201 protein-coding genes, 1 tRNA gene, 2 pseudogenes and 1 riboswitch (2 of these 205 cut by a window edge) are annotated in these 228,300 nt (G+C 68.2%); of the genes and pseudogenes, 86 read left to right on the forward strand and 118 right to left on the reverse strand.

Features of this window, described 5'->3' with window-relative positions:
• The 6 genes from AC1C2R_RS01085 to AC1C2R_RS01110 form a co-directional block, all read right to left on the reverse strand.
• A protein-coding gene (locus AC1C2R_RS01085) for an AAA family ATPase (protein ID WP_495350689.1) crosses the window boundary here: on the reverse strand, positions 1–888 show its 5' portion. Its footprint begins 84 nt before the window's first position; the window shows 888 of its 972 coding nt (coding positions 1–888); the start codon lies at positions 886–888; the stop codon falls past the left edge of the window.
• A 12-nt stretch (positions 889–900) separates the two neighbouring features.
• A complete protein-coding gene (locus AC1C2R_RS01090) occupies positions 901–6,777 on the reverse strand; it encodes an Ig-like domain-containing protein (RefSeq protein WP_495378649.1) in 5,877 nt (1,958 codons plus the stop codon).
• On the reverse strand, positions 6,777–8,207 hold the full coding sequence (locus AC1C2R_RS01095) for a serine/threonine-protein kinase (protein WP_495378650.1): 1,431 nt from the start codon (positions 8,205–8,207) through the stop codon (positions 6,777–6,779). The genes AC1C2R_RS01090 and AC1C2R_RS01095 overlap by 1 nt, the downstream gene beginning before the upstream one ends.
• Before the next feature lie 136 nt (positions 8,208–8,343).
• Positions 8,344–9,171, reverse strand: coding sequence for a PP2C family protein-serine/threonine phosphatase (locus tag AC1C2R_RS01100; RefSeq protein WP_495378651.1), 828 nt, complete (start codon positions 9,169–9,171; stop codon positions 8,344–8,346).
• Between the two features lie 25 nt (positions 9,172–9,196).
• Positions 9,197–10,312, reverse strand: a complete 1,116-nt coding sequence (locus AC1C2R_RS01105) for an FHA domain-containing protein (protein WP_495378652.1) — start codon at positions 10,310–10,312, stop codon at positions 9,197–9,199.
• Between the two features lie 115 nt (positions 10,313–10,427).
• Entirely contained in the window at positions 10,428–11,570 is a 1,143-nt protein-coding gene (locus AC1C2R_RS01110) for a DUF4192 family protein (protein WP_495378653.1), read from the reverse strand.
• 211 nt (positions 11,571–11,781) lie between these two features.
• Between AC1C2R_RS01110 and AC1C2R_RS01115 the strand changes: the two genes are divergently transcribed.
• Entirely contained in the window at positions 11,782–12,273 is a 492-nt protein-coding gene (locus AC1C2R_RS01115; protein WP_495350695.1) for a methylated-DNA--[protein]-cysteine S-methyltransferase, read from the forward strand.
• Positions 12,274–12,278: 5 nt separating this feature from the next.
• Positions 12,279–12,869, forward strand: a complete 591-nt coding sequence (locus tag AC1C2R_RS01120; protein WP_495353170.1) for a DNA-3-methyladenine glycosylase I — start codon at positions 12,279–12,281, stop codon at positions 12,867–12,869.
• A gap of 74 nt (positions 12,870–12,943) precedes the next feature.
• On the opposite strand, the gene AC1C2R_RS01125 is transcribed toward AC1C2R_RS01120, so the two are convergent.
• The 15 genes from AC1C2R_RS01125 to AC1C2R_RS01195 all read right to left on the reverse strand — a co-directional run bounded on the left by AC1C2R_RS01125 (position 12,944) and on the right by AC1C2R_RS01195 (position 25,821).
• The gene (locus AC1C2R_RS01125) at positions 12,944–13,702 is read right to left on the reverse strand and encodes a YaaA family protein (RefSeq protein WP_495350696.1); all 759 of its coding nucleotides are present in this window, start codon (positions 13,700–13,702) and stop codon (positions 12,944–12,946) included.
• On the reverse strand, positions 13,702–14,274 hold the full coding sequence (locus AC1C2R_RS01130) for a P-loop nucleotide/nucleoside kinase family protein (protein WP_495350697.1): 573 nt from the start codon (positions 14,272–14,274) through the stop codon (positions 13,702–13,704). Before AC1C2R_RS01130 ends, AC1C2R_RS01125 begins: the two co-directional genes overlap by 1 nt.
• Positions 14,275–14,283: 9 nt before the next feature.
• Positions 14,284–14,544: a F0F1 ATP synthase subunit epsilon gene (locus AC1C2R_RS01135; RefSeq protein ID WP_495350698.1), complete on the reverse strand. Its 261-nt coding sequence runs from the start codon at positions 14,542–14,544 to the stop codon at positions 14,284–14,286.
• Between the two features lie 2 nt (positions 14,545–14,546).
• A complete protein-coding gene (gene atpD, locus AC1C2R_RS01140) occupies positions 14,547–16,010 on the reverse strand; it encodes a F0F1 ATP synthase subunit beta (RefSeq protein ID WP_495378654.1) in 1,464 nt (487 codons plus the stop codon).
• Positions 16,011–16,033: 23 nt separating this feature from the next.
• Entirely contained in the window at positions 16,034–16,936 is a 903-nt protein-coding gene (locus tag AC1C2R_RS01145; RefSeq protein ID WP_495350700.1) for a F0F1 ATP synthase subunit gamma, read from the reverse strand.
• Positions 16,937–17,029: 93 nt separating this feature from the next.
• Positions 17,030–18,670, reverse strand: coding sequence for a F0F1 ATP synthase subunit alpha (atpA, locus tag AC1C2R_RS01150; RefSeq protein WP_495350701.1), 1,641 nt, complete (start codon positions 18,668–18,670; stop codon positions 17,030–17,032).
• A 76-nt stretch (positions 18,671–18,746) separates the two neighbouring features.
• Positions 18,747–19,541 (reverse strand): F0F1 ATP synthase subunit delta, encoded by a 795-nt coding sequence (locus AC1C2R_RS01155; RefSeq protein WP_495378655.1) that lies wholly within the window; start codon positions 19,539–19,541, stop codon positions 18,747–18,749.
• A gap of 3 nt (positions 19,542–19,544) precedes the next feature.
• On the reverse strand, positions 19,545–20,108 hold the full coding sequence (locus AC1C2R_RS01160; RefSeq protein ID WP_495350703.1) for a F0F1 ATP synthase subunit B: 564 nt from the start codon (positions 20,106–20,108) through the stop codon (positions 19,545–19,547).
• A gap of 28 nt (positions 20,109–20,136) precedes the next feature.
• Positions 20,137–20,370 (reverse strand): ATP synthase F0 subunit C, encoded by a 234-nt coding sequence (gene atpE / locus AC1C2R_RS01165; RefSeq protein WP_022888426.1) that lies wholly within the window; start codon positions 20,368–20,370, stop codon positions 20,137–20,139.
• A gap of 45 nt (positions 20,371–20,415) precedes the next feature.
• A complete protein-coding gene (gene atpB / locus AC1C2R_RS01170) occupies positions 20,416–21,195 on the reverse strand; it encodes a F0F1 ATP synthase subunit A (RefSeq protein WP_495350704.1) in 780 nt (259 codons plus the stop codon).
• A gap of 182 nt (positions 21,196–21,377) precedes the next feature.
• Positions 21,378–21,854, reverse strand: a complete 477-nt coding sequence (locus tag AC1C2R_RS01175) for a Cg1360 family ATP-synthase-associated protein (RefSeq protein ID WP_495350705.1) — start codon at positions 21,852–21,854, stop codon at positions 21,378–21,380.
• Positions 21,835–23,130 carry an MraY family glycosyltransferase gene (locus AC1C2R_RS01180; protein ID WP_495350706.1) on the reverse strand — a complete coding sequence of 432 codons (1,296 nt, stop codon included), beginning with the start codon at positions 23,128–23,130 and terminating at the stop codon, positions 21,835–21,837. Before AC1C2R_RS01180 ends, AC1C2R_RS01175 begins: the two co-directional genes overlap by 20 nt.
• On the reverse strand, positions 23,127–23,978 hold the full coding sequence (locus AC1C2R_RS01185; RefSeq protein WP_495378656.1) for an L-threonylcarbamoyladenylate synthase: 852 nt from the start codon (positions 23,976–23,978) through the stop codon (positions 23,127–23,129). The genes AC1C2R_RS01180 and AC1C2R_RS01185 overlap by 4 nt, the downstream gene beginning before the upstream one ends.
• A gap of 98 nt (positions 23,979–24,076) precedes the next feature.
• Entirely contained in the window at positions 24,077–24,907 is an 831-nt protein-coding gene (locus AC1C2R_RS01190) for an ABC transporter permease (RefSeq protein WP_495378657.1), read from the reverse strand.
• 5 nt (positions 24,908–24,912) lie between these two features.
• The gene (locus tag AC1C2R_RS01195; RefSeq protein ID WP_495378658.1) at positions 24,913–25,821 is read right to left on the reverse strand and encodes an ATP-binding cassette domain-containing protein; all 909 of its coding nucleotides are present in this window, start codon (positions 25,819–25,821) and stop codon (positions 24,913–24,915) included.
• A gap of 132 nt (positions 25,822–25,953) precedes the next feature.
• Between AC1C2R_RS01195 and AC1C2R_RS01200 the strand changes: the two genes are divergently transcribed.
• Positions 25,954–26,937 (forward strand): TetR/AcrR family transcriptional regulator, encoded by a 984-nt coding sequence (locus AC1C2R_RS01200; RefSeq protein WP_495350710.1) that lies wholly within the window; start codon positions 25,954–25,956, stop codon positions 26,935–26,937.
• A 17-nt stretch (positions 26,938–26,954) separates the two neighbouring features.
• On the opposite strand, the gene prmC is transcribed toward AC1C2R_RS01200, so the two are convergent.
• Positions 26,955–27,839 carry a peptide chain release factor N(5)-glutamine methyltransferase gene (gene prmC / locus AC1C2R_RS01205; protein WP_495378659.1) on the reverse strand — a complete coding sequence of 295 codons (885 nt, stop codon included), beginning with the start codon at positions 27,837–27,839 and terminating at the stop codon, positions 26,955–26,957.
• Positions 27,840–27,925: 86 nt separating this feature from the next.
• On the opposite strand from prmC, the gene cysK reads away from it, so the two are divergent.
• Positions 27,926–28,861 carry a cysteine synthase A gene (cysK, locus tag AC1C2R_RS01210; RefSeq protein WP_495378660.1) on the forward strand — a complete coding sequence of 312 codons (936 nt, stop codon included), beginning with the start codon at positions 27,926–27,928 and terminating at the stop codon, positions 28,859–28,861.
• A 108-nt stretch (positions 28,862–28,969) separates the two neighbouring features.
• The gene (gene epsC, locus AC1C2R_RS01215) at positions 28,970–29,548 is read left to right on the forward strand and encodes a serine O-acetyltransferase EpsC (protein WP_495350713.1); all 579 of its coding nucleotides are present in this window, start codon (positions 28,970–28,972) and stop codon (positions 29,546–29,548) included.
• A 141-nt stretch (positions 29,549–29,689) separates the two neighbouring features.
• Here epsC and prfA read toward each other — a convergent pair whose 3' ends face one another.
• The 8 genes from prfA to argS form a co-directional block, all read right to left on the reverse strand.
• On the reverse strand, positions 29,690–30,766 hold the full coding sequence (prfA, locus tag AC1C2R_RS01220; protein WP_495350714.1) for a peptide chain release factor 1: 1,077 nt from the start codon (positions 30,764–30,766) through the stop codon (positions 29,690–29,692).
• Between the two features lie 7 nt (positions 30,767–30,773).
• Positions 30,774–32,993: a transcription termination factor Rho gene (gene rho / locus AC1C2R_RS01225; RefSeq protein WP_495378661.1), complete on the reverse strand. Its 2,220-nt coding sequence runs from the start codon at positions 32,991–32,993 to the stop codon at positions 30,774–30,776.
• Between the two features lie 423 nt (positions 32,994–33,416).
• Positions 33,417–34,391: a homoserine kinase gene (thrB, locus tag AC1C2R_RS01230; RefSeq protein ID WP_495378662.1), complete on the reverse strand. Its 975-nt coding sequence runs from the start codon at positions 34,389–34,391 to the stop codon at positions 33,417–33,419.
• Positions 34,388–35,488: a threonine synthase gene (gene thrC, locus AC1C2R_RS01235; RefSeq protein ID WP_495350717.1), complete on the reverse strand. Its 1,101-nt coding sequence runs from the start codon at positions 35,486–35,488 to the stop codon at positions 34,388–34,390. Before thrC ends, thrB begins: the two co-directional genes overlap by 4 nt.
• Complete coding sequence (locus AC1C2R_RS01240) at positions 35,489–36,796, reverse strand: homoserine dehydrogenase (RefSeq protein WP_495378663.1); 1,308 nt, start codon at positions 36,794–36,796, stop codon at positions 35,489–35,491.
• Positions 36,793–38,241, reverse strand: coding sequence for a diaminopimelate decarboxylase (gene lysA / locus AC1C2R_RS01245; RefSeq protein ID WP_495378664.1), 1,449 nt, complete (start codon positions 38,239–38,241; stop codon positions 36,793–36,795). Before lysA ends, AC1C2R_RS01240 begins: the two co-directional genes overlap by 4 nt.
• 156 nt (positions 38,242–38,397) lie before the next feature.
• A complete protein-coding gene (locus tag AC1C2R_RS01250) occupies positions 38,398–39,213 on the reverse strand; it encodes an LmeA family phospholipid-binding protein (protein WP_495378665.1) in 816 nt (271 codons plus the stop codon).
• Positions 39,214–39,239: 26 nt separating this feature from the next.
• Entirely contained in the window at positions 39,240–40,913 is a 1,674-nt protein-coding gene (argS, locus tag AC1C2R_RS01255; protein WP_495350721.1) for an arginine--tRNA ligase, read from the reverse strand.
• A gap of 39 nt (positions 40,914–40,952) precedes the next feature.
• Here argS and AC1C2R_RS01260 point away from each other — a divergent pair, with 39 nt between their 5' ends.
• From AC1C2R_RS01260 to AC1C2R_RS01310, 11 genes are all read left to right on the forward strand, one after another.
• Complete coding sequence (locus AC1C2R_RS01260) at positions 40,953–41,567, forward strand: iron ABC transporter ATP-binding protein (RefSeq protein WP_495378666.1); 615 nt, start codon at positions 40,953–40,955, stop codon at positions 41,565–41,567.
• Positions 41,568–41,584: 17 nt separating this feature from the next.
• Positions 41,585–42,766 carry an ROK family protein gene (locus AC1C2R_RS01265; protein ID WP_495378667.1) on the forward strand — a complete coding sequence of 394 codons (1,182 nt, stop codon included), beginning with the start codon at positions 41,585–41,587 and terminating at the stop codon, positions 42,764–42,766.
• Between the two features lie 65 nt (positions 42,767–42,831).
• A tRNA-Arg gene (locus AC1C2R_RS01270) sits at positions 42,832–42,904 on the forward strand.
• A 226-nt stretch (positions 42,905–43,130) separates the two neighbouring features.
• Positions 43,131–43,403, forward strand: a complete 273-nt coding sequence (locus AC1C2R_RS01275; RefSeq protein WP_495378668.1) for a hypothetical protein — start codon at positions 43,131–43,133, stop codon at positions 43,401–43,403.
• A 40-nt stretch (positions 43,404–43,443) separates the two neighbouring features.
• Positions 43,444–43,977, forward strand: a complete 534-nt coding sequence (locus tag AC1C2R_RS01280) for a sigma-70 family RNA polymerase sigma factor (RefSeq protein ID WP_495378669.1) — start codon at positions 43,444–43,446, stop codon at positions 43,975–43,977.
• Positions 43,964–44,743, forward strand: a complete 780-nt coding sequence (locus AC1C2R_RS01285; RefSeq protein WP_495378670.1) for a hypothetical protein — start codon at positions 43,964–43,966, stop codon at positions 44,741–44,743. Before AC1C2R_RS01280 ends, AC1C2R_RS01285 begins: the two co-directional genes overlap by 14 nt.
• A 188-nt stretch (positions 44,744–44,931) precedes the next feature.
• The gene (locus AC1C2R_RS01290; RefSeq protein WP_495378671.1) at positions 44,932–46,935 is read left to right on the forward strand and encodes a TPM domain-containing protein; all 2,004 of its coding nucleotides are present in this window, start codon (positions 44,932–44,934) and stop codon (positions 46,933–46,935) included.
• A gap of 99 nt (positions 46,936–47,034) precedes the next feature.
• On the forward strand, positions 47,035–47,769 hold the full coding sequence (locus AC1C2R_RS01295) for a PspA/IM30 family protein (protein ID WP_495350728.1): 735 nt from the start codon (positions 47,035–47,037) through the stop codon (positions 47,767–47,769).
• 155 nt (positions 47,770–47,924) lie between these two features.
• Complete coding sequence (locus AC1C2R_RS01300) at positions 47,925–48,779, forward strand: arginase family protein (protein ID WP_495378672.1); 855 nt, start codon at positions 47,925–47,927, stop codon at positions 48,777–48,779.
• Between the two features lie 80 nt (positions 48,780–48,859).
• Positions 48,860–50,344 (forward strand): dihydrolipoyl dehydrogenase family protein, encoded by a 1,485-nt coding sequence (locus AC1C2R_RS01305; protein ID WP_495378673.1) that lies wholly within the window; start codon positions 48,860–48,862, stop codon positions 50,342–50,344.
• Positions 50,341–50,748 carry a Fe-S oxidoreductase gene (locus AC1C2R_RS01310; protein WP_495378674.1) on the forward strand — a complete coding sequence of 136 codons (408 nt, stop codon included), beginning with the start codon at positions 50,341–50,343 and terminating at the stop codon, positions 50,746–50,748. Before AC1C2R_RS01305 ends, AC1C2R_RS01310 begins: the two co-directional genes overlap by 4 nt.
• Here the strand turns inward: AC1C2R_RS01310 and AC1C2R_RS01315 are convergent.
• The 10 genes from AC1C2R_RS01315 to AC1C2R_RS01360 form a co-directional block, all read right to left on the reverse strand.
• Positions 50,711–51,631 carry a siderophore-interacting protein gene (locus AC1C2R_RS01315; protein ID WP_495350732.1) on the reverse strand — a complete coding sequence of 307 codons (921 nt, stop codon included), beginning with the start codon at positions 51,629–51,631 and terminating at the stop codon, positions 50,711–50,713. The genes AC1C2R_RS01310 and AC1C2R_RS01315 overlap by 38 nt on opposite strands.
• A gap of 27 nt (positions 51,632–51,658) precedes the next feature.
• Positions 51,659–53,776, reverse strand: a complete 2,118-nt coding sequence (locus AC1C2R_RS01320) for an iron ABC transporter permease (protein ID WP_495378675.1) — start codon at positions 53,774–53,776, stop codon at positions 51,659–51,661.
• Complete coding sequence (locus AC1C2R_RS01325; protein WP_495378676.1) at positions 53,748–54,713, reverse strand: iron-siderophore ABC transporter substrate-binding protein; 966 nt, start codon at positions 54,711–54,713, stop codon at positions 53,748–53,750. The genes AC1C2R_RS01320 and AC1C2R_RS01325 overlap by 29 nt, the downstream gene beginning before the upstream one ends.
• An 81-nt stretch (positions 54,714–54,794) precedes the next feature.
• Entirely contained in the window at positions 54,795–55,667 is an 873-nt protein-coding gene (locus tag AC1C2R_RS01330; protein WP_495378677.1) for an ABC transporter ATP-binding protein, read from the reverse strand.
• A 75-nt stretch (positions 55,668–55,742) separates the two neighbouring features.
• Positions 55,743–57,167 (reverse strand): amidase, encoded by a 1,425-nt coding sequence (locus tag AC1C2R_RS01335; protein ID WP_495378678.1) that lies wholly within the window; start codon positions 57,165–57,167, stop codon positions 55,743–55,745.
• Positions 57,168–57,207: 40 nt separating this feature from the next.
• Positions 57,208–57,786 carry a GNAT family N-acetyltransferase gene (locus AC1C2R_RS01340; protein WP_495378679.1) on the reverse strand — a complete coding sequence of 193 codons (579 nt, stop codon included), beginning with the start codon at positions 57,784–57,786 and terminating at the stop codon, positions 57,208–57,210.
• Between the two features lie 67 nt (positions 57,787–57,853).
• A complete protein-coding gene (locus AC1C2R_RS01345) occupies positions 57,854–58,546 on the reverse strand; it encodes a uracil-DNA glycosylase (RefSeq protein ID WP_495353171.1) in 693 nt (230 codons plus the stop codon).
• A 54-nt stretch (positions 58,547–58,600) separates the two neighbouring features.
• On the reverse strand, positions 58,601–59,125 hold the full coding sequence (locus tag AC1C2R_RS01350; protein WP_495350738.1) for a phosphoribosyltransferase: 525 nt from the start codon (positions 59,123–59,125) through the stop codon (positions 58,601–58,603).
• A 65-nt stretch (positions 59,126–59,190) separates the two neighbouring features.
• On the reverse strand, positions 59,191–59,892 hold the full coding sequence (locus AC1C2R_RS01355) for a potassium channel family protein (RefSeq protein ID WP_495378680.1): 702 nt from the start codon (positions 59,890–59,892) through the stop codon (positions 59,191–59,193).
• A complete protein-coding gene (locus AC1C2R_RS01360) occupies positions 59,889–60,674 on the reverse strand; it encodes an SDR family NAD(P)-dependent oxidoreductase (RefSeq protein WP_495378681.1) in 786 nt (261 codons plus the stop codon). The genes AC1C2R_RS01355 and AC1C2R_RS01360 overlap by 4 nt, the downstream gene beginning before the upstream one ends.
• A gap of 127 nt (positions 60,675–60,801) precedes the next feature.
• Between AC1C2R_RS01360 and AC1C2R_RS01365 the strand changes: the two genes are divergently transcribed.
• From AC1C2R_RS01365 to AC1C2R_RS01390, 6 genes and pseudogenes are all read left to right on the forward strand, one after another.
• Positions 60,802–61,902, forward strand: coding sequence for an acyltransferase family protein (locus AC1C2R_RS01365; protein WP_495378682.1), 1,101 nt, complete (start codon positions 60,802–60,804; stop codon positions 61,900–61,902).
• A gap of 110 nt (positions 61,903–62,012) precedes the next feature.
• Positions 62,013–63,338: pseudogene (locus AC1C2R_RS01370) on the forward strand (bifunctional o-acetylhomoserine/o-acetylserine sulfhydrylase); the annotation flags it as partial.
• 236 nt (positions 63,339–63,574) lie between these two features.
• Positions 63,575–64,780, forward strand: a complete 1,206-nt coding sequence (metX, locus tag AC1C2R_RS01375; RefSeq protein WP_495353172.1) for a homoserine O-acetyltransferase MetX — start codon at positions 63,575–63,577, stop codon at positions 64,778–64,780.
• A 108-nt stretch (positions 64,781–64,888) separates the two neighbouring features.
• Complete coding sequence (locus AC1C2R_RS01380) at positions 64,889–66,046, forward strand: sensor histidine kinase (RefSeq protein WP_495350742.1); 1,158 nt, start codon at positions 64,889–64,891, stop codon at positions 66,044–66,046.
• Positions 66,043–67,317, forward strand: a complete 1,275-nt coding sequence (locus AC1C2R_RS01385; protein ID WP_495350743.1) for a hypothetical protein — start codon at positions 66,043–66,045, stop codon at positions 67,315–67,317. The genes AC1C2R_RS01380 and AC1C2R_RS01385 overlap by 4 nt, the downstream gene beginning before the upstream one ends.
• Positions 67,318–67,968, forward strand: coding sequence for a response regulator (locus tag AC1C2R_RS01390; RefSeq protein ID WP_495350744.1), 651 nt, complete (start codon positions 67,318–67,320; stop codon positions 67,966–67,968).
• A 57-nt stretch (positions 67,969–68,025) separates the two neighbouring features.
• Here the strand turns inward: AC1C2R_RS01390 and AC1C2R_RS01395 are convergent, their stop codons facing one another.
• From AC1C2R_RS01395 to AC1C2R_RS01405, 3 genes are read right to left on the reverse strand one after another with little or no spacing between them, the layout of a single operon-like run.
• A complete protein-coding gene (locus tag AC1C2R_RS01395; protein ID WP_495350745.1) occupies positions 68,026–69,300 on the reverse strand; it encodes an MFS transporter in 1,275 nt (424 codons plus the stop codon).
• A 57-nt stretch (positions 69,301–69,357) separates the two neighbouring features.
• The gene (locus tag AC1C2R_RS01400; protein WP_495350746.1) at positions 69,358–69,678 is read right to left on the reverse strand and encodes a thiamine-binding protein; all 321 of its coding nucleotides are present in this window, start codon (positions 69,676–69,678) and stop codon (positions 69,358–69,360) included.
• Positions 69,679–69,703: 25 nt separating this feature from the next.
• On the reverse strand, positions 69,704–70,996 hold the full coding sequence (locus AC1C2R_RS01405) for a hypothetical protein (RefSeq protein ID WP_495378683.1): 1,293 nt from the start codon (positions 70,994–70,996) through the stop codon (positions 69,704–69,706).
• Between the two features lie 93 nt (positions 70,997–71,089).
• Here AC1C2R_RS01405 and AC1C2R_RS01410 point away from each other — a divergent pair, with 93 nt between their 5' ends.
• The 3 genes from AC1C2R_RS01410 to AC1C2R_RS01420 all read left to right on the forward strand — a co-directional run bounded on the left by AC1C2R_RS01410 (position 71,090) and on the right by AC1C2R_RS01420 (position 73,640).
• Positions 71,090–71,923: an ABC transporter substrate-binding protein gene (locus tag AC1C2R_RS01410; RefSeq protein WP_495350748.1), complete on the forward strand. Its 834-nt coding sequence runs from the start codon at positions 71,090–71,092 to the stop codon at positions 71,921–71,923.
• 77 nt (positions 71,924–72,000) lie between these two features.
• Entirely contained in the window at positions 72,001–72,879 is an 879-nt protein-coding gene (locus AC1C2R_RS01415) for an amino acid ABC transporter permease (RefSeq protein ID WP_495378684.1), read from the forward strand.
• Positions 72,876–73,640: an amino acid ABC transporter ATP-binding protein gene (locus AC1C2R_RS01420; protein ID WP_495350750.1), complete on the forward strand. Its 765-nt coding sequence runs from the start codon at positions 72,876–72,878 to the stop codon at positions 73,638–73,640. Before AC1C2R_RS01415 ends, AC1C2R_RS01420 begins: the two co-directional genes overlap by 4 nt.
• 3 nt (positions 73,641–73,643) lie before the next feature.
• Here AC1C2R_RS01420 and AC1C2R_RS01425 read toward each other — a convergent pair whose 3' ends face one another.
• Positions 73,644–74,492 (reverse strand): ADP-dependent NAD(P)H-hydrate dehydratase, encoded by an 849-nt coding sequence (locus tag AC1C2R_RS01425; protein WP_495378685.1) that lies wholly within the window; start codon positions 74,490–74,492, stop codon positions 73,644–73,646.
• Between the two features lie 23 nt (positions 74,493–74,515).
• Between AC1C2R_RS01425 and AC1C2R_RS01430 the strand changes: the two genes are divergently transcribed.
• Entirely contained in the window at positions 74,516–75,154 is a 639-nt protein-coding gene (locus AC1C2R_RS01430) for an HAD family hydrolase (protein WP_495378686.1), read from the forward strand.
• A gap of 32 nt (positions 75,155–75,186) precedes the next feature.
• Here the strand turns inward: AC1C2R_RS01430 and AC1C2R_RS01435 are convergent, their stop codons facing one another.
• From AC1C2R_RS01435 to guaB1, 3 genes are all read right to left on the reverse strand, one after another.
• On the reverse strand, positions 75,187–76,224 hold the full coding sequence (locus AC1C2R_RS01435; protein ID WP_495378687.1) for a hemolysin family protein: 1,038 nt from the start codon (positions 76,222–76,224) through the stop codon (positions 75,187–75,189).
• Positions 76,221–77,549: a hemolysin family protein gene (locus tag AC1C2R_RS01440; protein WP_495350754.1), complete on the reverse strand. Its 1,329-nt coding sequence runs from the start codon at positions 77,547–77,549 to the stop codon at positions 76,221–76,223. Before AC1C2R_RS01440 ends, AC1C2R_RS01435 begins: the two co-directional genes overlap by 4 nt.
• Before the next feature lie 149 nt (positions 77,550–77,698).
• Positions 77,699–79,138 (reverse strand): GMP reductase, encoded by a 1,440-nt coding sequence (gene guaB1 / locus AC1C2R_RS01445; RefSeq protein ID WP_495350755.1) that lies wholly within the window; start codon positions 79,136–79,138, stop codon positions 77,699–77,701.
• Between the two features lie 156 nt (positions 79,139–79,294).
• Between guaB1 and AC1C2R_RS01450 the strand changes: the two genes are divergently transcribed.
• Complete coding sequence (locus AC1C2R_RS01450) at positions 79,295–83,098, forward strand: multifunctional oxoglutarate decarboxylase/oxoglutarate dehydrogenase thiamine pyrophosphate-binding subunit/dihydrolipoyllysine-residue succinyltransferase subunit (protein WP_495350756.1); 3,804 nt, start codon at positions 79,295–79,297, stop codon at positions 83,096–83,098.
• A 69-nt stretch (positions 83,099–83,167) separates the two neighbouring features.
• On the opposite strand, the gene AC1C2R_RS01455 is transcribed toward AC1C2R_RS01450, so the two are convergent.
• The 3 genes from AC1C2R_RS01455 to AC1C2R_RS01465 form a co-directional block, all read right to left on the reverse strand.
• Positions 83,168–85,399, reverse strand: coding sequence for an MMPL family transporter (locus AC1C2R_RS01455; protein WP_495378688.1), 2,232 nt, complete (start codon positions 85,397–85,399; stop codon positions 83,168–83,170).
• An 84-nt stretch (positions 85,400–85,483) separates the two neighbouring features.
• Positions 85,484–85,738 carry a zf-HC2 domain-containing protein gene (locus AC1C2R_RS01460; protein WP_495350758.1) on the reverse strand — a complete coding sequence of 85 codons (255 nt, stop codon included), beginning with the start codon at positions 85,736–85,738 and terminating at the stop codon, positions 85,484–85,486.
• The gene (locus AC1C2R_RS01465; protein WP_495378689.1) at positions 85,735–86,499 is read right to left on the reverse strand and encodes a sigma-70 family RNA polymerase sigma factor; all 765 of its coding nucleotides are present in this window, start codon (positions 86,497–86,499) and stop codon (positions 85,735–85,737) included. Before AC1C2R_RS01465 ends, AC1C2R_RS01460 begins: the two co-directional genes overlap by 4 nt.
• 25 nt (positions 86,500–86,524) lie before the next feature.
• Between AC1C2R_RS01465 and aroA the strand changes: the two genes are divergently transcribed.
• From aroA to bcp, 3 genes are read left to right on the forward strand one after another with little or no spacing between them, the layout of a single operon-like run.
• Positions 86,525–87,895 carry a 3-phosphoshikimate 1-carboxyvinyltransferase gene (gene aroA / locus AC1C2R_RS01470; RefSeq protein WP_495378690.1) on the forward strand — a complete coding sequence of 457 codons (1,371 nt, stop codon included), beginning with the start codon at positions 86,525–86,527 and terminating at the stop codon, positions 87,893–87,895.
• Entirely contained in the window at positions 87,892–88,983 is a 1,092-nt protein-coding gene (rsgA, locus tag AC1C2R_RS01475; protein WP_495378691.1) for a ribosome small subunit-dependent GTPase A, read from the forward strand. The genes aroA and rsgA overlap by 4 nt, the downstream gene beginning before the upstream one ends.
• 47 nt (positions 88,984–89,030) lie before the next feature.
• Entirely contained in the window at positions 89,031–89,507 is a 477-nt protein-coding gene (gene bcp, locus AC1C2R_RS01480; protein ID WP_495350761.1) for a thioredoxin-dependent thiol peroxidase, read from the forward strand.
• Between the two features lie 75 nt (positions 89,508–89,582).
• Here the strand turns inward: bcp and AC1C2R_RS01485 are convergent, their stop codons facing one another.
• Positions 89,583–90,062: a hypothetical protein gene (locus tag AC1C2R_RS01485; RefSeq protein WP_495350762.1), complete on the reverse strand. Its 480-nt coding sequence runs from the start codon at positions 90,060–90,062 to the stop codon at positions 89,583–89,585.
• A gap of 202 nt (positions 90,063–90,264) precedes the next feature.
• Between AC1C2R_RS01485 and AC1C2R_RS01490 the strand changes: the two genes are divergently transcribed.
• Positions 90,265–90,513: a WhiB family transcriptional regulator gene (locus tag AC1C2R_RS01490; protein ID WP_022881603.1), complete on the forward strand. Its 249-nt coding sequence runs from the start codon at positions 90,265–90,267 to the stop codon at positions 90,511–90,513.
• A 218-nt stretch (positions 90,514–90,731) separates the two neighbouring features.
• Here AC1C2R_RS01490 and AC1C2R_RS01495 read toward each other — a convergent pair whose 3' ends face one another.
• From AC1C2R_RS01495 to AC1C2R_RS01505, 3 genes are read right to left on the reverse strand one after another with little or no spacing between them, the layout of a single operon-like run.
• Positions 90,732–92,225: a sensor histidine kinase gene (locus AC1C2R_RS01495; RefSeq protein ID WP_495350763.1), complete on the reverse strand. Its 1,494-nt coding sequence runs from the start codon at positions 92,223–92,225 to the stop codon at positions 90,732–90,734.
• A 27-nt stretch (positions 92,226–92,252) separates the two neighbouring features.
• Complete coding sequence (locus AC1C2R_RS01500; RefSeq protein WP_495378692.1) at positions 92,253–93,497, reverse strand: CpaE/TadZ family protein; 1,245 nt, start codon at positions 93,495–93,497, stop codon at positions 92,253–92,255.
• Position 93,498: 1 nt separating this feature from the next.
• A complete protein-coding gene (locus tag AC1C2R_RS01505) occupies positions 93,499–94,128 on the reverse strand; it encodes an SAF domain-containing protein (RefSeq protein WP_495378693.1) in 630 nt (209 codons plus the stop codon).
• Between the two features lie 122 nt (positions 94,129–94,250).
• Between AC1C2R_RS01505 and AC1C2R_RS01510 the strand changes: the two genes are divergently transcribed.
• Positions 94,251–94,544 carry a helix-turn-helix domain-containing protein gene (locus tag AC1C2R_RS01510; protein ID WP_495350766.1) on the forward strand — a complete coding sequence of 98 codons (294 nt, stop codon included), beginning with the start codon at positions 94,251–94,253 and terminating at the stop codon, positions 94,542–94,544.
• A 34-nt stretch (positions 94,545–94,578) separates the two neighbouring features.
• Here the strand turns inward: AC1C2R_RS01510 and AC1C2R_RS01515 are convergent, their stop codons facing one another.
• Positions 94,579–95,178 (reverse strand): hypothetical protein, encoded by a 600-nt coding sequence (locus tag AC1C2R_RS01515; RefSeq protein ID WP_495350767.1) that lies wholly within the window; start codon positions 95,176–95,178, stop codon positions 94,579–94,581.
• Positions 95,179–95,360: 182 nt separating this feature from the next.
• Here AC1C2R_RS01515 and AC1C2R_RS01520 point away from each other — a divergent pair, with 182 nt between their 5' ends.
• On the forward strand, positions 95,361–95,813 hold the full coding sequence (locus AC1C2R_RS01520; protein ID WP_495350768.1) for an Rv3235 family protein: 453 nt from the start codon (positions 95,361–95,363) through the stop codon (positions 95,811–95,813).
• A 217-nt stretch (positions 95,814–96,030) separates the two neighbouring features.
• On the opposite strand, the gene secA is transcribed toward AC1C2R_RS01520, so the two are convergent.
• The 6 genes from secA to mtrA form a co-directional block, all read right to left on the reverse strand.
• Positions 96,031–98,814 carry a preprotein translocase subunit SecA gene (gene secA / locus AC1C2R_RS01525; RefSeq protein WP_495378694.1) on the reverse strand — a complete coding sequence of 928 codons (2,784 nt, stop codon included), beginning with the start codon at positions 98,812–98,814 and terminating at the stop codon, positions 96,031–96,033.
• Between the two features lie 230 nt (positions 98,815–99,044).
• Positions 99,045–99,752, reverse strand: coding sequence for a ribosome hibernation-promoting factor, HPF/YfiA family (gene hpf / locus AC1C2R_RS01530; RefSeq protein ID WP_495350770.1), 708 nt, complete (start codon positions 99,750–99,752; stop codon positions 99,045–99,047).
• Between the two features lie 23 nt (positions 99,753–99,775).
• On the reverse strand, positions 99,776–100,612 hold the full coding sequence (locus tag AC1C2R_RS01535) for a ComF family protein (protein WP_495378695.1): 837 nt from the start codon (positions 100,610–100,612) through the stop codon (positions 99,776–99,778).
• Between the two features lie 95 nt (positions 100,613–100,707).
• Positions 100,708–102,390, reverse strand: coding sequence for an LpqB family beta-propeller domain-containing protein (locus AC1C2R_RS01540; RefSeq protein WP_495378696.1), 1,683 nt, complete (start codon positions 102,388–102,390; stop codon positions 100,708–100,710).
• On the reverse strand, positions 102,383–104,119 hold the full coding sequence (mtrB, locus tag AC1C2R_RS01545) for an MtrAB system histidine kinase MtrB (RefSeq protein WP_495378697.1): 1,737 nt from the start codon (positions 104,117–104,119) through the stop codon (positions 102,383–102,385). Before mtrB ends, AC1C2R_RS01540 begins: the two co-directional genes overlap by 8 nt.
• A gap of 8 nt (positions 104,120–104,127) precedes the next feature.
• Positions 104,128–104,808, reverse strand: a complete 681-nt coding sequence (gene mtrA, locus AC1C2R_RS01550) for an MtrAB system response regulator MtrA (protein ID WP_495378698.1) — start codon at positions 104,806–104,808, stop codon at positions 104,128–104,130.
• Positions 104,809–104,966: 158 nt separating this feature from the next.
• On the opposite strand from mtrA, the gene AC1C2R_RS01555 reads away from it, so the two are divergent.
• The 6 genes from AC1C2R_RS01555 (at position 104,967) to aqpZ (ending at position 111,592) form a co-directional block, all read left to right on the forward strand.
• Positions 104,967–106,199, forward strand: coding sequence for a DUF7847 domain-containing protein (locus AC1C2R_RS01555; RefSeq protein WP_495378699.1), 1,233 nt, complete (start codon positions 104,967–104,969; stop codon positions 106,197–106,199).
• Entirely contained in the window at positions 106,196–106,903 is a 708-nt protein-coding gene (locus tag AC1C2R_RS01560) for a DUF4129 domain-containing protein (RefSeq protein ID WP_495378700.1), read from the forward strand. Before AC1C2R_RS01555 ends, AC1C2R_RS01560 begins: the two co-directional genes overlap by 4 nt.
• 86 nt (positions 106,904–106,989) lie before the next feature.
• Positions 106,990–108,303 carry a DUF4350 domain-containing protein gene (locus tag AC1C2R_RS01565; RefSeq protein ID WP_495378701.1) on the forward strand — a complete coding sequence of 438 codons (1,314 nt, stop codon included), beginning with the start codon at positions 106,990–106,992 and terminating at the stop codon, positions 108,301–108,303.
• Positions 108,300–109,289 carry an AAA family ATPase gene (locus AC1C2R_RS01570; protein ID WP_495378702.1) on the forward strand — a complete coding sequence of 330 codons (990 nt, stop codon included), beginning with the start codon at positions 108,300–108,302 and terminating at the stop codon, positions 109,287–109,289. Before AC1C2R_RS01565 ends, AC1C2R_RS01570 begins: the two co-directional genes overlap by 4 nt.
• 17 nt (positions 109,290–109,306) lie before the next feature.
• The gene (locus AC1C2R_RS01575) at positions 109,307–110,644 is read left to right on the forward strand and encodes a DUF58 domain-containing protein (RefSeq protein WP_495378703.1); all 1,338 of its coding nucleotides are present in this window, start codon (positions 109,307–109,309) and stop codon (positions 110,642–110,644) included.
• A 192-nt stretch (positions 110,645–110,836) separates the two neighbouring features.
• Complete coding sequence (gene aqpZ, locus AC1C2R_RS01580) at positions 110,837–111,592, forward strand: aquaporin Z (protein WP_495378704.1); 756 nt, start codon at positions 110,837–110,839, stop codon at positions 111,590–111,592.
• A 196-nt stretch (positions 111,593–111,788) separates the two neighbouring features.
• On the opposite strand, the gene AC1C2R_RS01585 is transcribed toward aqpZ, so the two are convergent.
• The gene (locus tag AC1C2R_RS01585) at positions 111,789–112,784 is read right to left on the reverse strand and encodes a stage II sporulation protein M (protein ID WP_495378705.1); all 996 of its coding nucleotides are present in this window, start codon (positions 112,782–112,784) and stop codon (positions 111,789–111,791) included.
• Between the two features lie 17 nt (positions 112,785–112,801).
• Between AC1C2R_RS01585 and AC1C2R_RS01590 the strand changes: the two genes are divergently transcribed.
• On the forward strand, positions 112,802–113,644 hold the full coding sequence (locus AC1C2R_RS01590) for an RDD family protein (protein WP_495350782.1): 843 nt from the start codon (positions 112,802–112,804) through the stop codon (positions 113,642–113,644).
• A gap of 161 nt (positions 113,645–113,805) precedes the next feature.
• Here the strand turns inward: AC1C2R_RS01590 and ahcY are convergent, their stop codons facing one another.
• The 3 genes from ahcY to AC1C2R_RS01605 form a co-directional block, all read right to left on the reverse strand.
• Entirely contained in the window at positions 113,806–115,287 is a 1,482-nt protein-coding gene (gene ahcY / locus AC1C2R_RS01595; protein WP_495378706.1) for an adenosylhomocysteinase, read from the reverse strand.
• Between the two features lie 61 nt (positions 115,288–115,348).
• Positions 115,349–116,785: a phosphomannomutase/phosphoglucomutase gene (locus tag AC1C2R_RS01600; RefSeq protein WP_495378707.1), complete on the reverse strand. Its 1,437-nt coding sequence runs from the start codon at positions 116,783–116,785 to the stop codon at positions 115,349–115,351.
• The gene (locus AC1C2R_RS01605) at positions 116,782–116,997 is read right to left on the reverse strand and encodes a DUF3499 family protein (RefSeq protein ID WP_495350785.1); all 216 of its coding nucleotides are present in this window, start codon (positions 116,995–116,997) and stop codon (positions 116,782–116,784) included. Before AC1C2R_RS01605 ends, AC1C2R_RS01600 begins: the two co-directional genes overlap by 4 nt.
• A 63-nt stretch (positions 116,998–117,060) precedes the next feature.
• Here AC1C2R_RS01605 and AC1C2R_RS01610 point away from each other — a divergent pair, with 63 nt between their 5' ends.
• The gene (locus AC1C2R_RS01610) at positions 117,061–117,504 is read left to right on the forward strand and encodes a hypothetical protein (RefSeq protein WP_495350786.1); all 444 of its coding nucleotides are present in this window, start codon (positions 117,061–117,063) and stop codon (positions 117,502–117,504) included.
• A gap of 78 nt (positions 117,505–117,582) precedes the next feature.
• On the opposite strand, the gene AC1C2R_RS01615 is transcribed toward AC1C2R_RS01610, so the two are convergent.
• The 5 genes from AC1C2R_RS01615 to AC1C2R_RS01635 form a co-directional block, all read right to left on the reverse strand.
• Complete coding sequence (locus AC1C2R_RS01615) at positions 117,583–119,046, reverse strand: DUF5719 family protein (protein WP_495378708.1); 1,464 nt, start codon at positions 119,044–119,046, stop codon at positions 117,583–117,585.
• On the reverse strand, positions 119,036–122,212 hold the full coding sequence (locus AC1C2R_RS01620) for a glycosyltransferase (protein WP_495378709.1): 3,177 nt from the start codon (positions 122,210–122,212) through the stop codon (positions 119,036–119,038). Before AC1C2R_RS01620 ends, AC1C2R_RS01615 begins: the two co-directional genes overlap by 11 nt.
• A gap of 183 nt (positions 122,213–122,395) precedes the next feature.
• Complete coding sequence (locus AC1C2R_RS01625; protein ID WP_495350789.1) at positions 122,396–122,716, reverse strand: WhiB family transcriptional regulator; 321 nt, start codon at positions 122,714–122,716, stop codon at positions 122,396–122,398.
• A 153-nt stretch (positions 122,717–122,869) separates the two neighbouring features.
• A complete protein-coding gene (gene galE / locus AC1C2R_RS01630) occupies positions 122,870–123,838 on the reverse strand; it encodes a UDP-glucose 4-epimerase GalE (protein ID WP_495378710.1) in 969 nt (322 codons plus the stop codon).
• A gap of 82 nt (positions 123,839–123,920) precedes the next feature.
• Positions 123,921–124,070 carry a hypothetical protein gene (locus tag AC1C2R_RS01635; protein WP_495350791.1) on the reverse strand — a complete coding sequence of 50 codons (150 nt, stop codon included), beginning with the start codon at positions 124,068–124,070 and terminating at the stop codon, positions 123,921–123,923.
• Positions 124,071–124,157: 87 nt separating this feature from the next.
• On the opposite strand from AC1C2R_RS01635, the gene AC1C2R_RS01640 reads away from it, so the two are divergent.
• Entirely contained in the window at positions 124,158–125,114 is a 957-nt protein-coding gene (locus tag AC1C2R_RS01640; RefSeq protein ID WP_495350792.1) for a GlxA family transcriptional regulator, read from the forward strand.
• On the opposite strand, the gene manA is transcribed toward AC1C2R_RS01640, so the two are convergent.
• The gene (gene manA / locus AC1C2R_RS01645; protein ID WP_495378711.1) at positions 125,111–126,367 is read right to left on the reverse strand and encodes a mannose-6-phosphate isomerase, class I; all 1,257 of its coding nucleotides are present in this window, start codon (positions 126,365–126,367) and stop codon (positions 125,111–125,113) included. The two genes, AC1C2R_RS01640 and manA, sit on opposite strands and share 4 nt — an antisense overlap.
• Before the next feature lie 104 nt (positions 126,368–126,471).
• On the opposite strand from manA, the gene AC1C2R_RS01650 reads away from it, so the two are divergent.
• From AC1C2R_RS01650 to AC1C2R_RS01660, 3 genes are all read left to right on the forward strand, one after another.
• Positions 126,472–127,650 carry an acyl-CoA dehydrogenase family protein gene (locus AC1C2R_RS01650; protein ID WP_495378712.1) on the forward strand — a complete coding sequence of 393 codons (1,179 nt, stop codon included), beginning with the start codon at positions 126,472–126,474 and terminating at the stop codon, positions 127,648–127,650.
• 94 nt (positions 127,651–127,744) lie between these two features.
• Positions 127,745–129,109, forward strand: a complete 1,365-nt coding sequence (locus AC1C2R_RS01655; RefSeq protein ID WP_495378713.1) for an O-antigen ligase family protein — start codon at positions 127,745–127,747, stop codon at positions 129,107–129,109.
• A 37-nt stretch (positions 129,110–129,146) separates the two neighbouring features.
• The gene (locus tag AC1C2R_RS01660) at positions 129,147–130,484 is read left to right on the forward strand and encodes an O-antigen ligase family protein (protein ID WP_495378714.1); all 1,338 of its coding nucleotides are present in this window, start codon (positions 129,147–129,149) and stop codon (positions 130,482–130,484) included.
• Positions 130,485–130,527: 43 nt separating this feature from the next.
• On the opposite strand, the gene AC1C2R_RS01665 is transcribed toward AC1C2R_RS01660, so the two are convergent.
• From AC1C2R_RS01665 to AC1C2R_RS01680, 4 genes and pseudogenes are all read right to left on the reverse strand, one after another.
• Positions 130,528–130,869 carry a hypothetical protein gene (locus AC1C2R_RS01665; RefSeq protein ID WP_495380412.1) on the reverse strand — a complete coding sequence of 114 codons (342 nt, stop codon included), beginning with the start codon at positions 130,867–130,869 and terminating at the stop codon, positions 130,528–130,530.
• A 99-nt stretch (positions 130,870–130,968) separates the two neighbouring features.
• A pseudogene (locus AC1C2R_RS01670) lies at positions 130,969–131,511 on the reverse strand (glycosyltransferase); the annotation flags it as partial.
• A 7-nt stretch (positions 131,512–131,518) separates the two neighbouring features.
• A complete protein-coding gene (locus AC1C2R_RS01675) occupies positions 131,519–132,706 on the reverse strand; it encodes a glycosyltransferase family 2 protein (protein WP_495378715.1) in 1,188 nt (395 codons plus the stop codon).
• Positions 132,707–132,738: 32 nt separating this feature from the next.
• A complete protein-coding gene (locus AC1C2R_RS01680; RefSeq protein ID WP_495378716.1) occupies positions 132,739–133,992 on the reverse strand; it encodes a lipopolysaccharide biosynthesis protein in 1,254 nt (417 codons plus the stop codon).
• Between the two features lie 60 nt (positions 133,993–134,052).
• Here AC1C2R_RS01680 and AC1C2R_RS01685 point away from each other — a divergent pair, with 60 nt between their 5' ends.
• Together AC1C2R_RS01685 and AC1C2R_RS01690 are read left to right on the forward strand one after the other, a co-directional pair.
• The gene (locus AC1C2R_RS01685; protein ID WP_495378717.1) at positions 134,053–134,976 is read left to right on the forward strand and encodes a glycosyltransferase family 2 protein; all 924 of its coding nucleotides are present in this window, start codon (positions 134,053–134,055) and stop codon (positions 134,974–134,976) included.
• Between the two features lie 77 nt (positions 134,977–135,053).
• On the forward strand, positions 135,054–138,035 hold the full coding sequence (locus tag AC1C2R_RS01690) for a LasA N-terminal domain-containing protein (RefSeq protein WP_495378718.1): 2,982 nt from the start codon (positions 135,054–135,056) through the stop codon (positions 138,033–138,035).
• Between the two features lie 16 nt (positions 138,036–138,051).
• On the opposite strand, the gene AC1C2R_RS01695 is transcribed toward AC1C2R_RS01690, so the two are convergent.
• The 3 genes from AC1C2R_RS01695 to AC1C2R_RS01705 are packed head-to-tail and all read right to left on the reverse strand — an operon-like array spanning position 138,052 to position 143,340.
• Positions 138,052–140,118, reverse strand: a complete 2,067-nt coding sequence (locus AC1C2R_RS01695; protein WP_495378719.1) for a DUF7657 domain-containing protein — start codon at positions 140,116–140,118, stop codon at positions 138,052–138,054.
• Entirely contained in the window at positions 140,111–141,517 is a 1,407-nt protein-coding gene (locus tag AC1C2R_RS01700; protein WP_495378720.1) for a glycosyltransferase family 4 protein, read from the reverse strand. Before AC1C2R_RS01700 ends, AC1C2R_RS01695 begins: the two co-directional genes overlap by 8 nt.
• On the reverse strand, positions 141,514–143,340 hold the full coding sequence (locus AC1C2R_RS01705) for a glycosyltransferase family 2 protein (RefSeq protein WP_495378721.1): 1,827 nt from the start codon (positions 143,338–143,340) through the stop codon (positions 141,514–141,516). Before AC1C2R_RS01705 ends, AC1C2R_RS01700 begins: the two co-directional genes overlap by 4 nt.
• 35 nt (positions 143,341–143,375) lie before the next feature.
• On the opposite strand from AC1C2R_RS01705, the gene AC1C2R_RS01710 reads away from it, so the two are divergent.
• Complete coding sequence (locus tag AC1C2R_RS01710) at positions 143,376–144,797, forward strand: glycosyltransferase (protein WP_495378722.1); 1,422 nt, start codon at positions 143,376–143,378, stop codon at positions 144,795–144,797.
• Here the strand turns inward: AC1C2R_RS01710 and AC1C2R_RS01715 are convergent.
• Positions 144,776–146,647 (reverse strand): glycosyltransferase family 4 protein, encoded by a 1,872-nt coding sequence (locus tag AC1C2R_RS01715; RefSeq protein ID WP_495378723.1) that lies wholly within the window; start codon positions 146,645–146,647, stop codon positions 144,776–144,778. The two genes, AC1C2R_RS01710 and AC1C2R_RS01715, sit on opposite strands and share 22 nt — an antisense overlap.
• A 176-nt stretch (positions 146,648–146,823) precedes the next feature.
• A complete protein-coding gene (locus AC1C2R_RS01720; protein ID WP_495378724.1) occupies positions 146,824–149,625 on the reverse strand; it encodes a putative glycosyltransferase family protein in 2,802 nt (933 codons plus the stop codon).
• 100 nt (positions 149,626–149,725) lie between these two features.
• Here AC1C2R_RS01720 and AC1C2R_RS01725 point away from each other — a divergent pair, with 100 nt between their 5' ends.
• Entirely contained in the window at positions 149,726–150,670 is a 945-nt protein-coding gene (locus AC1C2R_RS01725) for a glycosyltransferase family 2 protein (protein WP_495378725.1), read from the forward strand.
• Here AC1C2R_RS01725 and AC1C2R_RS01730 read toward each other — a convergent pair.
• Positions 150,655–152,688: a glycosyltransferase gene (locus AC1C2R_RS01730; RefSeq protein ID WP_495378726.1), complete on the reverse strand. Its 2,034-nt coding sequence runs from the start codon at positions 152,686–152,688 to the stop codon at positions 150,655–150,657. The two genes, AC1C2R_RS01725 and AC1C2R_RS01730, sit on opposite strands and share 16 nt — an antisense overlap.
• 202 nt (positions 152,689–152,890) lie before the next feature.
• On the opposite strand from AC1C2R_RS01730, the gene AC1C2R_RS01735 reads away from it, so the two are divergent.
• The 5 genes from AC1C2R_RS01735 to AC1C2R_RS01755 all read left to right on the forward strand — a co-directional run bounded on the left by AC1C2R_RS01735 (position 152,891) and on the right by AC1C2R_RS01755 (position 157,959).
• Positions 152,891–153,874, forward strand: a complete 984-nt coding sequence (locus AC1C2R_RS01735) for a GDP-mannose 4,6-dehydratase (RefSeq protein ID WP_495378727.1) — start codon at positions 152,891–152,893, stop codon at positions 153,872–153,874.
• A gap of 7 nt (positions 153,875–153,881) precedes the next feature.
• Positions 153,882–154,850 carry a GDP-mannose 4,6-dehydratase gene (locus AC1C2R_RS01740; protein WP_495378728.1) on the forward strand — a complete coding sequence of 323 codons (969 nt, stop codon included), beginning with the start codon at positions 153,882–153,884 and terminating at the stop codon, positions 154,848–154,850.
• A gap of 89 nt (positions 154,851–154,939) precedes the next feature.
• Positions 154,940–155,851, forward strand: a complete 912-nt coding sequence (locus tag AC1C2R_RS01745; RefSeq protein WP_495378729.1) for an ABC transporter permease — start codon at positions 154,940–154,942, stop codon at positions 155,849–155,851.
• Positions 155,852–155,854: 3 nt separating this feature from the next.
• Positions 155,855–157,090 carry an ABC transporter ATP-binding protein gene (locus AC1C2R_RS01750; RefSeq protein WP_495378730.1) on the forward strand — a complete coding sequence of 412 codons (1,236 nt, stop codon included), beginning with the start codon at positions 155,855–155,857 and terminating at the stop codon, positions 157,088–157,090.
• Positions 157,087–157,959 (forward strand): glycosyltransferase family 2 protein, encoded by an 873-nt coding sequence (locus tag AC1C2R_RS01755; RefSeq protein ID WP_495378731.1) that lies wholly within the window; start codon positions 157,087–157,089, stop codon positions 157,957–157,959. The genes AC1C2R_RS01750 and AC1C2R_RS01755 overlap by 4 nt, the downstream gene beginning before the upstream one ends.
• A 150-nt stretch (positions 157,960–158,109) precedes the next feature.
• Here AC1C2R_RS01755 and rfbA read toward each other — a convergent pair whose 3' ends face one another.
• The 3 genes from rfbA to AC1C2R_RS01770 form a co-directional block, all read right to left on the reverse strand.
• Complete coding sequence (gene rfbA / locus AC1C2R_RS01760; protein ID WP_495378732.1) at positions 158,110–158,970, reverse strand: glucose-1-phosphate thymidylyltransferase RfbA; 861 nt, start codon at positions 158,968–158,970, stop codon at positions 158,110–158,112.
• Positions 158,971–158,972: 2 nt separating this feature from the next.
• Positions 158,973–159,581 carry a dTDP-4-dehydrorhamnose 3,5-epimerase family protein gene (locus AC1C2R_RS01765; protein ID WP_495378733.1) on the reverse strand — a complete coding sequence of 203 codons (609 nt, stop codon included), beginning with the start codon at positions 159,579–159,581 and terminating at the stop codon, positions 158,973–158,975.
• A gap of 64 nt (positions 159,582–159,645) precedes the next feature.
• The gene (locus AC1C2R_RS01770; RefSeq protein ID WP_495378734.1) at positions 159,646–160,602 is read right to left on the reverse strand and encodes a class I SAM-dependent methyltransferase; all 957 of its coding nucleotides are present in this window, start codon (positions 160,600–160,602) and stop codon (positions 159,646–159,648) included.
• Positions 160,603–160,743: 141 nt separating this feature from the next.
• Here AC1C2R_RS01770 and rfbB point away from each other — a divergent pair, with 141 nt between their 5' ends.
• The 3 genes from rfbB to AC1C2R_RS01785 all read left to right on the forward strand — a co-directional run bounded on the left by rfbB (position 160,744) and on the right by AC1C2R_RS01785 (position 163,809).
• On the forward strand, positions 160,744–161,739 hold the full coding sequence (rfbB, locus tag AC1C2R_RS01775) for a dTDP-glucose 4,6-dehydratase (protein ID WP_495378735.1): 996 nt from the start codon (positions 160,744–160,746) through the stop codon (positions 161,737–161,739).
• A gap of 4 nt (positions 161,740–161,743) precedes the next feature.
• The gene (gene rfbD, locus AC1C2R_RS01780; RefSeq protein WP_495378736.1) at positions 161,744–162,598 is read left to right on the forward strand and encodes a dTDP-4-dehydrorhamnose reductase; all 855 of its coding nucleotides are present in this window, start codon (positions 161,744–161,746) and stop codon (positions 162,596–162,598) included.
• Between the two features lie 74 nt (positions 162,599–162,672).
• A complete protein-coding gene (locus AC1C2R_RS01785) occupies positions 162,673–163,809 on the forward strand; it encodes a glycosyltransferase family 4 protein (RefSeq protein WP_495378737.1) in 1,137 nt (378 codons plus the stop codon).
• A gap of 9 nt (positions 163,810–163,818) precedes the next feature.
• On the opposite strand, the gene AC1C2R_RS01790 is transcribed toward AC1C2R_RS01785, so the two are convergent.
• The 3 genes from AC1C2R_RS01790 to AC1C2R_RS01800 form a co-directional block, all read right to left on the reverse strand.
• Positions 163,819–165,183 (reverse strand): LCP family protein, encoded by a 1,365-nt coding sequence (locus AC1C2R_RS01790; RefSeq protein WP_495378738.1) that lies wholly within the window; start codon positions 165,181–165,183, stop codon positions 163,819–163,821.
• Positions 165,180–165,647, reverse strand: a complete 468-nt coding sequence (gene purE / locus AC1C2R_RS01795; RefSeq protein ID WP_495380360.1) for a 5-(carboxyamino)imidazole ribonucleotide mutase — start codon at positions 165,645–165,647, stop codon at positions 165,180–165,182. The genes AC1C2R_RS01790 and purE overlap by 4 nt, the downstream gene beginning before the upstream one ends.
• A 102-nt stretch (positions 165,648–165,749) precedes the next feature.
• Entirely contained in the window at positions 165,750–166,880 is a 1,131-nt protein-coding gene (locus AC1C2R_RS01800) for a 5-(carboxyamino)imidazole ribonucleotide synthase (RefSeq protein WP_495378739.1), read from the reverse strand.
• 87 nt (positions 166,881–166,967) lie between these two features.
• Here AC1C2R_RS01800 and AC1C2R_RS01805 point away from each other — a divergent pair, with 87 nt between their 5' ends.
• The gene (locus AC1C2R_RS01805; RefSeq protein WP_495350836.1) at positions 166,968–167,510 is read left to right on the forward strand and encodes a GtrA family protein; all 543 of its coding nucleotides are present in this window, start codon (positions 166,968–166,970) and stop codon (positions 167,508–167,510) included.
• 52 nt (positions 167,511–167,562) lie between these two features.
• Here the strand turns inward: AC1C2R_RS01805 and AC1C2R_RS01810 are convergent, their stop codons facing one another.
• The 3 genes from AC1C2R_RS01810 to AC1C2R_RS01820 form a co-directional block, all read right to left on the reverse strand.
• Complete coding sequence (locus tag AC1C2R_RS01810) at positions 167,563–168,309, reverse strand: DarT ssDNA thymidine ADP-ribosyltransferase family protein (protein ID WP_495350837.1); 747 nt, start codon at positions 168,307–168,309, stop codon at positions 167,563–167,565.
• A 210-nt stretch (positions 168,310–168,519) separates the two neighbouring features.
• Complete coding sequence (locus AC1C2R_RS01815) at positions 168,520–169,086, reverse strand: PH domain-containing protein (RefSeq protein WP_495350838.1); 567 nt, start codon at positions 169,084–169,086, stop codon at positions 168,520–168,522.
• A 6-nt stretch (positions 169,087–169,092) separates the two neighbouring features.
• Positions 169,093–169,995 carry a biotin--[acetyl-CoA-carboxylase] ligase gene (locus AC1C2R_RS01820; RefSeq protein WP_495378740.1) on the reverse strand — a complete coding sequence of 301 codons (903 nt, stop codon included), beginning with the start codon at positions 169,993–169,995 and terminating at the stop codon, positions 169,093–169,095.
• 172 nt (positions 169,996–170,167) lie between these two features.
• Between AC1C2R_RS01820 and AC1C2R_RS01825 the strand changes: the two genes are divergently transcribed.
• Entirely contained in the window at positions 170,168–171,766 is a 1,599-nt protein-coding gene (locus AC1C2R_RS01825) for an acyl-CoA carboxylase subunit beta (protein WP_495378741.1), read from the forward strand.
• An 8-nt stretch (positions 171,767–171,774) separates the two neighbouring features.
• On the forward strand, positions 171,775–172,005 hold the full coding sequence (locus AC1C2R_RS01830) for an acyl-CoA carboxylase epsilon subunit (protein WP_495378742.1): 231 nt from the start codon (positions 171,775–171,777) through the stop codon (positions 172,003–172,005).
• A gap of 272 nt (positions 172,006–172,277) precedes the next feature.
• Here AC1C2R_RS01830 and AC1C2R_RS01835 read toward each other — a convergent pair whose 3' ends face one another.
• From AC1C2R_RS01835 to AC1C2R_RS01850, 4 genes are read right to left on the reverse strand one after another with little or no spacing between them, the layout of a single operon-like run.
• Positions 172,278–173,294: a DUF8320 family protein gene (locus tag AC1C2R_RS01835; protein WP_495378743.1), complete on the reverse strand. Its 1,017-nt coding sequence runs from the start codon at positions 173,292–173,294 to the stop codon at positions 172,278–172,280.
• Positions 173,291–174,523 carry a sensor histidine kinase gene (locus AC1C2R_RS01840; protein WP_495350843.1) on the reverse strand — a complete coding sequence of 411 codons (1,233 nt, stop codon included), beginning with the start codon at positions 174,521–174,523 and terminating at the stop codon, positions 173,291–173,293. Before AC1C2R_RS01840 ends, AC1C2R_RS01835 begins: the two co-directional genes overlap by 4 nt.
• Positions 174,510–175,199, reverse strand: a complete 690-nt coding sequence (locus tag AC1C2R_RS01845) for a response regulator (protein WP_495350844.1) — start codon at positions 175,197–175,199, stop codon at positions 174,510–174,512. The genes AC1C2R_RS01840 and AC1C2R_RS01845 overlap by 14 nt, the downstream gene beginning before the upstream one ends.
• A 19-nt stretch (positions 175,200–175,218) precedes the next feature.
• The gene (locus AC1C2R_RS01850) at positions 175,219–176,559 is read right to left on the reverse strand and encodes a class I SAM-dependent RNA methyltransferase (RefSeq protein WP_495378744.1); all 1,341 of its coding nucleotides are present in this window, start codon (positions 176,557–176,559) and stop codon (positions 175,219–175,221) included.
• A 46-nt stretch (positions 176,560–176,605) separates the two neighbouring features.
• On the opposite strand from AC1C2R_RS01850, the gene AC1C2R_RS01855 reads away from it, so the two are divergent.
• Positions 176,606–177,256, forward strand: a complete 651-nt coding sequence (locus AC1C2R_RS01855) for a Maf family protein (protein WP_495350846.1) — start codon at positions 176,606–176,608, stop codon at positions 177,254–177,256.
• Between the two features lie 97 nt (positions 177,257–177,353).
• The gene (locus AC1C2R_RS01860; protein ID WP_495378745.1) at positions 177,354–179,135 is read left to right on the forward strand and encodes an acetyl/propionyl/methylcrotonyl-CoA carboxylase subunit alpha; all 1,782 of its coding nucleotides are present in this window, start codon (positions 177,354–177,356) and stop codon (positions 179,133–179,135) included.
• 35 nt (positions 179,136–179,170) lie between these two features.
• Here AC1C2R_RS01860 and AC1C2R_RS01865 read toward each other — a convergent pair whose 3' ends face one another.
• Both AC1C2R_RS01865 and AC1C2R_RS01870 read right to left on the reverse strand, forming a co-directional pair.
• The gene (locus tag AC1C2R_RS01865; protein WP_495378746.1) at positions 179,171–179,926 is read right to left on the reverse strand and encodes a hypothetical protein; all 756 of its coding nucleotides are present in this window, start codon (positions 179,924–179,926) and stop codon (positions 179,171–179,173) included.
• A gap of 324 nt (positions 179,927–180,250) precedes the next feature.
• On the reverse strand, positions 180,251–181,681 hold the full coding sequence (locus AC1C2R_RS01870) for an NAD(P)H-quinone dehydrogenase (RefSeq protein WP_495350848.1): 1,431 nt from the start codon (positions 181,679–181,681) through the stop codon (positions 180,251–180,253).
• 84 nt (positions 181,682–181,765) lie between these two features.
• Here AC1C2R_RS01870 and AC1C2R_RS01875 point away from each other — a divergent pair, with 84 nt between their 5' ends.
• The gene (locus AC1C2R_RS01875; protein WP_495378747.1) at positions 181,766–182,593 is read left to right on the forward strand and encodes a purine-nucleoside phosphorylase; all 828 of its coding nucleotides are present in this window, start codon (positions 181,766–181,768) and stop codon (positions 182,591–182,593) included.
• A gap of 88 nt (positions 182,594–182,681) precedes the next feature.
• Positions 182,682–184,385 (forward strand): phospho-sugar mutase, encoded by a 1,704-nt coding sequence (locus AC1C2R_RS01880; protein WP_495378748.1) that lies wholly within the window; start codon positions 182,682–182,684, stop codon positions 184,383–184,385.
• A 14-nt stretch (positions 184,386–184,399) separates the two neighbouring features.
• Here the strand turns inward: AC1C2R_RS01880 and AC1C2R_RS01885 are convergent, their stop codons facing one another.
• From AC1C2R_RS01885 to AC1C2R_RS01935, 11 genes are all read right to left on the reverse strand, one after another.
• Positions 184,400–184,684, reverse strand: a complete 285-nt coding sequence (locus AC1C2R_RS01885) for a PTS sugar transporter subunit IIB (protein WP_495378749.1) — start codon at positions 184,682–184,684, stop codon at positions 184,400–184,402.
• Entirely contained in the window at positions 184,681–185,139 is a 459-nt protein-coding gene (locus tag AC1C2R_RS01890) for a PTS sugar transporter subunit IIA (protein WP_495350852.1), read from the reverse strand. The genes AC1C2R_RS01885 and AC1C2R_RS01890 overlap by 4 nt, the downstream gene beginning before the upstream one ends.
• A 56-nt stretch (positions 185,140–185,195) precedes the next feature.
• Complete coding sequence (locus AC1C2R_RS01895; protein ID WP_495378750.1) at positions 185,196–186,317, reverse strand: adenosine deaminase; 1,122 nt, start codon at positions 186,315–186,317, stop codon at positions 185,196–185,198.
• 175 nt (positions 186,318–186,492) lie between these two features.
• A complete protein-coding gene (locus AC1C2R_RS01900) occupies positions 186,493–187,794 on the reverse strand; it encodes a thymidine phosphorylase (protein ID WP_495378751.1) in 1,302 nt (433 codons plus the stop codon).
• Positions 187,791–188,210, reverse strand: a complete 420-nt coding sequence (locus AC1C2R_RS01905; protein ID WP_495350855.1) for a cytidine deaminase — start codon at positions 188,208–188,210, stop codon at positions 187,791–187,793. Before AC1C2R_RS01905 ends, AC1C2R_RS01900 begins: the two co-directional genes overlap by 4 nt.
• Before the next feature lie 63 nt (positions 188,211–188,273).
• On the reverse strand, positions 188,274–189,590 hold the full coding sequence (locus tag AC1C2R_RS01910; RefSeq protein WP_495378752.1) for an ABC transporter permease: 1,317 nt from the start codon (positions 189,588–189,590) through the stop codon (positions 188,274–188,276).
• Positions 189,587–190,936, reverse strand: a complete 1,350-nt coding sequence (locus tag AC1C2R_RS01915; protein ID WP_495378753.1) for an ABC transporter permease — start codon at positions 190,934–190,936, stop codon at positions 189,587–189,589. The genes AC1C2R_RS01910 and AC1C2R_RS01915 overlap by 4 nt, the downstream gene beginning before the upstream one ends.
• The gene (locus AC1C2R_RS01920; protein WP_495350858.1) at positions 190,933–192,450 is read right to left on the reverse strand and encodes an ABC transporter ATP-binding protein; all 1,518 of its coding nucleotides are present in this window, start codon (positions 192,448–192,450) and stop codon (positions 190,933–190,935) included. Before AC1C2R_RS01920 ends, AC1C2R_RS01915 begins: the two co-directional genes overlap by 4 nt.
• A 167-nt stretch (positions 192,451–192,617) precedes the next feature.
• On the reverse strand, positions 192,618–193,706 hold the full coding sequence (locus AC1C2R_RS01925) for a BMP family lipoprotein (RefSeq protein ID WP_495350859.1): 1,089 nt from the start codon (positions 193,704–193,706) through the stop codon (positions 192,618–192,620).
• Positions 193,707–193,872: 166 nt separating this feature from the next.
• Positions 193,873–194,943, reverse strand: coding sequence for a BMP family lipoprotein (locus AC1C2R_RS01930; protein WP_495378754.1), 1,071 nt, complete (start codon positions 194,941–194,943; stop codon positions 193,873–193,875).
• Positions 194,944–194,969: 26 nt separating this feature from the next.
• The gene (locus AC1C2R_RS01935) at positions 194,970–196,088 is read right to left on the reverse strand and encodes a mannose-1-phosphate guanylyltransferase (RefSeq protein WP_495378755.1); all 1,119 of its coding nucleotides are present in this window, start codon (positions 196,086–196,088) and stop codon (positions 194,970–194,972) included.
• A gap of 189 nt (positions 196,089–196,277) precedes the next feature.
• On the opposite strand from AC1C2R_RS01935, the gene sdhC reads away from it, so the two are divergent.
• The 9 genes from sdhC to AC1C2R_RS01980 all read left to right on the forward strand — a co-directional run bounded on the left by sdhC (position 196,278) and on the right by AC1C2R_RS01980 (position 204,525).
• A complete protein-coding gene (gene sdhC / locus AC1C2R_RS01940) occupies positions 196,278–196,700 on the forward strand; it encodes a succinate dehydrogenase, cytochrome b556 subunit (RefSeq protein WP_495350862.1) in 423 nt (140 codons plus the stop codon).
• Positions 196,701–196,712: 12 nt separating this feature from the next.
• On the forward strand, positions 196,713–197,144 hold the full coding sequence (locus AC1C2R_RS01945; protein ID WP_495350863.1) for a succinate dehydrogenase hydrophobic membrane anchor subunit: 432 nt from the start codon (positions 196,713–196,715) through the stop codon (positions 197,142–197,144).
• A 7-nt stretch (positions 197,145–197,151) separates the two neighbouring features.
• Positions 197,152–198,975 carry a succinate dehydrogenase flavoprotein subunit gene (sdhA, locus tag AC1C2R_RS01950; protein WP_495350864.1) on the forward strand — a complete coding sequence of 608 codons (1,824 nt, stop codon included), beginning with the start codon at positions 197,152–197,154 and terminating at the stop codon, positions 198,973–198,975.
• Positions 198,975–199,730 (forward strand): succinate dehydrogenase iron-sulfur subunit, encoded by a 756-nt coding sequence (locus AC1C2R_RS01955; RefSeq protein WP_495350865.1) that lies wholly within the window; start codon positions 198,975–198,977, stop codon positions 199,728–199,730. The genes sdhA and AC1C2R_RS01955 overlap by 1 nt, the downstream gene beginning before the upstream one ends.
• A 267-nt stretch (positions 199,731–199,997) precedes the next feature.
• Positions 199,998–201,284, forward strand: a complete 1,287-nt coding sequence (locus AC1C2R_RS01960; RefSeq protein ID WP_495350866.1) for a YihY/virulence factor BrkB family protein — start codon at positions 199,998–200,000, stop codon at positions 201,282–201,284.
• Between the two features lie 9 nt (positions 201,285–201,293).
• Positions 201,294–202,133, forward strand: coding sequence for an exodeoxyribonuclease III (locus tag AC1C2R_RS01965; protein WP_495378756.1), 840 nt, complete (start codon positions 201,294–201,296; stop codon positions 202,131–202,133).
• A gap of 36 nt (positions 202,134–202,169) precedes the next feature.
• Positions 202,170–203,183, forward strand: coding sequence for a tryptophan--tRNA ligase (gene trpS, locus AC1C2R_RS01970; protein WP_495378757.1), 1,014 nt, complete (start codon positions 202,170–202,172; stop codon positions 203,181–203,183).
• Between the two features lie 14 nt (positions 203,184–203,197).
• Positions 203,198–203,761 carry a GNAT family N-acetyltransferase gene (locus tag AC1C2R_RS01975; RefSeq protein WP_495378758.1) on the forward strand — a complete coding sequence of 188 codons (564 nt, stop codon included), beginning with the start codon at positions 203,198–203,200 and terminating at the stop codon, positions 203,759–203,761.
• Entirely contained in the window at positions 203,758–204,525 is a 768-nt protein-coding gene (locus AC1C2R_RS01980) for an HAD family hydrolase (RefSeq protein ID WP_495378759.1), read from the forward strand. Before AC1C2R_RS01975 ends, AC1C2R_RS01980 begins: the two co-directional genes overlap by 4 nt.
• Before the next feature lie 194 nt (positions 204,526–204,719).
• Here AC1C2R_RS01980 and AC1C2R_RS01985 read toward each other — a convergent pair whose 3' ends face one another.
• From AC1C2R_RS01985 to AC1C2R_RS02000, 4 genes are read right to left on the reverse strand one after another with little or no spacing between them, the layout of a single operon-like run.
• Entirely contained in the window at positions 204,720–205,955 is a 1,236-nt protein-coding gene (locus tag AC1C2R_RS01985) for an ABC transporter permease (RefSeq protein ID WP_495378760.1), read from the reverse strand.
• Entirely contained in the window at positions 205,952–206,638 is a 687-nt protein-coding gene (locus AC1C2R_RS01990) for an ABC transporter ATP-binding protein (protein WP_495378761.1), read from the reverse strand. Before AC1C2R_RS01990 ends, AC1C2R_RS01985 begins: the two co-directional genes overlap by 4 nt.
• Entirely contained in the window at positions 206,635–207,726 is a 1,092-nt protein-coding gene (locus AC1C2R_RS01995; protein ID WP_495378762.1) for a peptidoglycan-binding protein, read from the reverse strand. Before AC1C2R_RS01995 ends, AC1C2R_RS01990 begins: the two co-directional genes overlap by 4 nt.
• Positions 207,726–208,469: a hypothetical protein gene (locus AC1C2R_RS02000; protein ID WP_495378763.1), complete on the reverse strand. Its 744-nt coding sequence runs from the start codon at positions 208,467–208,469 to the stop codon at positions 207,726–207,728. The genes AC1C2R_RS01995 and AC1C2R_RS02000 overlap by 1 nt, the downstream gene beginning before the upstream one ends.
• Positions 208,470–208,617: 148 nt before the next feature.
• Between AC1C2R_RS02000 and AC1C2R_RS02005 the strand changes: the two genes are divergently transcribed.
• Together AC1C2R_RS02005 and AC1C2R_RS02010 are read left to right on the forward strand one after the other, a co-directional pair.
• Positions 208,618–209,277, forward strand: coding sequence for a response regulator transcription factor (locus tag AC1C2R_RS02005; RefSeq protein WP_495378764.1), 660 nt, complete (start codon positions 208,618–208,620; stop codon positions 209,275–209,277).
• A gap of 2 nt (positions 209,278–209,279) precedes the next feature.
• Positions 209,280–210,569 carry a sensor histidine kinase gene (locus tag AC1C2R_RS02010; RefSeq protein ID WP_495378765.1) on the forward strand — a complete coding sequence of 430 codons (1,290 nt, stop codon included), beginning with the start codon at positions 209,280–209,282 and terminating at the stop codon, positions 210,567–210,569.
• Between the two features lie 7 nt (positions 210,570–210,576).
• Here the strand turns inward: AC1C2R_RS02010 and glpK are convergent, their stop codons facing one another.
• From glpK to AC1C2R_RS02025, 3 genes are all read right to left on the reverse strand, one after another.
• On the reverse strand, positions 210,577–212,091 hold the full coding sequence (gene glpK / locus AC1C2R_RS02015; protein ID WP_495350877.1) for a glycerol kinase GlpK: 1,515 nt from the start codon (positions 212,089–212,091) through the stop codon (positions 210,577–210,579).
• A 63-nt stretch (positions 212,092–212,154) separates the two neighbouring features.
• Positions 212,155–212,868, reverse strand: a complete 714-nt coding sequence (locus AC1C2R_RS02020; RefSeq protein WP_495353176.1) for an MIP/aquaporin family protein — start codon at positions 212,866–212,868, stop codon at positions 212,155–212,157.
• A gap of 290 nt (positions 212,869–213,158) precedes the next feature.
• Positions 213,159–214,907 (reverse strand): glycerol-3-phosphate dehydrogenase/oxidase, encoded by a 1,749-nt coding sequence (locus tag AC1C2R_RS02025; protein WP_495378766.1) that lies wholly within the window; start codon positions 214,905–214,907, stop codon positions 213,159–213,161.
• A 121-nt stretch (positions 214,908–215,028) separates the two neighbouring features.
• On the opposite strand from AC1C2R_RS02025, the gene AC1C2R_RS02030 reads away from it, so the two are divergent.
• The 5 genes from AC1C2R_RS02030 (at position 215,029) to ribH (ending at position 219,861) form a co-directional block, all read left to right on the forward strand.
• A complete protein-coding gene (locus AC1C2R_RS02030; RefSeq protein WP_495378767.1) occupies positions 215,029–216,036 on the forward strand; it encodes a sugar-binding transcriptional regulator in 1,008 nt (335 codons plus the stop codon).
• A gap of 38 nt (positions 216,037–216,074) precedes the next feature.
• A riboswitch (FMN riboswitch) is annotated at positions 216,075–216,217 on the forward strand.
• Between the two features lie 87 nt (positions 216,218–216,304).
• A complete protein-coding gene (gene ribD, locus AC1C2R_RS02035; RefSeq protein WP_495378768.1) occupies positions 216,305–217,345 on the forward strand; it encodes a bifunctional diaminohydroxyphosphoribosylaminopyrimidine deaminase/5-amino-6-(5-phosphoribosylamino)uracil reductase RibD in 1,041 nt (346 codons plus the stop codon).
• Position 217,346: 1 nt separating this feature from the next.
• The gene (locus tag AC1C2R_RS02040) at positions 217,347–218,081 is read left to right on the forward strand and encodes a riboflavin synthase (RefSeq protein ID WP_495378769.1); all 735 of its coding nucleotides are present in this window, start codon (positions 217,347–217,349) and stop codon (positions 218,079–218,081) included.
• A complete protein-coding gene (gene ribA / locus AC1C2R_RS02045; RefSeq protein ID WP_495350882.1) occupies positions 218,078–219,382 on the forward strand; it encodes a GTP cyclohydrolase II in 1,305 nt (434 codons plus the stop codon). Before AC1C2R_RS02040 ends, ribA begins: the two co-directional genes overlap by 4 nt.
• On the forward strand, positions 219,379–219,861 hold the full coding sequence (gene ribH, locus AC1C2R_RS02050) for a 6,7-dimethyl-8-ribityllumazine synthase (RefSeq protein WP_495378770.1): 483 nt from the start codon (positions 219,379–219,381) through the stop codon (positions 219,859–219,861). Before ribA ends, ribH begins: the two co-directional genes overlap by 4 nt.
• Positions 219,862–220,060: 199 nt before the next feature.
• On the opposite strand, the gene AC1C2R_RS02055 is transcribed toward ribH, so the two are convergent.
• Positions 220,061–220,510, reverse strand: a complete 450-nt coding sequence (locus tag AC1C2R_RS02055) for a DUF2269 family protein (protein ID WP_495350884.1) — start codon at positions 220,508–220,510, stop codon at positions 220,061–220,063.
• 257 nt (positions 220,511–220,767) lie between these two features.
• On the opposite strand from AC1C2R_RS02055, the gene AC1C2R_RS02060 reads away from it, so the two are divergent.
• Both AC1C2R_RS02060 and AC1C2R_RS02065 read left to right on the forward strand, forming a co-directional pair.
• Positions 220,768–222,138: an MFS transporter gene (locus AC1C2R_RS02060; RefSeq protein ID WP_495378771.1), complete on the forward strand. Its 1,371-nt coding sequence runs from the start codon at positions 220,768–220,770 to the stop codon at positions 222,136–222,138.
• A gap of 320 nt (positions 222,139–222,458) precedes the next feature.
• On the forward strand, positions 222,459–222,884 hold the full coding sequence (locus AC1C2R_RS02065; RefSeq protein ID WP_495378772.1) for a four-helix bundle copper-binding protein: 426 nt from the start codon (positions 222,459–222,461) through the stop codon (positions 222,882–222,884).
• Between the two features lie 93 nt (positions 222,885–222,977).
• Here AC1C2R_RS02065 and AC1C2R_RS02070 read toward each other — a convergent pair whose 3' ends face one another.
• Complete coding sequence (locus tag AC1C2R_RS02070) at positions 222,978–223,331, reverse strand: hypothetical protein (protein ID WP_495378773.1); 354 nt, start codon at positions 223,329–223,331, stop codon at positions 222,978–222,980.
• A gap of 192 nt (positions 223,332–223,523) precedes the next feature.
• Positions 223,524–224,297 carry a sirohydrochlorin chelatase gene (locus AC1C2R_RS02075; RefSeq protein ID WP_495378774.1) on the reverse strand — a complete coding sequence of 258 codons (774 nt, stop codon included), beginning with the start codon at positions 224,295–224,297 and terminating at the stop codon, positions 223,524–223,526.
• Positions 224,298–224,327: 30 nt separating this feature from the next.
• Between AC1C2R_RS02075 and AC1C2R_RS02080 the strand changes: the two genes are divergently transcribed.
• The 4 genes from AC1C2R_RS02080 (at position 224,328) to AC1C2R_RS02095 (ending at position 228,032) form a co-directional block, all read left to right on the forward strand.
• A complete protein-coding gene (locus AC1C2R_RS02080) occupies positions 224,328–224,675 on the forward strand; it encodes a hypothetical protein (RefSeq protein ID WP_495378775.1) in 348 nt (115 codons plus the stop codon).
• Positions 224,676–224,828: 153 nt separating this feature from the next.
• Complete coding sequence (locus AC1C2R_RS02085) at positions 224,829–225,056, forward strand: hypothetical protein (RefSeq protein WP_495350890.1); 228 nt, start codon at positions 224,829–224,831, stop codon at positions 225,054–225,056.
• Positions 225,057–225,137: 81 nt separating this feature from the next.
• On the forward strand, positions 225,138–227,015 hold the full coding sequence (locus AC1C2R_RS02090) for an ABC transporter ATP-binding protein (protein ID WP_495350891.1): 1,878 nt from the start codon (positions 225,138–225,140) through the stop codon (positions 227,013–227,015).
• A gap of 147 nt (positions 227,016–227,162) precedes the next feature.
• Complete coding sequence (locus AC1C2R_RS02095; protein WP_495350892.1) at positions 227,163–228,032, forward strand: hypothetical protein; 870 nt, start codon at positions 227,163–227,165, stop codon at positions 228,030–228,032.
• A 59-nt stretch (positions 228,033–228,091) separates the two neighbouring features.
• Here AC1C2R_RS02095 and AC1C2R_RS02100 read toward each other — a convergent pair whose 3' ends face one another.
• Positions 228,092–228,300, reverse strand: the 3' portion of a protein-coding gene (locus AC1C2R_RS02100; protein ID WP_495350893.1) for a DUF1622 domain-containing protein. It continues 175 nt past the right edge of the window; 209 of the gene's 384 nt are visible here — the last part of the coding sequence; its start codon lies off the right edge, out of view; its stop codon occupies positions 228,092–228,094.

The raw sequence follows: 228,300 nt of genomic DNA on the forward strand, positions 1-228,300 counted from the left end.
CGCCTCGGGGTCGAGGATCAGCCGATGTGCGAGCACGGGCTCGGCGAGCGCCTTCACGTCGTCGGGCACGACGTAGTGCCGGCCGCGGCCGGCGGCGTGGGTCTTGGCGGCGCGGATGAGTGCCAGTGCCCCGCGCACGCTGACGCCCAGACGCACCTCGCGAGCGGTTCGGGTGGCTTCGACGAGCCGGGAGACGTAGTCGTGGATCGTCGGATCGACGTAGACGGTGCGTGCGACCGCGGCCATCTCGACGACCTCTTCCGCAGCGAGCTGGGAGTCGACGCGCTGCTCGTGCGCCCGGCGGTCGGCGCCTTCGAGGATGCGGATGGTCGAAGCGTGGTCGGGATAGCCGATGGAGGTACGCATCAGGAAGCGGTCGAGTTGTGCTTCGGGCAGCCGATAGGTTCCCGCCTGTTCGACAGGGTTCTGCGTCGCGATCACCATGAACGGATGCCCCACAGGGTGGGTCTGCCCGTCGACGGTCACTTGACCCTCCTCCATGACCTCGAGGAGGGCCGATTGCGTCTTGGGGCTCGCACGGTTGATCTCGTCGGCGAGGACGATGCTGGCGAAAATCGGCCCGGGGTGGAACTCGAAGACCCCCGATCGCTGGTCGTACACAGTCACGCCGGTGATGTCGCCTGGGAGCAGGTCGGGTGTGAACTGCACGCGGTTGCTCGTGCCGTCGATGGATTGCGCCATCGCCCGCGCAAGCGAGGTCTTGCCAGTACCGGGCACGTCGTCGAGCAGCAGGTGTCCTTCGCTGAGAAATGCGGTGAACGCAAGGCGGATGACCCGGTTCTTGCCGAGCAGCACTTCCTCGACCGCGCCGACGAGTCGGTCGAGCGTCGCGGCGAACCGCGTCGCCTCCTCGGGGGTCATGGTCATGTGGGCTCCTTCTCAGCGATTCCAGTAGCGAACACTCACGCCCGCGATCTCAACATCCAACCAGACCCGATCGCCCGGCTTCGCGTCGGGGATCTGGCAACTCGTCCCCGTCTGCGCGCGGTGGCCGTTGCCATCGCCGTCGACGCCGCATCGGAAGGCGACAGGCAGGCCGGAATTCGCAGGTGCCGCCGTCCAGGACCACGTCTTCACGTTGTCCCAGATTCGGCTCGGCAGCGCGAATGTAAGCGATGGGCTGGCATCGGGGGGGAGAACTTGCGACCAGGGCCCGCAGCTGCCCCACAACGAGCACGCCTGCACCTGGAAGCGCACCGTCTCACCGAACGGTCGCCCGAAGAGGTCGCGCGCCCATCCTGAACCGCTGAACTGCTTCAGCGTGCCGGGGATCTGCGCTCCGTTGCCGTCGACGGCGACGATGTTGTACCGCCACGCATCGGGTGCGACATCGTTGATGTACCGGTCCCAGACATCGGCGGTGCGCATCTCCATCCGGCTGTCGACGCCCTGAATGCTGCCCGGCGCCGGGCGCACCACGATGCCCGTGACCTCGGTGTTCACGCACGCCGCCCGGTTGTACCCCCAGACGAGGAACGAGTAGCGCGTGGACTCGGCCGCGGTGCCCGTGAACTGGAGGCTCGTGGTCTCGGGGCCGACGTGCACGACATCGGCGACCGTGCCGCCGCTCGACGGGGCGACGACACTGCCGGGCGCCGGGCTCGTCACCGAACAGGCCTGGGCGCCGCCCGGCACGCTCGACGCACCGTCGACGAGTCGCTCGACGAAATAGCCGCCGATGGCGTCGCCGTTGCCGGCGAATGGCGCCCACGTGACGGTGACCGTGCCCGCTCCGGCATCGCCGTTGACCGAGATGGCCCCGGCGACCGGAGCACCGAACGGGGTGCCGCTGCCACCTGCTTCGGTCCAGACTGCGAGCGCAGGATACGCCTGGTTGCGGGCACTGACGGCGATCGGCACCTGACTGCCGTTCTCGAGTGGTTGCGACTCGACGGAGCAGAGCGTCGCCGTGCAGGCGGTGCCGGCCGACACTTGGTTCGAAACGCCCGCGACGGTCACCACGTAGGATTCGACGGCACTGCCCGACCCGGTCGCGACGGGCGACCACTCGATCAGGAGTCGGCCGTCGCGCGGCAGCGCGCGCAGTCCGCTGGGCGGCGGCGGGATGACGTCCGACCAGATCGGTCCGGGTGCGTCGACCGGGTCGGAGAGTCCGATCGCGTTTCGCGCCTGCACACGCACGATGACGGCGTTGCCCTGTCCGTTGCCGAGCGTCGCGACCGTGCACGTGGTGGCCTCGCAGGTCGAGGTGCGCAGCACCTCACGAGTGCTCGCGTCGACGAGCGCGATCTCGTATCCCGTGATCGGCGAGTTGTTGAACGCACCGGCGCCGAACGTGACGCCGAGGGTGCCGTCGCCGAACCCCGTGACCTGCGCACCGGTGACGGGGTCGGGTCGGTCCTGGACGGAGATTGTGGCCGTTCCCCAGGCGTAGCGGCTGGGATCGTCGGTGGCGTCGGCGACCTGGTACTGCACGGTCGAGTTCACTGGTGCCGCGTCGGAGTCGACGGTCACGTTCAGTGTCGAGCGGTCTTCACTCGGCTCGATCGAAACGCCCGCGGGCAGGTCATCGGCATCGATCCCACGCACCCCGACGACCCTGAGCGGCACATCGGGGAACGGGTTCGTGGCCCTGTCGTTGGCGAGAACGTCGATCGAGGTCGTCTTTCCGCGGGCGGCGATCGCGCTGTCCGCGGAGGGCTGGGCGATGGGCTTCGTCGACGGCACGACCCTCAAGTCGATGCGCCCCGGCTTGCCATCGCCGGAGCCGTCGCTCACCCCGACCGCGACGGAGGCACGGGTGCCCTTGAGAGTGGACGACTCTGCGCGGATCGTGAGCTCGTCGCCGTCGAGTGAGAAGCGGAAGCCCTCCACCGGTGGCGGGAGCACGCGATAGACGAGCTCGTCGACCGCTTCGGGGTAGGGATAGTTCGTGAGTTTCACGAGCTCGATCGTCTTCGACTGACCGGGCTCGAAGTCGATGACTCCGCCGGTGAACGCCGGCGGTTGATTGTCGGTCGGCAGCACCGTGATCGGAATCACGATCGTTCCCGTGCGCGCTGAAGGATCCGTCGCAGATTCGCCGTCGGTGACGATGAACGAGAGCGATGCCGGTCCGAAGTACCCCTCTTCGCTGCGGTAGCGCAGTGTGCGCTGGTCGAGGACGAGGTCGGACCCGTCGCTGTGCGAGGCCCGAACGGTCGCCGCATCCGTGAGTTTGACCGGTCGACCCGAAGCAGCGATCACGAAGTCCTCGAGGTCGAGGGTGACCTCCTCACCGCTCACGACACGCACGACTGGGGCGTCGGTGCGCAGTTGCGGGAGTGCATCGTCGCGGCCGGGCACCCAGATGAACGCGTACGCGATGATATCCGGGTCTTCGGGATGCGCGACGGAGAACGGGATGATGCGGCGGCGGTCTTCGACCTGCACGCGGATCGTGCCGTCGCGACGCACCTCTGCGCCGCGGTCGTAGCCGTCGACGAGTCCGACCGTGAGTTCGGATGCGTCGCCGTCGGCGAGGAACGCATTGCGGAGCACGGGCACGTCGATGACGTCTTCGCCGAGGATGTCGCTGAGCGTGAGCACGGTATCGGATGCCTCGGGTCGGGACAACGGCGCATCTTCGCGCGCCTCGACCTTGAGGAAGCTCGTGGCTTCGCCGAGATGCTCGTTCTCGATCGTGTAGACGAATCCGTAGTCGTTCTCGCCCGGCGGGATCTCGACCTCGATGCGGTCGTCGACGATCGTCGCCGTCGCTCCTTCGGTCGTCGGCTCGACACTGTGCAGCGTGAGCGTGCCGCCGTCGGGGTCGGAATCGTTCTCCATCACGCGCACCGAGATCGTGCGGTCGGGTCGCACGGTCACATCGTCACCGACGGCGATGGGGGTGCGAGCGCCATCGAGGCGCGGTGCGATGCCCACCCGCACAGTGCCGGTGGCTCGCGCTCCGAGTGCGTCGACGACGGCGTACTGGAACTCGTCGGTGCCTGCCGAGTACTCCCCCGCCTGATATTCGAGCCAGTCGCCGCCCCGCGAGCTCACGTTGCCGCGCTCGGGGTTGGTCTCCTGTCCGAGCAGTTGCACGCTGTCACCGTCGGGGTCGGTGCCGCCGAGCGGGATCGGGACGCGAACGGTCTCACCCGCGAGCACCCGGGAGGTCACCGTCACCGGCACCGGCACCGCGTTCGTCTCGGGATCCGCCGCGCGCACCGAGATCTGCACGGTCGCCGTGGCGAACTGACCGTCGGGTCCCGTAACGCGGTAGGCGGCCGTGAATTCGCCGGGCTCGTCGGGGGCGAAGTATCGCAGTCGGTCGCCGTCCACGAAGAGGAGGCCCGCGTCGGGTGCCGTCTCGAGCGCTGGGTCGAGGGTGAGAGGCAAGGCGTCGGGGTGCTCGTCGTTGGCGAGCACTCCGATGTCGACGACGTCGCCAGTGCGGGCAGCGATCGTGTCGGGGACCGCCACCGGAGGCTGGGTGCGTTCGGGGTCGGGCATCTCGACGAGGGTCACTTCGCCCTCGGCTTCTGCCATGCCGTTGCTGACGCGATAACCGAAGACGGTGGAACCCGCTTCGAGCGGCCGTGTGAGCGTCACCCGGAGGATCCGGTGCTCGACGACCTCGACCTGCACTCCGGCCTCCGCGGCGGGCTCGCCCAGTCCGGTCACGATGAGCACACCGCCGGTCGGGTCGATGTCGGTGGCGAGTACGTCGACATCGACCGGTTGCTTCGCACGGAGGAATGCGATGTGCGGCACCGTGATCGGGGTCGTGTCGCGTTCGGGCGGCGCGGAGACGTCGACGCGCACGCGCCCGGTGACCGTTGCGAGGCCGTCGGTCACGGTGTAGTCGAGGTAGTGAGTTCGCTCCGCCTCGCTGGTGAACCGGAAGGTGCCGCCGTCGTAGTCGGGGGGCATCTGCGCGTCGGGCTTGGCCGGAACTGCGCTCAACCGGATGACACCCGAACCGCCGCGCACATGCCGCAACGGTTCGATGCGGATCTCCTGACCCGCGGTGGCGAGGGCGACGAACGGTTCGGCGATGAGCGGAACGGCGCCTTGCGCGCGCACGCCGATGCTGAGTGCGCCGACTGACTCGTCGCGTCCGTCGGAGACCACGAGCGAGACGGCACGCTCGGCGCCCACCCCGCCAATCTCATCGAACACGACGACGCCGTCTGCCGTCGACGAGAGCGAATCCGGCGCGTCGGCGAGAGCCTGCCGCAGGAAGAACGGGTCGCCGTCGGGGTCGACCCAGTCTCCGAGCACCGCTGTGGTCACTCGGCCGCCGGCCTCGACCAGCGCTCGCGTCGGACGCTGCTGCACCGGGGGTGAGTTCTCGTCGGCGCCGCGCACCGTCACGTGCACGGATCCGTGCGCCGTGCCGCCCAGACCGTCACCGGCCGTATAGCCGAACGCGATGACTCCGGATGCCGCGTCGTCGAGCGTGAGCTGCAGCTGCTGGTTGTCGGCGATGAGGTCGAGCTTCGCACCTGCGGGCAGCTCTCCCTCGACCGTGTCGACGACCAGGACGTCGCCGTTGGCGTCGTAGTCGTTCAGGAGCACTGGCAGCACTGTCGTGCGCCCAGGGCGCGCGCCGAACTCGTCATCGGCGACCGTGGGCGGCACGGGGGTCTTCTCGACCGTCGGCTGCTGGTCGGGGTCGTTCTGCTCGACGGTCTCGTCGTCGCGTTCGATCTCGAGCAGCTCGTCCCAGTTGTCGATGAGCCCGTAGTCGTCACCCGCGGCCCAGGTCTTGCCGCTGCGGCGATCGTTGAGCGCGAGGGCGCTGCCATTGGCGAGGAACGAGTAGTCACCGGTCGCCGGTGCCGACGGCAGCTCGATGATGCGATCGCCGGATGAACCGCACGAGCGCCAAGCGGTGCCGAGGGCCCACGCCGCATGGAGGCATCCGTCGTGCACGACGGGCGCCGCGGGCGACCCCGACCGACCATCCACCAGTACTCGGGGCGCCTCTCCGTCGAGTCCGACCGTGAGGAGGCCGGTCCGGGTGGCGATCGCCACTTCGTCGCCGCTGCTCGAGGGCGTCTGCAGCACCGGCTCGTCTCGGGTCTCGATGAGGCCGGTCAGATCGACGGTGCGTCCGTCGAGGTGCAGCTGCCGGGCATCGAGATCGAGTACGGCCCAACGGCCGCCGACCGAGGTGATCTGCACATCGGGGTCGCCGACGATCGGTTCGATCTGCCATCGGGCGGCAACGGTCTCGGCCTCGGCCGCATCGACCCTCGCCACCACACCTGTCGACGGCGTGTATGCGAAGAGGGTTCCCTCGGCATCGACCGAGGTCACCGACCCTTCACCGAAGGTGAGCATCGGCTCGGCGTCGGCGTCGAACTGCTCGAACTCCGAGACGGGCGCCGACCAGACGTCGCCCCCGGCCGAGAGGATCACCCGTGCACCGGCCAGGGCGAGCGACACGTCGTCGGGCGGTACGGCGACCGTCTTGGTGAGGCTCGAGGTGGTCGCATCGATGATGCCCACGGTCGCCCGGTCGGGATCGAGCACGAGCACCGTGGATCCGCGTTGCACGATCTCGGCGCCCGTGGCCCCGTTTTCGACCACCGAGTTCAGTTCGAGCACGGCGGTGTTGGCCCGCCCGACGGATTGGAGGCGGTCGCTCGCCACCCAGACCGCCGCGTCACCGAGATCGACGCGCTGGGCCGCGTAACCGCCTGAGGCGATCGCGACGCCCGCGACGAGGGCGACGACCGCCGTGGTCGTCACCGCGGTGATGACCGCGGACCGCGGACGTGCGAGGCGTGGCAGACGTGCCATCACGCCCCCTCGTCGACGCCGACGCCGACGACGACTTCGACGCAGCGTTCGGCACTCGGCCGGCCCGACTTGCCGTCGCGGGTGACCGTGACGCTCGCACAGACCCGGTCGCCTTCGGCCGCGGGCACGGTGAGACGTGGCTCGCGCTGCATGGGCGTTGCCGTGCCGTCGACGGTGACGATGTACGCGTCACCATTCTGGATGCCGGGGTCGTTCCATGAGAACGTCACGGCGTCGGTTTCAGCAACCCCCTGCACGTCGGCGACCACTGGAATCGAGCGTGCCCCTTGGATCACGGCGTACGCACCCGCGCCGACAAGCGCGATGAGGAGTGCGGAGACGATCGAGATGCCCCATGCCAGCCGGCGGGTCGTCGGTGGTGCGGTGCGGGCACGGCTGGTGCTGGGTTCGTGCGGGCGTGAATCCGCGCTGCGCTGCGGCGAGCCGTGCGCGGTGTCGGTGGAGCGTCGCCGTCGTCGCCCGGCGTTGTCGTCGATGCCGTGGCTTCCGCTGATGCGGGTTCGTTCGTCGAGGTCGACAGCCGTCGCAAGCGCCCAATCGTCCATCGCGACTTCGAGCGGGGTCTGTGCGAGCCCGAGTTCCTCCTCGACGGATTGGAGATCGCGAATGAACTCGAGGGCGCTCGACTGGCGGCCAGACGGCTTGCGCGACATCGATCGGGCGAGCACCGACTCGAAGCTCTTCGGCACATCGACGCGGCCGGTAGGCGCGAATTTCGCCTTGTCGATGCGCGTCATGAGTGCACCCGAGCCGTTGTCACCGTCAGGGACCTCGAACGGGCTGCGCCCTGCGAGCAGCGAGTACACGGTCGCCCCGAGCGACCACACCTCGCTCGCCACCGTGCCCGATACCTCGTCATGGAGCACTTCGGGCGCGGACCAGGGAATCGACAGGCCGACGGCGTCACTGGCCTCCGCCTGGCCGAGCGTCGCCGCGATGCCGAAGTCGGAGAGCACCGGATGGCCGAACGCCGTCGTGAGGATGTTGGAGGGCTTGATATCGCGGTGCAGCACACCCTGCCGGTGGGCGGTCTCGACGGCACTGGCGATGCGGACGCCGACCGCGAGCACCTCGGCGATCGGCAGTTGCACCGACCGGTAACGCTGTCCGAGCGACGCCGAGCAGTACTCCATCACGAGGTATGGACGACCGTCGGCCGCCACGCTCGCCTGATACACCGTGAGAATCGACGGATGCGAGGAGAGTTGGGCCATGAGGTTCGCCTCGGCTTGGAACATCTGGCGCAGTTCGTCGTTCACGACCTCCGCGAGGAGCACCTTCACCGCGACCAGGCGCCTCGGCATGTTCTGTTCGTAGAGGAACACATCGGCGAACCCGCCGGAGCCGAGTACGCGGATGAACGCGAACCCGGGCAGATTCGGCGCGGTGGACGGCAATCGACGCGACACGATCCTCCTGCCTGCCTGCTCGGGTCGATGGATCGCCGCCCCGGTTGCCGGCGGCGCCCGGTGCCACCATTGTATTGCGGTCACGGATGCCGCGGCAGCGGCTCTGCACAAGGCCGCTGCCGGCCCGAGGCATCCGTCAGGCGTACTCGGCTTCGCCGTCGACGGGGCGTTGCACCCCCGGCGGCCGCACGACCTTCAGCACGTCGACGATGATGGCGGTCACATTGTCGCGGCCCCCGTTGCCGAGCGCGGCTTCGAGCAGCTGCCTGGCGGCCTTTTCGGGTTTGGGATTGGCAACGAGGAAGTGGCGGATGCCGTACGAGGTGAGCTCTTTCGTGAGGCCGTCGGAGCAGATCAGCAGGCGCATGCCTGGTTCGACGGCGATCGCACGATAGTCGGGGATCGGCGCTTCGTGGAATCCGACGGCGCGAGTGATCACATTGGAGTGCGGATGCGTATCGGCCTCTTCACGGGTGATCTGTCCAGCGTCGACGAGCTCCTGCACGATCGAGTGATCCACCGTGAGCTGCTCGAGCACGCCTCCGACCAGTCGGTAGACGCGGGAGTCGCCGATGTTGAACACGATCCAGGCGGGTTCGTCGGAGATCGTCCCGAGGGCAGCGCCCGTGACCGTGGTGCCGCTTCCCTCGTCGGTGACGCCGGCGCCGCGCCCCATGTCTTGCACAGCGAGCCGGAGCGCCTGGTCGATCTCGGGTGTGCCGACGAGCGTCTTGCCGCCGTGCTCGGCGAGGCGGGTGACCACCGCTGCGCTCGCGAAATCGCCGGCCGCGTGGCCGCCCATGCCGTCGGCCACGGCGAAGATCGGCGCTTGCGCGATGAAGCTGTCTTCATTGACCTCTCGTCGCAGGCCGGTGTCGGTGACGGCGGCCCATGCGAGGGTGATCTCGGTGCCGTCGGGCAGCGAGATTCGATGACGGGCGTTGCCATTGCCGATCTGCGTCACCTGTGAAGCCTGCTGTCTGTTCGGGTCATACGCTGGGAGAGCCCTGGGCGGAGAGGATCTCGATGATCGTACCGTCTCCGAGGTCGAGGATGGTGCCCGGAACCACCACGATCGATTCTCCGGCACGCAGCCGGCGGCTACCCGACGGCGTGCGGAGAATCGTTCCGTTCGTGGATCGCAGATCGGTGGCGACGAGGCGCGTGCCGACGATGCGCAGTTCGAGATGGGTGCCCGACACGACTCCGCCGGGCGACTCGACCGTGAGCAGCTCGGGCGGTGCGCCCGAGGCCGGGATGCGCGGTGGCAGTGGTCGCCGCCCGATCAGCACCGGAGCAGTCACCACCGACGGCGTCCCATGGCCGATTCGGAAGCGGGGGGCGGTCACCACCTCGGGCGGCACGCTCGGTTCCGAGGGCGCCGAGGGTTGCGAGGGCGCCGAGGGCGCCGGGGGCTCGTCTGCTGTGCGGCCGGGTGGCGCGACGATTCCGCCCTGCTGCAGCGCGATTCCGGACGCGCCGGGCTGCGCCGTGCGACTCAGGCGCGGCGTGAGCACCGTATCGGCCACCGCCTCGTGCCAGCCCGACTCGGCGCGGCGCGGCGCGAGGATCGTGTCCGCATCGAGCCACGTGCGCTCGGCGGCATCCGTCGCTTCGTGCTGTGACGCCGGCCACGACCACTCGATCGCCGACGCCCTGAGGCTCGCCCGCGCATGCACGACAGGGTCGGTGCCGACACCGACATGATCGAGTGCCGAACCGGCATCGGTGATGCGAAGTGCGACGACGTCATCGAATTCGGCGAGATGCCACGGCCGGATGCCGCGCGCATCGAAGCGCCGACTGCCGCCCGGGGAGGCGAGGTCGACGACCGCATCGCCGCGCACCACCGCCGTGACGCTCGTGGTCGCACCCGCATCCCACCAGACGACGCCGAACGACTCGATCGGGTCGATTCGGCCCGATGGGATCAGGCCGACGAGTACCTCGAGCTGGAGTTCGAGTTCGCTCGCCACTTCGGCGAGCGCGATCAGCACTCGTTCGGGGGCGGGCGCGGCGAGAGCGGCGATGAACCGGTCGCCGACGATGACGTCCCACGCGGGTGCGCCGGCGTTCGCCGAACTCGAGACCCCTCCTGCAACCATGCCGAACATTCTGGCACCGTGGAGCGCGAGGCACGAGCCGTTGAGGATGGCTCGCACCTCGTCCGCGTCATCGAGAGGATTCCGCAGCCGAGGCCCCGCCTGCCGGTCGACGGGTTCATCGGGCGCTGAACGCCCATTCCGGCAACGCGCCGCTGCCGATGTAGGCAGCGAGCAAGCCCGCCATCGAGTGGCCCGGTTCCAACTCGAGCGCACGATCGATGAACGCCCCGGCCGCCGAGCCGCGACCGAGCGACCAGGCGAGCCAGGCTGCGATGCAGAGCGGCGCGATACGGTGGCTCGCCGGAGCGTTCGCGATCAACGGACGCAGCACCGCGAGCGCTCGCTCGACGCGCCGCGGATCCGGACGGAGGCTCGACTGTCCGAGCAGGAGCCGGGAGAGCATCTCGCTGATCTCGCCGGTGACGCCGTCGGCCATCTCTCGAAGCACGAGGCTCTCGACGCTCTGATCGCGCGGTTCGGCGCGGTCGGCCGTCGCCATCGCGTCGTCGTACGCGGCCTCGCCGACCACCACGCCGAACGCGAACTGCAGCATCATCGCGTCGCGGAGGGCGGGCAGGGAGACGAGATGCAGGAACCAGGCGAGGCGGATCGCGGGCTGGGAGGAGTCTCGAGCCACGAGTGACTCGACGAGCGTGACGGGATCGCTGTTGCGACCGAGGCGGACGAGCGCGTCAGCTCGCGCCTCGCCTGCGAACTCGCCGAGTGCGGAGGCGAGCGCCGCTGCCGCGGTCGGATCTGCTTCGGGCAGTTCCCCGGACTCGCCTGCCGAGGCCAGCACCTTCGTCTCCGGTGGGGTCAGTCGCGTCACGGGACTCTCGTCGATCAATGCGAGCGGATGCCCCGTCGCGGGTGTCTCGTCGTCGAACAGCGACCCCCATGCATCCGCCGCCCTGCACAGCGCATCGCGAATGCCGTACCCGGCCTGCTCGGCGCGCTTGGCGATCATGCCGAGGAGTGCTCGCTCGGGCAACCCTCGCCGGGCGTCGAAGCGCGCGTCGGTGTAGACGATCGGCACGATCGCATCGACACCGCTCATGCGGCACAGGGTGCCGACGACCGCCGCGACGAGCGGCGCACGGTCACGGGCGCGCCGTGGCAGGTCATAGCGCAGTACACCGACCGAGCGATTGCCGGCGAACGCGACGCACACGAGGGAGCGCTCGGGCCGGAACCCGGCGAGCGACGGAACGAGGGCGAGGAAGTCGTGCGCCGCTTCGGCGCGGATGATGGTCGTCATGCGATGAGCGTGACGCCGCATTCGTTGTCGATGAGGCTCCGGTGGCGATCCGTGGACGGTCGCCGAGGTTCCGCACCTGTCGAGGAAGAGTCGCCATCGGAGCAGCGCTCGATCGCACTCACTCCTCCTCCACAGGACCGGGGTGACGCCGACTCTCCGCCATGTCCGATTCCCGCGAGCCGCTGTCGGGCGCCACGACTACTCTCGAAGTATGACCAACGTGTTCCTCATCCGCCTCAGCAGCCCGATCGGGCGCATAGAACTCGTCGCCGACGACGAGGCCGTCACAAGTCTCTCCATCGAGAGCGGCGGCGTGCTCCCCCACGACGCTCTCGCCGAGCGCCCGAACGCCGTGCTCGAGCAAGCGCGCGATCAACTCGCCGAATACTTCGCCGGCCGACGCCTCGACTTCGATATTCCGGTGCGTCTGCGCGGCACACCGTTCCAACAAGCCGTCTGGGGCGCACTCGAACGACTCCAATGGGGCGAGGCCACTTCGTACGGCGCCCTCGCCGCCGCGGTCGGTCGCCCCGGCGCGGCGCGTGCCATCGGCGGCGCCGTCGGAGCCAACCCGGTTCCCATCATCGTCGGCTGCCATCGAGTGCTCGCGTCCGACGGGCGCATCACCGGGTACTCGGGTGGTGAAGGAGTGCCGACGAAGCTCTGGCTGCTCGGCCACGAGCAGATCGGGTTCGCCGCGTGAGCGTCATTCCCCGGGCCGAGATCATCGTCGGCGACGACGGACTCGCCCGATGCGGCTGGGGTGCGAGCGACCCCGAGTACCGCCGGTATCACGATGAGGAGTGGGGCACACCACAGCACGATCCCGTGCGACTCTTCGAGAAGGTCTGCCTCGAGGGGTTCCAGGCCGGTCTCTCCTGGATCACGATTCTGCGTCGTCGTCCCGCGTTCCGCGAGGTGTTCCACGGCTTCGACGCAGTGCAGGTCGCTGCGATGGGCGACGACGACGTCGCGCGGCTCCTCGACGACGAGCGAATCATCCGACATCGGGGCAAAATCGAGGCGACGATCCAGAACGCGCGCGCCACGCTCGAACTCGACGTGCCGATCGACGAGCTGTTGTGGGGCTTCGCTCCAGCGCCTCGTGCCACTGCGCCGACCTCGTTCGCTGAAGTGCCGGCCACGACTCCCGAGTCCGTGGCCATGAGCAAAGAGCTGCGCCGTCGCGGGTTCCGTTTCGTCGGCCCCACCACCATGTACGCGCTCATGCAGGCGGCGGGCATGGTCGACGACCATCTCGCCGGTTGCCATCGAGCAACGCAAGCGACAGCGGCGTGAGCAGGGTCCGTCGCTGAGACCTCCCCACCGCGGTCGGTGGCGCATCAGGCACGAAGCAAGATGCTCTCGACGAGTCAGGCGACGAGCTCGAGCTCTTGCGCGCCGGCATCACGTTCTGGAGCGAGCGCCACCGAGAACCCGGCCCCGTGCGCCCAGTCGATCAACTCGGCGATCGACGTGAGCTGCGGACGCGAGGTGAGCACGGCGCGAGTGAAGCGCCCCTTCGCGTGCTTGTTGAAGTGGTTCAGGGCACGACGTCGTCCGCCATCATCGACCGTGACGACCCGCACGAAGACCGAACCATGGCGAACGGGCGCCGGTCCGAGTTCGGCGTACGCCTCCGATCGCAGGTCGAGGATCATTCCCGGCTCGCGCTCGAGCAGCTCGCGGATGGGCGCCCGCCACAGCGACTTGAGCCGCACGTCCGGCACACGCGAATCGTGCGAGAGCCGGTACGCCGGAATCGCATCCAAGGCGCCGATCAGTCCGAAGAGCGCCGAATGCACGACCAGATGATCCGCGGCGAACGACCTGGCCCGCGCATCGAGAGTGGAGGCGTCGAGCGCGTCGAACAACACGCCCGTGTACCGATCGATCGCCGGCATCGTCGGTGAATCGAGCAGCGACCGGTTGCGATCGACTTCGTGCGCGAGCCGTGGTCCGAGTTTGAGCGCCCGCATCGTCGCGGCCGGGTCGCCCGCGAGCTCGACGACGGCAGCAGCCGATACGGCACGCATCGGAGCGAGCGCTCCGAACGAGAGACGATCCAGATCAAGCGGAACGTCGGTGCCGCCGTCGCGTTTGGTCTCGGACGGCGGAAGAAGAAGCCGCACTACGAACCGATGAAGGCGAGCGCTGCGTCGACGTTCGATCCGAGCGATTCGATGCTGTCGATCGTCACGCGTGGCAGCGCCGACGACGGCCCCGTCCACGCGGCATAACCCTCGAGGCTCTGCTCGACGGCCCGCCAGGTGGTCTCCTCGAGGTGCGGGAGCTTGCGCTCGCGCTTCTCGAGACGGTCGCGGTGCAGTGATTCATCGGAGCACACGACCTCGATCACCCGCAGTCGCACGTCTGCACGCTCGGCGAGGTCGCGCCACTGCAAGCGTGCAGCCTCGGCCGCGTTCACCGCATCGACGATGACCGTGCGGCCGGAGTCGAGCTCCTTCTCGGCGATCTCCTCGGCAACGAGGTACGCGGCGAGACCCGTCGGCTGATCCGCATCGATGCCGGCACGCAAAATGGCCGACTCGATGGGATCGACCGACACGACGGTGGCGCCGAGGCGGGCACCGATGATCTCACCGATCGTCGACTTTCCCGCGCCCGGCAATCCGGCCATCACGATGAGTTGGGTGACACTCAGGTCCCCGAATTGGCGCTCGATCGACGGCTCCCCCTGCATGCGCGGCTCCTAAGTGAGTTCTGCCCGTGAAGCGACGATCTGCACGGCGTTCGCCTGTACCGAGAGGAATCCGTCTTCAGCACTGGCGGTGATCTTCTCGCCGCCGGGCAGAGTGACGCGCACCTCGCCGCCGGCGAGGATCGCGAGCATCGGCTCGTGACCGGGCAGAATGCCGATCTCGCCTTCGACGGTGCGCGCCACCACCATGGTCGCCTCGCCCGACCAGACCTGCTGGTCGGCCGAGACGACGCTCACGTTGAGGGCGGCCATGTTCAGCCGTTCTCCTTCTGAATCTGAGCCCACTTCTCTTCGACGTCGGAGATGCCGCCGACGTTGAAGAAGGCCTGCTCGGCGACGTGGTCGAACTCGCCCTTGGCGATCGCGTCGAACGACTCGATCGTGTCCTTGAGCGGCACCGTCGAGCCTTCGACGTTGGTGAACTTCTTCGCCATGTAGGTGTTCTGCGAGAGGAACTGCTGGATGCGGCGTGCGCGCGACACCGTGATCTTGTCTTCCTCGGAGAGCTCGTCGACACCGAGGATGGCGATGATCTCCTGCAGTTCCTTGTTCTTCTGGAGGATCTGCTTGACCGTCGTGGCCACGCGGTAGTGGTCTTCACCCAGGTAACGGGGGTCGAGGATTCGCGAGGTCGACGTCAGCGGGTCGACCGCCGGGTAGAGACCCTTCGATGCGATCTCACGCGAGAGCTCGGTCGTCGCGTCGAGGTGGGCGAAGGTCGTGGCCGGGGCCGGGTCGGTGTAGTCGTCGGCGGGAACGTAGATCGCCTGCAGCGAGGTGATCGAGTGGCCACGGGTCGACGTGATGCGCTCTTGGAGCACACCCATCTCATCGGCGAGGTTCGGCTGGTAGCCCACGGCCGACGGCATGCGGCCGAGCAGCGTCGAGACCTCGGAACCTGCCTGGGTGAAACGGAAGATGTTGTCGATGAAGAGCAGCACGTCTTGCTTCTGCACATCGCGGAAGTACTCCGCCATGGTCAGGGCAGACAGCGCCACGCGCAGACGCGTTCCGGGCGGCTCGTCCATCTGGCCGAACACGAGAGCGGTCTTGTCGAAGACGCCCGCCTCTTCCATCTCATGGATGAGGTCGTTGCCCTCACGGGTGCGCTCGCCGACACCGGCGAACACGGACACACCGCCGTGGTTCTGCGCGACGCGCTGGATCATCTCTTGGATGAGGACCGTCTTGCCGACACCCGCACCGCCGAAGAGGCCGATCTTGCCGCCCAGTACGTAGGGCGTGAGCAGGTCGATGACCTTGATGCCGGTCTCGAACAGCTGGGTCTTGGACTCGAGCTGGTCGAACGCCGGGGGCTTGCGGTGGATCGGCCAGCGCTCGGTGATCTCGATCTGCTCGCCGGGCGCACCGTTGAGGATCTCGCCGGTGACGTTGAAGACCTTGCCCTTCGTGACGTCGCCGACCGGAACCGAGATCGGCGCGCCGGTGTCGGACACCTCTTGGCCGCGCACCACACCGTCGGTGGGCTTCAGCGCGATGGCGCGAACCACGTCGTCGCCGAGGTGCTGTGCGACCTCGAGGGTCAGCACCGTCGTGGTGTCGCCGATCGTGATCTCGGTCTTCAGCGCATTGTAGATCGCCGGGATCGAGTCGTGCGGGAACTCGATGTCGACGACGGGGCCCGTGACCCGGGCGACGCGGCCGACGGCGCCGGCCACTGGCGCGGCCGCGGCCGAGGCGGTAGCGGTGTCAGTCATGTGTTCTCTCTCTTCGTAAGGGGCTACTTGGCGGACGACAGTGCGTCAGCGCCGCCCACGATCTCGGAAATCTGCTGGGTGATCTCGGACTGACGCGCGTTGTTCGCGAGGCGCGTGTAGTCCGTGATGAGCTTGTCGGCGTTGTCGGATGCCGACTTCATCGCCTTCTGCGTCGCGGCGTGCTTCGCTGCCGACGACTGCAGCATGGCGTTGTAGATGCGGCTCTCGATGTAGACCGGGAGCAGGCCGTCGAGCACCGTCTCGGGGTCGGGCTCGAATTCGTACAGCGGGAACACCTCGTGCTTGGCGTCGGGGACCTCTTCGCTCTCGACGACCTCGAGGGGAAGCAGCCGGGTGACGACCGGAACCTGGGTGATGCGGCTCACGAACCGGTTGTACACGATGTGGATCTCATCGACACCGCCATCGGAGGAGTCCCGCAGGAACGCCTCGAGCACGGCATCGCCGATCTCTCTCGCGGTATCGAAGTCAGGGCTGTCGGTGCCGCCGACCCAGCTCCGCTCGAACGAGCGTCGCCGGAACTTGAAGTACCCGACGGACTTGCGGCCGACGAGGAAGTACTCGACGTCTTTGCCCTGGCTCTTCAGCAGCTCGGTGAGTTCTTCGGCCTCACGCAGCACTTGCGAGTTGAAGGCGCCGGCGAGACCACGGTCTGACGTGAAGATCACGACTGCCGCACGGTCGATGCGCTCGGGCTCCGTCGTCAGCACGTGTGCGACGTTCGAGTAGCTCGCGACCGCCGACACCGCTCGGGTGATCGCCGTCGAGTACGGCTCGGACGCCGCGACCCGCGCCTGCGCCTTCTGGATCCGCGAGGCCGAGATCAGCTCCATCGCCCGCGTGATCTTCTTGGTCGTCTGAGCAGACTTGATCTTCTGCCGGTAGACCCGAAGCTGCGATCCCATGTTTCTCCTGTGTCCTGACTTCCTGGTGCTGAGGCTCTCGAGGCGACCCCGTGAGGTCCGTTCCCTTCGAGAGCCTCAGGGAACGAGGAATGACTAACGGCGACCCTTGACGATCTTCTCCTGGACGACGTCTTCTTCAGCGATCGCCTCGAACTGCTCCGAGCCCACCGAGGCGAGCGGCTTGCCCTCGCCCGTCTGGAACTCGAGCTTGAATGCGTCGACGGATGCCTCGAGCTCGGCGACGATCTCGTCGGAGAGCTTGTTCGTCTCGCGCAGCGAGTTCAGCACCTCGCTGTTCCGGGCGAGGTAGTCGTGCAGCTCGCTTTCGAAACGCAGGATGTCTTCCACCGGAACCTCGTCGAGCTTGCCCTTGGTACCGGCCCAGATCGAGACGACCTGCTTCTCGACCGACATCGGCGAGTACTGGGGCTGCTTGAGGAGCTCGGTGAGGCGGGCGCCGCGGGCGAGCTGACGGCGGCTGGCCGCGTCGAGGTCGGACGCGAACATCGCGAACGCCTCGAGCGAGCGGTACTGCGCGAGCTCGAGCTTCAGCGTGCCCGAGACCGTCTTGATCGACTTGACCTGGGCGTCGCCGCCGACTCGGGAGACCGAGATGCCGACGTCGACCGCCGGGCGCTGGTTCGAGTTGAACAGGTCGGACTGGAGGAAGATCTGGCCGTCGGTGATCGAGATCACGTTGGTGGGAATGTACGCCGAGACGTCGTTCGCCTTGGTCTCGATGATCGGCAGACCAGTCATCGAACCGGCGCCGAGCTCGTCGGAGAGCTTCGCGCAACGCTCGAGCAGACGCGAGTGCAGGTAGAAGACGTCACCGGGGTATGCCTCGCGTCCCGGCGGGCGGCGCAGAAGCAGGGATACGGCGCGGTAGGCCTCGGCCTGCTTCGACAGGTCGTCGAAGATGATGAGCACGTGCTTGGAGTCGTACATCCAGTGCTGGCCGATGGCCGAGCCGGTGTACGGCGCGAGGTACTTGAAGCCGGCCGGGTCCGAAGCGGGAGCGGCGACGATCGTCGTGTACTCCATGGCGCCGGCGTCTTCGAGTGCGCCCTTCACGCCCGCGATCGTCGAGCCCTTCTGGCCGATCGCGACATAGATGCAGCGCACCTGCTTGTTGACGTCGCCCGACTCCCAGTTGGCCTTCTGGTTGATGATCGTGTCGATCGCGATGGCCGTCTTGCCGGTCTGGCGGTCGCCGATGATGAGCTGACGCTGGCCGCGGCCCACGGGGATCATGGCGTCGATGGCCTTGATGCCAGTCTGCAGCGGCTCGTGCACCGACTTGCGCTGCATGACGCCCGGCGCCTGCAGCTCGAGGGCACGACGGCCCTCGATGCCGGTGATCTCGCCGAGACCGTCGATCGGGTTGCCGAGCGGGTCGACGACACGGCCGAGGTACCCCTCGCCGACGGGGACGGAGAGGACCTCGCCCGTGCGGGTCACCTCCATGCCCTCTTCGATGCCGGTGAACTCGCCGAGCACGACGACGCCGATCTCGTCTTCGTCGAGGTTCTGCGCGAGGCCGAGCGTGCCGTCGGCGAAGCGGATGAGCTCATTCGCCATCACCGAGGGCAGGCCCTCGACGTGCGCGATGCCGTCGGCTGCGTCGGTCACGTACCCGACCTCGGTCTTCTGCGTCTGGCCGGGTTCGTACGACGAGACGAACTCCGAGAGAGCCGAACGGATCTCTTCGGGGCTGATGGTGAGTTCTGCCATTGTCTTTTCCCTTTTCTGTACCGGTTGTACAGCTACTGGTGTGTCGCGGCGCGGACGCCGGTCGTATCAACCGGCGTCAGCCGGCAAGCTTCTGCCGCAGCGAACTGAGGCGGGAGGCGACGCTGCCGTCGATGACGTCGTCGCCGATCTGCACGCGGACCCCGCCGAGCACGGCGGGATCGACGATGATGTCGAAGCGGACACGGCGGCCCGACTGAACCGCGAGGCCCTGCTCGAGCCGGCCCAGCTGGGCGGCGCTGAGCTGGACCGCGGTCGTGACCGTCGCGATGTCGAAACCGCGCTGGTCGGCGACGACGGATGCGCCGTGGCGGAGCAGTTCGCCGATGCGGCGGCCGCGGGGCTGCTGCACGAGATGCGCCACGATCGCGACCGTCTGCGGCGATGCCTTGCCGATGAGGAGGCGATCGACGATCTTCGTCTTGGCCGCGGGATCGCCGAGCTTCGAACCGAGCGCGAGCTCGAGTTCTGCATCGGTGGCGACGGCACGTTCGAACGCGAACAACTCGGCGTCGATCTCGACGCCGTCGGGAGCCGAATCCGCGGCGACGCGGATTCCGAGCTCTTCGATGCCGGCGAGGAAGTCGTCTCCGGAGGACCATCGGTGCGACGCCGCGCTCACCAGGAGCGAAGCGGCCTCGGCCGGGATGCGAGAGCCGAAGATCGTCTCGACGAGCGCACGCTTCTGTGCAGCGTCGGCCTCGGGGTCGATGAGTGCCGTGCGCAGATGCGCGGACTCCCCGATCACCCGGCCGGCGGCGAGAAGCGCCTCGGCGACCGGGAGCTCTGCGCGACCGAGCTCGGCCAGCGCAGCCCGCGATGCGTCGAGAGCTCCTCTTGTAGCGCTACCCATGGACTACTTCTTCCCTCCGGCGGCGGCCTCTGAGGCCTCCAGGTCGGCGAGGAACCGGTCGACGACCGCAGTCGCCTTCGCGTCGTCGGAGAGCGACTCCCCGATGACACCCGATGCGAGGTCGATGGCGAGCGTGCCCACCTCGGAGCGCAGCGAGACGAGAGCCGACTGGCGCTCGGCCTCGATCTGCGCCTGTGCGCTCGCGGTGACGCGTGCGGCCTCGACGGTCGCGGTGTCTTTCGCCTCGGCGACGATCTTCTTGCCGTCGTCGCGAGCGGTCTCACGGATGCGACCGGCCTCGGTGCGCGCGTCGGCGAGCTGGGCGGTGTACTCCTCGAGAGCCGCCTCGGCCTTGCGCTGCGCCTCGTCGGCCTTCGCAATGTTGCCCTCGATCGCCTCGCCGCGCTCGTCGAGCAGCTTCTGCACGCGCGGCAGCACGTACTTCCAGAAGAAGATGAGGATGATGACGAAGCAGACCGACGACCAGATGATGTCGTACAACTCCGGAACGACCGGGCTGTGGGTCTCGCCACCCTCGGTTGCAGCGCTCAGTACTGCATGAAGCACGTTGGCCTCCTCAGTTGGGGCGAGTGGATCAGACGAAGATGAAGTAGGTCGCGATGCCGATGAAGGCGAGCGCCTCGGTGAAGGCGATACCGATCCACATCAGCACCTGGAGGCGGCCGGCGAGCTCGGGCTGGCGAGCGACGCCCTCGATCGTCTTGCCGACGACGATGCCGACGCCGATGGCCGGGCCGATTGCCGCGAGGCCGTAGCCGACCGTCGCGATGTTGCCGTTGATCTCAGCGAGAACGGTGGTTGCGTCCACGTTGGGTTTCCTTTCCTAGGGAATGTTCTGGGCGGATGCCCGGGTTCAGTGCTCTTCCGCCACCGCGAGCTGGATGTAGACCGCGGTGAGGAGTGCGAAGACGTAGGCCTGCAGGACGGCGACGAGGATCTCGAACAGCGTGAAGGCGAAGCCGAAGGCCAGCGTTCCGACACCGAGGAGAGTCCACCATCCGCTCATCTGCACGACGAAGAACTGGGTCGCGGCGAAGAAGAGCACGAGCAGGAGGTGCCCGACGATCATGTTCATCATGAGTCGGAGCGTGAGGGTGATCGGGCGGATCACGAATGTCGAGATGAGCTCGATCGGCGTGACGATGATGTAGACGGGCCACGGAACACCGGAGGGGAAGAGGGAGTTCTTGAAGAAGTTCTTGGGGCTCTTCTTGACGCCCGCGTAGATGAAGGTCACGTAGGCGACAATCGCGAGCACGAGCGGCACGCCGATGACCGATGTGCCGGCGATGTTCAGGAACGGGATCACACCCGTCAGGTTCATGAAGAGCACCATGAAGAACATCGTCGTGAGGATCGGCAGGAACCGCTTGCCGTCTTTCTTGCCGAGCAGGTCGTCGGCGATGTTCACCCGCACGACATCGAGACCCATCTCGACGAGGCTCTGGAACCGGCCGGGCACGACGCGCATGCGCCGGGTGCCGAGCCAGAACACGAGGAGCAGGGCTGCGACCGCGACGAAGCGGACGAGCATGATGCGGTTGATCTCGAAGGGGGTGCCTTCGAAGAACAGCGCTCCGGGGAAGAATTCGTCGATCGACGGCCCGTGGAAGCCACCATCATCGGTTGACATCGGAACCAGCAGGTTCAGAGCGTTAGCTAACAGCGCTTTCTCCTGTTTCGGGGCGTGGAGCTCGGCTCTCGCGGCGACGAACATGGACCGCGGTCGACCCGTGCGTGAGCAGGGCAGAACCGTGGGGGGATCCCCATTACTCTAGCAATACTTCGGGCTGCGGCCGAATCGCCGAGGGCGACTCAGTCATCGCTCGGCGCCTTCGGCAACTCGACGTCGCTCACGTACGGCAACCGCGACTTCGTGACGACCAGCACGTCGACGACGAGCGAGGCGATGACGCCCGCGACGAGGCTGAGGAAGAGCACCGTGGTGTTCAGCCAGGCCGCCTCGCGGAGCACCACGACGAGCACGATGAAGACGATGAACTTCAGGATCCATCCGCCGAGCACGATGCCGAAGAACGCGCCCACGAAGAGATCGCTCGAGGCGAATCGGTTGGCGGCGAGGATGCTCGCCGCCGTGATGCCCATGAAGATGACGGCCATGAGCGTGCCGATCAGCGCGCCGAGGAGGCCCGGCACGCCGGCGAACACGAGACCGAGCACGGCGCTGACCACGAGGATCACCCCGGCGAGCAGTGCCCCCCACGCGAGCGCCTTGCGCAGCACGGGGTTCGAGGTCGGGGTGCGGTCGGGTTCAGCTCGTGCGTCGCTCATCGTGCTCCAGTTCGGGGTCGCCCGATTCTACCGGGCGGCCCTGAACGAGCACCGGGCTCGCGGATGCCTCGGCGCCCTCGAGCTCGTCGGCACCGAGCGCCGCGTCATCCGTCTCGGGAATCTCGGCCTCAGCGGCCACCGTCAGCCGCTTGCGACGGCCGAGCGGGGCGAGCGTGATCGCCGCGCACACGAGGAATCCGATGCCGATCAGCGCGAGTGCCCATGCCGAATCGATGCCGAAGTAGACGGGGAAGACATAGGTCAGCAGGCAACCGATCGAGGCGACCGCTGTCCATCCGTAGAAGATCAGCACCGCGTTCAAGTGTGAGTGCCCCATGTCGAGCAGTCGGTGGTGCAGGTGCTTGCGGTCGGCGGCGAACGGCGACTTGCCCGCGCGGAGCCGGCGCACGACGGCGAGTGCGAAGTCGAGGAGTGGGATGACGAGCACCGCGAACGGCAGCAGGATCGGGATGAACGCCGCGAACAGCTGGTCGAAGCCGACCCCGGTCGGGTTGAGCTGCCCGGTGACCGCGATCGCGGAGGTGGCCATGAGCAGGCCGATGAGCAGCGCCCCGGCATCGCCCATGAAGAGCTTGGCGGGGTGCCAGTTCAGCGGCAGGAACCCCGCGCACGCGCCGACGAGCACGATCGCGATGAGCGACGCGAGGTTGAAGTAGTTCAGCGGCGACGTCTGCTGCACCAGCAGGTAGGTGTAGAGGAAGAACACGCCGTTCGCGATGAGCGTGACGCCGGCGACGAGACCATCGAGACCGTCGATGAAGTTCACGGCGTTCATCACGAGCACGATGACGAACACGGTGAGTACGGCACTCATCCACGACGATCCGACGGTGATGCCGCCGATCGGCAGCGAGTAGATGGTCACGCCCTGCCACGCGATCAGGCCCGCGGCGATGAACTGTCCGGCGAGCTTGGTGGTCCAGTCGAGGTCCCAGATGTCGTCGGCGACTCCGATCAGCACGATGAGCAATGCGGCGCCGAGGATCGCGATGATCTGGCCCGGGTTCTGGAAGACGATCGAGATCACCGAGAACCGCGCGGAGCCGAGCGTCGAGATGAAGGCCGCGGCGCAGATCGCGACGACGATGCCGACGAACATCGCGACGCCGCCGAGACGCGGGGTGGGCCGCGTGTGCACATCGCGCTCGCGGATCTTCGGGTAGAGCCGGTACTTCAGGCTCAGCTTCCAGACGAGGATGGAGCCGCCGAAGGTGACGAGCGCCGTCAGCAGGGCGAGTGCGAGGAACAGGGTCATGAGGCGGCGGTGTCCGTTTCGTCGGCTGATGCCGTGGCAACGTCGGTCGGGCCACCGCCGGAAGCAGGTTCGGCGACGCCGAGGTCGAGGTCCACTGCCGACTCGGACTCGAGTCCGGGCTCCGGCCCTGGCTCTGGCTCCGGCCCTGGCTCGGGCTCGGGCTCGAGCAGCTCCTCCCCCACGACTGCGGCGATGCGTTCGCGGGTGATCACTCCCGCACGTGCGATGCGGAGGCGCCCGCCCTCGCGGGTCAGCCCCGTCGCGTCGACGATCGTCGACGAGGTATCGCCCGCGCGTTCGCCGACGGGTTCGTACGACTGCCCGGCGGCGCCGCCGTCGAGGTACACGGTGACCGCATCGCCCAGCATCTCCGCGGCATCCGCTGCCGTCGTCGCCGACGGCCGGCCCGACAGGTTCGCGGATGAGACTGCGAGCGGCCCCGTCTCGGCCAGCAGTTCGAGGGCGACCGGGTTCGCGGGCATGCGGAGGGCCACGGTGCCGCGGGTCTCGCCGAGATCCCATTGCAGCGACGGTTGCGCGTGCAGGATGACGGTGAGCCCGCCCGGCCAGAATTCGTCGACGAGCGCTCGCACGGCCTCTGGTACCTCGCTCGCGAGCGCGTCGAGCGTCGGGATGCCCGAGATCAGCACGGGCGGCGGTGAGGTGCGCGCGCGACCCTTGGCTTCGAGCAGGCGGGCGACGGCCTTCGCGTCGAACGCGTCGGCGGCCACGCCGTAGACCGTGTCGGTCGGGAGGACGACGAGTTCGCCGCGTCCGATGGCGCCGCGAGCGAGACGCATACCGGTGAGGAGCTCTGAGTCGACCGAGCAGTCGTAGATGGCAGTCATGACCTGCCGATTCTAGACCAGCGGGTCGGGCGCGACGTCGGCGAACAGCGGATGCCGCGGTGCGCTCCGGCACCGCGGCATCCTGTTCAGCACCCTCGTCAGCGACGGCCCGCCTTGCGGCGGAACAGCCAACCGCCCCAGACGACCGACACGAGGAGGATGCCGACGCACCAGCCGAGCGCCCACCAGACGGTGTCGCCGACCGACGTGTCCATCAGGAATCCGCGGATGGTCTCGATGATCGGGGTGATCGGCTGGTACTCGGCGATCCATTGCAGCCACTCGGGCATCGTCTCGACCGGCACGAAGGCGCTCGAAAGGTACGGCAGGAACAGCAGGATGAAGCCGAACCCGCTCGCCGCCTCGGGGCTCGATGCCGCGAGTCCGATCGCCGCGAAGAGGTAGGTGATCGCAAGGATGTAGAGCGCCACCAGGCCGAATGCGGCGAGCCACTCGAGCGGCGTCGCCACTGGGCGGAATCCCACGAGGAGGGCGACGACGATGACGACACCGGTTGCCACGAGGTTGCGCACGAGGCTCGCGACCACGTGACCGGTGAGCACCGCGCCGCTGCGCAGCGGCATCGTGCGGAACCGATCGATGATGCCGGTGGTCATGTCTCGCGAGACCGAGATCGCGGTCGACGAGGCACCGAAGCCGGCGCACAGCAGGATGATGCCAGGCACGACGTAGTCGACGTAGCCGCCCGAGGGGTCGATGGCGTTGCCGAAGATGAAGGTGAACATCAGCATCAGCATCGTCGGCAGCATGATCGCCATGATCATGGCCTCGATGTCGCGCACGGAATGGCGGAAGCTGCGGGCGATGAACGTCGATTCAGCGGTGAACGCGCCGAGCGGCGCGCGAGCCGGCGCACCGGCGACACGGTCGGAGCGGTCGGTGCGGGCGGGAAGAGTGTTGGTCGTCATGGCGGTCACTTCGATTCGATGAGTTCGGGGGCGGATGCCGCAGCGCCGGCGGTGATCGCGAGGAACACGTCGTCGAGACTCGGACGGCGGATGGAGACCTGTGCACCGTCGACCGCGGCCGCCGGAGAACGGTCGAGCTCGTCGATGGCCGAGCGGAGGCCGTGCACACTGCCATCGGTCGGCAGTTCGACGAGCAGGGTGCCGTCGGCTCCGCGGAGCTCGACGACGTCGCCGCCGATACGGGCCTTCAGTTCGTCGGCGGTGCCCTCGGCGGCGACGCGGCCACGGTCGAGCACGGCGATGCGGTCGGCGAGCCGGTCGGCCTCCTCGAGGTACTGCGTAGTGAGGAAGACGGTCGTTCCCGCGTCGGCGAGCGCGCGGATGACGTTCCAGAGCTCCTGACGACTCCTGGTGTCGAGTCCCGTGGTCGGCTCGTCGAGGAACAGGATCGGCACGTCGACGACGAGGCTGAGCGCGAGGTCGAGGCGGCGGCGCATGCCGCCGGAGTACGTGCCGACACGTCGGCGCGAGGCATCCGTCAACTCGAAGCGCTCGAGCAGCTGCGCCGCCCGATCGCGTGCCTGCTGACGTCCCAGGCCCGAGAGCCGGCCCATCATCACGAGGTTCTCCGTGCCGGTCAGCACCTCGTCGACCGCCGCGGACTGGCCCGTGAGGGCGATGCGCTCCTTCATTTCGGTCGGCGCCGTCGCGACGTCGATACCGCCGACCCGTGCGATGCCGGCATCGGGCTTCACGAGCGTCGTGAGGATGTTGATGGTCGTCGTCTTGCCGGCGCCGTTCGGGCCGAGCAGGGCGAACACCGTGCCAGTGGGCACGCTGAGGTCGAGTCCCGCGAGCACGTCGGTCTTGCCGAAGCGCTTACGCAGCCCACGTGCGTCGATCGCGAGGGTCATGGCGTTCTCCATTCCGTAGTCGCTTGCACCTGTGAATATGAGTACGGCGCAAACTGTTTATGTGGTGCACTGTTGTTTAACATATACACAGTTCTAGACTGTCGTCAACACCATCTCGAGAACGGAACCCCAGTGAGCCCTGAGCGAAGCGATCCCGAACTCCCTCGGGCGGTGGCGCTCGCCTGGGGTGTCGCGGCGAACCCCCAGCGCGGCCCCAAGCGCGAACTCTCGATCGAGCGCATCGTCGATGCAGCCATCGAGATCGCCGACGCCGAGGGCCTCTCCGCCGTCTCGATGAGCCGAGTCGCGGCGTCGCTCGGCTTCACGACGATGTCGCTCTACCGCTATGTCACGAGCAAAGACGACCTGATCCTGCTCATGCAGGAGGGTGCCGTCGTTCCTCCGGTACCAGACGAGACGCTCGAGCGCGGGTGGCGCGACGGCATCACCGCCTGGGTGCTTGCGATGCGTGCCGCCTACCGTGAGCACCCGTGGATCGTCGACATCCCGGTCTCAGGCGCTCCGATCACGCCGAACAGCCTGCTCATCGTCGACTGGTTCCTGCGCGAAGTCCGAACCCTCCCCCTGAGCGACGGTGAGAAGATGTCGACGCTGCTCCTGCTCACGAGCTATGCACGAGCCACGGGCGCGCAGGAGCGAGACCTCGGTCGGGCAGCCGCCGCCGCCGACCCGGCGGATGTCAGTGGTGCGAACTTCTTCGAGGCCCTCACCGAACTCGTGACGCCCGAGCGATTCCCCTATCTGAACCCGCTCCTCATCGCGGGTGGCTACGTCGCCGAACCCGGAGCAGACCCCGGAAACACCGACGAAGACTTCTCCTTCGGGCTGGAGCGAATCCTCGACGGCATCGAGTACCACGTCGCACGTATGGAGGCGGGTGCCGTCGCCCGCCCCGAAGAACCGCTTCCGGCATCGCTCGCGCTCCCTCGCGACCCGCGCGTGCGCGACGCCGCCAGGGCACGGCGCGATGCGGAGAAGGCCCTCCGCGAGGCGCAGAAGCGCGAACGCGAGGCGATCAAGCACGCACTCGAACGTGAGAAGAACGCGCACGAACGCGAGAAGAACGCCCGCGAGAAGGCCGAGCGCGCCAAGTAGTCCGGACAGCTCGATGCTCAGCGAACGGCGGTGGTCGCCCGGTCTCGGGTCGTGAGATCGCGGTGGTGCGCGATCGCCCGCCATCCGTCGGCTGCCAGGATCGCGGCGATCTCGGCCGACTGCGTCTCACCGTGCTCGATCACGAGCACCCCTCCGGGCCGCAGCAGCAGGAGTGCGCGCTGCGAGAGCACCCGCACGACATCGAGGCCGTCGGCGCCGCCGTAGAGGGCGCGTTCGGGGTCGTAGAGCCGCACCTCGGGATCGCGCGGCACCTCGCTCAGCGGAACATACGGCGGATTCGAGACGACGACGGCCACGCGGCCGTCGAGTTCGTGCAGCACATCCGCGAGGTCGCCGAAGACGAGCTCGAGGTTCGGAGCGCCGACTGCTTCGACGTTGCGCCTCGTCCAGACGAACGCCTCGGACGAGTTCTCGACCGCCCATACCCGCGCATGCGGAACCTCCGTCGCGAGGGCGAGCGCGATGGCACCGCTGCCGGTGCCGAGGTCGATGCCGATCGGTTCGGGCTCCGCCGCCGAGATGAGCGCGTCGATCGCCAGCTGAGCGACCTGCTCGGTCTCGGGCCTCGGCACGAACACGCCGGGGCCGACCTCGAGCTCGAGACCGCGGAATGCGGCACGACCCGTGACGTGCTGCAGCGGTTCACGGCGTGCACGACGCACGACGAGGTCGGCCAGCGCCGCGGCATCCGACTCGCTCATCTCTGCGCCCACGACCATTCGCGCCTGCACGCCGCCGCGCGAGAGACCGAGCACGTGCCCGATCAGCAGCTCGGCATCGACCTCGGCGTCGCGCACTCCCACCGACGCGAGCGCCGCCACCGTCTCATCTCGGACCTCGCGCAAGGATCGCGCTCGCGCGCCGGGGGTCGTCGTATCCACGCAAAGGAATGTAACGCACTCGCCTCCACCCCGGCCGAACCCTAGGCTGGAGCCGTCGTTCAATCCCGAATCCGAGAGGCATCCTCATGGCGCAGATCTACGAGAACATCACTGAGGTCGTCGGTCGTACCCCGCTCGTGCGCCTGAACCGGCTCACCGAGGGCGCGGGCGCCACGGTGCTGGCCAAGCTCGAGTTCTACAACCCTGCGGCGAGTGTGAAGGACCGCATCGGCGTGGCCATCGTCGACGCCGCCGAGGAGTCCGGCGACCTCGCTCCCGGCGGCACCATCGTCGAGGCGACGAGCGGCAACACCGGCATCGCGCTCGCCCTCGTCGGCGCGGCCCGCGGTTACCGCGTCGTGCTCGCCATGCCCGAGACGATGAGCATCGAACGTCGCGTTCTGCTGCGCGCCTACGGCGCCGAGATCGTGCTCACCCCCGGCGCTGAGGGCATGAAGGGCGCCGTCGCCAAGGCCGACGAGATCGTCGAGGCGACCCCGGGCGCGATCCTCGCCCGCCAGTTCGAGAACGAGGCGAACCCCGCGATCCACTACGCGACGACCGGCCCCGAGATCTGGGCCGACACCGACGGCGGCGTCGACATTCTCGTGTCCGGCATCGGCACGGGCGGCACCATCACGGGCGCCGGCCGCTTCCTCAAAGAGCACAAGCCCGGCGTGCAGGTCATCGCCGTCGAGCCGGCCGACTCCCCCATCCTCACGAAGGGCACGCCCGGCCCGCACAAGATCCAGGGCCTCGGCGCGAACTTCGTGCCCGACGTGCTCGACCGCGAGGTCTACGACGAGGTCATCGACGTCGCCACGAGCGACGCCATCGCGACGGCACGACAGCTCGCGACCGACGAGGCGATCCTCGGCGGCATCTCGTCGGGCGCGGCGGTCTGGGCGGCACTCGAGGTCGCACGACGCCCCGAGAACGACGGCAAGACCATCGTCGTGGTCGTACCCGACTTCGGTGAGCGCTACGTCTCGACGGTGCTCTACGAAGATCTCCGCGACTGAGCGGGCGAGCCGGCAGCAGGCCGCCGGCTCGATCGACCCGGCGGCCGGGCCGGGCGGCAACTGAACGTCGCGCGGGCTGATCGACGCGGCGCCTGATTGACTATGGGCGTGAGCATCTTTCGATCACTCCGCGAAGACATCGCGACCGCGCGCGCCCATGATCCGGCCTCCCGCGGCAACGCCGAGGTGTTCCTCGCGTATTCAGGGCTGCACGCGATCTGGGGCTACCGCCTCAGTCATGCCCTCTGGCGCGCCGGCATCAGGCTTCCGGCACGGTTGCTCTCGCAACTGCTCAGATTTCTGACCGGAGTCGAGATCCACCCCGGCGCAACCATCGGGCGGCGTTTCTTCATCGATCACGGCATGGGCATCGTCATCGGCGAGACCGCGGTCGTCGGCGATGACGTGATGCTCTATCACGGGGTCACATTGGGCGGAAAATCGGCACGCGGCGCCCGACGCGGGACGAAGCGGCATCCAACCCTCGACGACGGCGTGACCGTCGGCGCCGGCGCGAAAGTGCTCGGCGACATCACGATCGGCGCCTGGAGCACGATCGGAGCGAACGCGGTCGTCACGAAGGATGCACCGGCGCATTCGCTCGTCGTCGGCATCCCGGCGACGTTCAAGCCGCTGACGCACGAGACCGCCGACGCCGCACGCGGCATCCACGACTGGCACATCTGACGCCGGTCTGCTGCTTGGCAGAACACTCCCGTTCACCCATGCGTTCGACCTGAGAAACCGCCGACCGGCGCTGCTCGGGTTCGAACAGCAGATGCCCCGGACACGAGTGGTCCGAGGCATCCGCTCGCTGTGCGTCGCCGCTTACTGGTCGCCCAGGTGGGCCAGTCGCGCCTCTTCGTCCGCCTGGATGGCAGACTCGATGATCGGGTCGAGCGCGCCGTTCATGACGTGGTCGAGGTTGTACGCCTTGTACCCGGTGCGGTGATCGGCGATGCGATTCTCGGGGAAGTTGTAGGTGCGGATGCGCTCCGACCGGTCCATGGAGCGGATCTGCGATTTGCGGGCATCGGATGCCGCGGCCGCGATCTCCTCTTGCTGGCGGGCGAGGATTCGCGCACGGAGCACGCGCATCGCCGCCTCGCGGTTCTGCAGCTGCGACTTCTCGTTCTGCATCGAGACGACGATTCCGGTCGGAAGGTGGGTGATGCGCACCGCCGAGTCGGTCGTGTTGACCGACTGACCGCCCGGGCCCGATGAACGGTAGACGTCGATCTTCAGGTCGTTCTGGTTGATGTCGACCTCTTCGGGCTCGTCGACCTCGGGGAAGACGAGCACGCCCGTCGTGGAGGTGTGGATGCGCCCCTGCGTCTCGGTGACCGGCACGCGCTGCACGCGATGCACGCCGCCCTCGTACTTGAGGTGCGCCCAGACGCCCTGCGACGGATCGGTCGCGTTCGACTTGATCGCCACCTGCACGTCTTTGTAGCCGCCGAGATCGGACTCGTTCTGGTCGAGCAGCTCGACCTTCCAGCCCTTGGACTGCGCGTACTGGATGTACATGCGCAGCAGATCGGCTGCGAAGAGGGCGCTCTCGGCGCCCCCCTCGCCACCCTTGATCTCCATGATCACGTCACGGCCGTCGTCGGGGTCGCGCGGGATCAGGAGCCGCCGGAGGCGCTCTTGCGCAGTGGCGAGCCCCTCTTCGAGCGCGGGCACCTCTTCGGCGAACGCCTCGTCTTCTTTCGCGAGCTCACGCGCCGCGGCGAGGTCGTCTTGAGCCTCGAGCCACGCCGAGTGCGCGGCGACGATGCGGCTCAGCTCGGCGTAACGCCGGTTGACCTTCTTCGCGCGCGCAGCGTCGGCATGGAGCGCCGGGTCGGCGAGCTCCTCTTGGAGCTGCGCATGCTCGGCGAGCAGGCTCTGGACGGACTCGAACACGGAAGCCTCAGCGGTGGTCGGTCTCGTGCCCGTGCGCGTTGCCGTGTCCGGGAGCGACCGGCATCGACTTCTGCATGAGCATGAGGAACTCGACGTTCGACTGCGTCTCTTTCAACCGACCGAGCACGGCTTCGAGGGCCTGCTGCTGCTCGAGACCCGCGAGGGCACGACGCAGCTTCCAGGTGATCTTCACCTCGTCGGGCGAGAGGAGCATCTCTTCGCGGCGCGTGGATGACGCGTTGACGTCGACCGCGGGGAAGATCCGCTTGTCGGCGAGCTGACGCGACAGGCGCAGTTCGGAGTTGCCGGTGCCCTTGAACTCCTCGAAGATCACCTCGTCCATCTTCGAGCCGGTCTCCACGAGCGCGGTCGCGAGAATGGTGAGCGAACCGCCGTTCTCGATGTTGCGCGCCGCGCCGAAGAATCGCTTCGGCGGGTAGAGCGCCGAAGCGTCGACGCCGCCGGAGAGAATACGACCGGATGCCGGTGCGGCGAGGTTGTACGCACGACCGAGTCGAGTGATCGAGTCGAGCAGCACGACGACGTCGTGGCCGAGTTCGACGAGACGCTTCGCACGCTCGATGGCGAGTTCGGCGACCGTCGTGTGGTCTTCGGCCGGGCGGTCGAAGGTCGAGGCGATGACCTCGCCCTTCACCGTGCGCTGCATGTCGGTGACCTCTTCGGGGCGCTCGTCGACGAGCACGACCATGAGGTGGACCTCGGGGTTGTTGATCGAGATGGCGTTCGCGATCTGCTGCAGCACGATCGTCTTGCCGGCCTTCGGCGGAGCGACGATGAGACCGCGCTGACCCTTGCCGATCGGTGCGACGAGGTCGATGATGCGCTGCGTGAGCTTGGTGGGCTCGGTCTCGAGCCGCAGACGGTCTTGTGGGTACAACGGCGTGAGGTCGTGGAACTCGACGCGCGCAGCAGCCTCATCGGCGGTCTGGCCGTTGATCGAATCGACCTTCACGAGCGCGTTGTACTTCTGGCGGCTGTTCGAGTCGCTGTCGCGCGGCTGCTTGATGGCACCGACGACCGCGTCGCCCTTGCGCAGGTTGTACTTCTTCACCTGGCCGAGCGAGACGTAGACGTCGCTCGGGCCGGGCAGGTAGCCCGTGGTGCGCACGAACGCGTAGTTGTCGAGCACATCGAGGATGCCCGCGATGGGGATCAGCACGTCGTCGTCGAGGATCTCGGGCTCGAGCTCGTCACCGGCGCCCTGGCCGCGGCGCTTGCGATCGCGGTACCGGTTGCGACGCCCGCCCTCGCCGTCGAGCTGGGCCTGCGCGTCGCGCGCCTGGTTGTCGCGAGTCTGGTTGTCGCGACCTCGGCCGCCCTCGTTCTGCTGCTTGGCCTTGTCGTCATCGCCGCCCTGGCGCGGCTCGCCGGACTTTGCGCCCTGCTCCTCGCCTTTGCGGCCCTGCTGCTCGCCGTTCTGGCGGTCGCCGTTCGAACGCTCGCCGTTCGAACGCTCGCCGTTCTGACGGCCCGACTGGCGCTCGCCCTGCTTCTGCTCGCCTTGCTTCTGCTCGCCCTTCTGGGCGTCGTCGCCGCGGTCGGCACGCTCGCCGCCACGTCGGCCGCGGTTCCGGCTGCGCCCCTGGCGGGGCTCTTCGGTAGCGGTGGCATCACCATCGCCGTCGCCCGACTGGGCGCCGCGGGCACCCTCGCCGGTCGCGGCGGCGAGTTCTTCTCGCACCGCGGCGCGAGCTGCTTCGCGAGCGTCGTCGGTCTCGGGCACGAGGCCGGCGCCGGTGTCGCCGTTGTTCACGTGCTGCACCGCCGCAGTGGTCGCGCTCGTGGCCCGACGGGGCTGGCGTCGCTGCCGGGCGGGGGCCGCGACGACCGGGGTGGTCGAGGCCGCGTCGGCCGCGACATCCGGTGCCGCGATCTCGTCGGCTGCAGCAGCGTCGCGCTCGGGGCGCGTCACGGGGGCCGCGGGTGCCTCGGGCAGATCGAGCTCGATGCGAGGGGTCGCCTCAGGCACGGCCGTAGGTTCGTCGGACGAGGTGTCGCCGAGCGATGCCTCGTGGCCGAGGGAAGCTCCTTGGCCGAGCGATGCCTCTTGATGGGCCTGGATCAGCTCGACGAGCTCACCCTTTCGGCGCTTCGAACCGCCGGCGAGGCCGAGGGACGCGGCGAGCTCTTGGAGCTCGGCGACCTTCAGCGCGGACAGGCGGGCGGTGTTGGCCACGCGGTCGGCGTGGTCGATTCCGTTGGTCACTGGGTATGTTCCTTTCCCCTGACGCAGGAGTTGCGGATACAGGAGAGCTGGTCGCTTGCACGAGCGATGTCGGTGCGCACGAAGGCGCAGACGTGCGCGAGAGCGAAAGCAATAATTTGCCGGGAATTGCACGAGCGAGCGGTGACGCGAACAATGCGTCGCCTGCCGGGTGCGTGTTCAGTCTACCATCACCGAACCGGTGATTCCGACACACGACGCAGCTGTGGAAAGCGGATGCCGCGCTGCTCTCCCTGCGCAATTCAGGTCGGGAGCGGCGCGGCGCGGCGCTGACCCGGCGTGTCGGCGCTGCGACACACCTCCCGACCTGAATTGCTGCGCCCCGTGGGGGCCGCCGTCGTGCGCTCTCAGGTCTTCCGGGCGGCGTCACCTTGGGGCTGCCGCCGTTCGCGGCGGTCGTGAACGCTACGCGTTGAGAACCGTCGCACCCTTGAAGTCCACGGCGAGCGGCAGCGCCTGCCAGGCAGTGTCGGCGGACGCCTCGACCAGCGCGATCGCCGCGGCACGCTCGCTCGGATCGCTCGCGAGCACGAGGATCGACGGGCCCGCGCCCGAGACGACGGCAGGATGCCCCGCCTCGCGCAGCACCCTGATGAGTCGATCGGTCTCGGGCATCGCCTTCGCGCGGTAGTGCTGGTGCAGCTTGTCTTCGGTGGCCTGAAAGAGCAGCTCGGGGCTCTGGATGAGCGCCGCGATGAGCAGCGCCGACCGCGAAACGTTGAAGACCGCGTCTTCGTGGGGCACCGACTCGGGCTGCAGCGAGCGTGCGAGTGCCGTCGACATCTCGTGTTCGGGCACGAGCACGAGCGGCGAAACGCCGCGATGCACGATGAGCTTCTTGTGGCGCGGTCCATCGGGCGTGACCCAGGCGATCGTCAGCCCGCCGAAGAGCGCCGGCGCCACGTTGTCGGGATGCCCTTCGAGCTCGGTCGCGAGATCGAGCAGTTCGTCGGCCGTGAACTCGACGACCCCCTCGAGCAGTCCCTTGGCCGCGATGACCCCCGCGACGATCGCGGCGCCGGACGAACCGAGGCCGCGGCCGTGCGGGATGCTGTTGTGCGCCACGAGCTTCAGCGGCGGCAACGCAACCCCGGCGCGCGAGAAGGCGTGGGCGATGGCGCGCACGACGAGGTGCGACGCATCGAGCGGCACCTCTCCCTCGCCGACGCCGTGCACCTCGATCTCGAGCCGCGGGCCGTCGTGCCCCGTCGACTCGGTCGGCACCGACACCTCGAGATCGTCGTAGCGTGCGAGCGCCAGCCCCAGCGTGTCGAAGCCGGGGCCGAGGTTGGCCGACGTCGCCGGCACCTTCACGAGCACGCGGCGACCGGCGAGCGACGGCGAGACGCCGGCGTCCGTCGCGACGGCGGCGCTCGTCATGACGAGAGTCCGAGCACCGAGGCGATCTGCACGGTGTCGACCGGCACGATGACGGGCTGCACGTCTGAGCCGTCGGCCGTACGAAGGGCCCACTGGGGGTCTTTCAGGCCGTGCCCGGTGACCGTGAGCACGACGCGCGCGCCCGCGGGCACGACGCCGGCGGCCGAGCGCTCGAGGAGCCCGGCGACCGAGATCGCCGATGCGGGCTCGACGAAGATGCCGACCTCGGCGGAGAGGATGCGCTGGGCCTCGAGGATCTTGTCGTCGTCGATCGCGCCGAAGTATCCGTCGGACTCGTCGCGCGCCTGCAGGGCGAGCTCCCACGAGGCGGGGTTGCCGATGCGGATCGCGCTCGCGATGGTGTCGGGGTCTTTCACGGGCTCGCCGCGCACGATGGGCGCCGAACCCGAGGCCTGGAACCCGAACATGCGCGGCAGTCGGGTCGCATTGCCTGCGGCGATGTCTTCGCGGTAGCCGCGCGTGTATGCGGTGTAGTTGCCGGCGTTGCCGACGGGGATGAAGTGGAAGTCGGGCGCGTCGCCGAGCACCTCGACGACCTCGAATGCCGCGGTCTTCTGCCCCTCGATGCGGTCGTTGTTGACCGAGTTGACGAGGTGCACCGGGTAGTTGTCGGCGAGATCGCGTGCGATGTCGAGGCACTCGTCGAAGTTGCCCTGCACTTGGATGAGCCGGGCGTTGTGCGCGATCGCCTGGCTCAGCTTGCCCATCGCGATCTTGCCTTCTGGCACGAGTACCGCGGCCGTGATGCCGGCATGCGTGGCGTAGGCGGCGGCCGATGCCGAGGTGTTGCCGGTCGATGCACAGATGACGACCTTCGCGCCGCGCTCGACGGCCTTCGTGACCGCCATCGTCATGCCGCGGTCTTTGAACGAGCCCGTGGGGTTCATCCCCTCGAACTTCACCCAGACGTCAGCGCCCGTGCGGGCCGAGAGTGCCGGCGCGGGAAGCAGCGGCGTGCCGCCTTCGCCGAGAGTGACGACCGGGGTGGAGTCGGTGACGTCGAGCCGGTCGGCGTATTCGCGGATGACTCCGCGCCACTGGCGCGAATCGGCCTTCGGGGAGATGGGGTTGTTCACTTACGTTCCTTCGACTCGGAGGACGGACGCGACGGATGCGACGACGGGGCTCTGGGCGAGGGCGACGACGGTTTCGGCGAGCGCGGACTCCTTCGCCTCGTGCGTCCCGATGACCAGCGTAGCTCGCTCGGAGCCCTCGCTGACGGTCTGCTGCAACTGCTCGACGGAGACGCCGTGCTCGGCGAAGGTGCGCGCGATCTGCTCGAGCACGCCCGGCTCGTCGGCGACCTCGAGCGTGATGGCGTAGCGGGTCGTGATGCGCCCGATGTCGAGCACCGGCAGCTCGGCGTGCGTCGACTCGGCGGTACCGGGGCCGCCGATCACGTGCCGGCGGGCGATGGCGACGAGGTCGCCGAGCACGGCGGAGGCGGTTTGCACTCCCCCAGCACCGGCACCGTAGAACATGAGCGGCCCGGCAGCGGATGCCTCGACGAACACGGCGTTGTTCGCCCCGTGCACCGCGGCGAGCGGATGGCTGCGCGGCACGAGGGCCGGGTACACCCGGGCGGAGACGCCCTCTTCGCCTGTCTCGGCGTCGGTGAGGCGCTCGCAGATCGCGAGGAGCTTCACGACGTAGCCGGCCCGGCGCGCCGAGTCGACCTGCTCGGCCGAGATGCCCGTGATGCCCTCGCGGTGCACGGCCTCGACGGGCACGCTCGTGTGGAAGGCGAGGCTCGCGAGGATCGAAGCCTTCTGCGCAGCGTCGTAGCCGCCGATGTCGGCGGTCGGGTCGGCTTCGGCGTAGCCGAGCTCGGTCGCAGTCGCGAGCGCGTCTTCGAGCGAGGCACCGGTTTGGTCCATGCGATCGAGGATGAAGTTCGTCGTGCCGTTCACGATGCCGAGGATGCGCTCGACGCGGTCGCCGGCGAGGCTGTCGCGAAGCGGCCGGATGATCGGGATGGCCCCGGCGACGGCCGCTTCGTACGAGAGCTGCGCACCCACCTGCTCGGCGGCGGCGAAGAGCTCTGGGCCGTGATTGGCCAGCAGCGCCTTGTTGCCGGTCACGACGTCGGCGCCCGAGGCGATCGCCTGCAGCACGAACGTGCGGGCCGGCTCGATGCCACCCATGAGCTCGATGACGATGTCGGAACCGAGGATGAGTGCATCGGCGTCGGTCGTGAGCAGCTCGCGCGGCAGTTCGGCATCGCGCTCGGCCTCGACGTCGCGCACGGCGATGCCGACGAGCTCGATGCGGGCGCCGATGCGCTGGGCGAGCTCATCGGAGTGCTCGAGCAGCAGGCGCGCCACTTGCGAACCGACCGAGCCAGCGCCGAGCAGGCCCACTCGGATGGAGCGGTACTCGATCATGCCGGGTTCCCTTCGGTGGTGCGGTCGTCGAGGGCACGGCCGTCGAAGGGCCGGTCGTCGGATGCATCGAGCCCCGCGTCACGGGCGAGCAGCTGCTCTTCGGTCTCACCGTGCACGATGACCCGCGCGAGCCCGTCACGCACGGCGATGACCGGCGGCCGGGGCACGTGGTTGTAGTTGGAGGCGAGCGACCAGCAGTATGCGCCGGTCGCCGGCACGGCGAGCAGGTCGCCCGGGGCGACGTCGCCGGGCAGGTATTCGGCGTCGACGACGATGTCGCCCGACTCGCAATGCTTTCCCGCGACGCGCACGAGTGCGGGTGCCGCGTCGGAGGCTCGTGAAGCGATGCGCGCCGAGTAGTCGGCACCGTAGAGCGCAGTGCGGACGTTGTCGCTCATGCCGCCGTCGACCGACACGTACTGGCGCACGCCGCCCTCGATCGGCACGGGCTTGACGGTGCCAACGGTGTAGATCGTGACGCCGGCGGGGCCGATGATCGAGCGGCCGGGCTCGAAGGCGAGCTTCGGCACGGGCACGTCGTGCTCGCGGCATCCGTTCGCGACCGCGCGCACGATGCCCACGGCGATCTCCTCGATCGGCGCCGGCTCATCGACGGAAGTGTAGGCGATGCCGAACCCGCCGCCGAGGTTCAGCTCGGGCACCGGTGCGACCCGAGAGAGCTCGGCGTGCGCGGCGAGCAGGCGCTCGGCCGACTCGGCGAAGCCCGCCGAATCGAAGATCTGCGAACCGATGTGGCAGTGCAGCCCGAGGAAGTCGAGCGAGGCGTGCGAGCGGATGCGAGCGCCGAGCTCGGCCGCACGGTCGAGGGAGACGCCGAACTTCTGGTCTTCGTGTGCCGTTGCGAGGAACTCGTGCGTCGAGGCGTGCACCCCGCTGTTGACGCGGAGCCGCACCCGCTGCACCCGGCCGGCGCGAGCCGCGGCATCCGCGACCCGTTCGATCTCGATCTCGCTGTCGATGACGATCGCACCGACGCCCGCCGTGACCGCGCGTTCGATCTCGGCGATCGACTTGTTGTTGCCGTGGAAGCCGAGACGTGCCGGGTCGGCGCCTGCGGCGAGTGCGACCGCGAGTTCGCCGCCGGTGCACACATCGACCGCGAGGCCCTCGTCGGTGACCCAGCGCACGATCGCACCCGAGAGGAACGCCTTGCCGGCGTAATAGACCGTCACAGTCGTGCCGATGGATGCCGCGGCGTCGTCGAAGGCCCGTCTGATGCGCGCTGCGCGAGCCCTCGCGTCGGCTTCGTCGACGACGTAGAGCGGCGTGCCGAACTCGGCGGCGAGCGACGCGGCATCGCGGCCCGCGATGACGAGCCCGCCGCCCTCGTCGCGAACGGCGTTCGACGGCCAGACCAACGGCGCGAGCGCATTGGCGTCGGCGGGCACACTGAGCCAGCCGGGAACGGGTGCGGTGGATACCACGGGGAAACCTCACGGGACGGAGACGACGGCACGGACCGCTCGCGGCGAGCGAACCCGGATCGGTTCCTGAAGCCTGCAGTGCGCGCCGACCTTGTGGGTCGGCGTATCGCGAGTCTACCGAGGCTCGTATGCCGGGCCGAATCGGAGACGCCGGTGCTAGCCGCAGCTGCCGGTCTGCTCGAGGCTCTCGGCGTCGAGGGTGAGCCCGTCGGCCTGGAGCCCGATGACCGCGGTACCCGGCATCACCGTGATCGACTCCAGTTGCACACCGGCCGGCAGCCGGTCGGCGACGCACACCTCGAGTGGGTCGCCGCCGAGCAGGCGATCGATCACGCCCGAGACATCGATCGACGCGCCTCCGGCACCGACCTCGACCCCCGCAGGTTCGAGGAGCACCGAGTCGCCGGCCGCGATCGGCGTCGCCGTGATCTGGTAGCTGATCGGCACCCCGAAGAGCTCGAGCTCGCCCTCATATCCGACGGTGCCGTCGCCGAGGGTGAACCCGGCTTGGATGCCGGCGACGGAGACCAGCCGGTTGACCGACTCCTGATCGGCGCTGATGGTCGCCGTCAGGTGTCGCACCGGCGACTCGAAGTCCAGCGGCAGTCCCTCGGCGAGGACCGAGACGTCGATGGGCGCGCCGTCGACGTCCAGTTGCGGCGCCTCGAGCTCGACGCGCTCCATCGTGCCCGTCAGGTATTGGGCGATGACCGAGAACCCGCCGATCGTCACGTCGACGTCGCCCTCGACGCCGTCGGGCAGATTCGACTCGATCTCTTCGGCGACCCGCTGCTCGGCGAGGCTCCGGGCGATGACGTCGGCGATGAGGAACACCGCGATGAGTACCACCAGCACCGCGACCACGACGATCCATGCGCGGGCCGTACGACCGAGCGGGCGTCGGGTGCGCGTGACGGGCCCTCCGAGCGTCGCGGCACCGCTCGAATCGCGGTCGTCGCCGTTGCTGGCCATCTGCGCCTCCGGTTCGGGGTGGTCGGTCACATGCGTTCGGGCGCCGACACTCCGAGCAGATCGAGCCCGTTGCGGAGAACCTGACCCGTCGCATCGTTCAGCCAGAGCCTCGTGTGGTGCAGCTCGCCGATCGGTTCTTCGCCGAGCGGCAGCACCCGGCAGTTGTCGTACCAGCGGTGGTAGAGGCCCGCGAGCTCTTCGATGTAGCGCGCGACGCGGTGCGGCTCACGCAACTCGGCCGCCTGCGCCACGACGCGCGGGAAGTCCTGGAGGGCGCCGAGCAGTGCCGACTCCGTCTCATGGGTCAGCAGCTCGGGCGCGAACGACGAACGGTCGAGACCGATGGATGCCGCGTTGCGGTCGACCGCGCACGTGCGGGCATGCGCGTACTGCACGTAGAAGACGGGGTTGTCGTTCGTGCGGCGCTGCAGGATCTCGGGGTCGATCGTCAGCGGCGAGTCGGCGGGAAAACGCGCCAGCGTGTAACGCAGCGGGTCGGTGCCGAGCCAGGCCTGGAGGTCGTCGTGCTCGATGATGTTGCCCGCACGCTTGGAGAGCCGCGCACCGTTGATCGACACGAGCTGGCCGATGAGCACCTCGATGTCGCGCTCGGGGTCGTCTCCCGCGGCGCCGGCGAGCGCCTTGAGGCGGTGCACGTAGCCGTGGTGGTCGGCGCCGAGCAGGTAGATCTTGTGGTTGAAGCCGCGGTCGCCCTTGTCGAGGTAGTACGCGGCATCGGCGGCGAAGTACGTGTAGACGCCGTTGCTGCGACGGATCACGCGGTCTTTGTCGTCGCCGAAGTCGGTCGTGCGCACCCAAACAGCGTCATCTTCGTCGAAGACGTGGCCCTGGGCGCGAAGCCGCTCGACGGCGGTGTCGATGTCGGAAAGGCCGTCGTCACCCTTCGTCTGCAGTCGACGTTCACTCGTCCACACGTCGAAGTGCACGTTGAAGCGCTCGAGCGAGGCGCGGATCTCGCCGAGCTGCAGCTCGTATGCGATCTCGGTGGCCGCGTGCAGGGCGACTGCGTCATCGAGCTCGAGCAGCTTGGGCTCGCGCTCGAGCACGCGCTTTGCGAGATCGGTGATGTAGCTGCCGGGGTAGCCGCCCTCGGGCGTCGGCTCGCCCTTGGCTGCCGCGAGTATCGAGAGACCGAAGTTCTCCATCTGTTTGCCTGCGTCGTTGATGTAGTACTCGTTGGCGACTTCGGCACCCGCAGCACGCAGCACACGGCCGATCGCATCGCCGAGCGCCGCCCAGCGGGTGTGACCGATGTGCAATGGGCCGACCGGGTTCGCCGAGACGAACTCGAGGTTGATGACGCTGCCAGCGAGCGAATCGCTGTGCCCGAATGCGGGGCCGGCGTCGACGATCGTCTTCGCGAGCGCACCGGCGGCCGCGGCGTCGAGCCGGATGTTGATGAATCCCGGGCCCGCGACCTCGGCGCTCGCGACTCCCTCGATCGCGGCGAGGCCCGCGGCGAGCTCGGTGGCGATCTGGCGCGGGTTCGTGCCGAGCGGCTTCGCCACCCGCATCGCGATGTTCGAGGCCCAGTCGCCGTGCTCGCGGTTCTTCGGCCGCTCGAGCGCGACGTCGCCGAGGCCGAGCTCGAGCGTCACCTCGTCGCCTGCCGCACGACGTCGCTCGATCAGGGCGAGAACGAGGTCGTGGAGGGCATGGGAAAGATCGGCGGGAGTCACCCGCAAATCCTACCCGTCGCCATTGATAAGGTTCGTCTCATGTCGCGCTCGCTGCACCTGCCCCGCACCCGCCCCACCGCCATCGTGCTCCTTGCCGCGGCATCCGTGATGCTGCTGAGCGGATGCACCGGCGAATCCCCCGAAGCCAGCGAAACCGCCCCGCCTCCTGCGGCGTCGGATACGCCGGTCGCCACCGCCGAGCCGACCGAGACCGCCGAGCCGCTGGTGCCCTTCGAGATCGCGTGCGATGCGTTGCTCACCCCTGATCAGGTGTACGAGTTCAACCCGAACTACGGCGCCGCCCCCGACTTCGCACCCTCCGGCGCCGGTGTCGTCGCCGTGGTCGACGAAGCCGGCACCGCGTGCGGCTGGCTGAACCAGACGAGCGGCGCGCTCATCGAGATCGGGGTCGCGACTCCCCCGTCGGCCACACTCGTCGCCCACAAGAACGATGCCGCGATGGGCTCGAACCCCGTGCCCACCTACGGCACGCCGCCCGAGGTCGAGGGGTACTTCGGTCAGACCGCAGGCAGCGGTCAGGCGCAGATCTTCACCGGCCCGTACTGGATCGTCATCGAGTCCGCCGACCTCTTCGAACCCGGCGATGCGGCCCAACTCGTCACCGCGGTGCTCGGGAACCTTCCCGCCGCCTGACGGCGGCGCCTCTCGCGATGAGATCGGCACAGGGCACACCGTCGTGGCTCGGCGCGGTCAACGACCGCGTCGGCCTCTCTGCCCTGCTCGATCACGGCCCACTCACCCGCAATCGCATCTGTGAACTCGTCGGGGTCTCCAAGCCCACGGCGTCGATGATGATGACCCGGCTGATCGCCGCGGGGGTCGTCGAGGAGCGCGGCCAGGTCGCCGGCAACCCCGGTCGCAGTGCCACGCTGTACGCCGCCCGCACCGACCGTCCGCTCGGCGTCGCGATCGCGATCGAGGCCGGAGAACTCCGGGCCTCGGTGGTCGACGCGGCCGGCGGCGAGCACCCGGTGGTGCGCACCGAGCTGTCGCACGACGCGACGAACCGCGATGCCGTGCGCGAGGTCGGCGCCGCGATCCGCGACGCGAGCGCAGCCGCGGGCACCGACCCGGCCGTCGTGCACTCGGTCTGCATCGGCACCGCCGGCTACGTCGACCCGGGCGAAGAGGGCACGCTCTTCAGCGAAACGCTGCCCGGCTGGCCCGCCACCGGGTTGCGCCGTACGCTCGAGGCCGAGCTCGGAGTCGCGGCCTACATCGAGAACGACGTGAACCTCGCCGCGATCGCCGAACGTGATGCCGGGGCGGGCGAAGGTCGAGACGTCTTCGCCCTGCTCTGGCTCGGCAATGGCGTCGGCGCCTCGTTCGACGTGGCCGGCGACCTGCACCGCGGCAGCTTCGGCGGAGCGGGCGAGGTCGGCTTCCTGCCGCTCTCCGCCGCCGCGGCCGCACTCGACTCGCACGCCGTCACGAGTCAAGACCTCGCGGGCGCCGCGGCCGTTCGCCGCATCGCCGCCGCTCATGGCCTCGAATCCTCCGACCATCGCACGGCGCTCGAGGCCATCGCGGCGAGCGACGCCCGCGATGCGATCGTCGACGAACTCGGCGAGCGCGTCGCCCACATCTCACTGCCGCTGCTCGCGACCCTCGATCCGGGCCGGCTCGTGCTCGCCGGGCCCACCGCGATCGTCGGTGGGCAACCGCTCGCGACGGCGGTGGAACGCGGCATCCGTCGCCTCAGTCGCTGGTACCCCGAGGTCGTCGCGACCCGCATCGACCACGACCCAGTACTGCACGGCGCGCGTGCGTTCCTGACTGCGAAGGTGCGCGACGACCTGCTCGGCACGGTCGCGCGACTCAGCCTCTCCTGAGGCTGCAGAACGCCGGCCCACGGGTCTGGATGCGGCGCGCGAAGTGGTAGTCTCTCTAGCTGTGCGCCTCCGTAGCTCAGGGGATAGAGCGCCGGTTTCCGGTACCGTAGGTCGGGGGTTCGAATCCCTCCGGGGGCACTTTGGATGGTCTCGAGTTCTCAGAGAATTCACGAGACGCAGCTCGGAACGAAAGCCGCTCGATTCGAGCGGCTTTCCTCGTTCTTCTCCCACTCAGAGCTTCGTCAGCATGATGCGCATACTCACGGCGCACGGCAGGTCACCTGCGACGCAAGCTCGACATCCACGGCGGTCCGTGCGCCATCCACACCGTTCGCGGCGTCGGCTACGTGCTCAGAGCGCCGCGATGACCCTGCGCACGCGGTTGACGGTGCTCGCCGCGGGCGCGGTGACACTCGTGGTCGTCGCTGCCGCCATCGTGGCGTGGCTCCTGGCGCGCGGCGCGATGCTCGACGGGGTCGACGCGGGCCTGATGGATCGCGCGAGCGATCCGGACATCGTCGCCGGCGCCGCCGAAGTGGCCGGCGATGACGACGAAGCAGAAGGGCGATTGCTCTTCCACACCCCTGCGGGCTCATCTCGTCTCGGCCCCAACGAAACCGGCCGCCCCGTCGTCTGAAAAGATGACGGGGGAATCTCCGCCGTCGGGAGGAGCGTGCGTGAACGGGTCGTGGGACGCGGTCGCCGTCGCGCTCGTGCGTGAGCGCGGCGATGCGCTGAGTCGATACGCCTACCTGCTCACGGGCAGCGCCGACGATGCGGCCGACCTCGTGCAGGATGCGCTCGTGCGCACGTTCGGGCGGCCCCGCATGAGCCTCACGCTGCCCCGCGCCGAGGCGTACGTGCGCCGAGCGATCCTGAATGCGGTCATCGACCGATCGCGACGCAACGGCACGTGGCGGCGGGTGCGGCACCTCGCGCTTGCTCCGACCTCGGTGGAGTCCACCGCCGCGGCGAGCGATGAACGCCTCGACCTCGCAGCGCGGGTGCGACAGTTGGCACCGCGTCAGGCGGCGTGCATCGTGCTGCGCTACTACGACGACCTCACGGTCGACGCCATCGCCACCGTGCTCGGCATCAGCTCGGGTGCGGTCAAGCGATACCTCAGCGACGGGCTGCGGGCGCTCTCCTCCGCGATCGATCCGGCGGGCGAACGCTCCGCACGAACGGGAGGCAGCCATGTCGGCACCTGAACGCGACGAGCTCGGCGAGCGCGTCGACGCAGAGCTGAGGGCTGCAGCGGATGCCGCGGCGCCGCGGCCCATCGACGCCGACGCCGTCGTTTCGGCCAGCCGTGCCCGGCGACGCTCGCGGCGCACGGCGATCGTCGGTGCCGCGGCATCCGGCGTCATCGTGCTCGGCCTCGGCGGCATCGTGCTCAGCGGCGGTTTCGGCGTCTCGACGACGGCCGGCGACTCGGCCGGGGTCGAGGCTCCCGCGGCCGCCACCGCACCGGAGTCGCTCGAGGAGTCGGCGGCGGGCGACGCGCTCGGGCTGGGGTTCGCCTCGCCCGAGTCGCTGAACCGGTGCGGGACGCCGGTCGCCTCGCCGTCGGATGCCGCGGCGACCCCGCTCGCCATCACGGTCACCGTCTCCGAGGTCGTGGCGGCCGGGGCATCAGTCGACGCGATCGTCACCGTGACGAACACGGGCACCGACCCGGTGACCGGTGAGCTGCGGCTCGCCCCGGCCCTCGCCGTCGCGGAGTCGGGCATCACGGTCTGGCACTCGCGCGACGCCGATCCGACGAGCCGGCCGATCGCACTCGCCCCCGGCGCCTCGATCGAGCTCGTCGGCTCGTTCGACACCCGGCGCTGCTCCCCCGACGACGCGTCCGCGTCGGCCGCTGCGCTGCCGCCCGGCGAGTACGGGCTGAGCGCCGTCGTCGGTTTCTCAGACCCGGCGCAGAGTTCGATCGGCAGCCTGGTCTCGCCGTCATCGACGTTCACCGTCGAGTGAGGGCGGCCGCCTCGCACCCGGCGTCGCCCGGCGTGCTGGCGCCCGGGGAGCGACTGCCTCCCGCGAGGGATCTCGCGACCTCGCTCGGCATCACCTGCACACGGTTCTGCGCGCGACGACGTGGACGAGGCACGCAGCCGCCCCATAGACTCGGATCGTCCGCTCGGGCGGGGGAAAGGCACTGGTGCATGCGCGCAGTACGCAAGTGGTCCGCGGCTCTCGCGATCGTCGCCGGGGCGGTGATCGGAGCAGGCGCGACCGGCATCGCGTGGGCTGAAGACCCCGTCGCATTCGAAGCGGGCTCTCCCGTGGTCGACACCGTCGACGCCCTCGGCGGCGATACCGACGAGGTCGTGGCCGCGCTCGACTCCGCTGCCGACCGCAGCGGTCGGCAGCTCTTCGTCGCCTACGTCAGCACCTTCACGAACCCCGCGACCGCTGCGGCGTGGGCCGACGAAACCGCCATCGCCAACAACCTCGGCGCCGAAGACTACCTGCTCGCGGTCGCCGTCGACGGCGGCGCCTACTACCTCTCGGCGGCCGGCGACGCCGCACTCTCCGACGACGAACTCGACCGCATCAGTCTCGACGTCATCGAGCCGGAGCTCCGCGCCGGCGACTGGGCGGGTGCGGCGATCGCGGGCGCCGACGCCATCGCCGGCGATTCCGGCGGAGGCGGATGGGGCTGGGGACTCGTCTGGTTCATCGTCATCGCCGCCGTCGTCATCGCGATCATCGCGATCGTGCTCGCGCGGCGCAAGAAGAAGCGTGCAGCGGGCGGGGGCGCCGGCAAAGTGCCGCTCCCCTCGATCGACGAGCTGCGCCGTCAGGCCGGCAGCGCCCTCGTGCAGGCCGACGACGCGGTGAAGACGAGCGAAGAGGAACTCGGCTTCGCCGTCGCCTCATACGGCGAGGCGGCGACCGAGTCGTTCAAGGCCGCCCTCGTCAATGCGAAGGCCAAGCTCGCCGAGGCATTCGCCCTGCAGCAGCAACTCGACGACGCGACCCCCGACACCGACGAGCAGCGTCGCGAATGGTACGGCGGCATCATCAAGCTGGCCGACGAAGCCGACGCGCTTCTCGACGATCAGGCCGAGCAGTTCGACGAATTGCGCGCGCTCGAGCGGGACGCGCCCGCGGCACTCGAGCGGGCGGTGGCCGCCGCGACCGAAGCCGAGACCGCGATTGCACCGGCCGGGCAGCGGCTCGCCGCACTCACAGCGCAGTACGCGGCATCCGCCACCGCGCCCGTGACCGACAATCTCACGCAGGCTCAATCGCGCATCGGGTTCGCTCGCGAGGCGCTCGCGGCCGCGAGCGCCGATCTCGCAGCAGGCAACGCCGCGCAGGCTGCCGTCAGCATTCGAGCCGCCGAAGAGGCCGTCGACCAGACCAAGCTGCTGACGGTCGCCGTCGAACGTCTCGCGGCAGACCTTGCGACCGCAGACAGCACGGTGGCGTCGGGCGTCGACGAGCTCGACCGCGACGTTGCAACGGCACGCGGACTCGCGAACGAGTCGGCGACGGCCGTCGCCGAGCGGGTCGCCGCCGAGGCCGCCGCGATCCGGGCCGCGATCACTGCACCCGGGCGCGACCCCATCGCGTTGCAGGCACGGTTCGAGCAGGCCGACGGTGAGATCGACGCGACCATCCAGAGCGTTCGCGACGCCGCCGAGCAGGCCGCCCGAGCCCAAGCCCAACTCGCCCGGGCCCTCACGACCGCGCGATCCCAGGTGCAGGCGACCGAGGACTACCTCGTCGCGCGGCGCGGCGCGATCGGCGCCGAGGCGCGCACGCGGCTCGCCGAGGCGGGTCGACTGCTCGTCGAGGCCGAAGGAGTCGCGGCGACGGACCCCGCCGCCGCCCTCACCTCTGCGCAACGGGCCGAACGCCTCGCGTCCGAGGCCATGTCGTACGCGCAACGCGACGTCGGCGGGTTCGGCGGCGGCGCGGGCGGCATGAGCGGCTACGGGGGGAACACCGGTGGCGGCAGTTCGGGCGGCGACATCTTCGGCGCGGTGCTCGGCGGCATCCTCATCAATTCGGTCCTCGGCGGCGGCCGAGGAGGCGGTTTCGGGGGCGGAGGCCGCTCCTCGGGCGGCTTCGGCGGAGGCCGGAGCAGCGGCCGCTCGGCGGGCAGTTTCGGCGGCTCCGCGACCCGGTCGCGGCGCGGAAGCGGAGGCCGATTCTGAGCCCCCTGACGCGCCAGAGCGCACCGCGCCACAGCGAACACTGAGTCCCCGACCACGACCGTCACGACCGAACTTCGATCAACCACGAAAGGAACGACCATGGCAAAGCAGTCCATCTTCGGACGGATCTCGCAACTCGTGCGAGCCAACGTCAACAACCTCATCGACCAGGCGGAAGACCCGCAGTTGATGCTCGACCAGATGGTGCGCGACTTCACGAACGCGATCGCCGACGCTGAGGCCGCCATCGCCGAGACGATCGGCAACCTGCGCCTGCTCGAAGACGATCACCGCGAAGACGTCGAGGCGGCCCGTGAATGGGGCGAGAAGGCCGTCGCCGCGAGCCGCAAGGCCGATGAACTGCGCACCGCCGGCGACGCCTCGGGTGCCGACAAGTTCGACAACCTCGCGAAGGTCGCTCTCAGCCGCCAGATCTCCTCCGAAAACGAGGCGAAGGCGGCCGAGCCGCAGATCGCCGCGCAGACCGAGGTCGTCGACAAGCTGAAGTCGGGCCTCAACGGCATGAAGGAAAAGCTCGTCCAGCTGCAGAACAAGCGCTCCGAGCTCGTCGCGCGCGCGAAGACGGCCCAGGCGCAGAAGCAGGTGCACGATGCCGTCAAGTCGATCGACATCCTCGACCCGACGAGCGACATCGGTCGCTTCGAAGACAAGATCCGCCGCGAGGAAGCCGTGGTTCGCGGCCAGGCCGAGCTCGCCGCGTCGAGCCTCGACGCGCAGTTCAACGAACTCGACGACCTCGGCGAGCTCACCGAGGTCGACGCGCGACTCGCGGCACTGAAGGCCGGCGGCTCCCAGGGCGCGATCGGCGGCTGAATGAGCGACGCCGACCGGTCGAATCCCACGACCTGATCGGCTCCACGACGGCCGTGCCGCGCGAAGGATCGCGTGGCACGGCCGTTCGCATGTCGGTGACGCTCGACGGGCGACGGCGGGCGCAGATCTCCGTTCAGCGCGAGATACTTGACAGCATGCCCGCTACCTTCGTCGTCGTTCCCCTCTGGCAGGGGTCTGTCTCCTCCCGTGCCATGAGCCATGCAGACGGCGCCGAAGCCGTCCTCGGCGACCTGCCGTCTTCGTCGACGACCGTCGTCGAAGTCCCCGTTGAGGCCGGCGAGGCCCTCGGCACGGGCGTGCTGCGCTACAGCACCCTCGTGCGCGTGCGGGAACGCACAGCCGAGGCCCTCCGCCGGGTGCCCGACTGGGCGCTCACGATCGGCGGCGACTGTGGCGCCTCCCTCGCGTCGGTCGGCCACGCCTCCATGCGCACCGGGGGCGACCTCGCGGTGCTTTGGCTCGACGCACATCCCGACCTGAACACCCCCGACTCCTCGCCGTCCGGTGGGTTCGGCGGCATGACCCTGCGAGCCATCGTCGGTGAGGGCGCCGAGGGGCTCGCGTTGGGTCCTGACACTCGTGTCGCTCCCGAGCGGCTCGTACTCGGCGGCGTCCGTGCGATCGACGACGAAGAGCGCCGCTTCATCGACGCACACGGGGTGTCGACGCTCACCGTGGAAGATCTTTCCGACCCCACGGTCGTGATCTCCGCGCTCGAAGCGACCGGAGCGTCGAACGTCTTCGTGCACATCGATCTCGACGTGCTCGATCCCTCGGCGCTCGCCGGGCTCTCCTACCCGATGCCGTTCGGCATCGGCGCCACCGAGCTCGTGGCGCTCGTGCGTGCCGTCGTCGCCCGTTTCCCGCTCGCGGGCGCCGCGATCGCCGGCTTCGCGCCGGCCTCCCCGCAGGCAGCTGACGACGACCTGCCGACGATCCTGCGTCTCGTGGGCGCACTGACTTCCGGCGGAACGGCCGAACAACGCTGATTCCGGATGACCCGGGGCGCCGTTCTGCCTAGGCTTGAGCCAGGCCGCCGGCGAGCGCCGGCACGCCGGAGGGGAACGGGATGGAACGCGAAGTCGACGTCATCGTCATCGGCGCAGGGCCGGTCGGAGAGAACGCGGCGGATCGAGCTCGAGCTGCGGGGCTCGAGGTCGTGCTCGTCGAACGAGAACTCGTGGGCGGCGAATGCTCGTACTGGGCGTGCGTTCCCTCGAAGACGCTGCTCCGAAGCGCCGCCGCGCTGCGCGCCGCACAACGTGTCGGCGGCGCCAGGGAGGCGGTGACCGGGCGCCTCGATGTGTCGGCGGTGCTCGCCCGACGCGACTACTGGGTCTCCGATTGGAGCGACCAGGGCGGTGCCGACTGGCTGGCGAGCGTCGACATCGGCCTCGAGCGCGGCCACGGCCGCCTCGACGGCGAACGTCGCGTCGTCGTGGAGCGCCCCGACGGCACCCGCATCACGCTCCTCGCCCGGCACGCGGTCATCGTGGCGACGGGATCGGATCCCGTCGTGCCACCGATCGAAGGTCTGGCCGAAGCGCTCGCCTGGACGAGCCGCGAGGCCACGAGCGTCACCGATCCGCCCGCACGACTCGCGATCATCGGCGGCGGCGTCGTCGCGGTCGAGATGGCGACCGCATATGCGGGATTCGGCACCGAGGTCACCGTGCTCGCCCGCAGCGGCCTGCTCGGCGGCATGGAACCGTTCGCCGGGGAGGCCGTCGCCGAAGGTCTGCGCGGGCTCGGGGCATCCGTTCGCCTCGGTGTGCAGCCCTCGCGGGTCGAGCGCAACGACTCCGGTGAGGTCGTCATCACCCTCGTCGACGGCGCCGTCGTGACGGCCGACGAAGTGCTCGTCGCCACCGGTCGCAAGCCGCGCACCGAGCAGCTCGGCCTCGAGACCGTCGGCCTCGAACCCGGCGCCTGGGTCGACGTCGACGACACGATGCTCGCGGGCGGCGCGACCGGTAACGACGATGCACCATGGCTCTACGCCGTGGGCGACATCAATCATCGGGCTCTGCTGACCCATCAGGGCAAGTACCAGGCGCGCGCAGCCGGCGACCTCATCGCGGCGCGCGCGCTCGCGCGGGAGCAGCAGACCGGGCCATGGGGCGCGCACGTCGCGACCGCAGACCACTCCGCCGTGCCGCAGGTCGTGTTCGCGGAACCCGAGTGCGTCTCGGTCGGGTTCACGCTCGCCGCCGCCGAGCGCCAGGGCCTGCGTGTGCGCGTCGCCGACGTCTCGTTCGCCTCCGTCAGTGGTGCCGGCATCCTCGCCGACGACTACCAAGGCCAGGCACGACTCGTCGTCGACGCCCAGCGCAACACGGTGGTCGGCGCGACCTTCGTCGGTCAAGACGTCGCCGAACTGCTGCAGTCGGCGACCATCGCGATCGTCGGCGAGGTGCCGATCGACCGGCTCTGGCACGCGGTGCCGGCTTTTCCGACGATGAGTGAGGTCTGGTTGCGATTGCTCGAAGCGCTCGGGAGGCCGGCGGCTGCGGATGCCGCGGAGTCGACCGACGCACCGGCGGCGGTCGCGTGAGCGAGCCCACCCTCCGCATCAGCCTCACGAGCTCCCCGATCAGCCGCCTCGGCTACTGGTGGGCGACCGCCGTCGGCTTCACCTGGGGCTTCATCTGGAGCACGGGGCCGATCGAGCGACGCAAGGGACTCATCGTCTTCACCGGCATGCCGAAGTGGACCTTCCGCCGCGGCGGTTCGTGTGTCGGCGGCTGCTATCTCACCAACCGCAACGCCGGCGACCGCGTGCTCGGGCATGAGGCGGTGCACAAGGAGCAGTGGCTGAAGTACGGCATGCTCTTTCCGCTGTTCTACTTCATCGCCGGGCGAGACCCACTGAAGAACCGGTTCGAGATCGAAGCCGGGCTCGAGGCGGGCGGCTACCTGCCTACCCCTCGGCGCGGCCGAGCTTCCAGTACCCCATGAAGGCGACGCGGCGTCGGTCGACACCGAGTCCCTTGACGAGATGCCGCCGAAGGGTGGTGATCGCCGAGGCCTCGCCAGCGAGCCAGGCGTAGAGTCCGCCGTCGTCGGCCGCTTCCGGCACCTCCCACAAGAGGTCCTCCTCGCCGAGCGATGGCAATTCCCGAATCGCGGCAGGCGCGGCGGCGGGTACGGCCGCCGCCGCGGGGTCGGCAGCCACCCACGCGTCGGCCCATTCCGTGACCGCCTGCACGAGGCGAGCGCCGAACCCGACGCTCGCCTCGCCGCGCGGGAGCCAGTTCACCTCGACGCCGGCCGGAGCCCGGAGCTCCAGCGCGTCGCCGGCCTCGGGCACCTCGAGGAAGACCGCCCCGCGCGCATCGGCCGGCAGTTGCTCGAGAATCGTGCCGACCGCAGGAACGGCGGTCTCGTCGCCGACGATGAGCAACGTGCGGGCGGCGCCCGGGTGCCACTCCCAACCACCCGACTCCTCGTCGCTCGTGGCGTCGGGCGCAACGATGAGCATGCGGTCGCCGGGTTGCGCGCCCGCGATCCAACGGGATGCCGGACCGCTGTCACCGTGGGCGACGAAGTCGACGTCGAGTTCGCCCGCTTCGGGACGGGCCGCGCGGATCGTGTACGTGCGGATCGGGTTGCGCCGCTCCTCGGGCAACGCCCGCCACGCGGCGTACCAGTCGGCCTCGATCGGCACCTCATCGAATCCGCTCGCCACGAGGGGCAGCACGACCTTGATGCGTTGATCGGGGCCGTCCCAACCGACCTCCCGGAGGTCGTCGGAGCGGAACGTCACACGCACGAAGTGCGGCGACATCCGCCTGATCTCACCGACTTTCGTGTCGAACACGCGGTATCCGGGCTTGGCCATGGAACGTCTCTCTCTGGTGGGAACGGATCAGGCGGTGCGGCGCGAACGCCACAGCAGCCAGACGAAGTAGGGGGCGCCGACGATCGCCGTCAGCAGGCCGGCGGGCAGTTGGGCGGGGGCGATGAGCGTGCGGCCGAGAGTATCGGCGACGCACACGAGCAGCGCGCCGAGCAGTGCCGCGAGGGGCAGCACGAGGGCGTGACGCGAGCCCACGAGCGCCCGCGCCGCGTGCGGCGCGACGAGCCCGACGAAGCCGATGACGCCGACCGCCGCGACCGCCGTCGCCGCAAGTACGACGCTGACCGCGAGCAGACCGAGGCGTGCAGAACCGAGCCGCACGCCGAGAACGCGCGGCGTGTCGTCGTCGAAGGCCAGCAGGTCGAGCTCACGGCGGGCCGAGGCGAGCAGCGGCACCGAAGCGAGGATCACGAGCGCGAGCGGAATCAACTGCGGGAACGTTCGCCCGTACGTCGAGCCCGACAACCAGGTCAGTGCCTTGGCCCCGTTGTACGGGTCGGTCGCGATGATGAGCATCGAGGTGACGGCGCCCGCGGCTGCGGAGACGCCCAGCCCGATCAGGATGAGCCGCGTCGATGCGAGGCCGCCACGCATCGCGAGTCCGAAGACGATGAGGGCGGCGAGCGCCGCCCCGGCGAGGCCGCCGACCGTCACTCCGAGGAACGTCGCGAACGGCCAGAAGGTGATCACGACCACTGCGCCGACGCCCGCTCCCCCGGTGACGCCGAGGATCGCGGGTTCGGCGAGCGGGTTTCGCGAGACGGCCTGCACGACCGTACCCGCGAGCGCGAGCGCGGCGCCGGCGAGGATCGCCGCGGCGACGCGGGGAGCGCGGGTGTTCATCACGAACTCGACGAGCGGCCCGGCTTGGCCGGTGATCCAGTTGAGCACGTCGCCGCCGAGGAGCTTCGCGTCACCGAGCAGGAGCGATACGAAGGCGAGCGCGAGGAGCAGCACTGCGGATGCCGCGATCACGACCACGCGGCCGCGTCGTGAGAGGCCCGCCCCGATCACGAAGCCGGCGCCGCTATCCGACGATGCCCGAGCGCGCAGGGCGAGCGCGATGAGGAACACCGCGCCGAAGATCGTGGTGACGATGCCCGTCGGCACCTCGACGGCGGCCTGGCCGCCGAATGCGAGTCGCAGCAGCACGTCCGCGCCGAGCACGACGATGACGCCCATCAGGGCGGCGGCGGGGATGAGCAGCACATGCCGTTGCATGCCGGGCACCCGCACGGCGATGAGTCGAACGATCGCGGGCGCCGCGAGTCCCACGAAGCCGATCGGCCCCGCGACGGTGACGGCGGCGGCCGAAAGCAGCACCGCGATGAGGATGCCGATGAGCCGCGTGCGACGCACCCGGACGCCGAGCACCGTGGCGGTGTCTTCGCCGAGGGCGATGAGGTCGAACTGGCGGGTGAACAGGAAGAGTGCCGCGACCGCCAACAGTACGATCGGTCCGAGCTGCAGCATCGGCCCCATGCTCGTCTGGGCGAGGCTGCCGTTGCCCCACGCGTAGAGCCCCTCGGTGCGTTCGGGGTAGAGCAGGATCAGCATCGTCGTGAGCGCCATGAGCGCCAGCGCGATGGCCGAGCCGGCGAGCACGAGCCGCACCGTGCCGCCGCCGCCTCCGCCGCGCCCGCCGCCCGCCGAGAGCGCGAGCACGAGACCGGCCGCGGCGAGGCCGCCGACGAAGGCCACGACTCCGCCGCCGACAACCGGCACCACGATTCCGAACGCCGCCACCGCGACGACGGCGAGATACGAGCCGGCGTTCACCGCGAGTGTGTCGGGCGAGGCGAGCACGTTGCGCGAGACACTCTGCATGACGAGCCCCGCGACACCCAGCGCGACACCCACGAGCACGCCGGCGGCGAGCCGAGGCATCCGCGAGGCGACGAGCACGGCGGCCGACTGGTCGTCGGAGCCGCCTCCGAGCAGTCCGAGGAGTTCCGGCAGCCCGACGCTCGCCGAGCCCTGCGTGACATGCACCGCCGCGAGCAGCGTCGCGATGACGAGGCCGAGTGCGAGCAGGAGCACCGCGCCGAGGCGGGGCCGTGCGGCCCCGCCCGGCGCGGGATTCAGCGCTGCGGCCTCGTCAGCCGGCAAGAGTGGCGACGACGGCATCGATGTAGTCGTTCATCGACGAGGGGCCGCCGAACATCCAGACGCCGTCGGGCAGGCGGTGCACCTTGCCGCTCTGCACGAAGGGCAGCGACTGCCACACTGCGTTGCCGGCGAGCTCATTCTGGTACGGGTCGATGTCTCCGTTGGCGATGTAGAGGAACTCCACGTCGCCGACGCCGGTCAGGCCCTCGACGTCGGTGGTACCGAGGCCGTAGTCGGCGTCACCCTCGCCGGTCCAGGCGTTCTCGAGACCGAGTTCCTCGGCGACGGCGGTGAGCAGCGCCCCCTCGGCGAACGGGCGGATCGAGACCTGACCGCCGCTGGGCCAGGCATCGCTCATCATGAACGGGGCGCCGGCGAGACCGGCGTCGGCGAGCGCCGCCGTGCCCTCTGCGAGCTTCTCCTGGAAGCCGGCGAGCACCTCTTCACCCTCGGCCTCCTGACCGGTGGCGATGGCGATGCGTTCGAGGTTCTTCTCCATCTGCCCGATGGGGTTCGAGGCGTCGGCGCCGCGCACCACGAGTACGGGCGCGAACTCCTCGATCTGGGCGATGACCGACTCCGACAGGTCGCTGGTGGTCAGCACGAGGTCGGGCGCGAGGCCCGCGATGGCGTCGACCGAGGGCTCGCCGCGCATTCCGACATCCGTCACGCCCTCATCGAGGGGCTCCGACTTGACCCAGTCGCCATAGCCCTCGACATCGGCGACGCCGACGGGCATGACGCCGAGCGCGACGAGGTTCTCCGCGGTGTTCCACTCGAGCGCGACGATCTTCTCGGCCGGTGCCGCCAGTTCGATGTTCTCGCCGCGGTCATCGGTGATGACGATCGCGGCCTCGCCGCTCGCCTCACCGGCGTTCTCGGTGGTGCCGCAGCCGGTGAGCAGCAGCACGGATGCCGCGGCAATGGCGGTCAGGGCGATGGTCGGCCGATTCACGGCAGCTCTTCTCATGGTGTCCTTCGATGGGCGCGCGGGCATGAGGCTCCCACGCGCGGGGGTGGAGGGGTCGAGCCGGCGCTAGGCGACGGCGAGTCGTTCGACGCGTTGACGGGTGTTGTACCGGCCGATGGGGCACGTCGTGATGCAGCCGCGGTCGTCGACCTCGACGTCGACGCGGATGCCGTAGGCCGAGCTCAGCACGTCGGAGACGAGCACCTGTGCGGGCGTGCCGACGGCGCGGATGCGACCGGATTCGAGCAGCACCACCCGGTCGGCGACGGCAGCAGCCTGGTCGAGGTCGTGGAGCACGACGCCGATGGTCACGCCGTGCTCGTCGGCGAGTTCGCGGATGAGGTCGAGGAGTTCGACCTGGTAGCGCAGGTCGAGGTAGGTGGTCGGCTCGTCGAGCAGGAGCACGCCGGTGTCTTGCGCGAGGCAGGAGGCGAGCCAGACACGCTGCATCTGCCCGCCCGAGAGCTGGTCGACGGGCTGGTCGGCGAATGCGGTGACGCCCGTGAGTTTCATGGCCCGGGCGACGATCTCGCCGCCCCCGGCGTCGCCGGCGATCCAGCGGCCGCGGTGCGGGTGGCGCCCGAACTCCACGAGCTCGCGCACGGTGATGCCGCCCGGTGTAGGGCGGCTCTGGGCGAGTAACGTCACTCGGCGCGCGAAGTCGCGACCGTTCAGCGTGGCGGCATCGACGCCGTGCTCCAGAAGGTCGGCGGGTTCGGCGTCGAGCGCGCCCGCGCTGATCGTGTGGCCGTTGTCGGCGGCGAGCAGCACCCGGCCGGCATCGGGCTGGTGCAGGCGGGCGAGCGCTCGCAGGAGCGTCGACTTGCCGCTGCCGTTCGGGCCGACGAGCGCGGTGACCTTGCCCGGTTCGAGGTGGATCTCCGCACCGTGCACGACTGGGGCACCGTTGTACGAGAGGGTGAGGTCGTGACCGAGCATGATTCCCACTATAGGTGAGGCTTACCTAAGTACGTCAACCTTTGTCGCATACTCGGCTGAGTCACATCCCGAAGTTCACCAGTTCGACGGGTACCGCTCCGTGCGTCGTACCCGTCGCTCGAGCTGTGCGGCGAGCGCGAACAGCGTCGCCTCGCCGCCCGGGCGGCCGATCAGTTGCACTCCCATCGGCACCCCGGTCTCGGTCTCCGACACGGGCACCGTGATCGCCGGGAGTCCGGCGACGTTCACGAAGGAGGTGAACGGGGTGAACTGCACCTGCTGCGCGAAATTGAGTTCGCCGTCATCGGGGTCGTACCAACCGACCGGCCTGGGCGTCATGGCGAGCGCCGGGGTGAGCACCGCGTCGAACGACGAGAACCGTCGGATGACGCGCTCTTCGAACCTGGTCAGCCACGCAAGCGCCTCGGCGAGTCGACGCGCCGGTACTGCGCGGCCACGCAGCAGCAGCCAGCGCGTCAGCGGTTCGAGGAGCGCCTCTGGATCGCCGTCGACGGGAATCGTGGCGGCACCCGCCTGCCAGATCGTGCGGAACGCTTCCGCATACTCGGGCTCGGGAGCCGGCGCCATCGCCTCGACGCCGTGGCCGAGGCCGTCGAGCACCTCGATGCCGAGTTCCAATGCCGCCCGGGCTTCCGGTGCCAGGCCGATCTCGTACGACTCATCCCATGGCGAATCGGTCATCACTCCGATTTGGAAGCGCCCCTCGCCACGGATCGCGGCGCCGAGGTACGGCCCGTCGTCGCCGGGCGCCCGCACCGCGTAGCGATGCGCCGCGGGATACCCGGTCGGGGCGATCAGGCCGTCGAGGAGGAGGGCGGCGTCGGCGACGGTGCGCGCGATCGGGCCGGCCACGCCGAGCCCCGCGAGACTCGTGAGCCCAGACCCAGCCGGAACCCGCCCACGCGACGGCTTCACCCCGACGAGACCGCAGGATGCCGCGGGGATGCGGATCGACCCGCCGCCGTCGGAGCCCGGCGCGAACGGCAGCATTCCGGATGCCACGGCCGCCGCCGCTCCCCCGCTCGAGCCCCCCGCGCCGAGCGAGAGCCGCCATGGGTTGCGTGCCGGCGCCGTGCCGACGCCCTCGGTGTACGAGGGCAGCCCGAACTCGGGCGTCTGGGACTTGCCGAGACTCACGGCACCGGCCGCATCGACGGCCTGAACGAGCTCATCGGAGATGTCGGGCACGAAGTCGGCGAAGACCCGCGACCCGAACCGCGCGGGCACCCCCGCCCGCAGGTGCAGGTCCTTGTCGGCGAGCGGCAGCCCCCAGAGCGGCGCGGCCTTCGGCACCTCGGCTTCGACCCGTCGCGCCCGCTCGAGTGCTGCCTCGGGCGTCACGGTCGCGAACGCGCCCACCTCGGGGTTCAGCCGCTCGATGCGGCCGAGGTAGTGCTCGGCGAGTTCGACGGGCGAGATCTCACCTCGTTGCAACAACTGGTGGAGTTCGAGAGCCGTGTGATCGTGCAGCGCCGTCATTCCTCGAGCCTACGACGATGCGCCGCGCGCCATCCGACGCCTATTTCAATGTCTTCTGCATCAGCACGGTGCCGAGCCAGCGCTCGAACTTGAAGCCGACGCGGCCCATGCGCCCGATCTCGTCGAAGCCGAACTTCTCGTGCAGGGCGATCGACGCCTCGGCGCCCTGATCGGCGATGACGGCGATCATCTCTTTGAGACCGGCCTCCTTCGAACGCTCGATGAGGGCGGCGAGCAGCACTCGGCCGAGCCCCTTGCCGGATGCAGCGGGGCCGAGGTAGATCGAGTTCTCGACCGTGTAGCGGTACGCGCGTTTCTGCCTCCACGGCGAGACGAGGGCGTAGCCGAGCAGCTGGCCGCTGGGCGACTCGGCGACGAGGAACGGCATGCCCAGCTTCGACAGGTAGGCGAACTTCGCCTTCCACTCCTTCAGCGTCATGGCGTCTTCGTCGAAGGTCACAGTCGAATTGGCGACGTAGTAGTTGTAGATCTCGCGCACCGCCGGCAGATCGGCGGCCCGCGCGTCGCGGAGCGTGTGCTCGAAGGGCGCCTCGGCCGGCGGCGGGGTGCGAAGGTGGGGCGGCAGTACGCGACGCTCCTGGTATTCCTCTTCGAGCATGCCGCCAAGAATACTCTCGCCGTGTTGCCGTCGAGTTACGCGGCCGAACGCCTGCGCGGGCGCCTGTTCAGGCGGGCAGGCTCCAGTCGACAGGCGCGGAGCCCTGCGCCTCGAGCAGCGCGTTCGCCCGGCTGAACGGTTTGGAACCGAAGAATCCGCGCGAGGCCGAGAGCGGACTCGGGTGCACCGATTCGATCACCGGCGTGTCACCGAGCAGCGGCTTGAGGTTCTGCGCATCCCGCCCCCAGAGGATCGCCACGAGCGGCGTGCCCCGCGCCACGAGCGTGCGGATCGCATGTTCGGTGACCGCTTCCCACCCCTTGCCGCGATGCGAGGCCGGGGCGCCGGGGCGCACGGTGAGCACTCGGTTGAGCAGCATCACGCCGTTCGCGCTCCAGTGGGTGAGGTCGCCGTGCGGCGGCGGCGCGACACCGAGGTCGTCGGCGAGCTCGCGGTAGATGTTCTGGAGGCTGCGCGGCACCGGCCGAACGTGCGGGTCGACGGCGAACGAGAGCCCGATCGGATGCCCGGGCGTGGGGTACGGGTCCTGACCGACGATGAGCACCCGCACGTCGGCGAGCGGTGCGCCGAATGCGCGCAGCACCCGGTCGCCCGCCGGCAGGTAGCCGCGGCCGGCCGCGGTCTCGGCGCGCAGGAAGTCGCCGAGCTCGGCGATCTTCGGCGCCACCGGTGCGAGGGCGGTGGCCCACTCGGGGTCGATGAGCCCGGTCGAGGCGAGTTCGTCGAGCGCCATCGCCATGTCAGGCACCGGCCATGTCGCGGTTCGGTCGTGGCGCCGGGGTCGAATGGGCGGTCACGCCGCCCCGACCCGGGCCTCGACGGGCGGCAGAGCCGACCACGGGAAGACGATCCAGCCGTCGGTGCGGCGGTAGTCGAAATCGGGTGCGAGCACGGTGTGCGACTTCGTGTAAAGCGTCGCGGTGCGCACATCGGCGCCTTCGTCGCTGAGCAGGCCGAGCACCTTGGCGAGCGTACGGCCCGAGTCGGAGACGTCGTCGACGAGCAGCACCCGCTTGCCGCCGAGGGCGGGCGCATCGAGCATCGGCGGGTGCAGCACCGGCTCGGGCAGGCGCTCGTCGATACCGGTGTAGAACTCGACGTTGATCGAGCCGCACGCCTTCGTGCCGAGCGCGTACGAGATCGCCCCCGCGAGCAGCAGTCCGCCACGTGCGATCGCGATCACGACGTCGGGTTGGAAGCCCGAGCGCAGCACGTCGCCGGCGAGCGATCGCGCTGCGTCGCCGAACTCGTCCCAGGTGAGGATCTCACGTTGCACAGCGTCGATTCCGTGCGCGGCGTCATTGGCATCGAAGGTCATGTCTTCAGCGTATCCGCCGCGCAGCCGTGCCGAAGGGCGAGCGGATGCCGCGGCATCCGCTCGCCTCAGGCCTCGCCTTCGGCCGGGGGCTCGTCATCGTGGTGGTGCGCCTCGCGAGCCTGCCCGACACGCTCGTTGATGAGCGAGATGATCGTCGCCGATGCGGTGCCGACGATCGCGACGCCGCCCGCCATGAGGAACACGGCGTAGAACCGGCCTTCGGTGGTGATCGGGTACATGTCGCCGTAGCCGACCGTGGCGACGGTGACGACGGCCCACCAGATCGCATCGCCGAACGTCGTGATCGTCGCGCCGGGCGCGTTCCGCTCGGCCTGCAAGGTCGCGAGGGCGATGAAGTACACGAACACGACGGCGTAGCTGGCGGCGTAGATGATGATGTTGGTACGCACCGCGGCTCCGCTGCGACGCTGCAGGTACGGCACCTGGCGCAGGAGGGTGAGCACGCGGAACGCCCGGAACACGGGGACGATGGCTGAAAGGACATCGATCGGGTGAGTCCGCAGGAATGCCCAGCGCCCGCCGCGTGGTGTCAACACGACGCGCACGACGATGTCACCGACGAATACGATCCACGTGACGAGGAGCATCCAGAACAGCAGCGCATTGGGGCCCCGAGGGATCCAGGGCGTCAGCACGTAGACCGAGTACGCGACGATGAAGAGCACGCCGAGCACGACGAGCAGCACCGTGGTGCGACGCTCCCACGCGAGTCGGCGCGGGGCGGGCGGCTCCGGCTTGGGCGTCATGACGATTCTCCGCGCACGACCAGTGGACCCTTCGTGAGCCGGTACGGCGCCGCCTGCGCAACGGGTTTCACGATGATGAGGTCGAGGTCGACGTGTCGCGGTTTCATCACGGCGTCGGCGATGACCGCGGCGATGTCGTCGGCGACGAGTGGTTCGGGAACGTCGTCGTAGACGGCATCGGCCCTCGCGCGATCGCCGCCGAAGCGCACGAGCGCGAACTCGTCGGTCCTCACCATGCCGGGAGCGACCTCGATGACCCGCAGCGGCTCGCCGTTCAGCTCGAGCCGCAGCACCTCGGTGAGCGCGTGCGCGGCGAACTTCGCGGCGTTGTACCCGCCGCCGCCGACGTAGGCGGTGTGTCCGGCGATCGAGGTGACGTTGACGATGTCGGCGACGCCGCGCTCGATGGCGCCCTTCCGCAGCAGCGGAAGCAGTGCGCTCGTCACCCGTTTCAGGGCGAGCACGTTGACCTCGAACATCCACGCCCAGTCGTCGATCTCGGAGGCCTCGACGGAGTCGAGCCCCTTGGCGCCGCCCGCGTTGTTGACGAGGGCGTGCACCGGGCCGGTCGCGGCGAGGCGGTCGCGGAGGCGGTCGACGTCCGCTTGCTTCGTGAGGTCGGCCACGACGACGGATGCCCCGGTCTCGGCTTCGAGCGCCCGCAGCCGGTCTTCCCGCCGGGCGACACCGACGACGTCCCACCCGGCGGCGCGGAACGCGCGCACCGTCGCCTCCCCGATGCCCGAACTCGCTCCCGTGACGACGACCCGCAGTTCACTCATGCGCCCATTCTGCCGTGCCCGCTCGCGTTCCTTCAGCTGTGCCCGCCCGCGTTCCTTGAGCCCGTCGAAGGGACACCCCGCCCCACCTCGCTTCGACAAGCCCGGCGAGCTGATCGACAATGGACTGATGCACACGAGGCCGCAGGCGACCCCGCACCGACGCAAGCGTGTCCCGCTCTGGGACAACGCCCGGTGGATCGCGATCACCCTCGTGGTCATCGGCCACGGCATCCTGCCGCTCATCGGCGAGTCCGACAGCGCCTACAGCGTGTACCTGTTCATCTACTCGTTCCATGTGGCCGTCTTCGTGACGGTGAGCGGATACTTCGCGAAGTCGGGCCCGCCGAACGCACGGGCACTGCGCCACATCCTCACCGACATCGTCTTCCCGTTCCTCATCTTCGAGACGATCTGGACGGTGATCCGCTGGACTCTCGGCGGCGAGTTCTCGCTCGACTACACGACGGCGTCGTGGACGCTCTGGTTCCTGATCGCCCTCGCGGTCTGGCGCATCGTGCTGCCCTACCTCGTACTCCTGCGCTACCCGCTGCTGATCGCGATCGCGATCTCGATCGGCGCCGGGTACACCGAGACGATCGACGCCACGCTCGCCCTGTCGCGTACCCTCGGCATGCTCCCGTTCTTCGTCTTCGGCTGGAAGCTGCGCCAGTGGCAGCTGACCGGGCGCTGGCTGGAGCTCCGTTCGGCGGTGGCGTGGCGCTGGCGTGCCGGTGCGATCCTGCTCTTCGGCGCGACGCTCGCCGTGATGCCCGTAGCGATCGAGACGTGGCGAGACCTGAAGCTGCGCCGCTTCATGCTCTACGACGAGTCGTACCAGGCGATCGGGTACGACGAACCGTGGTCCGGCGCCATCCGGCTCGGGCTGCTGCTCTTCGCGATGGCGCTCGCCGTCGCGTTCCTCGTGCTGATGCCGCGTGGCACGCACTGGTTCACGCCGTTCGGCACGGCCACCATGTACATCTACCTGCTGCACACCTTCGTGCTGTTCCCGTTCCGCGAGAGCGGCATGCTCGCCGGCGACCAGCCGTTCTGGGTGCTGCCGGCGATGATGGTCTTCTGCGTCGGCATCTCGATCGTGCTGTCGCTGAAACCCGTGCGCCGGATCTTCCGGCCGCTCGTCGAACCGCGCGCCCGCTGGTTGTTCCGGCCCGAGCCGTCGACCGCGACGGGCACGATCGTGCTGCCGCCCGACCCCGACCACAAGTAGGCGTATACCACGCGTGACGCCGTGTTGCGCCATCCGTTGCCCGGCGAGCCGTGCCCGCCTAACGTGGGCTCGAAGCCGCGGCGTACCCGCGCGAGACGACTGAGGAGACTTCCATGAGCGACACCGCCGACTGGCGTTTCGAGACCAAGCAGGTGCACTCGGGCGCGGCACCCGACCCCGTGACCAACGCGCGTGCAACGCCGATCTACCAAACCACCTCATACGTGTTCAACAGTGCCGAGCACGCGCAGAACCTGTTCGCCCTGGCGGAGTTCGGCAACATCTACACCCGCATCCAGAACCCCACGCAGGCCGTGGTCGAAGAGCGCCTCGCCGCGCTCGAGGGCGGCACCGGCGCGCTCCTCGTGGCGTCGGGCCAGTCGGCGTCGACGTTCGCCGTGCTGAACATCGCCCAGGCGGGCGACCACATCGTCTCGTCGTCGTCGATCTACGGCGGCACCTACAACCTCTTCAAGTACACGCTCGCCAAGCTCGGCATCGAGACGACGTTCGTCGAGAACCAAGACGACCCCGATGAGTGGCGCCGGGCCGTACGACCGAACACGAAGCTCTTCTTCGCCGAGACGATCGGCAACCCGAAGATCAACATCCTCGACATCCGCCAGGTCTCAGACGTCGCGCACGAAGCGGGCGTGCCGCTCGTCGTCGACAACACGATCGCGACGCCGTACCTGATCCGGCCGTTCGAGCACGGCGCCGACATCATCGTGCACTCGGCCACCAAGTTCCTCGGCGGCCACGGCACGGTCATCGGTGGCGTCATCGTCGACGGCGGCACGTTCGAGTGGTCGAAGAACGTCGAGAAGTTCCCGGGACTGACCGAGCCCGACCCGTCGTACCACGGTGCGAGCTACACCGCGGCGGTCGGCGACGGCCTGGCCTACATCATCAAGGCGCGCGTGCAGCTGCTGCGCGACCTCGGTGCCGCGATCGCGCCGGCGAGCGCGTGGCAGCTCATCCAGGGCATCGAAACGCTGTCGCTGCGCATCGAGCGCCACGTGCAGAACGCGCAGGAAGTCGCCGAGTGGCTCGACAACCACGCCGACGTCGCGAGCGTGAACTACTCGGGGTTGCCGTCGAGCCCCTGGTACGCGGCGGCCAATACCTACGCTCCGAAGGGTGTCGGCGCCGTGCTCTCGTTCGAGCTCAAGGGCGGCGTGGATGCCGGCCGGGCGCTCGTCGACAACCTTTCGCTGTTCAGCCACCTCGCCAACATCGGCGATGTGCGCTCGCTCGTCATCCACCCCGCGTCGACGACGCACTCGCAGCTCACGCCCGAGCAGCAGCTCACGAGCGGCGTGACGCCGGGCCTCGTGCGCCTGTCGGTCGGCATCGAGAACATCGACGACCTGAAGGCCGACCTCGAGGCGGGCTTCGAGGCCGCGCGTGCCGCCACCGAGGCCTCCCGCGTCTGAGTACCGCGACACGAACGACGGATGCCGCGAGCTCACGGGCTCGCGGCATCCGTCGTCTTGGCACGCTCCGATCACCGAGAGGTCGCAGATGGCGACCACGGCGTCGTCTCCGTCACCATCTGCGACCTCTCGACGAAATTCGACCTTCGACCTTCGACCTTCGACCTTCGACCTTCGACCTTCGAGACCGGCGTAACAAAGCACGCCGGGCCGCTCGCCTCGGCAAGAATCGAAGCATGGACTGGCAGACGAGGGCTGACGCGGTGCCCGCGAGCATCGTCACCGAGGCGCGGGCGGCGTCGCTCGCCGGCCGGGCGCCCACGACCGGCGCCTGGCGTGAGGGCGACCCCGTCGGCGACCGGCGGTTCGTGAACATCGGCGATGTCGCACTCGACTCCGGCCGCACGCTGCCGGCCGCCCGAATCGCCTACGAGCAGTGGGGCACCCTCTCCCCCGCACACGACAACGCGATCCTCGTGCTGCACGCGCTGACGGGCGACAGTCACGTGATCGGCTCGGCCGGGCCGGCGCACCCCAGCGCGGGCTGGTGGCCAGGAGTCGTCGGTCCAGGGCTCGCGATCGATACCGACCGTTGGTTCGTGGTCGCCCCGAACGTGCTCGGCGGATGCCAGGGCTCGACGGGCCCGGCGTCGCTCGCGCCCGATCGGGCCGAGTGGGGCACCCGGTTCCCGTTCCTCACGATCCGCGACCAGGTGCGGGCGCAGATCGCGTTCGCGCGCGAACTGGGCATCGAGCGCTTCGCGGCCGTCGTCGGCGGCTCCATGGGCGGGATGCATGTGCTCGAGTGGGCGATCATGGCACCCGACTCGGTCGAGCGAATCGCCGTGCTCGCCGCGCCGGCTGCGACATCCGCCGATCAGATCGCGTTGAACTCGGTGCAGATCGAAGCGATCCGCACCGACCCGGCGTTCCGCGGCGGCGAGTTCTACGACGCCCCCGACGGCGACGGCCCGACGCGAGGGCTCGCGCTCGCCCGTCGCATGGCGATGCTCAACTACCGCACCGCAGCCGAACTCAACCAGCGGTTCGAGCGCAGCTGGCAGTCCGACATCGACCCATTGAGTGGTGAGGGTCGCTTCGCCGTCGAGTCCTACCTCGACTTCCACGGCAACAAGTTCACCCGCCGCTTCGACGCGAACAGCTACATCGTGCTCACTCAATCGATGAACTCGCACGATATCGGCCGAGGCCGCGGCGGGTCCGCCGCCGCACTCGCACAGGTCGAGGCGCGCAGCCTCGTGCTCGGCATCGACAGCGACCGCTATTTCCCGCTGGCCGGGCAATTGGAGGTCGCGGCCGGACTGCGACACAGCATCCATGGGGATGCCCCGGTGCTCGTCTCGTCCGAGTACGGACACGACGCCTTCCTCATCGAAGACGAGGCGATCGGGGGTGCGCTCAGCGCACTGCTCTCCTCATAAGCTCGCCATCCTTCACGGCGCCACTCACGCCTCACGGCTCGACTCCGCTACTCTTCGAGAGTGACGGTGCCCGTTTCAACGGCCGCCGGCCATGCCGAGGGGGTGGCAATGAAGCGCATCCACAAAGAACGCGACCGGCTGCTGCGGCGGCTCGCGCAGGTCTCCGGGCTGAGCGGAGCGATCGGCGCGCTCGCCTGCCTCCTCGTTCCCGGAGCGACTTCGGGCAACGAGTTGACTGTGGCAGCGCTCCTGAGCCTCGGCTCGGCCGTCTTCATCGCCCTGCACGCCGTGCGCGGCGCACTCGCCCCCGCTTTGGCCGCTGCGGCGTGCTCGATCGCCCTGATCACCCTGCTCGGCGTCGCCCCCGTGCTCGATCCCATGTCCGTCGCCGCGATGGCCATCACGGCCAGCATCACCGCCGCCTCGTTGGCCATTCCGCTCATCGTGCGGCCAAATGGACCGTACCTCGTGCTCGGTCTCGCCGCGGCAACCCTGATCGCCGTCGGCGTCGTCGCGATCACGGGGCACCAAGTGGCGACCGTGGCGATCGGCACGTTCATGGGCTGGGCCGCGAATGCCTCGATCGGCATCTGGCTCGACCGTGCCATCGCGTCCGCGTCCGAACGCATCAACGAGGTCGGCCGCGCGCACGAAGCCGAGCGGCTGGCGAGCGAACTCGAATCGCGGCAGCGTCAAGATGCACGAGTGCTCCACGACACCGTGCTCGCGACGCTCAGCCTGCTGGCCCACTCGGGCGTCGGCGTCGGCGCAAGTGCGTTGCGCCAGCAATCCGGCGACGACGCCAGGCTGCTGAAGCAGTTGCGGCTGGGCGCACGCATCGACGCCGGGTCGAACGCGATCTTCTCGCCCGAATCCGACGACGACACGCTCGGCATGACGTTCGAGTCCGTGCGCCAGCGCTTCGCCCGCATGGGCCTCGACGTGAACTGGCACGGAGCCGGCCGGCTCGTCCTCCCGCGCGATACGCTCGACGCGCTGCTCGGGGCCCTCGGCGAGTGCCTCGAGAACGTGCGTCGTCACTCCGGCGTCACCGAAGCCGATGTCACGGTGAGCGACGACGATCGCACGGTGCGTGCGATGGTGACCGACGCCGGCACCGGTTTCGAACCAGATGCCATCGACGGTGCACGGCTCGGCTACGCCGAATCGGTCGTCGGCCGGCTGGGCACCGTCGGCGGTCGCGCCCGCATCTTCTCCTCACCCGGGTCGGGCACGACGGTCATGCTCGAGGTGCCGAAGCCATGAGCGAGCCGCAGATCGGTGCATCCACCTCCACCCGACCGTTCCGGCGACCGACCCGCTCCGCGCGGGCCGCGGGCGATGTGCGCGAGAGCCATGGCGGCCGTCGGCTGGCCACCGGCATCACGATCGCCTCCGCATTCGTCATCGGCGGGCACCTCACGCACGCGGTGACCTTGGCGCCCCTCTTCCCGCCCGGCCCAGGACCGTGGCAGGCATGGCTCGCGGTGGGCATCGTCGTCGGCATCGGCGTGCTGTCACGGGTGGTGTCGCGCAATGCTCCGCTTCCCGACTGGCTCTACGTCACCCTCCTCATCGCGCTCATCGCTCCTGTGTGGCTCGACCTGAGCGCCACCCAAGGTCTGCTGCACCTCGGCGTGACCCCGACGGCGGCGGCAGCGGCAGGTGCCGTGCTCATGCCGGTGGCGGCCATCAAGGGTACGAAGGTCCCGGTGCTCGTCGCCGGCGCGATCGGCGTCGTTCTGGCCGCGGCGGCGCTGCTGCAGCTCGAGTCGGCCGGCGCCTTTACCGTCACGGCACTCGTCGTCGCGGCATCCGCAGTTCTGCCGGTCGTCATCGCGGCGTTGGCGATCAACGGTTTCCGCCGGCTCGTACGCCGCGAACTCGATCTCTCACTCGTGCAGAGCACCGTCGCCACCCCGCGGACCGCGGTGGGCATGCGCGCCTCGGAAGAGCTCGCCCAACTCGACTTCGACGCCGAGACGCTGCTCGACGACGTCAGCTCGGGGCGCATCGCCATTCCGCTGCCGTCCGAGTCCGCTGAACGCGCGGGCGACCTCGCGGCGCGACTGCGGGTGCGGCTCATCGAAGGTCGTAACGACACCTGGCTGCGGCACGCCGTCACCGAGTCCGCGTACCTCAGCAACCGGGTCACGCTCGATGATCCCGACGGGCTGGCCGGCCTGCTCACGCAAGACCAACGAGACGGACTGCTCCTCGCACTGTGGTTGCTCGTCGGCGAGCAGCCGAAGGGTGCCGGCGACGTCGCTGCCCACGTCTCGTGCCGCGAGCCGGTCGAGACTCCGGGCCTCGCTGCAGACCCCGACGCGCCTGATCTGCGCCTCTCGATCGAGGTCGCCGGTGTCAACCGGCGACGCGTCGATCCCGCAACTTGGGACGCACTCGGTAGTGTCGGTACACACGATGTCGTTGCGGCACCCGAGACCTTCCGCATCGACGTCGACTGCCGGGTCGACCCGATCGTGCCAGCAGGAGTTCCGGTCGCCCGTGGGGCGACCCGTTCGAGGGGAAGCTGAATGGTCGACACCGCACCACCGATCCGCCTGGCGATCGTCGACGATCACCGCATGCTCCTCGGAGCGCTCTCCGAATGGTTGCGCGGCGCGGCATCCGATATCGAGCTCGTCGCCGCGGTCCCGTCGTGGTCCGAGCTGCTCGCCCATCCCGACTTCCCCGTCGACGTCGTGCTGCTCGATCTCGACCTTCGCGACAACATTCCGATCTCGCTGAAGCTCTCGATGCTGAAGTCCGCCGGGGTGCAGACGATGCTTATGAGCACGTACTCCGAGCCTGCCGTCGTGCGCGAGGCGCTCAGCTCGGGAGCACTCGGCTACCTCGTCAAGTCCGAACCGGTCGAGACGATCATCGAGGCGATCCGAGCTGCACGCATCGGCGAGTCGTACCTCACCCCTGAACTCGAACTCGCCCTCACCGAAGCGGGCACCGCACCGAAGCTCTCAGCGCAAGAACGCCGGGTGATGGCGCTCTACGGCGCCGGCCAGCCCGTGAAGGCCGTGGCCTTCCAGCTCGGCATCTCCGAAGAGACCGCGAAGAGCTATCTCAAGCGCATCCGCGAGAAGTACCGGGCAACGGGTTACGACGTCGGAACGAAGGTGGCGCTGCGTAAGCGCGCGATCCTCGACGGCATCCTGCTGCAGTCCGACTGACATCGGCAGCCTCTCGATCGGTCGGATGCCGCGGCATCCGATGCCCGTCGACGCACTCTAGAGTTCGACAGCCTCGATCGAACCGGTCGCGTACGGAAGGAACACGCCTCGTCGTCCGCGGGCGCGGTCGAGCGCGAAGGACACCGCTGCGAGCAGGGCGCCGGCGATCGTGAGCACGAGACCGATCCAGATCGGGGCGACGTAGCCCAGCCCGCCGGCGATCGCGACGCCGCCGAGCATGGCGCCGAGACTGTTGCCGATGTTCAGCGCCGAATGGTTCAGGGCGGCGGCGATCGATTGGCTGTCGCGGGCGACATCCATGAGCCTCGCCTGGATGATCGGTGACAGCCCAGCGGATGCACCGCCGACGAGCAGCACACCGGCGAACAGGCCGATCGGGCTGCTGGCGGTGAACCCGAGCAGTACGAGCGCGCCCGCGAGGATGGCGAAGAACAGGTACATCGAGCGGCGCACGCTCCAGTCGGCGAGGCGACCGCCTGCGATGTTGCCGATCGTCATTCCCACACCGAAGGCGATGAGCACGACGGGCACGAGCTGCTCCGGAAGCCCGGCGACGTCGGTGGCGAGCGGCGCGACGTAGCTGTAGACGGCGAAGAGTCCGCCGAAGCCGACGGCGCCGATGCCGAGGGCGAACCACACTTGGGCTCGCGTGAACGCACGGAGTTCACGCTTCATCGTCGCGTGCGGGTCGCCGGCCTGCCATGGCATCGCGACGAGCACCGCGACGAAGGTGAGGGCGAAGATCGCCGCGACCGTGAGGTATGCGATGCGCCACCCTGCTGCCTGCCCGAGCCAGGTGATCGCCGGCACCCCGATCACGTTGGCGATCGTGAGTCCCGACAGCACGAACGCGACGCCCCTCGCGCGTTTGCCCGGACCCATGAGGCTCGCGGCGACGAGGGAGGCGATGCCGAAGTACGCGCCGTGCGGCAGGGCGGCGACGAAGCGTGCGACGAGCACGAGCTCGAACGTCGGCAGCACTGCTGAGGCGACCGTGCCGAGGGTGAAGGCGGTGAGCAGGGCGAGCAGCAGTCGCTTGCGCGGCCAGCGCGCTGCAGCGGCGGCGATCGTGGGCGCACCGACGACGACGCCGAGGGCGTACGCGGAGATCATCCAGCCTGCATTCGCGTTCGCGTTCGCCGGCGAGTGCGCGTAGAGCTCGGGCAACAGGTCGTGCGCGATGCTCGGCAGCAGGCCCATGGCGACGAACTCGGTCGAGCCGATGCCGAAGCCGCCGAGGGCGAGGGCGAGCAGCGCAAAACGAATACGGGCCGGCGACAACGTCGTCGGCCCGTCGGATGAGAGGGTCACCCGGCGATTCTCGCACGAATCGAATCGATTCGACAGTCGGTGCCCAGCGCGTTCGCGTTATGCGATGCCCTCGCCCGATTCGTCGATCGCGGTTTCGAGCCGCTCGATCTTCGCGTCGAGCTCGCCCGTGTAGCCCGGGCGGATATCCGCCTTCAGCACGAGCGACACCCTCGACCCGTACTCGCCGACGGCCTCCGTAGCACGGCGGACGACGTCGAAGACCTCGTCCCATTCGCCTTCGAGCTCGGTGAACATCGAGGTGGTCCGGTTCGGAAGCCCCGAATCGCGAACGATCTTCACCGCCGCCGCAACGGCGTCGTGAACGGATCCGTCGGCACGACCCGTGCCGCTCGGCGCCACTGAGAATGCAACCAGCATGTTCGTCTCCTTCAGATGCAGATGATCACTCGTCGAGACTCATTCTCCCGGTCACGCCCGCGTCGACCGCGCCGGGCACCGAGCGAGGGGCACCGACCCGCCAGAGGGTACGGATGCCCCACACGAGCAGCACCACGAGCAGCAGCGACTTGGCCGTCAGCAGAAACACGAACGCCGGGTTCGCGACGAGGAGCCACCCGTACCAGTAGGGGTAGATGATGTGCGTGAACAGCGCGATCGCCGCGGCGAGCAATGCGGGCACGGCGAAGCGCGCCGGCCGGTACACCAGCCCGAGGATGACGGGCGCCGCGAGCCACGTCACGAACTGGGGCGACCCGACCTTGTTGGCAAGCATGAGCACGACCACGAAACTCAGCGCGAGCGGCGGCAGCAGTCGTCCGAAGGCGGCGCCGCGACGAACTGCCCGAACGCCGATGAGCACGACGGCGAGCACCCCGATCGCCATGATCGGGGTGGTGAGGGCCGCCGCGACATCCGCCCCCGGCCCATGGATCTGGAAGGTGAGGATCTCGCGGTCGTACTCGATCGTCACCGCCTTCGACCCCGCGACGATCTGCCAGAGCCAGCCGACCGCGAGCGGCGCCTCGATCTGGAGCCCGCGTCCGGCTTGCTCGGCGATGAAACCGACGGCGTTCGAGCCCGCACCGGCGAGGAGACTGACCCCGAGGATGCCGACGCTCAGCGCGAACGCCGACGCGCCGACCTCGAGCCGCCTTCGGGCGGCGATCACGAGCGCGGCGACGAGTGCAGCCGGCCACACTTTCACCCAGGCGCCGATCGTGAGCAGCACTGCCGCCACTCGCGGACGCCCCGCGGCCCAGATGAGGCCCATGATCGCCAGTGGCACCGTGATCGCGTCGACGCGACCGAACGCGATGGGACCGAGCAGCGCGAGGAATCCGAGCCACCACCACGCCGCGAGCCGGCGGGGGCGCGAGAGTCGGGCGCGGCCGATGAGCACCCCGAACGCGATCGCGTCGAGCACGGTGACGATCGCGAGCCAGGTCTGCGCGTAGAACGCCGAGCCGAGAGCGAGCGCGGCCGCCATCGGCACGAAGGCGAGAATCGGATACACCCATGGCGTGTCGATGCCCATGCGCACCCAGCCGTGCGCGGCATTCTCCGCCCAAACCCGATAGACCGCGGTCACGTCGCCGAGGGGGTAGCCGGAGGCCGTCAGGTTGAGCCAGATGAGCACGAGGTGCACGAGAGCGAAACCGGCCCAGAGCGCCGCGCGCGTACCGAGGAAGCGGCGAAGCGGGCGGGCGGATGTCGCGCGCTCGGCCCCATCCGTCATGGCAAAAGCCTAGCGGCGTCACATTCCGCCACGCGATCGACGGATGACGGTGGGATCCGCGATGCTGGGGAGTACACCCGTACGGAGGCCCCCATGACTCGACGCTCTCTCGCCGCGCTCTTCATCGCGGCATCCGCGACGCTCGCGCTCGCGGCATGCTCCAGCGGTGCGGGTGACGGCGGAACGACCGGCGGCGACTACGTCACCGACGGCAAGCTCACGATCGGCACGGGCGAGCCCGCGTACTTCCCGTGGGTCATCGACGACGCCCCCGAGTCCGGCGAGGGCTTCGAGGCGGCCGTCGCCTACGCCGTCGCCGACGAGCTCGGGTTCGACGCCGACGACGTGGTCTGGGTGCGCTCGACGTTCGAGCAGGCCATCGCACCCGGCCCGAAAGAATTCGACGTCAACCTGCAGCAGTTCTCGATCACCGAAGAGCGCGCGCAGAACGTCGACTTCTCCTCGCCGTACTACGAGACCACGCAGGTCGTCATCACCGTCGACTCCTCGCCCGCGGCTTCGGCCTCGTCGATCGCCGACCTGAAAGGCCTCCTCATCGGCGCGCAGACGGGCACGACGAGCTTCGACGCCGTCGAGCAGGTCATCGCGCCCACCGCGGGCGCACAGGTGTTCAACACCAACGACGACGCGAAACTCGCGCTGCAGAACGGCACGGTCGACGCGATCGTCGTCGACCTGCCGACCGCGTTCTACCTCACGGGTGTCGAGCTCGACGGCGGCACGATCATCGGGCAGGTGCCGACGACCGCTGGCGACGGCGACGAGTTCGGGCTCGTGCTCGCGAAGGGCTCACCGCTGACCGCCGACGTCACGGCGGCCGTCGACGCGCTCCGCGAAGACGGCACGCTCGACGAGCTCGCCGCGGAGTGGCTGGGCGGCGAGAGCACCGCGCCCGTGCTCGAGTGACGGTGGCGTTCGCGGCCGCGACGGCGTTCACGGCATCGGATGCCGCGGCATCCCTCGGCCGCCGCTAGCGTGGGTTCGTGACCGACACGACCGACGCCCGCGGCACATCGCCGGCGTGGCAGCCGAGCGCCATCGAACTCGAGCGTCGCGCGTTCCGCAAGCGGCAGACGGGTCTCTCGGTGCTCGCGAGCGTGCTGTCGACCCTTGTGTTCGCGGCCCTGCTCGCGTGGGCCCTCATCGGCTCGCCGGGGTGGGCGCAGGTCCAGCAGACGTTCTTCGACCCCGCGGTCGCGATCGCCTCGCTCCCCCGCATCCTCGAGGGCCTCTGGCTGAACATCCAGGTGCTCGTCGCCGCGAGCGTCGGCGTCGTGATCGTCGCCCTGCTCCTGGCGACGCTCCGCACGCTTCGCGGCCCGGTGTTCTTCCCGCTCCGCGCCCTCGCGGCCGGTTACACCGACATCTTCCGCGGCGTGCCGCTCATCATCGTGCTCTACCTCGTCGGGTTCGGGGTTCCCGGACTCGATTTCTTCCCCCGCATGCCGGTCGCCTTCTGGGGCACGATCGCGCTCATCCTCACGTACTCCGCGTACGTCTCCGAGGTGTTCCGGGCCGGCATCGAGGCGGTGCATCCCTCGCAGCGGCTCGCTGCCCGCTCACTCGGGCTCAGCCATGGGCAGACCATGCGTCGTGTCGTGCTGCCGCAGGCGTTCCGCAAGGTGACGCCCGCGCTCATGAACGACTTCGTCGCCATGCAGAAAGACGTGGGACTCATCTCGGTGCTCGGAGCGATCGACGCCGTGCGGGCCGCACAGATCGAGACCGCGCACTTCTTCAACTTCACCCCCTACGTCGTCGCCGGCCTGCTCTTCGTGGCACTCGCGTGGCCGATGATCCGGCTCACCGATTGGCTGTCGGCGCGCATGCGCGCACGCGAGCAGGTCGGGAGCATCGTATGAGCGCGGGCGTTCAGCGGGGCGATGGCGGGCCCGTATTGAGCCTGCGCGGCATCCGTCGCGCTTTCGGCGATCATCTCGTGCTCGACGGCATCGATCTCGAGGTCGCGGCGCACGAGGTCGTCGCACTCGTGGGTGCCAGCGGATCGGGCAAGTCGACGCTCCTGCGCACCGTCAACCTGCTCGAACCGATCGACGACGGCGTGATCCTCCTCGCCGGCGAAGACGTCAGCGACCCCCGTGTCGATGCCGACCGGGTGCGCGCCCGCATCGGCGTGGTGTTCCAGCACTACAACCTCTTCCCGCACCTCAGCGTGCTCGACAACGTCACGATGGCCTCACGCCTCGTGCATCGCACGCCGCGAGCCGAGGCCGAGCAGCGCGGAATCGAGCTGCTCGCCTCGATCGGGCTGGCCGACTTCGCGCGCACCTTCCCCGATCGTCTGTCGGGCGGGCAGCAGCAGCGCGCCGCGATCGTGCGTGCGATCGCGACGGAGCCCGAGCTGCTCCTCCTCGACGAGGTGACGAGCGCCCTCGATCCCGAGCTCGTCGGCGAGGTGCTCGCACTCGTTCGCACGCTGGCAGACGGCGGCACGACGATCGTGATGGCGACGCACGAGATGGCGTTCGCGCGAGACGTGGCCGATCGGGTCGTGTTCCTCGACGCCGGGCGCATCATCGAGGACGCACCGGCGACGAAGTTCTTCGAGTCGCCGCGCGAGGAGCGCACCCGCGAGTTCCTCACCCGCTTCCGCGGCGCCTGAGCGTCAGCGCGAGAGCAGCGTGCCGACCACGCCGGGCACCGCGTGCGCGACGTCGAGGGCGGTGACGGGGCCGCCGGCGACTTCGGCACTCGCGCGTCGCGCTGCTTCACCGTGAACCCACGACGCCGTCGCGGCGAGCGCGGTGAGCGCCTCGGCGTCGTCGGCGAGGCGCTCGTGATGCGTGGCGACGAGGGCGCCGAGGATGCCCCCGAGCACATCGCCCGTGCCCGCCGACGCCAGCCAGTGGGTGGGGGCGGTGACGGTGTACCGGTCGCCGTCGAGATCGCAGATGTGAGTGACCGCGCCCTTCAGCAGTACGGCCACGCCGAGCTCGCGCGCTGCGCGCACCGCCCACTCCGCAGGCGCCTCGCGCACCTCGGCGACGCTCGTCTCGATCTCTCGCGCGGCGAGCAGCGCGGCGAGTTCGCGTGCGTGGGGCGTGATCACCGTCGGGGCCGAATGCGTGCCGACGAGGTCGAGAGCGCCGGCATCGAGCACGACCGGCAGTCGTGAGGCGAGGGCGCCCTGCAGGTCGCCCAGCAGCATGAACGATCGGCGCCCCGCGTCGATGCCCGAACCGATGAGCCACGCCTGCACTCGTCCGGGCGTCGTCACGGTCTCGGGCCTGCGCGCGAGCACGGCCGTGCGCACGGCGCGGGGCCCGGTGTAGCGCACCATGCCGACGCCCGCCCGGTGAGCGGCCTCGACGGCGAGCACGGCCGCTCCTGGGTACTCCGGTGATCCGGCGACGACGCCGAGTACGCCGCGCGAGTACTTGTCGTCAGCGGCGCCGGGTGCGGCTATCCACTCGGCCGCATCGTCGAGGGTCCATTCCTGCCACGGCCTGTCCATGCTCCAACGATAGGTTGAGTGGGATGCCTCCGACAGTCCCCGCACCGATCAGCCTCGCTCCCCGTGTCGTCGTCTTCGACTACGGGGAGGTCATCTCGCGCGAGCCGAGCGACGCCGACCGAGCCGCGCTCATCGACCGGGCCGGCGTGCGCGCCGACCCCGAGCCGTTCTGGACCGCATATTGGGCCCACCGAGCGGGCCTCGATCGCGGCACCACGTCGATCGCCGAGTACTGGCAGGCGGTGGCCGCCGAGCTCGGCGTCGAGTGGAACGCGATCGACGTGCACGAGCTCTGGGCGATCGACCACCGCGGCTGGCTCTCGCTCGACCCTGGCACCCTCGGCGTGCTGCACGCTCTCGCCGCGGGCGGCACTCGCCTCGCACTGCTCTCCAACGCCGGTGCCGACTTCTCTGGATGGCTCCGCCACGGCTCCTTCGCCGAGCTCTTCGAACAGGTCTTCGTCAGTGGCGAGCTGAAGATCGCCAAGCCCGACGCGGCGATCTACGAGCACGTGATCGACGAACTCGGCATCGCGGCATCCGACTTCGTCTTCATCGACAACAAGGCCGAGAACGTCCAGGGCGCCAAAGCCATCGGCGGCGACGGGCATGTGTTCACGGATGCCGCGACGCTCGAGTCCTGGCTGCGAACTCTCGCCTAGCGAGAAGCGCGGCACGAGCCGCGCCCGACGCCTCACCCGCGCCGGGTCGCGTCCTGCACCTCGCCGACGAGCTCCTCGATGATGTCCTCGAGGAAGATGACGCCCGTCGTGGTGCCGTCTTCGTCGAACGCCCGCGCCACGTGGGTGCCGAGTCGGCGCATCGTCGCGAGTGCGTCTTCGAGGTCGGTGCCGGCGAAGATCGAGACGAGTCGGCGCACCCGCTTCGCCGGGATCGGGTCGTCGAACTCGCCGTCGTCGAGATCGATGACGTCTTTCAGGTGCACGTATCCGTCGGGCTCGCCCGCCTGGTCGAGGATCGGATAACGCGAGAACCCATGCCTGGCCACGGCCCGTTCAACGTCGGCCGGCGTGGCCGCGGGTGGCAGGCTCACGAGACCGCTGAGCGGCACCGCGACATCCTGCACTCGCTTCGTCGTGAATTCGAAGGCGGCGGTGAGGGTGCCGCTCGCGTCGTCGAGCACGCCCTCGCGACGTGACTGGTCGACGATCGTCTGCACCTCCTCGAGTGTGAACGTGGAGTTCGCCTCGTTCTTCGGCTCGACGCCGAAGAGCCGCAGCACGCCGTTGGCTGTGGCGTTCAGTGCCACGATGATCGGTCGGAAGATGCGGGCGAGGAAGACGAGCGGCGGCGCGAGCAGCAGCACGGCGCGGTCGGGGATCGAGAACGAGAGGTTCTTCGGCACCATCTCGCCGAAGACGACGTGCAGGTAGGAGACGAGCACGAGGGTCACGATGAACGCGATCGTCGAGATGACCTCGACCGACCAGCCGGTGAGGTGCAACGGTACCTCGAGCAGGTGATGGATCGCGGGTTCGGAGACGTTCAAGATCAGCAGCGAGCAGATCGTGATGCCGAGCTGGCTCATCGCGAGCATCAGCGTTGCGTGCTCCATCGCCCACAGCGCGGTCTTCGCACTGCGCTTCCCCTGCTCGGCGAGCGGCTCGATCTGCGACCGCCTGGCTGAGATGACTGCGAACTCCGCTCCGACGAAGAAGGCGTTGGCGATGAGCAGCACCACGAGCCATGCGAGTCCGGCCCAGTCGTTCATCGGTCACCACCTTCTGTTCCGTCGGATTCGGACAGCGGGGTCGGCACGAATCGCACGCGGTCGATGCGCCGGCCATCGAGTCGCTGCACGGCGAGGGTGCCATCGTCGATGAGCACTTCGTCGCCGACCGCGGGCAGTCGCCCGAGCTCGGCCATGACGAATCCGGCCACGGTCTCGTAGTCGCCGTTCTCGGGCACGCGGATGCCGGTGCGTTCGAGCAGTTCGTCGGGACGCAGTATTCCGGGGAAGCTGATGACATCGCCGCGGTGCACGATGCCCGCACGCGTGCGATCGTGCTCGTCCGCCACCTCGCCGACGAGTTCCTCGACGAGGTCTTCGAGGGTGGCGACGCCCGCGGTGCCGCCGTACTCGTCGACGACGACGGCCATCTGGTAACCGCGGCCGCGGAGCTCGCCGAGGAGCGCATCGAGTTTCATCGTCTCCGGCACTCTGAGGGCTTCGGACTGCAACGCCGAAGCGGGCACGTCTCGCCGCTTCTCGCGCGGCACCGCCACCGCCTGCTTCACGTGCACGAGACCGACGACGTCATCGAGGTTCTCGTCGTAGACCGGGAACCTGGAGTAGCCCGTCTGACGCGCGAGCTCGAGCACGGCCTCTGCCGGCTGTTGGCGCTGCACGGCGGCGACTGCCGGGCGCGGGGTCATGACGTCGGACGCATCGTGGTCGGCGAAGCGCAGGGTGCGGCCGAGAAGGGTCGCGGTGTCCTGTTCCAGCAGCCCGGCGCTCGCGGAGCGGCGCACGAGCGAGGAGAGCTCTTCGGCTGAACGAGCGCCCGAGAGCTCCTCCTTGGGCTCGATGCCGAAGGCGCGGAGGATTCCATTCGCGCTGCCGTTCAAGAGCGAGACCGCCGGCCGGAACACCCATGAGAACGCGGTCTGGAAGGGCATCACGATGACGGCGGTCTGCCTCGGGAGCGCGAGCGCGAAGTTCTTGGGCACGAGCTCGCCGATCACCATCGACAGGAGCGTCGCGACGACGATCGCCGTCGTCGCCCCGACCGGACGCAGGAGCGCCTCGGGCAGTCCGGCTGCCTCGAGCGGGCCTGCGAGCAGCGAGGAGATCGCGGGTTCCATCGTGTAGCCGGTGAGGAGGGTCGTCAGTGTGATGCCCAGCTGGGCGCTCGAGAGGTGCGTCGACGTGATCTTCAGCGCCGATATCGTGAGGCTGAGCTTCGTCTCACCTCGTGCGCGCCGTGCTTCGAGGTCGGCCCGATCGAGATTGACGAGCGCGAACTCACTGGCAACGAACAAGCCCGTGCCGATCGTGAGGAGGAGTCCGATGCCGAGGAGTATCCACTCAGACATCGCCGCCTCCCCGAGCAGTCACGGGCGAGGGTCTATGGCCGGGCGTATTCGCAGAGGGAGGATCGTCCATTGTCCGCCCAGTATATCGGCGAGTCCCGTGCGATCACCGAGCCGTAACCCAGGCGTCACCAGCCCAGTGGCTCATCGGCTCACCAGCTGACCGGCAGCGCCTTGCCTTCCTCGTACCCGGCGGCGGACTGGATGCCGACGAGCGCCCGGTCGCGGAACTCCTCGATGGTGCGTGCACCGGCGTATGTGAACGAACTACGCACCCCCGAGGTGATCATGTCGAGCAGGTCCTCGATCGACGGCCGCAACGGGTCGAGGTAGATCGCCGATGAGGAGATCCCCTCGGCGAAGAGCTCCTTCCGGGCGAGCTCGTACGGCGACAGCCGATCGAACCGCTCGCGCACGGCCTTCGTCGATGCCATGCCCCAGCTCTCTTTGAAGAGGCGCCCGGACGCATCGCGCCGCAGCGTGCCCGGCGCCTCGATCGTGCCCGCGAACCACGAGCCGATCATGACCGACGCCGCACCCGCCGCCAACGCGAGCGCGACATCGCGCGGATAACGCACGCCGCCGTCGGCCCAGACTTTCGCGCCGAGCTCGCGCGCGGCCTCCGCCGTCTCGAGCACCGCCGAGAACTGGGGCCGTCCGACGGCGGTCATCATCCGGGTCGTGCACATGGCCCCTGGCCCGACGCCGACCTTCAGCACATCCGCGCCCGCATCGACGAGGTCGGCGACCGCGTCGGCGGTCACGATGTTGCCGGCGACGATCGGCACGTCGAGGCCGAGGTTCCGCACGATCGACACAGCGCGGATCATGCCCTCCTGGTGCCCGTGCGCCGTGTCGATGACGAGCATGTCGACGCCCGCCGCGACGAGCGCGGTGGCCTTCGCGGCGACGTCGCCGTTGATGCCGACCGCGGCGGCCACGCGAAGCCGCCCGTCGGCGTCGACGTTGGGCTGGTAGATCGTGCCGCGCAGCGCGCTCCGCCGGCTCAGCGTGCCGACCACCTGTCCGTGCTCGAGCACGGGAGCGAAGTCGAGTCCGGCGTCGACCATCAGATCGAACGCCCGGCGCGGGGTCGACACGTCATCGGCGTCGAGCGAGGCGAGCCCGCCGTGCACGAGGTCGCCGAGACGGGCGTCGGGCAGCGCGGTCGCGAGCCGGTCGGCCGGGATGCATCCGATGTACACGCCACGGGAATCGTGCAGCACGATGCCGTGGCCGGCAACGGGCGGCAACGTGGCGAGGGCATCGGCGGCAGTGGCATCCGGGCTGAGGTCATGCGGCGTGTCGAAGCGGGGCGACTGGTCCTTCACCCAACGGATCGCCTCGTCGAGATCCTGCAGGTGCAGGTCTTGCGGCAGCACGCCGAGGCCGCCACGGCGAGCGAGCGTGGCCGCGAGCCGCGGCCCGGTGATCGAGTTCATGTTCGCCGAGACGATCGGCACGGATGCCCCCGAGCCGTCGTCGGGCGCGAGCGACACGTCGAGGCGGCTCGTCACGCCGGAGCGGCTCGGCACGAGGAACACGTCCGAATAGGTGAGGTCGTGGCTGGGTGTCGTCCGGTAGAACTCCATGCCGCCACGCTACCGCCGCCACACCCCGAGGGCAGGTGCTCTCGGTCATGCGCGGGGGTTTAGGCTTGTGTAGGTGATCCGGCACGGCCCGCGTGCTCGTGGCGCGATCGCCGCTGCAGGTATTCCAGCATCAACGGAGAGAGTGGGCGAGAGGCTGTGTCGAGCCAATTGACCGGGTCAGGATCAGACGAGACGACGTCGGGCGAATACGGAGCCAACGAGTGGCTCGTCGACGAGATGTACGAGAAGTTCCTCGTCGATCCAGAGTCGGTCGACAAGACCTGGTGGCCGGTGCTCGAGCACTACCGCCAGGTGAAAACCGGCGCCGCCGAGCCGTCGGCCGCCGCCCCTGCGACGGATGCCGCGGCATCCGCACCGCCCGCCGCCCCCCTTGCGACCTCCGCATCGCCCTCCGCTCCCCCTGTGGCGCCAGCCGTCGCTGAGCGCGCAGCGCCCGCGACGCCTGCGGTCGAGCCGCCCCCCGCCACGGCCCCCGTGCCGGTCATCGGGCAGACCCCCGCGGCGCGCACGACCTCTGTCGCCCCGCGTACCCAGCCCGTTCCCGCCGATGTGCCGGTCACGAGCCCGCAGCCGATCATCGCCGAGGCACCCCACGAAGACGAGGTGCTGCCGCTCAAGGGCATGTCGAAGGCCCTCGCCGCGAACATGGACGCCTCGCTCACCGTGCCGACAGCCACGAGCGTGCGCACCATCCCCGCGAAGCTCATGATCGACAACCGCATCGTGATCAACAACCACCTTCGGCGCTCGCGCGGCGGCAAGATCTCGTTCACGCACCTCATCGGCTGGGCGCTCATCCAGGCGCTCAAGGAGTTCCCGAGCCAGAACGTCTTCTACTCCGAGATCGATGGCAAGCCGAGTCTCGTCAAGCCCGCCCACATCGGACTCGGTATCGCGATCGACATCCCGAAGCCCGACGGCTCCCGGGCGTTGCTCGTGCCGGCGATCAAGCGCGCCGAGACGCTGACGTTCAACGAATATCTCGCCGCCTACGAAGACCTCGTGCAGCGTGCCCGCCAGAACAAGCTGAAGGCCGACGACTTCTCGGGCGCGACCATCTCGCTCACCAACCCGGGCGGCATCGGCACGGTGCACTCGGTGCCGCGGCTCATGAAGGGCCAGGGCTGCATCATCGGCGCGGGCGCGCTCGAGTACCCGGCCGAGTTCCAGGGCTCGAGCGAGAAGACGCTCGCCCACCTCGCGATCGGCAAGACGATCACGCTCACCTCGACGTACGACCACCGTGTCATCCAGGGCGCGGGTTCCGGCGAGTTCCTGAAGAAGGTGCACGAGCTCCTCATCGGCCAGCGCGGCTTCTACGAGGGACTCTTCTCGGCACTTCGCCTGCCCTACGAGCCGATCCGTTGGGCGCCCGACATCTCGGTCGACATCGCGAGCGCGATCGACAAGACGGCTCGCGTGCAGGAGCTCATCAACGCGTTCCGTGTGCGCGGTCATCTCATGGCTGACATCGACCCGCTCGAGTACGTGCAGCGTTCGCACCCCGACCTCGACATCGCCAGCCACGGCCTCACCTTCTGGGACCTCGACCGAGAGTTCGTCACCGGCGGCTTCGGCGAGAAGCGCACGGCACTGCTGCGCGACATCCTCGGCGTGCTGCGCGACTCGTACTGCCGCACGATCGGCATCGAGTACATGCACATCCAAGACCCCGTGCAGCGCAAATGGATCCAAGACCAGGTCGAGCGCAGCTACGAGAAGCCGACCCACGACGAGCAGATGCGCATCATGGGCAAGCTCAACGAGGCCGAGGCCTTCGAGACGTTCCTGCAGACGAAGTACGTCGGCCAGAAGCGGTTCAGCCTCGAGGGCGGCGAGTCCGTGATCCCGCTCCTCGACGAGATCCTGCAGGGCGCTGCGAAAGAGGGCCTCGACGAGGTCGCCATCGGCATGGCGCACCGCGGGCGCCTCAACGTGCTCACGAACATCGCCGGCAAGACCTACGGCCAGGTGTTCCGCGAGTTCGAGGGCACCCAGCACTCGAAGGGCTTCTCCGGCTCCGGTGATGTGAAGTACCACCTCGGCACGCAGGGCACCTTCACCGCCGACGACGGCCACCAGATCCCGGTCTCCCTCGCGGCGAACCCCTCGCACCTCGAAGCCGTCGACGGCGTGCTCGAGGGCATCGTGCGGGCCAAGCAAGACAGAAGGCCCATCGGCACGTTCTCGACGCTGCCCATCCTCGTGCACGGCGACGCGGCCATGGCCGGCCAGGGCGTCGTGCTCGAGACGATGCAGATGTCGCAGCTGCGCGGGTTCCGCACCGGCGGCACGATCCACGTCGTCGTGAACAATCAGGTCGGCTTCACCACGGTGCCGGGCGATGCACGCTCGTCGATCTACTCGACGGATGTCGCGAAGACCATCCAGGCCCCGATCTTCCACGTCAACGGCGATGACCCCGAGTCCGTCGTGCGTGTCGCCGAGCTCGCCTTCCGCTACCGGCAGGAGTTCAAGCGCGACGTCGTCATCGACCTCGTCTGCTTCCGCCGTCGCGGCCACAACGAGGGAGACGACCCCTCGATGACCCAGCCCCTCATGTACAACCTCATCGAGGCGAAGCGCTCGGTGCGCAAGCTCTACACCGAAGCGCTCGTCGGCCGCGGCGACATCACCGAGGCCGAATACGAAGACGCCCACCGCGACTTCCAAGACCGGTTGGAGCGTGCCTTCGCCGAGACGCACGCCGCGCAGACCGGGGCGATCCCGATCATCGGTGCCACCGAGACCGCCAAGCCGGTCGAGCCGGTCAGCGGCGAACTCGAGACCACCGGAGTCTCGACCGAGGTCGTGCACGCCATCGGCGATGCGTTCAACAACAAGCCCTCGGGCTTCACCGTGCATCCGAAGATCCAGCAGCTGCTCACGAAGCGCCTCGACATGAGCCGCAACGGCAAGATCGATTGGGGCTTCGGCGAACTGCTCGCGCTCGGCTCGCTCCTCCTCGAGGGCACCCCGGTGCGCCTCTCCGGCCAAGACGCCCGCCGTGGCACCTTCGTGCAGCGCCATGCGGTGCTGCACGATCGTGCGAACGGCCAGGAGTGGCTCCCACTGCAGAATCTCTCCGACAACCAGGCGCACTTCTGGATCTACGACGCGCTGCTCTCCGAGTACGCGACGATGGGCTTCGAATACGGCTACTCCGTCGAGCGGGCCGACGCGCTCGTGCTGTGGGAGGCGCAGTTCGGCGACTTCGCCAACGGCGCGCAGACCATCATCGACGAGTTCATCTCCTCGGCAGAGCAGAAGTGGGGCCAGCGTTCGAGCGTCGTCCTCCTCCTCCCCCACGGCTACGAAGGTCAAGGGCCCGACCACTCGAGCGCCCGCATCGAGCGCTACCTGCAGCTCTGCGCCGAGAACAACATGACGGTCGCTCGGCCCTCGACGCCGGCGTCGTACTTCCATCTGCTGCGCCGTCAGGCCTACGTCCGCCCCCGCCGGCCGCTCGTGGTGTTCACTCCGAAGGCGATGCTCCGCCTTCGCGGCGCGACGAGCGAGGTCGCCGACTTCACGCAGGGCAAGTTCGAGCCGGTCATCGACGATGCACGCATCACCGACAAGGCCGCGGTCAAGCGCGTCGTGTTCGTCTCGGGCAAAATCTATTACGACCTGATCACCGAGCTCGACAAGCAGCAGAACACCGAGGTCGCGCTCGTGCGTCTCGAGCAGCTCTACCCGCTGCCGGCCGGTGAGCTGAAGACCGTCGCCGACTCGTACCCGAACGCCGAGCTCATGTGGGCGCAAGACGAGCCCGAGAACCAGGGCGCGTGGCCGTACTTCATCATCGAGACGAACAAGCTCGGGTCGCGCACCGTCTCGGTCGTCGCCCGCGCAGCAGCAGCGTCGCCCGCGACCGGCTCCGCGAAGCGGCACGCCACCGAGCAGGCCGAGCTCGTGCGGCGCGCGACGACGATCTAGCCGACACGACACGAACGAAGCGAGCGGATGCCCCGGGGCATCCGCTCGCTTCGTGATCGGCTCGGGGTCTCAGCGCATGCCGCGTGCCAGCTTGCTCGGCCACCAGATGGCGCGTCCGATGTCGTACGCGAGCGCGGGCACGAGCAGGGTGCGCACGAGGAACGTGTCGAGCAGCACCCCGAACGCGACGATGAACGAGATCTGCGCGAGGAAGAGGATCGGCAACACCCCCAGCGCCGCGAACGTCGCCGCGAGCACGAGGCCCGCCGAAGTGATCACTCCGCCCGTCAGCCGAACGCCTCGCACGATGCCCGCTCGCGTACCGAACCGTATCGACTCCTCCCGCACCCGCGTCATCAGGAAGATGTTGTAGTCGACACCGAGAGCGACGAGGAACACGAATCCGAACAGCGGCACCGACGGGTCAGCGCCCGGGAATTGGAAGACGTGCTCGAACACGAGCGCCGACACCCCGAGTGCCGCCGCGAACGAGAGCACGACGCTGCCGATCAGGATGAGCGGTGCGACGATCGATCGCAGCAGCAACATGAGGATCACGAGGATCGCGGCGAGCACGAGCGGGATGACGAGGGTGCGGTCGGCGATCGCCGCCGCGTTCGTGTCGAGCGCGACCGCGGTCTGCCCGCCGACGAGCACCTCGGTATCGACCTCGTCGAGGTTCTCGCGGAGCTGCTCGACGGTCGCCTCGGCCTCGAGCGAGTCCGACGGATCGGTGAGCGTCACCTGCAACTGCACTTCGCCGTCGACGACCGTCGGGGCAGGCGCGGGAGTCCCGGGCGGGCCCAACGCCTGGATGCCGTCGCTCGTGACGGGTGCCGTGCCGGCAGGCGAGTCGGCGCTCAGCACGGCGACGGAGTCCACGCCGGAGGAGTCGAGCGCGACATCCGTCATCTGCTGCAGTTCGTCGTGCGGGCCGATCACGATCGCCGGCGTGCCCGATCCCGCGGGAAAGTGCTCGCCCAGCAGCGCCTGGCCGTCGCGAGCCTGTGACTCGCCGAGGACGAACTCACTCGAGGCGACACCGTCTGCATCGAGCTGCGCGAGGCCGAGCGACATCGCGCCGAGCGCAAGCACCGAGACGATCCACACGGTGCGGGGGCGCTTCGAGACGAGCCGGCCGACGCCCGCCCAGATGCCGCGATCCGGCAGGTCGGCCTCGTCAGGTGCCGAGGCGTCGTGCACGCCGGCCGCGTGCCGGGCGTGCGCCTCGACTTCATCACCGATGCGAGCGACCCGGCGAGGCCAGAACGCCGCCCGACCCGCCCAGAGCAGTAGCGACGGCAACAGGGTCAGCGCTGCGAGGAGCGCGAATACGATGCCGATCGCCGCCACCGGCCCGAGGATCTTGTTCGAGGTGAGCTCGCTCACCAGCAGGATGAGGAGGCCGACGATCACCGTGCCGCCCGAGGCCACGATCGGCTCCCACGAGCCCTTCAGCGCCGCCCACGTGGCATCCCACTTGCGTTCGTATCTGGTGAGGGTCTCCCGGTACCGGGAGATGTAGAGCAGCGCATAGTCGGTGGCGGCGCCGATCACGAGGATGAACAGGATTCCCTGCGTCTGCCCCGACAGGAGAATGATGTCGGCTCGTGCGAGTGCGACGACCGTGAACACCGACGCGCACAGCGCGGTGAGACTCGTGAAGAGCACGATGACCGGCAGCAGCGGCGAGCGGTAGACGACGAGGAGGATGACGAACACCGCAGCGAGGGCGACGGCCAGGAGCAGCCCGTCGATGCCGCTGAACGCGCCGACGATATCGGCGCTGAATCCTGCGGGCCCCGTGACGGCAGCCGTCGTGCCGTCGATGGCATGTTCGTCGAGCACCGTGCGCAGCTCTGCGACGATCTCGGCGGGCTTCGCACCGCCGTCGACCTGCTCGATCGGGATGACCATCTGGGCCGCGTCGCCGTCGTCCGACGGCAGCACCGGCGAGGCACCTTCGGCGTTCACGCCTTCGACCGCGAGTAGCTCGTCGCGGAGCTCGTCGATCGCCGAGAGCTGCGCCTCGTCGAGTTCCTGATCGCCCGCGACCACGACGATCGCCGGTACCTCATCCGTGTCGCGGAACCCCTCTTGCAACTCGGTGACCTCGGTGGCCTCGGCCGACGAGGGTAGGAACTGCGCCTGGTCGTTCGTCGAGACGTCGCTCAGCCCACCGAAGGCGGCGCCGCCGGCACCGAACAGCGCGAGCCAGACGAGGATGAGGGTCGTGGGAATGAGGACACGCAGCCACGTCGGCACGCGTCGCTTCGAAGGCTGGGCGGAATGCTCGATCACACCGTCTACGTTACGGACCGACCTGCATCACGCGCATCCAACGAACGATTGAGTGGACGCCCGATACGGACGGACCGACGATCGTCAGACGACCGGCTCGTGCGAGGACTGGAACAGCCGGAGACGCTCCAGCACGAGCACGCGCAGCTCAGCCGGTGCGCTCTCGCGGCATGCCCGTTGCACGACCTCGGTGATCGCCACGCCGACGCGCAGTTCGGCCTGGCAGTCAGCGCAGTTCTCGACGTGTTCACGGATGTCGGTGGCATCCGCTCCACGCAATTCATGGTGCAGATACTCTTCGAGTTCGGCCCGGGCCTTTTCGCAACCGCAATCAGTCATCGTGAGCTCCTCGGCAGGCTCTGCCCTTTGGGCATGCTCCGCCTCCTGGTGGGTGACGCCGACTCGCCCGCAGCGAAACCCTGTTCGCGGGCGTAGTCGGCGAGGGACTCGCGGAGCAGGCGCCTGCCACGGTGCAGACGGCTCATCACGGTCCCGATGGGGGTGTTCATCATGTCGGCGATCTCTTGGTAGGAGAACCCCTCGACGTCGGCGAAGTACACGGCGAGACGGAAGTCCTCCGGCAGCGCCTGGAGCGCGTCTTTCACCGCACTGTCTGGCAGGTGGTCGATCGCCTCGGCCTCGGCAGAGCGGCTCGCGCGAGCGGTCGTCGATTCGGCGCCGCCGAGCTGCCAGTCTTCGAGGTCGTCGATCGTGCCCTGGTACGGCTCCCGCTGCTTCTTGCGATAGCTGTTGATGAAGGTGTTCGTGAGGATGCGGTACAGCCACGCCTTGAGGTTCGTACCCTGCGTGAACTGCCCGAATGCTGCGAACGCCTTCACGAACGTCTCTTGCACGAGGTCTTGCGCGTCGGCCGGATTCTTCGTCATACGAAGCGCCGCGGCATACAGCTGGTCGATGAACGGCAGCGCCTGTTCCTCGAAGAGTTCACCGAGCGGCCGGGCGGCCTCCGCGGTCTCGGGGTCGGTCGGCGTTGCGTCGATCTCGTCGGCAGTCATCACCGGCCATCCTAGATCGTCAACCGCAACGACCGTCTTGCGTTCGAGCACTCCCAACGACACGCGCACCAACTCCTTCAGCATTTCCTGACGCTACTGTTGGTAACCGATGCAGATTTCGAGGTATTCCGCACCCGAGTTCGACCCGTACGGCGAAGCGAGGCAAACCGAGACGGATGACGGGTGGCGCGCGCCGCTCGCCATCGCTCCGCTCTCTTCAGCGCTGGCCCTGCCGGGGTCCAAATCGCTCACCAATCGCGAGCTCGTGCTGGCCGCGCTGGCCGACGGACCTTCCACCCTTCGTGCGCCGCTCTGGTCTCGTGACAGCGAGCTCATGATCGAGGGCCTGCGCGCGCTCGGCACCGGATTCGAACGGGTCGCGGGCAGCGGTGGCTTCGGCGACGATCTGCGGGTCACTCCCGCGACCGAACTGCTCGGTTCGACGACCATCGACTGCGGTCTCGCCGGAACGGTCATGCGGTTCCTGCCGCCGGTCGCGGCACTCGCGCTCGGCCCGACGACGTTCGACGGCGACGAGGGAGCCCGACGACGGCCGATGGGAGCATCGATCCACGCCTTGCAGGCCCTCGGCGTCGACCTCGATGACGACAGGCGCGGTGCGCTGCCCTTCACGGTGCACGGCACCGGACGTGTCGAAGGAGGCTCCCTGGCCATCGACGCGAGCGCCTCGAGCCAGTTCGTGTCGGGCCTCCTGCTCTCGGCTGCGCGCTTCGAGCACGGGCTCGATCTCACTCACACGGGCGATCGGCTGCCGAGCATGCCGCACATCGAGATGACCACCGAGACGCTGCGTGCGCGCGGAGTCGACGTGCTGAGCCCCGAGCCCGGCCGCTGGCTCGTCGCCCCGGGCGCCATCGGCGCGATCGATGTCGACATCGAGCCCGATCTGTCGAACGCCGCACCGTTCCTCGTCGCCGCGCTCGTCGCCGGAGGCTCGGTCACGATCACGGGCTGGCCCGCCGAGACGACGCAAGTCGGCGCCGAGCTCGCCCGGCTCCTGCCGCTCTTCGGAGCACGGGTCGAACGCGCCGGCGACCGGCTCACCGTGCACGCCCCGCCACTCGGCAGCGATGGTCGCCGCGGCATCCGCGGCGTCGAGCTCGACCTGTCGGCGGCGGGCGAGCTCGCTCCGAACCTGGTCGCGCTCGCCGCTCTTGCCGACGAACCCTCGACGATCCTCGGCATCGGCCACATCCGCCACCACGAAACCGACCGACTCGCCGCGCTCGCTGCGGAGATCAACGGGCTCGGCGGGCGAGTGACCGAGCTCGACGACGGATTGCGCATCGAGCCCGCGCCGCTGCATGGCGGACCGTGGCGCGCCTACGCCGATCACCGGATGGCGACGAGCGGCGCGATCATCGGTCTCGCAGTGCCGGGCGTCGTCGTCGACGACATCGCGTCGACCGGCAAAACCCTCCCCCAGTTCACCACCCTCTGGGAGCAGATGCTGGCATGACCTGGTGGAGCACCGAAGACGAGGACGAGGACGACGAGCCCGAGTTCGACGAGTCCGACGTGCGCGTGCGGCCCAGCCGCCGCGGCAGCCGCCCCCGCACCAAGCAGCGCCCCGAACATGCCGACGCCGTGAACGGCATGGTGATCGGAGTCGACCGCGGCCGCTACAGCGTGCTCATCGACGAGAACGGCCCCACCGAACGGGTGATCACCGCGGCGCGGGCGAGCGAACTGCGTCGCAAGTCGGTCGTCACCGGCGATCACGTCGATCTCGTCGGCGACACGTCGGGCGAACCCGGCACGCTGTCGCGCATCGTGCGCGTCGGTGAGCGCACGACACTGCTCCGCCGCAGTGCCGACGACACCGACGAGGTCGAGCGGGTCATCGTCGCCAACGCCGACCAGATGCTCATCGTCGTCGCCGCGGCGAACCCGGAACCGCGAATCCGACTGCTCGATCGCTACCTCGTGGCGGCGTTCGATGCCGGCATCCGGCCGCTGCTCGTCGTCACGAAGACCGACCTCGCCGATCCCGAGGAGTTCCTGCGGAACTTCGCCGGTCTCGACCTGCCGGTCTTCCTGAGCGGCGAAGACCAGATGCCGCTCGGCGACATCGCGCGTGCCCTCATCGGCCATCGCACGGTGTTCGTCGGCCACTCCGGCGTCGGCAAGTCGACACTGGTGAACGCGCTCGTTCCGAGCGCCCAGCGGGCCATCGGGCGGGTCAACGTCGTCACCGGCCGGGGCCGCCATACCTCGTCGTCGACGGTATGGCTCCGGCTCGTGCCTTCCGACATCCCGGGCGCCGACGAGCTCGAGACGACCGGAGAATCCGGCTGGGTCATCGACACTCCGGGGGTGCGGTCGTTCGGGCTCGGCCACGTCGACCGCGCGAACATCCTGCGCGCCTTCACCGACCTCGACCGCATCGCCGAGCGCTGCCCACGCGGGTGCACGCATCTGCCCGATGCGCCCGACTGCGCAATCATCGAGGCGGTCGAGGCCGGCGAACTCGGCGAGACCGGCCCGGCACGTCTCGAATCGCTGCAGCGACTGCTCACCACGTTCGCGGGCGGCACCGCCTCCTGAGGCACTGCGGGGCTCGCGGCATCCGTGGATCTGCTTAACATGGAGGCATGACCGATGCTCGACTCGCCCCCGGCGACCCCGCTCCAGATTTCACCCTGCTCGACCAGAACGGCGAACCGGTCACCCTCTCAGCCCTGCGCGGCACGAAGGTGGTCCTGTACTTCTACCCCGAGGCGATGACCCCCGGTTGCACCACCGAGGCGTGCGACTTCCGCGACAACCTGAACTCCTTCGCGAGCGCCGGCATCCGGGTGCTCGGCGTCTCGAAAGACGAGGTCGCCAAGCTGGCCGCGTTCGCCGAGCGCGACCGCCTCACCTACACCCTGCTCTCCGATGCCGACCTCGCCGTGCAGCAGGCCTACGGCGTGTGGGGTGAGAAATCGCTCTACGGCAAGATCATCGTCGGCTCCATCAGGTCGACGTTCGTCATCGGCGAAGACGGTCGCATCGAGCGAGCGTTCTACAACGTCAAGGCGACGGGGCACGTCGCCCGATTGCGCCGTGAGCTCGGCCTCGACGGCTGAGCGCGATTCACTCCTGAGCGCGATTCACTCCTGAGCGCGATTCGCTCCTGAGCGCGATTCGCTCCTGAGCGCGATTCACTCCTCAGGGCGATCCGCCGGGTGATCCTCGGAGCGGGCGTAGGCGAGACGCACGGGCGCCCACAGCAGCAGGCCGATCACCGTGATCGCCGGAACCAGCAGCGCCCACCCGAGATCCGGTCGCGCGAAGAAGCCCTGGAACGCGCCGACCGCGACCGAAACCTGCAGGATCTGCCAGACGATCGCCGCTGCGCGCGACCACGGCGCGCGCCGGAGTGAGGCGAAGGCGACGGCCACGACCCAGATCGCCCCGATCGCCACCAGCACGAGCAATGCGATCGCCGTCGCGTACGACGACGGCTGCAACGCGAGCAGGTCGATGGCGAGCCAGATCACGAGTGCGGTCATCGCGAACGCCTCGAGGAACAGCATGATGCTCACCACTGCAAGTGCGCCTCGGACTCCGCCTCGGGGTCGAGCAGCGGATGCCGCGCCGTCGTGTAGCACGTTCTGCCCGCCGTCGTCGCGCCGATTCACAGGGTTATCCCATACACAGCTATTGATTCGATCTCTCCGCTATGCGACCCTTTATGAGGCCGAATTGATGCTCACAGGGACGTGAGCCGATCAGTCACTGATCCTACTTCCCGAGATTCGGCTTTCCCCCAGCAGCAGCCGGATTCGGCAAGCGCAATCGTGCGCGTCTGCAATCGAAGTACACCCCGCAAGGAGCATCTCCATGGATTGGCGCGACAAGGCCGCCTGCCTCACAGCAGACCCGGAACTCTTCTTCCCGGTCGGCAACACGGGTCCCGCCGTCGACCAGATCGAAAAGGCGAAGGCCGTCTGCGGCCGATGCACGGTCACGGAGATCTGCCTGCAGTACGCACTCGAGACCGGTCAGGACTCGGGCGTCTGGGGAGGCCTCAGCGAAGACGAGCGCCGCGCCCTGAAGCGCCGCGCTGCGCGCGCACGCCGCGCATCATGAGCTCTCGGCCAGGCGTGGCGCGCATCAGCGACACGCCAGGTCGAGAATGGCGACAGCCGTAGCTCTCGCGGCGCGTGAGCGCCGCGAAGCGTACGCGGCAGACCCGACAACGCGACGCTCGTCCGCAACCACCTACTGGGTTGCTCGCTCACAACCACGCACCACGACGCCTGCCGGCACCCGAACTCCGGCAACCGCCCCCGCGCCGATCGTTCCCCCTACACCGCCGCGATCCAGCGCAACGGCACGTCGATCGTCACTTCGGTGCCGCGACCGACCACGGTGTGCCAGTCGATCGTGCCTCCCAGCTCGCCCTGAATGAGGGTGCGCACGATCTGCGTGCCGAGGCCCTCGCCGACCTTGCCTTCGGGCAGCCCCGACCCGGTATCGCGCACCTGCACGGTGAGCGTCGTCGGCGATCGATCGGCCGTGATCTCGACGTCGCCCTCCTGACCGGCGAGGCCGTGCTCGACCGCGTTGGTGACGAGCTCCGTGAGTGCGAGCGCGAGCGGCGTGGCGTACTCGCTCGGCAGTACGCCGAACGACCCTGAGCGCTTCGGATGCGCCGTCGTGTTGTGCGCCGAGGCGACTTCGGCGACGAGCAGCAGGGCACGGTCGAAGACGGCATCGAAGTCGACGTTCTGCGTGAGTCCCTCTGAAAGGGTGTCGTGCACCACTGCGATCGCACCGACACGGCGCATGGCCTGGGTGAGCGCCTCGCGCGCCTCGTCGGAGTGCGTGCGACGGGCCTGGATGCGCAGCAGCGACGCGACCGTCTGCAGGTTGTTCTTCACTCGATGATGGATCTCGCGGATCGTCGCGTCTTTGGTGATGAGCTCCTGCTCCTGGTGGCGGAGCTCTGTGACGTCACGGCTCAGCACGATGGCACCGATGCGCTCACCGTGGTGGCGGATCGGGATGGCACGCAACGACACGGTGACACCCCGCGATTCGACATCGGTGCGCCACGGTGCCCGGCCGGTGACGACGAGCGGCAACGACTCGTCGACGACGAGCTTGCCGGAGAGGAGCCGCGTGGTCACCTCGGCGAGCGACTCGCCCTCGAGCTCGTCATCGAAGCCCATGCGGTTGAAGGCGGAGAGCGCGTTCGGGCTCGCAAAGGTCGTGATGCCATCGACGTGGAGCCGGATGAGGCCGTCTGAGGCGCGAGGTGCGCCTCGGCGAGGCCCTGTGGGTGCGCCCAGGTCGGGGAAGTCGCCCGACGCGATCATCTGGAAGAGCTCTTCGGCGCACTCGTTGAACGTGAGCTCCTGCCGGCTCGGCGTACGTGTGGCGCCGAGGTTCGTGTGCCGCGTGATCACGGCCACCGGATTGGGCGCGACGGCAGTGCCGGCGGTCGTCAGGCGCCGCATCACCGGCACGGCGCGCACGCGAGTGGGCATCTCTTCGTACCAGTCGGGGGCCGACGAGTCGACGATGCGCGCGCTCGAATACGCCTGGCCGACGAGTTCACGCCACTGCGGCTTGATCTGCTGGCCGACGAAGTCGCGGTAGAAGAGGGTCGCCGCACTCGACGGGCGAGCGTGCGCGACTGCGACGAAACCGTCGTCGCCGGATGGCACCCACAGCACGATATCGGCGAATGCGAGGTCGGCGAGCAACTGCAGGTCACCGACGAGCATGTGCAGCCAATCGACATCGGGCTGACTGCTGCGGCCCTGGGCGAGGACGAGATCACTGAGGGTCGACACAGCACCAGCGTAATGCCCGCACTCGGGTCAGCTTGCTGCAGCCCGCCGGAACGCCGGAATCGCGAAGCCCCGTCGGCGCGCCTGCGGCACCGGCAAGATGCTCTCGAGCGCGTACTCGCGGATGGAGGCGCGCAACGGCGAGCGCGGTGCCGCATCACGCAGCGTTCGAGCGGTGAGGATCGCGGCATCCGTCGCCTTGGCATCATGCGGCAGCAGTGTCGCATCGGAGAGCCCACCGAAGCGGCGCAGCGTCTGGCGCACCTGCGCATGCGCGTCGATACCGAGCGCGCTCGAGCGCACCCGATTCACGACCACGTCGATGCGCTCGGGGTCGACGAGGTCGATGAGTTCACCATGACCGCGGAGCAGGCGCGAGAGTCCGACCGGGTCGGCCAAGCCGACGGCGACGATTCGGTCGGCGGCGGCGAGCGCGGCGAATGTCGCGGCGTTGCGCCGCGGAGCGAACTGGTCGCTCGTCAGTTCTTCGTCGTGCTCGAGACTGAACCCGGTGTCGACGACGACGTACTCGACCCACATGCGCATCGCACCGATGGCCGCGGTCACCCGCTCGCGCGAGAGTTCGGGCCAGCGGCTCGGACCGACGAGGCCGGTGAAGACGTTGAACGCCGCGCGCGGTACCGAGTAGCGCTGGGCGATGCGCTCGAGCTCGGCACGGTCGAGCGCATCAGCACCGGCGAGTCGGCACGCTGAGGCGAACCCTGGGGCCTCGTCGAGTAACCCGAGCGATGGTGCGATCGCACCGCCATAGGGGTCGGCGTCGACGAGCGCGACGGTGTGCCCCGCAGCAGCGATCTCGGCCGCGAGATTCACCGCGATCGTGCTGCGCCCGGGCGCGCCGCCGGGGCCCCAGACTGCGATGACGGAAGCCGTACGGTCGCTCTTCGACCGGGGATCGCCGACGCGCGACGGCACGGGCACTCCCCCGCTCACGATCATTTCGATCTCGGGCCAGGGCGCGGCGCTGTCGATCACCTCGTGCAATCCCAGTCGTGCGGCCTCCGCGCGCTCGGCGTCGCTGCTGGCCAGTGCGACCAGACGGATGCCGCGCTCGTCGCACGCGGTCAGCAGTTCTTCGCTCAGCGTGCCCCTGCCTGCGCCGACGAGCACGACTTCGGGTGCCAGCAGGTCGAGACTGTCGACGAGGTCGCGCCATCCGACGAGCCGGGCGACGATCGTGTGGCCGTGCTCGACGACATCGGCGAGGATGCGGTCTTCCGTCGTACCGTCGAGGGCGAGCGCGAGGCGCGCCATCTCACTCGCCTGCCGAACGGGCGGGCACGAGATCGATCGCGTCGCTCGCGGCGAGTGCCTCGAGCAGCGCCGCAACCTTCTCTCTGGGAATCAGGAGCTCCACCGAGACGCCGCCCGACGAAACCATGCCCTCGCTCTCGATGACACCGGCGATCTCTGCGCCCGAGACGAGTACGGCCGGCGGCGCGAACCCGCCGCCGTCGACCTGCTTCGCGGTCCAGAGGTCGACTCGTGCACCGGCGGCGATTCCTGCGGGAAGCGCGTCACGGCTCGGCACGACGACGGTGGCGAGCCCCGTGCGGTCGGCATCATCGACCGAGGACTCGGGTACGAGCTCGCCGGCGGTCACGGTGCGCGACACGACGAGCCCATCGGCGGGAATGTCGCCGGCTTCGAGGTACCTGGCGGTGGCCGCGCCGAGCCGCACGGACTCGGTGGTGAGGTCATCGGCGTGGATGCGCGTGCCGGGAGTCATCGTGTCGCGGGCGACGTAGACGTCGACGCCGTCGTCGAGACCGGTCACGAGGGCGGAGACCCCGAGGGTGGAACCCGCGATGAGCACGATCCCGATGATGAGGCGCGGGTCGAGACGCAGCGCTCCCCGCTCCCCGCGTTCCTGACGACGTGCCATCGTGTGCTTCCTTCCGCTCTGCGCGAGTCGCGCCGGGGTCTATCGTCGCCCGAACCCGCGAGATTGGTCGGAAGTTATCCACAGCCGCCCCGGCCGACCCGCTTCCGGTCGATAATCAAGACATGACCTCTCCAGGTGCGGGCGACGAGATCGGCCGCTTCCTCACGCTCGCAGACGCCGCCGAGATCCTCGCGGTCGATGTGGCGGCCGTCGACGACCTGGTCCGCTCCGGGGAACTGCCGGCGATTCGCATCGGCACAGCCGGTCCATGGCGCATCGAACGCGTGCAACTCGAGGTCTGGATCGAACTCCAATATGAAGAGACGCGCCGGCACTCGGCGTGGAATCAGGGCGAGTTCGCGAACATCGCCGAGCTCTCCGGCGCGCGCACCGGGCGTGTTCGACCCGTCGACTGAGCGTCCCAACCGCGATCCTCTACCCCCGACCCCCTCAGCGGAAGTCGATGAGCAGCACGCGGGCGAGCGGAACGATGCGATAACCGTGCACCTCGTGCTCGCGTCGCGGAGCGCCGGGTTCGTGCAACGCGAGGTCGATATGGTCGCGCGCGACCCGGTCGATCGTGCCATGCGCCTGACCGTCGAGCGTGCTCACGCGCACCGCTGTGCGGCGACGGCACAGGTCGCGCAGCACGAAGGGCATCCCGATGCGTTCTGCGAGGCGAGCGGATGCCTCGGGCACCGACTCGAGGCTCGGCTCCAGTTGTTCGCGGGTGGGCAGCACCGCGGCGATCGCGGCGATCGGCACAACGCATTGGGCGCCCGCCTGTCCGGACTCGATCGATCGCCCGCTCACCCAATCACGGCCGAACATCTGCGGCTGCAACGCGACGGTGCGACCACCATGCAGCTCGATCCGGACGAACGCTCCGGGTTCATCGGACTCTGATCGGGCGATCGCGGCCAGCCGATCGCGAAGCGTCAGCCTGCCGAGTCGCAGCCGCTCCTCTTCGATGGCGAGCGAGCGCTCCTCGTCGCGCTGGTCTTGGTCGATCTGCGACTCGAGGTCGTCGAACAACAGGTCCCAGCGCATGCAGAGACGCTACCGTGCGTCGCACCATGACGGAAACGTTTTCCACAGGCGAGGAAAACTCTTGACACGGTTTCGCCGCCTGCATACGGTTCACTCAGGGAACACCCCGATGTCCCCCACAAGGGGGTGTACCCGTCGCCCGACGGCACGTCCGGCGAGCCATCCTCCCCCTTGGAGTACAGATGACCGCACGCGACGCGATCGCCACCCGAACGGCCGTGAATCGAGGATCCGCAGCACAATTCCTCGACGATGAAGATGAGTACTTCGCCCGCCAGCCGGCCCGCCGCACCGAGCTACCCGATCCCGAGCCGCTGCTGCGCAACCTGACCCACTGCGTCATCGAAGCGCTCGGCGGTGCTCGCGACCTCGAACAGCTTGCGAGGTGGGTCAACGACGATGTCTACCGCAATCTCTCCAAGCGGGTCGTGCTCGCGGCGCGCGCACGCAGGGTCAAGGGGCAATCACCGCAGCGGCCCGCGTTCACCGTCGGCCGCGTACTCATGTGCGAGCCCGCCGACGGCGTGGTCGAGGCGGTCGTCATGGTGCACCAGAAGGCGAGGTCCCGGGCGGTCGCGATCCGCATCGAGGGCTTCGACCAGCGTTGGCGTGCGAGCGCCATCGGCGTGCTCTGAGCCGAGACGCCCGAGCACACGCGCCTGAGCACACGCCCGGCCGAGCACGCACGGCCGAGCACACGCACGCCTGAGCACACGCACGGCCGAGCACACGCACGCCTGAGTTCACGCACGCAGAGCAACTGGTGGCGGATCACGCTGACGCGCCACGGCGCACCCTGCTTCGTGCGAAACCCCGGCCGGACAACGCACCAGACCGGGGTTCAGCAGTGGGCTAGCGACCCTTGCGGTCTTGAGCCCGCCGCTCTGCACGATTCTGCGGCGCCACTTCGCCGCCCGTGCGCTGACCGAATGCGCCGCGTGTCTCTTCGGCAGCCGGCGCCTGGCTCTCGGCGACGGCCCGGCGTGCTCGCTGCGTCGCCGCCTGCTGCACTTGTCCGCGCTCGTTGCGCACCTCGACGCCGCCGGCGTCGCTCGGTGCCGAATAGCTGAGCTTGTCGTCGGTTGCGCCCTGGCGTCCGAGGCCCTTTGCTTCGATCTTGGCTCCAGCGCCTGCCTGCGGCGCGACCTCGACTTCGAGGTTGAAGAGGAAGCCGACCGTCTCTTCGCGGATCGAGCCCATCATCTGCTGGAACATGGCATAACCCTCGCGCTGATACTCGACCAGGGGGTCGCGCTGGGCCATGGCGCGCAGGCCGATGCCGTCTTTCAAGTAGTCCATCTCGTAGAGGTGGTCGCGCCAGCGGCGGTCGATGACCGAGAGCACGACACGACGCTCGAGTTCGCGCATCGCGGGCGAGCCGAGCTGCTGCTCGCGTCGGGAGTAGGCCATCTTCGCGTCGGAGAGGATCTCTCGGCGGATGAAGTCGCGGTTCACGCGACCCTTCTCTCCCGCCTCGGCGACGACCTCGTCGATCGTGATGCCGATCGGATAGAGCGTCTTGAGTTCAGTCCAAAGCGCGTCGAAGTCCCACTCGTCGGGGTTGCCTTCGGCAGTGTGGGTGTCGAGCACCTCGTCGATGACGTCTTCGAGGAACCGCTGCGTACGCTCGTGCAGGTCGTCGCCCTCGAGGATGTGACGGCGGTCGCTGTAGATGGCCTCGCGTTGACGGTTCAGCACATCGTCGTACTTCAGCACGTTCTTGCGAATCTCGGCGTTCCGGGCTTCGACTTGCGATTGTGCGGATCGGATGGCGCGCGAGACCACCTTCGACTCGATGGCGACATCGTCGGGCACTCCGCGCGACATGAGGCTCTCGGCGGCACCGGCGTTGAAGAGTCGCATGAGATCGTCGGTGAGCGAGAGGTAGAAACGGCTCTCGCCCGGGTCGCCCTGACGACCGGAGCGACCGCGCAGCTGATTGTCGATGCGGCGCGATTCGTGACGCTCGGTGCCGAGCACGTAGAGCCCGCCGGCGCTGAGCACCTTCTCGGCTTCGACGGCGACCTCGCCCTTGACCTTCCCGAAGACCTCGTCCCAAGCGGCTTCGTATTCTTCGGGAGTGTCGACCGGGCTGAGGCCGCGCTCGTGCATGAGCTGCACGGCGATGAACTCGGCGTTGCCGCCCAGCATGACGTCGGTGCCGCGACCGGCCATGTTCGTCGCGACCGTGACGGCGCTGTGCCGGCCCGCCTGCGCGACGATCGCGGCCTCGCGCGCGTGGTTCTTCGCGTTCAGCACCTCGTGCCGCACGCCCTTCTTGGCGAGGAGTCGGGAGAGGTATTCGCTCTTCTCGACGCTCGTCGTGCCGACGAGCACGGGCTGGCCCTGCTTGTGGCGTTCGACGATGTCTTCGACGACCTGCGCGAATTTCGCCTCCTCGTTCTTATAGACGAGGTCCGGCTGGTCGAGACGCACCATCGGCTTGTTGGTGGGGATCGGCACGACGCCGAGCTTGTAGGTCGCCATGAACTCGGATGCCTCGGTCTCGGCGGTACCGGTCATGCCCGAAAGCTTGCCGTAGAGGCGGAAGTAGTTCTGCAGCGTGACGGTGGCGAGGGTCTGGTTCTCGGCCTTGACCTGCACTCCCTCTTTCGCCTCGATCGCCTGGTGGATGCCTTCGTTGTAGCGACGGCCGACGAGGATTCGGCCGGTGTGCTCGTCGACGATCAACACCTCGCCGTTCATCACGACGTAGTCCTTGTCGCGCTTGAACAGGGCGTTTGCCTTGATGGAGTTGTTCAGGAACGAGATCAGGGGCGTGTTCGCCGACTCGTAGAGGTTGTCGATGCCGAGGTAGTCTTCGACCTTCTCGATGCCGGGCTCGAGCACGCCGACGGTGCGCTTCTTCTCGTCGACCTCGTAGTCTTCACCCGCCACGAGTCGCTTCGCGAGATTCGCGAACTCGGTGAACCACCGGTTCGCCTCACCCGACGCAGGGCCCGAGATGATGAGCGGCGTGCGCGCCTCGTCGATGAGGATCGAGTCGACCTCGTCGACGATCGCGAAGTAGTGGCCGCGCTGCACCATGTCGCTCGACTGCCAGGCCATGTTGTCGCGCAGGTAGTCGAAGCCGAACTCGTTGTTCGTGCCGTAGGTGATGTCGGCCGCGTACTGCTCGCGGCGCACCTGCGGGTTCTGGCCGGCCACGATGCACCCGGTGGTCATGCCGAGGGCGCGGAACACACGGCCCATGAGTTCGGACTGATAGCTCGCGAGGAAGTCGTTGACCGTGACGATGTGCACGCCGCGGCTGGTGAGCGCGTTGAGGTAGGCGGCGGTGGTCGCGACGAGGGTCTTGCCCTCACCGGTCTTCATCTCGGCGATGTTGCCGAGGTGCAGGGCCGCCCCGCCCATGAGCTGCACATCGAAGTGGCGGAGGCCGAGGGTGCGCCGACTCGCTTCGCGCACCGCTGCGAACGCCTCGGGCAGCAGATCGTCGAGCGACTCGCCGTTCGAGTAGCGCTCGCGGAGCTCGACCGTCTCGCTCCGCAACTCGTCGTCACTGAGCGCCTGGAATCCGTCTTCGAGGGCGTTGATCGCCGCTGCGTAGTTCTCCAGCCGCTTGAGGGTGCGGCCCTCACCGACGCGGAGGACCCTTTCCAGAATCGAAGCCACGAATGTTCTCCTGTTGTTGTTGGGCGCAGGGCCTCGGGATGAGCCCCGGGCACGCCCGTTGCCGCCGTGCAGACGGCCATCATAGCCATGCTAGCGGTGAACGGGCCGGGGCTCACAGAGCTGCCGAAGCCCCGCCCGCCACGTTCACCGATCTCGTCGAAGTGATCGCGACCGCGCCGGCCGGCTCGCTTCGGCAAGCTCAGCGAGCAAGACCGCTCAGCGAGCGGATGTCACGCGCTCGCGCGCTCCAATTCGATCTGCGAGCTCGACGGCGCCCGCTCCTCGGCGCGTTCGTCGAGCCCGATGAGTCCGTAATCCCATCCCTTGCGACGGTAGACGACGCTGGGACGCCCCGATTCCGCATCGACGAACAGGTAGAAGTCGTGACCGACGAGCTCCATGAAGTAGAGCGCGTCGTCGACGGTCATCGGCGTGGAGGCGAATACCTTGCGACGGATCACGACGGGGCAGTACACCTCGTCTTCCTCGACATGCGGCTCGTTCTCGTCGATGACGGGAATGCTGCCCGTACGAACCTGTTCGAGCACTTCGGACGCCGCAGCCTGCACGCCGACGTCGGAGAATCCGAGATCGGTGGCTTCACGAAGCGAGGTCGGCCGTCGGGACCCGCCGCGGTGCACTTTGCGGCGATCCTTCGCCCGCCGGATGCGCTCGAGCAACCGCCCGAGTGCGACGTCGAACGCCGCGTACTTGTCGGAGCCATCTGCCTCGGCGCGGACCACTGGCCCTTTGCCGATCAGAGTGAGCTCGACGCGGTCGGGGCCCGGGTTGCCGTTCTTCTCGTTGTGACGGCTGAGCTTGACCTCGAGTGAGATCGCGCGCTCGGCCAGATGCGTCACCTTCTCGGCCTTCTCCGCCGCATAGGCGCGGAATCGGTCCGTGATCCCCAGGTTTCGTCCGACGATGTTCAGTTCCATGACGACCTCCGTTCACCGACGTGTCACCCGGTTCTGAAGGGTGGATCGACCACGCCTGTCCTGCCACCGTAGCCCCCTTGTGCGGCAATGTCACGGCGTGTTTCCCGTGAGAATCCTGCACGCCGCGGGAACCTCCGCGGCGTCTCGGCGAGCACCGCGATCGCGACGGTCTCGCCTCCCGCCGCGGCGAGCGCGCGCACCGCTTCGGCGAGGGTGGAACCGGTCGTGACGATGTCGTCGACGAGCAGGAATCGGCGTCCGGCGAGGTCGGCGCCGGCGCCGTCAACGGCCGTCGCCGCGGCGAGGATCGAGGGTCGGCGACCGCGGGCCACGAGCCCGCCCGCCGCATTCCGGCGCCGGGACTCGGCGTCGAGGCCGGCCTGATCGGCGCGTTCCCGGGCGAGCTTCAGCACGCGCGACGAGCGGATGCCGCATCGCCCGAGCAGCACGTCGACGGGCGCGTACCCGCGCGCTCGGCGCGCAGCAGGCGTCGACGGGATCGTGCACACCTCGACCGGCGAGCCGGCGGGAACGTTGGCGAGGGCGGCGAGGATCGCGCCGCGCAGGGCGGGGGCGAGCGCCCACGCGGCATCCGTTCGCGCACCGTCTTTGAACGCCCCGAGCACTGCGGCAGCGACTCCCTCGTACTCGAGACCCGCCCACACTCTCAGCGCGTCTCGCTCGATGGGCCGAGGCGCAGGCGCGAGCGCGAGGGCGCACACGGCGCACACGCTGCGGTCGGGCGCGCCGCAGCCCGAGCACGTCACCGGGAGCAGCACCGCGATCGCGTCGCGCACCGCGGCCTCCACGAGCCCGCCGATGCGCGACCCGGCGAGGTGCGGCGCGGGCTCATCGTGCATCGCGCCACATTGACAGGTGCCGACTGACGGTGGCAGAGGCGCCCGCGAGTGCGGGCGATGATCGTGCGTACGGTCGCTGTGGAGGACGGGTCGGCTCAATCGGGCTGCTGCGGTGCGACGAGGCGGATGCCGGTCGCCCTCGGCTGCCAGCCGACGCCGCTGCGCGCAACGAGCACATCATCGGTGGTCAGCACTCGCAGCTCGGATTCGCTGTTGCCGCCGACGATCGAGCGACCACCCTCGGGCCCCTCGCTGATCGCTGCGAAGCCTCCGAGCTCTTGGATCACCATCTGTGTGTCGCCGCCCGGCAATTCCGTGAGGGAGGCGACCGTGCGGTCGTCGAGCCAGGCGACGTCGAGAGGGGTGCCCTCGACATCCGCAAGGCCGAGGACCGGGCCGAGCGCGATCGGCGTGCCCGAGGCGTCGCGCTGGATCGCGACGGCCACGAAGTGCGTACTCGCCCCGTCGCCGAGGAGCGCGATGAGCCGGGTGGAGTCGCGCGACACCTCGATCGCGGCGATCGAGGAACCGCTCCACGGCACCGGCATCTGCACGCCATCGCTCGGCTCGTCCGCTGGGTACCAGATGAGCTGGTCGGGGGATGCCGTCGGCACCGACCAGACGATGCCTTCGCCGTCGATCGAGGGCACCACGAGCCCCTCACGCGGATCGAGTCGCACAGGCTCCTCGTCGGCGCGCACGACCCAGACGCCCTCAGCGTTGCGCACTGCGGCCGCCTCGCCGCCGACGCCGAGCGAGACTCCGGTGGGCAGAAGCAATTCGACCTGCGGTGAGATGCCCGGAATCTGTTCGATACTCTCCCCCGACGTCGCGAGATGGCCGAACGTCGTGCCGTCGGAGACTGCCGGCCGAGGATCCACCGATGGGTTCACGACCGGAACCGGTGAGAGCTCGGGAACGTCTTGCTCGGCACCGTTCAGCGAGAGGGCGACGGAGTCGACGTTCCGCACACCGTCGAGGCTCGCCTCGAGTTGCAGATGCATGCGTTGCACGGTGACGAGGTCGTCGAACGTCGCTCCGGCGAGGTCGACGCTCGCCACGCGCCCGCTGACCGGCACCGACGCCGGATCGAGCCGCACCCCTTCAGGGAACGCTGAGACGACGCCCGGCTCGAGCCAGTCGGACGGCCCGGCAAGCAGCGCGCGGACGATGCTCGTCTGCGCCGAATCGCGCCCCGCGAACCACCGCACGTCGGGCACGAGGTAGTCGTACTGCGGGTCGAAGAAGTAGAGCGCGTAGTCGCGGAAGACCTGGGTGAAGGTCGTCTCGTCGAGAAGCAGGCCCTGCGGTGCCGACGAGATTCGCCACTGCCCGTCGACCTGCTCGAAGTTGTACGGCAGCGGAATCGGCGACGTCGACTCCGACACGACGTACTGCCCGGACTCCGAGAGCGATGCCGCGGGAGTCGTTTCGACGACCATCGACGTCTCGCCGGTGACCACGAACTCACGATCGGCGAGGACGTCGATCGTGGCCCCGGCGGCCCGCCATTCGTCCGCGAAGGCGTTCGTGAGGAACTGGCGCGCCACCTGGTAGTTGTTGGTGGGGCTCGCTGCAGCCGCGATGAACCCGTCGAGGATCTGCTGCTGCGTCGCATCCTTCGCCGGGGGCGGCACGATCGTGTCGAGCTCGAGCGACTCCTCGACGGGTGCCGGAGCGCCCGCATTCACTCCGCCGGAACTCGGAATCGAGACGCACCCGGCGAGCAGCACCGCCACGGCGAGGGCCGCGGGCACCGCGAACACGCGTCTACGCATCGCGCACCTCCTGCCCTGCGACATCCGTCTCGACCGCGGTCTCGGCCTCGACCGCGGCATCGGTCGCGACCGCACGTACGACACCGGTTGCCGGCGGCCCTGTCGCATCGATGTCATCGGGTTCGAGCGGCAGCGGGGAGTCGACGGCCTCGAGATCAGCGTCGGCCGTGCGAGGAAGCGTGAGACGGAACACGGTGCCCGAGCCGCGCTTCGACCAGACTTCGAGTGAGCCGCCATGGGCGACGGCGTCTTCGAGGGCGATGGCGAGCCCGAGACCGGTGCCGCCGATCGTGCGGGTGCGACTCGGGTCGGCCCGCCAGAACCGGTCGAACACCCGCGCGGCATCGTCGGCGGTCATGCCGTGACCGTAATCGCGCACCGAGAGGGCGATGGCCGATGCGTTGCTGTCGACGGCGACGACGATCGGCCGCCCCTCGCCGTGCTCGATGGCGTTGCCGAGGAGGTTGCGCACGATACGGCGGATGCGGCGCGGGTCGACGCGGGCATCGAGATGGCCGCCGGGGGCGTCCAGCCGCAGCTCGCTGCCGCGGCTGCGGGCGAGTTCGTGCATCGACTCGATCGCGTCGCCCGCGAGGTGCACGAGGTTCGTCGGCTCGGTCTCGAGTTCGATCGAGCCCGCGTCGTAGCGACTGATCTCGAGCAGGTCGGCGAGGAGCGTCTCGAATCGTTCGGTCTGCGTGTGCAGCAGCTCGACGGTGCGCGAGGTCGGGCCGGGAAAATCGTCGCGCTGACCGTAGAGCACATCGCCCGCGAGTCGGATCGTCGTGAGCGGTGTACGCAGCTCGTGGGAGACATCCGAGACGAATCGCTGCTGCATGACCGAGAGTTCCGCGAGCTCGCGAATGCGCGCTTGGAGGCTGTCGGCCATGCCATTGAAGGAGGCCGCGAGCGTCGCCAACTCGTCTTCGCCCTTCTCGGGCATGCGCACGCCGAGATCGCCGGCCGCGAGGCGCCGGCTCGTCGCCGCCGTCGAACGGATCGGCTCGATCACCCATCGCACGACGAGCAGAGTGATCGCGCTGAGGAGCAGGAGCAGCGCCGCAGCGCCGATGAGGCCGACGAGCTGCATGAACGCGAGCGTCTCTTGCGCTGCGGCGAAGTTGTACCCGATATAGAGCTCGTACGCCCCGGCGGCCGGCACCATGATCGTACTGCCGACGACGACGCCGGGATCGTCGGCGCCGTCCTCGCCCTCGAGCGCGACCGACTGCCAGTACTGCCCGTCTTCATCGCCCTGCACCCGCTCGCGCAACTCGGGTGTGATCACGCCCGCGAGACTCGGCGCGATTCGGGTGGGCGGTGCGATCGCACTCGGCGCTTCGTCGGGCTGGCGGAAGTAGGCGATCGACGCGCTGCCCGAGACGCTCCTCACCGTGCGTTCGACGGACGCCATGACCTCCTGCAACGAAGCCCGATCGGCGGCAACGGACCCTTCGAGATATTGCTGGGCCGCGACCGTCGCGTTGTTCGCGTTGCCGGTTGCCTCCTCGAGCTGCGTCTGGAAGAGGTTCGAGGCGATGCTGAACGAGATGTAGATGCCGATCACGAAGATCGCGAGCGACGAGAGGGCGAGCGTGATGATGACCGTGCGGAACTGCAGCGAGCGACGCCAGAACTCGGTCACTTGGCGGGGCAGAGCTGCGACGCGACGCCCCGCGTCACGCCACGAGCCGGCGCTGAGGAGCGCCGGGGCCTCTGCCTGCGACATCCGCTCGCCTAGGTGGTCGCGCCGGCTCGATAGCCGACGCCGCGCACGGTCATCACGATGCGCGGGTTGTCGGGGTCATGCTCGACCTTCGCGCGAAGGCGCTGCACGTGCACGTTCACGAGGCGTGTGTCGGCTTTGTAGTGGTAACCCCACACCTGCTCGAGCAGCATTTCGCGGGTGAACACCTGCTGCGGCTTCGAGGCGAGCGTGAGGAGCAGGTCGAACTCCAACGGCGTGAGATTGATGCGGGTCTCACCGCGGCGCACCTCATGCCCGGCCGCATCGATCGTGAGATCGCCGATGCGGAGCGTCGCGGCCGCCGGTTCGGGCGAAGGGCGCAGGCGCGTGCGGATGCGGGCGACGAGTTCTTTCGGGTTGAAGGGCTTGACCATGTAATCGTCGGCGCCCGACTCGAGTCCCTTCACCACATCGGTGGTGTCGGTCTTCGCGGTCAGCATGATGATGGGTGTGCCCGACTCGGCGCGGATGCGTCCGCACACCTCGATGCCGTCGATGCCCGGCAGCATGAGGTCGAGCAGCACGAGGTCGGGCTTCGTCTCGCGGAACGCGGCGAGCGCGCCCGTGCCGTCGGCGCAGAAGAAGGGCTCGAAGCCCTCGGTGCGCAGCACGATGCCGATCATCTCGGCGAGGGCCGTGTCGTCGTCGACGACGAGTACGCGTGGAGTCATCCGTTCATTCCTGTCAGCACCGCCGGGTCACGGCCGAAACCAGTGCGTCAAGCGTAGTCGGTCGCGGCTGGGAGGGTATCCGAAGCCCTGTGGAGAGTCATCGCCGCGCCCGTGGAATGTGCGAGCATTGGGGAATCCGCCGGAAGGAGCCGCACTTGGTGTCAGACCACGACTGGCAGGCGCCCGGCGGCGCTTCCGCGCAGCCCCCGGTGCCAAATGCCCAGAACCCGTCGTACGGGCAAGGGCCCGCGTTCCCGCCGCCACAGCCGCCCGCGGCATCCGCAGGACCATATCCAGGCGCGCCGCCCTCGCCGCAAGCGCCGTACGGAGCCCCGCTCGGCTGGACGCCGCCACCGAAACCCGGGCTCCTCCCCCTGCGCCCGCTCGGTTTCGGCACCCTGCTCTGGGCGCCGTTCCGAGTGCTGCGACGCAACCCGGCCGCGACGTTCGGCACGGGTCTCGTCGTTCAGCTGGTCTCGGTCGTCGCGACGCTCGCGGTCGTACTGCCATTCGCGGTGCTCGGCTTCACCCGCATCGAGGGGGCGTCGTCCGAAGACGTCGACGCCGTGCTCTCGGGCGCCGTAGGCGGCTTCATCCTGCTGATGCTCGTGCCCGTCGTGCTGTCGCTCATCGCGAGCGCCTTCCTACAGGGCGTGATGGTCGTCGAGGTCGCCAGCGGCACGCTCGGCGAACGACTCGGCTTCGGTGCACTCTGGAAGCGGGCGGCGAAGCGCATCTGGCCGTTGCTCGGCTGGACGGCGATCGTGACGGGCGCGGTTCTCCTCGTGGTCGCAGTGTTCGTCGTGGTCATCGTGGTCGCGGCGCTCACCGACCCGTTCACCCTGATCATGGCGATCCTCGTCGTGCTGTTCGCCGCACTCGGCCTCGTCGTCCTCGCCGCTTGGCTCGGCACGAAGCTCTCGCTCGTGCCGAGCGTCATCGTGCTCGAGGGCGCCGGCATCGGCACCGCCATGCGTCGTTCCTGGCGCCTGACCGACGGCTACTTCTGGCGCACCTTCGGTACACTGCTGCTCGTCGGGTTCATCCTGAACCTCGCCTCCCAAGTCGTCGTGCAGCCGGTGTCGCTCATCGGCACGATCCTCGCCGCAGTGATCGATCCGACCGGCAGCGGCGCAGCCGTCGCGATCACGATCGTGACGACGGTCGTGACCGTCATCCTCTCGCTGTTGATCGGCGCCATCACCGCGGTCGTGCAGGCCTCGCTCGTCGCCGTCATCTACATCGACCTGCGCATGCGCACTGAAGCCCTCGACCTCGAACTCGTGCGGTACGTCGAACAGCGTGACGCCGGGTCGCCCGTGACCGATCCCTATCGCGCGCCTGCGCCGACGGCGCCAGCGGGCACCGCACCCGCTCCGACGTGGTCTTGACCCGGTTTCGCGGCACGCCCCTCGACCCCGACGCGCCCGAGGCGCGCCGGTGGCTCGAAGACGAACTCGCCAAGCCCGAGTACCAGGCCGCGAAGCCGAGTCCCTTCGATCTCTTGATGCAGACGATCCGCGACTGGTTCCTCGGGCTCTTCGACGGCGCAACGGGGTTGCCCGGGCCGATCCTCACCCTGCTGATCGTGCTGCTCGTCATCGCGGTGGTGGTGGTCGGCATCCTCGTGTTCGGGCTGCCGCGGCTGCGACGTCGGCGCCGCAGCGAGGTGCCGCTCTTCGACGACCACGATCTGCGCGACCTCGAGACGTTGCGGCGGGCGGCCGCCGGAGCTGCCTCGGCGGGCGACTGGCCCCTCGCCATCGAAGAGCGATTCCGCGCGCTCGTGCGGGGTCTCGTCGAGCGCGAGGTCGTCACGGTGCATCCCGGCACGACGGCGAGAGGGTTCGTGGATGCCGCGGCCCGCCCCTTCCCCGAGTTCGGAACGCAGCTGCGTGCAGCCGCCGCAGACTTCGATGGCGTGCGCTATCTCGGTCGCGCCGGCTCGGCCGAAAACTACGAGCGGCTGAGCGCGCTCGAGCGAGGCATCTCGGTCGCCCGTCCGGCGGGCAGCACCGACCACGTGGCATCCGGCACCGACGACGGCGCAGAGACCGGCACCGGTGACCGCGAAGCCGCCGGGGTCTCTCGATGAGGGCCTCCGTCGCTGACGCGCCTGTGCCCCCGTCTGAGCCCACGTCTGCGCCAACAAGCACAGTGCCGACGAGCGCGGCGCCCGCCGTGACCCCCACGGTTCGTGCCTTCGTGCGGCATCGTCGGGCCTGGCTCGTGATCGCCGCCGTGCTCGTGCTCGGCGCGCTGCTCGTGATTGCGATCCAGGGCGGTGCCCGCCAGCCTGGCTCGCCGCTCGCCGCCGACAACCCGGCCCCGGCGGGCGCGAAGGCGCTCGTCCAGGTATTGCGCGGCCACGGCGTCACGGTGCTCGAGGCGCGGTCGCTCGAGCCCGCCCTCGACGCAGCCACCGCCGGTGCGACGGTGATGTTGTACGACGAATACGGCATCCTCGACGATCGACGACTTGCCGAACTCGCCGAGGCGGCCGACCGTCTCGTCGTCGTCGAGCCCGGGTTCACGGCGCTCGAGGCGCTCGCACCGGGTGTGCGGCTCGCCGGTGCGGCGAGCGGTCCCATCGACGACGTCGACTGCGATCTCGGCCCTGCCGCGCGCGTCGAGTCGCTTTCGGACGGGCAACGGCTGCTCACGATCGACGATGAAGCGGCCGACGCCGGGTGGAAGGGCTGCTTCCGCGACGGCGAGTTCGGTTTCGCCGTCGCAGCCGGTCCCGGCTTGAGCGGCGGCGAGATCGCGATCGTCGGCGCCACAACGGTCTTCGCGAACGAGACGATCACCCAGGCGGGCAACGCGGCGCTCGCGATCGGGCTCGCCGGGGCATCCGATGACCTCGTCTGGTACCTGCCGGGCCCCGGTGACGCCGACGCGGCCGACGCCCCCACGATCGGTGAACTGACGCCCGGATGGGTGAGTCCCGTCATGGTGCTCGCCATCGTCGTGGTGATCGTCGCCGGCATCTGGCGCGGTCGCCGCTTCGGCCCGCTCGTCGTCGAGAACCTTCCCGTGCACGTGCCCGCGGGCGAGACGAGCGCCGGTCGGGCGCGTCTCTACGCACGCACCGGTGCACGCATCCACGCGCTCGACCAGTTGCGAATCGGCACGATCCGGCGCATCGGGCGGGCGCTCCGGCTTCCGCGCTCGGCCGACGTCGCCCAGGTGACGGATGCCGCGGCGCGGGCGACCGGCCGTGACGAGGCGTCCGTGCGGCGACTGCTCGTCGATGCCGATCCGATGCACGACCGCGAGCTCGTCGACCTCGCCGGCGAACTCGCCCGGCTGGAGTCCGACGTGCACCGCTCCCTCGACCCGCATGCTTCGCGCCCTGAGCCCGTCGAAGGGGGCGCGCACGCTTCGACAAGCTCAGCGAACGAAGCAAGCTCAGCGCGCGAAACAAGCTCAGCGAGCGAAACAAGCTCAGCGCTCGATGCTCAGACAACCGACCCCACAGGAAGGCTCCCATGACCGACCCCATCTTCGCTTCGACCGGCGCAGCGACCGACGAGGAACTCCGCGCCGCGCTCAACCGCGTGCGCACCGAGGTCGGCAAGGCCGTCGTCGGCCAAGACGGCGCAGTCACGGGCCTCATCATCGCCCTGCTCACGCGCGGCCACGTGCTGCTCGAGGGCGTGCCGGGCGTCGCCAAGACGTTGCTCGTGCGCACCCTGAGCCGCACCCTGCAGCTCGACACGAGACGCCTGCAGTTCACGCCCGACCTCATGCCGGGCGATGTCACGGGCTCGCTCGCGTACGACCCCCGCTCCGGAGAGTTCGCGTTCCGCGAGGGGCCCGTGTTCACGAACATCCTGCTCGCCGATGAGATCAACCGCACGCCACCGAAGACGCAGTCGTCCCTGCTCGAGGCGATGGAGGAGCGCCAGGTCTCCGCCGACGGCGTGACCCAGCCCCTCCCCGACCCGTTCATGGTCGCCGCGACCCAGAACCCGATCGAGTACGAAGGCACCTACTCGCTGCCCGAGGCGCAACTCGACCGGTTCCTGCTGAAGCTCGTGCTCGATGTGCCCGAGCGAGTCGACGAGCTGTCGCTCCTGCGCCGCCACGCCGACGGCTTCGATCCGCATGACCTCGCCGCGGCGGGCGTCACCCCGGTGCTGGGCGCGGCCGAACTCGCGGCGGCTCGCGCCGCGGCATCCGCTGTTCGCGTCGAAGACGACGTGCTCGGTTACCTCGTCGACCTGGCGCGGGCCACTCGCCGAAGCCCGTCGATGCGGCTCGGTGTGAGCCCGCGAGGCACAACAGGCCTGCTCGCCGCCTCGAAGGCGTGGGCGTGGCTCACCGGCTACGAGTCACTCACGCCCGACCACGTGCAGGCGATGCTGCTGCCCGTGTGGCGTCATCGCGTGCAACTGCGGCCCGAGGCGGAGCTCGAGGGCGTCTCGGTCGACGCCGTGCTGGCGTCGATCGTGCAACAAGTGCAGGTGCCGCTCTGATATGACACGGATCTGATATGACACTGACCGGTCGGTTCGCCCTGCTCGTGGCGCTCGGCGTCGTGCCCGTCGTCGTCGCGGGTGTCGTCGGCGCGCCCGAGGCGTGGATCGCGCTGATCGGTTGGCTCGCACTCGTCATCGGCGCCGGCGTGCTCGACCTGTCGCTCGCTGCATCGCCTCGACGGGTGGCGCTGCACCGTGATCTGCCCGATCGGGTGCGGCTGGGCGAACGGATCACCGCGTCGCTCAGGGTCGAGAATCTGGGGCAACGGATGCTCCGGGCGACGGTGCGCGACGGATGGGAGCCATCGGCCGGGGTCACCGGCTCCAATCGTGCGCCACTGCGAGTGCCGCCAGGCGAACGTCGGAGCGTCTCCCTCGAACTCACGCCGTGGCGTCGCGGCGACCGGCGCGCCGAGCAGGTCACGATCCGCTCGGCCGGTCCCCTCGGCCTGTGGTCACGGCAGGCCACGCTCGCCGCTCCCGGGCGTGTGCGGGTACTGCCGCCGTTCCACTCGCGCGTGCACCTGCCATCGCGGCTCACTCGCCTGCGCGAACTCGACGGGCGCACGCCACTCCTCATCCGCGGGCAGGGCACCGAGTTCGACTCGATCCGCGAGTACGTGCGCGGCGACGACGTGCGCTCGATCGATTGGCGCGCGACCGCCAGGCACGCCGACCCCGAGGTGCCGGGCAACATGCGGCTCATGGTGCGCACCTGGCGACCCGAGCGCGACCGCCGCATCGTCATCGTCGCCGACACCTCGCGCACCGCCGCAGCACGCATCGCCGACGAGCCGCGACTCGACACTGCCTTCGAGGCGTCGCTGCTGCTGGCCGCCCTCGCCTCGCACGCCGGCGACCGGGTCGACTTCCTCGCATGGGACCGCCGGCTTCGCGGACGCGTGCACGGGGCGAGCGGACCAGAACTGCTCGCCCGAATGGTCGACACGATGGCCGGCATCGACGCCGAGCTGATCGAGGCCGACTGGGCTTCCGTCCCGGGTCAGGTGCGACGCATCACGAGCCAGCACGCCCTCGTCGTGCTGCTCACCGCGGCGGACTCACCGGGCAGCGCCCGCGGGCTGCTCTCGGTGTTGCCGCAGTTGACCGGGCGGCACACGGTGGTCGTGGCATCCGTCGCCGACCCTGCCCTCATCGACGCGAGCCGCACACGCGACGATCTCGAGCAGGTATATGTCGCCGCGGCGGCCGAACGCGGCCTCCTCGACGGCGAGCGCGTGGGCGCCGCCATCCGCCGACTCGGCGCGCTCACCGTCGCAGCTGCCCCGCATGAGCTGCCGCCGGCCCTTGCCGACCTCTACCTCGATCTGAAGGCGTCAGGGCGGCTCTGAGGCCTGGGTGACGTCTCGCGTCACCGAATGCCGCCGCGTTTCGTCGCGCGTCGCGATGTTTCCCCACGCTCAGCTGATTCCCAACATTCGCGCCCGGTTCACCGACGGCGACGGTCGGGGTCGCTATCTTCGCATCAGGTGCGGCCAGGGGGTCGCGCCACCATGCGTTCTCGTTCCAGGAAAGGAATCCCCGTGTCTGACACCGCAGTTGTCGTCGAAGCCCCTTCGACCGCGCAGAAGCTCACGGCCGAACTCCTCGGCACCTTCATCCTCGTGTTCGGCGTGGTCGGCGCGGTGATCTTCGCCGCGGGATTCGCGGGCGGCGACGGGGGCCTGAACATCGGATTCCTCGGTGTCTCCCTCGCCCTCGGCCTCACGGTGGTCGTCGGCGCGTACGCGTTCGGTCCGTTCTCGGGCGGGCACTTCAACCCCGCGGTGAGTATCGGCCTTGCGGTGGCCGGCCGATTCTCGTGGCGCGAGGTCGGACCGTACATCGCAGTGCAGATCGTCGGCGGCATCCTCGCGTCGAGCCTGCTGCTCGCGATCCTGTCGGCGGGCCCGAAGTTCGACATCATCGTCTTCACCGGCGCATCGACCGGCTACGACGAGCTCTCGCCCGGCGGCTACGGTCTGTGGTCGGTCTTCCTCATCGAGACGATCGCCACGGCCGTCTTCCTCTTCGTGATCCTCGGCGTCACCGGAGCGCGCGCCGCCGCCGGCTTCGCGCCGCTCGCGATCGGGCTCACCCTGACGCTGCTCGCCCTCGTCGCGATCCCCGTCTCGAACGCCTCATTCAACCCGGCGCGTTCGATCGCCACCGCACTCTACGGCGGCGGCATCGCCTGGACCCAGCTGTGGGTCTCGATCGTCGCACCGATCCTCGGCGCGATCATCGCCGGCGCGATCTACAAGGTCGTCTTCGACCGAACGAAGCGGGTGACGGCGTAGCCCGCGCGTAGCTCACGCGTAGTCCGCACCGGCGATCGCGGATGTCCAACGGGGCATCCGCCATTCGTCATCTCAAGCGACTCGTCACGACAACCACGACTACGACCGCGCGCACGACGCCACCGCCGGTTCACGTGCACAGGTGGGCAGGCAGCCTGCAGGGCGCGACGAAGCGGATGCCGCGGCATCCGCTCGATCAGCCGGCGACGATGCGCCGCGCGCCCGCGTCGAACTCGACGAGATCACCGGTCTCGCCCGCGAGCCAGGCACGCCGTCCGAGCACCAGCATGTACGCGAGGAAGCCGCCGAGGGCCGCCACCCCGATGCCGATCTTCACCGGCCACGGCCACGGGGCGGGAGTCACGAACCCCTCGATGAGCCCAGAGACGAAGAGGAAGAACACGAGCCCGATCGCGACGCTGAACAACGACCGCGCATCTTCGGCGAGTGCAACGCCACGCGGGCGCGCCCCGGGCGCGACCCAGGCCCAGAAGATGCGGAGCCCGGCCGCTGCTGCGACGAAGACGCACGTGAGCTCGAGCAGCCCGTGCGGTGCGATGTAGAGGAAGAAGGTATCTGCCTCGTCGTAGGCGAACATGATCGCCGCGGTGATGCCGAGGTTCTGCGCGTTCTGCAGCACGACCCACGGCACCCAGACACCGAGGATGCCAAAGGCGACGCATTGCGCGGCGATCCATGCGTTGTTCGTCCACACGGCGCCGGCGAACGACGCAGCCGGATTCTCGGAGTAGTAGGCGACGAACCCCTCTTCGGCGAGCTGACGGAACTCGGACTCACTGCCGAGGGACGCCAGCACGCGCGGGTCTGCGCCGATCCACCAGGCGTAGAGGGCCGCGACGGCGACCGTCACGAGTGCCACGGCCAGGGTCAGCCAGCGCAACCGGTACAGGGCTGCAGGCAGGCTCACGACGACGAAGCGCGTGAACTGGCGCAGGGGGTTCTCGGGTGCGCCGGTGAACGCCAGGCGGGCCCGCGCGAGCGAGACCGACAATCGGTCGCCGAGCGCCGTCGAGCCGGCCGTCGTCTGTACGAGCGAGAGGTCGGATGCCGCGCCCTGATAGCGTTCGATGAGCTCATCGGTCTCGGGGCCGGCGAGGCGGCTGCGGCGTGCGAGCGCGTCGAGGCGCTGCCAGTCGTCGTGACGAGCGGAGGCGAGTGCGTCGAGGTCCATCTGCTTGAATACTACCCATGCCCCAAGCCCCCGCCGTCGCACACCGCGTCGCCCGATTCGACGACGAGGGCGTGCTCACGGGTGAGGCCGTAGCACTCGATGTGCGCCCCGCGAGCGCGCTGATCCGTGCCGGCGGAGCGGCGATCGATGTGCTCGTCTCTGTGTTGCTCTTCCTCGGCCTGCTGCTCGCACTGGCGGGGCTCGGTATCGATGAGACCGGGTTCCAAGCCATCCTGATCGCGGGCATCGTGATCTGCATCGTCATCGTGCCGACCGCTGTCGAGACCGCGACACGGGGCCGCTCTCTCGGCAAGCTCGCGCTGGGCCTTCGAGTGGTGCGCGACGACGGCGGGTCGATCGGGTTCCGGCACGCGTTCATCCGCGCCCTCACCGGTGTGGTCGAGATCTATATGACATTCGGCGGCCTTGCGGTGCTCGTCGGATTCCTGAACTCTTCATCGAAGCGGCTCGGCGACCTGCTGGCCGGCACCCATGCGCAGGTCGAGCGGGTGCCGAAGCTCCCCTCGACCGCCTTCGGCGTGCCCGCCGAGCTCGTCGGCTGGGCGGCGATCGCCGACGTCGGGCGCCTGCCAGACCCGCTCGCGCGCCGCGTCGCCGCGTTCTTCACGAACGCCGGGCACCTCGTTCCCGAGAGCCGCGCGCGCGTCGCGGCATCCCTCGCGATCGAGGTCGCCCCGTTGGTCTCCCCCGTGCCGGATGCCGCGCCCGAGCTGTTCCTCGCGGGCGTCGCCGCCCTCCGGCGCGAGCGCGACGCGACGGCCATCGCGCTCGAGGATGCGCGCATGGCGTCGCTCGCCCCCGTGCTCACGGCGACCCCGCCCGGGTTTCCCGAGCGCTGACGAGGTCGTCGGCCGAGGAGGCGGGCCGGGTACCAGGCCTCGATACGCTCCTTCGTCGCTACTCGACCAGCGGGTGGCTCGCACCTCGTCGGTCGAGTAGGCGTGCCGGGTACCAGGTCTCGATACGCTCCTTCGTCGCCACTCGACCAGCGGGTGGGGGCTCAGTAGCGGTACTGGTCGACTTTGTACGGACCCTCGACGGGCACGCCGATGTACGCGGCCTGCTCAGGCGAGAGCTCGGTGAGCTCCACGCCGAGCGAGTCGAGGTGCAGTCGCGCGACCTTCTCGTCGAGGTGCTTCGGCAGCACGTACACACCCACGGGGTACTGCTCGGGGCGAGCCCAGAGCTCGATCTGAGCGAGCACCTGGTTGGTGAACGAGTTCGACATGACGAACGAGGGATGCCCCGTCGCATTGCCGAGGTTCATGAGCCGCCCCTCGGAGAGCACGAGAATCGAACGCCCGCTCGGCAGCCGCCACTCGTGCACCTGCGGCTTGATCTCGATGCGCTCGGCGCCGGTGAGCGACTCGAGGCCGGCCATGTCGATCTCGTTGTCGAAGTGTCCGACGTTCGCGACGATCGCGAGGTGCTTCATGCCGAGCATGTGCTCGACCCGGATCACGTCTTTGTTGCCGGTGCAGGTGACGAAGATGTCGACCTCGCCGATGACGTCGGCGAGGCGGGCGACCTGGTAGCCGTCCATCGCGGCCTGCAGCGCGCAGATCGGGTCGACCTCGGCGACGATGACCCGGGCGCCCTGGCCGCGCAGCGCCTCTGCGGCGCCCTTGCCCACGTCGCCGTAGCCGACGACGAACGCGACCTTGCCGCCCATGAGCACGTCGGTGGCTCGATTCAGCCCGTCGGGCAGCGAGTGACGGATGCCGTACTTGTTGTCGAACTTCGACTTCGTGACGGAGTCGTTGACGTTGATCGCCGGGAAGAGCAGCTCCCCCTTCGCGTGCAGTTCGTAGAGGCGATGCACGCCGGTCGTGGTCTCTTCGGTGACGCCCTGGAGCTCTGCCGCGATGCGGGTCCAGCGGTCCGTGCTGAGCTCGAGCGAGCGGCGCAGCGTGTCGAGCACGACACGGAACTCGTGACTCGCGTCATCCGCCGCCGCAGGCACGACGCCTGCGGCCTCGAAATCACGGCCGTGGTGCACGAGCATCGTCGCGTCGCCGCCGTCGTCGAGGATCATGTTCGGGCCGATCCAGTCCGCACCGGATGCCGCGGCTTCCGCCGACCAGTCGAAGATGCGGTCGGAGCACCACCAGTACTCCTCGAGCGACTCGCCCTTCCAGGCGTAGACGGGCACGCCCGCGGGCGCGTCGACAGTGCCGTCGGGGCCGACGACGACCGCCGCGGCGGCCTCGTCTTGCGTTGAGAAGATGTTGCAGCTCGCCCAGCGCACGTGCGCGCCGAGCGCGACGAGGGTCTCGATCAGCACCGCGGTCTGCACCGTCATGTGCAGGCTGCCGGCGATACGGGCACCGGCGAGCGGCTTCGACGCGCCGAACTCGGTTCGAAGGGCCATCAGGCCGGGCATCTCGTTCTCGGCGAGTCGAAGCTGATGGCGCCCGGCTTCGGCGAGTGAGAGGTCGGCGACCTTGAACGGGAGGGCGGTGGTCGCGGGCAGCGTCGTCATGAGCCCATTCTGCCAGTTCGCCCGGGGTTCGCTCACTGAGCCTGTCGAAGCGAGCACCCGGTCAGACGTCGCGAATGAGCGCGAGCACCTCGTCGCGGATGGACTCCATCGTCGCGGCATCCGCACCCTCGACGTTCAGGCGCAGCAATGGCTCGGTGTTCGACGGCCGCACGTTGAACCACCAGAACGACTCGTCGCCGCCCGTCGTTCCGGTGACGGTGAGCCCGTCGAGCTCGTCGAACTCGGCCCGACCGGTGAACGCCTCGACGATGCGCGTATAGGCGGAGGGAACGTCGTCGACGACCGAGTTGATCTCGCCCGACAGTGAGTAGGGCGTGAAGCGCGTCGACATCTCGGAGAGCGGTGCCTGCTGTGAACCGAACTCGGCGAGCACGTGCATCGCCGCCAGCATGCCGTTGTCGGCGCCCCAGAAATCGCGGAAATAGTAGTGCGCCGAGTGCTCGCCGCCGAACACGGCGCCGGTCAGCCTCATCTGGTCTTTGATGAGCGAATGCCCGACGCGGGTGCGCACCGGAATCCCCCCGGCCTGCTCGATCACCTCGGGCACGAACTGGGAGGTGATGAGGTTGTGGATGACCGCGACATCCGTCTCGCCTGCGGCGCGCGCGCGTGTGATCTCGCGGAGCGCGACGATCGCTGCCACCGCCGACGGGTTCACGGCACCGCCCTGCTCGTCGACGACGAAGCAGCGGTCGGCGTCGCCGTCGAAGGCGAGGCCGAGGTCGGCGCCGTGCTCGACGACGGCGCGCTGCAGGTCGACGAGGTTGGCCGGCTCGAGCGGGTTCGCCTCGTGGTTCGGGAAGGTGCCGTCGAGTTCGAAGAAGAGCGGCACGATCTCGAGGGGCAGCTCGGGGAGCCCGGCAGCTGTGCCGAGCACGGCGGGCACGGTGAGCCCGCCCATGCCGTTGCCGGCGTCGACGACGATCTTCAACGGCCGGATGCCGCTGAGGTCGACGAGCGAGCGCAGGTACGCCGCGTAGTCGGCGAGCACGTCGACGGTCGTGGCCGAGCCGGGCGACTCGACCGAGGAGACGCCCTGCTCGAGGTAGTCGGCCGCACGGTCGCGGATGGCCGCGAGACCCGTGTCGAGCGAAATACCCTGGGCACCCGCCCGTGAGAATTTGATGCCGTTGTATGCGGCGGGGTTGTGGCTCGCCGTGAACATCGCGGCCGGCGCATCGAGCGAGCCCGACGCGAAGTAGCTCTCGTCGGTCGAGCACAGCCCGATCGAGACGACGTCGGCGCCGCGGGCGACCGCGCCGCGAGCGAAGGCTTCAGCGAACCCCGGCGAGGAGTCTCGCATGTCGTGGCCGACGACGACTCGGCCGCCGCCTGCGCCGACCTCGTCGACGAAAGCAGCAGCGAGCGCCTCGACGGTCTCTTCGGTGAGCCCGTCGCCGACGATTCCGCGAACGTCGTAGGCCTTCACGATCGCGTCGAGACGCGCGCGAGCGTCGGATGATGCAGCGGGATTCATGCCTTGAAACCTACCTCACCGAGGCTGACGTGCCGCACGATCTGCCATCCCACAGGCGCCGAGGTGCGTGCGGTGTGACGCGCGCAGAGGTCGTAACCGTGCGGCTCTCTGGTAAGGGCGAGCGGGCCGAGTACGGCCATGGAATCGGCGTAGTCGAAGGTCATCGTGGCGACCGCTTCTGCGGCGCATGCGGTGCGCGAACAACGTCTCATGGCTCCACCAGAGTAGCGAGCGCCACGGCCGATCGCTGCCAACGACTCAGTACGATGGAGGGTATGCCCCGATCCCGTCGTGTCGCCTCCGAGCCGCGCTCACCCCGACGGCTCGCTCGAGATCGACATGGGCGCGGGCTCCGGTCGGCCGTCACCGGACCGCACCTGCCGATGCTGCACAACCGGCTCGATGAGTTCGAGCTCACCGTCGGCACGACTGCAGCGTATCTGCGCGGCCTCTGGCCCGAGCTCGAGGGCGTCGTCTTCGAGGTGGCGCAGGGCCCCGCTGAGGCGATCCACGAAGATCACGTCGATCGGTGGAAGGTCTTCCACGACGAACGCCGCATCGTGTTCTACCGGCTGCCGATCGTGCGTTTCCTGCGCCTCCAAGAGGGTGAGGAGCGCGAGGAGAAGCTCCTCATCGAGAGTTGCGTCTTCCGTGCGATCGCCGATCTGCTCGGCAAAGACCCGTGGGAGCTTGCTCCGGGCCGTTACCGGCACCTCTGAAGACTTCGCTCCCTGAGCCCGTCGAGGGGGACCCGCTCCGACTGCTCAGCGAACTTCGACAAGCTCAGCGAGCGCTTCCTACCGGGGGAACACGCGGATCGGCGAGTCCAACGGCCCAGGCGGCTGCACACCGAACGAGGCGAGTTCCCCTTCGCCCAAGAACGACACCGAGGCGTGCACGCCCTGCACACCGGTCAGTGTGACGATCGCACCGGCTTCGACGTCGACGGATGCCGCCGACCCCTGGTCGATCGTGACCGCCAGGGTCTCCCCGTCGATCGTGTACTGCACCTCGGAGACCTTGCCGCTCGCGTTGGCCAGGTGCAGCGTCGGCGCCGGCCCCTCGGGCACCGCGATGACCGCGTCCTCCAGGAGCGGCGTCGTCGCGACGGTCCAGGCGAGGTCGACGGATGCCGGGGCATCCGTCTCGTCCGGCAGGGTCACTGCGGCCGGGCTGCCGGTCGTCGCGCGTGCTGCAGCCACGATCGGCCCGTCGGCGTCGAGCCTGATCGTGTACGACCCCGCGTCGAGTACGCCGAGCGGCACATCGAGCGAGCGACCGGGCTGCAGCGTCACCTCGATCGTGGAGCCGACGGCGCCGGACTCGGGCATGATGCCGATCGACACGTCGGCGGGTTCGTCACCGGTGGCGAGGAGCCGCACGGCGGGGTGGTCGTCGCCTTCCGCGTGATCGTCCGCCGGATCGACGCCGCCGGCTTCTGCCACGACGAAGCCGGGGATGACCTGGCTGTTCGCCGGCGTCGCGACGGGGCCCGTGAACTCGACGCCCGCCGGCGCCAGGCCGTCGACGGCGGATTGCTCGAGGGCCGCGGCGATCATGCCGCCCGTGGTCGTGACATGCACGACCGGCGAGGTCAGGTTGGGCGCGATCCCGGCGAGTGAGACCACACGCTGGGTGCCTGCGGGAACGATGATGCCGAGCGCCGAGCCTGCTTCGACGGCACCGGTCTCACCGATCACTCGCACATCGACGGTCGCGGCGACGTCGGATGGATTGGCCAGCGACACGAGGCTCGTCCGTCCGAGCGTCGTGGCCCCGGCGACGAGCCATGACTCGGCGCTCGCCTCGGCGCATGCGGCCGCCGCGAACCCGGCGACGGTCTCAGTGCCGGCGGACTGCGATTGGGCCCCCGCCAGCATGCCGGCGTCGACGGTTCCCGGTTCGACGGCGATCTCCACGGGCGTGCCGTCCCGGGCGGCCCGCGGGTTGCCCGGCGCGGCGAGCGGGGTCTCGGTGATCTCGGCGTCTTCGGGGTCGGCGCCCGAGGTCAGCTCAGCCGAGCCGATCGACGATGCGGTCGTCGCGGCGGCCGCGTCGTCGGCGAGGGTGAGCAACGGGCCCGGGCAGACCCGCTGCTGCCGGCTCTCTGCGGGCTGCACGATGAGCGACGGCGGATCGATCCTGTGGTCGGGCCACGGCACCACGGCTGCGGCGGCGAGTGCGGCCGCGGCGATCGCTGCGGCCGCGACGAATGCAACGGCTCGGCCGCCGATGCGGGCGATGGTGCGACTAACGGGCATCGTCGTCCCCCTTCGGCTCGGTGGATTCAGTGGGTTCGTCGGAGTCGCCCGAGTCGCCCGATTCCTCCGAATCGGCGGGCGCGGTGGAGACCACAGCTTCGGTTGGCTCGTCGGTCGGTACGAGCGATTCCGTCGGCGCGGATTCCGCCGGGACGTCGGCTGCCTCGCCCTGTTCCGCGTTGTCGGAATCGGCTTCCTCCGCAGCGCCGACGCCGTCATCCGCATCGCCGGCGGCCGCAGCGGCCTCCGCGTCCGCGCCTTCGGAGTCGTCCGCGCCTTCGGAGTCGTCCGCGCCTTCTGAGTCGTCCGGTCCATCCGCCCCGTCCGGCGCGTCGTCCGGCGCCGCCGATCGCGGTTTCCGCCTGCGTCGGCGCACGGGCCTCCGGTCTGCTTCACGGCCGACGCCGGTCGGAATCGACAGCAGCAGGGTCGCGCCGAGCACGATGAGTTGCACCGCGGTGATCACGCCGGCGAGCGCGCCGCCCGCACCGGGCGGAATCTGGGCCGCCGGGGCATCCGGCTCTGCCGCGCTGAATCGCCAGAGCGTGCCGAAGTCGGTCTCCCCCACCGCGACCAGCGCCGCGTTGCCGTCGAGGGCGGAGCGCGCCCTGTCGGCGGTCGCTTCGGCGTCGCGGTCGTCGCCGACTGGCGGGGTCAGTAGCACGAACGACACCCCGAACTCGCGGATCGCGGCATCGGAGTCGAACCCGCTGCGGGAGGCGAGGTTGCCCGCGATCGTCGCCAGCTCACGCTCCTTTTCGCTCATCCCCTCACGAGTCTGTTCGAGCGTCGACTGCTCGTCGAGCGTCGTACCCGCGCCGTGTTCGAGCGTCGCCCTGATGCTGCCGTCGTCTTCGGGCTGTATGCGCAAGGTGGTGACGCGAGGGTCGCTCTCGGCCTCGGCTCCGACGAATGCAGGCAGCGTGCGCTCGGCGGCAGGCTCGATCGCCGTCGACGCCGTGGCGATGCCGAGTCCCGTCGGCAGCACCACGACGATGGCGCACGCGGCGACGAGCCAGCCGAGCAGCGCACCGCCGCGGCGCACGGCGCTGAGGGCGATGACGGCCGCCAGGATGAACCCGAGCCAGGCGAGGCTGAGGCCGGCTCCGGTCCAGAGCTGGACGGCTTCGGGGCCGGCGACCGCAAGCGCGAGATGAGCGGCGACGACGGCGGTCGCGAACCCCAGGAGAGCGGTTCCGAGGCTGAGCACGGCGCCGCGGATGCCGGGCGCGAGCACGGCTGCCAGCGCGGCGACGAGCAGCGGGAGCACGAGGAGCGTGACGAGCAGCTTCGGGTCGACGGATGCCGCGTCGCCGAGGAACGCACCCCAACCGCCCCACGGCTCGCCGGGGAAGCCGAGCGCGAGCTGCCACACGGACGGCGCCGTGCTGCCGACCGGCACACCAGGATCGGCGAGCAGGGCGAGCGGCGTTCCTCGCCCGAGCTGCGCGATGACGAGCGGCGCGGCGAGTACGGCGGCCGGCAGCGGGAGTGCCGCGAGCCGTACCGCGGCACGCCCGCTCACCGCGAGGCTCACGAGCCATGCGACGAGCAGTGCCGGTGCGAGACTCGGCGCGGCCGCGACCACTGCGGCGAACAGGAGGGAGGCCGTGGCGGCCGCCGCCCACGACGTGGCCGCGCCGAACACGGCGAACGCGAGCCAGCCCAGCAGCACGTGCGCGAGCACCGCACCCGGACGGCCGTCGCCGAGCGCGACGAGCAGCGGCGGGGCGAGTCCCCACACGAGCGCGGCGACGGCACGCACCGAGCCGCGTTCGGTCAGCCTCGATGCGGCGAACCACGCGCCGAGGGTCGCGGCAGGCACGGCGAGCAGCCAGAGCAGCACGAGCCCGAACGATGGCGCCCAGAACGCGAGCGAACCCAGCACGGCGAGCACGCCCGCGAAGGGGTCGGCGGCGCCGACGAAGCCGGCGCCGATGTCGCGCCATCCGTAGGCCGCATTGCGCCACAGCTCGCCGAGACCGCTCGACAGCGGGAGGATTCCGCCGCCGCTGAGACCGCGCGCACCGAGCAACCAGGTGAACAGGGCGACGGATGCCGCGACCGACGCCAGCAGCACCCAGCCGCCGCCCGTGCCGAGGAACTGCAGTTCGTGCTTTCGTCCGCGCGCACGCGCTCGTCGCGTCTCGGCGGCATGCTGGCGCCGCCGCCGCACCTCGTCGGGCTGCATGCGCAAGGGGGCGATCGCCGACCAGCCGACGGTGCGTGCCGCCTTGAGCCGGCGACGGGCGCGTGCCACGCGCATGCCGGAGAACATCGTGCCGAGCGCCGCCGAGAACTCCCCCGGAATCGCGCCGGGCGACTTCACGAGGAGCAGCCTGATCGAGCGGATGATCGCCATCGGCAGGAAGCTCAGCCAGTGCAGCGGCACCGCCGCCGCGGGCGCGTACACGAGTCGACGATGCAGGGCTGCCGCTCGTGCGGCCCGGGTGCGTCGCCGGGTCGCACGGGCGCGCGGGCCGGCGGGCGGCCCAGCGACGCCGTCGCCTGCGAACAGCACGAGTGCTTCGGGAACCACCGAGACGCGATGTCCGGCCAGTCGTGCGCGGATCGAGAAGTCGAGCGCATCGTCGACGGTCGGCAGCGCCGGATCGAAGCCGTCGAGCGAACGCCAGACCGAGTGACGTACGAGGAGCGCCGCCGGGTCGAGCCCGAGCACGTCGCTGAGGCCGTCGTGCTGCCCCTGGTCGAGCTCGTCGGAGACGAGCGATACGCTTCGCCCGAACCGCGTGATCGTACGACCGAATGTCGCGATGCGATCCGGATCGTCCCATTCGCGCAGCTTCGGCCCCGCGATCGCGACGGACTTCGCCGTCTCGAGGGTGGCGACGAGCCGTTCGAGCGCGTCTGGCGCGGGCGCCGTGTCCTCGGCGAGGAGCCAGAGCGCATCGGCATCCGATGTCGGCGCCTCCAGCACCCGTTCGGCGGCGCGGACCGCCTCACCGAAGGAGAGGTGCTGTGAGAACTCGATGACGTGGGTGGGCGACGCCGCGTCGACGAGTTCACGCGCCTCGGCATCCGCCTCGGTGAGCACGACGACGAATGCGTCGGGCGTGCGGCGCTGGGATCGAATCGCTTCGAGCGTGCGTGCGAGGTGGTCGCCGCCGAGATGTGCGACGAGGACGGCGGTGACTCTGGGGAACATCGAGGTCAGCCTAAGCGGCTCGCGCCGCGGCATCCGTCACCGCACCGGGCGTGCCTTGAAAACGCGAACCGAATGTCGAGCGGGTTGAGAGAGGGGGACGCGCGCCGTCTCGAAGCACCGAGACGCGCCGGCGCCGTCTGGAGACGCCACGAGCGCGGAGCCTGCCGAAGCAGACTCCGCGACTCAGACCGCTCTCTTACGGAGTTTGCGACGCTCTCGCTCAGAGAGCCCGCCCCAGATGCCGAACCGCTCGTCGTTGCCGAGCGCGTACTCGAGGCACTGGTTTCGTACCTCGCATCCGGTGCAGATCTTCTTCGCGTCCCTCGTCGATCCGCCCTTTTCAGGGAAGAACGCCTCAGGATCGGTTTGCGCGCACAGCGCGTCGCTCTGCCATGCCAGCTGATTGTCATCGTCTGTGACCGAACGAACCCCCGGAACGCCCAGCCTGACCGGATCGACGAACCAATCGTCAGGTACTCCAGAACGATATTCAGGATTGCCCATATCGTCTCCCACCCAGTTGTACCGACCACCCAGAAGGTGTGTCAGGACCAATTACACCGGTGTAATTCGCGAGAGTCAAGTCGCAGAGGGTAAACCCTCATGCAGCCGTCGAGCCTTCATCGCTCGCTCGACACGCCGGGTGTTGGTCATACGTTATGAATCGGATGCCGCGCGGCGGGCCTGCCACGCACTCTCGACCATCTCGGCGAGCGTGTGGCGCATGCGCCAATCGAGGTCGCGAGCGGCGAGTTCACCCGATGCGACGATTCGGGCGGGGTCGCCCGCACGGCGTGGCGCGACCTCGGGCGTGAAGTCGATGCCCGTCACCTCTGCGACCGCCCGCATGATCTCGCCGACCGACACTCCGTCGCCGGAGCCGAGGTTGTAGACGGTCTCGAGCGGCTCCCCCGCGTCGAGTCGACGGGCGGCCACGACATGGGCTTCGGCGAGATCGGCGACGTGGATGTAGTCGCGCACGCACGTGCCGTCGGGAGTCGGGTAGTCGTCTCCGTTGATGCGCGGGGTGCGGCCGTCGAGCAGGGCATCGAACACGAGCGGGAAGAGATTGTGCGGGCTCACGTCGAAGACCTCGGGCGCGCCCGAGCCGACGACGTTGAAGTAGCGCAGACTCGTGTGCGCGAGACCGCGGGCCTTGGCCTGGTCGGCGAGCAACCATTCGCCGATGAGTTTCGACTCACCGTATGGAGACTGCGGCTGCTTCGGGGTCGCCTCGGTCACGAGGTCGACGTCGGGGGTGCCGTAGACGGCAGCACTCGACGAGAAGACGATGCGGTCGATGCCCTTGGACTCCATCGCGCCGAGCAGTGTCGCGGTGCCGACGACGTTCTGCTGGTAGGTGTGCAGCGGGCGATCGACCGAGACGCCGGCGTACTTGAATCCTGCGAGGTGCACGACGCCCTGCACGTTGTAGCGGTCGATCGCACGCTCCACCGCGCCGCCGTCGAGGATGCTGCCGTGCACGAACGGGGTGTCGGCCGGGATGAACTCGTGCTTTCCCGACGAGAGGTCGTCGAGCACGACGGCTCCGATGCCCTGGGCCTCGAATGCGCGCACGACGTGCGCTCCGATATATCCCGCGCCCCCGGTGACCAGCCAGCTCATGTTCCCGCCTTCCGGCGACGGAACCTCCGCGCCGGAACGATCGTATCCGGCGGGCCAGGCCCGGCGGGTCAGGCCCCGCGGGTCAGGCCTGGCGCGTCGGCTGGTGTTCGATGTGGCGGGTGCGGTCGCGGATCTCGGGGCGACCGTAGCCATCGGTGTCGAGTCGGAGCACGGTGGCGAGAACACCCCAGATGGCGAGTCCCGCAAGAAGGAGGAGGATGATCGTGGTCATGGCAGTAAATGTATGTCTTGCGAGATCCTGCCGACAGTGGCAGAGTAGCCATCAAACGTTCGATTTCTGCCAAACCGGAGGCATCCGTTGCTTCAGACCATCGCCTGCATCGCCATCCCGCAGATGGCCCCGTTCGAGTTCGGCGTGATCTGCGAGGTGTTCGGCATCGATCGCAGCGATACCGCCGGGCCGACCTTCGACTTCCATGTCGTGGCCGCAGACCCCGGCCCCATCCCGACGAAGCTCGGATTCGACGTCGTCGTGCACGAAGGCCTCGACTTCGCGCGGCATGCCGACCTCATCGCCGTGCCGGCCGCGCTCATCGACGCTCCGGTCGACGAGCGCATCTCCGAACTGCTGCGCGACGCCGTCGAGCGGGGCGCCTGGGTGCTCTCGGTCTGCTCGGGCGCGTTCACCCTCGGCCGTGCCGGCGTGCTCGACGGCCGACGCGCCACCACCCACTGGATGTACACCGACCAGATGGCTGCGATGTTCCCCCGCACCGAGGTCGACGCCGATGTGCTCTTCGTGCAAGACGACAAGGTCGTCACCGGTGCCGGCACGGCGGCCGGAATCGACGCCGCCCTGCACATCGTGCGTACCGAGCTCGGCGCGAGCGCGGCCAACATGATCGCCCGGCGCATGGTCGTGCCGCCGCAACGCGACGGGGGGCAGTCGCAGTTCATCCAGACGCCGGTCGCCGAGTGCCGCACCGATTCGTTCGCCAAGATCACCGAGTGGATGGTCGAGCACCTCGACGAAGACCTGACCGTAGACCTGCTCGCCCGCAAGGCGCTCATGTCACCGCGTACCTTCGCGCGCCGGTTCCGTGCCGAGACCGGCACCACGCCCAACGCATGGCTCAACCGTCAGCGGCTGCTGCGCGCCCAGCAGTTGCTCGAAGAGACCTCGTTCACCCTCGAGGAGATCGCGCGCGACACCGGCTTCGGCGCCGCCGCCGTCATGCGCCACCACTTCGTGAAGGTGCTGCAGACGACGCCGACGGCCTACCGCCGGCTCTTCGGCGTGCGCGTCGCCTCTTAGGCCTCGGATGCCGCGGGCGAGCCCGTCGTCGCGATCCAGGCGATGCCGGGGCCGGTGACCTCGAGGTCGCGCTCATCGGGCGTGACGTAGACCGATTCGCCGCGAGCGAGTCGGGCCGTGGCACCGGTCGTGCCGCGAAGTACCACGCCCTCGCCCTCGACGAGGGCGATCGCCGGGCCGTCGATCGTCACCCGTGCGACATCCGCGCCCGGCTCGACCCGGTAGAGCACGAAATCGGGCACCTCGGGCCGGAACTCGACAACCCCGGGCGACACCTCGACGGGTGCGAGCCGCGGAGGTGCGATGGGCGTGAAGTCGAGCACGTCGATCAGCTCGGTCACGTCGATGTGCTTCGGCGTGAGTCCGCCGCGCAGCACGTTGTCGCTCGCTGCCATGAGCTCGATGCCGAGCCCGTCGAGGTAGGCGTGGATGTTGCCCGCCGCCAGGTACAGCGCCTCACCCCGCACCAGCCGCACGCGGTTCAGCAGCAACGAGATGACGACGCCGGGGTCGCCCGGGTACGCTTCGGCGAGCGCGCCGACCGTCGCGAACGAGAGCGCATACGGAGAACTGAGCGCAAGCTCGGACGCGGCGAGCACCGTGACCCGTTCGATCACCCACGACGCCTCGCCCGTGTCGCCGCCGCGCCCGTCGCGCAGCAGCCACTCGACCGTGTCTCGCAGCGGGTGCCCGCCGGCCAGATGAGCTTCGAGCAGGTCGAGTGCGCCCGGTTCGGGCGCGGGCGCCGCGGCATCCGCTGCCCGCAGCACTTCGAGGATGCCGCGCACTTCGCCCAGCGGGCGGAACCCCGAGACGGCGTCGAACGTGTCACTCACCGCGACGATGAGCTCTGGCTTGTGGAACTCGTCTTTGTAGTTGCGGTCGTAGGCCGTGATCGGCACGCCGTCGGCCTCTTCGAGCGCGAAGCCGGCGCGGGCCTGCTCGGGGGTCGGGTGCGCCTGCAATGACAGCGGCTCGGCCGCGGCGAGGAGCTTCAAGAGGAACGGCAGCCGCGCACCCTGCCTCGCGAGCCGCGCACCGAGGGCCGTCTCGGGGTCGGCGGCGATCCATGCGGCGAGGTCCTCATGACCTCCAGGCGCCGCGTCGAGCACCCTCGACGGCGAGCCCGGGTGCGCCCCGAGCCAGAGCTCGGCCTCGGGCCCGCCCGAAGGCTCGGTGCCACGGAAGCCCGCGATCGCCGTCGTCGAGCCCCATGCGTAGTCCCGCGGGGTGTTGCCGATCGCCACAAACATGCTCGGGAGTTCCTCTCGGTCGTTTGGGTCAAAACTACCAACGCCGCGGGCCTGTCGACAGCGCAGCATAGGCTCGAGACATCCGACGATGTATTGGAGCTGTCATGACTTTCGAGCCTCTCGCGAGCGATTTCTACGCCTACGAGTCCCTCCTCAGCGACCAGGAGAAGGAGGCGCTCGGCAACCTCCGCGCCTGGCTCGAGGCCGACGTGAAGCCCATCATCGGCGGCTACTGGGACCGCGCCGAGTTCCCCATGCAGATCGTGAAGCCGCTCGCCGACCTCGGCACGCTCTCCTACAACTGGGAGGAGACGAAGCCGTTCGAGAACTCGGCCGTCTTCCGCGGCTTCGTGGCCCTCGAACTCGCCCGCGTCGACCCGTCGGTCGCGACCTTCGTCGGGGTGCAGAACGGTCTCGCCACCGGCACGATCAGCGTGTGCGGCTCGAAGGAGCAGCGCGACGAGTGGATTCCGAAGCTCGCGAGCGGCGAGATCATCGGCGCCTTCGGCCTCACCGAGCCGCTCTCGGGTTCCGACTCTGCGCAGGGCCTGCGCACGACCGCGCGGCGCGAGGGCGACACCTGGGTGCTCAACGGCTCCAAGCGCTGGATCGGCAACGCCACCTTCTCGGACATCACGATCATCTGGGCGAAAGACGTCGCCGACGACCAGGTCAAGGGCTTCATCGTGCCGACCTCGACGCCCGGCTACACCGCCACGAAGATCGAAGGCAAGATCAGTCTTCGCGCTGTGCAGAACGCCGACATCACCCTCGAGAACGTCGTCGTGCCCGAGTCGCTGCGGCTCGCGAACGCGAACTCGTTCCGCGACACCGCGAGTGTCTTGCGCCTCACCCGCGCCGAAGTCGCGTGGGCCGCGGTCGGCACGGCCGTCGGCGCCTACGAGGCCGCCGTGAAGTACGCCGGCGAACGCGTGCAGTTCGGCAAGACCATCGGTTCGCACCAGCTGATCCAAGACCTGCTCGTCAAATGCCTCGGCAACATCACCGCCTCGCTCGGCATGGTCGTCCGTGTCTCCGAGATGCTCGACCGCGGCGAGCAGCGCGACGAGCACTCGGCGCTCGCCAAGGCGTATACGACGGCACGCATGCGCGAGACCGTCGCATGGGCACGCGAGGTCGTCGGCGGCAACGGCATCACCCTCGAGTACGACGTCGCCCGCTTCTTCGCCGACGCCGAGGCGCTCTATTCCTACGAGGGCACTCGTGAGATGAACACCCTCATCGTCGGCCGCAAGATCACCGGCAAGGCCGCGTTCGTCTGAGTTCGCCGGCGCAGATTGACGGATGCCCCGGCGGGATCGTTCCCTCGCGGCATCCAAATCTGTTCGCAACCATCCCCGCGATAGCCTGTACCCTATGAACACGGCCCGACGACGCTGGATCGGTGCGTTCGCGACATTCGCGCTGTTCACGTTGCTCGCCGGCCAGTTCTGGCGCAACCTCCTCGGGTGGTGGGGCTTCGGCGTCGTGGCCACCCTCGTGCTCATCGGCGCGGTCGCGCTCATCGTGCGGGTGCGCCCTGCGTGGATCTGGCGCCGGGTGCCGAAGTCGACGCTCGTGTTCCTGCTGCTGGCAGCACTGTCGATCGCCTGGTCCTTCTACCCGGGCGCGTCGGCGCTCGGGGTGGGCATCACCCTTGCGACGACCGTCACCGCCGTCGCGCTCGTGCTGTGCCTGAACTGGACGCAGTTCGTGCGCAGTCTCGGCGGGGCGCTCAAGTGGGTGCTCGCCCTCTCGCTGGCGTTCGAGCTCTGGGTCGCGATCTTCGTCGGCGGGCCACTGCTGCCGAACTTCCCCGACTTCACCGGTGAAGCCGGCGACAAGATCCCGATGGCGTTCTACTGGTCGCGCGGCCTGCTCTTCTCGGGCGGACCGATCGAGGGCATCGTTGCGAACCGCAACCTCCTCGGCATGATTGCGCTCCTCGGCCTCATCGTGTTCGGGGCGATGCTCGCCGCCGGCAGCGTTCGGCGCGCTTCGGGTATCTGCTGGCTCGTCGTCGCCAGCGCGATCTTGCTCCTCACCCGTTCGGCGACCGTATTGCTCGTCGGCGTGCTCGTCGTCGTCGCACTGGCGTTCGCCCTGTGGGCCCGGCGAGTCGGCCCCGATCGCCGAACAGGCGTCTACTGGGCGGCCGGGGGCGCAGTCGCGGCATCCGTCGGCCTGCTCATCGTGTTCTGGGGTCGACTGCTCGAGTTCTTCGGCAAGAGCGAAGACCTCACCGGCAGGTTCGACATCTGGAACGCGGTCATCGGCCTCGCGAACGAGCGCCCGTGGTTCGGTTGGGGGTGGGTCGGCTACTGGGTGCCGTGGGTCGAACCGTTCGAAGGCCTCGCCGTCCGGAACGGCGTCACCTATCTGCAGGCGCACAATGCCTGGCTCGACGTGTGGATGCAACTCGGCATCATCGGCCTGCTCGCATTCGCATCCATCGTCATCGGTGCCCTGTGGCGCTCATGGTTCCTCGCCGTCGATCGGCCGATGGATGCCGCGGGGCGATTGCTTCCCCACTCGGCCGCCGCCCTCGTGCCGCTGCTCGTGCTGGTCGCCCTCATCGGCCAGAGCCTCGCAGAGAGTCGAATCCTCATCGAGAGCGGCTGGGTACTGCTCATCGCGATCGCCTGGTCGACCAAACGCCGACAGTGGGAACATGAGCCCCTCCCGGCCGAACCCCTTCCTGTTCCGGCATCCCGGATGCCGCCGTCCGAGGTCGCTCGATGAGGCGGTCGCTCTCCCGCCGTGAGGCCGGCGACCGCCGATGAGCGCGCCAGGCGGCGGCCGTGAACGGAGCGACCGGGCTGCCCGAGCTGCTGTCGCCGTGCGCGAGTTCACCGGCTCGGCGCGTTTCGCACAGGCCCTCACGCTGCTCGCAGTCGGCCTCGCCTTCTCGACGCACGCGGTGCGCAGCCTCATCGGCACCCCCGGGCTCCTGACGGCGCTTGCCGGGCTGCTGATCCTCTGCGCCGCGTCATTCGTCGCGCGCTGGCGAGCGGTCGAGTGGTACGGCATCCTCCCGCTCACGATCCTCGTCTTCATCGGCTGGTGCGCGGCATCCATGATCTGGAGCAATCTGCCCGCGCTCGACTCGATCGCCCGCGTCGCCTACCTGATCGCCTTCGCGTTCGTCGGCGTCTACATCGCACTCATGCGCGACACGATCCAGATCGTGCGCGCCTTCGGTGACGTCATGCGCGTGCTGCTGGGGGTGTCGCTCGCCCTCGAGGTGGTGTCGGGCATCATCCTCGACCTGCCGATCAAGGTGCTCGGCATCCAGGGCCACATCGCGTCGTTCGGCCCGATCCAGGGCATCTTCGGGTCGCGAAACCTGCTCGGTTTCGTCGCGCTCATCGCGCTGCTCACCTTCGTCGTGGAGTGGCGCACGAAGATCGTGCTGCGCGGGCGTGCGATCGCCTCGCTGTCGCTCGCGGCGGTGTGCCTCATTTTCTCGGGTTCGCCGACGACCTGGTTCGCGCTCGGTGCGGCCCTGCTGGCTCTCGCCGCCCTGTACGGGCTCCGGCGCGCCTCGGCGCCGACGAGGTGGCGGTGGCAGATCACCCTGCTCGTCACCGGCGTGGTGGCGCTGGCGACGGCGTGGATCTTCCGCATCCGCATCATCGAGTTGCTCGACGCGCGCGGCGAGTTCGACGTGCGTCTCGATGTATGGCGGGAGCTCTCCCGCTACCTGAACCTCAACGCCCTGCAGGGCTGGGGTTGGGTCGGTTCCTGGCCGGACTCGCCTCCCTACACGTGGATCGAACAGGCCACCGGACGGGCGCAATCGTCGGCGCTCAACGCCTACATCGATGTGTACTTCCAAGTCGGAGTCATCGGGGCGCTGCTCTTCATCGCGCTCCTCGGCGTCGCGCTCGTGCGGGCATGGCTGCTCGCCTCGACCCGCCGGAGCGTCGTCTACGTCTGGCCGGCGCTCATGCTCGTCGCGATCGCGGTGACCTCGTTCGCCGAGAGCTTCGCGCTCGTCGAGGGCGGCTGGATGCTGCTCGTGGTCTGCGCTGTGAAAGCGGCGCGGGACATGAGCTGGCGGGATGCGCTGGCGGCGGGGCGGCCGCCTGCGACGCCGCACGACCGCATCACGTGACCTTCCATCACCACGTCGCTGCTGTCGGGCCTCATCGGTGATGTCAGGCGGGCTGAACGAGATCGCGCAACACGTCCTGCGCGCCCAACCCGAACCGGTCGTAGCCACCGGCCCGCCATGCGCGCATGACCGGCTTGACCCGCCGGAGCCGCGACTCCGGAAGAGACCTGCGCATCTGCTCGTGAGCCAGCTTCGCCATGGCCACGGACTTCACGGGTTCTTCCTGACTTGCGACGGATGGCAACCGGTCGGCGAGATCGTAGGCGCGAGCGTACAGGCGAGCGTTCCGGGCCGTCCGCGGTTCCCGGAGACGACCAACCATTCCGCCGACTCCGAGCCGCTTGACGCCGATCTGGTTGCCGCCGTGTTGGCGGTAGTCGATCATGGGAGCCGAGATCAAGTCGATCCCCCCTCCGACCGAGGCGACCATCCCTAGCCACTCGTCGTGCACCCATGATGATGGAAATGGCACCGCGCGTTCGACGAGTGAGCGTCGAACGACGGCCGTGGCTCCGGTGAGTGTGTTCCGCCTGAGCAGTTCAGTGAACGCCGCAGGGGACGACAGTCGATGCTGCTGTGCGGCATCGATGCCGAGTGTCTCGAAGAGCGTGCGCCCGAGGGGTACACCGGCGGCATTGACGAGTCGGGCGTCTGAGGCAACGAGTTCGAGCGCAGGTCGAGCCTCGAATCGGGCGACCGCACGTGCGATTCGGTCGACATGCCAGATGTCGTCCTGGTCGCAGAGCGCGATCAGGTCACCGGATGTCGCGCGCAATGCCTGCTCGAAGTTAGCCGTCACCCCGAGCGGCCACTCGTTACGCAGTATGCGCAGGACCAGAGGCGGTCGTGGCTCCACCAGTCTCCACTCGGAGATCGTATCCTCGACGATAGCGAGAGTCGCGTCTGTTGACGCGTCGTCTGACACCACGATCTCCGCCGGGAGGAGTGTCTGGGCCAGAATGCTCTCGACCTGGTATCGGATGAAGTCGGCTCCGTTGAACGTGCAGAGCGCAACCGAGATCGCCACGGCTTCCTCAGCGCCGCGACACCGGGATCGACAGGACGCCAAGGAACATGCCCGCCATTACCGTCTGGAATCCGAGCATCATGAGTAGCGCGGCGGGGACGGCCAGACGTACTGTGTCCGAGACATCTTGAGAACCGAATCCGGTCGAGGCCCATACAGAGAACTGGACGACGCCGATGAGCAGGCCGAGGAGGAACAGGCCCACCCCTACGATCGCGCCCGACTCAAGCGTGGCCCGTTCGGCCACCGCTTGGAATCGTCGACTCCTCGGAATGAAGAAGCCTTCATGTTGCGCGTAGATCTTCGTAAGCAAGGCGAACAATAGCGCCTGGAAGCCGACGACTGTCAGCGCGGAAAGGTAGACCTGGGTGGACACGTCAAGACCCACCGGCCCGAGACTGATCGGGCCGAACGCCAACGCGACGCTGCCGAAAAGCCCGACGAGAAATCCGACAAGTCCGGGGTAGAGGAACAGCCAACGTGGGCTGAAGAGGAGCAAAAAACGGAGGTGCCGCCAGCCGTCGCGCCAGCTCCGGAGGTGGGGCGGACGGGAACGGCCGTCCTTCTTGAGGGTCGTGGGCACCTCGCTGATCTTGAGCCCGAGGAGGGTCGACTTGACGACGATCTCGGATGCGAACTCCATGCCAGTGGTGATCAAGCCGAGCTCCAGGATCGAGTCGCGTCGGAATCCGCGCAGGCCGCAGTGGAAGTCGCGAATCTCCGATGGGAAGAACAGTCGTCCGATGAAGGACAGCACCGGGTTTCCGAGGTACTTGTGCAGCGGCGGCATCGCTCCGGGCTCGATCCCCCCGCGGAACCGGTTGCCCATGACGAGATCGTCACCGGCTCGGAGTCGCTCGACGAAAGGATCCAAATTTGAGAAATCGTAGCTGTCGTCGGCGTCGCCCATGATGATGTACTCGCCGTTCGCCGCCTCGATGCCACCCATAAGTGCGCTTCCATACCCCTTCGCCTCGACCTCGACGACCCGCGCCCCGAGGCTGCGGGCGATGTCCTGCGAGCCGTCGATGCTTCCATTGTCCGCGACGAGGATCTCGCCAATGACTCCCGACCGCTCAAGGTACCCTGCCGCCTTGCGAATGCAGGTCTCGAGAGTCTCGGCCTCGTTGAGGCACGGCATGACGATAGAGAGTTCGATCTGGGGGCTCGACATCGGATCCTTCGGGCGTTCCATGAACGCGTCATTCGTGGCGTGGACGCTCCAGTCTAACCGGGCAGTCCGACGAAAGCGGGATCCCTCGGAAGCCGAAATGAGACGATGACCGCGACCGTGGCAGTGAGGGCGCAGCCGCAGACGACACCGAGCCCGGCGGCCGCGCCACCACCAACTGCGGGGGTCGCGATGATCATCACGATGATGCCGACCACTGACCCCCAGACCGCCGCCCATGTCGAAGCGACGGTTCGCCACGAGGTGATGAGGAAGGAGCTCGCGATGAGTGCCACTGAGAAGAAGTAGACCCCGATGATGAGGATCCTCACCAACGCGACCGCCTCGGTAAATCCCGAACCGTACACGAAGGGGATGATCCACGGCGCAAGAATCGCGACTAATCCGAACGCGACGGCGAGCACCACGACCATGACGGAGAGCACCGCGAGGTATCGAGTTCTCGCCACAAGCGGATTCTCATGCAACCACGTCGCGAAGCGCGGTATCAGGACCTGGCTGACCGCTTGGGCGAGCATCGACGCCGGTGTGGCAAGTGCCATGGCCGCTGCGAACTGTCCGGCTTCGAACGCATCGGACGCGATGAAGGCGAAGACCATCGCAAACTGGATCAATCCGTTGGTGGCGATGAGTCCCAGGGAGTTCCACCGCACGAGGTGCCAGATTCGTTGGGGATCGGTAGTTGCGTCCTCCGGTGAATCCACGCGCACAGCGCGGGTGGAACGCCAAGCCGCGAAGGCGAACACACCGTACCCCAACGCGAGCGGGGCGAGGATCAGAGCATCGAATCGCCCGGCGATCACGACGGCGAACAGACCCAGCGTGCCGATCGCAGTGAGCACATCCCAGACGGCGACCCCCTCGACCTGCCCAAGGCCCATGCGGATCCCGCGCGTGAAGATATAGGCCGACCACCCGACGACGACGCCGGAGAAGATGATTGCTTCTAGGGTATCCAGGTGAATGAGCGTCACGGCGATCGGCACCGAGACCAGCACAAGGAGCGCCGACGCGAGAAAGAACGATCGCCAGAGGAGGGAGAGCACGCGCTGCGGTCGTACCCCCGCCGCGATCGACCTGGAGAGGAACGTGCCAGCGGCGTTGCCCGCTGCTGTCGGCCAAAACAGGGACGCGATGATACTGATCGAGAGAAGCGTGTTCACCTCGGCCAGGTGCTCGGGCCCGAAGAACCGCGCCACGAGGATCGTGTATCCGAATCGTGCCAGCCCTTGGATGAGGGTTCCAACTATGGACAGTATCGACGCTCGGATGAGGGAGGATTGGGACACCCGGAAATGCTATCCCGCTCGTTCCGGGTCTCCCCCACACGGAAATGACGACGCAGGCCGATGATCATCGACATCATGCTCCCCTTCTACGGACGCATCGACCACTTCCGCGAGGCCGTGCTCAGCATCATCGGCCAGTCGGATCCACACTGGCGACTAGTGGTCATCGACGACCACTATCCCGACGAGACGGCCGGCGCTTGGGTCCGATCGCTCGCCGATCCGCGGATCGAGTACCTGAGACACAGCGAAAACCACGGAATCAATCGGACGTTCCAGGAGTGCGTCGATCTGTCACGTGCCGAATGGTTCACCGTTTTCGGCTGCGACGATGTCATGCGTCCTCACTATGTTGCGACGATCCGTCGGTTGGTGACGGAACATCCCGGTGCCGCCATGGTCCACCCCGGCGTCGAGATCATCGATGAGGACGGTGACCCGACTCACACGCTGGTCGATACAGCGAAGCGCTTCTACCGCCCACGGTTCCGCGGCACGACGATGCTCGCTGATGAGAAACTCGCCGTCAGCGTGATCCGAGGCAATTGGATGAACTTCCCAGCCATCGCCTGGAATGGTCCCCTGGTTCGATCGATCGGCTTCCGCGCCGGTTACCAAGTCATACAAGACCTCGCGCTCGTCATCGACTTGGCGGAGCGCGGCGGCAGCCTTCTGCTCGACGATACGGTCGTGTTCGAGTACCGCAGGCACGCCGGGAGCGTGTCATCCTGGCGCGCTGTCGACGGCAGCCGGTTCGTTGAGGAGCGTGCATATTTCGAGCGAATGGCCAGGGAATTCGCCGAACGCGGATGGCACCGCGCCGCTCGGGCCGCTCTGATGCATCTCTCCAGCCGCATCAATGCGATCACCCAGGTACCGTCCGCTCTCGCCCACCGAGATCTTCACGGAGCCAGAATACTGACCGGTCATGCCCTCGGCTTTCGGACGAATTCGACAAACGGGTTTCGAAGCAGATCTTCATGAGACGGCCCGGCGTGCTGGGCTTCGAGCCAATCCCGACGTAACGTGGGAGAAGGTCATCGGAGGAAGGACTTCCCAGAATGTCACTGCGACCTCGCCTCCCGGTCTTGACGCTATGCGTCGCACTGATCTCGTCGCTTCTCGTCGGCCTGTCGTTGAGCCAGGACGCTGAGCCCGCCGAGGCCGTCGTGGGTTCGCAGTTCAATGCGGGCAACATCATCAGCGACGCGGTGTTCTACAACTCTGGCTCGATGTCCGCGGCCGACGTCCAGAACTTCCTCAATGCGCGGGTGCCTAACTGCCGAGCCGGCTACACCTGCCTGAAGAACTACACCCAGTCGACTACCTCGCAGTCGGCGAAGACCGAGGGGTGCTCTGCATACGCCGGACAGACAAACCAATCCGCCGCGTCGATCATCTTCTCTGTGGCCGTCGCTTGCGGCATCAACCCGCAGAGCCTCATCGTGCTTCTGGAGAAGGAGCAGGGCCTCGTGTCCGACTCCTGGCCGTCAAGTGAGCAATATCGGAAGGCCACGGGTTATGCCTGCCCCGACACATCCAACTGCGACGCGGCGTACAACGGATTCTTCAACCAGGTGTACAACGCCGCCTGGCAATTCAAGAAATACCGCTACAACCCTTCGATTCGTGCGTATCAGGCCGGCCGGAACAATGTCATCAAGTGGCACCCCAACTCCGCCTGCGGGGCCTCGACCGTGTACATCGAGAACCAGGCCACGGCGGGCCTCTACCTCTACACGCCGTATCGACCGAACACGGCAGCGCTCAGCAACCTGTACGGAACCGGGGACGCCTGTTCCGCTTACGGAAACCGGAACTTCTGGAGGATCTTCAACGATTGGTTCGGCTCGACACAGTATGGGGACAACCTCGTGCGCACTGCGGCCTCTCCGACGGTCTACCTCGTCGTCGGGACTGTGAAGCATCCGATCAACAGCTACGAGCTCTTCACCAACCTGTCGCCACTCGGCACGGTGGGAATCGTGCCGCAGTCCTACCTCGACGCGCTGGCGACCGGCAAAGCACTCACCCGCTTTATGGGAGGCCCCGACGGGCGCCTGTACCTCGTTGACAACGGCGGTAAATACCACTTCGACACCTGCAATCGAGTCGCCGCTTTCGGCCTCAACTGCCCTGACTCCATTACGCTCACCGCGAGTCAGATCGACAAGTTGCAGTCGCGGGGCGATCTCACTTCGAACGTGCGCACCGCTGATGGCGTTCTGTACCACATCGCTGGAGCCAAGCGTTCGCAAGCGATCGACGCCCAAGCTCTCACCGCGGCCGGCTTCACCGAAGGCCACACGGCGCTCAGCGTTGCGGCGGTTGTGGGCCTCTCGGTCGGTGTGCCAATCATGCGTGACAACGTCCTTGCGCAGCGCGGGACGTCAGCATCGTACGGCCTGTGGTACTCCTCGGCGGTCTCGCCTGTCAGTGCTTCCCTCTACTCGACGTCGTCGCTGTCACGGCTCGGATCCGCACGACTGCTGGCAGAGAGCTTCGATCTCCTGCCCGTTCGCGCAGCGATCTCTGGCCTGGTCGCGGACACGGGCGGAACGCAATACGTTCTGACCCCGAGCGGACGCATGAAAACGGACACGGGCGTTACGCTCGGGCTGGCGATCCAGACCCTTCCAAAGGCCGTGCTCGACCGAATTCCGGTCTCGTCGGACGTCGTCTACAGCCCGGCAGTGCTGCGTACGGCCGAGTCGAACCAGGCCTACCTCGTTCAGGGCGCTGAGCGACGGGCGATCCCAGGTGCCGAGGATTATCTCTCCATCTCCGGATCGTTGAAGAACCCGACGATTCTGGCAGTCGCGACTCCAGTCTTGTCTGCGCTGAAGAACGGGGTCGTCGTCCTCGCATCCGGATACATGGTGAAGAGTCCCGATGCAGCACGAGTGAGCCTCGTCGACGGGACGATCCTGCGTCCGATCACGACACCCGATCTGCTGAATGCCCTCTCTCACAAGCCGGTGCGGGTGATTCCGACTGCGATGCTCGCCACGCTCTCTGCCGGGAGCGCCATGACCAACGTCGTCACGTGCTCGAACGGCGACAGCCTCTCGATCGGAGGCACGCTTTACCCGCTCAGCGCGCCGATGAAGACCCGCTACGGCTTCACCAGCAGCTCGGCATTGGGCCAAGCAGCCTGCGCGGGTCTCGTCCGGTCGTCGACAGCCGTCGACCGTTTCATCAGGAGTGCCGCTGGAACCGTTTACTACGTCGACGGCGGCTCGAGGCGGCATGTCCTCTCCCCGACGATCCTCGCCGCGCTCGGCTCTGGCACAGTCCTGCCCGCAGACGCCCAGCTGCTCGCGTCCGTTCCCGTCGGCCCGCCTGTAGTGTCCAGCGACCCTGCAGTGGTTCCGTCCTTCGTGAGAGTGGCGGGTACATCGCCGGTCTACATGCTCCAGGGAACGACGGCACGTTTCCTTCCGACTTGGAACGACTACCAATTCGCGGCTTCCACAGTCGCCAATCGGACGATCTATACGGTCAGCGGATCGACGCTGGCCGGCTTCACCAACGGGCCTGCAGTCGTCGCACCAGGAGCCGTCATCCGCGATGCGAGCGCGCCTCAGGTCTCGCTTGTGGATGGAACCGGCAAGCGGCTCTATGTCGGCACACTGAGCATCACGGCGGCCATTGGCGCCGGGAGTGTGAGTGTCGTTCCGAACGGGACGACCGCGACGCTCGTCGCATCGGGGAGTCTGACGACGATGCTGCAGTGCGGCGCAACTCCGATGATCGGACTCGGTGGCGCTCTGTATCCAGTAGACACGACTCTCGCTCCCGACTACCCGGGCCCGTACCAGGCCGTAGACCAGGCGACATGTACCGCACTTCCGAAGGCTAGCCGCGCTCTCACTCGATTCCTTATCGACCCCTCAGGGAACATCTTTTACGTCGAGAAGGGAATGAAGCGCCACATCGGCTCGATGGGACGGCTCGCGTCGCTCGGGGGTAGCATGGCGTCCCTGATCACCGTGTCGCCATACAGCCTCTCGCTACTGCCGTCCGGAACCGACCTCCCGTGAAATCGTCGGGCGCCCATCACGGCGCCGGCGTCACCTTCCAGATCGTGAGATCGCCCTCAGCGACCGGGAATGTCTCGACTCGGCTCAGGCAAGGTGATACCGGTTCGACGCTGCCGTCGGTGAATACGAAGTCGACGTTCCGCTGGGAGAAGTTCGAGCACGCGTCGAACGTCGCGATGATCTGATCGGGTGCCGGGTTGGATACCGTCGGCTCACCTTCCCCGAGCGCCCAGCTAACCCCGGCCAAGCGATTCCACTGGAACTCGTAGGCTCCGCTGGGATCGATCTCATCCCACATCTCGGGCGACGGCGCGCCCTGGAATCCGTTGAAGGCCTCAACCCCGGATTCCAAGAGCATTCCCGTCGTCAGGCGGCCCCCGATTCCGACCCACCTCGAGTCACCGCTCACCCCCGAGTCCAGCCGCATGATGGCTCGGGCCGCATCCGTCTCCCGTAGGTCGAGCACCCCACGGTAGACGGGGTTCACGGTCACCGAGCTCGCGATGGCAACGATGGTGAAGATCACGACCCCGGTTCGCGGCATCGCACGAGCCAGCAGATACAGCACCGTAGCGCTCGCGAGTGCGAAGATCCACCAGTGCCGAGAAGCATCGAGACCGGTCGGCGATTCCCGAAGCACCGCGACCGCGATGGCAATCTGCGACACGAGGAAGGCGACCGCGATAAGGACGCTGAGTGCCCTCCCGGGCCGGTGTCCACGGTGGAGGTCTCGGATCACGTAGACGACGACGACGAACGAGGCGAGGCCGACGCCGATTCGGACCCTGCCAGGAAGCGTCCGATCGAGGAACAGGATGTGGGCGATCGCATCCCAGCCGGGAACGAAGATGAACGCGACGAAGACGAGCATCACCGCGGAGGCGGAGATCGCCACCCATGGCATCCGGGTCGCGGCAGTGCGCCGAACGGCCAGCCACGCCACGACCGGGATAAGGAATGCCCCCGCGAAGAAAAACGTGGACGCCTCCGAGGAATTGAGGCCGAGGAATCCTCCTGCCTTCAGCGACTGCGTGAACGATGAAGAGACAGCGGAAGCGAGGGCCGTGAGATCGCCGTCCCCGGTCGTCTGCAGGCGCTCGCCCGGATACGCAGTGCCGAGGAACTCGGCGACCGTGCGCGACTTCGTGACGAGCCAGATGCCGACCACGGCTCCTGCTGCGGCTCCGGCCGCGGCGATCGGCCACAGGCCGAGCACCGCGCGCCAGAACCGCACGCCAGTGCTGCGTGCCTCGAGCACGGCTCCGATCGCGAAAAACGCCACGACGAGAGCCACCGGCACGATGAAGGGCACATAGATGCCCATCGCCATCACCACAGTCAGGTACGCCACCACCACACCCCACACGATCGGCGCCGGCCGAGTGCGGGCCTTGATCGCCCAGACGATGGCCGACATCGTGGCGAATCCCCAGACCACAGGCCACCACGTGGTCTGCAGGAACCACCACTGGAAGAAGGGACTGAAGTAGAACGCTACGGCCATCGCGGTGGCGATGATCGGTCGTCGCGGGAGCACGGTCACAGTGAAGCAGTAGGCGGCGGCCAGCAGGCTCAGGGCCGGCAACCACCATTTCAGGGTGAGTGCGTGATCGACGTCCATCCCGAAGAATCCGAGGAGGTGCGGGCGAAACGCGACCGACCAGTCCGCGCGAGGGAGATCCTGCGGAAGGGTCGTGTCCATGCCGCCGGGGAACGTCTCGTTCACGACGGGTAAGCCTTGTTGGGCCTGCGTGATCGCCCACACGGTCTGCACGTACCACTCGTCGGTACGGATCATCTCGGGGTTGCCCACGAGCAAGTTGGGGTCGGCGCTCGCGCTCAGCGATGAATGGAATGCGCCTGAGGACGAACCGTTTATTGCGAAGCCGACCAGAAGGACCCCAAGGACCAGGAGCAAGGCCGGGAATCCGAGCAGAACCCGCATTCTGGGCAGTCCATCGGGTCTCGGTTCGACCCAGTCACGGTAACCGTTGCGCGCACGCGCCCAACGAGTTCCGCCTCGAGCGCTAATCGGTTGTTCGTCTGCCCCGACTCCGCTATGTCCCGGTCGGCGATCAACCATGACGTCCTAATCGGACGACGATCTTCTCGACGACGACGCGGGGGCCTCCCGTGCGAAGGTAGTGCGCAGCACGAGACAGATCGCGACGCCACCCCGTTCGACCGGAGACCCCTCCGACCGGAAGCGGCAACCGGATCTGATCGAGTTCGCTTCGCCCGGCTTCACGATCTGCGGCGTGAGATGGCGCACGGCAGAACTCCACCAACGGAGCAAGCGTGCGCGACCAACGGAAGGATTCCCGCTCGACGGCCACGTTCGCCCGAGCGATGTCGCCTTCGGCCTGGTCGTAGAGCATCGCCTCCATGGCCCCAGCGAGTGCGGTCTCATCACGCTCGACAACGACCCGGCCGAGTGTCCGATCTCGAGTGAGGGACGCGAACGCATCGCCATCGGTCGTCACGATGGGCAGACCGGCCCAGAGGTAGTCGAGGATGCGGGTTCGGAACGAGTAGCTCGTCTCCACATGCTGAAAATGGGTCGACACACCGAGATCGGCGTCGAGAAGATAGTTGACACGATCGTCGAAATCGACCCAAGCCTCATTGAAGAACACGTGCTTGTCCGTGAGCCCGAGCTCCGCCGAAAGTGCCCGTGTGCGTGCCACGACGTCCATCTCAGGCACATCCGGATTCGGATGCCGCACTCCCAGAAAGAACAGTCGCACATCGTCATGCCGGTCCGCCAGTTCTCGGATCGCACGAACCAGCGTCTCGGGGTCGAACCAGTTGTAGATTCCGCCCGCCCAGATGACGATCTTGTCGTGTTCGCCGATGCCCGGAATCACTCCACGGATGGCATGGCGAGTCGGCACGGGGTTGGACTCGGAGATACCGAACGGTGCGATCCCGATCAACCTCTCGAGATCGTTGTCCTGCGAGTAGGTGGATGGATTCACCCGACCGACCGCCGCAAGTTGTCCGAGCCAGAAGTGTCGTTGGAGTGGGCTGGCGCAGATAAAGTAGTCGCCAAGGTACAACTGGTGATTCAACGACGCGGTGGCGTCCCACACCTGCGACTCCCAGACCTCTGGCGCCAGTTCGCGGCCTTGTTCCAGCTGCTCGAGGTGCATCGGATCGTAGATGTCGACGATGAGGACCTTCGAGGTCTTGGCGAGAGCTGGGAATAGTGCGAGCGCGTGGCCCTGCACCAGGATGACATCCGCCCAGTCCTCATGCACGTCGACCGATGAGGGCTGATGGTGCGAGATCATCGCAATCTCGAATGAATCGCTCGAAGTCGAGACGCCGGTCATGCTCAGTACCCGGACGGTATGTTCGGCTGCGAGCGCCTCGGCGATATGCCACGCACGGATCGCCGGGCCGGCCATCTTCTCGCCGATCGGATCGCCGGTGATGACGAGTACCCGGCTCTCGAGGGACGAACCGTCAGGCGCCGTCACGAATTCACCAGCGCTGCAGAACCGAGTGCCCGCGCGAACTCGACGGGCGCGACTGCCGCGAGTCGCGCTGCCGTCGCATGACCGTTGCGTCTCAACTCGCTCCAGACGGAGTCATCTTCAACGGCGTCGGTGAGCAGTCGCTCAAGGCTGTCAAGATCGCCACGCGGAAACAGAAGGGAGTTGTAGCCGTCGAGCACTTCCCAGTTCGTGCGCGGGTCTGGAGACGAGAGGTAGACGGCGCCGATCGACATCAACGCCAAGGGTACCAAGCTGTTCTCGGGCTCCGTGAATGAGATGACCGCTCGCGGTTCCCGGGCACGAAGCTCGTCGAGGGCCTCTGCATCGACAGGCACCGATTCGTGGTGCTCAGTCTGGGCACCGAGACCGGCCGCTACGCCATCGATACGTGCCCGCGTCGGCTCATCTGCGCCGTAGCTCACGATGAGCGCTTCTTCCGGTCGATCGGTGCTAATGGGCGCCGGCGGCAGCGATGGCGCGACACGGGAGCGCACCTCCCATGCGGCCTCCGCCTGCAGCTGGTGCTGCGCCCACCGGTTCGGGGCGATGTAGTCGAACTCCGGGCGGTAGCCTGCAATGACCGTGGCCTGTCGTACCGGATCGGTCGGGAAGCGACCGCTCTCGACGGTCGGCAGCAGGTAGACGGGCTTGCCGGAGTGGAGCGTCGAGATCCAGACCGTGGCCGCAACCGACCAGTCGGCAGCCACCACGACTGACGCCGTACGATCGAGGCGTTCGATCAGCTCCTCATGCGGGGCATCGCCCTCGGCTCTGTGTGATCGAACGTCGATACCGAGAGCGACGAGCTCCTGCGCTAGGTGCTCGAGATAGGCGGCCCAGAGGCCGACGGTCTGCGCACCAAGGACGATGTCGACACTGAATGGCTCCGGGACGGACCGAGTCATGAACAGCGAGTCCCAGCGCGCCCAGAACTTGCGCATCGAGGCCAGCTCGCGCTTGCCCTGACTGTAACCACGGCTCGCAGACTCGTGATGGATGAGCAAGGCATCGGGCTGGTAGTAGCAACGCACTCCGGCTTCCCAAGCCTGCAGACCGTAATCGACGTCCTCGAAGCCCAACCAGTACTCGTCGTCGAGGAAGCCGACCCGATTGAATGCGTCGCGTGTGATATAGACGCAGGCGCCAGAGATCGAGCGGTTATAGCCCGGCACATTCGCTGAAGGCTTCGTGGCAGCGGCTCCCACATTCAGGTGTCCGAACCATTGCGGAGCGAGGACGCGCGCGTAGTAGGTGCCCCCGTATTGGATGCGGCCGTCGGGGTAGACGAGTTTCGGACTCACCATCCCGATGTGATCGTCGATTGCGTAGGCGCTGTACTGCAATGCGTCGAGCCATCCCGGTTGCGCGACAATATCGCTGTTCAGCAGCACGATGTCGTGCTTGGCCTGCGACATTCCGACGTTAACGGTTCCGGCGAACCCGAGGCGCTCTTCCTTGAGTACCACGCGGACTCGATCGGACTGCAGCGCGAGCAGCTTCTCGCTGTTCTCGGCCTGTACGTAATCGTCGACGATGATGATCTCGTGCTCGATGTGCTCGCAGGTCTCAGCGACGCTCTCGAGCGCCTTCACGAGGAGGGGAAGGTCGTTGTAGCTGGGGATGACGATGCTCACCGGACGGCCATTTTGCACCATCCACTCCTGCATCCGCTGGTTCGCGCGCAGGCCGTGGGTGTTGACAGAATAGAGTGGCCCGGACCCTATCGCGCGAGCTGCACCCCGCAGCCGTTCAGGAAGCTTCGCATAGACGCGGCGCGCCAGAGCAAGCGGGAGATTTCGATTCATCTTCAGGCATCCAAACACGGGAGAGTATGCAGTCAATGGTACAGAGCCAGAGCGGGCTGATCGGACGGGTCGAAAGCCAGGTGCTCGTCGTCGCCCCTGACGTCGTCGGCCCACGGATGGCGGGGCCAGGCCTCCGATTCGTGGCGATCGCGAGGGAATTGTCTCGGCACACGCCTGTCGTATTCGCAGTCGGCGTCGCTGGGAGCAGTACCGTCGACTTCGGCGAGGACGCCGTCGTCGTGGTCGAGTATTCAACGATCGACGAGTTGACGGATCTCATCGCGAAGGCCGATGTCGTCTACGGACAGTTCGTGGACACGAGCGCCGTGCGTGCCGGGATCGAGAACGGCACACGGTTCATCTTCGATCTCTACAACGCCCTGCCTGCTGAGGCGATCGGTGCCGAGAAGATCAGTGGGTTCGACACCCAGCCGGAGAAAGACGATCGGTTCGGCGATGTGGTCGAGTATTTCCGATTCTGCCTCCTCGCCGGCAGCTACTTCGTGACCTCGAACGAACGACAGCGCGACTTCTGGCTGGGTTTCATGACCGCTTCAGGCGCGCTGAAGCCGAGTGAACTGCGCGGGCGCTCGGCTGACCAGATCATCGGGCTCGTCCCGTTCGGGGCGGAGAACGACGAGCCGGTACAGCGCACGCACGGGATCCGCGGAACCCGAGGCATCGGCGACGATGACGTCGTCATCGTCTGGGCTGGCGGCATCTGGGACTGGTTCGACGCCGAAACCCCGATCCGCGCCGTCGCGGCACTGCGCGCCGATCACCCCGAGTTGAAGCTGGTCTTCTACGGCACGGTGCATCCGAACGCCACGATCGGCCGACCGAAAGCCGTCGACCGAGCCAGGAGCCTCGCGAGCGAGCTCGGAGTGCTCGATAGCGGCGTGCACTTCATCGACGATTGGATCCCTGCTGCCGACCGCGCCGACTACCTGCTCGACGCGGATATCGCACTCTCAGCGCACCTCGAGTCCTTCGAGACACGGTACGCCTTCCGCACACGCATCCTCGACCATTTCTGGGCCACGCTTCCGAGCATCGTGACTGCCGGAGACTGGTTCGCGGAATACATCGAGAAGAACGAGCTCGGGTTGGTCGTGCCTTGCGGCAACCTGCCTGCGATGACGGGTGCCATCGCCGATCTGCTGGAACACCCGGAGAGAAGAGCGCGATTCGTCGAGAACGTCGCACAGATTCGCGACGAGTGGCGTTGGCACGAGACAACCCGGCCCCTCGTGGAGATCGTGACGACAGGGGGCGCCGCCCTCACGGCACGTGTGCTCCCACCAGTTCCCTCGGAGGAGCCGATCCCGGCACTCGCGCCAGAACCTCACTCGAATCCTGTACCGAAAGCGTCACTGAGAGCACGTCTGTCCGCGACCGCACTCGGCCGCCTCTACCGGCGGGCGCGCCGTCTTGCTCAGCGGGAGAGGGACTCGTAGAACGTCTGGACACGGTCCAGGACCAACGGCCAGGAGTAACGTGCTGCCGTCGCAAGTCCGGCACGGCGTAGTCGTTCCTGCTCGACCGGATCCGCCAAGAGTCCCTCCATCGCGACAGCGAGGGCGTCCGAGTCGTCCTGCCCGACCATGATGCAGTTCTCGCCATCTTTGCAGAAGTCCCGATTGCCGTGGGAATCCGTGGTGATGACGGGGCATCCGGCTGCCATGGCCTCGAGAATGGGGAGGCAGTATCCCTCGTGACGGGAGGTCTGCACGAACACGGTGCCCGTGTTGTACAACTCGTTGACCACCTCGTCTTTCGGACGTTCGATATATTCCGCGCGCTCATCATCGATGATGTCCGGTTCCGTGCCGAACAGCAGGAGCCGGGGTCTGTGTTCCCCAAGCGATCTCCAGGCACGTAAGGTCATGGCGAAGTTCTTCTGGAAGAAGGAACGGCCGACCGCGAGAACGGCGTCGCTGTGGCGTTCGACCTCTGGGAGGACGTGAAACACTTCGGGATTGAACCCGTGCGGGATGAGCGTGGCCGCAACGTTCACGGATGCCAGTTCCTCGACCTGGTATCGGGCCTCTGTCAGCGTATGGAATTCGCGGCGATAGCTTGCAGCGACGACGGATCGCGCAACAGCATCGTCAGGATAGAACCAGGTCTCGAATTCCTGGACGAAGTTGACGGGGATTCCATGATTGGCGGTGGCGAGCCACACGATCTCCGCCGTCTCCCACCAAGTCGCAACCTTGACAGCGTCTTCCTTCCGGAGCGCTTGGAGCAGGTCGTCCAGGCCCCGGTAGGTGCGTACGGGAACTTGCAGGTCGAACCATGTCGGAGCGCCCTGATTCGACCAGATCTCCACATCGAATCCTCGCGCGGCGAGACCGTTCGATACCTCGAATACTGCCCGGATGCCCCCACTGACCGACGTCGCCGGAAGCACGAAGATGATTCTCCTGCGCCCATCTGCGCCGTTGACGGTTCTGCTCAACAACCAAGTCCGCTGCTGGTCGCTGAGCGCTGGGACGGTGACGTCGGTGACCGCCAGGCGGACTTCGGGGAAGCAGAGCGTCCGCACATTCGCCTGCCAGCCACGCATGACCCATGTAGCGATCTGATCGTCGAGCGAGAGCCCCACGATGTCCGTCGCAGCCAGATCGACCGAATCGATCGCCCGTGCCGTGGCGTAGAACCCATGCGCCCCGGCCGCGAGCACGTAACGCGGGACGTCATTCTGGCCGATGTCCAGCGTCGCCCCAGTCACGGGTGCCCATCGGATGACTCCGCGGTCGAAGTCGAAACCGGCGACAGGCGATCCATCCCTCTCGTAGCCGGGCGTAACGAAGCCGATCTCGTGGTCGAGATGGTACTCGTGTGCGGCATGCTGGAGCCGCACCAGTTTCTCTCCCTCCACCGGTTGCTCATGGAGGTCGAGGATCGCCACGTCGCATCGTCTCCAGAATCGCTGGATCCACTCGAGGATATCGCCGAGGTCCGTGCCTGCTCGATCCGAAATAAAATCGCACTCGGTATAGAGGACGGGATCGACTCCACCGAGCCTTGCGGACTGCGCAGGCGAGACGAGAAAGTGGGCACGCAACCACGGATGCAAGCGGGCCATCCAGGCCGTCAAATCAGTCTGGGTCTCACCGAGGAGCACGATCACCATTGGCCGCGGATGCCGCGCATGCCAGATGCGCGCCGTTTGCTCGTCGAGATTAGTGGTGACCGCGTTCGCGAACGTCGCGCCGTTGCCAACGCCGTCCCCGTCGCGAGTCTGTGGCGCGCCACGCGGAGAGCCGGTGCGAATCCGGTCGGCGACCTCTGCGCTCGCCACCGAGATCGCCTCGGCACCTCGCGCCACTGTTCGCCCTGCAACCCGTAAGATCCGCTTCAACACTGCGTAACTCCATTCGTTCAAGGCGACCACCATCGGGGCCGCGGCAGCCTTGCCCTCATCGATTGTAGATGCAGCGATCGGTACGGCTTGGCTGAGGGCAACAGCAACTGGGGTCATCGCCGTCGGCGACGGACCACGTACGTCACGACGAGGAAGACCAGAATGGCCGCGGCAGACCCCACGCTGACGGCGATCCCCGAGGTCGCCCCGGGCGTGGTGAAGGTGATTACCACGATGTGCCGACCGGCCGATACGTGAACGGCCGCGGCTGCATGATCTGCGTCGACCAGGTCGGTTGGCACGCCGTCGATCGTCGCCGTCCATCCCCGTCTGCGGAACGAATCCTCGACGAGGAGCCACCCGTCACCGGTCGCGTCGATGGAGTACGCAGTTTCAGCGAGCGATCGCTCCTCCGCCGTGACATCCGCGATGGAACCGCTCATGGTTTCCTGCATGTCACCGGAACGCTCCAATATCACGGTTTCAGCGGGAACCTGCCCGTCGGTGATCGCCTCAACGCGCGCTTCGCCGTCCTCGATGAGGATGCTCTCCGAAGCCCAGCGCACCCGGGAGAGCACCTCTTCACGCTCATAGATCGTCGAGTCACCGGTGTGGACGATTGCTAGTCCATCGGAAGCCGGCCGCACAAGTGAGATCTCGATGGCGCCCTCGGTGGCGCCGGCGAAGGTGATGGGTCCGTCTGCACCAGTCATGGTGATCGCAGCCGTCCATCGCTGGCCGTCGGGGATCGCGTCCCCAGCCACGGCGATGTTCCATCCGCCCGGATATCGTGGGAACCAGGAGCGTGTGGTAGCCAGCGGCACGCCTCCGTCTTCCGGCGTGATGTCGACGGTGACCTCGATACCGTCCACCGCGGTGAAGGTGGAGAGCATCTCGAATCCGATCGCGCGGACCGGCCCGGAATACGTGCCCGACGACACGGGATCCCCTGGCTCGACGGCCACCTCGCGCGTCGTCGCAGGCGCAGCCTCGGGCGTTCCGAGCACTGGCGATTCCGGTGCAGCAACCACGTATTTCACTCCCAGCCGCTCGAGCACTCCGGACTGGATACTCGAGGCGAGGTTGGCGGATCTCAGTGTCGAGTTCGTGATGGTGGAATACGCGTTGGGGTCCGCCGCTTCGAGAAGCTGCCTCCACTCGACGGTCTGGAATGCGTGACCGCCCAGAGAACGTAGGCCGTACGCGGTGTTGGCGCCGGGCAGCAACGCGAGATCGACCGTCGCGAGGCGATCTTGACCGAGCTGGTCCGCAAGGAACTCCGTCGTCGGCGTCTCCGGATAGAAAGACGCATTCGACGCAGGTTCCCACCAGACGTTCGTAATGTGAAGCGCCGGGAGGAGCACGAAGACCGGGACAGTCGCCGCGATCAGGGCCGACGACCATCGGTGACGCAGTGTCCACCAGACCGCGACGAGAACCACGACGACGGCGACGGAGGCGGCGATGAGCTCGATCTGCCGGACCAGGACTGCCCGCCACTGGTCTGGCACCTGGGCGAGACCCTCGCGCACGAGGACCGCTGCCGCCGCGGTTACGACCCCGACGATTATGATCCGCAGGACGAAAGCGAAGATCCCGCGGCGACTCCGCCACAGAAGCCGCTGATACACGCGGAACGGAGCCGGATCGAGGATGGTCGCGAACCCCATGCCGGCGAGGATGGCAGCGAAGAAACCGATCATGGATCGGAGGCGCCCGATGTGGTTGTTGGAGAAGATCGGAAGCGTCTGGACGCTCTCCAGCATGGTCCCGCCGACATAGACCAGCACGATCGTGACCGCGATGCCGCAGATGAAGAACGCAAGTGCACCTCGACCGAAGCGCCGGCGCGGGAGGAGGAGGACTGCGAACAGGGCGAGGACGACAGCGACGCCCCCGATGTACGAGAACGTCTCGACCACATGCCCCTCGCGCCAGAGGTCGACCTCGGGAGCGCCGTTGATGTCTGGAACGAGCGCGGAAGCAAGGTTCCACCAAGGCAGGTGCATCTCCGGCGTCTGCGCACGGACGCCGAGGTCGAGAACGTCGGTTGCGTTGAGCGCGAAGGGGATGAGCTGCCACGCGGCCAGGAAGGCGCCTGCGAGCACGCCCGCCACCGACACCGCTGCGGAGCGCACGACGGCGAGCCAACGGTGGTGAACGGCGATCGCCCTGACGAGCACATAGGCACCCCCTGCGTAGAGGGCGTAGCCCACGATGGCGGGGAATCCACCGAGGAACATCGCCGCAAGAACGAGTGCGATAGGAATCGCATCACGTGCGCGAGCACGCACGGCAGCTCGGTCCAGAGCCCAGAAAAGCAAAGGGATGAAGGCCGCGACCCGAGTCTGGGGCCAGTTCGCCCACGCGACCATGAATCCGCTGGAAGCGAAGACCAGACTCGCGACCGGCCAGGCGACCCGACTCACCCCGAGCCGGCGCAGGAACAGTGACATTCCCACCGTGATGGTGACGATGATCAGGAGCTCGACGACCCCCGGGGCGAACGAGGGCGGCAGGATCCACCACGGCAAGGACAATGGCGAGTACGCACCGGAGTTGGGCACCCCGCCGAGTTCGGTGCCACCCGCCTCGTACGGGTTCCATGCCGCCGATCCACCTTGCTTGAGCGCATCTGTGAGGAGCATCGTTTGCGGTGCGACCGAGTCGACTGTGTCGGTGAAGAGTGGTAGCACCATCGGCGTCTGCTCCTGGAGCACCGACATCCACGGGGCGACCGCCGTGAACTGGTCGGTGCGCAGGAACGTCCCCTGTCCGATGAGTGGCGTTCCGATGCCTATGATCGTGAACGCCGCTAGGGTAAGCCACCCGACGATCTCAGCAATTAATGAGACACGGCGAGCGTGGAGTCGACGGTCGGCGATCACCACTGCTCGCTCTCCGTCCGTACTCATCCCTGATTGATTATGCCCGATCCAACCCGTGGCAGCGGGCCGCCGGCTCTTCGAGCCTCCAATATGCTTGTTCACGCACCGCCGGACGACGAAAGACCTCATGCGACTGTTCATCCAGATTCCCTGCCTCAACGAAGAGGAGACCCTCGCCAGCGTGCTCGAGTCAATTCCGACCAGCATCGACGGGATCGATGACATCCAGATCCTCGTCATCGACGATGGATCCACGGACGGGACGGTGGGCGTGGCTCGATTGCACGGTGTCGAGCACATAGTCAGACATACCCGCAACATGGGGCTGGCGCGCTCATTCGTTGATGGCGTGGATTATGCCCTCTCGCATGGTGCGGACATCGTCGTCAATACCGACGGTGACAACCAGTATCCCCAGGATCGAATCGGCGACCTGGTGCGGCCGATCATCGACGGAGCCGCCGAGATCGTGATCGCCGACAGACAGACGGCCACTGTCGACCACTTCTCGCCGTTCAAGAAGCTGATGCAGAGGGTCGGGAGTTGGGTGGTCAACAAGGCCGCTGGAACGGACATCCCCGACGCACCCAGCGGCTTCCGCGCCTACTCGCGATACGCCCTGATCCGGCTGAACGTGGTCACCAGGTTCAGCTACACCATGGAGACCATCATCCAAGCCGGCTACAAGCGTCTAGCGATCGTTAGCGTGCCGGTCAGCACGAACCCCAAGACACGGGAATCGCGTCTGTTCAGCAACATCTGGCAGCACATGGCCCTGTCGGGGTCGGCCATCGTTCGCGCGTATTTGATGTATCGCCCGTATGTGGTCTTCGCCGGCCTCGGTGCGCTCCTGACAATCGCCGGGCTCATCCCCTTCGTCCGATATCTCGTGCTCACAGCGCTCGATTCGGGAGGGGACCATTTCCAGTCGCTGCTGATCGGGGCCACCGTACTGACTGGTGCACTCCTCTCGTTCGCGATCGGTGTCGTCGCCGACCTGACGCGCATCAACCGGGCACTGACCGAAGACACCCTCGAGTTCGCCAAGAGGCAACGCTACGGCGAGAACTGATCCGGACCGGGGTTCGCCTTCACGCCGCTGAAGTCTGCCACCACGACGCGGAATGCGGCAGCCAATTCCTCTGCCATCGCGGCCGACGAGTATATGTCTTTGGCGGCCACGCTGAACCTCACTGCTGTCGCAGAGCGATCCTGATCGGCACCGACTCGTTCTAGCGTATCCACCCAGGCATCAGAATCGCCGCTCTCGACGCGCAACCCGGTCACACCGTCACGGACCGCATCCCGCAGACCTTCGAGGTCTGCGGCAACGGTGAAAAGACCTGCCTGGCTCGATTCGACCACAACGAGACCGAAACCTTCCATGTCTCCAGGGACAGCGATATTCGGCTGGACATAGATATCACCGGCCGCCAGCACCCCCGCACGCTCCCCGTCGCTCACGCGACCGAGCAACCGGACACGTCCCGCGAGGCCTCGCCGGTCGATCTCAGCCTTGATCCGGTCACGATCCTGTCCGTCCCCCATGACGACATAGTGGAATTGCTCACTCAGCCGCGGCATGACGTTCTCGAGGAACCAGAGCACTCCCTTCCTCGGTACGAGGCGCCCCGTCGTGACGAGGATGATCGCTTCATCGGGGAACCCGATGCCAGCGCAAACGGCTGCACGAACGTCGACACGGGACGGCGTTGCTGAAGGCGCCGGCAATCCGAGCACGATTATCCGGACTCTCGACTCGTCCACTCCCACTTCGAGTACCTGGTCACGAGTCGCCTCGCTAATGGCGAGCACGAGCGGAGCACGACGAAGTTGCGGGCGCACAAGGGTGCGATAGAGCAAATTGGTGTAAGTCACATCGAGGCCCATGACCATGGTGAGGGACGGAACACGCGTCATCTGGGTGATCCAGCCGAGCGTCGTCCATGTGAGTGCGTCACCGAACAGCACGACACGGTCACGCCTACGAAGGCATCGCCAGACCAGCCGTGCGCCGCTCAACGGGATCCACCACACGAGGTGCATGTTCCCTCGCCGGAGTGCGACCAGTTCGCTGTCTGGATCCAGTTCGCGCAAGGCCTCGTGGGTTCTCGCGGCGAGAGTCTCCATGCCGCCGACTGATGGCGGGAACTTCCGCGTGACGAATGTGGTGATTACACGCCTCTTCCGGGACTCTGCCGTTCTCGGCGTCGGCTTGACCGTGAATATCAGCATGGCCGCATCACCGAAGGTCATGAAAAGACGATGCACGATGATGATGCTCAGAATTCCCGCCGCCGGCATGAACGTGCCCAGGGTAACTCCGAGCACGGCTTCACGCACGCCAGCTCCAGCGGGAGCAATGAGAGTGGCGAACCCAGCGACCCATGCGATCGCGTAGCTGCAGACAGCAAGGACAACCTCGCGGATGTCGATGCCCGTCAGGGAGGCGATCAGAGCGGCAAGTCCGAGACCGAGTAATAGCCAGCTGAGAACCGACCAAGCAACCGCAGCCGAGAACGGCCAGATCTTGATGGGCGGAAGGGGCGACTGGCGGGCGATACGCATGGCGACCTTGATTGCGAGATTCAATACCGGGGGGAATAGCGCGATGAGCCCCGCCGACACCAGCACCACGGGGGCCCACGAGTATCTCTCCCGCACTGCCGGAACTAGGAAGAGCGCTCCAACTGCGTAGACCGAGCCCACGGCCACACTCATCAGCAAGGCCACAGTGCTCGCGCTGACGCTCATCCGCGCCTTCAGGCCCGCCGCGCGGCCGAGGCGCGCGCTGACGATGATTGGCCAAACGCCGCCGGGGATGTACTTGGTGAGTTGCGAAGTGAAGAACACCCGTGCCGCATCGCGACGGCTAATCCGAACTCCGAACGAATGCACGACGCTACGCCATGACAACATGTTGACGTACAAGCCGACGAAGATACTCAGTGCAGATGCGGCCACCCACAGCGGCCGCATCTGCAGGATCGCCTCGGTGAATGAGTCCCAGTTGGCGACGACAGTCCACCCCAACAGGACGACTGCGAGTACTCCGACGACGATCTGGAGTAGTCTGCGGGTCTTCTTCATCGGTCTTTCTTCGACGGGCGCCGCTCACTGAACCGTATCAAGCGGTGCCGCGGCAACGGGAAGCGTCTGCGGTCCAGATGTGGGGCTCGTGGGCCGTCCCACTCGCGTCACGAAGCCTCCAGGGGTCACAGGTAGTCTGAGTGTAGCGGCAGCCTGCACCAATATTGATTGCCTCTCGGCTGCCTTGATCTGATTGGACGTCATGCCTCGCGCTCTCATCACCGGTATCACCGGACAGGACGGCTACTACCTAGCCAAGCTCCTTCTCTCCAAGGGCTATGAGGTCTTCGGGCTGGTACGCGGGCAGAACAATCCCAAGATCGAGTTCCTTGAACGGGCACTCCCCGAGGTGAAGATTCTGACGGGAGACCTTCTCGACTTGTCGAGTTTGCTTCGTGCCGTCGACGCATCCCAGCCCGGCGAGATCTATAACCTCGGTGCGATCTCATTCGTCGCCTACTCTTGGGAAAACGTACATCTGACGAGCGATGTCACCGGCAAGGGCGTGCTCAACATGCTTGAAGCGACTCGTCTCTGGGCCGGAGACGACCTGAGCGCTGTGAAGTTCTACCAGGCCTCGAGTTCTGAGATGTACGGCAAGGTGCAGGAGGTCCCTCAGCGGGAGTCGACCTTGCTGTGGCCGCGCTCCCCCTACGGTGTGGCCAAGGTCTTCGGCCACTACATGACGATCAACTACCGCGAGTCGTACGGGATGCACGCATCCAGTGGGATCCTGTTCAATCACGAGTCGCCGTTGCGCGGCCCGGAGTTCGTCACCCGGAAGATCACCCTCGCGGTCGCGCGTATCGCCGCGGGAAAGCAGGACAGCCTCGTCATGGGCAACCTGGACGCCAAGCGCGACTGGGGCTACGCCGGTGACTACGTCGACGCAATGTGGCGTATGTTGCAGCAGCCGACCGCCGATGACTACGTCGTGTCGACCTCCGAGACCCACTCCGTCCGGGAGTTCATCGAGCGGGCATTCGCTCGCGCCGGTTTGGAAGACTGGGACCGCTACGTCACTCAGGACCCGCGCTTCTTCCGCCCTGCTGAAGTTGACCTGCTCATCGGCGACTCCACCAAGGCGCGCACCGAACTGGGTTGGCAGCCCCAAGTTTCCTTCCCGGAGCTCGTCGACATGATGGTGGACGCCGACATCGAGCGTGTCGCACGTGGGGACGCCTAGATCTTCCATGCCCACGGCGCTGATTACCGGCATCACCGGCCAGACGGGGAGTTACCTTGGCGAACAGCTTGCCAGGGAGGGCTGGGAGGTGCACGGCCTGGTGCGTACCCGAGACGAGGCCCAGGCAGCTTTGGAGGGGCTGGTGCCGACCGCGCGACTGCATGAAGGCGACCTCACGGACGATCGTCGCCTTGAGGGCCTCGTCGAAGCTCTCAAGCCCAACGCCATCTTCAATCTCGGGGGCCTGACGTCGGTTGCGGCGTCTTGGACGACGCCGGTGGAAGCCGCTCGGTTGACGGCACTCCCCGTTGCTGTGTTGCTCGATGCGGCATGGCGTCTACGCGAGCGCCTCAACCGGCCGGTCGCGTTCGTCCAGGCATCAAGCGCGGAGATCTTCGGTCGCGCGGCCGAGACACCCCAGAGCGAGGCGACCACGATCGCGCCGGTCAACCCGTACGGTGCCGCGAAGGCCTACGGGCATCTGCTCGTCGACCTGTACCGTGGCGTCGGCCTCGAAGCCTCCAGCTGCATCCTGTTCAATCACGAGTCCCCTCGCCGGCCGTCGACCTTCGTGACGCGCAAAATCACGCAGGGTGTCGCACGCATCAGCCTCGGCCTCGCCGATACACTCACCCTCGGAAACCTCGATGCGGTGCGCGACTGGGGGTGGGCACCGGACTATGCGGATGCACTCGTCCGCGCAGCGTCAGTACCCGGGGATTACGTCGTTGCAACGGGCGACACGCACTCGGTGCGCGATTTCGTCAGAGCCGCGTTCCAAGCCGTCGGAATCGATGACTGGAAAGGACTCGTCGATACGGATACCGCGTTCGTCCGGCCTGCTGATGCTTCGGCGCAACGCGGCGACGCCACCCGCGCACGAGAGGTGCTGGGCTGGGAGCCGACCGTGCGATTCGACGAGATGGTTGCTGCCATGGTCCGTCACGACGTCCAGTTGCTTCAAGCTTCCCGATGATCAGGCGACTCTCTCGTCAGCGGTTCGCTCTCAGGTGAGGGCGGGACATCGATGGCTAGAATGCAGTGTTTGCAAGTGAAAGGAAGCCCATGAGTTCTCGCGCAATCGACGTGTCCACCCGGATCGTCGACGAGCCGCTTCGCGAGGTCGGTCGCACCAGCGGTGGACGCGGCTTCGTGGCCTCCTTCAAGGAGATATTTAGCTACCGGGAGTTGCTGCGGCGTCTCGTCGTACGCGAACTTCGAGCCAAGTACAAGAACAGCAGCCTCGGTATCGTGTGGTCGTTGATCAGGCCACTCGCCCAATTGCTCATCTATTATGTGGCCATCGGCCAGTTCTTGGGTGCCGCGCGATCGATTCCCGATTTCGCGATCTTCGTCTTCACCGGCCTCACGGTGTGGGGGCTCTACAGCGAGATCGTGAGTTCCGGAACAACGTCGATCGTTGGGAACGCCGGGCTCGTCAAGAAGGTCTACGTGCCGCGTGAAATCTTTCCCCTCGCGGCCCTGGGCGGTGCGATGTTCAACTTCGTCGTGCAGTTCATCGTGCTCGTCTCCGCGACGATCGTGCTCGGTCGCGTGCCACTCCACTGGGAGCTCTTCTATGCTGTCGGTTCCATCGCCATCGTCGTGGTACTCGGAACCGCTCTCGCCCTCGTGCTCTCCGCACTCAACGTCTACCTCCGCGATGTCCAGCATCTCGTCGAGATCATGATGCTCATCTTCTTCTGGGCCTCACCCATCACCTATTCGCTCGCGTTTGTGAACAACGCACTGCACGGTTCCTGGCTCGAAGAGCTCTACCTGGCCAATCCCGTCACGCTCGCCGTGGTCGGCATGCAAAAAGCGATGTGGGTCTCGGGGGCGAATGACCCCAACCAATACTGGCCACCCAATCTTGGCTTGCGGATGCTCATCGCAGTCTTCGTGAGCGCTCTGCTCTTCCTCGTGGCGCAGAGGATCTTTTCCCGCCTTCAAAGCAACTTCGCGCAGGAGCTCTGAACGATGACCGTCGATATCGACCCCCTCATCCGTGTCGAGGGGGTGTCCAAGCATTTCGTGCTGCACAAGGACAAATCCATCAAAGAACGTATCCTCTACTTCCGCCATCGTAAGAAGGCGCGCGAGGAATTCTCCGCACTGAGCGAGGTCTCGTTCCAAGTCGAGCTCGGCGAATCCGTCGGGCTCATCGGGCACAACGGTTCTGGCAAGAGCACCCTGCTGAAGGTCATCGGCGGCATCATCGACGCGTCAGAGGGCAAGGTCTTCCGTCGCGGGCGCGTGGCAGCGCTGCTCGAACTCGGCGCTGGATTCCACTCCGACCTCTCCGGCCGAGACAACGTCTATCTCAACGCATCCATCCTGGGCATGTCGACGGAAGAGACGGATGCAGTCTTCGATGACATCGTCGAGTTCTCTGGAATCGGTGACTTCATCGACACCCAAGTCAAGTTCTACTCCTCCGGAATGTACGTTCGGCTAGCATTCGCCGTGGCAGTGCACTCCGATCCCGACCTGCTGCTCGTCGACGAGGTCCTTGCTGTCGGAGATGAACCGTTCCAGCAGAAGTGTATGACGAAGATCCGCCAGTTCCAGCGGGAAGGACGCACCATCGTCCTCGTGAGCCACTCCGCCGAGCAGGTGGCGGATGTCTGCAGTCGCACCATTGTGCTCGATGCCGGCAGGATCGTGCACGACGGAGGGGTCGGCGAGGGCATCCGCGTGCTCCGCGAGGGCTACGAGCGGGACCGGGTCGCCGCCCAGGAAGTCGCAGCCGCGCGCAATGGCGGTGAAGAGACGGGGTCGGATGGCACCGTCACCATCGACGACGTCACCGTCCAGACGGCCGACGGAGCCAAACTCGGGCCGGTACCCATCCCCCGCGGCACCGATCTGACGATCTCGATCCATGCGACCGTGCGTAAGAAGGTCGACTGGATCACCGGCTTCACCTTCGAGTCCACGCTCGGTCAGACCGTGTACCGTCTCAATTCAGAGGGCATGGAGATGAACCTCCCGACCGACCCCGGCAATTACCGGATCGATTTCACGATCCGCGACACCAATTTCGGTCGAGATCGCCTCATCCTGAGTGCTGGCGCCACAACGATCGACGGGACGACGATCGACATGCTCAACCCCGCGGCGTATCTCGACTTCGAGAACGATCCGGCGGGCGCCGGGGTGGTGCAGTTCGATGCCTCGTGTGCCGTCCACGCGGATCAGGTCACGTCAGGGTGAACGCCGGCGCTCCAGCCCGCGCCATCGTGACGGTCGCATACCGGTCGGACCGCGAGCTGGACAGCTTCCTAATTAGTGCCGACCAGGCGTCAAGTGAGGCCACATTCTGTGTAGTGGTTGACAATCTCCCCTCCAGCGGTTCCGCCGCAGAGATCACTCGACTCCGCGGTGGTATTTACCTCCCTATGTCGTCGAACCTCGGTTACGGTGGGGCGATCAATGCGGCAGTGCGAAGCTTGCCTGACTCGGTCGAGTGGATCCTGATCAGCAATCCTGATGTCGTACTGGTGCCGTCGACGATGGACATCCTGATCGAGCGGGCGCTCACGGATCCACGGATCGCCAGTGTCGGCCCTCGGATCTTGAACGAAGACGGCACGACGTATCCTTCTGCTCGATCGGTGCCCTCCGTGCGATTCGGCATCGGGCATGCGCTGTTCTCGCGTGTCTGGGCCGACAACCCATGGACCAAGCGATATCACGTCGGCTCCGAGTCCATTGAATCGTCGCGCGAAGCCGGCTGGCTGTCTGGGGCCTGCATTCTCGTGCGTCGCTCGGCGTTCGAATCCATTTCAGGATTCGATGAGGATTTCTTCATGTACTTCGAGGATGTCGACTTGGGCTATCGCTTCGGTCGGTCCGGATGGCTAAATATCTACGAACCGAACGCATCGGCGACCCACCATGGGGCCCGCTCGACCGCGACGGAATCGGCCACGATGCTCGTGGAGCACCACCGAAGTGCGGAACGATTTCTCACCAAGCGCTATGCATCGCCGTGGCTTGCGCCAATGCGGATCTTCCTGCTCGCCGGCCTTCGTCTGCGCTCAGGTCTTGCAGTGTGGCGAAGCCGTCACAGGGACGCCTAGCATCTCGAAGGCGGAGTGGTCGGAACGCGCGACGCGGCAGCTTCCCAAACTCGCCCCCGCCACGTGCACCGCTCGATGCGTGGCCAGCCCAGTGGACTTGATTCAGAACCGTCAATCGGATGCGCCGACGACGCGGCCAGACGTCCGGCTTCAGCTGGTGAGCGATCGCAGGTAGCGTCCATATCCGCTCTTGACGAGTGGTTCCGCAAGCTTTCGCAGGGTGGAGTCATCGATCCACCCGGCGCGCCAAGCGATCTCTTCGATGCATCCGATCTTGAAGCCCTGCCGGTCCTCGATCACGCGCACGTACTCCGAAGCTTGCATCATCGACTCGAATGTGCCGGTGTCTAGCCACGCGGTGCCGCGGTCCAGCACCTGGACACGGAGCCGACCGGAAGCGAGGTAGCGCTCATTGACCGTTGAAATCTCGAGTTCGCCGCGATCGCTGGGAGCGATAGTCTTGGCTATCCCCACGACGGAATTGTCGTAGAAGTACAGGCCGGGCACGGCATAGTTGCTCTTCGGTGCCAGTGGCTTCTCCTCAATGGAGAGCGCGGTGAATTCCTCATCGAACTCGACGACTCCGTACGCGGTCGGATCGCTCACCTGGTATGCGAAGATCAACGCGCCCTCGATCTCGGCGTTGTTCCGCAGCGACGACCCGAGGCCTGTGCCGTGGAAGATGTTGTCGCCAAGCACCAGAGCGACGCTCTCGTCGCCGATAAACTCCTCGCCGATAATGAACGCCTGTGCAAGGCCATCGGGCGAGGGCTGCACCGCGAACTCGAGACGGATCCCGAGTTCGGAGCCGTCGCCGAGCAGTGCGCGGAACTGATCGTGATATTCGGGCGTCGTGATGATGAGGATCTCCCGAATTCCCGCCATCATGAGCGTCGACAGGGGGTAGTAGACCATCGGCTTGTCGTATATCGGCATGAGCTGCTTCGAGATGCCCTTGGTGATAGGCCACAGTCGAGTGCCGGAGCCTCCGGCGAGAATGATGCCGCGCATCGTCAGATCCCCTTGTTCAGCGCGTGATAATACGCACGCGTGTCGTCCCAGGACGGCAGAAGGCCCAAATCAGTCGCCTCGACGAGGCTCGGCGCATCGGTGTCCTTCGGCGAGAGCAGGAGCGCCTCAGAATCGATCCCGAAGTCGAGAGCGACGTCGGCATCGAGCGGGTTGATGCCGTGCTCGCGCCCGGCGTTAAACGTAGCCGTCACTAGGTAACTGACCGTCGCATCGCTGGTGAGCGCAACGAAGCAGTGTCCAAGTCCCTCCGGGATGTAAATGGCGCGACGATCGACGTCGTCGAGCAGAACGGAGTCCCACTGACCGAATGTGGGGGAACCCACGCGGATGTCGATCACGAAGTCCATCACGGCGCCATGTGTCGCTGTGACGTACTTCGCCTGGCCTGGCGGCACATCGGCGAAGTGAATACCGCGGACGACGCCGCGCTTCGATACCGAGGTATTCACCTGCGCGAGCGACAGGGGATGTCCGACCGTCTCTTCGAGACGATCAAATCGATACCATTCGAGAAATACCCCCCGATCGTCGCCGAACTGCTTCGGGGTGATCTCGTAGCTGTCGGGGACCTTTAATTCGCGGATCTGCACTCCGGAAGTCTAACGAAGACCTGGTTCCCCCGCGCGTCGAGTCGACAGCGGCTCGATCGGGGTCTTATCCACGGTGCAGAAGCGACCCGGCGGCCCGAAGCGGTCTCGTCACCTTCCAGCTGGTGCTGGATTCGAACGCTATGACCCGCTCGCGCAGGCTCTGGGCCTCTCTTTCCACTGCGCGCAGCCGAGCATTGGCCGACTCGGTCTGGGCGACGCTCTCTGCCAATGCCCGCTCGCGGTCTTCGGCACGTCGACTCTCCTCAAAGTCCGCCGTCGTCTGGGCGCCGATGCCCTCGTAGACACCGCGGAGCAGCTCGGGACGCTGCCGCCCCAGATCGATGAACGAATGGACCGCCGTCGAGACGTCACTTCCCGTAACGAGGACGCCGAGACCGTGGCCGTGTTCGAATGCGAAGGATGGATAGCGCACCGCGAGTTCCTCCCACAACTGCCAGACCCCGAAGCCCTCGGTGCGCTCAACGATGTCGTGGAAGATCATGACGCCGTGGGGAGACATCTTCGGAAGCCATGACTCGAAATCGTGCCTCACATCGTCGTAGCCGTGGCGTCCGTCGATGTGCAGCAGATCCACAGTTCCGTCGTCCACGACGGCGAGCGCCTCGTCGAATGTCCCGCGGAAGAGAGTGGAGAACGAAGCGTAATCGGCCTCATTGATCGCCGCGACGCTCTGGTATACGTCTTCGCTGTAGAAGCCCGCATGGTCATCCCCAACCCATGTGTCGACAGCGAGCGCACGTGTTGGGAGTTCGAGGCGTGCGATCGTCTCGCAGAACTGGAAGTAGGCGAAGCCGTTGTGCGTGCCGAGCTCGACAATGAGTTCGGGCCGGGCCGCGCCGACAAGCCATGCAGCGAACGGGGCGTGCTCATGCCAAGCGGAAGGCACCAGGTGCTTCGGCTTCCAGAACGAGGTCGCGGCGATCTCCCCGTCAAGTTCGTGCATCAAAATGACCTCCCTGTCGACCGGGGCGTCGTCGTCCGCTCCGGCACCGTTGGACAATGCTACCCATGCTGGTTCCCCAAGCGACCCCGTTCTCACGGCGCCGCCCGGAGTGCGTGGCACGACTGGCTAGAATTGGATCTCTACTCGATCTAGACGATCGCGGACAGCGACTCGGTCCCGAGCATGAAGGAATACCACGTGAAGATCCTCGTCACCGGCGGCGCCGGTTTCATCGGCTCAAACTTCGTCCACTACGTCGTGGCGAACACCGACCACACGGTCACCGTGCTCGACAAGCTCACATATGCCGGCAACCTCGCATCACTCGATGGGCTGCCGGCCGATCGCTCCCGCTTCGTCAAGGGCGACATCACTGATGCGCCACTCATCGACGGATTGTTCGCCGAGCACGACGCGGTGGTGCATTATGCAGCCGAAAGCCACAACGACAACTCGCTTGATGACCCGAGCCCGTTCCTCGAGACGAACGTCATCGGCACGTACACGCTGCTCGAAGCGGCGCGGAAGCATGGAATCCGCTTCCACCACATCTCCACCGACGAAGTGTACGGCGACCTCGAGCTCGACGATCCGGCCCGCTTCACCGAGAACACCCCGTACAATCCATCGAGCCCGTACTCGGCGACGAAGGCCGGCAGTGATCTGCTCGTGCGGGCCTGGGTGCGTTCCTTCGACGTGCAGGCCACGATCAGCAACTGCTCGAATAACTATGGCCCGTACCAGCACGTCGAAAAGTTCATCCCTCGCCAGATCACGAACGTCCTGCGCGGCGAACGCCCGAGGCTCTACGGGTCCGGTGTGAATGTGCGCGACTGGATCCATGCCGACGACCATTCATCCGCGGTGCTGACCATCCTCGAGAAGGGCGAGATCGGCGAGACCTACTTGATCGGGGCCGATGGGGAGAAGAACAACAAAGAGGTCGTTGAGCTCATCCTCACTGAACTCGGCCAGCCAGCCAGCGCATACGATCACGTGGTGGACCGCCCCGGCCATGACCTTCGTTATGCCATCGACTCGTCGCGTCTGCGCAATGAACTGGGCTGGGAACCGCAGTTCTCCGACTTCGCGTCAGGACTCGCCGACACGATCGCCTGGTATCAAGGGCACGAAGGTTGGTGGGCGCCAGAGAAGGACGCAACCGAGGCGCGCTACCGGGCGCAGGGGCAGTAGGCGAATGCGCTTCCTCATCACCGGTGCCGCAGGCATGCTCGGTCGCGACCTTCAGACCGCCCTCGCCGATCGCCAAGTGACGGCACTCGGTCGCGCTGATCTCGATGTGACGGATACCTCTGCAGTGCTCGCTGCAGTCAGCGGCCACGATGTCGTGGTGAATGCTGCCGCCTACACGAGGGTCGACGAAGCAGAAACTCACGAAGCCGAGGCGTTCGCCACCAATGCGACAGGGGCGGCAATTCTCGCAGCTGCAGCTGCGGCTGCTGGGGCGCGCTTCGTCCAGGTCTCGACGGACTATGTCTTCGACGGTCGAGCTTCTTCCCCGTACCCGGAGGACGGCGTCTACGCTCCGATCTCGGCTTACGGGCGCACCAAGGCCGAAGGGGAGAGACTTGCTCTCGCCGCGAATCCCGGAGCGACGTTCATCGTCCGAACCGCTTGGCTGTACGGCGCGCATGGACCAAATTTCGCCAAGACCATGTTGAAGCTCGCTGAGACGAAAGACACTTGGTCGGTCGTCGACGACCAGTCGGGGCAGCCGACATGGACCGTCGATCTTGCTCGGCAAATCGTCGCCTTGCTCGACGCGGACGCACCTGCAGGCATCTACCACGGTACAAGCAGCGGCGAGACGAGCTGGTTCGGATTCGCACGGGCTATCCTGGAGGATTCTGGTCTCGATCCAGATCGAATCGCGCCGATCGACAGCGCGTCGATCGTTCGGCCTGCACCTCGACCGGCATACTCCGTGCTCGGCCACGAGGCCTGGTCGAATGCAGGACTCGAGCCGATCCGCGACTGGCGCGCCGGCCTTCGCGACGCAATCCGGCACGGAGCCTTCGCGCCGTCGTCGTGACGGGCGCAATGGCACTCCACCTCCCGAGAGACCACGCCCAAGAGGATTCCACCCCCGACCGCTGAGGAGTATTCGTGACGACCACCCTCCGCGTCATCGTCGACCAGCTCATCGCGCCCGTGCCGGGCGCGATCGGCAGGTACACCCACGACCTCGCGCGCGCGATCGTCGCGGCGACGCCGCGGGACTGCACGGTCGAGGGCATCATCTCGTCATCGCCGCCCGACGACTACGACCGCGTGCTTTCCGAGATCCCCGGCCTCGCCGGACTGTACAAGACGACCCTCGCTCGGCGTGAACTCGCGGGCGCCTGGCAGCTCGGGCTGACGACATCGCCCGGGCCGGGCATGATTCACGCTCCGAGCCTGTTCGCACCACTGCGCAAGCACGACCATCGCGACGGCGGTCAAGTGGTCGTCACCGTTCATGACGTGCTCCCGTGGACGCACCCCGAGGCCCTCAGCGCGACCTCCGTGACCTGGCAGAAGGGCATGCTCAAGCGTGCCCGCCGTCACGCCGACGCGGTCGTCGTGCCCACGCACGCGCTCGCCGAGCGGCTCGGTGAGATCGCCGATTTCGGCGACCGCATCCGGGTCATCGGCACGGCACCACGCACCGGCCTGACGATCGGCGCTGATGCGCCCGTTCGCGCGGCACGGATGGGACTTCCGTCCGAGTACCTCGTGGTGCCCGGCACGCTCGAGCCGCGCAAGGGCCTCGTCGACGTGTTCGCCGCGCTCGGGCGGCGAGGCGTGCCCCAGATTCCGATCGTCGTGCTCGGGCCGGAGAGCTGGGGTGACCAGCATCTGATCGCCGTCGCCGAGGAGGAGGGCATCTCGCCGGCACGCATCACGCAGCTCGACGAACTCGATGCCGGCGACCTCGCCGTCGTGCTCGCCGGCGCAACCGCCTTCATCGCGCCGAGTCACGATGACGGCTCCGGCACTGCACTGATCGAGGCGTTTAGTCTCGCGACCCCGGTCATCCACTCGGATGCTCCGGCGTACCTCGAAGTCTCGGCAGGCGCGGGACTCGCCGTGCCGGTCGGCGTCGGCGACGGGTACGGCGACCGGCTCGCAGCCGCCATCACCTCGGTCGTCACCGATCCGGCCCTCGCCGAACGCCTGGCCATCGCTGGGAGCGACCGCAGCCGAGCGTTCAGCTGGCGGGACTCGGCCGAACGTGTCTGGCAGCTGCACGCCGACCTGTAGCCGAAGAGGTTACCCCTGGGTCGGCTCGGCCGTCGGGGGATGTACCGCCTGCTGCACGAGCTGCCGGATGTACTCGTAGTCGGGCTCTTCGGGGTCCACGTCGTTCGCGGGCACGAGTTCGACATCGATGATCGGCAGCTGCTTCGCCTTGCCCGCGAGGTTGACGAAGTAGCCCAGGCTGCCCTGCGGGACATCCGTCTTCACGACCTGCGAGCCCGCCGCCGCGATCTCCTGGAACTTCGACAGCACGTTCGCGGGATTGAACTGGGCGAGCACGGCCTCTTGGATCTGCCGCTGGCGTGCCATCCGGTCGTAGTCGCTCGTGCCGTGGCGAGAACGTGCGTACCAGAGTGCATGGTAGCCGTCGAGGTGCTGCTCCCCCGCCGGAATCCACTCGGCGACGGTCGTGAACGTCTCGTCGGCGTGGATCGGCACGTCTTCAGGCACGTTCACCGTGACGCCGCCGAGGGCGTCGATCATCTGCTGGAACCCGGCCATGTCGATGAGCGCGTAGTACTGGATCTCGAGCCCGGTGATCGCCTCGGCGGCATCGCGCATCGCCTCGATGCCGGGCTCGCTGCCCTGTGCGACTGCGTCGGGGTACATCTCGGGGCTCACGAGCTCGACCTCGGTGTAGATCGAGTTCAGCATGCAGACGTCGACCTCGCAGCCGTCGATCGAACCGTACCCCTCTGGGTAGAGCTCGGCGAGCGGGCTGCCCTCGGGGAACGGCACGTCCACCATGTTGCGCGGCAGGCCGATCGTCACGGCCTGACCGGTCTCGGCGTCGACGCTGACGACGGTGATGCTGTCGGGCCGGAGCCCGTCACGGTCGGGCCCGGCGTCGCCACCGAGCAGGAGGAAGTTGTACTTGCCGTCGACGGGTTCCTTCGACGGGCCGGCCACGAAGACCGAGGAGATGAATCCGCTCGCCGTCGTCGCGAAATAGGCACCATAGGCGGCTGTGCCCGAGACGCCCGCCATGAGGAGCACCGAGAACGCGGCCACCCAGGCGCGCGCCGACGGCGCGGTCTTCACGAGCCGTACGAGCCGCAGCGTATCGAAGGTCAAGATCACCCAGAGCACCGCGTAGAAGGCGAGCACCGCGGCGACGACCCAGAGTGTGATCGACATCGAGAAGATCGTGTACAGCGTCGCTGGCCAGATCAACCACACGACGAGCGCCACGATCGCGAGGGTCCAGAGCGTCAGCGTGGTACCGAGCCCGAACCGGCCGAGCCGGCGGCTGCCGGCGAGCACCTGCGGCGCGCCGGGGATCAGGAAATTGAGCACGACGAGCCACCACGCGCGGCGGGTCATGACCGTGCGCGAGGCGATGTCCGGGTAGCGGATCGGGCTGGCGGCGAGCGTCATCGGTTCTGCTTGAGCCGTTCGTTCTTCTCCTCGACGAGCGCTGCGAGGTCGGCGGCGTAGTCGGCGAGCGCGGTCGAGAGAGCGGGGTCGGCGGTCGCGAGGATCTTCACCGCGATGAGGCCGGCGTTCTTCGCACCCCCGATGGAGACGGTCGCGACGGGCACACCGGCGGGCATCTGCACGATGGAGAGCAGCGAGTCGAGACCGTCGAGTCGCGAGAGCGGCACGGGCACTCCGACGACGGGCAATGTGGTGACCGAGGCGAGCATGCCGGGCAGGTGAGCCGCTCCCCCGGCACCGGCGATGATGACCTTGAGGCCGCGAGCAGCCGCCTGCTTGCCGTAGGCGATCATCTTCTCGGGCGTACGGTGCGCGGAGACGACCTCGACCTCGTGCGCGACGCCGAATTCGTCGAGCAGGGCGGATGCCTCGCGCATCACGTTCCAGTCGGAGTCGGATCCCATCACGACGCCGACGAGCGGGGCGGGCGTGTTCGTCTCAGTCACTTGATCGAGTGTACGGGCGGGTGCTGTGAGATGACCGCAGGGCACGCCCCGTACTCGTTGTCAGTCCTGGAAGATCGCTGCGGCAGCCCGCGCCTCGTAGACGACCTCGTCGAGATCGTCGCCGATCGCCGTGACGTGACCGATCTTGCGGCCCGGCCGCGGCGCCTTGCCGTAGTTGTGGATCTTCACGGTCGGATGCCCGGCGAGCGCCTCGGGGTACCGGTCGGCGAGCGACCCCTCGGCCGGGCCGCCGAGCACGTTCACCATGACCGACCACTCGTCGTGGCTGCCGGTGGCGCCGAGCGGCAGATCGAGCACGGCCCGCAGGTGCTGCTCGAACTGTCCGGTGGTCGAGCCGTCCATCGACCAGTGCCCGCTGTTGTGGGGGCGCATCGCGAGCTCGTTGATGAGAATACGGTCGTCGGTGGTCTCGAAGAGCTCCACTGCCAGCACGCCCGTGACCCCGAGCCCTTCGGCGATCGTGATCGCGACGTCGGCCGCGACATCCGCGAGCCGGCCGGCCGAGTGGGGCGCAGGCGCGATGACCTCGCTGCAGACGCCGCCCACCTGCAGGGTCTCGACGAGCGGCCACGCCGCGACGTCGCCGGAGGGTCGGCGGGCCACGAGCTGCGCGAGCTCGCGGCGGAAGTCGACGAGTTCCTCGACGAGGAGCGCCCCGTCGCGCCCGTCTTCGGCGATCGTGACGAACCACTCGGCGACCTCGGCTGCGCTGCGCACGACACGCACGCCCTTGCCGTCGTATCCGCCGCGGGGGGTCTTCACGACGGCGATGCCGTCATGGGCTGCGATGAAGTCGTCGAGCTCGGCGACGGTCTCGACACGGGCCCAGTCGGGCACCGGCAGACCGAGTTCCGACAGGCGCTCGCGCATGAGCAGCTTGTCTTGAGCGAAGCGCAGCGCATCGGGGCCGGGATGCACCGGCACTCCCGCGTCGACGAGGGCGTGCAGCACGTCTTGCGGCACGTGTTCGTGGTCGAACGTCACGACGTCGACGTCGCGCGCGAACGCGAGCACTGCTGCGGCATCGGTGTAGTCGCCGACGCGATCGGCCGCGATCGCCGCGGACATGCCGTCGGCCTCGGCGAACACCCGAATATCGACGCCGAGCTCGATCGCCGCGGGAATCATCATCCGGGCCAGCTGCCCCCCACCGATCACTCCGACTCGCACGCCTTGCACTCCGTTCACCGCCGTCAACGGCGCCCGCGCGGGCGCCCTGTTCAGTCTAGGCCGCGGCCGACGGCATAGGATGTGCCGGTGTCCACCCGCCTCGCGAGCGCCCTCGCACGCCTCTGGAACGGCCTGCTCGCCTATGCGGTGAAGTTCGGCGTCGTCGGGCTGATCGGCCTCGTGATCGACGTCACACTCTTCAACCTGCTGCGCCTCGGCGTCTTCGGTGACGACCACTGGGCGCAATCGGCGATCGGCGCGAAGACGATCTCCACGAGCGTCGCCATCATCTTCAACTGGCTGGGCAACCGCTACTGGACGTTCCGCAACCACCGCCGCCGCAACTACGTTCGCGAGTTCGCCGAGTACGTCATCGTCTCGCTCGGCGGCATGGCCATCGCGCTCGGATGCCTCTGGGTCAGTCACTATTGGCTCGGCTACACGAGTCTCGTGGCAGACAACATCGCTACGAACGTCGTCGGCCTCGCGCTCGGCACCGCGTTCCGGTTCGTGCTCTACCGCTACTGGGTGTTCGGACACCACCGCTCCGACGGACTCTCGAACCTCGCCCGCGTCGAGGAGGCGCAGCGCACACTCTTCGAGGAGCCCGACAGTGCAGCCGCTCCCTGAGCACGTGGAAGGAAGCCGACCCCGCTTCGACCGGCAGCGTGCACCGTTTCTGCTACTCCGCCGCCTCGACGGTCGGCTGGAACCACGGCGGATACACCGCGACCCGCGCGCGCACGCCTGCGCCGGCGAGCGCTGCACGCACCCGGTCGCGCACGGGGTCGTTGGCCACTGCGATGAGCGCGACACTGTCGAGCGGCAGGCACTCGCGCACGAGCAGTTCGGCGCCGTCGAGACCGGCACCCTCTTCGTCGCGGTGCAGTCGTTGCAGGAGGCGCTGCACGTCGGACCACTCGGATGCGACGGCCGCACCTGCAACCGCGGCATCCGCTTCGCTCACGACGATCGCACCGGGCACGTCTGCGTTGCCGGCCTGCACGCTCGCCAGTGAGCTCACGAAGATGACGAAGTCTGCGGGAGCGCGCTTCACGGCCTCTGCGCGAAGCCGCGGGTCTGGAGTGGCGGTTCGCACCGCGTTCCACACGTGAGCATCGGTCGTGAGCAGGAACGGAACGTAGTCGGCGACCACCGTGTCGGTGTCGCCGATCGCGGCGCCGCGTCGGTACTCACGAGCATCGGGCGCGGCGAGGTCGATGACCGGCACCGCGCCTGCGGCATCCGCCAGCAGTGCCCCCGCGTCGAGGATCGGCGGGAGATTGTCGATGTGCGTCACGTGGTAGATGCGCATCGCCTTCAGGTCGAGGCGCGGCGCGTCGGAGGCGATCGCGGGGCGCGAGGCGCCGGGTACGCGAGCCGGCGGGCGGCCGTTCCTGGTCGTCGAGGAGCGTGCGGATCGAGCCACCGGCGCGGGCGCAGGCTTGGGCTCCGGCTCCGGCGGCGGGAAGCAGATGGCGCAGAGGCCGTCATCGAAACCGTGTTTGCATTCGTCGGCCAAGAGGAACCCTTCATCGTGTGGCTCGCACTCGGGGGCGCACGAGACCACCTGTCAACGTTACGTCCTTTGGAGAGGTCCTGCTGCATCGCGTTCGACGGCCCGCGACAACGAGCGTCGTCAGCGGCCGCCCCAGGCGACCGTATCGCCGTCGATCGTCGACTGTTCGGCACGTCGTCGGTCGGCGATCCGGGAGTGTTCCTCGCCCATGAGTTCCTGCAGCGCGCCCAGCACGAGCTCGGGTTTCGGCAGATCTTTCAGGACGAAGGGCTGCTCATGACCCGTGTTGATGCGCACGTCGCCCGAGCCGAACGCGCTCTGCACCCAGTTGCGGCGCACCGACACGTCGTATCCCCTGCTGTGCAGCAACTCCTGTCGCACGCGCACGAAGATGCCGCTGCGCACGATGATGCGCCGGGTGGTGATCGTCGTGCGTCTCGTCAGCCAGCCGATGTACGGCAGGAACGAGCCGAGCAACACGACGAGTACCGCCCCGCCCACGATCGCGAGATCCTGCCAGAGCTCGGGGGCGAGGCTGAGACCGAAGGCGGTGGCACCGGCGACCGCGACGAGAAGTATTGCGGGAATCGTCAACACCCGTGCGTGTCGCCGCACCCGTGCGACGACGCGCTCGGGCGGCTGCGCCGGCGCGGCAGCAGCGGCGTCGGGTGTCGCGGCTTGCCTCATACGCCATTAATACCGCAGGTGGGTCACGTCTCCGGCGGCGACAGACCACGGCTCGCCGTTCTCACGGTCGATCACGACGAGTCGGCCGTCGTCGTCGAGGCGCTCGGCGCGGCCGAGCAGCTCGCGGCCGCCGGGAAGTTCGACCCGGACTTCGGTGCCGAGCGTGCCGCAGAGGGCGCTGACCCTGCCGGCGATGCCGCTCGCCGAGGCATCCGCCCCCGAGGCGGCGAATGCGGCGAACATCTCGAGCAACGTCGCCAGGTAATCGGCCAATACGGCGTCGGCATCGGGCTGCTCACCGGTGACGAGCAACAGGGACGTCGAGGTGAGCGTCGGCAGGTCGTGCTCGTCGAGCGTCAGGTTGAGGCCGGCGCCGACGATCACGGCTCCCGCGGTTCCTGAGACCGTCGAAGGGGGCAGCAGTTCCGAGAGGATGCCGCAGATCTTGTAGCCCGAGACGAGAACGTCGTTGGGCCATTTGAGCTCGACCTCGACACCTCCAGTGCGGCCTTCGGCTGCGTGCTCGCTGTGCTTGTCGAAGCGCGCGGGAGTGCTCCCTTCGACGGGCTCAGGGAGCGAGACGGGCACGGCCCGGCGCACCGCTTCGGTCATCGCCGCCCCCGCGATGAGCGGGATCCAGCCGTAGGCATCGGCCGGGAATGGCGCGCCGCCCTCGAGCTCGGGCCGAAGCAGCACCGAGATCGCCAGCGTCTTCCCCGTCGGCGCGAGCCACACACGCCCGAGGCGGCCTCGGCCGCGCGTCTGGTTGTCGGTGACGAGCACTGCGCCGTGACCCCACTGCGCGGCATCCGCCCCGCTCGCAGCCTCGCGCAACTCATCATTGGTCGACCCCGCCTCGGCGAGGAACTCGAACCGTGACACCGCCGCGCGCGATCGCTCCCAATCCATGGCATCACCCTACCCACCGACGAGTTGCCCGAATATCGCCATATCGCGGCAACTCGGCCGGGAGGGCGGCGGGGCGCGGACTGGCGGCTGGCGATAGCCACCAGCGTCGGGGCGGTATTTGTAGGATTCCGTCAAGGAAGTCGGCCGGATGTTCGCCGGTAGAGTGAACGGCGTGACCGAAGCGACTGACGGCCCCGACCTCTCCACGACCGCCGGCAAGCTCGCCGACCTCAAGCTGCGCTACCACGAGGCTGTGACGGCCTCGGGTGAAGCTGCCATCGAGAAGCAGCACGCCAAGGGCAAGATGACGGCGCGCGAGCGCATCTCCGAGCTGCTCGATCCCGGTTCGTTCGTCGAGCTCGACGAGTTCGTACGGCACCGCACGCACTCGTTCGGCATGGAGGCCAAGCGCCCCTACGGCGACGCCGTCGTCACGGGCACCGGCACCATCCACGGCCGGCAGGTCGCGGTGTACTCGCAGGACTTCACCATCTTCGGCGGCTCCCTCGGTGAGGTCGCTGGTGAGAAGATCATCAAGGTCATGGAGCTCGCCTTGAAGACCGGTGTGCCCATCATCGGCATCCTCGATTCGGGCGGCGCGCGCATCCAAGAGGGCGTCGTCGCACTCGGCAAGTACGGCGAGATCTTCCGCCGCAACACGCAGGCATCCGGTGTCATCCCGCAGATCTCGATCGTGTGCGGCCCAGCGGCGGGCGGCGCGGTCTACTCCCCCGCCCTCACTGACTTCGTCATCATGGTCGACAAGACGAGCCAGATGTTCGTCACCGGCCCCGACGTGATCAAGACCGTCACGGGCGAAGACGTCGGCATGGAGGAGCTCGGCGGCGCGCTCACACACAACGCGGTGTCGGGCGTCGCGCACTACCTCGCGAGCGACGAATCCGATGCGCTCGACTACGCGCGCACGCTCATCTCGTTCCTGCCCGACAACAATATGACGGATGCCCCCGTCTACGACGCCGAAGCCGAACTCGAGATCACCGACCAAGACCGGCGGCTGAACACCGTCATCCCCGACTCGCCCAACCAGCCCTACGACATGCACTCGGTCATCGACGGCATCGTCGACCACGGGGACTTCCTCGAGGTGCAGCCGCTGTTCGCGCCGAACATCCTGATCGGCTTCGCCCGGGTCGAGGGCCGCTCGGTCGGCATCATCGCGAACCAGCCGAGCCAGATGGCCGGCACCCTGAACATCGCCGCCGGCGAGAAGGCCTCCCGCTTCGTGCGTTTCTGCGACGCGTTCTCGATCCCGATCCTCACGCTCGTCGATGTGCCGGGCTACCTCCCCGGCACCGAGCAGGAGTGGACCGGAGTCATCCGCCGCGGGGCGAAGCTGCTCTACGCCTACGCCGAGGCGACGGTGCCGCTCATCACCGTCATCACCCGAAAGGCCTACGGCGGCGCCTACATCGTCATGGGATCCAAGCAGCTCGGTGCCGATATCAACCTCGCCTGGCCGACCGCCGAGATCGCCGTCATGGGCGGGCAGGGCGCCGTCAACATCCTCTACCGCGCTGAGATCAAGGCGGCGGAGAGTGCCGGTGAAGACGTCGCGGCCGTGCGCACGAAACTCGCGAACGAGTACACCTACAACGTGGCCTCGCCCTTCCTCGCCGCCGAGCGCGGCGAGCTCGACGGTGTCATCGAGCCGGCGGCCACCCGGGTCTCGGTCGTGAAGGCGCTCCGTGCGCTCCGAACCAAGCGTGCCAGCCTGCCCTCGAAGAAGCACGGGAACATCCCCCTCTAGGGAGCGACATGGACGACGACATCGACGACCGCGCCCCCGCGCTGCGAATCACGAGCCACGACGTCACCCCGGGCGACGCCGCGGCCGTCACCGCCGTGCTCCTCGCCGCACTCGACGAGGAGGCGTCATCCGCGGCATCCGTCGCCGACGACGGGCGCAGCGCCTGGGTGCGCAGCGGCGGGGCCATGCGCCGACCGCTCGACGTCGGCGCCGGCCGTTGGGTGCGCGCATCTCGCTGAACGCCGTGTCCTCATCGTGTCCCCCGAAATGACGACTTTGCCCCCGCCCACCCGTGTACCAGTATTGATCGTGCAGGCTCCATAGGAGTCGCCATCGTCATCGGTCGGGTAACCGATGACAGTTGGGGGCGAGTCAGGGCGATATTCGGGTTGTCGCCGTGACTCGGGCTTGATGGGGGGCCGATCTCAGATCGGTCCCCCACCTTCTTGTCCGGGCAAATTCCTCGTCTGGGCGCATTCGCGCCGAACCACGGATGCCGCGGGCGAAGCGTTCACGAATGCCGCGGGATCTCCAGCCACAGCTCGACCTCGGCCTCGTCCGAGTCCGAATCCGAGTCCGAGTCATCGCCTTCGGCCTCGCGTAGGCCCACGACGGTGACCGCCACGGGTGATCCCTCCGCTGCGGTACGGGCGATGATGCGGTCGGCCCTCGAACCGGCAACCGCTTCGGCCAAGCGGGACAGCACGCGATCGCGCATCGCTTCGTCGAGGTCGTCGATGCCGCCCTCGTCGAGCAACGTGACGGTGATGCCCCGAGAGCGAGCGCGTTGCACTTCGACGCGAACGGCATCGGTGAGCAGCATCCGGCCGCGGATCTCATCGCGGATCGCCGCCTCGAGCATGCGGCACTCGGCACGCTGCGCCTCGGTCAGCCGACCATTGCGGTCGGCGATGCGCCGCAGCATCGGCGCCGCGAGTCGGTTGGTGTGCGCGAGTCGCATTCGCCCCTCGAACAGGTGCGCGTCTTGCGCGGCCTGCCACGCCGCCGCCTCGCGTTCGGCCTGCGCATACCGCCTCGTCTCCCGCGCCGCCACCGTCAACGCCTTGGTCAACATGTGCGCGATGCCGACCCACACGACGCTGCCGATCACGCCCAGGCTGCCGAGTGCCAGCGGCCCCGCCCACACCACGGTCTGCACGGCGAGAACGATGACGCCGAGCCATGCTGCAGTCTGCTGGCGGCGGGCAGCGGTGATCGTCATGAGCGTGCCGACCGCGGCGACGTACCAGGTGGCGTAGCCGTTCTCGGCGTCGGGATCGAGTTGACTCGTCACGAGCAGCGGCAGCACGATCGAGACCGCGAGGCAGAAGGCCGCGAGCCAGTCGGGCATCCGCACGCGCCTCGTCGGCCACAGGCTCAGGGCGGTGGCCGTCGAATACAGCAGGAGCGCCCCGATCGCCGGCCACGGTGACGCGGGCACATCGAGCGAATAGATGCCGAGCACGACGTGATACGTGGAGAACAGCGCCCCGAGCACGAGGAGGAGCCAGCGGGGAATGGAGATCATGAGCCGCCCCGTGCCCCGACCGGCCAGGCGATCGTCACGGTCGTGCCGTGTCCGATCTGCGATTCGATCTCGGCGGCGCCACCGGCGTTCACCATGCGTTCCTCGATCGACACGCGCAAGCCGAGCCGCTCCGCGGGCACTCGATCGATCTCGAACCCCCGCCCGTTGTCGGCGATCTCGATGACGCAACCGCCGGCCCGCACCCCGCGGATGCGCAACTCGCGTCTCGTCGAGAGTCCGGGCTCGTCGGCGTGCTGCAGACTGTTGACCATCGCCTGCACCGCCGCCGCGTACAGCGCCTCCATCGCCTCCACCGGCAGTTCGACCCCACCAGCGTTGACGACTCGCACGGTGAACGGCGTGTTGAACGTGGTGAGCGCGGCGCGCAGCCGGCGCACCAGCACCGGCAGTCCGACGCGGTCGAGCGCACGCGGGCCGGTTGCGCCCGCTTCGTCGAGGCGGTGCACGGCGTCACGTGCCATCCGGGCCGCGAGCAACTGCTGCTCGGGCGATGTGGCCACCGCGGCGGAGAGCAGCGTCGTCAGCACACTGTCGTGCACCAGGGCGTCGATCTTCACGCGCTCGATCTCATTGGCGTGCTGCCGGGCGGCGACGTCGTACCGTTGCAGCGCCGCCTCTTGCGCGGAGTCGACCGATTCGGCGGCCTGACGCAGCATCGTGATGATCACGAGCACGACGACACCCAGCACGACCGCGTAGAGCGCGTCGAGCACCGCCAGCAGCGGACCGGCGTCACCGCCGGCCGGTGACAGCCGGATGACGCCGTACACGGCCGGGATGACGAGCGTGTAGGCAGCGGCCCAGATCGGCAGTACCCCGATCACCGCGGCCGTCGTCGCGACCGTGCAGAGGTAGTAGAGCCAGGGGGCGCTGCCGTCGAGTGCCGCAGGATCGGCGACAAGGAACGGCCACACCGCGAGCGCCAGCGCGTACAGGGCTGCGAAGCCGAGACAGGCGGCGCGCACCGCGACCTTCGTCACCGTTGCGACGGTGAGCGCGACGATCGCACCGTACATCACGGCCATGAGGGCAGCACCCGCACCATCGATGAGCGCGGCGGCCTGCTCGAGGGCCACGGGCACCGTCTGCGCTCCGAATACGAGCCCGAAGAGTCCGAGGGCGCGACCGGCGACCGTTTCGACCTGTGCACGGGTCACCGTGGACCGGCGACGCGCGAGGCGCGTCACCCGCCAATCAACGGCGGGCATCTCCGCCATCGTCGAGCCCGGGGAGGATTCCGTCCTCCACAGCCCGGCGGAGCAGGTCGACCTTGGTCGGGGCGGGGCGGCCGACTTCGATGTACTTCGCGCGGATCCGGTCGAGGTACTCGCGCGCGGTCGAGTGCGCGATGCCGAGCTGCGCTGCAACGAGCTTCAACGGCAGACCGGACGCGTAGAGGTGCAGCACGTCGTGCTCACGGCGCCCGAGCTGCGCCTTCGCGAAGTCGCGGTCGGCCTCGATCGCGCTGGCCCACTCGACGTTGTTGAGCACCTCGCCGCGGGCGACCGTGGCGATCGCACCGATCACGGCGGACATCGGAGAGGCCTTCGGAATCACGCCGGCAGCGCCCGCGGCGAGCGACTCCCGCACCGCAGCGACCCGGTCGGCGATGCTGTGCACGAGCACCGCACTGCCGGTCGCCAGAACGGCACGCACGTTCTCGGTCACCGATGACCCGTCGCCGAGCGAGAGATCGAGCACCACGACGTCGCAGCCTCGACCCGCGAGTCCGGCGAGCAGTTCGGGCACGCTCGCCGCATCGATCACGACGTCGTATCCGGCGTCACGGCACGCGGCCCGAAGGCCGAGCCGAACGGCCTCATGGTCGTCGACGATCGCGACGGTCGCCGCAGCCCCTGTTGTTCCGGCCGTTGCTGCGGTCACGACTTCCCCTGTTCCACGTTCACACGATAGCGCGGAGCCGTGCGACCGCTTCGACATGGTGGGTATTCGGGAACAGGTCGTACGCGCGCAGCTCGTCGAGTTCGTAGCCCAGCCCGCGGAAGAGTCCGACGTCGCGGGCGAAGGCCACCGGGTCGCATGCCACGTAGACGAGTTGGCGCGGGCGAAGTTCGGCGAGCCGCTCGACGACTGCGCGGCCCGCGCCGGAGCGCGGCGGATCGAGCACAATCGTGGCGTCGCGCAAGCGCCCGCGTTCGGCAGCCCCCGACTCCGCCGCGAGTTCGTCGAGGTAGCGGTCGACGCGAGCGGTCACCGCGCGGGCGCCGATCCACTCGGCGAGGTTCGCGCCGGCGTGCTCGGTCGCGCGCGCATCGGACTCGACGGTCGTGATGCGCGCCGTCTCACCGAAACGGTCGCCGACGGCGGCCGCGAGCAGCCCGACACCGCCGTAGAGGTCGTGGTTGGCCGCACGCGGGTCGAACAGGTCACCGTCGATGAGTTCCTGCACCGCGCGAGTGAGGGTCGCCGCGGCACCTCGGTGCACCTGCCAGAAGCCGTCGCGATCGAGCTGGAAGGCGCGATCGCCCACGCGCTCCTCGATCGTGGTGCGCGGGCCACGAGACATCCGCTCGCCCTCGACCAGGACGATCGCCGGGTCGCCGGCGCTCGGCGCGACGAGGTCGATCGCGCTCGCACCCGGGAATCGGTCGTCGAGCGGCGCCAGCGCCTCGAGCTCGGGTACTGCGAGGGGCACGGATGCCACGGGCACGACCGAGTGGCTTCGGGCGGCGTACGGCCCCACACGACCGTCTGGGCCGACGTGGAGGCGCATCCTGGTGCGCCAGCCCGTTCCGGTCTCGACAGAGGCCCCTGGCGCGAGCAGCGGGTCGACGGGTCGAACCTCGACGTCGGTGTCGACGCCCGCCATTCGCGAGAGCGCCTCGCGCAGCACCTCGCCCTTCAGCGCACGCTGCCGCGGCATCAGGATGTGGCCGAACTCGGCGCCCCCTGCCCGCAGCTCGGGCGCGCGGTCGACGGATGCCTCGGCCCAGACGTGCTCGCGACGATCGGGCGACGCATCGAGCACCGACACGGTCTCGGCGCGCCAGAACCGCTCACGCCCCTGGTCGCTGACCCGTGCCGCGACGCGCTCACCGGGAATCGCATCGGCGACGAACACCACGCGACCCTCGTGGTGGGCGACGAACACTCCCCCGTGCGCGACCCGCTCGATCTCGACCTCGATCACCGGGCCGTCGGTGGCGGGCGGTTTCGGCGCCGGGCGGGGCGACCGCGTCTGCCTGCGCGCGCCTGGACGACGGGGACGTCGGTTCTCTGCCATGCAACGAGCATTCCACAGCGCCGGCGCCCCGAGGCAGGATGGACACATGCGCCTCTACCTCGCCTCGACCTCGCCCGCCAGGTTGCAGACCCTCCGTGCCGCCGGCATCGAGCCGATCGCGGCGCCGCCCGGCGTCGACGAGGAGGCCGTCGTCGCCGCGCGCGAAGCCGAGGCGGGGCCGTTGGCAGCGCGCGAGATGGTGCAGCTCCTGGCTCGAGCGAAGGCCGAGGCGCTCGTCGGCGCCGAGCCCGACGGCGTGCCGATCGACGGGCTCATCCTCGGCGGCGACTCGGCGTTCCTCACCGGCGGCGCCATCCACGGCAAGCCGCATCGGCCCGAGGTGGCGAAGCAGCGCTGGCTCGCCCAGAACGGCGGACACGGCGAGCTGTGGTCGGGGCATTGGCTGATCGACCACCGCGGCGGCCGGGTGCACGGTGCGGTCGGGCGAGCGGATGTCGCGACGGTGCGCTTCGCGGCGCTCGACGAGGCCGAGATCGACGCGTATATCGCCTCGGGCGAGCCGTTGCTCGTGGCCGGCGCGTTCACGATCGACAGTCTCGGCGGCCCATTCATCCGGCGCGTCGAAGGCGACCCGTCGACCGTCGTCGGCCTCTCCCTGTCGACGCTGCGCGACCTCGTGCGGGAACTCGGCGTCGCCTGGCCTTCGCTCTGGAACCGCACGGGCGCGACAGGTTGACGTTCAGACGCGATTGTCGAGGTCCGCAAGAGACATCCGCTCTTTTTGTGGAAGGCACCCAAAGGGCGACCCGCCCCGCGCAATAGGCTTGAGCATTATGCCGCGAATCACCAAGGTCCTCATCGCCAACCGTGGCGAGATCGCCGTCCGCGTCATCCGGGCCGCCCGTGACGCCGGCCTCAGCTCCGTCGCCGTCTACGCCGATCAAGACCGCGACGCGCGACACGTGAAACTCGCCGACGAGGCCTACGCACTCGACGGCAGCACGAGCGCCGACACCTACCTCGTGATCGAGAAGATCCTCTCGGTCGCCCGCCGTTCAGGTGCCGACGCCGTGCACCCCGGCTACGGCTTCCTGGCCGAGAACCCCGACTTCGCCCGCGCCGTCATCGACGCCGGCATCGTCTGGATCGGGCCGTCGCCCGAGGCGATCGAACGCCTCGGCGACAAGGTCTCCGCACGGCACGTGGCCGAAAAGGTCGGTGCGCCGCTCGCGCCCGGCACCCTGAACCCGGTGGCGGATGCCTCCGAGGTGCTGGACTTCGTCGACGTGCACGGCCTGCCCGTCGCGATCAAGGCCGCGTTCGGCGGCGGCGGGCGCGGCCTCAAGGTCGCCCGCACCCGCGAAGAGGTGCCCGAGCTCTTCGAGTCGGCCACCCGCGAAGCCGTCGCGGCGTTCGGCCGCGGCGAGTGCTTCGTCGAGAAATACCTCGACAAGCCGCGCCACGTCGAGACCCAGTGCCTCGCCGACGCACACGGCAACGTCGTGGTCGTCTCGACCCGCGACTGCTCGCTGCAGCGTCGCCACCAGAAGCTCGTCGAAGAGGCACCGGCGCCCTTCCTCACCGAGGCCCAGACCACGCTGCTCTACGAGTCCTCGAAGGCGATCCTCCGCGAGGTGGGCTACGTGGGCGCAGGCACCTGCGAGTTCCTCATCGGCCAAGACGGCACGGTCTCGTTCCTCGAGGTGAACACCCGCCTCCAGGTCGAGCACCCGGTCTCCGAAGAGGTCACCGGCATCGACCTCGTCCGCGAACAGTTCCGCCTCGCTGAGGGCGGTGTGCTCGACTACGCCGACCCCGTCACGACCGGTCACTCGATCGAGTTCCGCATCAACGGCGAAGACCCTGGTCGCGGCTTCCTGCCCGCCCCGGGCCCGGTGCACGTGCTGCGCTTCCCCGGCGGCCCCGGCGTGCGCGTCGACTCGGGCGTGACGACCGGCGACGAGATCTCGGGTGCGTTCGATTCCCTATTGGCCAAGCTCATCGTCACGGGCTCGAGCCGCCGCGATGCGCTCGAGCGGGCCCGCCGCGCCCTCGACGAGTTCGAGGTCGCCGGGCTGCCGACCGTGCTGCCCTTCCACCGCGACATCGTGAACGACCCGGCGTTCGCGCCCGAGGGCGACGAGCCGTTCTCGATCCACACGCGCTGGATCGAGACCGAGTACGACAACCAGCTGGAGCCATGGTCGGGCGAACTCGCCGAGACGAGCGGCCCCGACGCACGCACGAGCGTCGTCGTCGAGGTCGCGGGTCGCCGGGTCGAGGTCACCCTGCCGAAGCGACTCGCAGGCGGGACATCCGCTTCGCGCACCGCCGGCCCCGCGCCTCGCCGCCGCACCGCCGCCCACTCGGTCGCCACCGCGACCGGCGACGCCGTGAAGGCGCCGATGCAGGCGACCATCGTGAAGGTCGCGGTCGTCGAAGGCGACCACGTCGTCAAGGGCGACCTCGTGCTCGTGCTCGAGGCCATGAAGATGGAGCAGCCGATCCTCGCCCACAAAGACGGTGTCGTCGGCCTCGTGAACGCCGAGGCCGGAGCCACCGTCTCGAGCGGTCACCTGCTGCTCGCGATCATCGACCCCCCCGCGGCCGCCTGAGCACTCTTCGGAACTTCAGCGAGCGACACGCGGGATCAGACGTGACCGATCCCGAAATTCCACGGCGCGGAGATCACACTTTCGACCGTTGGGTTGCTCGGACCGCCCCATTGGTTGACCGAGACCGCGTTCGCGTTCGCGTACTTCCAGTACGTGTCCGTCCACGACTCGTACATGCGCTCACCGATGTCCGGTCCCGTCTCGGCGGGGAACTCGTCGTACCCGTTTCCGTGCCACTCCTCCCCGAGCTCGTCGGCGAACGCACGCAAGTCGTCGCCGGGACGAAAGCCCTGCGTGGTCGAGACGCTGATGCCGTCGCCGACCACCGGATGCGTGAAGCGGACGCTGACGTTCATGTCCGATGAAATTCCAACAGGCTCGTGGTCGTCGATGATCTCCGCGCCCGGCCAGGTGTATCGAGTCGTCGCAAACCACTCATGGCCGCCAGAATGTTCCGTGACGTCGGGCGGCCCTCCGAGCGCCTCGGACATTGTGTCGATGAAGGCGTCCGCATCGGCGTCGTACGACAGCTCGGTAACCGTGATCCCGACGCTGTTGACGAGTTCGAGGTGCTCGGGTCGCACGGTGATGTGGGTGACGACCTCGTCGACCGCCGGATCGGAGTCGCCGATGGGCACGGCGGTCGGAGCCGGCGTCGGCGCGACCGAGGGTGCGGGCTCGGCTGTCGCGGTCGGCAACGGAGTGGGATCGGGTGGCGCCACGACGCACCCCGTCAGTAGCAGACCCGCTGCGATCAGGATCGTCACCGCGCGTACGACGCGACCGGTCATGGTTGCCTCCATCTCCCGTCGACGACAGGTGAGACGACGCTAATGCATCGACAGGATCCGGAGAGCGGTATCCGGATTGCGATTCGATCACGAAGGAGAGGATCACGCTCGGCCCGGCGAAGTTCGCCGGGCCGAGCGCCCACCGAGAAGTTGCCCGCCCCACGGCGACCGCGATGCCCATGAGGGCGAGGTCCCACATACCCGAGCGAGCGTTCGAGCTCCGCTCCACGTCGTGCCAATCGGCGATCGACGCCTCGACGGACTTCACTCGCAGCTTCATCGCCACCCCTGGGGTCGGCGCCGCCACCGCGGCACCGAGTCACCTCAGCGTACGATGTGCATCGCCCTCGCCGCATCCGTCAGCGAACCGCTGAGCGACGGGTAGACCGGGAACGCCTCGGCGAACTGGTCGACCGTGAGCCGGTGCTCCACGGCGAGCGCCATCGGGAACACGAGCTCCGAGGCCTTCGGCGCGACGATGACGCCGCCGATGATGGCGCCCGACCCGCTCGAGGCGAAGAGCTTCACGAAGCCGTCGCGGATGCCCATCATCTTGGCGCGCGGGTTCGACGAGAGCGGCAGCTTGTAGACCACTCCGGGTACGACGCCCTCTTCGATCTCCTTCTCAGTCCAGCCGACCGTGGCGATCTCAGGCTGCGTGAAGATGTTCGAGGTGATGTTGCGCAGCTCGGGCGGGTTCACGATGTCGCCCATGGCGTGGAACACCGCCGTGCGACCCTGCATCGAGGCGACCGAGGCGAGCGGCAGGAACGTCGTGCAGTCGCCCGCGGCGTAGATGTTGGGCATGGAGGTGCGGGCCACCCGGTTGACGCGGATGTGACCACTCTCGGACAACTGCACGCCAGCCTCTTCGAGCCCGATATCGGTCGTGTTCGGTACCGAGCCGACCGCCATCAGGCAGTGACTGCCCCGCACTTCGCGCCCGTCGGTCAGGGTCGCCACGACGCTGTCGCCGTCACGCACCACCGACTCGGCACGCGACTTGTTCATGACCTTCATGCCGTTGCGCTTGAAGACCTTCTCGATGACGGATGCCGCGTCGGCATCTTCGCCCGGCAGCACCTGGTCGCGGCTCGAGATGAGCGTCACCTTCGCGCCGAGCGCCAGGTACGCGGAAGCGAACTCCGCGCCCGTGACGCCCGAGCCGACGACGATGAGGTGCTCGGGAACCTGCTGCAGGTGGTAGAGCTGCGTCCACGTGAGGATCCGCTCGCCGTCGGGCACCGCCGTCGGCAGCACGCGGGGCGAAGCGCCGACCGAGATGACGAGCGTGTCGGACTCGATGCGGTCGAAATCGGTGCCGCCCTTCGCCGTCGAGACGATGACCGCGTTCGGCCCGTCGAGGCGACCCTCGCCCTGAACGAGCTTCACACCGGCCTCGATGAGGTTGCCGCGCATGTCTTCGGACTGCTGGGCGGCGAGACCGAGCAGCCGCTTGTTGACGGCCGCGAGGTTGATCGCCACCTCGGGTTTGACCGCCTTGTCGGAGGACCCCTTCGCATAGAACTGCACGCCGAGGTCGGCCGCCTCTTTCACGGCGTTCGACGCCTCTGCAGTGGCGATGAGCGACTTCGACGGCACGACATCGGTGAGCACGGCGGAGCCGCCGACGCCGGCCCGCTCGATGAGGGTGACCTCCGCCCCGAGCTGTGCGCCCGCGAGGGCCGCCTCATATCCCCCGGGTCCTCCTCCGAGGATGGCAATGCGTTGCGTGCGCTCGAACTCGTAGGCCATGCTCACATTCTGTCAGCTGCGGCCGCCCGGCCAGCAAACGAGCAGCGGATGCCGCTGCATCCGTGGCTCATTTAGAGTGGGATGATGCACGCCGCCAACCCGCTCGACGACCCGACTGCCGACCCCTTCGCGATCGCCGCCCTCGCGGCCGACCGCATCGCGGAGCTCACGGGCGTCGAACGCCACGACATCGCGCTCACCCTCGGCAGCGGTTGGGGCCGGGCCGCCGAGCTCATCGGCGAGACGACGCACACGATCGCCGCAACCGAGGTGCCCGGGTTCTCCAAGCCCGCGCTCGAAGGGCACGTCGGCACGCTGCGCTCGGTGCTGCTGCCGAGCGGCAAGCGCGCCCTCGTCATCGGCGCCCGCACCCACTACTACGAAGACCACGGGGTGCGCCGCGTCGTGCACTCGGTGCGCACGGCCGCTGCGACCGGCGCGAAGACGATGATCCTCACGAACGGTGCCGGCGGCATCACCGAGCATTGGACGCCCGGCACCCCCGTGCTGATCAGCGACCACATCAACCTCACGGCCGACTCGCCGCTCGAGGGCGCGACCTTCGTCGACCTCACCGACCTCTACTCGAAGCGGCTCCGCGACCTCGCGCGCACCGTCTCGCCCGAACTCGACGAGGGCGTGTACTGCCAGTTCCGCGGGCCGCACTACGAGACACCGGCCGAAGTGCAGATGGTGAAGATCATCGGCGGCCACATCGTCGGCATGTCGACGGCGCTCGAGGCCATCGCCGCCCGCCAGTCGGGCATGGAGGTGCTCGGCATGTCGCTCATCACCAACCTCGCCGCCGGCATCCAGCAGTCGCCGCTGAGCCATGAAGAGGTCCTCGAAGCCGGCCGCTCGGCCGAACCGGTGATCTCCAGCCTGCTCGCCAAGATCGTCGCCGAACTCTAGGCAACTCGTTCCCTGAGCCTGTCGAAGGGAGCACCAACGGCTCGCCTCGCCAGACTGAGCGAGCGAGCGACTCACTAAGGAGCAACGGATGTCGCAGACCGACGCCGACCAGCAGCGGATCACCCGTGCCGAAGCGTGGCTCCGTCAAGATCCGGACCCCGAGACGCGGACCGAGCTCGCCGCGATCATCGACGCGGTGCGGGGCGGCGACCCCGCGGCATCCGCGGACCTCGCCGATCGCTTCGACGAGCGGCTCGCATTCGGCACGGCCGGATTGCGCGGTGAGATCGCCGCGGGCCCGAACCGCATGAACCGCGTGCTCGTCTCCCAGGCGGCTGCAGGGCTCGCGGCGTACCTGATCGATCATGCCGAGCTCGGCCAGACGCCGTCGGTCGTCATCGGTTACGACGGGCGGAAGAACTCCGCCGTGTTCGCGCGCGACACGGCCGAGATCATCGCGGGCGCCGGCGTACGCGCCATACTCATGCCGCGTCTGCTGCCGACCCCGGTGCTCGCCTTCGCGGTACGTCACCTCGATGTTTCAGCCGGCGTGATGGTGACGGCCTCGCACAACCCGCCGAACGACAACGGCTACAAGGTATACCTCGGTGGCGAAGATCGGGGCTCGCAGATCGTGCCGCCCGCCGACGCCGAGATCGCCCGGCACATCCTCGGGGTCGCCGACACGGTCAACGTGATCGAGCTGCCCCGCGGCGTCGTCGAGACCGCCGCAGAGTCGGTGATCGATGAGTACGTGCGGCAGACGGCCGCGGTCGCAGCCACGCCGACGGCGCAACCGCGAGTCGTCTACACGGCCATGCACGGCGTCGGCTGGCAGACCATGTCGAGCGTGCTCGAGGCCGCCGGCTTCGATGCGCCCACACTCGTCGAAGAGCAGATCGCACCCGACCCCGCCTTCCCGACTGTGGCGTTCCCGAACCCCGAGGAACCCGGCGCGATGGACCTGTCCTTCGCGCGCGCCCGCGAAGTCGGGGCCGAGCTCGTGGTCGCCAACGACCCCGACGCCGACCGTCTCGCCCTCGCGATTCCCGACGGCTCCGTCGAGGCGGGCTACCGGCGCCTCACGGGCAACGAGGTCGGGCTCATCCTCGGCTGGCAGGCCGCCGAACGCGCCGCCGACGTCTCGGGCGACTCAGGCCCGAACGGTGCCCTCGCCTGCTCGATCGTCTCCTCCCCCGGCCTCGAGGCCATCGCCCGCGCATACGACCTCGACTTCGAGGCGACGCTCACGGGATTCAAGTGGATCTCCCGGGCGCCCACCCTCGTCTTCGGATTCGAAGAGGCACTCGGCTACCTCGTGAATCCCGGCACGGTGCGCGACAAAGACGGCATCTCGGCCGGCATCGCCTTCCTTTCCCTCGCGGCGGCACTCAAAGCCGAGGGCCGCACGGTCGCCGATCATCTCGACGCGTTCGTCGAGCGGTTCGGATGCCACGACTCGGCCCAGATCTCGATCCGGGTCACCGAACTCGCCCACATCGGCGAGATCATGTCTCGGCTGCGGGCCGAGCCGCCCGCCTCCGTCGGCGGCATCCGGGTCGAACGCATCGAAGACCTCGCCGACGGATTCGGCGAGCTGCCGCCCTCCGACGTGCTGCGCATCGTGCTCGACGGCGGCGCCCGAGTGATGGTGCGCCCGAGCGGCACCGAGCCGAAGCTCAAGGTCTACATCGACGCCGTCAGCGAGACCGGATCGGTAGCCGAGCGTCGCGCCGCGGCATCCGCCGCTGTCGCAGCGCTTGAAAACGGTATGCGGGAGCTGGTGGCGTAGGCACGCCTGGGCCGTCAGCCGAGGGAGGTCGCGAGCTTCGCGCCGATCTCGTCGACGTCGAAGTAATTCGAGACCTCGATGATCTCGGCGAAGCTGCGACCGATCGCGGTGCGCACCGCCTCTGCCAGCTCGGTCGAGGTCAGGATCACCTGTGCATCCGCAGCCGCTGCCGCGATGCCAGCGAGGTCGCTCGCATCGACATCGGCCGAGAGCCCCAGGCGGTCGAGTGCGCGCTCGGCGTTGACCTTCAGGATCGCGGAGGTGCCGATGCCCAGCCCGCAGACGGCGATGATCTTCATGCGCCCGCCTCGCCGGCGTAGCCGAGCAGCGCACGCACCTCGTCGGCCGTGGTCGCCCTCGCGATGCGCCCGACGATGCCACTGTCGTTGAATGCGTTGGCGAGCTTGGCGACGGATGCCACGTGCTCTTCGGCGTTCGACACTGCGAGTCCGACGACCACTCGCACCGGATCGTTGTGCGGGTGACCGAACGGCACCGGCTCGGCGAGCGTCACGACTGCGAGCCCCTCGCGGCGCACATCGGAGCCGGGTCGGGCATGCGCGAGCGCAAGGCCCGGGGCGATGACCACGTAGGCGCCGAACTCCTCGATCACCGCGATCATGCGCTCGGCGTACTCCGAACGGGTCGACCCGGAGCGCACGAGTGCGCGGCCCGCCTCGCGGACCGCGGCGCGCCAGTCGTCGACGTGCGCACCGAGCACGATCGCGTCGTCGGGAAGCGGCGGGAGGGTCATGTGGGTCCGTTCAGGGTGATGCAGGCGGGCGCGCGGTGGATCGGGGCAAACGCGCGTCAGGCTTCGTCGAAGCCGTCTTGAATCTGCTCGATGAGCTGCTCGCGATCGTCGAGCGGCAGGAATGCCGATGCCGCCGCGTTCAACTGGAACGTCTCGAAGTCGTCGAGGTCGTAGCCGAAGGCATCGCTGAGGAGCGCGAGCTCACGAGTGAGGCTCGTGCCCGACTGCAGGCGGTTGTCGGTGTTGACCGTCACACGGAAGCCCAGCTGGTACAGCAGGTCGAACGGGTGGTCGATGAGTTCATCGCCCCACGCGGCGATCGCGCCGGTCTGCAGGTTCGACGACGGGCTCAGCTCGAGCGCGATCTCACGGTCTCGCACCCACTGGGCGATCGGACCGAGCGACACGTAGGTGTTCTCGTCGTCTTGACGATCGATGAGGAGGTCTTCGGCGATGCGCACACCGTGGCCGAGACGCAGGGCACGACCGTCGAACAGCGCGCTGCGAATGGACTCGAGCCCATCGGCCTCGCCGGCGTGCACGGTGACCGGCAGGTACTGGCTCGCGAGGTAGTCGAACGCCGTGCGGTGGCGACTCGGCAGGAACCCCGCCTCGGCGCCGGCGATGTCGAAGCCCACCACGCCCCGGTCGCGGTGACGCACGGCGAGCTCGGCGATCTCGAGGCCGCGCTCGGCGTGCCGCATGGCGGTGACGAGCTGGCCGGCGAGAATGCCGTGGCCCTGGCTCCGGGCGTCGTCGATGCCCTGCTCGATGCCCGCCTGCACGGCCTCGACGGTCTCGTCGAGACTGAGGCCGCGCGTCAGGTGCTGCTCAGGCGCCCAGCGGATCTCGCCGTAGATCACGCCGTCGGCCGCGAGATCTTGCACGAACTCGCGCGCGACGCGGCTGAGGCCCGCCCGCGTCTGCATGACGGCCGTCGTGAGGTCGAACGTCTTCAGGTATTCGACGAGCGAACCCGAGTTCGACTGATCGGTGAACCATCGACCGAGCGCCTCAGCGTCGGCGGCCGGCGTGTCGAGCCCGATCTCGTCGGCGAGTTCGATGAGGGTCTGCGGGCGCACGCCGCCATCGAGATGATCGTGCAGCGAGATCTTCGGCAGGGACTGGATGTTCGTGCCGTCGCCTTCGAGGCGGTACTCCGTCGGAATCGTGTTCACGAGTCAACGATAGCGACAGGCCGCCCGCGAAGTCTCGGCATTCTCGAAGCAAGACGGTGAAGACGGTCGAGAGACGCGGAACGTCGGGACGCGAAGAGCGGAGCGTGAGGCGTGAGGAGAAGAGCGTGAGGAGATGAGCGACTCGCGGCGACGAAGGATCGTGCGGGACGAGCGATCAGCGACCGATGCGGTCGGCGATGAGCGGGCCGCCGTCGTCGATGGGGTCGCCGGCATCGCCGATGCGCCACGCCCCCTTGACGGCCTCGAGCGCCCGCGCGAAGCGAGCCGGCTCGTCGGCGTGCAGCGTGAAGAGCGGCTCGCCCTTTCGCACGGCGTCGCCGGGCTTGGCGTGCAGTTCGATACCGGCGGCATGCTGCACGGGGTCCTGCTTGCGAGCCCGGCCGGCGCCGAGACGCCACGCAGCGATGCCGAACGGCAGCGCCTGCTGCGCGACGAGCACACCGTCACGCTCGGCCGTCACGACGTGCTGCTCGCGCGCCACAGGAAGCGCGGCGTCGGGGTCGCCGCCCTGGGCCCGGATGGCGCGGCGCCACGTGTCCATCGCACGGCCGTCGTCGAGCGCCGCCTCGACATCGACGTCGGGCCGCCCGGCGAGCGCGAGCATCTCGCGTGCGAGGGCGACGGTGAGCGTACGGACATCCGCTGGTCCGCCACCGGCGAGCACCTCGACCGATTCGCGCACCTCGTTGGCGTTGCCGATCGTGAGGCCGAGCGGCACGTTCATGTTCGTGATCAGGGCGGAGGTCGCGACACCCGCGTCTTCGCCGAGTTCGACCATCGTGCGGGCGAGCTCGCGCGAACGGTCGATGTCGGTGAGGAACGCACCCGAACCGAACTTCACGTCGAGCACGAGTGCGCCCGTGCCCTCGGCGATCTTCTTCGACATGATCGAGGAGGCGATGAGCGGAATCGCCTCGACCGTGCCCGTGATGTCACGCAACGCGTAGAGCTTCTTGTCGGCTGGGGCGAGGCCCGCACCCGCCGCGCAGATCACGCCGCCGACGTCGCGCAATTGTGCGAACATCTCGTCATTCGTGATCTCGGCCCGCCAGCCGGGAATCGACTCGAGCTTGTCGAGCGTGCCGCCGGTGTGACCGAGCCCGCGACCCGAGAGCTGCGGCACCGCGACGCCGAACGTCGCGACGAGCGGCATGAGCGGCAGAGTGATCTTGTCGCCGACGCCCCCGGTGGAGTGCTTGTCGCTCGTGGGCTTACCGAGCCCCGAGAAGTCCATGCGCTCACCGCTGGCGATCATGGCCATCGTCAGGTCACGGATCTCGCGGCGAGTCATGCCGTTCAGGAAGATCGCCATGGTCATCGCCGACATCTGCTCGTCTGCGACGTAGCCCCTCGTGTACGCGTCGATGAGCCAGTCGATCTCGGGGGTCTCGAGTTCGTGGCCGTCGCGCTTGGCGCGAATCAGGTCGACGGCATCGAACGGTTCGACCGCGCTCATGCGTGTGTTCCCTTGAATTCGGCGAGTTGCCGCGGGCCGAACGCGTCGGGCAGCACCTCGTCGATCGTCTTGATGCCCGAGACCGTGTCGAGCAGCATGCCTTCGGCGGAGTGCTCGTAGAGCAGCTGCCGGCAACGCCCGCACGGCATCAGCACGCCGCCGTGCCCGTCGACGCAGGCGAACGCGACGAGCTTGCCGCCGCCCGACATGACGAGCGCCGAGACGAGCGAGCACTCGGCGCAGAGAGTGACGCCGTAGGAGGCGTTCTCGACGTTGCATCCGCTCACGATGCGGCCGTCGTCGACGATCGCGGCAGCGCCGACCGGAAATCCCGAGTACGGCGCGTACGCCTTCGCCATCGCCTCGCGGGCGCGCCCGCGGAGCTCGTTCCAGTCGATCGCATCCGTTGCGGTCATGGTGCTCCCCCGTTCAGGATCGTTCGGTTCGAGGTGGATCGGATCGCGTCGCGATCGGATCGGTCAGGACTTGATGTACGGCTTGCCGTCTGCAGCGGGTGCGCGGGACTTTCCGACGAACCCGGCAACGGCGAAGATCGTCACGACGTACGGCAACATGAGCATGAACTCGCTCGGAACCGGCGAGCCGATGACCGAGAGGGTGTTCTGCAGGTTCGATGCGAAGCCGAACAAGAGGGCGGCAAGCGTCGCCCGAATCGGATCCCAGTTGCCGAAGATGACGGCGGCGAGGGCAATGAATCCGGCTCCGGCGGTCATCTCCTTGTTGAACGCGATGCCGGACCCGATCGTGAAGAACGTCCCGCCGAGGCCGGCGAGCGCGCCGGCGAGCGCGACATTCCAGAAGCGGGTGCGATTGACCTTGATGCCCACCGTGTCGGCCGCCTGCGGGTGCTCTCCGACCGCGCGGACACGCAGACCCCATTTCGTGTGGAAGAGCCCGACGTAGACGAGCGCGACGGCGACGTACATGAGGTACACGATGAGGGTCTGCCGGAACAGCACCGGCCCGATGATCGGGATCTCGCTGAGCACTGGGATCGGCAGTCGCTCGAAGCGCTGGGCGGTGCTGTTGAGCAGAGCCGAGTTCGGGGCGAGCACTTGCGAGAAAAAGAAGCTCGTGAGGCCGACGACGAGAACGTTGAGCACGACACCGACGATGACCTGGTCGACGAAGTACTTGATCGAGAATGCGGCGAGCACCATGCCGACCAGCATTCCCGCGACCATCGCCGCGATCACTCCGGCGGTGAGCCCGAGCCAGCCCTGGCCGGTGCTCGACGAAACGATCGAGGCGACGACCGCCGCGGTGAAAGCGCCGGCCAGCAGCTGCCCCTCGATGGCGATGTTCACGACGCCGGCGCGTTCGCCGATCACGCCCGCGAGCGAACCGAAGATGAGCGGCACCGCGAGGCTCAGCGAACCGAACAGGAGGCCGATCATGGGCAGCGATGCTCCGGCGCCGGCCCAGGTGAGGAAGGCGAACATGAACAGGATCGCGAACACGACGATGAGCCAGAGCGGCACTCGGCGCTTCGATCGCACGAGCAGCGCCGAGTACAACGTCGCCACGGCGAGCAGGGCGACGACCGTCCAGATCGTCGCCATCGCCGGCACGACGAGGTCGGGCACTTGGATGGTGTCGGCTTCACGCGACCACCGGTAGGTCGTGACCCCCTCTCGCGGCGTGAACACCGCGAGGGCGAGGGCGACGAGCGTGAAGATGCCGAAGGCGATGGGTGCCTTCCAGCTCATCACGACCGTCGTGTCGAGCGATTCCGGCTGAGGCGCGACGCGCTGATGTTCCACGGTTCGGCTCACTTCGCCTTCACCTCCCCCTTCGTGCGGTTCTTGCGGGATCGTCTCGGCTTGGCGTCGGGGTCGGGCAGGCCGAAGATCGTGCGGACCAGCGGCGGCGCGGCGATGAAGAGCACGATGAGCGACTGCACGACGAGCACGATCTCGATCGGAACGCCTTCGGCGGCCTGCATCGAGAACCCTCCGGCCTTGAACGCGCCGAAGAGGATTCCGGCGACGAACGTACCCCACGGGGTGGAACGCCCGAGCAGCGCGACCGTGATCGCGTCGAAGCCGATGCCCGCGTCGATGCCGGCGGTGAAGCCGGTCGTGACGGTGCCGAGCACCTGGCTCACACCAGCCAGTCCCAGCAACGCGCCGCTGATGAGCATCGCGTAGACGTACATGCCCTTCACGTTGATGCCGGCGACGCGTGCGGCGTTCGGATTGAGGCCGACGGCGCGGAACTTGAAGCCGAGGCTCGACCGGCTGAGGATCCACCACACCACGATCGTCGCGATGATCGCGAGAACGAATCCGAAGTGCAGGTTGAACCCGGGGATCGCAGGGAAGATCGCGGTCTCTTTCATGCCCGGGGTCTTCGGATTCGATGAGCCGGGCGCCTGGAGCAGACCAGGAGTGCGCAGCATCCACGACACGAGGTAGAACGCGACGTAGTTGAGCATGATCGTGACGATCACCTCGTGCGCACCGGTGCGGGCTTTCAGGAATCCGGCGATGCCCGCCCAGAGTGCGCCGCCGACGAGCCCGCCGACGAGGGCGACCAGCATGTGGACGCCCCACGGCAGGTCGAAGCCGAAGCCGATCCAGCCGGCAACGGATGCCGCGATGAGCATCTGGCCGCGACCACCGATGTTGAACATGCCGACGCGGAACGCGAGGGCCACGCCGAGGCCACCGGCGATGAGCGGCGTCGCGAACGTCAGTGTCTCGGTGAGCGGGCGGATGCCGTCGATGAACGTGTCTCGGCGGAAGTTGTAGATCGAGCCCTGGAAGAGCGCGGAGTAGGCCCCCGATACCGACTGCCACACGGCGAGGAGCAGATCGCTCGGGCGCGAGAAGAAGTAGCCGGCCGTCTCTTGGACTCGCTCGTCGGTGAACGCGATCATGATCGCCCCGACGACGAGCGCGAGAACCACCGCGAGCACCGAGATGATGGCGTTGCCCGTCGCGATCTGGTTCAGCATCTTGTGCCACTTCGAGGGCGGCGGCACGTCGCCGCCGTCGGGAGCCCGGACGGCGGCAGCCTCGGGTTCGATGGCGCCAGGCTCCTCGAGCGCGGCGTCGGCGTCGGCGTCGAGCGAGCTCGCGCCGACGCCGTCGGCCCGGGGCGGTTGGGGATCGCTCACGCGGCGGCTCCTTCTGCGGGATGTTCGCCGGCCATCATCAGTCCGAGTACGTCACGAGGCGTGTCTCCCGGGACGATGCCGACGATGCGTCCGCGGTACATGACCATGATTCGATCGGCAAGTGCCCCGACCTCATCGAGCTCGGTCGAGACGACGACGACGGGCACGCCGGCGTCGCGGGCAGCGACGATGCGCTTGTGGATGAACTCGATCGAGCCCACGTCGACGCCGCGCGTCGGCTGCGCGGCGACGAGCAGCCGAAGCTCACGGCTGAGCTCTCGGGCGAGCACGACCTTCTGCTGGTTTCCACCGGAGAGCTGCTGCACGAGCTCGTCGATGCCCTGCGCCCGAATGTCGAACTCTTGGATCTTCTCGCGCGCGAACTCGGCGAGCGCACTCCGCTGCAAGTTGCCGGCCCGCACGAAAGGCGGGCTCTCGCTGCGGTCGAGCATGAGGTTCTCGGCGATCGTGAACTCGCCGACGAGTCCGTCTTCGTTTCGGTCTTCGGGCACGAAGCCGACGCCTGATTCGAGGATCTTGCGCACGCCGGCGCCCGTAAGGTCGATGCCGTCGAGCGTGATCGACCCCTGCACGCGCGGTTGCAGCCCGAGGAGCGCCTCGGTGAGTTCGGTCTGCCCGTTGCCCTGTACGCCCGCGACGGCGAGGATCTCGCCCCGCCGTACCGTGAAGCTCACGTCGTTGACGACGAGTTGCCCGATCGGGTCGATCACGGTGAGTCCCTCGATGACGAGCGCCGAATCGCCGAGTTTCGGTTCTTCTTTGTGCACCGTCAACTCGACCGCACGGCCGACCATGAGCGACGCGAGCTCAGCGTTCGTCGCCGTGGGCGACGCTTCGCCGACGACCTTGCCCAGCCGGATGACGGTGATGCGATCGGCGACCTCACGCACCTCTCGCAGCTTGTGCGTGATGAAGACGATCGAGGTGCCAGCCTCTTTGAGCTGGCGCATGATGCCCATCAACTCGTCGGTCTCTTGCGGCGTGAGCACCGCCGTCGGCTCATCGAACACGAGCAGCTTCGCGTCTCGTGAGAGAGCCTTGATGATCTCGATGCGTTGCTGCACGCCGACCGGGAGGTCTTCGACGAGGGCGTCGGGGTCGACATGGAAGCCGAAGCGTGCGGAGAGCTCGTTGACCTTGGCGCGCGCAGTGGCCAAGTCGAGGATGCCACCCGCCTTCGTCGACTCGTGGCCGAGCATCACGTTCTCGGCCACGGTGAAGACCGGGATGAGCATGAAGTGCTGGTGGACCATGCCGATGCCGGCTGCCATCGCGTCGCCCGGGCCGGCGAAATGTGCGACCTCGTCGTTGAGGAGCACCTCGCCCTCGTCTGCTTGATACAGGCCGTAGAGCACGTTCATGAGCGTCGACTTGCCTGCGCCGTTCTCGCCGAGGAGCGCATGGATTTCTCCGGCCTCCACGGTGAGGTCGATGTGGTCGTTGGCGACCAAGCTGCCGAATCGCTTCGTGATGCCGCGAAGTTCGAGCTTCATGCTCCCGATCCTAGTGACGGTGCCGCATCTGTCGGAGATGCTGCACGGATGTTGTGGGACCCGAATCGGGACCGCTCAGATGTTGCGAGACGTGCGCGAACGCGCGGAATCGAACGAGGATCGGGGAGGCCGGCAAGCCGACCTCCCCGATGCGTGCCGCTCTCGACTCAGCCGACGAGGTAGGAGTTGACCGTCACGTCGCCCGCGATGATCGCAGCCTTCAGGTCGTCGAGCTCACCCTGGAGCGTCGGCGAGACCTTCGACTCGAAGTCGTGGAACGGCGCGAGGCCGACGCCCTCGTTCTCGAGGGTGCCGATGAACGCCGTGGGATCGAATTCACCGTTGCCTGCAGCGAGCACGGCCTCGTAGGTACCGACGTCGATGCCCTTGAGGATCGAGGTCAGCACGAGGTCTGCGACCGACGGGTCGGTCTCGGTGAAGTCTGCGTCGACGCCCATGAGCGCGACGTCGGCCCCGGAGTCGCGGATCGCCGCAGCAGCCGACTGGTAGATCGGGCCACCGACGGGCAGCAGCACGTCGACGTTCTGGTCGAGGAGGCCCTGCGCGGTCTGGCGCGCGATGTCGTTGGCTTCGAAGCCACCGGTGAAGAGGCCGTCGGTGCCGTCCCAGCCGAGCACTGTGACGCCCTTGTTCTTCTGCTCGTTGTAGTAGTCGACGCCCTGCTTGAAGCCGTCCATGAAGATAGAGACGGTCGGGAAGTTCTGGCCGCCGAAGGTGCCGACGACGTTGGTCGTGGTGTAGTCGGCCGCCGCGTAGCCGCCGAGGAAGGCGGCCTGGGCGGTGTCGAAGAGGATCGGCTTGATGTTCGGCGCGTCGACCTCGCCATCGAAGTCGTTGTCGGCCGCGTCGTCGATGATGACGTACTCGATGTCGGGGTTGGCCAGAGCGGACTCCACGGTGGCCGCCGAGAGCGCGAACCCGACCGTGACGATGAGGTCGCAGCCCTGGTCTACGAGGTTCGTCAGGTTGGGCGCGTAGTCGGTTTCGGAGTCGGACTGGACGCTCTTGAGTTCGACGCCGAGCTCGTCGGCCGCCTTCGTGGCGCCCTCGAAGCCGAGCTGGTTGAAGGACTTGTCGTCGAAACCGCCCGAGTCGGACACCATGCAGGGCTGGAAGTCGATGGCTTCGCCACCGCCGTCCGTTTCTTCGGGTGCGGATGCGCAACCGGCGAGCAGTACGGCTGCACCGAACAACGCGAGGCCGCCGAGCGCGGCCTTCTTGGTCGTGACCTTCACTGTGTCCTCCAAAGACTGTCGCCCCGACCGTTCCGAGGCTCGTGCAGTCACGTTACCGAATGTTGCGGCGAGCGCCACGGCCCGAGGGGTCACGACATCCAATGGTTATCAAGACGCGATGTTCTGCTCATATGAGCAGTACGGAGACCCCCGAGAACGGGAGTGGTCAGCGACGTTCAGGAGCGCTCGGCGACTCCACGATGATCTCGCCGGCAATGATCGCCTGACGCAGCCCCTCGATCTCGCCGTCGAGCGCCGGCGGCACGAGGGTGGCGAGATCGTGGTACGGCGCGATCTCGACCCCGCCGTTCTCGAGCGTGCCGATGAACGGCTCATTGTCGAACGCCCCATCGAGCACCGCGCCGACGATCTGGACCATCGCATCCTGAGTGTTCTTCAGCACGCTCGTGAGGATTACCGGGCGCAGCTCGGCCCCGAGCGATTCGTAGCCGTCGCTGTCGACCCAGATGATCGAGACGCCGCCGCGTTCGAGTGCCGCGGCCGCCGCGCCTTCGCCGACCTGGCCTGCGACCGGCAGGATCACGTCGGCGCCCTGGTCGATGAAACTCTCGGTCAGGGTCTTGCCCTTGTTGACGTCTTCGAAGTCTCCCGTGAACGCGCCGTCTTGCGCAGCCTTGTCCCAGCCGAGCGCGCGCACCTGGGCGCCGTGCACCTCGTTGTACTTCGCGACGCCGTCGACGAAGCCGTCCATGAAGAGGGTGACCGGCGGCTGGTTGCCGCCGCCGAACGTCGCGACGACGCCCGTCTTCGAGACGCCCGCCGCGAGATAGCCGGCGAGATACGCCGCTTGCGCGGTGTCGAAGACGACCGGCTTCACGTTCTCGGCGTCGACCGTCTCATCGACGATCGCGAACGCGAGGTCGGGGTTCTTGCCCGCCTGGTCGAGCGTCGACTCGGCCAGTTCCCATCCGACGGTGACGATGAGCTCGCAGCCCGAGTCGACCGCCTGCTGCACATTCGGCGCCAGGTCTGTCTCACCCGTGGAGACGATCGCCTCGGCGGCGACGTCGTACTCGTCTTCGGCCGCCTGCAGCCCCTCCCAACTCGACTGGTTGAAGGAGCGGTCTTCGAGGCCGCCCGAGTTCGTGACCATCCGCACGCACGATTCGCTCGCCTCGCCGCCCTCACCGCCGTCGGGCGCAGGAGCGCACGAGACGAGGGCGACGGATGCCGCGACCAACGTCGCACCCGCGATGATGCTTCGACCCAGAGACATCCGGAAACCCCGCTCTCTCGCGCTCGCTAGAGCACGTCGCTCGAACCGCCGAGCCGAAGGGCATCGACGACCGCTTTGACTCGCTGCGCGTGCTCGCTCGTGGTGACGAGGAGCGCATCCGGCGTGTCAACGACGACGATATCGTGCACGCCGATCAAGCTGATGACCCGCTTCGAGCGGCTGATGACGATGCCGCTGGACGCGTCGGAGAGCACGCGGGCGTTCTCGCCGAGGATCGCGAGTTCGCCGGAGCGGCCCGCGGTGTTGAGCTTGGCGAGCGAGGCGAAGTCGCCCACGTCGTCCCACGCGAAGTGACCGCGGATGACCGCGAGGCGACCCGAGGCAGCGGCCGGCTCTGCGACCGAGTAGTCGATCGCGATCTTCTCGAGCCGCGGCCAGATGCGATCGACGGCGGGGCCGCGCGTGTCGGGGTCGTCCCACGCCGCCGCGAGTTCGACGAGACCCGCGTGCAGCTCGGGCTTGTTGCGCGCGATCTCGGCGAGGAGCGCGTCGGCCCGGGCGATGAACATGCCCGCGTTCCAGAGGTGCTTGCCGCCCGCGAGGTAGCGCTTGGCCGTTGCGAGATCGGGCTTCTCGACGAAGCTCGCGACCGCCTCGACATGCGCGGCGCCCTCGACCTCGATGGACGCCCCGCATTCGATGTAACCGAAGCCGACCGCCGGCTCGGTCGGCGTGATGCCGATCGTCGCGATGTACCCGGCCCGAGCGGCAGCGACAGCGTCGACGACGGCCGCGCGGTAGAGCGCGGTACCCGAGATCACATGGTCGGCCGCGAAGGAGCCGACGATGACGCCGGGCTCGCGGCGCTCGAGGATCGCTGCGGCGAGCCCGATCGCGGCCGTGGAGTCCCGGGGCTCGCTCTCGAGCACCACATTGTGGTCGGCGAGGCCCGGCAGCTGAGCTTCGACCGCGGCGCGATGCGCGCGACCCGTCACGACCATGATGCGGTCGGCGCCTGAGAGCGGCGCGAGGCGATCCCAGGTGTCTTTGAGGAGCGTCTGGCCCGAGCCGGTGAGATCGTGCAGGAACTTCGGCGCGTCGGCGCGGGAGAGCGGCCAGAGCCGCGATCCGACACCGCCGGCGGGGATGACGCTGTAGAAGCCGTCGATGGGGGTTGCGTCCATCAGCACAGCGTAACCGGAGTGCGTGACAGCCAGGAGAGACGAGTGCCGCGGCATCCGTTATCTCGATGTCGAGAGAGTTAGGCGCGCCTTGGCGGCGGCTCGACTGGGTGCGGGTCTACACTCGAACCGGGTCGTGTGCCCGAATCCGCCCGCGTTCGGGGCGATGCACACAGCCAAGGAGGGTTGTTCATGCCAGAGACTTCGGCGGGAACCCTGACCGCACCCGCGAAGCCCGCGAGACAGAGGCCCGGAGGCACCCTGTACCGCGGAAACGAGGGCATGTGGTCGTGGGTGCTGCACCGCATCACCGGTGTCGCGATCTTCTTCTTCCTCCTCGTGCACGTGCTCGACACGGCGCTCGTGCGAGTGAGCCCCGAGGCCTACAACGCGGTCATCGGCACCTACCAGACGCCCATCATGGGCCTCGGCGAGGTCGCCCTCGTCGGCGCGATCGTCTTCCACGCCTTCAACGGCCTGCGCATCATCCTCGTCGATTTCTGGTCGTGGGCGACCCGGCATCAGAAGCTGCTGTTCTACGTCGTCATCGCCCTCTGGGTCGTGACGATGCTGGCTTTCGCGCCGCGCCACCTCATCAACGTCTTCAGCCACTAGGGAGCCGCGGACATGACTGCCATGGAATTCTCCGATCGCCCGCGCCGCCGCGGCGTCAACCTGGAGAAGTGGGGCTGGATCTACATGCGCGCGTCGGGCGTCGTGCTGATCGTGCTCATCTTCGGCCACCTCTTCGTGAACCTCATGGTCGGCGACGGCGTGAAGGCCATCGACTTCGGGTTCGTCGGCGGCAAGTGGGCCGACCCGTTCTGGCAGTGGTGGGACGTGCTGATGCTCTGGCTCGCGCTCATCCACGGCGCCAACGGCATGCGAACGATCGTCAACGACTACACGAGCCCGGGCACCGTGCAGAAGGTGCTGAAGGGCGCCCTGTTCGCTGCCGCTGCCGTGCTCATCATCCTCGGCACCCTCGTCGTCTTCACCTTCGAGCCGTGCCCGGTGGGCGCACCCGCCGACCTGCTTCCCTCGTTCTGCGCTGCATAGGAGATCCGTGAACACCCAGAACGCCGACGCCGAGACCCAGGTCATCGACGGCGTCCACTACCACCAGTTCGACATCGTCATCGTGGGCGCCGGCGGCGCCGGCATGCGTGCGGCGATCGAGGCCGGCCCGGGCGCCAAGACCGCGGTCATCTCCAAGCTCTACCCCACCCGTTCGCACACGGGCGCTGCGCAGGGCGGCATGGCCGCGGCGCTCGCGAACGTCGAAGAAGACAACTGGGAGTGGCACACCTTCGACACCGTCAAGGGCGGCGACTACCTCGTCGACCAAGACGCGGCCGAGATCCTCGCGAAAGAGGCGATCGACGCGGTCATCGACCTCGAGAACATGGGCTTGCCATTCAACCGCACGCCCGAGGGCAAGATCGACCAGCGACGCTTCGGCGGCCACACTCGCGATCACGGCAAAGCGCCCGTGCGTCGCGCCTGTTACGCGGCAGACCGCACGGGTCACATGATCCTGCAGACGCTCTTCCAGAACTGCGTGCGGCTCGGCATCAACTTCTTCAACGAGTACTACGTGCTGGACCTCGTCATGACCGAGGTCGACGGGCCCGATGGATCGAAGACGAAGCAGCCGTCGGGCGTCGTCGCCTACGACCTCGCCTCGGGTGAGCTGCACGTCTTCCAGGCCAAGGCCGTGATCTTCGCGACCGGCGGGTTCGGCAAGATCTACAAGACCACGTCGAATGCCCACACCCTCACGGGCGACGGCGTCGGCATCATCTGGCGCAAGGGCCTGCCGCTCGAAGACATGGAGTTCTTCCAATTCCACCCGACCGGCCTCGCCGGTCTCGGAATCCTGCTCACCGAGGGTGCCCGCGGTGAGGGTGCAATCCTCCGCAACGCGAGCGGTGAGCGCTTCATGGAGCGCTACGCCCCGACCATCAAAGACCTCGCACCCCGTGACATCGTCGCGCGCTGCATGGTGCAGGAGGTCGCAGAGGGGCGCGGCGCCGGCCCCCACAAGGACTATGTACTGCTCGACTGCACCCACCTCGGTGCAGAGGTGCTCGAGACGAAGCTGCCCGACATCACCGAGTTCGCCCGTACGTACCTCGGCGTCGACCCCGTGTACGAGCCCGTGCCCGTGATGCCGACCGCGCACTACGCGATGGGCGGCATCCCGACGAACGTGGCCGCAGAGGTGCTCTCCGACAACGACACCGTCGTGCCGGGGCTCTACGCCGCCGGCGAGTGCGCGTGCGTCTCGGTGCACGGTTCGAACCGCCTCGGTACGAACTCCCTGCTCGACATCAACGTGTTCGGAAAGAGGGCAGGCAACAACGCCGTCGCCTACGTGGCGAACGTCGACTTCACCCCGCTCCCGGATGACCCGGCCGCCGCGGTGCGCGGCATGCTCGAACAGCTCCGCGACTCGAATGGCACCGAGCGCATCGCCGCGATCCGCAAAGATCTGCAAGACGAGATGGACAAGAACGCCCAGGTGTTCCGCACCGACGAGTCGCTCGAGCACGTGACGACGGTCATCGCCGCGCTCCGCGAGCGGTACAAGAACGTCGCGGTGCACGACAAGGGCCGGCGCTTCAACACCGACCTGCTCGAGGCCGTCGAACTCGGCTTCCTGCTCGACCTGGCCGAAGTCGTCGTCTACTCCGCGCGCAACCGCAAAGAGAGCCGCGGCGGCCACATGCGCGACGACTTCCCGAAGCGCGACGACGAGAACTACATGCAGCACACGATGGCGTACCTGTCGGGCGACGCGCATTCGTCCGACGCGGCCGACCACATCCGGCTCGACTGGAAACCGGTCACGATCACCCGTTACCAGCCCATGGAGAGGAAGTACTGATGAGCACTGCAACGCTCGAGAAGCCGCCGGCGGATGCGATCCAGTCGTTCACCGTCACCTTCCTGATCCGACGCTTCGACCCCGAGGTCGACACCGAACCGCGCTGGCAGGACTTCGACGTCGAGATGTTCGCGACCGACCGCGTGCTCGACGCCCTCCACAAGATCAAGTGGGAGCAAGACGGCTCGCTGACATTCCGCCGCTCCTGCGCGCACGGCATCTGCGGCTCCGACGCGATGCGCATCAACGGCCGCAACCGACTCGCGTGCAAGACGCTCATCAAAGACCTCGACATCTCCAAGCCCATCTACGTCGAGGCCATCAAGGGCCTGCCGCTCGAGAAGGACCTCATCGTCGACATGGAGCCGTTCTTCGCGAGCTACCGTGAGGTGGCGCCGTTCCTGATCGCGGGCCCAGCACCCGTAGCGGGCAAGGAGCGCGTGCAATCGGTCGCCGAGAGAGCCATCTTCGACGACACCACGAAGTGCATCCTCTGTGCGGCGTGCACCTCGTCGTGCCCCGTCTTCTGGACCGACGGCCAGTACTTCGGCCCCGCTGCGATCGTGAACGCACACCGCTTCATCTTCGACTCGCGCGATGAAGGCTCCCAGACCCGCCTCGACATCCTCAACGACAAAGAGGGCGTGTGGCGCTGCCGCACGACCTTCAACTGCACCGAGGCATGCCCTCGCGGCATCGAGGTGACGAAGGCGATCGCAGAGGTCAAGCAGGCCATCATGCGCGGTAAGCCGTAGTCCGACGCAGAGACGACGAAACGGGCCGGTGCTGATGCACCCGGCCCGCTCCTCGTGTCCAGCGCCACTCGGGATGATGTCGCCGATCGGCGAAATGCCCGGGTGCGGGTGGTGCGCTGGTTCGTCCGGCTTTCGCAGGCTTTGCCGGGCTTGTCATCTTGCTTGGCTCGAGTCTGCGGCACGCGAACGGGCTCGCCCACGGGGCGAGCGCTGAGACGCGGTCAGTGCTGGCACTGGAATCCGGATGCCCGTCGCTAGGGTTGGAGCGTGAGCGAGCGTGATGCCACCGACCGCCTGCGCGGCGGACGCAACGACGACGGCGGGCGTGAGGCGCCTCTCGCAGAGGATCCGCTCGATCTGAACGGCACGTCTCGATCGGCGAAGGAACGGTTCGACGAGTTCAGCCAGCCGATCCGCGAGCGCCTCGAAGAGCCGATCAGCAAGGTCAGCACGATCACCCAGAAGACGATGGAGCTCTTCCCGGTTCGGGTCTGGCGCCACTTCCTCAGCCGAAACGGCTTCATCCTCTCGTCGGGCATGAGCTACCAGGCGCTCTTCGCGATCTTCGCGGCGACGTACGTCGTCTTCGCCGTCGCCGGCATCTGGCTGACGGGAAGCAAGGAGACACTCGACGCCTTCGTGAGCCTGTTGAACACGTATGCCCCCGGACTCATCGGTGACGAGGGCGTCATCCACCCCGACGAACTCACCAAGATCGCCTCCTCGAGCACGAGCCTCTTCGGCTGGACGGGCGCGGTCGCCCTCGCGGGCCTGATCTGGACGGCCATCGGGTGGATCACCTACGCGCGCATGGCTGTGCGCAGCATCTTCGGGCTACCGAAGGACACCCGCGCCTACGCGCTGCTGAAGGCCCGCGATTTCCTCGCGGGGTTCGCCTTCGGCGCGATCCTCATGCTCGCGGCGGTGCTCTCAGTGGTGGCGACGTCGTTGTTCGGCTGGCTGTTCGGCCTCCTGGGCCTGCCGAGCGAGGCCGGTTGGTCGGGCTTCTTCGTGCAGTTCGGCGCGATCGTCGTCGTCTTCGTGATCGACACGCTCGCCCTCGCGGTCATGTTCCGCTTCCTCTCGGGCGCGGCCATGCCGTGGCGGCGCATGTGGGTCGGTTCGCTGCTCGGCTCCGCCGCGCTGTCGGTGCTGCAGATCCTCGGCGGCTGGCTCGTCTCGAGCGTGACGACCAACCCGCTCCTCGCCACGTTCACGGTGTTCATCGGACTTCTCCTCTGGTTCAGGCTGACGAGCATCGTGATCCTCGTCGCCGCGAGCTGGATCGCGGTCGAGGCCTCCGACGCGCACGAGTCCCTGCGCAAGGTGACACCCGAGCAACTCGCGGCGGAACAGCTCGCACAGGAGCACCGGGCCCTCGTCACCGCCGCGCGAGTGCGGGTGCGCGAGGCGCAACGGGAACTCGACACCGCCAACTGGATCGGGCGTTTCTCCGCACGACGTCGTCTCGCGAATGCCGAGCAGGAGCTTTCCGAGCTCGAGGCATCCGCTGCACCGATCGGCCCGCGATCCGACGTCGGAGGCCTCCCGTAGGATCGATCCATGCCTTCTGCGAAGCCCCTCCGTCTCGCCAGCGTCAACGTCAACGGAGTGCGTGCCGCGTTCCGAAAGGGCATGGGCGAGTGGCTCGCCGCGCGCGACGTCGACATCCTCGCGATGCAAGAAGTTCGCGCCTCGACCGAAGATCTGCAGGGGCTCCTCGGCGAAGAGTGGGACATCCTGCACGACCCCGCGACCGCCAAGGGCCGTGCCGGTGTCGCGATCGCGAGCCGCAACCGGGCGAGCATCCATCGCGTCGAACTCGGCGCGACCGATTTCGACAGCGCCGGCCGCTGGCTCGAGGCCGACTACGAGGTCGGTGACCGCATCGTCACCGTGGTCTCGGCCTACGTGCACTCCGGTGTGGTCGACACCCCGAAACAGGTCGAGAAGTACAAATTCCTCGACGCGATGGTCGAGCGGATGCCGCGGCTCGCCGAGCACTCGGCGCTCGCCGTGATCGTGGGCGACCTGAATGTCGGGCACCGCACCCTCGACATCAAGAACTGGAAGGGCAACGTCAAGCACGCAGGCTTCCTGCCCGAAGAGCGCGCCTACTTCGACCGCTTCGTCGGCGCCGAAGACGACGAGTCATACAACGCGGGCGCCGGGCTCGGCTGGGTCGACCTCGGCCGCCGATTCGCCGGCGAGGTCGACGGCCCCTACACCTGGTGGTCGCAGCGCGGCAAGGCCTTCGACACCGACACGGGCTGGCGTATCGACTACCAGCTCGCGACCCCAGCGCTCGCCGAGACCGCGGTCTCGTACGTCATCGATCGTGCCGACGCCTGGGACAAGCGATGGTCCGACCACGCCCCCGTGGTCGTCGACTACGCCATCTGACCTGCCGCACCGCGGCCGCACTCTCGAAGGAACCCCATGACTGCCAAACCCCGCCTCTACTCGGGCATGCAACCCTCCGCCGACTCGCTGCACGCCGGCAACTACATCGGCGCCCTGTTGCAGTGGAAAGAGCTCCAGTCGACGCACGACGCCTTCTTCTCCGTCGTCGACATGCACGCCATCACCGTGGCTCAAGACCCCGCCGAACTCCGTGAGAAGACCCGGCGCACGGCCGCGCAGTACATCGCAGCGGGCATCGACCCCTCGAGCTCGACGCTCTACGTGCAGTCGCACGTGCCTGCGCATGCCCAGCTCGCCTGGGTGCTCAACACGATCACCGGCTTCGGCGAAGCCGGACGCATGACGCAGTTCAAAGACAAGTCGCAGCGGCAGGGGGCAGATGCCACGAGCGTCGGCCTCTTCGCCTACCCCGTGCTCATGGCCGCCGACATCCTGCTCTACCAGACCGAGATCGTGCCCGTAGGTGACGACCAGAAGCAGCATGTGGAGCTCACGCGCGATCTCGCTGCGCGGTTCAACACGCGCTTCGGCGCCGACACCTTCGTCTTGCCCGAGCCCGTCATCCAGCGCGAGACGGCGCGCATCTACGACCTGCAGAATCCGACGTCGAAGATGTCGAAATCGGGTGAGACGCCGGCCGGCATCCTCTGGCTGCTCGACGAGCCTTCCGCCACTGCGAAGAAGATCATGCGCGCCGTGACCGATACCGATGGCGAAGTGCGCTTCGACCGTGAGCACAAGCCGGGCGTCTCGAACCTCCTCACGATCTTCTCCGTGCTCTCGGGCCGCACGATCGGCGACATCGAGCAGGAGTTCGCCGGTCGCGGGTACGGCGACTTCAAGAAGGCGCTCGCCGAGGTCGTCGTGGGCGAGTTCGAGCCGATCCGCTCCCGCGTTCTCGAGCTGCTCGACGATCCCGCCGAGCTCGACCGCCTGCTCGCCGTCAACGCCGACCGAGCGAGCGAGGTCGCCGAGACCACTCTCGCGACGGTGTACGACCGCGTCGGGTTCCTCCGGCGCTTGCGCTGAACATGCTGCCCGTCGTGCTCAGTACCGAGCGACTCGTGCTCGACCTCCCGGCCGAGGGCGACATCGAACTCGTGGCGCGGTACTGCACCGATCCGTTGTTCCTCCGGTATCTCACGACCCCGTGGCCGTACACGACCGACCACGCCAGGGCATTTCTCGTGGAGTATGTACCCGAGGCCTGGGCTTCGGGCGATGAGCTCACGTGGGCGCTTCGGCGCGGCGTCGCCGAGCCGATTCTCGGAATCGTCGGGTTGCGTCGCGGCAACGAGATCGGCTTCTGGCTCGGCGCCGAGCACCGTGGCACCGCTCTCATGGCCGAAGCGGTGGCCGCGGTCTGCGAGTGGACGCTCGCGACCGCATCGCTCGGCGCCGAGTCGGTGCTCTGGCGTGCGAACGAAGGCAATCTGGCCTCGGCTCACGTCGCGCGTGCCTCGGGCTTTCGGCGCACGGCCCCGAGAATCGCCACCGTGCCCGGGCGTGACGGCCGAATCCTGCCGGCCTGGCATGCCGAACGCAGAGCCGTCGTCGACTCCGACGCGTTCGCGAGCTGGGAGCCGATCCTCCGGAGTGGCACGTGATCGAGCGATCCGAGCCCCGCGCCGGGTCGCCGGTCGTGCTCTTCGACCTCGACGACACCCTCATGGCGCACCGTGAGGCGGTCAGCACCGGCATCGCACTGCACATGCGGGAGCGGGCATACGACGGCGACCTGGCCGCGGCTTCGACCTTCTGGCATGAGCTCGAAGAGCAGCACTACCACTCCTACCTCGCGGGCCGGCTGACGTTCGAGGGACAACGTCGCGCTCGAGCCCGCGACTTCGCGATCGCACACGGCGACGAACTCGACGAGCTCGCGGCGGGCGCCTGGTTCGACCGGTACTTCGAGCGTTATCGCGAGTCCTGGGCGCTGCACGACGACGCACTTCCGGCACTCGATGCGATCGCCGCGGTTGTTCCCCGGGTGCGATTCGGCGTGATCACGAACGGCGAGCTCGACTTCCAGCTCGCCAAGCTCGAACGACTCGGCATCCGCAACCGATTCGAGCACGTCATCGCGTCAGGCGACGTCGGCGTGACGAAGCCCGATGCCGAGATCTTCCGCATCGCGCTCGAGCGCTTCGCTGCCGAGGCACCCGTCGGTCGCGCGGCATACGTCGGCGACCGGCTCGTCACTGATGCCGTGGGCGCGAGCGAAGCGGGGCTCATCGGCGTGTGGCTGAATCGGCACGGCATCGAGGCGGCAGGCGCGATTCCGACGACGGATGCCGCGGCATCCGCTGTGCTCGAGATCGCCTCGCTCGCCGAACTGCCGGCGCTGCTTGCTCCGCGCCTGCTCGACTGAGGCGCACGCAGGCCCGTTTCGCGCGAGCGGCGATGCCGCTCTGCGCACGGGTGCCATCGCTCCCCGAACACGGGAATGGGCCGGGCGCACCCCCATGCGCCCGACCCGTCCTCCCACCGTAACCTGCAGCCCGCTGTATGACGCGGCATCGCGTCATCACCCGATCGACATCCTCCGGTCGTCATTTCAGCCGGTCAGACCGCTCGGAGCGCTTCCGTCGGCGAAAGCCTGGCCGCTCGCAACGCCGGGTAGAGTCCGGCGACGACGCCGACGATGAGTGCCGCGGCAGGTCCGCCGACGAGCACCTCGATCGGCAGCACGACGACGCTCTGCTTCGTCGCCGCGTAGCCGACCACCGCGAGCCCGCCGATCGCGGCACCGGCGAGCCCGCCGAGCAGCGCGAGGATCGCCGCCTCAGTGAGGAACTGGCTCGCGATCTGACCCGGTCGTGCGCCGAGGGCACGGCGGAGCCCGATCTCGCCACGCCGTTCGAGCGCTGCCACGACCATCGTGTTGGCGATGCCGATGCCGCCGACGAGGAGGGCGATCGCTGCGAGGCCGACCGCGAGCGACGAGAGCGTCGCGTCGGCACTCGCTCGAGCACCGACCAGCTCGGAGAGGCTCGAGACGCTGAGGTACGGCGAGTAGGGGTTCGCCGCACGGGCGAGCGAGGGGCGAACGGACTCGACTTCGCCCGGCAGGCTCCGTACGAAGACGCTCTCGATGCGCGAGGCCTGCTCGGCGTCGATGAGGGCGGCCGGGTCGATCGAGGGCTGTGGCCATCGCTGCGCCGCCCACTCCTGTCCGACGAAGGCCATCGAGTCGAGTTCACTCGCGAGTCCGACCGGCTCGAGCACGCCGATGACGGCGTGCCACTCGCCACCGATCCAGACGCGCCGGCCGAGCTCGTCCACGCCGAGGCGGGCCGCCGTGGTCGCGCCGAGCACCGTCGTCGGCAGCGAGGCGCTCGCCGCGTCGAACCAGACGCCGTCGGCAACCCGCCCGCCGAGCGCGTCGAGCAGGTCGAGGTTCACGGCGCGCACGCCGAGTCCGCCGGTCTGCGCGGCCGGCACGATCGAGGTGCGATACACGGCAGCGGCATCCGCTACCTTCTCGATGACTCCGACGGCGTCGACACCGTCGACCCGGTCGACCATCTCGGCGGCCGTCGACGGGATTGCGACAGGGTCCCCGGCGGGATCCATATCGGGCTGGATCACGAGGAGATTGGCGCCCTGACGGTCGAGTTCCGCGAGCAGCTGCGCTCGATCGGATGCCGCGATGCCCGTGATCGCGGTGAGCGAAGCGATGCCGATCGCAATGCCGAGGGCCGACAGGGCGGTGCGCAACGGGCGGCTGCGAGGCCCGGCGACCGCGGTGCGCAGGAGTTCGAGGGCGCTCAGCCGCCGTGGCTTGGTCGCGCGCGTCATCGGAGGGCCTCGGTCGTCACGATGCGCCCGTCGTGGAGCCCGACTCGGTGGTCGAGAGACCGGGCGATCGATTCGTCGTGCGTGATCACGACGACGGCGGCGCCGTCTGCTGCCGCTTCGCGGAGGAGTTCGACGATGCCCGCTCCCGTGGTGGAGTCGAGCGCGCCGGTCGGTTCATCGGCGAAGAGCACATCGGGCCCGCCGACGAGTGCCCGGGCGATCGCGACGCGCTGTTGTTCCCCACCGGAGAGTTCGCCGGGCCTGTGACGCAACCGGTGGCCGAGTCCCACGCGCTCGAGAGCGTCCCTCGCCCGGCTTCGCCGCTCGACGATGCCGCCTCCGGCATACAGGAGGCCGGTCGCCACGTTGTCGAGCGCGTTGACCGCCGGCAGCAGGAAGAACTGCTGGAACACGAATCCGAACCGCTCGGCGCGCAGTGCTGCTCGCGCCGATTCGTCGAGTTGCCCCGTCGCGATGCCGGCAACGACGACCTCCCCCGAGCTCGGCCGATCGAGCGTGCCCATGATCGAGAGCATCGTGGTCTTGCCCGAACCCGATGCACCGACGACGGCTGTGAGCTCCCCCGGGTGCACCCGCATCGACACCTCGTGCAGCACTTCGACGGGCGGATGCCCCGGGTACGTCTTGCTCACCGAGCGCAGCTCGATCACCGCGGCGCTCATGCGCCGACCACGACTTCCTCGCCGGCCTCGAGCGGGTCCAGGTCGTCGCCGCCGCTCGAGACGATCTGCACCCGGGCGTCGGCGATGAGGCCGATCTCCACGGGGATGCGCACGGCCTCGCCGCCGCGCACCACGTCGAGCGCGTAGCCGTCGTCACCTGCGGCGAGCAACGCCGTCACCGGCACGACGAGTGCGTCATCGACGGTCTCCTCGCCGAGTTTCATCCGCACGCTCGATGGGCCGACCGCGGTGAGCGGCTCCTGCGACTCGGCGTCGACGACCGCAAGCGCAGGCTCGTCCTCGGACTGCTCGTCGGTCGCGGGCACCGCGGGCTCGATCGACTGCACGGTGCCGGCCACCTCCGCACCGTCCTTCAGGGTGAGGATCACCGGCGTGCCGGCCGCGATCTCACGCTCCTGCGCATCGGTGAGGTCGGCGTAGCCGCGGAGCGTCGTCGCGGTGTACTCGAGCACGACGCCCCCGTCGCCTTCGGCGAGCCGCTTCACGAGCGAGTCGACGCGGATCGACGGTGCGTCGACCGCGACGATCGCACCCTGGGCGACTTCGCCGGTCTTCTCGACGCCGAGGGCGGCCTGCCACGCCTTCACTGCTGCAGCGGTGTTCGCGGTGAACTCCTCATCGATGTCGAGGTCGATGCCTGCGGTGAAGCCGAGGTCGGCGAGGTTCTGCTCGAGTTGGCGCACATCGGCGCCGTCGGTCATGCCGAGTTGCAGCGGCCGCCAGAACGGTCGCTCGCCGCGGAACAGCACCACCGGCGCGCCGCTCGCCTCGTAGAGACGCTGCCCGATTGCGACCACCTCGCCGGCAGTCGGCAGGGCGGTCACGACGCCGGCTCCGGCGCCCTCGAGTTCGACCGCGTCACCGTAGCTCAGCACACCCGACAGCAGCAGACCGCTCGTGAGCGAGACGCGTTCGGCAGGGCGAGTGATGAGATCACTCGATGCCGATGGCGGCGACCCACCGGGGCCCGCGGACCACATCCAGCCGACGAGACCGACCCCGGCGAGCGCCAGTACGGAGGCGCTCGCGGCGGCCGTGACCGTGCGCCGGCGCTTCGACGTGTTCATCACTCGCTCGCTTGCATCGACATGCTGAGGCCGTTGTCGGTGAGCTCGGGGAAGTCTTCGAACACAGCCCCGAGGTCTTCGGGCGCACCGGCCTCGAGCCTGATCGCGAGCGGCGCATCGCTGTCGGCGAGTTCCGTCGAGCACGTCGTGAGCAGCTCGCGGAGGGTCGCTGCGTCGAGACTCGCCGGAATGACCATCGCACCGTCGGCAGGGTCTGGGAAGTCCGCGACGCCGTTCTCGCGGGCGCATGCTGCGAAGGCGAGCTGCAGTTCCGTCTGGGCGGCGAGCACCTCGGGGTCTGCCTCCGGCCCGCCGGGTCCCATGTCGGAGGTGGGCTGCTCGAACTCGGGCACCTCGGCCTCGCAGTCGGCGTAGACGGGCGCGATGCCGTACTCCTCGGGGAAGCCCTCCGCCGAGTCGACACCCTGGTAGACGGCGTCGTCGATGACGATCAGCGACGACGATCCCGACCCGCCTTTCGGCGGTGCCTCCTGCGCCTCGAGCTTTCCCTCGGCATCGACCTCGATCGGCACCTTGACGAGCACCCGCCCGTCGTGTTCATCGGTGCGCGCGTCGAGCCCGCCCGCTTGGAGGCACGCGACGAAGCGCTCCGTCGCGGCGTCGACGCCGGGACTCTCCTCGGGTTCGGGCGAACCGCCCGCGCACGCCGTGAGTAGCAAGCTCGCAGTGACGGCGACCGCGGCGAGTCTCGCGAACGCCGGTCGGTGTGTTATTCGGTACATGGCTGTCTCCTCATCGGTGACTCATCGGTGGACTACAGCCAGTTCTAGGCTCGAGGGTGTTCGCTCACCGTCATGGCCCGGCAAACGCGCGGCAAACGCCGCGAGGGGCAGAATCGACGCGAGGAACGGAATCGAGGCGGGAGGACCGATGCGCGTGCTGATCGTCGAAGACGAGGCCGAACTCGCAGAGACGCTCGCCGAGGGTCTGCGGCTCGACGGCTTCGGAGTCGGCGTCGCACCCGACGGCGCAGAAGCGCTCCGCCGGCTCGCCGACGGCGACTTCGATGTCGTGCTCCTCGACCGCGATCTGCCGGTGCTGTCGGGTGACGCGGTCTGCCGCACACTCGTCGCGCAGCGGCATCCGGCGCGCATTCTGATGCTCACCGCCGCCGGCGCCGTCTCGGACCGCGTGCGGGGCCTCGATCTCGGAGCCGACGACTATCTGGCGAAGCCGTTCGCCTACGTCGAGCTGCTCGCGCGCATCCGCGCCCTCGGTCGACGGCGAGCGGATGCCGCAGCCGACGTGCTGCTCGAGCGCGGCGGCGTGCGACTTGACCCGGTGCGTCGACTCGCCGAACGCGAGGGCCGGCCGATCCGGCTGACCCGTCGGGAGCTCGCCGTGCTCGAGGCGCTGCTCGTCGCCGACGGAGGCTACCTCACGGCGAGTCGGCTGCTCGATCTCGCCTGGGACGAACGCGGCGATCACACCGCGGCGACCGTGCGGCTCGCGGTGCACACCTTGCGCAAGAAGCTCGGCCACCCGTGGCTGATCGACAATGTGCCCGGCCTGGGCTATCGGATCGAGTGAACATGTCCCATCAGGACCCCACCGTCGGCATCCGCCCGTCGAGGACCGGCCGCGCCTCGCCACGACGGTGGAGCTTTCGCACCCGGCTCACGCTCACGATCGCGTCGATCTTCGTGGCGGGCGGCGTCGTACTGCTCACCGTGCAGTTCCTGCTCGTACAGGGCTTCTTCGACTCTGCATCGACGGGCGCGATGTGCACGAGCGTGCAGACGACGGATGCCGCGGGCGGCACCGGAACCCAGGGCAACTGCGTCGTGCTCGAGGACGGCGAGGGTCCGTTCACAGGTTCACGGGACATGGTGACCGAAGGCGGAGAGTCGATCTCGCCCGAGAAGCTCGAGGCGACGCTCGACCGGTTCTCGGTCGCCCTGTCGGAGGAGGTGCTCGGCAGTCTGCTCATCGGATCGCTTGCCGTGCTCGCCGTCTTCGCCGTGATCGCCACTCTGCTCGCCGGATGGCTCGCGCGGCGCTCGCTCAGCCGCATTTCAGAGGTCACAGCGCTGACGCGGCGCATCACCACCGACGATCTGGATCGCCGACTCGACCTCACCGGCCCCGATGACGAGATCAAGGAGCTCGGCGACACGATCGACGGCATGCTCGACCGGCTGCACACGGCGTTCGAAGCCCAGGACCGGTTCATCCAGAATGCGTCGCATGAACTCCGCACCCCGCTCACGGTGACGCGGGCGGCGTTGGAGATCCCGCTCGAGCAGGGGCGCGTGCCCACGGAGCTCCAGCCGGCGGTGCGGCGAGCGTTGTCGGCCAACGCCCACAGCGAGCGGCTCATCGCAGCACTGCTGCTGCTCGCGAGAGGGCGGCTGCAGGCGGCCGAGCACGATCACCTCGACGTCGGGGCACTGGTGTCGTCCGAGACGGCCGTGCTGGCATCCGAGGCGGCCGCTCGCGGTGTGCACGTCGAACTGGATGCGCCGCTCGATTGGACGGCCATCGGCGACCAGGAGCTCGTGCGTCTCGCAGTGCGGAACATCCTCGACAACGCCGTGCGTTACAACGACGAGCGGGGGCTCGTGCAGGTGCGGCCGGATGCGGACGGGAGCGGTGTCGTCGTCGAGAGCACCGGGCGCGAGCTCGATGATGGGGAGGTGGCGGCGCTCGGCGAGCCCTTCTTCCGTGGTGAGGACTCTCGTCGCGCCGACCGGGCGGGCTTCGGGCTCGGCTTGTCGATCGTGCGCGCCGTCGCGGCGGCGCACGGAGGTTCGCTCGAGCTCCGACCGAGGGCCGGGGGCGGCCTCATCGCGGTACTGAGACTGCCCCCGGATCGGGCCTGACCAGAAGTCAGACGACGTCGGCGTCGACCCAGTCGAGGGTCTTCGAGACGGCTTTCTTCCAGTTGCGGTCGAGTCGGGCACGCTCCGCGTCATCCATCGACGGAGTCCAGCGCTTGTCCTCCTGCCAGTTGGCGCGAAGCTCGTCGAGGCTCGACCAGAAGCCGACCGCGAGGCCCGCAGCGTAGGCGGCGCCGAGGGCCGTCGTCTCGGCCACGACCGGACGAACGACCGGCACGCCGAGGATGTCGGCCTGGAACTGGAGCAGCGTGTCGTTCGCGGTCGCACCGCCGTCGACGCGGAGCTCGGTGAGGTCGACGCCGGCATCGGCGTTCACGGCCTCGATGACGTCCCGCGTCTGGAACGCGATCGCCTCGAGTGCAGCACGGGCGATGTGGCCCTTGTTCACGAAGCGGGTCAGGCCGAGGAGTGCGCCGCGGGCGTCGGGGCGCCAGTACGGTGCGAACAGGCCTGAGAATGCCGGCACGAAGTACGCACCGCCGTTGTCGTCGACCGACTTCGCGAGCTCTTCGATCTCGGCGGCAGAGGAGATGAGGCCGAGGTTGTCGCGCAGCCACTGGATGAGCGAACCGGTGACGGCGATCGAACCCTCGAGCGCGTAGTGCACCGGCTGGTCGCCGAGCTTGTAACCGACGGTCGTCAGCAGCCCGTTCTTGGAGTGGACGATCTCTTCGCCGGTGTTGAAGATCAGGAAGTTGCCGGTGCCGTAGGTGTTCTTCGCCTCGCCCGTCTCGAACGCGGCCTGACCGAACGTCGCAGCCTGCTGGTCGCCGAGGATGCCGGCGATCGGCGTCTCGCGCAGCAACGAGTGCTCATTGGCCATGCCGTAAACCTCGGAGGACGACTTGATCTCGGGCAGCATCGAGCGGGGCACACCGAAGGCGGCGAGGATCTCGTCATCCCACGCGAGGGTCTCGAGATCCATGAACATCGTGCGGCTCGCGTTCGTGACATCCGTCGCGTGCACACCCCCCTCGACGCCGCCGGTCAGGTTCCAGAGCACCCAGGAGTCGGTCGTACCGAACAGCAGGTCACCGGCTTCGGCCTTCTCACGCGCACCCGGCACGTTCTCGAGAATCCACACGATCTTCGTACCCGAGAAGTACGTCGCCAGCGGCAATCCCACCTTCGCCTTGAAGCGCTCGACCCCGCCGTCGGCCGCGAGCCGGTCGACGATCGCCTGCGTACGCGTATCTTGCCAGACGATCGCGTTGTAAACCGGCTCGCCGGTGTTCTTGTCCCACACGACGGCGGTCTCGCGCTGGTTCGTGATGCCCACCGCCGCGATGTCGTGCCGGGTCAGGTTGGCCTTGCCGAGGGCTTTGCCGATCACCTCGCCCGTATTGCGCCAGATCTCGGCGGGGTCGTGCTCGACCCAGCCTGCCCTCGGGAAGATCTGCTCGTGCTCGAGCTGCCCGGTCGAGACGATCGACCCGGCCTTGTCGAAGATGATCGCGCGCGACGAGGTCGTGCCCTGATCGATCGCGAGAATGTAGTCAGCCATCTGAGAACTCCGTTGCTGTCAGTGAAGCGGGGTGAACGGTGAAGGGGAAGCGGATGCCGCAGCTCAGCCGATGAGCGGTAGCAGCGGGATCGCCGCCCAGCCGGCGACCAGGCCGCCGAGCAAAGGGCCGACGACCGGCACCCACGAGTACGACCAGTCGCTGCCGCCCTTGCCCCTGATCGGCAGCAGGGCGTGCGCGATGCGCGGGCCGAGGTCACGTGCCGGGTTGATCGCGTAGCCGGTCGGGCCACCGAGCGACGTGCCGATGACGATCACGATCAGTGCGACGGGCAGCGCACCGAGCGCCGCGAGCCCGCCGTCGCCCTGGCGACCGCCGCCGAAGCCGATCACGACGAAGACGAGTACGAAGGTGCCGATGAACTCGGTGACGAGGTTCCAGCCGTACGAGCGGATGGCGGGGCCGGTCGAGAAGACGCCGAGCTTGTTGCCTGCCTCGGGTTCGGCGTCGAAGTGCTGCTTGTATGCGAGCCAGACGAAGACCGCTCCGATGATCGCGCCGATCATCTGTGCGGTGATGTAGGTGGCCACGGACAGGGGGTTCACCGGAACGCCGGATCCGAACTCGGTCGCGCCGTTGGCGACGAGACCGACTGTGACGGCGGGGTTGAGGTGGGCACCCGAGGCGTACGACACGATGACGCCGGCGAAGACCGCGAGGCCCCAGCCGATGTTGATCATGAGTGTGCCGCCGCCGAAGCCCTTCGTCTTCGCGAGGATGACGTTCGCGACGACGCCGCAGCCGAGGAGCACGAGCATCGCCGTGCCGACGAGTTCGGACAGGAAGACGATTCCGAGATTGTCCACATTGACCTTCTTTCTTGGGGTGTGGTGCCGGCCTCCGAGACGACCGGCATCGGGAGGCTCCGTCGAAGCTATCTGGCGATTCGGCCCTGAACGTGCCGATTCCGGTGCACATCCGTGCAGATTGCGGCGCCGGCGATCGAGCGCGACGAGAAAGGCAGCGAGCCCTTGCAACGGGATCTCGAGACGTTCGCCGTGTTCACTACTCGATCAACGGGCAGACGCTCGCGGCGCTCGCTCCTCGATCAACGGAGTACGGATGCCTCGAGCTCGACCCCGTGGCGCTCGGCGAGCAGCTCCTGCGTGCCGGCCGTCTCGACGGCGCGACGCTCGAAGTCCCAGCCGAGCTCGGTGCCGACGACTTCGGCGAGTTCCTCGAGCAGCGGCGCCGTCAGCGCGCCGGTGAAGGCGATGCTCGTGCGGCGCAGCACGACGTCGGCGAGGTGCACGACCCGCTCGGTGCCGGCGAGCCAGGCGATCTCGCGCCGGCTGTAGCCCGAGTGGTGCTCGAGGGGTTCGTCCTGCTCGCCCTCGATCGAAGCGATGAAGGCCTCTGCGCGGGTGCCGTAGCGCTCGAGCAGCTCCTCGGCGCGGAGGCGCCCGACCTCGTCGCCGTGGGTGACCGTCCAGACGCGACGGGCGTCGTCGGTCGTCGGATACCCGGCGCCGCCGCCGATCGCGAGGCCGGCGGTCGAGCGAGTGCGTTCATGGCCGAGCAATTGGAGCACCTCGTTCGAGAGGTGTTCGGCGAGGGCGCGGAAGGTCGTCCACTTTCCGCCGACGAGGCTCAGCAGGGTCGTGCCGGGGCGTTCCGGGACATCCGCTCGCTCGATGCGGTAGTCGCGGGAGACGAAGCCCGGCGCCTCATCGTCGTGACGCGGCAGCGGGCGCACGCCCGCGAAGCGGAAGACGATCTGCGAGCGGTCGACGTGCACCGCTGGGAAAACGTGCGCGATGAGTTCGAAGAAGTAGTCGACCTCGGCCTCGGTGCACACGGCGGGCTCTCGCATGTCGTGTTCGAGATCGGTCGTGCCGACCATGACCTTGCCCTTCAGCGGATAGATCAGCACGATGCGACCGTCTTCGTGCTCGAAGAAGATCTCCCGGCCGCCGGTCGCCGCGAGCAGCTCGTCGTTGTCGAGCACGATGTGCGAGCCCTTGGTGCCGCCCATGAAGGCGCTCGGGCGGCCGAGCTCCTCATTGGTGAGGTCGGTCCAGGGGCCCGAGGTGTTCACGACGACGTCGGCGGCGACGTCGAACTCCGCGCCGGTGAGCGTGTCGCGGAGGCGCACGCCCCGCTCGCCCATACCGACGGCTTCGAGGTAGTTCGCGGCGCGGGCGTGCACGCCCGCCGCGACGCCGTCGAACAGCACGTCGAGCGCGAGCCGCTCGGGGTCGTGCATGCTCGCGTCGTAGTAGGTCGCGGTGTACTTGAGGTCAGGGTTCAGGGCGGGCAGCTCGGCGAGCGAGCGCTTGCGCCCGTGGAAGCGGTGCCGTGGCACCTGGCCGCCGCCCCGCGAGAAGGAGTCGTAGATCACGAGGCCCGTCTTGATGAGCGCAGCGCCGCGCTCGGTGGGCTTGCCGGCCTTGTGGGTGAGGAAGCGCAGCGGCGCCGAGAGGATGCCCGAGAAGGTCGAGAAGATCGGCACGGTCGTCTCGAGCGGCTTCACGTAGTGCGGCGCGATGCGGATGAGCGCGTTGCGCTCGGTCACGGACTCCTTCACGAGCCGGAACTCGCCGTTCTCGAGGTAGCGGATGCCGCCGTGGATCATGTGCGACGACGCAGCGGATGCCCCCGAGACGAAGTCGCCCCGTTCGACGAGCACGACGTCGACACCCTGCAGTGCGAGGTCGCGGAACGTCGCGATGCCGTTGATGCCGGCCCCGATGATGAGCACGGATGCCCGCGGCCGGGTGCGGATGGCTGCGACATCCGTTCGCTCGCCGCTCGAGTACGGGCGGGGCTGGGTCGGGGTCGTCTGCTGCGGAGACAAGTTGTCCTTCTCGGGTGTGGAACGGCGGCTTGCACGAGCATGCCTGGTGTGGATGAATACATCGTGAACACGTCGGAACGCATTTGCAAGCCGAGTGAACAAACGTGCAAGGATGAGAGGGATGAGCGAGCAGCACACCACCCCCGACGTCGAGGGCACCGAATCGGTGCCGGGCAAGACGCGCGACGCGCTTCGGGCGGCGCATCTCTACTACATGCAGGACCTCACGATGGATGCCATCGCACACGAGCTGCACACGTCGAGATCATCGGTGTCGCGCCTGCTCAGCCATGCGCGCGCCAGCGGCCTGGTCGAGATCTCCATCCACTCACCGCTCGATCTGCCGAGCCACATCGAGCAGGAGATCCTCGAGCGATTCGAGGTCGGCGCGCATGTGATCCCCGTGCCCGACCATGCGAGCGACGTCGATCGGCTCGACCGCGTCGCGCTCTCGGCTGCACGAATTCTCGGCCGGTTCGTCGACTCGAACCAGACCATCGGCATCGCATGGGGCTCGACGATGAGCGCGATGAGCCGCCACCTCGTGCCGAAGGCCGTGCACAACTCCGAGGTCGTGCAGCTGAACGGCGCCGGCAACGGCCGTACGACGGGCATCGTCTACGCGAGCGAACTGCTGCGCCGCTTCGGCGACGCGTTCGGTGCACGGGTGCAGCAGTTCCCCGTGCCCGCCTTCTTCGACGACCCCGAGACCCGCCGCGCCTTCTGGCGTGAGCGCAGCACACGTCGCCTCCTCGAGCTGCAGGAACGCATGGACGTCGCGCTCTTCGGCGTCGGATCCCCCTTCGCCGAGGTGCCGAGCCACGTCTACCAGGGCGGCTATCTCGAGCGCGCCGACTACCAATCGCTCTCCCGCGACGGTGCGGTCGGCGACGTCGCGACCGTCTTCTATCGCGCCGACGGCTCGACCGACGGCATCGCCCTGAACGAACGTGCGACGGGCCCCGACTTCGCGGTGCTGCGGCGGACGCCCCGCCGAATCTGCGTCGTCTCGGGGCGCGCGAAGCTCCCGAGCCTGCGCGGCGCACTCGCCGCCGGGCTCATCACCGACCTCATCGTCGACGAGGGCACCGCGCGTGCGCTCGTCGAGACTCCGAGTGACGGGGAATAGCTGGGCGCCGCAAGCGTTGATCTAGAATCGATGACAGAAACGTGCTCCGGGGTCGGTGTAAGTCCGAACCGGCGGTGACAGTCCGCGAACTGCGAGCGCGAGGCCGAGAGGCCCCGCACCCGCGGTCGAACCGGTGGAATTCCGGTACCGACGGTGAAAGTCCGGATGGGAGGCGCACGTGTCGGCGGAGCTGTGCCCCGTCGGCGCACGAAGTCGACGACACGGTCGGCAACGCCCAGCACCCCGGAGCCTTGAGACAGGATCACGGATGAGTGCAGGCGAACCTACGGCAGTGGATGTTGCGGCGATGCGTCGCGCGCTCGAACTCGCCGCCCTCGGCCCGGCTCGCGGGGTGAACCCGCGCGTCGGCTGCGTCATCCTCTCTCCCGGCGGGGATGTCATCGCCGAAGGATGGCATCGCGGAGTCGGCACGGCGCACGCCGAGGTCGACGCCCTCTCGAAACTCGCACCCGAAGCAGCCCGGGGGGCCACGGCGGTCGTCACTCTCGAGCCCTGCAACCACACGGGACACACGGGCCCCTGCGCCGTGGCGCTCATCGAAGCGGGCGTCGCCCGCGTCGTCTATGCCGTCGCGGACCCGGGCGACCACTCCTCCGGCGGCGCCGAACGTCTGCGCTCGGCCGGGGTCGAGGTCGACTCGGGCGTGCTCGTCGACGAGGTCGAGGCGATGCTCGACGACTGGCTCTTCGCCGCCCGTCACCACCGCCCGCACGTCACTGTGAAGTGGGCGTCGAGCCTCGACGGCCGCGCCGCCGCCGCTGACGGCACCAGCCAGTGGATCACCGGCCCCCAGGCGCGAGCCGACGTGCACCGACGGCGCGCCGCCGCCGACGCGATCGCGGTCGGCACGGGCACCGTGCTCGCCGACGACCCCTCGCTCACCGCGCGGGATCCTGGCGGCCGGTTCTTCGAGGCGCAGCCGGTGCCCGTCGTCTTCGGCCGGCGCGAAGTGCCGTCGGATGCCGCGATCACCCGCCACCCGCAAGCGCCCCTGTTCTTCGAGGGCACCGACCTGCCCGCCGATCTCGCGGAGCTCGCGCGCCGCGGCATCCGCTCGCTCTTCATCGAAGGCGGCCCGACGCTCGCGAGCGCGTTCATCGCCGCCGGGCTCGTCGACGAACTGCTCGTCTACCTCGCGCCTGCACTCATCGGCGGCCCGCGCCTCGCCCTCGGCGAGCTCGGCGTCGCGTCGATCGACGCCGCGCTCCGCTTCGACTTCGCCGCCATCGAACGGCTCGGCGACGACCTCCTGCTCGTCGCGCGCCCCATACCTACGGAAGGGAACTGACATGTTCACCGGAATCATCGAGGAACTCGGCACCATCACGCGCATCGAGCGCACGGCCGACGCCGCGCGCCTCACGGTGCGCGGCCCGCTCGCCGTAGAGGGCGCGAAGCACGGCGACTCGATCGCCGTATCGGGCGTGTGCCTCACGGTCGTCGACTTCGACACCGAGGGATTCACCGCGGATGTGATGGCGCAGACCCTCGTGATGTCGACGCTCGCCGACGCCGAAGACGGGCTCGCGGTGAACCTCGAGCGCGCTGCCCGCGTCGGTGATCGCATCGGCGGCCACATCGTGCAGGGCCACATCGACGGCACCGCCGAAGTGCTCGAGGTGCGACCGGGCGAGGCGTGGCGGGTCATCCGCTTCTCGCTCGATCTCGCGCACGCGCCGCTCGTCGTCGACAAGGGATCGATCGCGATCGACGGCGTCTCACTCACGGTCAGCGCCGTCGGCGACGAGCCCGACGGTTCCTGGTTCGAGGTGTCGCTCATCCCCGAGACGCTCACGGCGACGACACTCGGCAGCCGCGTCGTCGGCGATCGCGTGAACATCGAGACCGACATCCTCGCCAGGCAGGTCGAGCGGATGCTGCGATTCGACGCTCGATCGCGAGCCGACGAGGTGCAGCCGCGCTCCTCGGTCATCGGGTTCCAGGCAGCGCCGCTCTCGGCGCCCGGGCTCGGGCTCGGGCTCGGGCTCGGGCTCGGTGCGCAGTCGACAGGGGGTGCCGCATGAGCCTCGCCACGATTCCCGAGGTGCTCGACGCGCTCCGCGCCGGCAAGCCCGTGATCGTCGCCGACGACGAAGCGCGTGAGAACGAAGGCGACGCGATCATGGCGGCCGAGTTCGCGACGCAGGAGTGGATCGCGTGGATGGTGCGCCATACGAGCGGCTACCTCTGCGCGCCGATGCCCAACGAACTCGCCGACCGGCTCGCGCTGCCGCTCATGACCGAGCGCAGCGAAGATGCGCGCGGCACCGCGTACACGATCACCGTCGACGCCGCCGACCGCTCCTCCACCGGTATCTCGGCCTCCGACCGGGCGCACACGCTGCGCGTGCTCGCCGACCCCGCATCCACGCCCGACCGGCTGATCCGGCCGGGGCACGTCATCCCGCTGCGGGCGGTCGACGGCGGTGTGCGCGAGCGTGCCGGTCATACCGAGGCGGCCGTCGACCTCATGCGTCTCGCGGGTCTCACGCCCGTCGGTGTCATCGGCGAGATCGTCGCCGACGACGGCGAGATGATGCGGCTACCGGGACTCATCGATCTCGGCGAGCGCGAAGGTCTGCCGGTCACCACCGTCGCCGCGCTCATCGACTGGCTCGAGCGGCACCACCCCGGCTACGATCTCGCGGCGACGCTGCCCGCGGCCTCCGTGCCAGAATCCTCCTCCGTCGACTTCGAGGTCGAGACCGCCCTGCCGACGGAGCACGGGCAGTTCCGCGTTCGCGCCTATCGAGACCGTGCGACCGGCGCCGACCACGTGGCGATCATCGCGGGCGATCCGGCCTCCGTGCCGGGCGGCGCCATCGTTCGGGTGCACTCGGAGTGCCTCACGGGCGAGGCGTTCGGTTCGCTCAAGTGCGAGTGCGGGCCGCAACTCGACGCGGCGCTCGAGACGATCCAGCAGGACGGCGGCGTCGTCATCTACCTGCGCGGTCACGAAGGGCGGGGCATCGGCCTCATCAACAAGCTGCGCGCCTACCGGCTGCAGGAGGACGGCCTCGACACCCTCGACGCGAACCTCGCACTCGGGCTGCCGATCGACGCCCGCGACTACAGCGCCGCGACCGCGATCCTCACCGACCTCGGCATCGACCGGGTGCGGCTGCTCACGAACAACCCTGAGAAGGTTCGACAGCTCGAGGCGCACGGCATCGCCGTGAGCGAGCGGCTGCCCCTCGTCGTCGGCGTCGGCGTCGGCAACACCGGCTACCTCGACACGAAGCGACACCGCATGGGGCACACCATCGACGACCAGCAATTGACCGACGGCGCTGCCGAGACCCTCCTGGAAGGACACCCATCATGAGCAGAGCAGGATCCCCCACTGGCACCGATGCCTCGGCGAACGCCGACGGCCGCGGCCTGACGATCGCCATCGTTGCCGGCAGCTGGCACGAGGAGATCACGAACGGCCTGATCGCCGGGGCGACCCGCACGCTCGAGGCATCCGGTGCCGAATTCTCGCTCATTCGCGTGCCGGGCAGCTTCGAGCTGCCGGTCGTCGCGAAGGCGGCGCTCGAGGCGGGTGCCGACGCGGTCGTCGCCCTCGGAGTGATCATCCGCGGCGGCACGCCGCATTTCGAGTACGTCTCGGCGGCGGCGACCGACGGGCTCACGCGGGTCGCGCTCGACACCGGCAAGCCCGTCGGGTTCGGCCTGCTCACCCTCGACGACGAGCAGCAGGGGCTCGATCGGGCGGGCCTGCCCGGCTCGAAGGAAGACAAGGGCCGCGAGGCCGCCGAAGCCGCCATTTTGACCGTCCGCGCGCTGCGCTCCCTCGGCTAGTTCCCCTCGCTCACCCTGCCATCGCTCCGGGGGTGCATTCCCGTCAGATTCGGGCCCTGAAAGGCCATCCGGCGCCGGAATTGCACCCCCGGAGCGAGCTGTGAGCGCGAGTGCGGAGTGCGAGTGCGGAGCGGGTGCGGAGCGCGCGGGTGCGGAGCGCGCGAGTGCGGAGCGGGTGCGGAGCGCGGGTGCGGAGCGCTTAGGGCTTCCAGACCATGAGCACGACGACCGCGAGAAGCAGCAGCGAGGCGACGCCGCTGCCCGCAGCGATCGCGGGATAGCCGGCCTTCGGCGCGGTACCGTCACCGGCCGCGCTCCCTCCGAGCGCTTCGGCGGCCTTCTTCATCGAGGGCACGACGACGAAGAGCGTCAGAGCGAAGGCGATGACGTAGAGGATGATCGACCAGAGGATCCAGGGCGTCGTGATCGAGAGGTCGAACTCCGCGGGTGCCATGCTCATCGCACCGAACCCGAACACGAACACGAGGAGCGAGAGCCACGAGAAGATCGTCGTGGACTTCGCGAGGACCGCGACCTGCGCCCCATTTCCGGCGCGCACAGCCCGCATCGCGGTCATCGGAAGGATTGCCATCGGGCCGATGATGAAGACGGCACCGGCGACATGCAGAATGCTGATCAGGGTATCCATGGGGCCAGCCTAATGAGGGGCGGATGCCGCGGCATCCGCCATTCGATGCATCCCGTCTCGAGCTGCGCGGCCCGTTCGACGCTTCGATCCCGTCGCTCGGCGCACGATGACGCCCCCGCTGGGGGATCCTCAACGAACGAGGCGTAGGCTAGTGCGGTTGCCACAAGCGACGGTTCCACTCACCGACTCCGCCCGACGCCAGACCGACACGCCCGGAGACCGGCGCTACGCCCACCTCCTTGGAGTCCTCGCAAGCGATGTCCACATCCGCCGCGGCCGCTGCCGCACCCGCAACCCCCGCAACCCCCGCAAATCCGCGCAGCCGAGTCGTGCTCGCGAGCCTCATCGGCACGACGATCGAGTTCTACGACTTCTACGTCTACGCGACGGCCGCGGTGCTCGTCTTCCCGCACCTCTTCTTCCCGACCGGCGACGCCACGACGGCGCTGCTCGCGTCGTTCGCCGTCTTCGGCGCCGCGATGGTCGCCCGGCCGCTCGGCGCGGTCATCTTCGGGCACCTCGGCGACAAGCACGGCCGTAAGGCGACCCTCGTCGGCGCGCTCCTCACCATGGGCGTCGCGACCTTCCTCATCGGCCTGCTGCCGACGTACGCGATGGTGGGCTGGCTCGCGCCGCTCCTGCTCGTGATCCTCCGCATCGCCCAGGGCTTCGCCCTCGGCGGCGAGTGGTCGGGCGCCGCCCTCGTGGCGACCGAGAACGCACCGAAGGGCAAGCGCGCCTGGTACGGCACCTTCCCGCAGCTCGGCGCGCCGATCGGTTTCATCATCGCGAACGGCTTGTTCCTCGTCATCGCCGCGGTGCTGCCGTCGGATGACCCGACGATGCCCTCGCAGGCCTTCCTCGACTGGGGCTGGCGCATCCCGTTCCTGTTCTCGGTCGTGATGGTCATCGTCGGCCTCTGGGTGCGGCTGCGGCTCGTCGAGTCCGCAGCGTTCTCGAATGCCTCGAAGGCCGGCAAGCTCAAAAAGCTCCCCCTTGCGACCGTCTTCAAGGACCACTGGCGCCAGCTCATTCTCGGAACCTTCTTCATGTTGGCGACGTACGTGCTCTTCTATCTGATGACCACGTTCTCACTGAGCTACGGCCGCGCAGCGGTCGAACCGGTCGATGGCGCACTGCCCGGCCTCGGCTACTCGTACAACACCTTCGTGCTGATGCTCATCGGCGGTGTGCTGTTCTTCGGTGTCTTCACGCTGCTCTCAGGGCCGTGGGCCGACAAGTGGGGCCGTCGCAAGACGCTCATCTGGGTCACGCTCGGCATCATCGTGTTCGGGCTCCTCTGGGTTCCGCTCCTCGGCGCGGGGTTCTGGGGCGTCATGGCCTGGCTCGTCGTGGGCTTCTCGCTCATGGGCATGACCTTCGGACCGATGGGGGCGCTCCTGCCCGAACTGTTCCCGACGAACGTGCGCTACACCGGTTCCGGTATCTCGTACAACGTGTCGTCGATCCTCGGTGCGGCCGTCGCCCCGTTCATCGCGGTCGCCCTGTGGCAGGCCGGCGGCGGCAGCCCGTTCTGGGTCGGCATCTACCTCTCCGTGATGGCCGTGCTCACGCTCATCGCGCTCATTGTCTCGAAAGAGACGAAAGACGTCGACATCGACGCCTGAGAGCGCGACGGCGACCGAGGGGCGGATGCTGCGGCATCCGCCCCTCGGTCGTTCGCGCCCTCGTTCCGCGCCTTCCCTGGCTCCCGCCGCTCGACTCCTCGCCCGTCGGGCCGGCTCATCGAGAGGGCGCTTCGTGTCGTCATCGGGCGTCGACAGCGACACGAAGCGCGATCTCGATGGGCGACGCATCCGTTCACGAGATCGTCACACGCGACCCTTCTCGGCCCGCGACGCCCGGCGTAGCATGGCGTGCAACAGGGGCGCCGAGTCATCCGCCGGCACCGTCGACGCTCGGCCGCCCAGGACGGCGGATCGTGCAGATGAACATGACGATGGACATGATGAAGGGCGCCATGTCGTCGTCGGAGATGCCGATGGACGGCATGGATCCGGCGGTCATGCAGGAGTGTATCGAGGCTCTCTCCGCGTGCATGCAGGCGTGCGTGATGTGCGCCGACGCCGACGCGAGCGAGGGCATGGGCCGTTGCGCGAGCCTCTGCGCGAACTGCGCCGACATGTGCGACACGATGATGCGAATGTTGCTGCGCATGCACGGCTGGGACATGCCGGTGATGATGTCGATGATGCAATCGACGACGATGATGGCCCGCGCCTGCTCTGCCGAGTGCATGATGCACGCCGAGATGAGCGAGCACTGCCGTATGTGCGCGTTGGCGTGCGATCAGGCGGTCATGGCGATGGAGAAGATGATGGGCTCGATGAGCGAGGCGATGCCGATGGCGTGACCCTGTGCCGCACGAGTCCCCGTCGGTCGACTCGCGAGCCGAGCGAACAACGTATCGAGACGCGCCCGCCGACACCCCGGCCGTCGCTACCCGTCAGGCGAACGCGACGCTGTACCGCTGCCCGCCCCGGGCGAGCACCCCGTAGATGCCGTGCACGGCGACCGGGTCGCCGATGACGAGCGTGCCTTCGAAGCCATCGTGGTGCCAGACCCGGCACAGCGAGTCGTCAGCGACGTCGGCGACCGTCACGAACCCGTTGGCGCCGACCCCGACGACGATCGCGTCGAGCCACTTGCTCGCCGTCGTCGTCGCGAGGCGTGCCTGCATCGCGTGCAGGCGGTGGCCCGGCCGGTCGCTCCGGCAGTCCGTCGCGCTCTCGCACCCGCGCATGCCCATGACCGTGCCGACGTGCGGCTCGGCGGCAGCGTGCGGTTCGCGGTGCGACATGAGGGCTCCTCGGTGTTCGATGCGGCCACGATACGCGCGCGGCGAACGGATGTCGCGGACCGGTGTAACCCGCCGCAACACTCGCGGCGGGCACGCGACACCCACCGCCGGCCACGCGACACCCACCTCCGGCCACCGGCACCCGCCGTCGATCGAGGAAGAGCGCCCGCAGTCGCTTCGTGGTGAAGAACGCTATGCCCCTGGCTCCTCGGCGGCGTCGGCCGATGACCCGGCGGCTGCTCCCGCTGCAGCGAAGCGGTCGAGCACGATCTCGACGAGCTCGACGGGGGTGTCGTGCGCGGTGAGCAGCGGCTCCGTGATGATGTCCGCGCCTGCGGCGGAGACCAGATCCTGGAAGTAACCGGGCGCCAGCAGATAGCTCGCCACGATCACCCGGCGCTCATCGCCGGCCGCGCGCGCCGCAGCGACGGCGTCGCCGAGCCGCGGCTCGGCAGCCGAGAGGAACCCGACCGCGACTTGCGCGCCCCAGGCGGCGCCGAGCCGCTCCCCCATGTCGTGGCAGTCATCGACGGCTCGTGCGTCACTCGATCCCGCAACCCCGAGCACGACCACATCGTCGGATGTCGCGCCGACCTCGCCGAGGCGACGAAGCAGCACCTCGACGAGCCGATCATCGGGCCCGAGCGCGGCGCCGAGGTGCAATGGCCGGTCCGAGATCGCGTCGATCTCCCGCCGGAGGTCCACGTGCACGTGATACCCCGCCGAGAGTAGCAGCGGCACGACCACGGCCGGCAGTGCGGGCGGAAGCGCAGCGAGCGTCGCCGCGACATCCGGTTGCTGCACATCGACGTGACCGAGGCGCACCGTTACCGGCGCGAGAGTGCCTGGCCCAACCTCGTCGGCCGCAGCCGCGACGGCGTCGATGAGCCCGCGCACCGCCGCCTGGCCGTCGGCAGACGCGGTGCCGTGAGAGATGCCGACGAGTGCGGCGCGGTTGAAGTCCATTCCCCCATCGTGCCGTGTCACACGCCTCCGGTGAGCAGCGCGGCCGAGGCTGTGGAGAACCTCGAGAACCCCGCCGACTGCTCACCTTGGCTGACGCCGTTCATCAGCGCGATCGAGGAGGAACCGATGCGAGCAGTGACCCGGCGAGGTCGGTGCGGCGATTGGGTGAACGAGCGTTTCGATCCGGTGAGCGGAGAGATCGAGGTCTTCGACGACCGACTCCCGCGCGTCGAACAGCAGAACCGTCTCGGCGCGGCTCTCTTCGTGGTGGTCGACGACGACGTCGAATACCTCCTCGGCTTCGACAATCAAGATCTCGACGTCGATCTGCGCGACATCGCGGATCGACCCACGTGCGCCGGCCGGCATCGGAGGTGATCGGCGGCGAGCGCCCGCTGATCGGCAGCCTGCGCTCGACGAGCAGCAGCTGCTCGAAGCACACCAGCGCGATGCGCCTCGAACATGTCGACGCACTCACCGGCAAGTCAATCCACGTTGACAGGTGCTGCGGCGTCAACTACCGTTGACGCCATGGATGATCACACCCTCCGCACCGCGATCGCAGCGGCCGACGGAGACGACCCGTACCGCGCACTCCGCGACCTCCACCACGCGCGCATCGAACTCACCCGCGAACTCGACCGCGCCGAGGCCATCGCCGTGCGCCGCGCACGAGCCACCGGGTCGAGCTGGCAGCTCATCGCCCTCGCACTCGAGGTCTCCAAGCAAGCGGTGCACAAGAAGTACGGGCGCAGCTGAGCCACGTAAGCTGCAATGCGGCGACGACGCGGAACCCGAGCGGATGCGGCATCCGCTCGCCGCGTCGGCCAGGAAGCGAACATGAGCGACACTGAAACCCGACGTTCCCCCTTCGGCCGACGCGCGACCCCCACGGGGCCGCGGGCGACCTTCCGGCAGCTGCTGCCGTTCATCTTCGAGCACCGACCAGTGCTCGTCGTCGTCGCGATCCTCAGCGTCATCGGGGCGCTCACGAGCCTCGCGCAACCGCTCCTCGTGAGCCAAGTCATCTCGATCGTGCAAGAAGGCGATACGCTCGGCTGGCTCGTCTGGGCGCTCGTCGTGCTCGTCATCGTGAGCGGGGTCATCTCTGGCTACCAGCACTACCTCCTGCAGCGCACGGGCGAGGGCGTCGTGCTCTCGGCCCGCAAGCGACTCGTCGCCAAGATTCTGCGCCTGCCGATCGCCGAGTTCGACACCCGCCGCACGGGAGACCTCGTTTCGCGCGTCGGCAGCGACACGACGATGCTCCGCGCGGTGCTCACTCAGGGACTCGTCGAGGCGATCGGCGGCACCGTCACCTTCGTCGGTGCGCTCATCGCGATGCTCATCATCGACCCCGTGCTGCTCGGCCTCACCGTGCTCGTCGTCGCGATCGCGATCACGACCGTGACCCTCCTCTCCCGGCGGGTGCGCGAAGCATCCCACCAGGCTCAGGAGAAGGTCGGCGACGTCGCAGCATCCGTCGAGCGCGCGATCAGCGCCGTGCGCACCATCCGCGCCGCGGGCGCCACCGACCGCGAGATCCGTGCCGTCGACGGCGATGCCGAGGGGGCATGGGAGATGGGCGTCAAGGTCGCGAAGATCTCCGCCCTCATCGTGCCGATCGCGGGCATCGCGATGCAGGTGTCGTTCCTCGTCGTTCTCGGCGTCGGCGGGTTCCGCGTCGCGACCGGCGCACTGACCGTCGCGAACCTCGTCGCATTCATCCTCTTCCTGTTCATGATGATCCTGCCGCTCGGCCAGGCGTTCGGCGCGATCACCTCGGTGAACCAGGCGCTCGGCGCCCTCGGCCGCATCCAGGAGATCCTCGACCTGCCCGATGAAGACACGCACGACCGCGAACTCGCACCCCTCGCGCTCATGGTCGGCGACGCCAACGAGGCCGTACTCCCGGATGCCGCCGCGATCGAGTTCGACGGCGTGCACTTCGCCTACGCCGCCACTCGCTCGGACCCCGCCGATCCGGCGAACGAAAGTGCCGACGAACACTTGCCCGAGCCCGATGTCACCGATCGTCAGCCCGTGCTCCGCGGCGTCTCGTTCCAGGTGCCGCGCGGCCGGCGCATCGCGCTCGTCGGCCCATCGGGTGCCGGCAAGTCGACCATCCTCGCCCTGATCGAGCGGTTCTACGACCCCTCGATCGGCGTCGTCCGCATGGGCGGCCTCGACGTGCGCTCGCTCGATCGCGCCGAGCTGCGCGCCCAGATCGGCTACGTCGAGCAGGACGCGCCGGTGCTGGCCGGCAGCCTTCGCGACAACCTGAAGCTCGGCAGCCCCGATGCGACCGATGAGGAGTGCGAGCACGTGCTCCGCGCCGTGAACCTCGGCGGTGTGCTCGACCGCAACCCCGACGGGCTCGGCGCCGCCGTCGGCGAAGACGGCATCATGCTCTCGGGCGGCGAACGCCAGCGCCTCGCGATCGCGCGCGCGCTGCTCGCTGCTCCCCCGATCCTGTTGCTCGACGAGTCGACGTCGTCGCTCGACGGCGTGAACGAACGCATGATGCGCGAGGCGATCGACGCCGTGTCGGCCGGTCGCACGCTCATCGTCATCGCGCACCGTCTGTCGACGGTCATCGACTCCGATCGCATCGTCGTGCTCGACGAGGGCCGCGTCATCGGCGAGGGCACGCACTCCGAACTCGTGGCCGCCGTGCCGCTCTACCGGCAGCTCGCGGAGCACCAGCTGCTGGTCTGAGGGCTCGGCGAACTCCATGACGACCTCAGGGCGTACCCGAGTGAAGCTCAGTGCCCGCTCGGATGGCGCGGCAGCGGGCACTTCGTAGCGTGGGCTCCCGCATCCGATCTTCGGATGCCTCGAGCCCCTGCCCCACGGAGGACCACCATGACCATCGCAACCGTGTCGAGCGCGCGCGACCTCGGCCGACTCGACGAGCTGCCCGTCGACCTCATCGACGAACTGCCGAATTCAGCGGATGACGCGGACGCCGACGCAACCCGCAGCGGCCTCGGCCTCGGCCGCTCGTTCGACCGGGTCCAGGCCGGCATCCAGGGGTGGCTCCGCCACTGGGAACCGCAACAGCTGCCGGCCTTCACCGCCGTACGCGACGTGATGCCCGACGGCGATCACGGCCGCAGCTCCCTCCGTGCAGCCACGACCGGGCCCGACGGTGCCGTGCGACTGACCGCGAGCCTCTACGACCCGCCGAACCGCGACGGAGAACCCCTCGCATGGTCGCGCAACTGGGCGAGCCTCGCCGTGCTCCCACCGGCTCGGGAATCCGGCCGGCTGTTCTACCGCTTCCGCGTCTCGAGCCGCCTCGTGCTCGATGGTCGAGCATCGCTCAGCCTCGTCTCGACGAGCGTGAACTTCGGCGTCGTCGCCGATGCCTCCAAGGCGAGTCCGTTCCAGACGCCCGGCTTCGCCACCCCGATCGCTCGCCCGCTCGTCGGCGTGCAGTGCCGCGAAGACCAGGATGCCTCGGCATCGCAGGTGTTCGAAGGGTCGATCGCCGTGCGCCAGGGCGACACCCCGGCGATGGCGTTCGTGGTCGGCACCGACCTGCTCTTCGAGAACGGCTGGGTGCGGATGCATGAGGGCTCGAGCACCTGGGTCGGCCCGTCGGAGCCCGGCGCGAGCGGCACGATCGAGTTCCGCTACGCGCCTGCCGCGATCCTCCGGCTGCTCGGCCGTCTCGACGAACCGCACCGCGCCGCACCGAGTGACCAGCGCGCCGGGCGAGCGACGAGGTGATCGACGAAGCCGCATCCGTCATCGACGGAAAGCTCGCGCGCCTCAGCGCGTGACACTGATCAGCCGGTTTCGGTCGACGCGATCGCGGGTTCCCCATCGACGGGCGTCCCGCGCTTCTGCCATGGCCAACGCCCCGAGATCTCGAGCTCGAGCGACCAGCTGAGGAATGTGCGGATGAGCACGATGACCGCGAGCACCGCGACCGAGTCGAGCGTCGGCGTGACGGCGACGGTCTTGATGATGTCGGCGGCCACCAGGAGCTCGAGAC

Source organism: Agromyces sp. Y182 (genome assembly GCF_059445385.1).

What these genes read in the sequence shown, in the direction of transcription:
- AC1C2R_RS01090 (WP_495378649.1), bottom strand. Translation starts at nt 6,777, where the DNA reads ATGGCACGTCTGCCACGCCTCGCACGTCCGCGGTCCGCGGTCATCACC.
- AC1C2R_RS01105 (WP_495378652.1), bottom strand. Translation starts at nt 10,312, where the DNA reads ATGGTTGCAGGAGGGGTCTCGAGTTCGGCGAACGCCGGCGCACCCGCG.
- AC1C2R_RS01110 (WP_495378653.1), bottom strand. Translation starts at nt 11,570, where the DNA reads ATGACGACCATCATCCGCGCCGAAGCGGCGCACGACTTCCTCGCCCTC.
- AC1C2R_RS01115 (WP_495350695.1), top strand. Translation starts at nt 11,782, where the DNA reads ATGACCAACGTGTTCCTCATCCGCCTCAGCAGCCCGATCGGGCGCATA.
- AC1C2R_RS01130 (WP_495350697.1), bottom strand. Translation starts at nt 14,274, where the DNA reads ATGCAGGGGGAGCCGTCGATCGAGCGCCAATTCGGGGACCTGAGTGTC.
- AC1C2R_RS01135 (WP_495350698.1), bottom strand. Translation starts at nt 14,544, where the DNA reads ATGGCCGCCCTCAACGTGAGCGTCGTCTCGGCCGACCAGCAGGTCTGG.
- atpD (WP_495378654.1), bottom strand. Translation starts at nt 16,010, where the DNA reads ATGACTGACACCGCTACCGCCTCGGCCGCGGCCGCGCCAGTGGCCGGC.
- AC1C2R_RS01145 (WP_495350700.1), bottom strand. Translation starts at nt 16,936, where the DNA reads ATGGGATCGCAGCTTCGGGTCTACCGGCAGAAGATCAAGTCTGCTCAG.
- atpA (WP_495350701.1), bottom strand. Translation starts at nt 18,670, where the DNA reads ATGGCAGAACTCACCATCAGCCCCGAAGAGATCCGTTCGGCTCTCTCG.
- AC1C2R_RS01155 (WP_495378655.1), bottom strand. Translation starts at nt 19,541, where the DNA reads ATGGGTAGCGCTACAAGAGGAGCTCTCGACGCATCGCGGGCTGCGCTG.
- atpB (WP_495350704.1), bottom strand. Translation starts at nt 21,195, where the DNA reads ATGTCAACCGATGATGGTGGCTTCCACGGGCCGTCGATCGACGAATTC.
- AC1C2R_RS01175 (WP_495350705.1), bottom strand. Translation starts at nt 21,854, where the DNA reads ATGAGCGACGCACGAGCTGAACCCGACCGCACCCCGACCTCGAACCCC.
- AC1C2R_RS01180 (WP_495350706.1), bottom strand. Translation starts at nt 23,130, where the DNA reads ATGACCCTGTTCCTCGCACTCGCCCTGCTGACGGCGCTCGTCACCTTC.
- AC1C2R_RS01185 (WP_495378656.1), bottom strand. Translation starts at nt 23,978, where the DNA reads ATGACTGCCATCTACGACTGCTCGGTCGACTCAGAGCTCCTCACCGGT.
- AC1C2R_RS01190 (WP_495378657.1), bottom strand. Translation starts at nt 24,907, where the DNA reads ATGACGACCAACACTCTTCCCGCCCGCACCGACCGCTCCGACCGTGTC.
- AC1C2R_RS01195 (WP_495378658.1), bottom strand. Translation starts at nt 25,821, where the DNA reads ATGACCCTCGCGATCGACGCACGTGGGCTGCGTAAGCGCTTCGGCAAG.
- cysK (WP_495378660.1), top strand. Translation starts at nt 27,926, where the DNA reads ATGGCGCAGATCTACGAGAACATCACTGAGGTCGTCGGTCGTACCCCG.
- thrB (WP_495378662.1), bottom strand. Translation starts at nt 34,391, where the DNA reads ATGACGAGCGCCGCCGTCGCGACGGACGCCGGCGTCTCGCCGTCGCTC.
- AC1C2R_RS01240 (WP_495378663.1), bottom strand. Translation starts at nt 36,796, where the DNA reads ATGATCGAGTACCGCTCCATCCGAGTGGGCCTGCTCGGCGCTGGCTCG.
- AC1C2R_RS01250 (WP_495378665.1), bottom strand. Translation starts at nt 39,213, where the DNA reads ATGGCCAGCAACGGCGACGACCGCGATTCGAGCGGTGCCGCGACGCTC.
- AC1C2R_RS01260 (WP_495378666.1), top strand. Translation starts at nt 40,953, where the DNA reads ATGTCGCGCTCGCTGCACCTGCCCCGCACCCGCCCCACCGCCATCGTG.
- AC1C2R_RS01265 (WP_495378667.1), top strand. Translation starts at nt 41,585, where the DNA reads ATGAGATCGGCACAGGGCACACCGTCGTGGCTCGGCGCGGTCAACGAC.
- AC1C2R_RS01275 (WP_495378668.1), top strand. Translation starts at nt 43,131, where the DNA reads ATGACCCTGCGCACGCGGTTGACGGTGCTCGCCGCGGGCGCGGTGACA.
- AC1C2R_RS01285 (WP_495378670.1), top strand. Translation starts at nt 43,964, where the DNA reads ATGTCGGCACCTGAACGCGACGAGCTCGGCGAGCGCGTCGACGCAGAG.
- AC1C2R_RS01290 (WP_495378671.1), top strand. Translation starts at nt 44,932, where the DNA reads ATGCGCGCAGTACGCAAGTGGTCCGCGGCTCTCGCGATCGTCGCCGGG.
- AC1C2R_RS01295 (WP_495350728.1), top strand. Translation starts at nt 47,035, where the DNA reads ATGGCAAAGCAGTCCATCTTCGGACGGATCTCGCAACTCGTGCGAGCC.
- AC1C2R_RS01300 (WP_495378672.1), top strand. Translation starts at nt 47,925, where the DNA reads ATGCCCGCTACCTTCGTCGTCGTTCCCCTCTGGCAGGGGTCTGTCTCC.
- AC1C2R_RS01305 (WP_495378673.1), top strand. Translation starts at nt 48,860, where the DNA reads ATGGAACGCGAAGTCGACGTCATCGTCATCGGCGCAGGGCCGGTCGGA.
- AC1C2R_RS01315 (WP_495350732.1), bottom strand. Translation starts at nt 51,631, where the DNA reads ATGGCCAAGCCCGGATACCGCGTGTTCGACACGAAAGTCGGTGAGATC.
- AC1C2R_RS01320 (WP_495378675.1), bottom strand. Translation starts at nt 53,776, where the DNA reads ATGCCGTCGTCGCCACTCTTGCCGGCTGACGAGGCCGCAGCGCTGAAT.
- AC1C2R_RS01330 (WP_495378677.1), bottom strand. Translation starts at nt 55,667, where the DNA reads ATGCTCGGTCACGACCTCACCCTCTCGTACAACGGTGCCCCAGTCGTG.
- AC1C2R_RS01335 (WP_495378678.1), bottom strand. Translation starts at nt 57,167, where the DNA reads ATGACGGCGCTGCACGATCACACGGCTCTCGAACTCCACCAGTTGTTG.
- AC1C2R_RS01340 (WP_495378679.1), bottom strand. Translation starts at nt 57,786, where the DNA reads ATGCTCGAAGAGGAATACCAGGAGCGTCGCGTACTGCCGCCCCACCTT.
- AC1C2R_RS01345 (WP_495353171.1), bottom strand. Translation starts at nt 58,546, where the DNA reads ATGGCGATGGCGCTCGACGAACTCGCCTCGACCGGGCTCATCGACCCC.
- AC1C2R_RS01350 (WP_495350738.1), bottom strand. Translation starts at nt 59,125, where the DNA reads ATGACCTTCGATGCCAATGACGCCGCGCACGGAATCGACGCTGTGCAA.
- AC1C2R_RS01355 (WP_495378680.1), bottom strand. Translation starts at nt 59,892, where the DNA reads ATGACGCCCAAGCCGGAGCCGCCCGCCCCGCGCCGACTCGCGTGGGAG.
- AC1C2R_RS01360 (WP_495378681.1), bottom strand. Translation starts at nt 60,674, where the DNA reads ATGAGTGAACTGCGGGTCGTCGTCACGGGAGCGAGTTCGGGCATCGGG.
- AC1C2R_RS01365 (WP_495378682.1), top strand. Translation starts at nt 60,802, where the DNA reads ATGCACACGAGGCCGCAGGCGACCCCGCACCGACGCAAGCGTGTCCCG.
- metX (WP_495353172.1), top strand. Translation starts at nt 63,575, where the DNA reads ATGGACTGGCAGACGAGGGCTGACGCGGTGCCCGCGAGCATCGTCACC.
- AC1C2R_RS01380 (WP_495350742.1), top strand. Translation starts at nt 64,889, where the DNA reads ATGAAGCGCATCCACAAAGAACGCGACCGGCTGCTGCGGCGGCTCGCG.
- AC1C2R_RS01385 (WP_495350743.1), top strand. Translation starts at nt 66,043, where the DNA reads ATGAGCGAGCCGCAGATCGGTGCATCCACCTCCACCCGACCGTTCCGG.
- AC1C2R_RS01390 (WP_495350744.1), top strand. Translation starts at nt 67,318, where the DNA reads ATGGTCGACACCGCACCACCGATCCGCCTGGCGATCGTCGACGATCAC.
- AC1C2R_RS01400 (WP_495350746.1), bottom strand. Translation starts at nt 69,678, where the DNA reads ATGCTGGTTGCATTCTCAGTGGCGCCGAGCGGCACGGGTCGTGCCGAC.
- AC1C2R_RS01405 (WP_495378683.1), bottom strand. Translation starts at nt 70,996, where the DNA reads ATGACGGATGGGGCCGAGCGCGCGACATCCGCCCGCCCGCTTCGCCGC.
- AC1C2R_RS01410 (WP_495350748.1), top strand. Translation starts at nt 71,090, where the DNA reads ATGACTCGACGCTCTCTCGCCGCGCTCTTCATCGCGGCATCCGCGACG.
- AC1C2R_RS01420 (WP_495350750.1), top strand. Translation starts at nt 72,876, where the DNA reads ATGAGCGCGGGCGTTCAGCGGGGCGATGGCGGGCCCGTATTGAGCCTG.
- AC1C2R_RS01425 (WP_495378685.1), bottom strand. Translation starts at nt 74,492, where the DNA reads ATGGACAGGCCGTGGCAGGAATGGACCCTCGACGATGCGGCCGAGTGG.
- AC1C2R_RS01430 (WP_495378686.1), top strand. Translation starts at nt 74,516, where the DNA reads ATGCCTCCGACAGTCCCCGCACCGATCAGCCTCGCTCCCCGTGTCGTC.
- AC1C2R_RS01435 (WP_495378687.1), bottom strand. Translation starts at nt 76,224, where the DNA reads ATGAACGACTGGGCCGGACTCGCATGGCTCGTGGTGCTGCTCATCGCC.
- AC1C2R_RS01440 (WP_495350754.1), bottom strand. Translation starts at nt 77,549, where the DNA reads ATGTCTGAGTGGATACTCCTCGGCATCGGACTCCTCCTCACGATCGGC.
- guaB1 (WP_495350755.1), bottom strand. Translation starts at nt 79,138, where the DNA reads ATGGAGTTCTACCGGACGACACCCAGCCACGACCTCACCTATTCGGAC.
- AC1C2R_RS01460 (WP_495350758.1), bottom strand. Translation starts at nt 85,738, where the DNA reads ATGACTGATTGCGGTTGCGAAAAGGCCCGGGCCGAACTCGAAGAGTAT.
- AC1C2R_RS01465 (WP_495378689.1), bottom strand. Translation starts at nt 86,499, where the DNA reads ATGCTGAAGGAGTTGGTGCGCGTGTCGTTGGGAGTGCTCGAACGCAAG.
- aroA (WP_495378690.1), top strand. Translation starts at nt 86,525, where the DNA reads ATGCAGATTTCGAGGTATTCCGCACCCGAGTTCGACCCGTACGGCGAA.
- rsgA (WP_495378691.1), top strand. Translation starts at nt 87,892, where the DNA reads ATGACCTGGTGGAGCACCGAAGACGAGGACGAGGACGACGAGCCCGAG.
- bcp (WP_495350761.1), top strand. Translation starts at nt 89,031, where the DNA reads ATGACCGATGCTCGACTCGCCCCCGGCGACCCCGCTCCAGATTTCACC.
- AC1C2R_RS01490 (WP_022881603.1), top strand. Translation starts at nt 90,265, where the DNA reads ATGGATTGGCGCGACAAGGCCGCCTGCCTCACAGCAGACCCGGAACTC.
- AC1C2R_RS01500 (WP_495378692.1), bottom strand. Translation starts at nt 93,497, where the DNA reads ATGGCGCGCCTCGCGCTCGCCCTCGACGGTACGACGGAAGACCGCATC.
- AC1C2R_RS01505 (WP_495378693.1), bottom strand. Translation starts at nt 94,128, where the DNA reads ATGGCACGTCGTCAGGAACGCGGGGAGCGGGGAGCGCTGCGTCTCGAC.
- AC1C2R_RS01510 (WP_495350766.1), top strand. Translation starts at nt 94,251, where the DNA reads ATGACCTCTCCAGGTGCGGGCGACGAGATCGGCCGCTTCCTCACGCTC.
- AC1C2R_RS01515 (WP_495350767.1), bottom strand. Translation starts at nt 95,178, where the DNA reads ATGCGCTGGGACCTGTTGTTCGACGACCTCGAGTCGCAGATCGACCAA.
- AC1C2R_RS01520 (WP_495350768.1), top strand. Translation starts at nt 95,361, where the DNA reads ATGACCGCACGCGACGCGATCGCCACCCGAACGGCCGTGAATCGAGGA.
- hpf (WP_495350770.1), bottom strand. Translation starts at nt 99,752, where the DNA reads ATGGAACTGAACATCGTCGGACGAAACCTGGGGATCACGGACCGATTC.
- AC1C2R_RS01535 (WP_495378695.1), bottom strand. Translation starts at nt 100,612, where the DNA reads ATGCACGATGAGCCCGCGCCGCACCTCGCCGGGTCGCGCATCGGCGGG.
- AC1C2R_RS01540 (WP_495378696.1), bottom strand. Translation starts at nt 102,390, where the DNA reads ATGCGTAGACGCGTGTTCGCGGTGCCCGCGGCCCTCGCCGTGGCGGTG.
- mtrB (WP_495378697.1), bottom strand. Translation starts at nt 104,119, where the DNA reads ATGTCGCAGGCAGAGGCCCCGGCGCTCCTCAGCGCCGGCTCGTGGCGT.
- mtrA (WP_495378698.1), bottom strand. Translation starts at nt 104,808, where the DNA reads ATGACTCCACGCGTACTCGTCGTCGACGACGACACGGCCCTCGCCGAG.
- AC1C2R_RS01570 (WP_495378702.1), top strand. Translation starts at nt 108,300, where the DNA reads ATGACCGACCCCATCTTCGCTTCGACCGGCGCAGCGACCGACGAGGAA.
- AC1C2R_RS01575 (WP_495378703.1), top strand. Translation starts at nt 109,307, where the DNA reads ATGACACTGACCGGTCGGTTCGCCCTGCTCGTGGCGCTCGGCGTCGTG.
- AC1C2R_RS01585 (WP_495378705.1), bottom strand. Translation starts at nt 112,784, where the DNA reads ATGGACCTCGACGCACTCGCCTCCGCTCGTCACGACGACTGGCAGCGC.
- AC1C2R_RS01590 (WP_495350782.1), top strand. Translation starts at nt 112,802, where the DNA reads ATGCCCCAAGCCCCCGCCGTCGCACACCGCGTCGCCCGATTCGACGAC.
- ahcY (WP_495378706.1), bottom strand. Translation starts at nt 115,287, where the DNA reads ATGACGACGCTGCCCGCGACCACCGCCCTCCCGTTCAAGGTCGCCGAC.
- AC1C2R_RS01600 (WP_495378707.1), bottom strand. Translation starts at nt 116,785, where the DNA reads ATGAATCCCGCTGCATCATCCGACGCTCGCGCGCGTCTCGACGCGATC.
- AC1C2R_RS01605 (WP_495350785.1), bottom strand. Translation starts at nt 116,997, where the DNA reads ATGAGACGTTGTTCGCGCACCGCATGCGCCGCAGAAGCGGTCGCCACG.
- AC1C2R_RS01610 (WP_495350786.1), top strand. Translation starts at nt 117,061, where the DNA reads ATGCCCCGATCCCGTCGTGTCGCCTCCGAGCCGCGCTCACCCCGACGG.
- AC1C2R_RS01615 (WP_495378708.1), bottom strand. Translation starts at nt 119,046, where the DNA reads ATGCCCGTTAGTCGCACCATCGCCCGCATCGGCGGCCGAGCCGTTGCA.
- AC1C2R_RS01620 (WP_495378709.1), bottom strand. Translation starts at nt 122,212, where the DNA reads ATGTTCCCCAGAGTCACCGCCGTCCTCGTCGCACATCTCGGCGGCGAC.
- AC1C2R_RS01625 (WP_495350789.1), bottom strand. Translation starts at nt 122,716, where the DNA reads ATGGGCAATCCTGAATATCGTTCTGGAGTACCTGACGATTGGTTCGTC.
- galE (WP_495378710.1), bottom strand. Translation starts at nt 123,838, where the DNA reads ATGAGCTGGCTGGTCACCGGGGGCGCGGGATATATCGGAGCGCACGTC.
- AC1C2R_RS01635 (WP_495350791.1), bottom strand. Translation starts at nt 124,070, where the DNA reads ATGACCACGATCATCCTCCTCCTTCTTGCGGGACTCGCCATCTGGGGT.
- manA (WP_495378711.1), bottom strand. Translation starts at nt 126,367, where the DNA reads ATGTTTGTGGCGATCGGCAACACCCCGCGGGACTACGCATGGGGCTCG.
- AC1C2R_RS01650 (WP_495378712.1), top strand. Translation starts at nt 126,472, where the DNA reads ATGACTTTCGAGCCTCTCGCGAGCGATTTCTACGCCTACGAGTCCCTC.
- AC1C2R_RS01655 (WP_495378713.1), top strand. Translation starts at nt 127,745, where the DNA reads ATGAACACGGCCCGACGACGCTGGATCGGTGCGTTCGCGACATTCGCG.
- AC1C2R_RS01660 (WP_495378714.1), top strand. Translation starts at nt 129,147, where the DNA reads ATGAGCGCGCCAGGCGGCGGCCGTGAACGGAGCGACCGGGCTGCCCGA.
- AC1C2R_RS01665 (WP_495380412.1), bottom strand. Translation starts at nt 130,869, where the DNA reads ATGATCGACTACCGCCAACACGGCGGCAACCAGATCGGCGTCAAGCGG.
- AC1C2R_RS01675 (WP_495378715.1), bottom strand. Translation starts at nt 132,706, where the DNA reads ATGGAACGCCCGAAGGATCCGATGTCGAGCCCCCAGATCGAACTCTCT.
- AC1C2R_RS01685 (WP_495378717.1), top strand. Translation starts at nt 134,053, where the DNA reads ATGATCATCGACATCATGCTCCCCTTCTACGGACGCATCGACCACTTC.
- AC1C2R_RS01690 (WP_495378718.1), top strand. Translation starts at nt 135,054, where the DNA reads ATGTCACTGCGACCTCGCCTCCCGGTCTTGACGCTATGCGTCGCACTG.
- AC1C2R_RS01695 (WP_495378719.1), bottom strand. Translation starts at nt 140,118, where the DNA reads ATGGTTGATCGCCGACCGGGACATAGCGGAGTCGGGGCAGACGAACAA.
- AC1C2R_RS01705 (WP_495378721.1), bottom strand. Translation starts at nt 143,340, where the DNA reads ATGAATCGAAATCTCCCGCTTGCTCTGGCGCGCCGCGTCTATGCGAAG.
- AC1C2R_RS01710 (WP_495378722.1), top strand. Translation starts at nt 143,376, where the DNA reads ATGGTACAGAGCCAGAGCGGGCTGATCGGACGGGTCGAAAGCCAGGTG.
- AC1C2R_RS01720 (WP_495378724.1), bottom strand. Translation starts at nt 149,625, where the DNA reads ATGAGTACGGACGGAGAGCGAGCAGTGGTGATCGCCGACCGTCGACTC.
- AC1C2R_RS01725 (WP_495378725.1), top strand. Translation starts at nt 149,726, where the DNA reads ATGCGACTGTTCATCCAGATTCCCTGCCTCAACGAAGAGGAGACCCTC.
- AC1C2R_RS01730 (WP_495378726.1), bottom strand. Translation starts at nt 152,688, where the DNA reads ATGAAGAAGACCCGCAGACTACTCCAGATCGTCGTCGGAGTACTCGCA.
- AC1C2R_RS01735 (WP_495378727.1), top strand. Translation starts at nt 152,891, where the DNA reads ATGCCTCGCGCTCTCATCACCGGTATCACCGGACAGGACGGCTACTAC.
- AC1C2R_RS01740 (WP_495378728.1), top strand. Translation starts at nt 153,882, where the DNA reads ATGCCCACGGCGCTGATTACCGGCATCACCGGCCAGACGGGGAGTTAC.
- AC1C2R_RS01745 (WP_495378729.1), top strand. Translation starts at nt 154,940, where the DNA reads ATGAGTTCTCGCGCAATCGACGTGTCCACCCGGATCGTCGACGAGCCG.
- AC1C2R_RS01750 (WP_495378730.1), top strand. Translation starts at nt 155,855, where the DNA reads ATGACCGTCGATATCGACCCCCTCATCCGTGTCGAGGGGGTGTCCAAG.
- rfbA (WP_495378732.1), bottom strand. Translation starts at nt 158,970, where the DNA reads ATGCGCGGCATCATTCTCGCCGGAGGCTCCGGCACTCGACTGTGGCCT.
- rfbD (WP_495378736.1), top strand. Translation starts at nt 161,744, where the DNA reads ATGCGCTTCCTCATCACCGGTGCCGCAGGCATGCTCGGTCGCGACCTT.
- AC1C2R_RS01790 (WP_495378738.1), bottom strand. Translation starts at nt 165,183, where the DNA reads ATGACGCTCGCCGCCAGCCCGATCCGCTACCCGGACATCGCCTCGCGC.
- purE (WP_495380360.1), bottom strand. Translation starts at nt 165,647, where the DNA reads ATGGGATCCGACTCCGACTGGAACGTGATGCGCGAGGCATCCGCCCTG.
- AC1C2R_RS01815 (WP_495350838.1), bottom strand. Translation starts at nt 169,086, where the DNA reads ATGAGGCAAGCCGCGACACCCGACGCCGCTGCTGCCGCGCCGGCGCAG.
- AC1C2R_RS01820 (WP_495378740.1), bottom strand. Translation starts at nt 169,995, where the DNA reads ATGGATTGGGAGCGATCGCGCGCGGCGGTGTCACGGTTCGAGTTCCTC.
- AC1C2R_RS01830 (WP_495378742.1), top strand. Translation starts at nt 171,775, where the DNA reads ATGGACGACGACATCGACGACCGCGCCCCCGCGCTGCGAATCACGAGC.
- AC1C2R_RS01835 (WP_495378743.1), bottom strand. Translation starts at nt 173,294, where the DNA reads ATGATCTCCATTCCCCGCTGGCTCCTCCTCGTGCTCGGGGCGCTGTTC.
- AC1C2R_RS01840 (WP_495350843.1), bottom strand. Translation starts at nt 174,523, where the DNA reads ATGCCCGCCGTTGATTGGCGGGTGACGCGCCTCGCGCGTCGCCGGTCC.
- AC1C2R_RS01850 (WP_495378744.1), bottom strand. Translation starts at nt 176,559, where the DNA reads ATGGCAGAGAACCGACGTCCCCGTCGTCCAGGCGCGCGCAGGCAGACG.
- AC1C2R_RS01855 (WP_495350846.1), top strand. Translation starts at nt 176,606, where the DNA reads ATGCGCCTCTACCTCGCCTCGACCTCGCCCGCCAGGTTGCAGACCCTC.
- AC1C2R_RS01860 (WP_495378745.1), top strand. Translation starts at nt 177,354, where the DNA reads ATGCCGCGAATCACCAAGGTCCTCATCGCCAACCGTGGCGAGATCGCC.
- AC1C2R_RS01865 (WP_495378746.1), bottom strand. Translation starts at nt 179,926, where the DNA reads ATGACCGGTCGCGTCGTACGCGCGGTGACGATCCTGATCGCAGCGGGT.
- AC1C2R_RS01870 (WP_495350848.1), bottom strand. Translation starts at nt 181,681, where the DNA reads ATGGCCTACGAGTTCGAGCGCACGCAACGCATTGCCATCCTCGGAGGA.
- AC1C2R_RS01875 (WP_495378747.1), top strand. Translation starts at nt 181,766, where the DNA reads ATGCACGCCGCCAACCCGCTCGACGACCCGACTGCCGACCCCTTCGCG.
- AC1C2R_RS01880 (WP_495378748.1), top strand. Translation starts at nt 182,682, where the DNA reads ATGTCGCAGACCGACGCCGACCAGCAGCGGATCACCCGTGCCGAAGCG.
- AC1C2R_RS01885 (WP_495378749.1), bottom strand. Translation starts at nt 184,684, where the DNA reads ATGAAGATCATCGCCGTCTGCGGGCTGGGCATCGGCACCTCCGCGATC.
- AC1C2R_RS01890 (WP_495350852.1), bottom strand. Translation starts at nt 185,139, where the DNA reads ATGACCCTCCCGCCGCTTCCCGACGACGCGATCGTGCTCGGTGCGCAC.
- AC1C2R_RS01900 (WP_495378751.1), bottom strand. Translation starts at nt 187,794, where the DNA reads ATGAGCGCGGTCGAACCGTTCGATGCCGTCGACCTGATTCGCGCCAAG.
- AC1C2R_RS01905 (WP_495350855.1), bottom strand. Translation starts at nt 188,210, where the DNA reads ATGACCGCAACGGATGCGATCGACTGGAACGAGCTCCGCGGGCGCGCC.
- AC1C2R_RS01920 (WP_495350858.1), bottom strand. Translation starts at nt 192,450, where the DNA reads ATGAAGCTCGAACTTCGCGGCATCACGAAGCGATTCGGCAGCTTGGTC.
- AC1C2R_RS01930 (WP_495378754.1), bottom strand. Translation starts at nt 194,943, where the DNA reads ATGTCTCTGGGTCGAAGCATCATCGCGGGTGCGACGTTGGTCGCGGCA.
- AC1C2R_RS01935 (WP_495378755.1), bottom strand. Translation starts at nt 196,088, where the DNA reads ATGGACGCAACCCCCATCGACGGCTTCTACAGCGTCATCCCCGCCGGC.
- sdhC (WP_495350862.1), top strand. Translation starts at nt 196,278, where the DNA reads ATGCCAGAGACTTCGGCGGGAACCCTGACCGCACCCGCGAAGCCCGCG.
- AC1C2R_RS01945 (WP_495350863.1), top strand. Translation starts at nt 196,713, where the DNA reads ATGACTGCCATGGAATTCTCCGATCGCCCGCGCCGCCGCGGCGTCAAC.
- AC1C2R_RS01955 (WP_495350865.1), top strand. Translation starts at nt 198,975, where the DNA reads ATGAGCACTGCAACGCTCGAGAAGCCGCCGGCGGATGCGATCCAGTCG.
- AC1C2R_RS01965 (WP_495378756.1), top strand. Translation starts at nt 201,294, where the DNA reads ATGCCTTCTGCGAAGCCCCTCCGTCTCGCCAGCGTCAACGTCAACGGA.
- trpS (WP_495378757.1), top strand. Translation starts at nt 202,170, where the DNA reads ATGACTGCCAAACCCCGCCTCTACTCGGGCATGCAACCCTCCGCCGAC.
- AC1C2R_RS01985 (WP_495378760.1), bottom strand. Translation starts at nt 205,955, where the DNA reads ATGACGCGCGCGACCAAGCCACGGCGGCTGAGCGCCCTCGAACTCCTG.
- AC1C2R_RS01990 (WP_495378761.1), bottom strand. Translation starts at nt 206,638, where the DNA reads ATGAGCGCCGCGGTGATCGAGCTGCGCTCGGTGAGCAAGACGTACCCG.
- AC1C2R_RS01995 (WP_495378762.1), bottom strand. Translation starts at nt 207,726, where the DNA reads ATGAACACGTCGAAGCGCCGGCGCACGGTCACGGCCGCCGCGAGCGCC.
- AC1C2R_RS02000 (WP_495378763.1), bottom strand. Translation starts at nt 208,469, where the DNA reads ATGTACCGAATAACACACCGACCGGCGTTCGCGAGACTCGCCGCGGTC.
- AC1C2R_RS02005 (WP_495378764.1), top strand. Translation starts at nt 208,618, where the DNA reads ATGCGCGTGCTGATCGTCGAAGACGAGGCCGAACTCGCAGAGACGCTC.
- AC1C2R_RS02010 (WP_495378765.1), top strand. Translation starts at nt 209,280, where the DNA reads ATGTCCCATCAGGACCCCACCGTCGGCATCCGCCCGTCGAGGACCGGC.
- glpK (WP_495350877.1), bottom strand. Translation starts at nt 212,091, where the DNA reads ATGGCTGACTACATTCTCGCGATCGATCAGGGCACGACCTCGTCGCGC.
- AC1C2R_RS02020 (WP_495353176.1), bottom strand. Translation starts at nt 212,868, where the DNA reads ATGCTCGTGCTCCTCGGCTGCGGCGTCGTCGCGAACGTCATCCTCGCG.
- AC1C2R_RS02030 (WP_495378767.1), top strand. Translation starts at nt 215,029, where the DNA reads ATGAGCGAGCAGCACACCACCCCCGACGTCGAGGGCACCGAATCGGTG.
- ribD (WP_495378768.1), top strand. Translation starts at nt 216,305, where the DNA reads ATGAGTGCAGGCGAACCTACGGCAGTGGATGTTGCGGCGATGCGTCGC.
- AC1C2R_RS02040 (WP_495378769.1), top strand. Translation starts at nt 217,347, where the DNA reads ATGTTCACCGGAATCATCGAGGAACTCGGCACCATCACGCGCATCGAG.
- ribA (WP_495350882.1), top strand. Translation starts at nt 218,078, where the DNA reads ATGAGCCTCGCCACGATTCCCGAGGTGCTCGACGCGCTCCGCGCCGGC.
- ribH (WP_495378770.1), top strand. Translation starts at nt 219,379, where the DNA reads ATGAGCAGAGCAGGATCCCCCACTGGCACCGATGCCTCGGCGAACGCC.
- AC1C2R_RS02055 (WP_495350884.1), bottom strand. Translation starts at nt 220,510, where the DNA reads ATGGATACCCTGATCAGCATTCTGCATGTCGCCGGTGCCGTCTTCATC.
- AC1C2R_RS02060 (WP_495378771.1), top strand. Translation starts at nt 220,768, where the DNA reads ATGTCCACATCCGCCGCGGCCGCTGCCGCACCCGCAACCCCCGCAACC.
- AC1C2R_RS02065 (WP_495378772.1), top strand. Translation starts at nt 222,459, where the DNA reads ATGAACATGACGATGGACATGATGAAGGGCGCCATGTCGTCGTCGGAG.
- AC1C2R_RS02070 (WP_495378773.1), bottom strand. Translation starts at nt 223,331, where the DNA reads ATGTCGCACCGCGAACCGCACGCTGCCGCCGAGCCGCACGTCGGCACG.
- AC1C2R_RS02075 (WP_495378774.1), bottom strand. Translation starts at nt 224,297, where the DNA reads ATGGACTTCAACCGCGCCGCACTCGTCGGCATCTCTCACGGCACCGCG.
- AC1C2R_RS02085 (WP_495350890.1), top strand. Translation starts at nt 224,829, where the DNA reads ATGGATGATCACACCCTCCGCACCGCGATCGCAGCGGCCGACGGAGAC.
- AC1C2R_RS02090 (WP_495350891.1), top strand. Translation starts at nt 225,138, where the DNA reads ATGAGCGACACTGAAACCCGACGTTCCCCCTTCGGCCGACGCGCGACC.
- AC1C2R_RS02095 (WP_495350892.1), top strand. Translation starts at nt 227,163, where the DNA reads ATGACCATCGCAACCGTGTCGAGCGCGCGCGACCTCGGCCGACTCGAC.